We start from the raw sequence: 230,686 nt of genomic DNA, 5'->3' as shown, positions 1-230,686 counted from the left end.
CGCTAAACGTCCCTGTAGTTGGTGAACCATTGATACCCAGCCATTGTCTTCTAAATAATGCTGATGTATTAATGACTTCATTACTACCTGCATACGCAGGATTTAAGGCATTCATATTGAACATATATTGTGTAAACATGGGGTCTTGTTGAGCAAATAGTGTTTGTACTCCCATGATTAAAAAACCTACTATTATTAAAAGTTTTTTCATAGTCATTTGTTATCGTTTAATGATTACATAGTTACTGATGGATTTTGAGCCATCTCCTAAATCTATCACATAATAATATGTCCCATCAGGTAGGTTTTCTCCTGTATGTAATCCCATATTTCCAATTCCTTTCCAGTCATTTTTATAATCAGCAATCTGATACACTACATTTCCCCAACGATTGATAATTTTAAGGTTTACTTTTTTACCATTCACGCCTTCTATTACAAAACTATCATACATGCCATCTCCATTGGGCGAGAATCCTTCTGGAATAAATAATGTATTCGTTGCATCTATCTGAACACATATTTTAGCTTTAGAACATGCATTTTTAGAGTCACAGACTGTGTATTCAAAACAATCAGTACCTACAAAACCCAAAGAAGGCAGGTAGGTAAATGAGCCGTTTGTTTCAATTGTTATTTTACCTTGATTTTCTGTTACAAATGTGCCACTTGCATAACTGAGTGGGTCATTTTCAGGGTCTGAGTCATTGGTTATTAAACTCCCTGTTGCACTTTGACTTTGAGAAGCTATTACATTATCATCTTGAGCTATAGGAGCATCATTGATGGGGTTTACTGTAATATTTACAGTGGTTATTGCAGAACAATTGTTTTGAGGGTCGCAAACTTTATAAGTAAAACTCACTGTTCCATTAAAGTTTGTTTTTGGGATATAAGTTAGTGAACCATTTATATTGAGAGCTAAAACTCCATTACTATTTGCTGTTCCTCCATCTACAAGGCTAAAAGAAAGTTGATTTTTAGGGGTATCAGGGTCTGTATCATTTATTGATACATCTGCTGTTAGGGTTTTATCTTCATCTACACTAAAATTATCTACATTGGCAACTGGTTTCTGACTTGTAACAGAAATAGTTACAATTGCTTGTACACACAGCCCAGCCAAATCGCATAATTGATACGTAAAAAATACAGTACCCCCAAAGTTTAGATTGGGAGTATAGGTAAATGTTCCATTGGTATTCAAAACAAGTGTTCCATTGGTTGTAGCTGTTCCTCCATTAAATACTGTATAATTCAGTTGTGAAGCTATATCATCTACATCACTATCGTTGGTTGTTACAGTATTATTCAAAACAGCATTAATAGCCATTGTAAAGCTATCATCTTGAGCTATGGGAGCATCATTGATAGGATTCACAGTGATATTTACAGTGGCTATTGAACACAAACTTGGTGTTCCATTATCACAAACCTGATAAGTAAAACTCACAGCCCCATTAAAGTTTAGATTGGGAGTATAAGTAAATGTTCCATTGGTATTCAAAATAAGTGTTCCATTGGCTGTAGCTGTTCCTCCATTTTGCAAAGTAAATGTAAGTGTTTGAGTAGTTTCAGGATCACCATCATTATCATTGGTACTTGTGTTTCCATTCAAAACAGCATCTTCATTGACAGAGAAATTATCATTTTGAGCAACAGGAGCATCATTGACAGGGTTTACTGTGATATTTACAGTGGCTGTTGAACACAAACTTGGTGTTCCATTATCACAAACTTGATAAGTAAAGCTTACAGCCCCATTAAAATTTAGATTGGGAGTATAGGTAAATGTTCCATTGGTATTCAAAATAAGTGTTCCATTTGCTGTAGCTGTTCCTCCATTTTGCAAAGTAAATGTAAGTGTTTGAGTAATTTCAGGGTCTCCATCATTATCATTGGTACTCGCATTTCCACTCAAAACAGCATCTTCATTGACAGAGAAATTATCATTTTGAGCAACAGGAGCATCATTGATAGGCAACACTGTAAATATAATTGTAGCAGTTACACACTGATTTGTGGGCTGACCATTATCACAAGCAGTGTATATGTAAGAATCTGTACCATTGAAATTGCTTGCTGGAGTATAAGTAAACGTCCCATCAGCATTTAACACAATTGAGCCCCCTTGTACTGTAGTAAATGTACCTGCATTATAGTTCAATGTAAGACTTTCTAAATCTGTATCATTGGTACTTGCATTTCCAGAAACAGCATTATCTTCATTGGTTATAATAACATCATTTTGTGGAGTAGGGGTAATATTACAACTCAAAATAAAATTGGATGTTGTATTGACATTACTAATACCCATTTTTCCTGAAGTAGCTCCATTAGTTGGGTATTCTGTAAGAGCTGTTGAAGTAGTTGTTCCGTTGGTTCCACCTGTTACATTTTTTGTAGAAGTGTCTGTTGGTGTAAAAACAGCCACATAACCACCTCCACCACCTCCACCAGGTCCATGGGCTTGATTAGTTGTTCCTAAATGATTTCCACCATTACCTCCTCTAGCATTAAGGGTAATACCAGAAACTGAAGTATTGGATTTAATAATGATTGTACCACCTCCACCTGCTCCACCTGGGGCATCTGTATGGGGTGTGATTGTATTTGCACCATTTTCACCATTCGCATTGATACTTCCTATGCCTGTAATTTGATTGGATACTATATAAACTATTCCACCACCATTACCTCCTCTACCACCTGCATTATTGTTTTGATCTCCAGCACCACCTCCTCCTCCAAAGAAAATTCGATTTTCAGCATTAATATCCAAAGGTCGTCCTCCTAATCCACCACGAGCTCTTCTTAAATCGCTTGCCCAAGCAGCTCCACCTGGTGCTAATGTCAAAGCATTTTGATTAGAAGTAGAAACTGTATGTCCTCCTCTACCACCTCCTGATGAATTAGTTAAAGCATTTCCATTGGCTATGAAATCTGGGTCTAAAGTCCATGCTGTGTTACCTGTACATGCATTACACATCACACCTGTTCCTCTAAACCAGTCAGCAGGGACACCTGCATTGGCACCACCACCACCACCAGCATTGTTTCCATTTCCACCACCACCACCATTGGCTGGTGCTCCTCTCCCAAATCTACCTCCCAAAGCATTGTATTCTGTTTGAAAACCTGCAACACTTTCGCCTTTTTCACCTCCTGCATTTGCATTGGTAGAAACAAAATTAGCTTGATTATTCGCTGTAGTATTTTCCAGAACACCACCTCTAAAACCTTGATTAGAAACATTGATAGAGCCATCTAAAACTATATTTTGAGCATAAATGGCTACTACTCCCCCTCTTGTACCATTCCAAGCAGGTGAAGTAACAGATGCTCCAGTGTTGATGGTAAGTGTTTGGTATTGAGGAACTCTAATAACTTGTGTTCTTCCTGCTGTTCTGTATCCCTGCCCTAAAGCACAAGATAATTGAATTGTATTTCCAACCGTTCCTGTAACATAAGCATATTCATAATTACCCGCACCATTGTAACTACTGATTGTTCCATAAGTAAAATCATTGGTATTGGTAATGGTTGCCCCTTGCATTTGAATAATTAAGACCAAATCGCCACGACCAATGGGAGCTGGACTATTGAGTTGAGTAATGTCTGCTACTACAATTTGAGTAGCTCCTGCTGCTACATCAGTTTGTAGGGTTGTATATTGATTTAGGATTGCATTGGTAGTAGTAACTGTTTGGTTTCCGTCTTTTCCAAATTGTGCTGATGTATGAAATGACACAAAAAGAAAGAAAATTCCAAAAAAATTTTTAAAAAGAGTAGTGTTTATTTTCATAGCTCTTTGAATTCAGGTAATTAGTTCAATTTCAAAGATAAAAAGATTTGGCAAGTACGCCAAATCTTTTCTATATAAACACGTAAGAAAAACTAAGGAATTATAATATTATTTTTTGATGGGTATTGCTAAAACAGGTACTTCCGCATGATTAATGGTATCTTCTGTAATGCTTCCTAGAAATAAATGAGCCAAACCTTTGCGTTGATGAGTAGCCATTATTATCAAATCTGCTTGTTGGGATTTAGCAAACTCTAAAATGGCATTTTCTTCATCAAATACATTTTGCTCTCCTATAAAAATTTCTACATTTTTCAAACCTGATTGGCTTACCAATTCATCTTTTCTTGCCATAATTGCTTCATCGTTTGGCAAATGAGCTGGATTGTTGAGATATAGCAATAGTATTTGTCCACCAAAAACAGCCTGTAAGTCACCTAATTGTTTAAAAGCAGAAATTTGGTCTGGTCGGAGTGTTGTAGGAAATACAATTTTATCAAATTTATCATATGTTTTATTGGGAATGGAAAGCATAGGACAAGGAGTATTACGTGCAATTTTTTCAGTATTTGACCCTATCAACATTTCTTTAGTACCTGATGCTCCTTGTGTTCCCATAACAATCAAATCTACTTTTTCTCTTTTGCATACTTCTTCTATAGCATCTACAAGCAGACCACTTTCTACAAATGTAGAAATAGGTATATCTCCCAAATCCATATCAGAAGCTATTTTTTTCAAAGTTTTATCCAAGCTTTCATTGACCATTTGTAAGTAACTTTGCTCTTTTTCTTTATCATAATAGTAGTATTCTGCAATAGGCAAAGCAGCCACAGACATTTCATTTACATTGACTAACAAAATTTCAGCTTTTATCTTTTTTGCAATATTGACAGCAGTTTGAAGAGCTTTATCTGCAAAATCTGAAAAATCAGTTGGAACAAGAATCTTTTTCATAAACTTATATTTTAGTAGGTTCATTTACACAAAAAAAGATATTTTTGCAAGACAAAGCTATGATTTTATAAGTAGAAAAAACTGATTTTGAGCAGGTTTTATGGAACAAATAAACAAACATTCTCTTTTTGAACAATGGGTCAAAGATTATTCAGATGAACTTTTTAGTTGGGCTTTTCATAAAACTTCCTTAAGAGAAGTTGCAGAAGACTTGGTTCAGGATACTTTTTTGTCCGCTTTCAAATCCATTGATAGTTTCAGAGGAGAAAGTAAGCCAAAAACGTGGCTTTTGAGCATTCTCAATAATAAAATCATTGATTATTATAGAAAAAAAGTAAATCAATCAGATACATTAGAAAAAAAATTAATGCATGTTACCAATAATACTTTTGAAGATGAATCTTGGCAACCTTCTGTTATGGAGTTTACATGGCAAAATGAAGACAACATTTTAGACAATCATGATTTTTTAAAAATCTTGGAAAGTTGCCTGAATAGTTTATCTGAAAAATGGCGTATTGTGATTACAGCCAAATATTTATTAGAAAAAACAGCAGAAGAAATTTGTCAGGATTTGGCTATTAGTATGTCTAATTATTGGCAGATAACTCATAGAGCAAAATTGATACTCAGAGAATGTATTGAGAAAAAGTGGTAAGATTTTTATTCTCTAAAACTGAAATATTATGGAAGGACTTGCAGCAAAAATATTGCTTACTTGTAAAAAAGCAACAGAACTTGTAGAAAAGAAGCAAAACAAACGCATTTCGTTTAAAGAAAATATACAGCTCAAATTACATTTGTGGATTTGCAAGGCTTGTGCTGTTTATGAAAAACAAAGTAAAATTATTCAGAGTTTTTTACAAAAAGTTACACAGAAGAATATTTCGGAGAAACTTTCGGAGGAATCCAAGAAAAAAATTTTAGAAAATTTAAAAGATTAGTGTCAGGAATACATATAAGTAATGTCTAATTGAATTAAACAAAATAATATTTATATGAAACTTCAAGAAAATTCTGTTGCTCCTATTTTTGAAACACAAGATATTTATGGGCATTCTTTCAATTTAGCTGACTACAAAGGCAAGAGAATTCTTTTATCATTTTTTAGAAATGTAGCCTGTCCATTCTGTAATTTACGTGTACACCAGCTCAAAAAACTGGCTCCTGAACTCAAAGAAGAAGGCTTAGAAATGGTTTTTGTTTTTGAAACACCTAAGAAACATATTTTGATGAGTTCTTTACACTCTGCCCTACAACCTGTTAGTATTATTAGCGATTCAGAAAAAGTGTTTTATAAACTCTATCATATTGAAACATCTATGATTAAATTTATAGGTTCTATTTTCAAGTCTGGTTTTCAAGCACAAATGAAAATGGCAAAGGAATTAGGACTTGATAAAATTGAAGATGAAAAGAAAAATTCTAGTATTATCCCTGCCGATTTTTTGATAGATGAAAAAGGCATTATTCAGAAAGTACATTATGGGAATGCTGTAAACGACCACATGGGCATTGATGTGATTCGTAAATTTGCTTTAGAAAGTCAAATAGTTTAATAAAAAATGAAAGTACAATCGAGTTTAACTGCCTGATTGTACTTCTATGTTTCTATGTTTGATAGTAGAAGGAGCTACTCCAAAAGTATCATTGATATGTATATGAGGCATATTTAAAAGTGCCACTTTTATAAGAGCTTGATGATGAATACAATGCTCTAAATTATACATTAGTTCTCTGTAATAATTTGATTTAATATTTATTTCTTCGCCTCCCAATTCATAACAAACCATTATTTCTCTATCAGATTTTTCTATCTTATCCTGAATTTCTTTGAGAGCTAAGTTCGCTATCACAAGGTTGTTTTCTATTTCTTTATTTCTTTTACGTTTATCGTAATTAACTGTTCCTAAATTATATTCGTTAATTAAACACTGAAAAAGTTCTATGATGTGTCGTGTGTGTTGCCCTATAGTCGCATTACTTAAAGATATTTCAGGGCGTATATATTCTTGTGAATTTAACTGAGCAAGTACCTCTATTAACTCTTGAACTGTATTTTTTATAATTGTAATCATATCGTGAACTTTTTCTCAAATATACGAACTAAATTTATAAACGGTTTGAGTGTAACTAAATTTTATGCAACAATGTAATTTATTTGATACGTTTAATTTCCTAAATCTGCTAATCCATAAACTCCACCAAACTGTTTGCACCAAACAAGTACATATCTATATTGTGTTATAGAAACATTTGAGGGCAAACTCCATGTTTGCATACCACTTCTTTGATTTAGTGTAGCTATTTCAAGAGCACCTGTAGCATTATTGCTATTACTCAAATAAATTCTAAGGTCTGGTGCACCATTAGATACAGAAAAATTACTACTGGTTTGTAATTTTAAAACACCATTTTCTATTTTAAGTTTAGCTATACCTGTTCCTCCATTAGCAAAATTTCCGTTTCTGATCACTTGAACCATTGAGGTATTACTCTGAATTCCTTCTACATTAGCTTTGATATTGGCTGTACCATAGCCTAAACCTGTAACTTCTCCCGTAGAAGAAATACTTACTAAGTTAGTATTATCACTTTCCCAAGTAATCGTTTTTCCTGTAAGAACTTGCCCCAAATTGTTTTTTATAACAGCTTGAAGAGTAGCAACTTCATTCAATTTTACTTCTCTAATGGCTTCAAGAGTTACAGTTGCTACTTGATTGTTATTGGCTACAACTGTTAGTAATACTGTTGCTTCTATATTATTAAATGTAGCTTTGATAGTGGTTTGTCCACTTCCTTTTCCTGTAGCTATACCTGTTTGGTTGACAGTTGCTATATCTGTTTTAGAGCTACTCCAAACAATATTAGAGGGTGTAGTTATCTTATTTCCTAATTTATCATAAAATGCTACTATAAATTTAGCTGTATCATTAATTGCAATACTTTTATTAGCAACATTCATTTCTAAACGTTCTGGAATTTCTACAGGAGCTACATCTTCACTTTTTTTGGAGCAAGCTCCTCCTACTAAAAGCATAATTAAAAATAAAGTGATTTTTTGCATAAAATTGAATAGTTTTATTGTTTGAATGGAGTAAACTGAACACCCAGCATCAACATAGCTGATTTTCTGCGGAAACGGTCATTAAATTCTGTTGTATTGGGGATAGGTTGCACTTTATCAGATGTTGTGAGTTCTGTGAATAAAAATCCATAGCCTAATTTTACAGCCCATTTGGGGCGTATCCAATATCTCAAATACCATTCAGAATTGAGGGAACCAAGATCACTATCACTAATAAGTAACAAATTAAAAGTAGTAGCCTTTGCACGTACATTTGCCTGATTATAAACACCTTGTCCTGTAAAAAAACCTTGCTGGCTTCCTGCAAAACTAAAACCTATTGCATCAATGTTTACCCCTATTTCTAATTTATCTTTTAAAATAGGAGGTGTATAAGCCAAGTATATTCCAGCGTTCAGAGCATTGATTTGAGCAGATTTTACATTGACTGTATCAAAGTTTGAAAGTATATTTTCAGAAAATAATGCTGAAAAACTCTCTTTACCCGAAGTATATCTGGCTGGAGCTGTGATGTAGTCTTGGTTTGAACCAAAATAGTTTGTCAGACGTACTCCATAACCAATTTTAAAACGTTTTTTAGCTCCTATTCCATGATAATGCGACCATGAAAGAGCAGTAGAAAACTCTCCTGAACCAACATTGGTAGCAAAACCAAACAAATGCCCTTCTTTATAAGATTGAGCTTGTATAGCATAAGATGATGCTATGTATAAAAGTAATAATATTATTTTTTTCATATTATATATACTTGTATTTTAAAATTATTAAAACTCATCACTTATAACTCTAAAGAGAAACCTCTATTTCAACATCTATTATCACCATATCTCCTAATACCATACTGTTATCTCCAACTTTATAATCTCTACGATTGATTGTAAAATTGCCTTTGAATGTTCCTACTCCATTATTTTCTTTGTAGGTAAAAGGAATTTTTACTTCTTTGGTTACATCTCTAATAGTCAAATCAAAATAGCCTATAAAATCTCCACTTTGAGAGTTTGCAATACGCTTTGATTTCATGGAAATTTTAGGATATTTTTCAGCATTGAAGTAATCATCTTTACGTAAATGATTATCTCTGGATTTATTACCTGTATTAATAGTTTCTGTTTTAACAGATGCCTCAATACTACTTCCTGAAAGTGCCGTTGGAGAAAAAACCACTTTTCCTTCAAAGCCTTTGAGATAGCCATCTACATAAAAACCTGCATTTTTAATTTTGAAGGTGATGGTAGAAGATTTGATTTTCAGGGTGTTTTGACTAAACACAATACCAGAAATAAGAAATGATACCAGAAACAACGCTGTTTTTTTCATGTTTTAAATAGTTTAGAAAGTTTTCTGACAATATATCTATTTAATTTCTAAGTTTTTAAGTACAGCTAAAAGTAATTTCCCTGATATTCTTTGTTTAAAATCGGGATTGATGTATTCAAACAAAATTGTACCTTTTCTATCTAACACCATGAGTGTGGGTACAGGCAAAACTTCTGTTACTTTCCCTTTGGTTTTAGTGGGTAAATATTCTTTGTACTTTGGGGGTAGTTGAAATGCAATTCCTGTGGCTTTTAGTAAATCACCTTTTGCATCTGAAAAAAGCTGATAGTTGAGTTTTCCACTTTCTGATGTATTTTGCAAATTCACATAATCGTCAGGGCTGATGGCTACAATTTGATAGCCTAAATCCAAGATTTCTTTTTCTATTTTACCGATTTCAGCAAGGTGCATATTACAAAATGGACACCAACCTCCTCTGTAAAAAACCACCACAGATGGTTTTTCTGCAATAATTTTTGACAATTGAATATTTTCACCTTTTGTAGTAGTAAGTGTAGCCTCTGGTATTTTTTCGCCAATCAATAATGGAGAAACATTTTCAGCCTTATCTGCTATTTGAGCAGTAGCAACACCCATAAAAAGTAACAGAGAAAATAAAGTAGAAACTATTTTTTTCATAAATATTGTTTTTCTGTTTAGACGAAGCATTTTTTATTCCTGACAAAAACTTCTGATTTTTTTTGAGAAGAATTTGATACATCCATAGATATTGCTGTTTCCAATAAATATCAATACTTTTGTAACAGATAAATTCAGCCAACTATGTTTCGCATAGCCCATAATCATTTAGAACAATTACAACAAAACCTCGCAGGCGAATTATTTTTTGATGATACCATGCGTCGTTTGTATGCCACAGATGCCTCTGTTTATAGACAATTGCCTCTTGCTGTAGCCTATCCCAAAAATATTGATGACTTAAAAAAGCTTTTATTATTTGCCAAAACGCATCAAACTTCGTTAATTCCTCGTACAGCAGGCACTTCGTTAGCTGGGCAGGTTGTGGGAACAGGTATTGTGGTAGATGTCAGTAAATATTTTACGAATATTTTAGAGATCAATGAAAAAGAGCGTTGGGTTCGATTGCAACCAGCCGTAATTCGTAACGATTTGAACGCTTTTTTGAAGTCTTATAATCTATTTTTTGGTCCTGAAACAGCTACCCAAACAAGAGCTATGGTGGGTGGCATGGTAGGTAATAATTCTTGTGGTTCAAATTCGATTATTTATGGGAGTACAAGAGAGCATGTTTTGGAAGTAAAAGGCTTACTTGCCAATGGAGAAGAAGTTATTTTTAAAGCTGATGACTTGCCTCAAGGAAATATTGCAAAAAAATTATTAAATATTTTATCCAATACACGCAATCAAGACCTTATCAGAGAAAATTTTCCAAAAACCTCTATCCCACGCCGAAATACTGGCTATGCCTTGGATATTTTATTAGATACCAAAGTTTTTGATAAAAATAATTCTAACGATTTTAATATTGCCAAACTCATTTGTGGTTCAGAAGGCACTCTGATGCTCATTACAGAACTTAAGCTGAATTTGGTGGAAATGCCCCCTACTCATAAAACGCTGGTTTGTGTACACACCAATAGTGTGGATGAAGCATTAAGAGCAAACTTGGTTGCAATTAAGTACAATCCTTCAGCATCGGAGCTAATAGACCATTATATTTTAGAATGTACAAAAACCAATATACAACAACAACAGAATCGTTTTTTTGTACAAGGAGACCCCAAAGCTATTTTAGCTGTTGAGCTTTTTGGAAATAACCTAGAAGAAGTGCATCAAAAAGCTCAAACCATGATTGCAGAAATGGAAAAAGAGCAATTAGGCTTTCATTTTCCGTTTGTAGAAGGCGAAGATATACCCAAAGTATGGGCTTTACGCAATGCAGGGCTTGGTTTACTTTCCAATTTGGCTGGGGATGCCAAACCTGTTTGTTTTGTGGAAGATACTGCTGTAGATGTACAAGATTTACCCGAATACATCAGAGAGTTTAATGAGATTCTGAAAAAGTATGATAAATATTCTGTGCATTATGCCCATGCAGGCACAGGAGAGCTACATTTACGCCCTATCTTGAATTTAAAAGATGAAAAAGACAGAAAAATATTCAGAGCTATTGCTCAAGAAACAGCCGATTTAGTCAAAAAATATAAAGGTTCACTTTCTGGTGAGCATGGAGATGGTCGTGTACGAGGCGAGTTTATCAAGAATATGGTGGGTGAAGAGTGTTATGAGCTTTTTAGAGAGGTAAAACGTATTTTTGACCCTGAAAATATCCTCAATCCGCATAAAATTGTGGATACCTTGCCTATGGATACCGATTTGCGTTACGAGTCGGGGCAGAAAACGAAAGAAATTCCTACTATTTTCAGTTTCGAAAAAGAGAAAGGTATTTTAAGACTGGCTGAAAAGTGCAATGGTTCGGGAGACTGCCGAAAAACAGAAGTAACAGGTGGAACAATGTGTCCCAGTTACATGGCAACCCGAAACGAAAAAGATACCACAAGAGCCAGAGCCAATATTTTACGAGAAATTCTGACAAACTCTACCAAAGAAAACCCTTTTGATAGTGAGCAGATTAAGGAAGTGATGGATTTGTGTTTGAGCTGTAAAGGTTGTAAATCCGAATGCCCCTCAAATGTGGATATTGGAAAAATGAAAGCAGAATTTTTGCAGAATTATTATGATGCAAATGGTGTACCTTTCAGAACCAAACTGATTGCTAATTTTACGAAAAGTAGCCGTTTAGCCTCAATATTTCCAAGTCTTTACAATTTTGTAGTAAAAAACTCTTTTACGGCTGGTATTTTTAAAAGTCTGACGGGTTTTGCATCGAAACGTAGTCTACCTACACTTTATAAACAAACTTTGAGGGCTTGGTTTGATAAGAGAAATAAGAAGCAAGATAAAAATGTTGGGAAAGTGATTCTATTTTGTGATGAATTTACCAATTACAACGATACAGAAGTAGGTATTAAGACCGTAGAACTTCTGGAGGCTTTAGGTTATGAAGTACAAATGCCTATATGTGAAGAAAGTGGCAGAACGTATCTTTCAAAAGGTCTTTTGAGAGAAGCTAAGAAATTAGCTCACAAAAATATTGAAGTTTTTAAGAATTTAGTTTCAGAAAATGTGGCATTAGTAGGTATAGAGCCTTCGGCTATTTTAAGTTTTAGAGATGAGTATTTGGATTTGGCAGACAACACTCACAAAGCTGATGCAGAGAAGATTGCAAAGCATACTTATTTACTTGATGAGTTCTTGGCAAACGAAATAGACAAGGGAAATATCAGAGCAGAACAGTTTACAGAAGAAAAAAAGATTTTAAAACTGCATGGGCATTGCCATCAAAAAGCTCTTTCTAATTTGGTGTACACCAAAAAAGTACTTTCATTGCCTAAAAACTACCAAATGCACCTGATTAGGAGTGGATGCTGTGGAATGGCTGGTAGTTTTGGTTACGAAAAAGAGCATTACGAGGTTTCGATGAAAGTAGGTGAGCTGATTCTATTCCCTGAGGTTCGTAAAGCAGATGAAAACACCATTGTGGTGGCAAGCGGAACAAGTTGCAGACACCAAATTAAAGACGGAACAGGAAAAACCAGTTACCACCTTGCCGAAGTAATGTGGCAGGCATTGAAAAAGTAAATTTATCTATGAGATTTTATTTATGTTATTTTGTAATACTAATTTTACAAGCTTGTTCAAATAAGCAAAATACTCATTTAGAAAATGAAGAGTATGAAATTATCAATTTAGTCCTCAATCATCGCCATAATCTTGCTCCTGATTCTGTTGAGAGAAAATATGCGAAACAGAGAGCAGAAGATAAGTATTTTGGAAGGAAGAACTATACGAAAGAGTATAATGAAGATTTGAAAAAGATAGATAGTATGCAATTATGTTTATTTATAGATGACACTCTTCAAATAGTTGATACAAAAAATCATTTTATTAAAAACCAAAAAGATTCTGTTTATTATCCATTAGTAGTTAAATTAGCTGATTCTACTCAAAAGAAAAAAATAGATATAACTAAACTTAAATGTAAATATAATTATAGAATAGATTATAAGAGCAATGAAGAGAACTATGAAGAAGGCTTTATTCATGTAAAAACTTTCTATTTTTCAAGAGTAGTATTCAATAAAAGCCGAGATAGAGCATGTATTTATTTCATAACAAGAGGTGGTTCATCATTGTTTTTCTTCAAAAAAGAAAATGGCAAGTGGATGCTTGAATTTGATAAAATTAAATACATAACAATGTTAGAAGAATAGTTATTTTGAGAATAATCTTATGAAACCCAAAGAATGTGTACTAACAAGTTATGGGCAAATACCCTCTTCGTTACTCCCTGATTATATGGCAAAACAGTTAACTTATACAAGAGAAATTGGAGACCCTTATACCATTGAATATGAATGCAATATATGTAAAAAACGACTGGTTGTAACCATAGAGGATTTTCATGTACTTTACACCATTTTTCCTAAATTGCCTTGCGAAGAATAAACCTATACAGTTATGACAAAAATAGCAGACATCAGAAAAGAATATAAATTAGAAGAACTTGACATCAAAGATGTTCATCAGAACCCAATCGAGCAGTTTAAATTCTGGTTTGATGAAGCCCTCAAAGCTCAAGTAATAGAACCCAACGCCATGTTTTTGGCTACGGTTTCTCCATTTGGACAACCCACAGGCAGAATAGTGTTACTTAAAGGCATTGAAGAAGGTGGCTTTGTTTTTTATACCAATTACAACAGCCGAAAAGGTGGAGAAATAACTCATAATCAGCTTGTAAGCCTTACATTTTTTTGGGCAGATTTGGAACGCCAAGTACGCATCGAGGGCAAAGCCCTGAAAGTTTCTGAGGAAACCAGTACAAATTATTTTATTTCTCGCCCTCGTGATAGCCAAATTGGGGCTTGGGCTTCTCCACAGAGCCAGCAGGTAGCAGGAAAAGAAACACTTTTAGAATTATTTGAGAAATATAAAACTGAATTTACGGAAAAACCACTTGTAAAACCTCCTCATTGGGGTGGTTATGTGGTAATGCCTCACTATTTAGAGTTTTGGCAAGGCAGACCCAGCCGTATGCATGACAGAATCTGTTATACCCTAGAAAATAACGATTGGAATATCAAAAGAATTGCACCATAAAAAAAGCCTCAATAACTTGAGGCTTTTTTTACTTTTTACGTTTATAGGTTTTCGTTCCCATAAATTCAAATACTAGTTCATCTTGAGAAAGTTTGGTTATGCTACGAGGTTCAGCATTTTCAGGCTTCATTTCTTTAGTACCATCAAGATACATCAGAAATCCATCTATTGCATCTGCATTGATAGCTTCTGTTTTACGAAGCTCCCATTTTCCTTTTGTAACTGCTCCCTGATAATTATCTTCAAATCCCTCTTTGTTGATTTTTAAAATACCTTTTATTCCTTTAACCTCTCCTCCTGAAAGATCGGTTTCTTTCACAAGTTCCCATTCACCTATAAGCAAATCAGCTGTACCAGTTTTAGCTTCCGCCTCAGGCTTTTTTTCTTCTTCCTTAGAAGCTTGTACAGTATCTTTTTTCTCTTTTTCCTGTTCTGTAGCTTTTTTATCACCACAACTAACCAAAAGTAAGATGGGTAAGGCATAGAGCCAGTTTGTTTTTAGTTTCATAAACTTTTCTTTTAGGTTTAAAACATGTAGCTAAGATATATATTTTCTTAGTTATTGCTTAAATTTTCTTAAAATTATTTTATCACACTACTAATCTGCAAAGAAGTATCAAAAAACACAATTTTAGCATTGGCATTTCTATCCAGATGGAGCATGGCATCATTTAAAATTTGATAGAATAGTTGTATATTATGTTCTCCTATCGTTTTGGAGAACCCTTGAACAAATTGCATCGAGTGGTTATCAAGCCTTACAAGGCTTTCGCCTCCATATTTCCAAACCAAAGCCTCTCTACACATATTGAGTCCGTATTGAAGCAGATTTCGTTGTCCCTCTTTACTCATTTTGCCAAATTCTTCTGTATTGCTGTAAATACCTTTATAATCTCTCTGATAACACAAACGCATCCAATCTCTAAATAAAGTATGATTATCATCTTCTACTTCTTGCATCAGCGTTAAGGCTTTGTGCATATTTCCTTCTGCCAAATGAGCAATCTGTTTGGCTTTAAAGTTATCTACTTGGTATTTTTGTTCTAAAAAAGAACTCACTTCTTCATCATGGAATGGGCGTACTCTTACCCTTTGCAGACGAGAAAGAATAGTAATCAACATCTTTTCGGGGTTTTCACTCACCAAAAAAAATAAGGTTTGAGAAGGCGGTTCTTCCAAAGCTTTGAGTAAGGCATTGGCAGAAGTGATATTAAAATATTCAGGAAGCCAAATCAGAAGGATTTTATTTTCTGATTCAAAAGGCATGAGTGAAAGTGTAGAAACTATTTTCCTACTTTCTTCAGCACTAATGCTGGGCGTTTTACTTTCTGCACCAATCAGTGCGAGCCAATCTGTAATGGTATTATAAGGCTGATTCAGGGCAAAATCACGCCATTCTTTCAAAAAATCTTGACTTAAAGGCTTACTGATTTTAGTTGTACTACTGACAGGCATCACAAAATGTAAATCAGGATGAACCAATTTATCCATTTTACTACAAGAAGCACACTCTCCACACGAATCGTATTCGCCTTTATTTTCGCAGTGAATATACCTTGCAAAAGCCAAAGCAAGTGCCAAATTAGCTGACCCTTCTTCGCCTGCAAATAACTGTGCATGAGCCACATGATTATGCTCTACTGCATGAATAAGCATTCTTTTAACTTCCTCTAATCCAAAAATATCTCTGAAATACATGCTTTGATTTTTTATTTTTAGAGTACGAAAATACAAGATTTTCTTGAAGAAATTGTTTTTACATCATAAATCTTCATATTTTTAAGTGGTCATTTACATAAAACATTATGCTATGGGAAGTTGGAAAAAAAGCCCTATTATGAAAATCCTTTTAAGCCCTATTTTACCTTTTTATAGAGCTTATTGTACAAATAAATGGAACAAGAAATGGACGTTATATTTATCTCAAAATAAAAAAATACAGTTAAACGTAGGGGCATCAGTTACAAGATTCGAAGGATGGTTTCCTACTGATATAGAAATAAATTCTTATTATTTGGATGTAACTGATGAAGCTTGCTATAAAAAAATGCTTGGTAACAATAAAATTTATAAAATTTTAGCCGAACATGTTTTTGAACATCTTACAACTGAGCAAATTAAGACTGCTCTTCATTTTTTTTACAAATATTCCACAGAAGATATAAATATCCGTATCGCTGTTCCTGATGGGTTTCATACAGATAACAAATACATTGAAGAAGTAAAAATTGGAGGAACAGGTTATGGTTCTGATGACCATAAACAACTTTTTAATTATCAGACTTTGGGGGCATTATTTGAAGAAGCAGGCTTTAAATCGTTTCCAGTAGAATATTGGGATGAGCAAGGTATTTTTCATGCTGGTTATAAAGATGATGATAAAGGTATGATTCGTAGAAGTATGCTCCACGATGCAAGAAATAAAGACGGAAAACCACATTATACTTCCTTAATTATGGACTTTACTAAATAATATTTTTCCCAAATAGGTAATTATTCATTAACTGCACCAATCTATAGATTTTCTTGTTAGAATTAAACTTAGCAATTTAATCTACAAGTATGTTATACAATTTAGAAGGAGTTGATGAGCTCCAACAATCTTTTGAAAATGTATTGGTTTATCCCTCAAATGATGATTTTTGGGAAGTTTTTTTAAGTGTTTTACAGCAAGTTTCAGAAAAAAATAAGCAAGCTATAGATTATTGGGCAAAATCTTACGTTTATCAATTACAAACGTTTCAAAAAGTGTTCAACACTCAAATGCCTATTCATTATCAAGTCTGTGAGCTATTACAACAAAATTTTCGTGATGCTTGGATGGGAACATTTATAAGAGAATATGTATGGCAGTTTTTGATACTCAAAGAAACTTATCTATTCATTTCCAAACCATTGTAAGCATTTTATTGTTCTTCTATTGTCAGCTATTTTTATAAAACTATGATTCCTCGTTTTCTCACTATTTTTTTCTCTCTTTTACTGATTGATTACCTTGCTTTCAGAGCTTTAAAAATTGTGATGCAAGGCTCTACGCCTTTTAGAAGAAAAATTTGGTTTTCTATTTATTGGGGAATTAGTATTTTTTGTTTGGTGAGTCTTGCTCTTTATTTTGTAGGTGTATTCAGGCAAATGAGTACTTTTAGGCTTTTTGTACAAGGTTTTGTTTCTGTGATATATTTTTCGAAAATCTTCATCATGATTTTTGTATTGCTAGAAGACATTATTTTCTATAGCAGAAAACTTTTTGCTTTTATTAAGCAGTTAGTTATCAAAAAACCTGAATTAGTTACACAAGACACAAATAATCAAGAACTTGTAATACCTGAAGCAGAAGTAAATAAAATTACTCGTTCTCAGTTTTTACATAAAACAGCTCTTTTGGCTGGTGCATTGCCCTTTACAGCCATGAGTTGGGGTATTATTTCTGGAGCCCACGATTATCAGGTTCGTAAAAAAAGAATTTATTTACCCAATTTGCCCAAAGAGTTTGAAGGTTTTAGTATTGCACAACTTTCTGATATTCATTCTGGTAGTTTTTATAACAAAGTAGCCGTACAAGGTGGGGTAGAAATGTTGCTTGCTGAACGTCCCAATGCTATTTTATTTACAGGCGATTTGGTAAATAACCATCCTGATGAAGTAAAAGATTATATTTCTGTTTTTAGTAAACTTAAGTCTGACTTTGGTGTGTTTTCTGTAATGGGAAACCACGATTACAGCGACTACATCATGGGTATTAGTCAGGAAGAACGCATAAAACTTCGTAAAAAGCTACATGAAGCCCATAAAGCCATGAATTGGGATTTGCTGTTAGACGAAAATCGTTTTATTGAACAAAAAGGCGAAAAACTTGCGATTATTGGAGTACAAAATTGGGGAACAGGTGGCTTTCCGAAGTATGGAAATTTACAAAAAGCTTATCAGAACACTCAGGAAGCCTCTACAAAAATACTACTCTCACACGATCCCAGCCACTGGGATGCTCAAATACGTCCTGAGTTCAAAGATATAAACCTAACGCTTGCAGGGCATACACATGGCATGCAGTTTGGTATCGAGTATGGAGATTTCCGTTGGAGTCCTGTACAATATCGTTACAAACAATGGGCTGATTTGTACAAAGAACAAAATCAATATTTGTATGTAAACAGAGGCTTTGGCTATATCGGCTACTTAGGCAGAGTTGGTATTTTACCTGAAATCACCATTTTAACATTGACTTCTAAGCAAGTTTAGAAAGGTAAATCATCTTCTGGTTTAATTTCATTTTGTTTAGTATTATCTGTTTGAGGTAAATCGTTTGGTGTTATATCTTTTAATTCATAGATTTTATCATAGATTTTTTCTCCAAGAAGATTTCCTATATATTCTTCCCCAAGTATTTTTTGATATTTAATTGAGAGCAAGGCATTTTCTTCTCTTACTAAAATTTCAATAGGATTGTGTATATATTCCTTATTAAACAAACTATCTTTTAATATATAATGAATTTTTACCCTATATTTCTCAAATAAGAAACCTATATATAAATCTAATGTAAAAGGTATTTCTACATTGTATTTAAAATCTTCAAAACTATATTTTAGAATAGTATATTTTTTTATATCCTTAGAATTATAATAAAAAAGGGTTTTCTCATAATCTATATCTTGTAAAACATCTAATTCATGCCATATATCTTCTCCATTAAATTCATGACTATAATCTACAAAAATATATTCATTTAAGTTTAGAAATAAATCTTTAAACTCGTTAGACATATCATGTAGAGGATTTAATAAACCCATCACAACATCATTAAATATTTCACTTTGTGTTGATTCATCAAATATTTGCTCTATAATATCATTTTTCCCTTCTAATTCTTTTTTCAATAAAGTAATTTTCTTACGCAAATCGCCGGATTCTTCAATAGATTCGCCAATAGCTGCTTTATAGTATATTTCTAAAGAGTGAAGTAAAGATTTTCCCAAAAAAGTAATCAATGGCTCATAATTCTTAATATCATCTTTAGCATCAGCTTGTGACAATACTCCATAATAGTTGTCTTTATTTTCATGTTTTATAACTATAATTGGATATCCTTTTTCAATTAGCATCAAATTAAGAAGTATTCTTGAAACTCGTCCATTTCCATCATCAAATGGATGGATTGCTGTAAAACGATGATGAAAAACTCCTGCTACCACTAAAGGATGTAAATTGCCTAATCTTTCTTGTCTATACCAATCCATTAAATCTGTCATTAGAGCAGGTGTAGCTTCAGGACTTTCATATTCATGCATTACTCCTGTTTTAGTTTCAACACTATTGGGAGTTTTTTTATATGTTCCTAAAGAAATCCACTTTTTTGTGGGTTCACCATTTGGTGTTTTAGCATCTACTTGATAAGGCTTAACTAAAGTTATTTCATGAATTTCACGAATATCCTTTTCTGAAAAATTTTCAATATTTTGAGCAATATCTATCATTACATCAATTGCTTTATTATGCCCTTCTATATCTAAGTGGTCTTTAAGTAATTTTCCACCTGTTGCTATCCCTGTCATTAATAAGGCTCTTGTCTCTCCATAGCTTAACTTATTACCTTCAATAGCATTAGAATGATAATTCCAGTCTAATTTGAGTTTCTGAAAGGCTCGTTCTTCATATCCTTGTTTTGCCTCTTTCAGATTTTTGATTTTAGAATGGAGTTCATCTATTCTTTTTAGAATTGGGTTATTATTTAGCTCTTCATACATAGTTTTATATTTTTTTCTTTAATACTCCAAAACTACACATTCGGTACGTCTGTTGAGTTGTCTGCCTTCATCTGTTTCATTGGTAGAAATGGGTTTACTTTCGCCATATCCTTTGGCAACCAGTCTTTTAGGGTCAATTCCACGTTCTATCAAATATCTAACAACTGATTGAGACCTACGATCAGAAAGTCCCAGATTTTTTTGATCTGTACCAATGGCGTCTGTATGTCCTGCTATTTCTACTTTGAGTTTTGGATATTTTTGTAGGAATGCTACTAAACGCTCCAATTCAGGTTTAGACTCCAAGCGTAAAAAGTCTTTATCAAAATCATAAAATACTGTTAAATTGATTTTTTCACCTTTTGAAAGCTTGAGAAGCTCTATATCTACAATAATTTCTTGGTCTTTTTCGGGTTGTGGAGGGATTTTAAAACTCTGAGAATGAAACAAGTAACCTTCTTTATTTACATTAATCAGATAATCTTTACCTGTTGGAAGTTTATCTGTTTCGTATTTGCCCACAGGCTCTTTAGAAGCAAGTTCTTGCTCAGTGATATTTTCTTTCAGGCTAATTAATACAATATCAGCTACCAATTTTTCTTTTGTTTTAGCATCTGTGATTGTTCCTTTTACAATAGTCTTGTATTTAGGCTTTTGTGGCTCATCGGGCTTTGTTGGTGTTGTAGGAGTTGTGTTGGTTACAACAGGAGTATTAGGATCTTTGAGATATACCACATACAAATCTTTTTCTCCAAAACCACCTGCTCTTGCCGAAGAGAGATAGCCTCTTTCTTCATTTTTTGAAACCACATAATAAATATCATCATCGGCTGTATTAATAGGATAGCCTAAATTTTCGGGTTTGCCCCACTGGTTATTTTCTGATTTTGTAACAAAAATATCATAGCCACCCATTGAGGTATGCCCTTGTGAGCTAAAATACAACGTTGTTTCATTATGAATAAAAGGACTGTCTTCATCATAGGGTGTATTGATGGTTGGTCCTAAATTAACAGGCTCTCCCCACTCTCCTTTTTCGTTCTTAGTGCTTTTATAAATATCCAAACCTCCTAAACCATTAGGTCTATCACTTGAGAAATAAATCGTTTTTCCATCATGAGTAATAGAAATAGAAGGCTCTCTATATTTAGAATTTACTCTGTTTCCCATATCTTTAGGGTCTGTCCAGCCTTCCGTTTTCTTTTCGGAATAATAAATATCACCTAATTTTTCTTTACCCCCACCTGTTTTATAAACAAACAGTGTTTTTCCATCAGGAGAAAGAGCTATACAAGCATCATGCGAATTAGAATTAATGGGTCTGGGCATACTTTTGGGTTCAGACCATTTATCATCTTTTTTCTCACAATAATAAATATCTTCAAAATATTCTTGGTCTTCAGGGTCTTTACCTCCACCTGTGGTATTGGGTCTTCGAGCAGTGAAAATTAAAACATTTTCATCATCAGAAATAGCTGGTACATACTCTGCGTGAGCAGAGTTTACTATATCACCTAAATTTTCAATGGTAATTCTTTTAGGATTTTTCATATAGCTTCTACCAAAGCTACATTCTTCCAAATGTTTTGGTACTTCTTTAAACCACTCACTTTCTTTTGTAACCATTTTATAAAATTGCTCAGCTTTATCCCATTGATGTTGAATATGGTAGCCTTGAGCCAAGTAATAAGTTAAATTCTTATTATATTGTGGGTTCTTATTATATACATACTCTAAATAAGGTAAAGTTTTTCCTCTTTGTGAAGTATTTAGATGGCAAACACCTAATTTATAATTAGCTTCTAAAGCATTTTTACCATCAGGCTCTTCTCGTAAATAAGCTTCATACAAAGGGATTGCTAAATTATACTCTTCATACTGGAAGTGTACTTCAGCTTCCTTAAACTGGCGTTTTTGTGCAAACATTGATAGGTTTAACAACAAAAAAAAGTAGCAAAAAAGTAATTTTTTCATATATTTGAGATTTATGCAATAAAATTAAGCAGTTTTGCTTAAAAATCATACAATCATTATCGTTTTGTAAATAATTTTCTATGCTCGACAGAACTCAAGCTCCTGAATTTCATAAAATCAAGGAAATCAATATCATCCGAACAAATAAAACTACACTCTCCAACCAAAATACTATTTATACATTGCCATTAGGAGAACAAGAACTTGTACGTATAGAATGGCTTTTGGAGGCTGGAAACTTTTATAACAGACTCAACGGGCAGGCTTTTTTTACACTCAAAATGCTTCAAGAAGGCACAAAAAATAGAAATTCTAACCAAATTAGTGCTGATATAGACCAATATGGAGCATTTTTAGAAATCAGCAATCATTTTGATCAAGCAGAAGTTATTTTGTATTGTCCTACTCGCTTTGTTTCGGAAGTAGTGCCTATGATTGCCGAAATGCTTTTTGAGCCTACATTTCCAGAATCAGAACTTGAAATTTTAAAAAGAAGACAATCACAAGAGCTACAAATCAATTTTCAGAAAACAACTTATCTGGCAGGGAGAGCCTTTAGAAAAGCTCTTTTTGGAGATAAACATCCTTATGGAAAAAGTCTTGAAATTGAAGAAATTGAGCAAATTAACATCAATGTTTTACAAGAATTTTATAGCAATTATATTCAAAATGCTTCTTTAGAAATTTTGGTTTCAGGTTATTTTGATGACTCTGTTTTGAAAGTTTTAGATACTTATTTTGGTAAATATACTCCAAAGACTATTCAAAAACCCTCTTTTGAAATCAGCCCTATTCGTTCTGAAACGATTTTTGTAGAAAAAGCCGGCAGTCTGCAAAATACAATTAGAGTAGGCAAACATATTATCAACAAACACAATCTTGATTATTTTAAACTGGCTGTCATGAATACCATTTTGGGTGGATATTTTGGTTCAAGACTTATGCAAAATATCAGAGAAGAGAAAGGCTATACGTATGGTATTTTTAGTAGCCTTCAAAATCTAAGAAATGCCTCTTTTGTGGGTATTGGAACAGATGTAAAAGCTGAATTTAGTCAAAACACACTCACCGAAATTTACAAGGAAATAGAGATTTTACAAAATGAAAAAGTGAGCCTTGAAGAGCTTGAAAGAGTTAAAAATTATATGGCTGGTTCTTTTGCATCAGGCATTACAACAGCTTTTTCACAAATGGATTTGTTTAAAGAGATTCATTTACACCAAATTAGTTATAGTTTTTACGAAAAATACTTAGAAACTATCGAAGCTGTTACGCCTGAACATATTTTGGAAATGGCTCAAAAACATTATCAGAAACAAGATTTAATGGAGATAGTGGCAGGTAGTAAGTAAGAAAAACTATTCAATTGTATATTGTTTTTTACCTTAGAATTTATTCCATTTTACCTCAGGCACTGCAATCACAATCATCTATGTAAATTAAGAACCACTTATTCCCTGATTGAACAAAATAGAGTGTCTTTTTTATCCATTTTTCTGTTTGGATATAAACTACTTTTTTGTTCAGTTTCTTGAGTTTAGCAGATGTTGGAATGGGTTTAGATTTTTCCATGTCCCAATCTTGAGGGAAGTCTTCAACTGTTTGATAGTATATTCCATCAGGTGAGGTTGCTTCTTCACAAAATCCATTTGTAGGTTCTTCGTTAGCAAAAACTCTCAATTTTACTATATTAGGTTGAATTTCACCAAAATAGCTATCATGAAAACTATAACCAAAACTACCAGATTTGTATAAATTGCAATACACACCCATATTCCAAAACCTTCCAAATCCAAGTTTTTTATCAGTGAAATTCATCACTATTGGGGACGACACATAAAAAAGGCTATCAAATTTTTTCTCAGAATAAGTTTTAGAGAGAAACTCTTTTAAGAAAGCTTCAAATTTATCAGGACTGAGTGTTTTTTTGGACTGAGCAAAAACTAAGTTCAATAAAACTCCAAAAATACACACACATATTGTTAAAATTATTTTTTTCATTTTAAGCTTGTTCAAACCTTCTACAAAGATAAGATCAATTATAAACAAATTGAATCAAACAAAAAAGGGTAGCTTCTGCTACCCTTTTGCATTCTAACCTCTTTAATCTTAGCTGTTGATAGAAGGAGGTAATAATTTATACACCACAGGTGTCACAATACGTGAAAGAATGGTTGAACTGATAAGTCCACCTATTAAAACCAACGCCAATGGTGAAATCAATGGATTTGAATTGACTGCAAGTGGTAAAAGACCTCCAATAGCTGTCAATGAAGTAAGTATTATAGGTAAAAACCTGATTTCTCCTGCTTTCTCGATGGCTTCATTTAGTCCTAAACCTTCTTGACGTAATTGATTTGTAAAATCTACAAGTAAAATAGAGTTTTTAACTTCTACACCAGCCAGTCCAATAAAACCAATAATTGCTACAAACGAGAGTGGTTCACCTGCCAAAAACAGAGCCGAAACACCACCCACAATACCTAGTGGTATCACAGAAAGTACAATCAATGTCCCTTTGAATGTTTTAAATTGCAAAATCAGAACGGCTATGAATAAAAATACTGTAATGAGAATAACAGACATAAAACCTCCACCAAAGGCATCTCCTTCACTTTCTGCTTCTCCTGCCAATTTATAATAGTAACCTTTAGGAAGTTTCAAAGAGTCTAATTTGGGTACGATTTCTTTGACTACCTGATTGGCTAACACATTTTTTTGTGTATAAGCTGTAACTTTAGCAAATCTATTTTTATTGAAGTGATTGATGCTGGTTGGTGAAGTCTCGAAAGTTATTTCAGCCATTTGGCTCAATTGAATGGGTGTTCCTGATGTATTATTTACAAATAAATTATTAAAAACATCCAAAGTAACTACTTTTTCTCGTGGAGCATTGACAACCACCTTATAATCATCTCCTTGTTCATCAGAATAATTACCTACTTCTATCCCAGCCACTGCAAGCCTGATGGTTCTATCTATATCGGCAGTCATGATACCAAGAGTTCTCGCTTTTTCTTTATTAATTTTTACTTTAATATCTGTTTTGAGAACGTTGAGTTCGTTATTGACATAAATTGTCCCCTTATTGCCTCGAATAATACTTTCTACTTGGAAAGATAATTTTCTGAGTGTATCCAAATTATCTCCGAACATTCTGATAGAAATAGGTGCTTCAATAGGAGGACCTTGTTCAAAGTCTTTGATTTCGACTTTAGCATAAGGAAATTCTACAAATTGTTGCCTTAAACCCTCAATAATGCGTTTTTTATCTGTAGGTTTTGTATGGTTATCCAACTGAACAAATATCTGAGCAAAATCTGTTTTTTCTTCTTGTTGAACAATATTATAATAAATTTGTGGATTCCCTTTACCGATATTGGCAGTGAAAAACTTAACTTCAGTATTTTTCTTCAAAACATCTTCTACAAGCCCTGTAATTCTATTGTTTTCTTGCAAATTAGTTTGTAAAGGCATTTTGATATTGACTAAAAAGATGGGTTTCTCTGATGTTGGAAACAATCTAAAACCAATTACAGGAAATAACATAAGTGAACCTACAAATAAACCCAAACCAACTAAAAGTGTAATAACAGGGCGTTTTAATGCTCTAACCATCAGTTTTGAGTAAGTTGCACTAATTCCTTTTTTCAAAAATCTCAAGAAGATATTGCCTTCAGGATTATGATGATTTTTAAGTAAAGCACTACCCAAGAAAGGTACAACAGTCAAAGAAACAATCATAGATGCAAATACGCTGGTAATGACAGCCATTGGCAAACCTCTGATAAACTCTCCTGGTCCCCCAGGTAAAAAGATAAGAGGTAAAAAAGCAATAATGAGTGTAGCTGTACAACCTAAAACTGCCAATCCAATTTGTTTAGTGGCCTGTATAGCTGCTTCTTTTTTAGAATAACCATCTCTGAGCCATCTTTCAATGTTTTCAACTACCACAATGCTATCATCTACAAGTAAGCCTAAGGCTACAACCAAACCCACAATACTCAACTGGTTTAGCGAATAACCTAAAGCATTCAACCCAACAAGCCCCAAGGCAAGTGACAAAGGTATTGAAATCATAACAATAATTGAAGCTCTTGTTCCTAATGGAAGCAAAGTAATCATTACCAACAAGATAGCTAATGTAAAGTCAAAACTCAATCCACCCAAACGCTGTGATACATTATCTGCTTGGTCAAAGTTTTTGACCATTTGGATATTTTTAGGCAGACTTTTTTCAAATTCTGCTAAAACAGGATTAAATGCTTCTTTGGTTTTGGAGATATTAGCACCTTGCTTTTGAGCAGCATTGAGCAAAATACATCTGTACCCATTGATGCGTGTAATGTGTTTTTCTGTTTCATATTTATAGCCAATAACAGCTATATCTTTCAAAAGTACTATTTTACCCCCTGCATTATAGACAACTGTAGAAGCAATGTCTTCAAGGTCTTTAAATTTTCCACTTGTTTTAACATTGAAAGTTTTTGTACCCATATTCACATTGCCCCCAGGGATATTGGCATCTTCACTTTGCAAACTACCCACTACTGCATTCAAAGGAATACGTAATTGAGCCAATTTATCCAACTGAACATCTACTCTTATTACTTCTTCTGGAGCTCCAGAATATTCGATATCTTTTAAATCTGTTATTTTTTCAAGTTTTTCTTTGAGAATATCTGCTTGTTCTTTGAGTGTTTTGTATGAAGCATTTTCAGAAACGAATGCTACCTGCAAAATATTCACATCCGAAGGGTCCACTCTTCTGACCTCAAGGCTATATAAATCTTTTGGCAAACTGCTCCTAAGTCCATTTACTTCTCTGATAACCTCCTGATATTTATTATCTACATTCACTCCATACTTAAACTCTACACGCATAATGGCTAAACCATTTTCGATGGTAGTTAGTACTTTATCAATATTTTCAAGTTCGTATATTTTCTTTTCAATGGGCTTTACCACAAGTTCCTCCATATCTTTAGGGCTTGTACCAGGGTAAATTGCAATAATTGGAAACTGTGGAGGATTGATTTCAGGGTCTTCGGCACGAGGCATGGTAAGCAAAGTAACCACTCCCAATACAGCTACCATCACAAACATGATGAGGGTAAACTGATAATTTTTTACGGAATATTCTGTGATTTTCATGGAAGTAATTATTTGACGATTTTGATAGTAGATTTTTCGTTTAAGAAAGCACTATTCGATACTACTACTTGCCCCACACCTTCCAAGCCTTTTTCTACATAAACTTGGTTTTTATCGAAAGAAGCTATCAAAACAGGTATTTTTTTGACTTGTGTATTGGACACAGGAGCAAAAACGTAGCCTTTATTGCCTTCTGCTTCAATGAGAGCATCATAAGGAATGGCTACTTGGTTTGTTTTGATGGTAGGAACGATAGTAGCTTTTCCGAACATACCCACAGCCAATTTTTCAGTGTCTAATTGTAATTTTAATTCTATCTGAAAAGATCCACTTACTTGGTCTGCTGCCTGCGATTTACGAAATACTGTAGCCTGAAATGTCTTATCAGGGAAAGCATCTAAGGTTACTTGAGCCTGCTGGTTTTCCTGAATATTTGCCCATTGTTTATCTGTAACACCTACTTTAAGTACCCAATCTTTATTGGCATTGTTTTCATTAATCATAAAAATAGGCGTTCCTGCTCCTACAACTTCTCCTGTATGAGCCATTTGTTTTGTAACAAAACCATCTGCTAAAGCATAAATAGCTGCATAATTTTGGTTAAAAGAAACCACATCTATATTCTTTTTGGCAATATCCATAGCTGTTTTTGCATTTTGGAATTGCTCTAAGGTGGCTACACTGTCATTGTACAGATTTGAGGCTCTTGTAAAATCTCTTTGAGCTTTTTCGTAACCCAGTTGAGCTTGTTGTAATTGTGAGTTTATTTCAGTGATTTTAAGTGTGGCAAGCAATTGCCCTCTTCTAAAATGTTGCCCTTCATCTACATTCATAGACTCAATAATTCCTCCAATTTTAAAAGAATAGCGAGCTTCATTTTCTGTGGTTACAAGCCCTGTTGCTTGAATAATTTTACCATTTTCAAGCGATTGAACATCTGCTACTTTTACAGCAATTGCTTCGTTGTTTGCAGGGAAAGGATTTTTTTCTGTTTTTTTAGAGCCACAAGCAACTAGTAGTAAGCCTGATAGCAAAATCAAAGTATTTTTCATGGTGTATAACTGGTTAAGATTATTCAATATTGAAGGAAGCATTGGCTCTTTCTACTTCTGCATATTTCATCCAAGTATCAAAAAGAGCAATATTGGTTTGTAATTGTGTACTGATGTACTGGTTTTGAGCATCTAAGAGCTCTATGTATAAAGCTTGCCCTTCTTTATAGAGTTTAAGCATGTCGTTGTAATATTGAATAGCTGTTTTTTGTTGAGCCATATTTGACTCATATAATGCTACAGAGCTTTTAAATGTATTAATAGATGTTTGAGCCTGTAATTGTAATTGGCTATTGGTATGATTGATTTGAGATACCAAAACTTTTCCATCCAATTCATTTTGTTTAATTTTTTGGAGGTTCCTACCAGAAGCAAATAAGTTCCATTCTAAGCTGATTCCTGCAAAATAATAACGAGTTTTATCATTGAATTTCCACTGAAAGCCTTGTGAACCCAAATCTGCAAAAATATTTACCTTCGGTACTAAATACGCTTTGGAAAGAGCTGTTACCTCATTATTTACTTGTGTGGCTGTAGCAAGTTTGGAAAGCTCTTCTCTCTTACTTATCTCTGTATCAGTATCTTTGAGAGTAGGCAAATTATTGTACTCTTCTATTTGTATAGGACTTTCAAGTGGTTTATTAAGTAAAAAATTAAAATAAGCTTGAGCATTTTTCTGATTTTCTTGAGCTACTTTAATCTGCGATTCTATTTTCGTAAGTTCGTTTTCGCTACGAGTTACAACAGTTCTGTTTACTTTTTGGTTGTTAAACAACGATTTATTGACTCTATTGCTTTCAGCAACTATTTTTTGAGCATTTTCATAAATTTCAATGGCTTTAGTTGCTTGTAAATACTGAAAATACGCTTTCTTTACATCTTTGATAAGTTCTCTTTGATAAATAGAAATCTCTGTTTTTTGTAAATCGTACTGATATTGTTTAATTCTTTTATTGTGTTGTATTTCTGCATTAATCAGTGGCATACTGACTCTGAAACGAGCATCATAAAAATCATTAGGATTGAGTAAAATACTCTGATTTTCTAATTGTGGAAATCTATCACTTCCTGTAAGCTGATTAAGTGTTTGGTAAACAGGGTTCAACAAATCCCCTATAGGAAAGTCAACAGTTCTACCTCCATCTGCTCTGTAATAATTGGCTCCAAACGTAATACTTGGAGAATACAAGTTTTTTGCCTCTTTCAATGCCCATAGACTTCTCTCTAAAGAGATTTTTCTTTGATTGAGCATTTCATTACTCTTCAAACCTTCCAAAATATATTCATTGAGTTTGGTTTGTGCTGATACCAAACTCGTTAGTATCCATAAGCAACATAAGAATAGCGTTTTTTTCATATTGAACTTTATTTTAATTTTGAACGATGTTCATTATAGGTGTAAAAAAAATTTAGATACTATCAATCATTTTTAGCATGATGGCATAGCCTCTTTCTACAATTGTTTCAGGATTTTCAAAAGCTACCCCTTTGCACCTTCCTCTGATTTCAAGGCTACACATACCATGTACTGTACTCCAAATCATAAAAGAAATAGCCTCTGCATCTTGTAAACCTTTAAAATGCCCTTGTTCCATACAAGCCATTACTGTATTTTTTAATATAAAAAATGTTGCTCTGCCTTCATTCCATTCATCAGATTGCATAGCATCCAAAAACTCGATAGGGGCTCTGAGGTTGAACATCAAATCGTACATTTCAGGGCTTTCCAAAGCAAAACGAATGTATTCTTTGCCCATAGCCTTCAGGCGTTCCATAGGATTTTCAACAGAAAAAAGCACTTTAAAACGAGAACCAAGCATTGAAAAACCTTGCATGTGTAAAGCGTGAAGTATATCGTTTTTATCTTTATAATAAACATATACTGTCCCTACACTATAATTGATTTCGTTGGCAATATTTCTAATAGTTGTATGCTCTATGCCCCTTTCAGCAAAGAGCTTCTTTGCTCCCTCTAAAATAAGGTGCTTCAACTCTTCTTTCTCTTTAGCTTTTCTTTCAGCAGTTCCCATACATCATTTATTATATCGTTACAAACTTATTGAACAATGTTCAAAATTCAAAATGAATTTCTAAGAATATTTTTAAATATTTGATTTCCGAGACAACCACAATTAAATATTTTGATAAATAATTATTGTTTTACAATAATTACTATTACTTTTGCGATAATTATTTAAACTTAATATTGTATGAATTCAGTCAAAATCATTTCTAAAATTTTATTCTATGTCACAAGGTTTTTGGCAATTCTCTATTTTGCCATGTCCTTACATTCTGTCATTGCCTTATCAACCAAATGGTCATTAAATATTAAGGACAATGGCAAGTATTTTCAGGTATGTTTTCCTTTTACAAACAAGCCTTTTTTACTTGGAGAGTATTATACAGAGTATATTTTTTTCTATTTTTTAGTACCTATTAGTTTGTATGGACTGTTTTTCTTGCTTGTAAGCAATGTTTTTAAAGTGTTTTTTCAGCCAAAACTTTTTACAGAGTATGGTGTAAAACAGCTCAAATGGTTTTATTTGGGAAATTTGATACTCCCAAGCCTTACAGCTCTTATTACAAGTATCTTTACAAAAGTAGAAGATCCAACGGAAATACTCATTTTATTACACTTTGTATTAGGTATATTTGCTTATTTCTTAGCTACTATTTTTAGACAAGGTTTAAATCTTCAAAAAGAACAAGACTTATTTATATAACCATGCCAATTATAGTTAATGTAGATGTGATGCTTGCCAAACGTAAAATGCAATCAAAAGAATTGGCAGAAATACTTGAAATTACCCCAGCCAATTTGTCTATTTTAAAAACTGGTAAAGCAAAAGGTATTCGTTTTGACACTCTAGAGGCTATTTGTAAAGCCCTTGATTGCCAGCCAGGTGATATTTTAGAGTACAAGCCCGACTAAAAGAGCTACACATCTTATTCATTTTTATATATAAAAACACCCAAAAATGGGTGATTAGAAGTCCATTGTCTTAACTAAAAACTGTTTTTCATGAATCAACTAGAAATCAAAAACATCTCTAAAACTTACTCAAATGGAGTAAAAGCCATGCAAGATATTTCTTTAGAAATACAAAATGGTATGTTTGGGCTTTTAGGAGCAAATGGTGCAGGAAAATCTACGCTAATGCGAACTATTGCTGGTTTACAAATACCTGATACAGGCGAAATTTTGTTTAATAGTGTCAATATTATAGAAAACCCTCTCTATATCAAGCAACATTTGGGATATTTACCCCAAGATTTTGGGGTATATCCCAATATTTCAGCTTTTTATTTACTTGAACATTTAGCCATTTTAAAAGGCATAGCATCTATTTCTGAAAGAAAAAACCAAATTTTAGCTCTTCTTGAAAAAACCAATTTGTATGAACACCGAAACAAAGCTGTAAGTACTTTTTCTGGTGGTATGCGTCAAAGATTTGGTATTGCTCAAGCTCTTTTGGGAAATCCTCAAATTATTATTGTAGATGAGCCTACAGCAGGCTTAGACCCTGAAGAAAGAAATCGTTTCAATAATCTTTTAAGTGAAATTGGCGAACAAGTAATCGTCATCTTATCCACACACATTGTAGAAGATGTGAAGAATTTGTGTTCACAGATGGCTATTATCCACAAAGGGGTTGTACAAGTCTGTGGAAAACCCCAGTATTTCATTGAAAAACTCGAAAATTGTATTTGGGAAAAACAAATTGATAAAAAAGAACGCCCTATTTATGAACAAAACTATCAGGTAATTTCTTCACAACTCCATTCTGGCAAACTGAAAATTCATATTTATTCAGAAAGCAATCCAAATAATGGATTTGTTCCTAAATATCCCGATTTAGAAGATGTTTATTTTTCTCAACTCCTTCATACTAAACAATATGCTTAAAGATATTTTGTTATTTGATTGGCTTTTTTTCAGTAAGAAAAAGGCTTTGTATGTTTCTCTTGCTCTATTTTTTGGCTTAGGTATCATGGTTGCCTCATTTGCAAATTTCCCTTGGGCAAATACAAATAAAAACTCACCTTTTGTACTCACATATCTATTAGGTTTATTTTCTCTGACAAGTATTTTTGTAGTAGCTATTTTGGCTGCACAAAGTTTATTTAGAGAAAAAGATTATCATTTTGATTTGATTTTGTATGCCACACCTTTAAAAAAGCAACATTATCTTACCAGTCGTTTGATGACTATTTTTCAAATTAGTTTTTTACATTTTTTATTATTTGTGGTAGGAATCATGTTTGGGCATCAGTTCTTACGCAAAGCCACACACATTTACGGAAATTTTGACTTTTGGTACTACATTCAGCCTTTTTTGGTGATTGTTATTCCCAATATTCTATTTTGTTTGGCAGTTATGGGTTGCTTGGGAGCTATTTCCAAAAACAAAATGATTATTTACATAGCAGGGCTTTTTTTATATTTCTTGTATTGGGGAATTGCTATTTTTACCAATTCACCTTTGGTTGCAGGCAATCAGCCTGTTTCAGCAGAAGCTATGAGTCTTTCTGCAAAACTTGACCCTTTTGGGGTCTCTGCATTTTTGGAACAAACAAGGTATTGGTCAGCACAAAATCGAAATTCGCAGGTTTTAGTTTTAGAAGGAAATTTTCTCATCAATAGGGTATTGTATTTACTTGTATCTCTTGGACTTATATGGTTCACATATAAAAAATCAAACTTCACTATTTATCATAAAAAACAAAAAAACAATCAAAAGCTCACCAAAGAAATCAATACACTATCTTTGGTTTACACACCAATTTCAACACGTATATCTTCTATTCGATATGCTTTACAAAGCATTTTAAGTATTATCAAAATAGATTTTTTCAGTATTCTTAAAAGTCTTCCTTTTGTTTTATTTATATCAGGCTGGCTCATTTTTATAAGTATTGAGATTTTTAGTGGTTTAAATGGTAGCTCAAGAATGCCAGAACAATTTGCAACTACACATTTACTTGTCAATGAAATTCTTGATACATTCCCAGATATAGCCGTTATTTTACTTTTATTTTATGGAAGTGAAATTTTCTGGAAGAGTAAAACCTTTCGATTTCAAGATATTGAAATTTCCACACCTATTTCTAAATTTTCTATAACTATTGCAAAATGGGCTGTCTTAGTGCTGATTGGGTTTGTTCTAATTGTATTTAATATTTTTCTGTGTCTATTTTTCCAGATTGCATTCAAACATTTCATATTCAATTGGGGATTATATTTTTCTCTTTTTTATGTGATTGGTTTACCACTTACTTTGTTTTCATCAATTATTATTTTACTGCAAAAATTATTTAAAAGTAAATATGTAGCCCTTGTAATAGGCTTTTTTATACATGCACTCATGAATACCAATATCGGAAAAATAATTGGTCTTAAACATCCATTATTGAAGTTTACAAAATCATTACAAGGTAAATATAGCGATATGACAGGATTTGGGGCTTATCTTGATGCTTTTCATGTAAAAATGCTTTTTGGGGTTCTTTTTATGATAAGTGTTTGTTTACTTTGGTATTTATTTTTCCCTTTAAAATCCTTAAAAAAATCAAGATTTGGATATTTATGTCTGTTTATGTTTGTTTTAAGCACTGCTACAATAGGCATTTTTATTGCTAAAGAAACTCATCTTCAAACAACTCAAGAAATAAATGATTGGAAACAAGCATACGAATTAGAGTACAGAAAATATGAAAAAATGCGTTTGCCAACCATCACAGATGTTAAAACTCAAATAAATTTATTTCCAGAGCAAAATCGTTATCAAGTTTCAGGTACATACATACTTGTCAATAAACAAAATACTCCTCTCAAAGAAATTTTGGTGTATTTAGATAAAAGTATTCAGTGGAAGTCCGTTTCTATTGAAAAAGGAAAAATAGCTAAAAAAGATAATAAGTTTGGACATGAATTTTATACACTTTTCACTCCCTTAGCTCCAAACGATTCCTTAAAAATGCATTTTACATTTGAATACGGTTGGTCTGCTTTTACAGGACATACTTCTTTCAATTCTATTTTAGAAAATGGCTCTTTTATGCGTATTAGCAATTATTTTCCACGTTTGGGTTATCAGGCAGATAATGAAATTACAAATTTACAAGAAAGAAAATATCGTAAACTGCCTTCTACTACACCTTTAATGCCATTAGAAAATCCGTCTCAAAGTCCTTTTGATTATGAGTTTATCAATCTTGAAACTATTATTTCTACTTCTAAAAATCAGACAGCTATTGGAGTTGGGGAGTTTGTAGAATCTTGGCAAAAGAATGACCGAAATTATTTCAAATATAAAACAACATCACCTACTCCTTTCCGATTTGCTGTGGCTTCTGCTTCTTATCAGCTTAAAAAAACAATGTATCATGGCATTGCCATTGAGGCTTATTATCATCCAAGTCATTATCAAAATATCGATTATTTACTTAAAATAGCTACTCAAACATTGGATTATTGTGAAGCAAATTTTGGTAAATATCCCTTCAAAAGTATTCGTTTTATAGAAATTTCTTCTTTTGTACAAGGTTTTGCAGGTACAGCATATCCTAATAGTTTTTTTATTCCTGAAAATTTTGGTTTACAAAGTAAAATTGAAGCTAATCCCGATAAGGATATTATCAATGAACTTGTAAGCCATGAGCTTTCACATACTTGGTGGGGAAATTCCCAAATAAGCCCACCACGCCAGCAAGGCAGTAAAATTCTTACAGAAACATTGGCTATGTACACTGAATTGATGCTCTATAAACAAACATATGGAGAAGAAAGACTTATCAATAGAGTGAATATCCATAAAGATATTTATTTAGGCGACAGAGGTTTAGGAGGTGATGAACCACTTTACACATCACATCCTAACAGAGTATTTTTATGTTATGATAAAGGCATGATAGTGATGTATCAATTGTACAAACTAATTGGTGAAAAAAACATGAATCTAGCATTAAAAAGCCTTTTAGAAAAACATGCCTTTCCTCATGAACCACCCACTACTTTGAATCTTATAGAAGAGTTAAAAACTATTTCTAATACATCTATTCATGCTAAAATAGACGAGCTTTTTAAAACCATCACTACTTACGATTTAAGTATTCAATTTGTTTCAGCTATTCAAAAAGACAAAAAATATTTACTTTCTTTTGAAACGGAAGCAAAAAAATATATAGAAAATATTGATGGCTCTCGTCAAAATATGCCTTTTAATGAACCTATTGAAATACAAATTAATTTTCAAGATGGAACAAACGAGTATTTTACTTTAGAGCCTCATCAACTCAAAACGAGTCTTGAGCTATCCAAAAAGCCTACTCGTATCATATTAGACCCAAAGCTGAGGTTTATAGATATCTCAGAAGAAAACAATGAAAAAAGTATACATTAAATAAAAGAGCTCTATGAAAAACTTCATAGAGCTCTTTTATACCAAAGGTAGTTCTATAAAGAAACAAGTTCCTTCATTTTCTTTGGTTTCAAACCAAATTTTCCCTCCAACATGCTCAATACCACGTTTTGCTAGGGCAAGCCCAATTCCTGAGCCTGTAAACTTGGTACTAAAATTAGGCAAGAATACTTTATTTTGCACTTCTTTAGGAATACCCACTCCATTATCTCTGATTTCGATATGTACAAAACTGCCATCTCTGTACAAGCTCACCCCTATTTCAGCCTCTTTACCCGAAGGTACGGCCTGAATAGCATTTAAAATAATGTTGGTAAAAATCTGTGTCATTAGTTGTTTATCTCCTTGTACCTGAAATTTACCTTTTTCCAAAATACGTATCAAATGCACTTTTTCATCACTTTCGTAGAGCTGGAGTGTTTGCCTTAAAGTTTCTGAAACGTCAAAAATTTCATTTTTCGGAGTGGTCATTTTCGCAAAATTAGAAAATGAGGTAGCTATATCACTCAACAAATCTATCTGAGCCAAAAGTGTTTCAAAAGGCTTTGAGGTGAGTTTTTGTAAATCAGGATTTTCCCTTTCAATACGCATTTGCAAGTGTTGCAAAGTGAGCTTCATGGGCGTTAGCGGGTTCTTGATTTCATGAGCTACTTGTTTTGCCATTTCTCGCCAAGCTGATTCTTTTTCGGTTTGAGCCAAGGCCTCTTTACTCTGCTCCAATTTCACAAGCATTTTGTTGTACTCATTTATCATAAGCCCTATTTCATCATCCGAATCCCATTGCAAAGGCTCATTATAGGCATAAAGAGTCGTTTTTCTAATTTTTTGAGTAATCAGTGTCAGGGGTTCTGTCAAAATATTAGATGCAAAGTATGAAATCACAATAAAAATGATGAAAACTATTGTAAAAATATTGATGATAGTTGTCAAAACCACTGCAATTTTTCGTTGTCTTTCATCCTCTGCATCGAAAAATGGAATACTCAATATTGCAAGCAACTGATTGTCTTCGTAAGAACGTATCGCTAAATATACCGATTTATACCCTAAAGAACCCACAGATTCTAAAAGCATCACACTTTGTTCCTTTTGTTCAACAATTTTCCATAAAACTTCTGGATTAATATACTTGGAAATCAATTCATTATCATAAATACCAGACTGGCTGGAGGCAATGAGCCTTCCTGATACATCAAAAAGGTTTATATCAGATTGAGCGTAACCAGCTATGGCTTCAATATCTTTCAGTAACTCATCTTTTTCTATTAGTTCTTTTTTGTATTGTTGAACAATATTGACAAGGCTTCTTGTCGCATTTTCAGCCTTCTGAACAAAAGAATTATTTAGGTCTTTGTCATAAGAAGAGCTAATAATGCTCAATGTAGTAATACTAACAACTGCCAATGGCAGGAAAAATGCTGTATTCAGAAATAGTTGAATACGAGTTGTAAAAGTTATTTTTATTTTCTTTGTATAATTGGTTAAACCATAGAATAATAAAACCTGTGTAACAATAAGGACAAGTAATAAAAATAAAAAAGAAAAATTCGCAAAAACATTTTTAAATGCATAGACAGGTATAGAAACCACAATCGTACGACCTTTTTCTCCCTTCACACTCAAGTGTTTAAAACCTTGATGCACATAACCCTCATTGTATAAAGCTTTTATATTAAACAAACTCTTCTTAAAAGCTTTTTCAAAATTAAAGTTTCCATAAGCATAAATAAGCTTTTCATCATTATAAATTGCATACGAAAAATTCTTGAATTCCTCTGGTTCTTTAAATCGCTCATTCTGTAAAAGTTCAGGATATACTTTAAAAGGCTCATTTTTTTTCTTTTTCAACTCTAAAATCACATAACCCAACATATTAGTATCTCTCTTAATTTCCACAAAATCCAGATACATTCTGAGTAAATTGATATCTACTTTTTGCTCAATAGCTTGCGTTTCGTTAATAAAAAATATATCTGTTCTATCTATTCCAAATTCTTTTTTCTGGTATGTACTTACCCATTCTTGATAGGTTTGATTATTGGTTTGGGGTTGCAAAGAATACCCAAATGCATCAAATGTATATATATTTACTTGATAGTCAGGAAAATCGTTTTTCAAGTATGTCTTTTGAATTTTCTTTCTAATCAAGGATTTTTCTAAAAATGGACTTCTTAAATATTCTTTGATTCCAGCATCTAAACGAATATCATCACTGATATTATCCAAACTATATTCAGCAGAAAAATCTCGTTCTTCCAAAAGGTTTTCTGCATATTTCCGCATTTGTACATCTTGAGTTCTACCCCCAAAGTAAATCATGGCATATACTCCAGAAATGGCACAAAATAAACTCGCTAAAAATAAATAAAGTGTAGATGAATATTTAAACTGATATAAAAATTTAGGAAAAGCAAAATAATATAAAAGTAAAATATAAACGCCATTAATAAAGCTCAGTAGTGGATGGAATTCTTTGTTGGCATATATCCAAAGAATATGCACTAAAGTTGTTAATCCAAAAGAAGTAATAAACAAAATATAGCGATTATCGATTACTTTAATTAAAATTCTGCCTATCAAATGGTTAGAAAAGAAATAAATAACAGATAACATCACAAACACCAAATATGCCAACCAATGAGCTGAGGAAAAACTAATGTTTTGAGAAATATCTAAAACCAACTGAGAATCCGTAAAAATAGAACTGAATATCCAGAATATCTTATAAAAGACAATATAACTCAACAGTATCAAAATAGTGGCAATGATAAATATCGCTATTTTGTTGATGGTTCGTGTTTTCTGAAATAAAAATGTACGAGGATAATAATTCTGTATTTGATAAAGCAACCAAAATATACAAACTAAGTTAAGGGCTAAATCTCCCAACGAAGGCGACCAAAAAGAAGAAGCATATAATTTTGGGTTAAATAGCTCCCATTCAAAAAAACCAAATGGAATTTGGTTATAAAGCATTACCCACCTTAAAAGGAGAAAAAAACCTAAAAAACTTAACCAACTAACCTCATACAAACGTTTTTGAAGGAAGTACAAACGCCATTTCCACAAAAATATAAATAGAAAACCTGCTGCAAATATTCCTGAAAATAGACTCAACAAAAACCATTCTGAGCTATCTACTTCTTTATTTGAGTTATAAGGTAGAGAAAATAGAAGATTACCTTTATTAGAAAATATATTTGTTTTGGAGGGCTTGCTACTAATGGTTATTTTTTCTGAAGGAACTATCTCCTGATTATAAGCAGCTTGTAAATATGTATTTTCAATATTGAACCGACTGAAGATAGGCAGATATGTATATATTTCAATACTATTACTTTCAGCCGTTTTAAAATATTGCCTATGTATCAAATACATTCCATTTTTGAGTTCCAAAAATTGAATTTCGTATTTGCCTGCTATCAAATTATACTCAGGAATAAATCTAAAATCAGACCAAAAAACGAGTTTTTCGTTGTTAAAAACTACACAGGGATATACATGTTTCCTTTTGAGTTCTACCAAACTGATAGCATTCCCTTCTTGGAAGAACTGCTCTACTTCTCTACCTTCTTGCTCTAAAATCTTGATTTCTTCTAAAATATTTCGTTGTATAACAGATCTATATTTTTCATTAACAGCGATTAATGGCTTTTTTTGATGGAAATTTATGGCAACCCAAGCAAGAAGAGTAAAAAAGATTGCTCCCAACAAAAACTGTAAATGATATAATTTCAGATTTTTGATGAGAGCAGACATTGGCTTTTAGTAAGATTAAGGTGAATTGTGATCACCAAAATAAGTTTTTTTTAGATATTATAGAATGGCCTGAATAATATTTTCTATACTGATACCTTCAGCCTCCGCTTTAAAGTTTCGTACAATACGGTGTCTTAAAATAGGCTCTACAACAGCTTTGACATCTTCTATATCAGGAGAGTATTTGCCCTTAAGCAAAGCATTACATTTTGCCCCAATAATCAAGTATTGCGAAGCTCTTGGTCCAGCTCCCCACTCCAAATATTGGTTAGCTTCTTTAGAAGCATTTTCGGTATTGGGTCTTGTTTTATGAACTAGCTTTACAGCATACTCTATCACATTATCAGCCACCACTACTTTGCGTATCAACTGCTGGAAATATAAAAGCATTTCTCCATCAATAATTTTTTGAAGGTTCACAGTTTGTCCTGAAGTAGTATTTTTTACAACCTTCACCTCATCCATATACGAAGGGTAACCCAGTTGTACATTAAACATAAAACGGTCTAATTGAGCTTCTGGCAAAGGATATGTACCTTCTTGCTCAATAGGGTTTTGTGTTGCAAGCACAAAGAATGGTTTGGGTAACATATATTTTTTACCTGCTATGGTTACAGCATACTCTTGCATAGACTCAAGTAATGCTGCTTGAGTTTTAGGAGGAGTACGGTTAATCTCATCAGCTAAAATAATATTGGCAAAAATAGGACCTTGCAAAAACTGAAAATTACGGTCTTTGTCCAATGTTTCTGAGCCAACAATATCGGAAGGCATCAAGTCTGGCGTAAACTGAATACGGTTGAAACTCAAGTCTAATACTGAAGCCAATGTTTGTACAAGTAACGTTTTCGCAAGCCCTGGTACACCCACAAGCAAGCAATGCCCTTGCGAAAAAATAGAAGTAAGTAATAATCGAACAGTTTCGTCTTGTCCTATAATAACTTTTGATATTTCATTATGCAGCTTTTGGTATGATGATGCTATGGCATCTGCTGCTTCTACATCTGATTGAAATGGTTGCATGAATATATTTTATTTCAAAACGTATAAGTATAGTTATCTATTTTATTTTTTCTTAAAAATCCTCTTCTTCTTTTTCATTATCAGGAGTTGTGCCAAATTTATCTATGTTTTGTTTTAAATGTACACCTTCTTTCTCTTCCACCAAACTTCCATATTGGGCAAAAACAGCCGTTGTAGAAAACATTCCTGACAATGTAGATGTAATAATATTAGTGATAATATATATGATTATAGTTCCTATTGTCATATTAAAGTTTCCTCCTAAAAGATCTTGAGGTGTAATTACTTCTGTTGCAAATATTCCCATAATAGATTGCACTATCCAACTAATTATAAGACCTATCACACCAAAAACAATTAATATACCAAAAGTTTGCCACCAATTGTCTTTTACTAAGAAAAAAGATTTTTGTATAGCTTCCATTGCTGATTTATTATCTCTAATAACAATTATTTGAAAAAAGATCAATTGAATAGCATAGTAAATACCAACAATAGATAAAGGAAGCATCAATATAACTCCAAATTTTCCTAAAAGAGAAAACAAAAAAGATGCAATAATAAATACTCCCAAACTAATACCAAACAAGACGATATTGGCTACTAATAATTTCATCATAGAGCCAATCGCTTTAGCAAGCAGTTCTTGTAAACTAAAACCCTTATGCCCTTTTTGCATGTAGAGCAAATAATAATTATACCCTACAGATGCTGAATAAGTAGTAAATAAAACACCAAATATAAAAAACATAACAAGTGTCCCCAATACAGAAAATACTCCACCTGACCCCAAAGAGTTTAAAACTGTTGTTAAATTATCAGCCATCACATACACACCTAAACCTATCAGTATCCATATAGGTATATTGAGTATAAGAATATTTACGAAATAGTGAATAAAATTTTCCTTTACAAATTGAAAAGTAAAATTTACATTTTCGCCAAAATCTCGTTTCTGAAAAAAGTTTAGTTTGTTCATATTAAAGTTGATTTTTGTTTCATTGTTTAAGAACGTTATAAAAACTATTTTTTCAAAATTTTTCTATATTTATTTAGACAAGTTTCCCAACCATATCAAATTTTTCAAATACTTTTTCAGTATGTGGAGCATCTTCAAGCTCTTCAGTTAAGTCTTGTCCAGCCCAATGTTCGTAATGTTTGCCATTTTTCCACAATCTCGATTTGGTTACATCATAAATTACTCCTTGAAATGCAACCCAAATTTCAGGTTTGTCTTGCCCATTTCGTAATGCCAATTGGCTTTTTGTATAGGTTTTTAATTCCATATTTTTTAGTTCTATAGCCTATAAAAAACTTGTGGTTTGTGCATGCACAAACCACAATATCTATTTTAATTCTTATATCTCAGAGCTATTTTAGCTTCCACAAGCCTCACAGCTATCTGGATCATCCAATGAGCACATCATATCTTTTTGTTTTTGTTCAACAGATACCAACTCTTGAGTGTTTTGTTCTTGTAATACATTTGTATCCACAGTAAATTTAATAGCACTGCTTGCAGCTTGTGTACGTAAGTAATACATACCTGTTTTAAGTCCAAGCTTCCAAGCATAAAAATGCATAGAAGTCAGTTTTCCAAAATTAGGTTCTGTAACAAACACATTCAAACTTTGACTTTGACAAATGAAAGCACCTCTATCTGCTGCCATTTCCAAAATAGATTTTTGCTTCAATTCCCAAGCAGTTTTATAAATTTCCTTGATATTCTCAGGAATTTCTTTGATGTTCTGAACAGAGCCTTCAGCAGCTTGGAGCTTGTTTTTCATATTTTCATTCCACAAACCAAGCTCAATTAAATCGTTGAGTAAATGTTTGTTTACTACCACAAACTCTCCAGAAAGCACTCTACGAGTGTACATATTGCTTGTGTATGGCTCAAAACATTCGTTATTACCCAAAATTTGAGACGTAGAAGCTGTTGGCATAGGAGCAAGTAACAAAGAGTTTCTTACGCCATTTTCTAAAATTTTAGCTCTCAAAGCTTCCCAATCCCAACGACCAGACGAAGGTTTTACACCCCACATATCAAATTGGAAAATACCTTGTGAAATAGGAGAACCTGGATATGTTTCGTAATATCCCTTCTCTTTTGCTATTTCCATAGAAGCCTCTAAAGAAGCATAGTAAATAGTTTCAAAAATATCTTTATTTAAACCTCTTGCCTCATCCGAATCGAAAGGCATACGCAGCATAATAAATACATCCGCCAAACCTTGTACACCAATACCAATAGGACGGTGACGTTTATTACTACGCTCTGCTTCAGGAACAGGGTAATAGTTGATGTCAATAATTTTATTTAAGTTTTTGGTAATAACTTTGGTTACTTCATACAAACGTTGATGGTCAAATTTACCATTGTTGATGTACTTGGGCAATGCCAAAGAAGCCAAATTACATACAGCCACTTCATCAGGAGCAGTATATTCCATAATTTCAGTACATAAGTTTGACGACTTGATTGTACCCAAATTCTTCTGATTAGATTTTTTATTGGCTGCATCCTTAAATAAAATATAAGGATTTCCTGTTTCTATTTGAGATTCAAGAATTTCAAACCATAAGTCTTGAGCTTTTACAACTTTTCTTGCTTTACCCTCAGACTCATATTTTTCATAAAGTCTTTCAAATTCATCTCCATAACAATCTGAAAGTCCAGGAGCTTCATTAGGGCAGAACAAAGACCATGTTTCATTGGCTTCTACACGCTTCATGAATAAATCAGAAATCCAAAGTGCATAAAATAAATCTCTTGCTCTCAATTCTTCTGCACCATGATTTTTACGTAATTGTAAGAAATCCATTACATCAGCATGCCAAGGCTCTATATAAATAGCAAATGCACCTTTACGCTTTCCTCCACCTTGATCAATATAACGAGCTGTATCATTAAATACTTTAAGCATAGGGATAATTCCATTAGAATATCCATTCGTTCCCTTAATATAAGAGCCTGTTGCTCTGATATTATGGATAGCTAAACCTATTCCGCCAGCTGACTGAGAAATCTTAGCACATTGCTTTAAAGTATCATAAATTCCATCAATAGAATCTCCCTTCATAGTTAATAAGAAACATGAAGAAAGTTGTGGCTTAGGTGTACCTGCATTGAATAGTGTAGGCGTTGCATGCGTAAACCACTTCTCAGAAAGCAAATTATACGTTTCTATGGCAGCATCAATATCATCTTTATGAATACCAACAGCCACACGCATCAACATGTGTTGAGGGCGTTCTGCTACTTTACCATCTGTACGTAAAAGATACGATCTTTCCAGTGTTTTGAAGCCAAAATAGTCATACTGATAATCTCTATCATAGATAATAGAAGAATCTAAAAGAGCTGCATTCTTTCTGATTACTTCATAAACATCTTTAGCTATCAGTCCTGCATTTTCGCCTGTTTTAGGATCAATGTACTCATAAAGTCTTTTCATTGTATTTGAAAAAGACTTACTGGTTTCTTTATGCAAATTAGAAATAGCTATCCTAGCTGCTAATATTGCATAATCTGGGTGAACCGTAGTAAGAGAAGCAGCCATTTGAGCAGCCAATTCATCTAAAACAGTTGTAGGAATTTTGTCATAAATTCCATTGATAACACGCTTGGCGATTTCCACGGGCTCAACATATTTCATGTTTAAGCCATAGCACAATTTCTCGATACGGGCAGTAATCTTGTCAAATTTTACTGACTCCAAACGACCATCTCTTTTTTGTACAAGCACGAATTTTTATATTTTATAGTGAAACCAAAAAACAATAAATTAACAGATTTATCATATACATTAGGAATAATGGATATAACAAATTTAATGTAATAGTGTCAGTGATGATTACGTAATTTTAGGGAATGTAGTTATCAAAAATAATGTTTTTTTTTGAAAAAAGGTTTCCTAATGTAAGGTTTTTTATTAGGTTTTTTTTTATGGAACTCATTTTCAAGAATCTAATTTTTTCTTGAAAAAATGAGAAAATAAAAAAGGCGAAATTTTTAAAAATTTCGCCTTTTTGCTTGGTTATCAATATCTTATTGTTGTTTTGTAAGACTGATAGTAAGGTTGTTTTCTGGTTTGCTAGGAGCAGCAATGTTTACAACCAACTGAAGTGTTGTAGATGTAAGTGTGCTTTTAGCTGTATAAGCAGTTGCACCACCTGTAAATACTGATGTTCCACTAGGTGTAAAGCTTAAAGTGTTAGCAGTAGCATCATAAGTATAAGAACCACTTTCTACACTAGTACCAGAATTATTTTTAAACTCATAGCTTGTATCACCACCAGTAAATGTACCCTCTAATAAAGAAGTTAAATTAGCTGGAGTCTGATTAGCACTATTAGTAATAGCAGTAATTTTCCAATTACCTTTTACACCAACAGGATTTTCATCCTTATCTTTTTTCTTACATTTACCAGCAGAAAAAACAACACCAAGAAGCATTAGGAATAGTAAAATTTTCGTATTTTTCATAACGTTACTTTTTTTAAATTTTAAATAGAGAAGTCTCAATAATTTAATGCAATATAAAATATTTTCTAAAAACAATCATAATTTTTTCAGAAAAAAATTTTGTTTTTTAGGCAAAAACCTATATTTCCTTTTATTTAAAAGCCACTAATTCAAAGGTAAAAGTTCTATCAGGAATTCTACCATTTACAGTACTACCTTTACGTGTGAAGGTAAAATTTAGCTCACTTGCATTAAACTTACTTACAGTTGCTATAACTCCTCCATCAAATTCGATAGTATTTAAATTGGGGTCGTTAAAGCCCCAAAGCCCTTGGCTATTTGGGAAAGCATCATTACCATTGCTTACATAGTATTTTTCTCCTACAAACTCTATCGTAAACCCATTGTATACAGTTAAATTATCAGCAGGCAAGCCATTTTCTGTAACTTGTACGCTTTTAATTTTCCACATTTTTTGGATAGTCTGTGACAATGTCAATGGCTCTACAACTTTTGCCTCTTTACAAGAAATAGCTATCAGAGCTACAAAAAACAAATATATAAGATTTCTTTTCATATCTTTAAATACTTTTTAGGATTATTTGGTAACCACCATTTTACGAGTAAATGTCTTTTCGCCTACACGAATTTGTAAAACATACATACCTTTTGGTAGATTAGTTTCCATTTCAAATTGTGAGCTATCCATATTTATTATTTGATTTTCTATGGTCTTACCTTGTAAATCAACAACTTTCACATGAATTTCTGAATTTACAACTCTATCAAATTGGATTTTGAATACACCTTGTGATGGGTTTGGATAGATAACAGCACCTTTTTCGTTTGTGGGTTCGTCTAAAGCCAATACATAAGCATCTCTAATTCCTGTTGCTTCAAACCAACGTTGCCCAAACTCTTGGCGATACATATTGGCAATTTTAGCATCATGAATGATAAGAGTATTCTCATCATTTGATGTTTCAGCTCCTGAAGACCAGTTATGAGAACCCGTAACTACTTGAGGATCAGAATTAGTACGGACTGCATCTATTACCACATATTTGTGGTGTAACTGACTTGTAGAACTTACATAAGCATTTACATTGACACCTTTATCTCTTAACCAAACAAAATCACTTCCTTGAACCAATGGAGATGTCTCAGCCACAGCATTTTCATCATCAATGAGACCTTTTACGTCCCATCCTACATTTTGCATAGAATCCAAAGGTGTACGTAAGTCGTCTGATGTTATAAGAAGTAATCCAAAACGAACATCATTATCAGCACTATAGATTGCTTTACGGATAGTATTGGTAGTTTTATCACTAGGTGAAAATGCCAGTTCTACTACTCTATCACCAATTACAAATTTAGAAGGTGTATTTTTAATTTTTTGAGCTCCTAAACGAGATTTTTTCTGACGATCAGGGTTTGCCAAACTCACAGGTCCTTCTCCCCACATTTCATCAAATTCTGTTCTATAAGCACGAGCCAATGTTTGATCTTGAATGACTAAAAAGTTATTAGGGTCTGTAAATAAGTTATTATCTGTATAGTTTCCAGAACCTGTTATCACATAAGAGTTAAGAGTACTATTAGGGTCTATTACAACAAATTTATTATGATTACCTGTTCCTGTTCTTTGTAATGCAGCATCTCCACCAGTATTTCTATCACGCATTTTCAAAATATTAGGTATCAAAGTGTTAGCTGTATTCGCAGATTCGCCACCAAAGATATATCTTACTTGTACGCCTCTCGTTTGAGCATTGTTCAATGCTGTTGCAATTTTAGTAGCTCCAGCAGTATTAGCATTGTATATTGAAACATCTACAGAAACTTGAGCTTTATTGATATAGTCAGCTATTACTTGAGCCATATCAGTAGTAACAAATGGTACAGCACCATTACGAGAAAAAGATCCATCTACAGTTCTATTAAAAAACACTTTAATATCTCCTGTTGATTGAGATGCCGTTGCATATACATCACCAACTATTGTGTTTTTATTCCCCTCAGCATTCTGACAAAAAATCTCTACAAAATACAATGATGCTTCATTCAAACCTGTAATATTAATTTCATGATTTGTATTTAGGTCTGTGATATTGGTTTCACCCACAAAAGTCGTATCATAATTTGCTACATAGTTTGTAGGGTCGGTTGTACTAACATCTACTAGGAAAATACTTCCCCAACGTACACGAGTTTTCGCTTTTTGATTGGTTGTAAAGGTTAATTTGAATGAATTTAGTTTAATAGATTCTTGCAATACATTTTCTATCACTAAACCTAACTCTAAATCTTGTCTTCCTCTTGCTGTAATTTGGTATGCAGCAGCAAATTGCCCTAAATAACCTGATAAACTAACTGTTCCTTTAGGAATATCAGTTCCAACCAAAGGATTTCCTGGGTTTATTCTGTATATTGGACCATTGTTACAATCTGCTGATACTGGAAAACAGTTACCACTTACAGGACTTTTAGGGTCGTCAAAATCATAGCTTCTTCCTGCTGTACCACTTCCAAAAATAGCATCTCCAGTATCAAATACAACATCTTCTACTCTAACCAACATACTTTCAAGAAGTTCTGCTACTGCGGGATTCTGTAATTCAGCAATAGTTACAACTCTTGCTTTAGGCACTGTTTTATTTTCTGCAACTCTTGTTATTGTAAGTGGCTCTACTAGTTGCTTCAAATTATTAAATTCTGCAAGTGTCCCTGTTACAACAACACTATCACCAGGTTTAAGAGATTGTAATGTTGGTGCAGTGGCAGAGTTTTGAGCAAAAATATTTAAACCACCCGTAGCATCTTGGAAACAACGGTTCCTATTACGGTTATCATGAGCAGCATCATTAGTAACTATTCCAGTTACTGTAACCACACTACCATTCGATTTCACTCTTGCTGTTCCTATTGGCTCTACTTGAGCGAAAGCCTTTCCTATCACAAGAAAGAATACAAAAAAGTATATTTTTTTCATATTAGATTTGTTTGCTTTATGAAATAAGTCTTGGGAAATGAATATTCCCAAGACTTATGTATTTTTTATTTTTGTATAACCAAACGTTTTACAAACTTAGTAGTTCCATTGCTAAATTGCAAGAAATACAATCCATTAGGTAAATTATCTGATAATTTAGGCTCAGAACTATTAAAATTAGCCACTTTTCTACCTGTTATATCTAACATTTCAACTACAAAATCTTGAGGAGCATCTATTTTAATAGTCATTCCATTTGTAGGATTAGGATAAATGTTTACTTGACTTGCAAGTTCATCTGCAATACTCAATGGTGCTGTTTGTACACCTTTTACAGCAACATTCGCATTAAGAGTAGGAACAATTGAAGGTACAGAGTGTGTTACATCTCCACCTTTGGCTCCATCAATGTCAGATACTGGTGCAAAACGAACATATACATCCAAACCTGTGGTTCCTGCATTATTTACTTCTGCATTTGTAAAAGAAATTGTAGAGAAGAAATCTGTATTATTTTTAGATACTTGAAAATTATTAGGAACATTTACAACTACATTCAAATTAGAACCTGTAGTAGGCAAATCTTTACCTATCAGTTTATAAGTTTGAGATGTTGAAACAGTATTTTTAGCAACATTTCCGAAATCTAAACCTGTGCTGGGTGCATTTGTACTAATTGCAGGAATAATTGGAGGTGGAATGGTTACATCAGAAAGTTTCGTTACAAATAACTGATAACCAGAATCAAAAGGAGAAGCATTATCAAACTGACCTCCTAAACCAACCATAGTTACATTATTTACAGGCAGAGTTGCTCCAGTACCAAAAACGTCTGTTACTGATTTATTAAATAGTTCACTTGCAGATGTAATACGAAGCGTATAAGTATTTGCACCCACAGTAATAGTTGCATTCACACCCGAACCTGTATGAGGAAGTGTAGGCCAAGCCGTTACTGTAACCCCTGTAAGTCTAATCAATTGAGATTCTTCATTTTCTGCAATTACAGTAGCACTCACAGGTGTTTTACGAGTGTTACCTGTGCTATTTCTTGTTACAGAAGTAGCTGTAATTTGAGTTAAACCATTAAATTGACTCACTGTTCCTGATACTGTGATGTTATCTCCTTCCAACATATCAACAGGGGCAATATCCACTGTTCCTGTTGAACGTATCACAATACCATTTCTACCTGTACTATTATCTATCACTGTGAATTCAAATTTTTGCTTTGTACCATTGGCTACAGTTGCATCAATATTTCTATTTACACCATAAATTTGTCCTTGTATCATGACTGCTGTACCAGCAGCATAAGGAGCGACTTGTGCTCCACTTCCATCTATCGCATTACGAATATTTGCAATAGGTACTACTGTAGGTGCTGCATTTACAGTACCACTTACTGCTACATTTTGGGTAGTTGCTCCACCACCTGCATTGGTAACATTTCCACTTGGTGAACCAACACTTGCACTAGCTGCTATTCTTACAAAGATTGTTGTGTTAGAAAGTGTTGCACTGGTGTAAGCCACATTCACAGAACCTCCAAATCCAGAACCTGATGTCAATGATACTTCATAACCTGTGGGTGCTGTCACTACTATATTACTAGGAAAACCTGTTAAATTAACTCCACTCAATGTATATGATTGATTAGCTGATGCTGTACCTGCTGTTGTGGTAAAGCCACTTAAACTTGTTGGATTTACTGTTAATGTTGGTGTAGGAACAGGATTTACAGTACCACTTACAGCTACATTTTGGGTAGTTGCTCCACCACCTGCATTGGTAACATTTCCACTAGGTGAGCCAACACTTGCACTCGCTGCTATTCTTACAAAAATAGTTGTATTAGAAAGTGTTGCACTGGTGTAAGCCACATTCACAGAACCTCCAAATCCAGAGCCTGATGTCAATGATACTTCATAACCCGTAGGGGCTGTAACTAGTATGTTATCAGGGAAGCCTGTTAAGTTTGTTCCACTTAAGGTATAAGATTGCTCTGCTGATGCTGTGCCTGTAATTGTTGTAAAGCCTGAAAGAGATGTTGGATTTACATTCAATGTAGGAGTTAATGGGTTTACATTTCCACTTACAGCAACATTTTGAGTGGTTGCTCCACCACCTGCATTGGTGATATTTCCACTAGGAGAGCCTACTGATGCACTCGCTGCTATTCTTACAAAAATTGTTGTGTTAGAGAGTGTTGCACTTGCATAAGCCACATTCACAGAACCCGCAAAACCAGAACCTGATGTCAATGATACTTCATAACCTGTGGGTGCTGTTACTGTAATATTAGCTGGGAAACCTGTTAAATCTGTGCCACTCAAAGTATAAGATTGTTCAGTTGATGCTGTGCCTGTTACTGTTGTAAAACCACTCAAACTTGTAGGGTTCACTGTGAGTGTAGCTGGAGGAGCATTTACAGTACCACTTACAGCTACATTTTGGGTAGTTGCTCCACCACCTGCATTGGTAATATTTCCACTGGGTGAACCAACACTTGCACTCGCTGCTATTCTTACAAAGATTGTTGTGTTAGAAAGTGTTGCACTTGTATAAGCCACATTCACAGAACCTGAAAATCCAGAGCCTGATGTCAATGATACTTCATAACCTGTGGGAGCTGTCACTACTATATCACTAGGAAAACCTGTAAGGTTTGAACCAGATACTCCGTATTGTTGTGCTGTTGAAGGTGTTCCCACAGTAGTAGTAAAACCTGTTAAACTTGTAGAACCTAAAGTGATAGTAGGTGTAGCAGAAGGTACAGATGTAACATCTGCCCAAGTTGTACCCACACGTATATAATCTATTTCTCCAGCAGGAGCATTTGCAGCTGTTCCCTGTCTGATGGCTATGGTTTGGAGTGATGTAGGGTCAGTTCCTGCACTATTTGTTGCTTCTGTTGCACCAGGTTCTGTCAAAGGAGCTGTAGTAGTAAATACATATAGACTAGATACATCGTCTGTAGTGCTTCCTGTATTAAACTGATATTTAACAACTATTAAATAAGTTGTACCTGTAGAATAGTTATTTGTTCCATAAGTTGCAGGACCTGTACTAGTTTTTTGAATACCAAATTGTAAATTTCCACCACTTAAACGAGCAAAAACTCTATTATTAAAACCACTACCTATTGGACTTGGTCCTGTATGAATAAAATAATCTCCTGCTGTCTGTGCACTTGTAATATTTACCAAAAAAGAATAATACAGTGTCCCAGATGTAACCGCAGAAGACAATGTACTATTAATATCTTGCCCTGATGTAGTAAAAGTCACTTTGCCTCCCAAGGTAGGGTAAGAACCCAAACTCAAATTTGAACCAGCTACATATTGAATTGGATTGGTTAAAGAAGCTCCTCCTAAACTATGTCCATTCCATACTGTTCCAGAAATAAAGCTGAGACTATCAGATACTGCTCCATAATTAAACTGTTCTGTAAGTATTTGTCCTTTCACATTGCCTACACCTAATACCCATAAGCAAAGGAGTAGTATAAGACTTGTGTAATTTTTTTGTTTCATATAAAACTTTGTTTGTTGAATACTAAAGTAAAAATGCTCGCAAAATTATGAAATGTTTTTGGATTAGTTGTTAATTGTATGTTATTAAAACACATAACAAAGCCTTGAAACTTATTAATTAGGTTTCAAGGCTCAGTAATTTTATCTTTTGATAATTAGTCTTTTAGTTACAACTCCTCCATCAGTTTTGAGTTTTACAAAATAAACCCCTTCCGTAAAATTTTTCAGATTGATTTCTCTGGATGTATTGAATGTATCTATTTTTTTACCCAAAACATCAACTATTTCGATTGTATATTGCTCTAAAGGTGTTCTGATATACAACATTTCTGAGGATGGATTTGGATATAATACTGTATTTTCAGAAATATAATCATCAATAGCAGTTACATCAGTATCCAAGAAATTAAGTCTATGTGTAATTTGTCCTGCTGAACTCAAACCTGCTGCTGTTCCTATTATTCTGAACTCTAAAGCTTCATTTGTTTCTGTTTGAGTATCTTGTTTTGCATTGATAATGAAGGAACTTTGTGTTGCTCCTATAGGGATATTAATCGTAAAAGTAGAATCTGTTGTGTTCAAATTAGGAGTACTTGTAAAATCATCCATTGAGATTCCACCCAAAAATCTGGTTTTAACTGTAAAAGATGTTAATCTTGTAGGAGCAGGGCTAATATCCAGCAATACAATTTTATTATTACCTTCTACCACATCACTTGTTATGCCTTTAAACTGTATTTGAGCAGAACCATTACCTGTTTCTGTACCCTCAGCAGTCAAATATATAGTAGATGCTAATGGCGAACTAATTGCTACATCTCCATCTTTAGAGCCATCAACACCCGAGTTTGGAGCAAAACGAATATATACAGTTTTATTAGTAAGTGTTGGTAATGTAAAATCTGTACCTGACACATATATAATAGTACTACTAAAAGTTATACCATCTTTAGAAACCTGAAAATTAGCAGGTGCCTCTACAGCTACATCTCCTGTTAAATTGGTTCCTGAAACTACAAAACTTTGATTTGTAGATGTCAAACCTACAACAATACTACCAAAATTCACAAGACTGCCAGTTGCCATTAATGCTGGAGGAATGCCCACAGAACCAGAATTTCCTGAAAAACCAATATCATCTAAAGTCCAACGAGCTGCTGTATTTGTACCAGTAGTAGAAGTATATTTGAATGCAAAATAACGATTGGCACCTGTATAAGCAGAAATATCAAGGTCTTGTGTATAAACCCATGTTCCAGCAGAATTACCCGAAGGTATTGCAAAAGTGGCTGTATTTATTTTCGTCCAAGTAGCTGCAGTAGGTGTTCCTGAACCTGAGTAATTTGATGAAACAAATAATTCTAAAACAGGTCCAGAGAAATCTGCTCTTGAACGATATGATATTTTTGATGTAGCTGTAACTGTTTGAGCAGGTGAGATGAGCCAATCTTCATTATTTTGAGCAGAGCCACTAAATCCATTCATTTGAGCTCCACTTGTTCCACCAAACCCACTTGTAGTACATGCCCATACTTGAGTACCTGTTACACTAAAAGCTTTCCATGTATTCAGATTTGTACAAGGGTCAAAAGTTTCAACGGTAGAAGTTGTAGCAGAAACATCTTTTATTGTTATGGTATGAGCTGTTGTACCTCCAAGAGCCATTCCATTGGTAGGTGATGATAAAACTAACTTCAATGTTTCATCAGGTTCTGTATTTCCATCGCTATTTACAGTTACCTGAATTGTTTTAGAAGTTTCTGAACCTGTAAAAGTTACAGAAGTCGTAGAAAAAGTATAATCACTGGGTGTTGCTGCTGTAGAACCTGCTCCATCCACAGAAATATTTACAGTAAAAGGGTTATTGGCTGTTGTATTAGCTAAAATATTTACAGAATAAGTTCTTGTTCCTGAAGCAGGCTCTTGTATAGAGCCTGTTGCACTTGCAAAATTTACAGCAGGAGAAACAGGACCAAAACCCCAAATAGTAGCTACCCACTCAGGACGGTCTATGTAAGGGTTTCTATTATTTTGGATAGTGTAAATAGCATTGTTTCTATCTATTTCTTTTTGACTTACAGGGTCTTGAATATGCCATTGGTATAATAAATTTAATTGCCAAGTATCAAAAACTTGATTGGATGTTCCATTAAACACATTATCAGCATTACCATTAGTTTGCCAACCAGCTATTACATCTTCATAACGAGTAGCCATATAAAAATATGTACGAGCAAAGTCACCTTTGTATTCATCTCTTGGTTCAAACACAGTACTTGTGTAACCAGCAAATGAACAAGGCCCCAATTTACTCCCATTTTGGGTGGTTTGTGTAGGATTGGTTACTGTTCCAAAAGGAAAATTGCTTCTGATACCATTGACTTTCCCGTCTGTAGGATAAACATGAAATAAATCAGAAACCATTGGTGAAGCTGAATTAAACCAAGACTGAGGTAAGGAGTGTTCTCTATTAAAGCAATCACCTTCATTTGAATAGCTGCCACAAGTTTGATTCCAATTATATTCATAAGGAGGTGTTCCGTTTGGAATGTCCGAATACATATCCCAAACTTTTCCATTTGGCTTTTTATCTGTTGCATTACCATTATAGGTACCTTGATAACAAGAATACAATGTACCATAAGAAACCACTGTATGATTCTTAATAATATTATATAATTGTGTTTTCAAGGTGTATCCTGTACCTGTCGCAGTATTATAGTATCCTGCGGGTATCTGGGCATGAAGGGTTAAGCTTATAAAAGCTACCAACCATAAGCAGTAATATTTTTTCATCAGGGTATCTTTTTTTTGTCGCAAAGATAAGAAGAAAAAATTATTTATTTTTTTCTTAATTTACTTAAAACTTACATGTCTTTTACAAAGTTTTTGAGAAGTGTTAATGATAAATTAATAGAAGAAGTCTTGGCAATCAGTACATATATTGTAACTTTGCACTTTTGGAAAGAAATGTCTAATTATTCTATTAAAATTCTTATGAATCGAAAAATTCTACTTTACCTAACCTATGCATGTATTTTAGTATTTGCAAGTTTGAATGTTCAGGGGCAAGGGATAACAACTGCATCTGTAACAGGTACAGCAAAAGATACTAAAAATCAAGTTATTGCAGGTGCTACTGTTATTGCTATTCACGAACCAACAGGCACTAAATATGGCTCAGTAACTGACGAAAATGGTGCTTATTTTCTACCAAATGTAAGAGTTGGAGGTCCATATACCATCACTATTGAGGCGATAGGCTATAAAACCAATAAGCAATCCAATATTTCTTTACAACTGGGACAAACCCTTAAACTAAATTTTTCATTGGCTGAAGACAATCAGGAAATTTCTGGTATTGAGGTTGTTGGAACAAAAGATAAAATATTTGATGCCTCTAGAACAGGAGCTTCTACTAACATCTCCAACGAAGAAATCAACTCTTTACCTACTATTTCAAGAGGTTTAGATGATTTTGTGAGATTAACTCCTCAGTTTTCAGCTCAGGCAAATGGAGGACTTTCCTTTGCAGGACAAAACAACCGTTTCAACAATGTAATGATTGATGGTGCTGTAAACAATGACGTTTTTGGTTTGAATGACAGAGGAACACCTGGCGGAAGAACTGGTTCTCAACCTGTTAGCTTAGATGCTATCAAAGAAATTCAGGTAATTATTGCTCCTTATGATGTTCGTCAGAGTGGTTTTATTGGTGGTGGTGTAAATGCTGTAACTCGTAGTGGTACAAACGAAATTGAAGGTTCTGTTTATACATTTCTCAAAAATCAGGATTTAGTAGGAAGACGTATTGGAGATGGAACACTTACTGTTACAAATTTTAAAGACAACCAGTATGGATTTAGAGTAGGTGGTCCTATTTTGAAGAATAAATTATTTTTCTTTGTAAATGGCGAAATTGGCAGACGTACAGAACCAAACTTATTTGAGTTGCCATTCTTTACTAGAAGTAATCCTGCTATTCTTAATAATCTTATTACAGAATTAAATGACATTCGTAATATTCATATTCAGAAATTTAACTATGATCCTGGAGATCCTGCCAGTACATTTGATAATATCCAAAATAATAATAAAATATTTGGTCGTTTGGATTTTAACTTAAGTGATAAACACACTCTTACGCTCCGTCATAATTTTATTAGAGCTTTTTCTCAAGAAATTTTCAGAGGTAGTACAACTTATTCTTTTCCAAGTTCTGGCTATCGTATCACAAACACAACTAATACCACTGTTTTTGAAATTCAAAGCCGTTTTAACAACAAAATGAGTAATGAATTCAGATTAGGTTATACCAATATTTATGATTTGAGTGACAATGAAGGTAGAGATTTTCCAAGTATGCGTGTAAACAATGCAACTATTGGTACAGTTGTAACAGGTTTAGACAGAATTAGAGGAGCAAATAGTCTCCGTCAAAATTTGGTAGAAATTACAGACCATTTCACTTGGTTTAAAGGAAAACATACCTTGTTATTTGGAACAAGAAATGAATTATATTTCTTTGACAACTTATTTATTCAGGCTGCTGCTGGTGAGTGGGGATTTGCTTCTGTATTTGCACCAAGAGATCCAGTAACTGGACAAGTAGATCCTACTGCTCCTAATTTTAGTTTAGAGTCTGGTATACCTATTAGTTATTTAAAGAATTATTCTAGAACATCTGATAGTAGACAAAGTGCTAAATGGGCAGCTGTACAATTTGGCTTATATATTCAGGATGAGTGGAATGTAAATGATAAACTTCGCCTCACGTTAGGCGTACGTGGTGATTTACCAGTAATGTTAGGTGATGTAAGCAGAAATCCTTTATTTGAAGAACAATTTGGTATTCGTAATGATGAAACCCCCTCTCCTAAGATTCTTTGGTCTCCAAGAGTTGGATTCAATTGGGATGTAAAAGGTGATGGTAAAACACAAGTTCGTGGTGGTACTGGTATCTTTGCTGGTCGCCCTCCTTTTGTATGGCTTTCTAACCAATATAGCAATAGTGGTGTAGATTTTGGACAAGTAAACATCCAAGATCAAGGACAATTGAATGCTATTTTTACAGGTTTGACACAAGCTCAAAGAGATGCTATTTTAACAAATCCTAATTATTTACCTCCTGGAGCAGGCGTTCAAGGTGGAACATCTCTTGTAAACCTTACCAATCCTAACTTACGTTTACCCCAAGTATTTCGTACAAGTTTAGGTGTTGACCAAAAATTGCCTTGGGGCTTAGTAGGTACAGCAGAGTTTATTTATACAAGAACATTGAATGATATGTACTTTAGAAATATTAACTTGGCTGGTCAGCAAGGTGTATTGAATAACGAAAATAGACCCATATTTGGAACATTTGGACAAGGTCCTCGTTTAATTGATCCTGCAAATTTTACGGGTGTTTATGTTCTTGAAAATACGAATGCAGGTTTGCAGTATAGTGCAACAGCTCAATTACGTAAAAATGCTAAGAACTTTTTTGGTAATGTAGCTTATACTTATTCTATTGCTAAAGATGCTTTGAGTGCGACAAACTCAGTTTCATCTTCTAACTTTAACTTAACAAGAACAGGTGCTAACAGCCCTAACACACCATTGGTTGCAGAAAGTGATTTCAATGTTCGTCATAGAGCTATTGTAGCATTTGGTTATACAAAAAATTGGAATGAATATGGTACTTCTCAATTAGCCATGTTCTATAATGGACAAATGGGTAACAATTATTCTTTCTTAGTAGCAACTGCTTCTGGTGGTACTGTAACAGACATCAATTTAGATGGTATCAACAACAACGAATTAATTTATGTTCCTCGTAATGCATCTGAAATTCAATTCCAAAACCACTCAAGAGATGTAGATGTAAGCCGTTTTGGATTTACCAATACTAATGGAGAGCTTATTCGTACAGCTTCTTATACTCTTACATCAGACAAACAATGGGAAGGATTCAATAGCTTTATTGAAAGTGAAAAAAGTTTAAAAAATCGTAGAGGACAGTTTGCAGAACGTAATGGTGCTGTTGCTCCTTGGAATCATCGTTTTGATGTACGTTTTACTCATACAGTCAATGCTCCAAGCAAAAAAATGAAGCATCAAGTACAAATCACTTGGGATATTATTAATGTTGGAAATTTATTGAATAAAAACTGGGGACTTATCCAATTTGGTAGAACCAACCCAGTCCAAGCTGTTTCTTATGATAATTTAACTGGAAACATTTTGTATCGTTTCAACAGCGATATAGAAGTTGTTTCTGCTCGTCAGGAAGCAAATGGTAGTGTTGTAATTGAAGATGCAAAAGCTGGATTTAATAAATTCTTGAATTCTACAAGTATTCGTTCTGTATGGCAAGCTCAATTTGGTTTGAGATATAGTTTCTAAAATTTTAAAAACTAAAAAAGAGCTTTAGGATATTTTTCTAAAGCTCTTTTTTTTATATTTACTTTTTACTCAAACACAATATTGTATGCTTCCATTAAAAAAACATGCTAATACATTCAATAGCTTAACAGAAAATCAAACTCCTTTAGACAATTTTTTAACAGACAAAAGCATTTTTTTTGGCGATGTTGATGATTATTATACATATCGATGTATGGCCTTTGCTTTGGGAGCTAAAGTAGTTTATAATAAAATGATGAGTGGTGTGGACTTAATTATTTATGGAAAAGCTACTCCTCCACCAAAAGCTGTTGCTAAATACCCTGATGCAATATTGAAACCTGTTTCTGAACTTTCTTCCTTATTTCATCAGCATATTTCAACATTTAAAGAGTTTATCAAAGCTCTTCAGAACAATGGTTTTACAATTAGAAACTTTAGTGATGAAGGTGATCCTGAATTTGATTTTTTTGAATTAGACCTTATCAATAATTCTATTCATGATACTCTTATGGATTATCTCAAAAACTCAAGTTTTATCAATGGCTTTATAAGAACACCATCCTTTCCCATAGATAAAAAAAGTGAAGCTTTTTCGCCATTAGAATACCCTAAACAAGATATTACATGGTGGTATTTATGGACAGAATATGGTTGGAATAGAGTTGGTGCTCAAAAATACCTAAAGCCTGATGATGAATATGCTATTGAAATAAAAGGTGATCAATTATTGAGTATTGAACATGTTTTTTGGAGTGAAAGTACAGGTTTATATTTTTACGAATATCCAGATGCTGATAGTATTTCAGGTTTATTTATTCAGGCAGGAATAGATAGAAAAACAGGTAAAGTTCATGGAGCTTCTATCTCAAGAGTTTGGACATAATTTTACATTTTTATACTTTTCTTACATGGATTAACATAAATTTTACTTTGGTAAGTTAAACTCTATGGCTATGGCAATCTTTCGTTGAGGTTGCCCTTCTTGATTGGTAGGAGGTACAAATTTAGGAGCATTTTTTATCAATCTCTTTACTTCATCATTGAAATAGTCTTCGCATCCATAAATAGGTCTGTCTCTTTCTACTTTAATGCTCCCATCTTCTTGAATGACAACTGTAACAGATACTTTACACTCCTTTTTTTCTTTGAGAGCTTGCTCAGGGTAAACTAAATTTTTTTTGATGTATATGCTCCAAATATCCTTTGAGTAAAGCACTGGAGCTATATTTTCTTTGTTAGTTTCACCTTTTTTTTCTTCTTGCTTTTTATCTTCAGTTTTCTTTTCGTCTTTTTTAGGGTCAGTTTCTTCTTTTATGTTTATTTCTTTCTGAGTATCTTGTTTTTCTTGGCTTTCTTCTTTTTTATCGTTGTCAGAATTTTTAGTTTGTTGCAATTGAGGCATTTGGGGTTCTACCAAAACAGGCATATCTTCTATATCAGAGAGCTCTACATCATTGACTTGCAAGAAAACAATATGTTCTTGTAAGTCTTCTTTTTCAACTTTTTTAGGATTTTCCCATTTTATCCAAACAATAAAACCTATGATAAAAGGAATATTGGTTAATAACCCTATTAGAAGTGATTTGTGATATGTTTTTCGGAGTTTGTAAGCTCCATAAATTTTATTTCTATTTTCAAAAATAATATCTGTTAAATCAAAAAGCATGGTTAGAAATATATTTGCTTTGAGTATAAAACAAATTTAGTGCAAATTTTATGAAATACTTTGATTTCTGACTAAAATTCAAAAGTTTGTCATAAAAGCCTTATGATTTAGAGAATAGGCTCTATACAAACAAAAGAAAATAAGTAATTTTATCTTGCACAACACAAAGATTTTGTAAATTGAAAGCCAAAGATACATCTCATTAAACTTGCAATCTTATGGCTTACTATTATAGACTTGGTAAAATCCCTGCCAAAAGGCATATTCAATTTCGTCAACCTGATAACTCTTTATATTTTGAGGAACTTGTGAGTTCTAAAGGTTTTAGTGGCATTTATTCGAATTTATATCATACCTATGCCCCTACACGTATCAAAAAAGTTGGGGAGTCTATCCCTGTACCTTTGAAAATGCTCACAGACAGGCCTTTATTACAAACACATCTCAAAACGTCTATTTCTAAAAACACTGGAACAGACTTCTTAGAAGGACGTAAAATTTTAATGGCAAACCATGATTTGAGAATTGCTATCTGCAATTTGGAAAATTGCAAAATGGATTATTATTATAAAAATGGTGAAGCTGATGAATTGCTTTATATCCATGATGGAAGTGGATATTTAGACTCTCAATTTGGAAGACTTCGTTTCCAAAAAGGTGATTATGTAGTAATTCCAAGAACTACTATTTACAGATTAGTTTTTGATAATCAGCCTGTTCGTATGCTCATTACAGAATCTATGACTCCCATAGAAACTGTAAAACGTTATAGAAACGAATTGGGGCAGTTATTAGAACACTCTCCTTATTGCGAAAGAGATATTCATCCTCCACAAGAACTTGTTACAGAAACAGAGAAAGGAGAATATACTGTAAAAATAAAAAAAGGTGGTTTTATTCATCAGTACGTTTATGAACACAGTCCACTTGATTTAGTTGGTTGGGATGGGTTTCTATATCCTTATACATTTTCCATTTACGATTTTGAGCCCATTACTGGCAGAATACACATGCCACCTCCTATTCATCAAACATTCCAGTGTGGTGGAGCTGTAATTTGTTCGTTTGTTCCTCGTTTATTCGATTACCATCCTCTTTCTGTTCCTGCACCTTATAACCATTCCAACATAGATTCTGATGAAGTTTTATTTTATGCAGAAGGTGAATTTATGAGTAGAAAAGGTATTGATAGAGGTTCATTTACCCTACACCCTGGTGGTTTGCCTCACGGTCCACACCCTGGAACAGTAGAAAAAAGTATTGGAGCAAAAGAAACACATGAATATGCAGTAATGATTGACACGTTCAAACCTCTTTTCATTACAGAAGAAGCGTTGGAATATGTTGATGAAAATTACCCTATGAGTTGGACTGATTAACTTTAAATAATAATAAATTTAGGTGTACTATAATGTACACCTTTCTTATTTTATGAATCATGATTTTTGAAAAATTTATATACAATGACTTTAGTTGCGATATAGAGATTGTTATTGGTGATGAACAAGTTGATATAGAAGATAATATTCAAAGATCTGTATATATTAATCGTAAAGAAAAGATTGTATTAGCTCGTTTTTTTAATAAAAATCAAGAACATAAAGCTGAAAAAATAGGTGATTATGTATATATTACTCCCAATTATGGTTTTATAAATATCAAAATTAAGTTCGTGGAGGAATATCCATACTATCAGGAAACACCTCAAATGAATCACTCTGTTGCCTTTATTAGTGGGTTTCTTGATGAGAGCTTTTTTGTTCATGAAGATATGATAAGAAAAGTTGTATATTTTGTATGGGATAGTATATTTGGACTTCTACCTAAAGAATACAGAGATGCAGGTTTTTATTATCATATATCTATGACAAAGACTACAAATCATATTGAATACACTGGAGAATAATAAATTATTTGTTACACTTTTATGATTTAATTCTATGAACAAAAAAATCGTACACTTCGGATTGACCCTCCTTTTTACATCTTTTTTAGCAAGTTGTGGGAAAGAAGCATCAAAAAAAACAGAAGATAAAAAAGATTCTACAGAAAAATCAACTCAAACCTCTACACCTAAAACAGAAGAAAAAACGACAAAATCAACTATGGATTTGCTACAAGGTAAGTGGCAAAGTATTGATGATTCTAAAAGTTTTGTAGTTTTTGAGAACAATCTTAGAAAAGATATTTATGACGGTGAAAAAAGTATAGAAGATGAAGTTTTCGTATTATCAGATGAATGTCAAAATCCATTAGACAAAGAAGCAAACAAAGAAAGAAATCCTCCAAAAGAGAAAGACAAATATATTTCTTGTTCAAAAACTGATATGTGTTGGTATATTCTTGAGTTAGATGACAAAACTTTATCTCTTTCTTATATGGGTAGAGGCAATACACTTACTTACAAAAAAGTTGAAAAAAAATAATATTTATTTATTTTTAAAAGTTACACAAGAGTTTCGTGTAACTCTTTTTATGTCTAAAAACAATTTTAAATATGGTTAGAAAAACATCTGGTGCTTTTGTAGCTGCTTCTTGGATTGCCTTAGGTACAGGAGCTATTGGTTTTTTAGTAGGGCTATGGCGAGCCGAAATGCTTTTAAGCGAAAAAGGATTTTATTTTACAGTCTTATTTTTTGGGCTTTTTGCAGTAGTTTCTCTTCAAAAAAGTGTACGTGATCGTATGGAAGGCTTACCTGTAACTGACATTTATTATGGTATTTGTTGGTTTGGGACAATTTTATCTATTGTATTGTTAGCTGTAGGTCTTTGGAATACCAATATTTTACCTAGTGAAAAAGGGTTTTATATTTTTGCTTTTATGTTATCTCTTTTTGGAGCCATTGCTGTTCAGAAAAACCTGCGTGATGACTTGGAAGCAGCTAAAGAAAATAGTAAGAGTAATTTTTCATAAAAATAATATGAATTTATGGAGTTTGTAACTTATCACGTAGAAAACAGAATTGCTTATATTACTCTCAATAGAGCTGAAAAACGCAATGCTTTAAACTTCAAAGTAGTTGAAGAATTAAAAAAAGCTTTTAGACAGGCTGAAAAGGACGATAATGCTAAAATAATTGTTTTAAAGGCCAATGGAAAAGTTTTTTGTGCAGGAGCAGATTTAGAGTATTTGCAAACGCTTCAAAAAAATACTTTTGAGGAAAATCTTGCAGATTCCTCACACCTCAAAGAACTTTTTGAGCTTATTTACACACATCCCAAAGTAGTCATTGGGCAAATTCATGGGCATGCCATTGCTGGTGGAGCTGGTTTGGCTACGGTTTGCGATTTTTCTTTTACAGTTCCCGAAGCTCAATTTGGCTATACAGAAGTAAAAATCGGCTTTATCCCTGCCATTGTAATGGTATTTTTGCTTAGAAAAATTGGAGAAGGCAGAGCCAAAGAATTGTTACTTTCAGGCGATTTGATTTCGGCTCAAAAAGCCTTGGAATACGGTTTAATCAATTTTATCGTTGAACCCAATGAATTAGAAGGTAAAGTCCAAACATTTGCTCAAAGTCTTTGTGAAAATAACTCTTCTCAGAGTATGCAAACGACCAAACAAATGATTGCTCAAGTCCAAGAAATGGCTCTCAAAGAGGCTCTTTCTTTTGCAGCAAAGCAAAATGCTCACGCTCGAGAAAGCGAAGATTGTAAAAAAGGAATAGCTTATTTCTTAGAAAAGAAAACGCTGAAATGGTAAGGTAATATTCTCACATTTTATGTGGATAACTTAGTTTTTAGGTTATCCATTTTTATTGTCTATTTTATTTTAATATTAAGAAATCTTGTTATATTGCTTAAGCTATTCATTTTAAACGCTATAACTCTATGAAATCTATTTTTCTTTTCCTAGCCCTATGGATGAGACATTCTGCTTTTGCCCAAAACACCGAATTTAATATATTAGGCAATGGATTGATTTACTCTGATGAAACCATAAAGCCTCTTAAGAAAATTGTAGACTCTTTGAATCTCAAGTTTAAAGTCTGTGAATTAAATCAAACTTACTTATCTCAAATGCAAGGAAAAGCTCATTATATTTCTTTGAGTGGTAATAACGCTAATAAAGCAAAATTAGATTTAGACAATAAGATTTCTTTTGATGATTTTATAAAAAAATATAAAAAGGCAGAAATTCATAAAGAATTATTGATTGTAAGATACAGTTACATAGATTATGATAAAAAAAATGTAACCACGTTCAATAGCATTGGTGTTGAAGACTATACAATTCATACACATGATAAACAAAATAATCCCTTAAAAAATAAATGGATATATAATTATTCAGAGAAGAGTGAATATTCTGAAGCATCTTTGAATGCTTTCTATTTCATAGAGGAGTTTTCTAACCAACCCATTCCTGAAAAATATGCCCGAATGATACAATACTCAAATTGTATGATAGATACGACTACACAAATTTTTGATGAGAAACTTGATAAACATTATGGTTATCAAGAAAATAGCAATATTTTTAAATTCTTAGATTATCTACATAATGCTACAAATAGACCCAAATATGAAGATTACAATGATGAAAATTATGACACATATCTAAAAAATTATCGAATTTGGGATTCTCTTAGGATTTCTAAGATTGATAAATTAAAAAAAACTGATAAGAAGTTTGATATTTTATTTCAAGATGCTTTAAAAGAAGCTCTAGAAAAAGGTGGTTGTGATGACGAGTTTGAGGAATATGTGGGGCGTTATCATTCAAAAAAAGTTGAATTGGAGTTAAAAAGAGGTCGTAGAGTGGTAGGTGGTTGTAGTCAAGATGATAGTCCAAGAGTTCATGCCTTGAATATCGCCAAATTATCAGCAGAAACAGCCTATTGGAAAATCTTTTTGCGAGCCCATTTGGATATTATGAATGACAGATTTGAAAGAGTAACTGATGGCAGTTATGCTTGGGCAGGAAGACAAACCTATATCAAGGAGTTAGAAGTTTTAGATATTGATGTAAAAAACCTTCTTTTGGGCATTACATTCAGAATGGAGAATGCCAATAAAAATCATTATTATGGAGATGTGGGTAGATTGGGTAGAGCTTTGTCCGAGAGTCGTGAAGCAAAAGCAATTGAAACAAAAATTTTGGAAATAATAGCTGATAAAGAACTTGATGATTATAATAGAGTTATTATGTGTTATTTATTTCTTAATTACAACCATTATATAGAGGATGTAAAAAGAAAACAGGAAAATAAAGAACGTTTGGATATTGCTCTCAAAACATTGCCAAAGTATCTTTCCAAAGAAATGGCTCTTTTGAACAAATAATAAAAAAACTCGCCTGAAGCGAGTTTTTTAGTTTTATACAGCAGTTTTAGAAGCTTTTTCTTCTAAATATTCGTCATAAGTAGATAATTTATCAATGATGCCTTCTTCTTTGATTTCTATCACACGAGTAGCAACTGTTTGAACAAGTTGGTGGTCATGTGAGGTAAATAACATAGTTCCTGCAAAATCTGTCATGGCATTGTTTAAAGAAATAATACTTTCCATGTCCAAGTGATTGGTAGGCTCATCTAATAGTAGCACATTAGAACCACTCAACATCATTCTTGAAAGCATACAACGTACCTTTTCACCTCCAGAAAGAACTTTTGCCTGTTTGAGAGCTTCTTCTCCAGAGAAAAGCATTCTACCCAAAAAGCCTCTGATAAAGCTCTCATCTTTTTCTGCAGAGTATTGTCTAAGCCAATCTACTAAATTAAGGTCTATTCCATCAAAGAAAGAACTATTATCTGTAGGTAAATAAGCTCTTGTGGTAGTTACACCCCAACGGAATTCTCCACTATCAGGTTTAGTTTCTTCCATCAATATATCAAACAAAGTGGTTAAGACTTTAGGATTTCTACATAAGAAAACAACTTTCTCACCTTTTCTAAGTGTAAAAGTTACATTCTTAAGCAAAACAGTTCCATCTTCAGCCGTTTTGGTAAGATTTTCTACTGAAAGTAGTTGGTCACCTGCTTCTCTATCAGCTTTGAAGGCAATATAAGGGTATTTTCTTGAAGAAGGTGTGATATCTTCTAGAGTTAATTTCTCCAACAAACGTTGTCTAGAAGTAGCCTGACGAGATTTAGAAGCATTGGCACTAAATCTACGAATGAACTCTTCAAGGTCTTTACGTTTATCTTCAGTTTTCTTATTCTGGTCTTGTTTTTGACGTAAAGCTAACTGGCTCGATTCGTACCAAAACGAGTAGTTACCCACATATAATTGTATTTTCTTGAAATCAACGTCAGCAATAGCTGTACAAACAGCATCCAAGAAGTGTCTGTCGTGGGAAATTACAATTACTGTATTTTCAAAATCCATCAAGAAATTCTCGAGCCAAGTAACAGACTCAATATCCAAACCATTGGTAGGCTCATCTAATAGTAATACATCAGGGTTACCGAAAAGTGCTTGAGCTAATAAAATACGAACTTTTTCGCTTTCGTTTAGATATTTTAGTTCTGTATGATGTTGGCTTTCAACAATTCCTAAACCACTCAAAAGTTTAGCTGCTTCGGGTTCAGCATTCCAACCATCTAAATCTGCAAAAATACCCTCTAACTCTCCTGCTCTCATAAAATCATCTTCTGTGGCATCAGGATTTGCATAAATAGCATCTTTTTCAGCTAAAACATCATAAAGACGTTTGTGTCCCATCATCACTGTTTGTAAGGGAGTAAACTCATCAAACTCATAGTGATTTTGTTTGAGTACAGACAAACGAGTGTTAGGAGGCATATTTACACTGCCTTTGTTGGGTTCAATTTCACCAGCAAGAATTTTCAGAAAAGTTGATTTTCCCGCCCCATTCGCACCAATCAATCCATAACAAGTTTGAGGATTGAATTTAATGGTTACATCCTCAAACAAGGTGCGTTTACCATACTGTAGAGTTACATTTTCTGTAGAAATCATAATCGTATTTTCTTCCTATTTCATTTTTCTGCAAAATTACAAAAAATATGTGTTTGTTCTACAGAATTATTAATGATTTTTATAACACTTTGAAATAAACGTTGAGGGTTGCTTTTTTTGAAAATTATAAGAGAATCTATTTTAGTCAAATTCTACATTACAATTTGACAAAAGTGCTTTTATTTTTTCTTTTTCTTGTGTAGTTAATTTATTTATTCCCAAATGCAATTCTTTCAAATTTTTCAATTCTCCAATTTCTTTGGGGAAAGTTAATTGATTATTACTTAAATCTAAATTTTGTAAATTAGATAGCAATACAATATTTACAAGTATTTCTATAAGATTACTGTTATATAAGTCTAAATTCGTCCTATCTTTCAAGAGCAAGCTCTAAACCTACCTGAAAAGTATTTTCACTTTTCAAAAGTAGCAACAAGTTTTCAAATTCAGGGCTGTACATAATATTCTATAAAAATTGCTCAGTAATATACATTTTTATGGTTGCCTATACTTAAATATTTGCCTCCTTATTTTCTTTACTTTATTCAAAGAATAAAGCATAACTTCTTATTTATCAGAATTCAATAAAATATTTCAGAAAATACTTCGTTTTCAATTTGGAACATTCATTCCGAATTACATATCTTTACGGAACGATTATTCCAAATTAAAATTCATTTATATGCAAAAGTTAGAAAACAAAATCGCAGTGATTACAGGTGGTAATAGTGGCATTGGATATGCTACTGCACAAGAAATGTTAAATCAGGGTGCAAAAGTTATCATTACAGGACGTAATGCAGATGCAGTCAAAGAAGCTGCATCACAATTGGGCGAAAATGCTATTGGTTTGGTGGCTGATGTTGCCGATACTACTCAATTAGATAAACTAGCTGAGCAAATCAAGGCTCAATATGGTAAAGTAGATATTCTTTTTATCAATGCTGGTGTATTTAAACCCACTCCTATTGGTCAGATTTCCGAAAATGTATTTGATGAACAAATGGACATTAATTTTAAAGGGGCTGTATTTACCTTAGAAAAATTCTTGCCTTTTCTTTCAGAAGGAGCTTCTATTATCAATCTTTCTTCTGTAAATGCTTATACTGGCATGGCTAATACTGCTATTTATGCTGCCAGCAAAGCAGCCATGAACTCCTTTACGAGAACTGCTGCAACAGAGCTTGCTCCACGTAAAATTCGTATCAATGCTGTCAATCCAGGTCCCGTAGCCACTCCTATTTTTGGTAAAGCAGGCATGCCTCAGGAAATGTTAGATGGTTTTGCTCAGGCAATGCAGAATCGTGTGCCTTTAAAACGTTTTGGTCAGCCAGAAGAAGTAGCAAAATTAGTAGCTTTTTTAGCCTCTGATGATGCTTCATTTATTACAGGAGCAGAAATTAACATTGATGGAGGAATCAATATTAACCCTGGGGTAATTGGTTAATTTTTTTATCATTTTTTGGAATGATTGTTCCAAATCTGTATATTTGTATTGTGTTGCAAAGTAGTTTATTTTGCACACAGTACAAATATATAATACTAACGTGTTATGCCTCGTAACAAAGAATTTAATCAAGATAAAGTGCTGGATAAAGCTATACAACTTTTTTGGGAGAAAGGTTATAATGCTTGTTCCATGCAAGATGTAGTAGATGGCTTAGGATTAAGCCGTTCAAGTATCTATGATACTTTTACGGATAAAAAAAATCTTTTTTTAGAATCATTGAAAAAATATCAAGAAGATTATACAAGCATTGTTATCAATATGCTGAGAGATTCTTCGGATATAAGAAAAACCATTGAAGATATATTTTATAGTATCGTTCGGGATATAGAAAAATGTTCGCAAAAGGGGTGTTTTATGACCAATAGCACCATAGAGTTAGCACATACTGATGAAGAAATAGCTCAAATTATTAATAGCAATAAACAACAGATGGAATTAGCCTTGGAAAATGCTTTACAAAAAGGACAAGATTTGGGGCAAATTTCTCAAAAAAACAATTCTAAAGTTTTAGCAAAGTATCTTTATAGCAATCTTGCTGGTTTAAGAGTAATTACTAAAAACAAAACTCATTCAGATGAAATAAAAGAAATTATTAATTTGATTATGCAAACTTTATAAATATTAACCTATTGCAAAAAAGCCATAAGAATTTATTTACAATACTGCTGAATTAAACTATCTACTTGTATGAGTCCTAATTCTTTTGCTTTGTTCCAATCTGTACAAGTTCCCTGTTTGTTACCCAATTTTGCTTTTGCCACACCCCGATTATAATATGCTTCTGCAAATTTGGGATTCAAGGTAATCGCTTTGTTATAATCTTCTATTGCTCCTTGTATATCACCTAATTCATCTTTTAACACTCCACGATTTACATAAGCCTGAGTCAATTTTGGATTGACTCCAAGAGCCTTGTTATAATCGTTCAAGGCTCCTTGTTGGTCACCTGATTTTGCTTTTAATACTGCTCTATTGTAATACGCTTGATGGAATTTAGGATTAATTTCAAGAGCTTTGTTAAAGTCCTTTAGACCTCCTTGCTCATCATTTAATTCAGTTTTGAGTACGCCACGATTATAGTATGCTTCATGATACTTTGGATTGGTTTCAAGAGCTTTGTTATAATCTTCCATAGCCCCTTTCTTATCCTCTAAATCTGATTTTAAAATTCCTCGATTATAATACACTTCAGAATATTTCGGATTGAGTTCAAGGGCTTTATCATAATCTTGTATAGAACCTTGTCTATCATCAAGCTTATTTTTTAAATTTCCACGATTCAAATACACTTCTGCAAATTTGGGATTAATTTCAAGAGCTTTATTATAATCCTGCATAGCACCTTGTGTATTACCTAATTTATCCCTTAAAATTCCACGATTTCCATAGATTTCCGCAAATTCTGGGTCAATTTCAAGAGCTTTGTTGTAATCCTGCATAGCACCTTGTTTATTACCTAATTTATCTCTTAAAATTCCACGATTACCATAAACATGAGTAAAATTAGGATTGAGTTCCAAAGCCTTGTTATAATCTTTCATAGCTCCTTCTAAATCACCCAATTCAGCTTTTGCCACACCCCGATTATAATATGCTTCTGCATTTTTAGAATCAATAATAAGGATTTTATTATAATCTTGTACAGAACCCAAATTATCCCCTAATTTAGCTCTTAGATTTCCACGATTAAGATATGCACCCAATAGTTTTGGGTTGATTTCGATGGCTTTGCTATAGTCTTTTATAGCTCCTGATATATCCTCTATTTTATATTTTGACAACCCACGATTATAGTATGTTTGAGCTAATTTAGGGTTAATTTCCAAAGTTTTATTGTAGTCTTGTATAGCACCTTGTTGGTCATTTAATTCATATTTTAATAATCCACGATTATTAAAAATTATTGCAACATTTGGATTGATTTCAAGGGCTTTATCATAATCTTGTATGGCTTCTTGGTATTTTTTCTGAAATTCTTTACAAACAGCACGACTACAGTATGCCTGCCAGAATTCAGGATGTTTTTGAATTAATGTATCTAATGTTAAAACAGATAATTCTATTTCACCTTTCTTCATTTCAAGCCATGCCTTAGAATGCAAGCCATAAGGTGTATCAGGGGCTTCTGCCAATATTTTTTTATTTTTAGAGGCTTTCTCTATATCATTGGAGGTATTCCATGCTTCCTCAAAAAGTTTTTTTACTTCTTCCTCTGATAATTTCTGTGCAAATACAGATACCATACAAAAAAGCCAAATAGATAGTGTTAAATTCAATTTTTTCATTTTAATTCCCAAAAAGTTATATTTATCAATTATGTTAAAAATATTCTAATCGTTTGTTTTCCATATTTGAGATTGTTCATAGAGTTTATAGAAACAAAAATATTCTTCAAAATGCTACATAAAACACTTTGAAGAATATAAAAATAACTAAGTCTATTGTTTATTACAAACTTTCTTTTAGTCTTTGTCTAATTTCAGATAAACTCTGCTCTACCACCAATTTACCATCTTTGAAGACTTCTTTGAGTTCACCTTGCTTTTCTTGCTCCCAAGTAGCTTGGTCAGTGAGTTTATATACTCCATTTTCAAGTGTTATTTTCATAAGTCCTTTGGCAGATTTCTTTGTACCATCATCAGTGATAGGGTCTTTAAAGATTGCTCTACCCACACCTTCTACCTCACCATAAGTGGCTTTCATAGCAAAACCAAAAGTGTCACGAGTATTATACTGATATGTATAAGAGCCTATACCCAATACCACATTGGTAGAAGCAAATCCTTTATCTTTAAGTCTTTTACAAATTTGAATAGCTCTATCCATCGTGATACTATCGCCATAGATTGCTCCAATATGTGAGTCTAGCTCTTTAAAGCCTTTTGCATTAGTTTGTCCACCAAAAGTTTCCCAAAGAAGTTCTATTACCCCTTTTCTTTCATTATCATTTTTTCCATTTGGATTACCACAAATAATATCCACAGGATCACCACTATCTGGACGTATCACCACTTTACCTTCACGACTCATCACCTCGTTTTTCAGTTTGGGCAAATAATCTGTGAGTACTTTCCATAAATCCCAAGTATCCGAAACAATAGAAACAATCCCTTTAGGATAAACATCACAAATTAGTCTCCTGAAAGTTCCTATTTCATCCTCAATAGTTCCCATACACATAACACTGTGTTCAGTAGCAGAAACAGAACCTCCTATGAGCTCTTTTTCTGCATTGGTGTTATAATATTTTTCTAAAAGGCTTATGGCTGGAATGGTATCTGTTCCACTAAAACTCAATAAATGCCCACTTGCAGAAATCAAAGCAGCTTCAATGCCTGCCATACCACGCATAGAGAAGTCATGTCCTTGCCAATCTACGAATTCGGGTATAGAAGAAGTTTCTTTAGCAAATTGTTCTAAAATTTTTCTGTATTGTTTGGCAATGGTAGCTGATGTACAAGGCATCCAAACTACAGCAGAAACCAATGTTTCAAAATAATTGGTGAGCCAAAAGAACTCAGGCAATGTATTGTACATTGTAAACATGGGTACTCTGATGGGTACACTTACACCTTCTGGCAATGCCTTAATAATCATTGGAATATAACCCAAATCGTGTAAATCTTCAATATGCTTTGTACCTACTTCATTTTCGCCTAAATAATAATTGATTCTTCGTCTGTATTCAGCAACTACTTCTTCTTTAGGCTTTTTGAAGAAATGTGTTTCAAAATCTTCTAAAATGTATTTCTTGATAAAGTATTGTAAGCCAAAAAATACAACTTCATCAACACCTTCTATTCTGCTTTTTCTGGGTGTCCAGTTGGAGTATACCAAACTTGTGCCTACTGGGTACTGTCTGCGATGGTCAACTTTGTAACCATCTGTAAGAAGTAGTGGATTCATAATTTTAGATATTTTCGGTTAGATATTTTAATTCTTGATATACTTGATGCAAGCCTGCTCTATCATCCAAATAGGCATTGGCATACACTTTCCTACTTGTGGACTTATGAAATGGAGGATTTTCGTTAATTGCATCAAAAGGAATATCGTTTTCCTTTAAATATTGAGCCACAAATTCTGGATTTTCTTGCCCTGTCCAGCAAATTAGATAGCAATTGATAGATTTGAGCTTTCTGAGCAAAGCCATCACATCATGGTAAATTCTACCTTTTTTATGAAAATCGTAAACAGTATCATCAAAATCGAAGGCTACCACCAAAGAATTATATTGTTTGTATTCTTCCATCAGACGATTTAATGAATTTTGGGTATCAAGATAGAAGTCCATGATTGAGTTGGATTTGTGTTAAACAACTATCATTCAATTCTTTGATAGAATCCGTAGTGAAAATATGTTCAAAATGTTGTGCAAGTTCAGTAAAGCCTTTGCTAAAAATGCCATGTGAAACAGCTAAATACAACTTTCCTGCATTTTTCTTTTTGAGTTCCTGAGCCAAACCTATAAAAGTACCTCCACCATCACAAATGTCATCTACAATCAGACAATTTTCGCCTGCCAAATCATCTGCATATACTTTAAAATTAAGTAGCTGCCCTGTTTTTACATTTCGGCTTTTACTACACTCTACTACCTCGATACCTCCTAATGCCTCAGAAACTTTATAGATTTTTTTCAAAGCTCCTCCATCTGGAGAAATGAGTTTTACATTTCCTATTTTATCTATTATCTGCCTGATAAACTCATAATTTGGCACTACCTGACAGTTGTGAACCAAAGCTGGTGTAACTTCAGAATGAGCATCAAATACTACAACTTTCTTAAAACCTAAAGAATTAATGATGTCAGCATAGACTTTCACAGAAAGTGCTTCGCCTTGTACCATCACTCTATCTTGTCGAGCAGCAGGAAAATAAGGAATGACCAAATCTAAAATTTGAGCTTGCATTCTCTTAAGGGCATCTACTGCTACACAAAGTAAACCCAAATCGTTGAAAGAGTTGAGTCGGTGTGTAATGGTTACAGCCTCCGATTTATCAAAATCAGGATTGATTTTGATGTGAGGCTCTCCACCTGAGAAAGTAAAAGATTCATATTCGATTTCTTTTGCTGAAACAGGTTTGAAATTTTTATCAAGATGAAGTACCATAAGATATTTTGTCTAATAACTACACAAGTATAAATAAGATATTTATCTTATCAAAACATTTTGCGTAAAATTTACGCAAATTTAATTTCAAATAGAAACCCATCTTTCATTAAATCATTGTATTTCTGATTATTAAACTTAAAAAGTTTGGCTGGTCTACCACTTTTTTTAGAGGCAAAAAGTTCTGTTTCTTCAATCACTCCAAAGCTTAAAATTTTTTTTCTAAAGTTCCTCCTATCAATTTCTTTCTCTAAAATAGTACAATAGAGGTTTTCTAAATCAGAAAACAAAAATGCTTTGGGTAGTAAATCAAAGCCTATGGGCTGATAAGTTAGTTTGTTTTGCAGTCTTTTGTAAGCCATTTCAATGATTTCTTGGTGATCGAAGGCTAATGGAGGCAGATTTTTGATAGAAAACCACTGAGCTTCTTCAGCATCTGTGTTTGGTGTTGGAGTGAGTGTAGTGGAATTAACGAGAGCAAAATAAGCTACAGAAATGGCTCTAAATCGAGGATCTCGGTGTATATTATCGCCAAAAGTAAAGAGTTGCTCCAAGTAATTGACTTGAATGCCAGTTTCTTCTTGAAGCTCTCTGTTTACAGCATCTTGAAGCGTTTCAGAGTCTTTTACAAAGCCTCCTACCAAAGCCCATTGATTTTTCAGTTCTCCAAACTTCTGTTTAATTAAGAGTACATGTAACTGATTATGAGCATATCCAAACACAATGGCATCTACTGCAACCTTGATATTCTGTACAATTTCCATATATTATGTGTAAATTATACACAAATATATCATTATTTTGAAACCAAAGTTTTTAGATATAAAAAACTAAGGAATTATATTATTTTTTGAAAAAAGAGAAAGAGAATAAAGATTCTATTAATCTTTATTCTCTTTTAGGTATGACTAAGTATTTATCAACAGATATCTATTTTTTAGTCCATTTTTTTGTATTTATTAGGTATCTTGAATGGAAAAGCAAGAGCTTCATTTGTAATTTTAGTCTTTTTGTGGTCTATTTCTATGTTAATTTTATAAAAGCCTTTTTTATTATAATATTTTAAGTCTATGTTATTTTTTTCTGCAAATAAGCCTGTTCCCAATACTACAAACTCAGTATAGAGCATCTCCATCACACTTCCTGTATTAGAATCTTTTACATTGAGTTTTTCTAATTTCAAATTCTTTTGATTTAAGTAATTGTCAATATTCAAAAATTTCTCCATTTGTCTTACGATATAATAACTTGTGTCTTTCAGTACATTTCTTTTATCAAAACGTTTGATAGGCATTTCACCTATCAGAACACCTTGCATTAGATCATAAGTAAAATCAAAACCATATTCCTCGCTTAAAGCTTTATAACTTAAAACTCTATATGTTTTTTCCTGATAATTAATCATTTGTATAGAATCTTTGGTTGCTAAAATTCTAATACCTTCTACACCAATATTGGCTTGCATAGAAAGCCAAACTGCACTATCCTTACGAATACGCATTTTTACTTTAAACTTGGAATCGTTTGTCCCATCTGTGAAATCTATTTTAGTATCAGACGAAAGATATTTGAAATCAAGATTAGGTATTTCTCTATCTAAAACAAAAGCAACTTTCGGAGTGTCTATTTTTGGTTTAAGCCCTTGAATAACAGTAGTATCTGCTGGATTAGAAGTATTTAATTTTTTTGGCTTTCTACAAGAGGCAGCCATAAGAGTCATGATGCAAACCACCAATAATAAATGTTTCATTATCAATATTAAGTGCTAAATTTTGAATAATTGTTTTAAAAAAAAATGTTATTCGTAAAGTTGTTTGTCTGTTACTTTTTTTGCCAACTGTGGACTTCCACCTTTCAAGCTCTGAGCTTTTTGCCACTGCTCAATAGCTTTGTCTTTTTCATTGAGTTTAAAAAGTACATCACCATAATGTTCTAAAATAAGAGCTGAAGGAGCTAAAGTAACAGCTTTTTCAAACATTTTCTTAGAGTCTTGGAGTTTGTTTTGTTTGTATAATATCCAAGCATAAGTACCTATAAAAATACCGTTTTCAGGTTGGAGTTCAAGCAGTTTTTTAGCGTTTTTTGTAGCAACATCCATTTTTTGCTTTCTTGAAGCAAGGTAATAACTATAATTGTTGAGAGCTATTACATTTTCAGGTTCTTTTACAAGAATATCTTCAAAAATTTTATCCGATTTTTCGTATTGACTCATTCCATGATAAGTATCTGCTAGACGAATGTTCAGTTGTGTTTGAAGTTTGGCATTATTTTTTGCAAAACCTAAACCCTGTTCAAAGCTTTCAATTGCTTTAGGGTATTTTTTGGATTCATGATAGGCAATACCATTATAAAGCCAGAATATGGCTTGAGTTGGGTAAAGTTCTAGAGCCTGCTCTGAGTGTATAAGTAGTTCTGAAGCTTGCATCAGTTCTGTATCCAAATACAAAAGTTTTTGCCAAGCCTCAAAACGGTTTCCATCTAAGCTTACCACTTTAAAATATGCGTTACGAGCTTTTTCTAAGTCTTTTTTCTGTTCCAAATTTTTTGCATACAGCCACCATGTTTCAGGGTCTTGGGGAGCATTTTGAACAGCTTTTTCTAATTCATTATTTATCTGGGTTACATCTCCTCCCTCAGCATTTCCTTTTAGAAACTGATTACGTACCTCATCAGGAAGGCTTTTTTCAGCAAGTGTTTTAGTGAGTAAATTATTCGCTAAATCCTTTCTGTTTTGCTTTTTATAAATTCTATACAACAAAAGATGAGAGGCAAAAGAGTAATCTTTAGACAAATTATTTAATAGAAAACTTTCAGCTTTGGCTTCTTCTCCTGATGCTAATAGCATTTCAGCATAATTGATTTGATGACTAAAATTTTCAGGAAAAGCTTTTGCTAATTTTTCGGCTTCTAAAGTAGCTGATATATTATTTTTTTGTTCTATATAAATCAGTTGTTTGGCTTTGGTAAGAGCCTCTTGTACTCCATATTTTTTCTCTAACGTTTCATAGAGTTTTAAGGCTTTAGGATATTCTTTGGTACGAAACTGATAAATTTGAGCTAAATCATAGGCATATAAATCTGTTCCTGCTATTTTTTTAGAAAACATTTTTTCATACGTCTTAGCTGCTTCTTCGTATTGCCCTTGCGATTCGTATAGCTTACCTAATAAAAGATAATAGTATTTGTTATTATCTTCTAAATCTATGGCTTTTTCGGCATAAGCAATGGCGTCATTAGGTCTTCCAGCCTTCAAATAAGTTTCTGCTACTTGATAATGAATACCAGAACTCTTTGGGTTAATTTTAAGAGCTTTTAGGAAATTTTCGAGAGCAGCTAAATAGTTATCTAAAGCATAATACTTCATCCCTTCCAGCATTTGTCTTTCTGCCATGAGGGTAGTTTGTCTATCATCTTTACCAACTATTTCTTCTGTTCTTGCTTGGCTTTCAGATTCTTCAATCTTGTCTTTATCCTTATCTTTTTTCTTTTTTTTCTGAGCAAAAGTATGTTCTACTGAAAGAACCCCCAAAGCAATACAAAAGGCTACCCATTTCATATAAATACAATTTTAATTTTGCAAATATTATCCACAAAAATCAATCCACTATCACGTTATAATCACCTACACTCAAGTTTTGAGCTTTCCCATGCCACTGTACAAAATTTCCTATCATAGAATTTTCGACATGAATACCTTGTAACTGACTGTTTTCCTGAATGATACTATTTTTAATAACCGAATTTTTAATATTTGTTCCTTTACCTACCGAAACATAAGGTCCCACCACACTATTTTCAATTACAGCATCTGCCTCAATGAACACAGGCTCAATAATTACAGAGTTTTGTATTTGAGCATTTTTGGCTCTTAATGGCTGGTTTCTTTCTTCTAAAAACGCTAAATATCTTTGATTGGTATAAACAGTTGCATCTTTATTCCCACAATCAAGCCATTCAGTTACTTCGCCAATACTGAATTTCGTTCCCTCATTCTTCATATTTTCAAGGGCATTGGTAAGCTGAAACTCTCCTTTTTCTTTGATATTGTTATCTAAAAGATGTTGCAAGTGTTTTCTTAGATATGCTCCATCTTTAAAATAGTAAATACCAATGATTGCCAAATCAGAAATAAACTCCTGAGGTTTTTCTACAAAGTCTGTAATTTCTTGGTTTTGATCAAGCTTAACCACACCAAACTGTCTTGGATCTTCTATTTTTTGTACCCAAACAATACCATCTTTAGACGAATCAAGTATAAAATCTGCTTTAAAAAGAGTATCAGCAAAAGCTACAACTACATTTCCATCCAAACTTTCTTTGGCACACATAATGGCATGAGCTGTCCCTAAAGCCTCTTCTTGATAACAAATTTGTCCTTTTGCTCCTAATGAAGCCGCTACAGTAAGCAAATTTTCTTCTGTAGATTTACCGAAACTTGGGTGTATAATAAAAGCTATTTCATCTATTTTTTGCCCACAAACTTGAGCTATATCCTCTACTAAACGATAAACAATTGGTTTTCCTGCAATAGGAATAAGAGGTTTAGGAACGCTAAGTGTATGGGGACGCATTCTTTTACCCATACCAGCCATAGGAACAATAATTTTCATTCAATTAATCTATTTTGGATTGATATTTCTTTTATAAATAGGCTTGCAAGATGTTAAAAAATCCTATCAAAACAAAACCTCCAAGTTTTAGTTGGAGGTTGTTTCTTCTGTTCTGAAATTCTTGATTTTCCCCTCAAGAGTATTTTTGAGGTCTGTAGCCTTTTTTGCTAATTTTTTGCGTGTTTCCTTCCCACTTTCTGGTGCTAAAAGCAAGCCAGCCACTACACCTGCTGCTGCTCCTGCCAAAAAAGAAAATAGGATTTTTTGCCCGTTACTCATAGATTTTAGGATATTTGTAGTTAAAATTTGCATTTAAAAATATGAAATTCTTTAAGACAATATACGCATTTTGGATGATTTTTGTTTTTTTTTCGGGTTTTATTTTAATTTTTCCTTGGTTGATTCTATTTCATAAAATTCATAAAAACATCTGGAATACCTATTTATACAAAGCATGGTCGCATATTTTTTACTTTTTATTGGGTATCCCAAACCCTACTCGTTTTGTAGGTAGCTTTTCTAAAAATCAATCCTACATATTTTGTGCCAATCATTTTTCGTATTTAGATATTGCTACCATTGCGGGCATTATGAAAGGCGATTATGCCTTTGTTGGGAAAAGTACCATTATTAAAGTGCCTTTGTTTGGTTATATGTTCAGAAAATTACATATTCCTGTCGATAGAGATAGTAAAGTGGCGGCAGCCAAAGCTTTTTTACAAATGAAAAAAGCACTTACAGAAGGCAGAAGTCTTATCATTTTCCCTGAAGGAGGTATTTTCTCTGAAAACCCTCCCCAAATGGTAGAATTTAAAGATGGTGCTTTCAAATTGGCTATCGAAACCAATACATCAATTGTACCTATTAGTCTCAAATGGGCTTGGAAAGTCATGCCCGATAATGGAAAAATCACGCTTTCGTGGCATAAAATGGAGAGTATTGTCCATGCTCCCATTGAAACAACACACTTGACTATGGCAGATTTGCCCAACCTAAAGACAACAGTTTTTGAAACGATTCAGAAAGATTTAGAATAAAAATCATTTTAGAAAAAAGAACTTAACCATTTCTTTTTTCTCTTTATTTCTAAAAATAATCTTGATAAAAAATATCAAATAAGTCAATTATTATAAAATTGATAATCAAATATTTAGTCTTTTTGTCTTTTTGTCTTTCAGATGTCTTGTATCTAAAACTTTGGAATGTATTAAATTTGTTCTAAATTTCGTGCTGTTTGCATACTTCAACATTGAAATCCAAAAATCTATATGAACATTCACGAATATCAAGCAAAAGAACTTTTAAAGCGTCATGGCGTTCGTATTCAGGAAGGTATCATTGCAGATACCCCTTCTAAAGCTGTAGAGGTAGCTCGTCAGCTCAATGCTCAAACTGGTACTACTTGGTTTGTTATAAAAGCTCAAATCCATGCTGGTGGACGTGGAAAAGGCGGAGGCGTAAAACTTGCTAAAAATTATGACGAAGTAAGAGATCTTTCTGAAAAAATCATTGGCATGCAACTGATTACTCCACAGACTGGTCCTGAAGGAAAAAAAGTACACAAAGTTTTGATTGCTCAAGATGTCTATTACCCTGGTGAGAGCCAACCCAAAGAGTTTTATATGAGTATTCTTTTGGACAGAGCATCTGGACAAAATGTAATTATTGCAAGTACTGAAGGTGGTATGGATATTGAAGAAGTAGCTGAACAACATCCAGAAAAAATCATCAGAGAATTTATTGATACTCGTGTAGGACTTCGTGATTTCCAAGCTCGTAAAATTGCTTTTGCATTGGGCTTAGAAGGAAATGCTCATAAAGAAATGGTAGCTTTTGTAAAATCTCTTTACAAAGCTTATTTAGAATCAGATGCTTCTATGTTTGAAGTAAACCCCGTTCTTAAAACATCTGACAATAAAATTTTGGCTGTGGACTGTAAAGTGAACTTAGATGATAACTCTTTGTTCCGTCATCCTGACCTTGCTGAAATGAGAGATATTTTAGAAGAAGATCCTTTGGAAGTAGAAGCTGGCGAAAACGACCTGAACTACGTAAAATTAGATGGTAACGTAGGTTGTATGGTAAATGGTGCTGGGCTTGCAATGGCAACAATGGATATTATCAAGCTTTCGGGTGGTGAGCCTGCAAACTTCCTTGACGTAGGTGGTGGAGCAAATGCCAAAACTGTAGAAGCTGGTTTCCGTATCATTTTAAAAGACCCTAATGTAAAAGCAATCCTTATCAACATTTTCGGTGGCATTGTTCGTTGTGATAGGGTGGCAAATGGTGTGGTAGAAGCTTACAAGAAAATTGGAAACATCAGTGTTCCTATTATTGTACGTCTGCAAGGTACCAATGCAGAAGAAGGTGCAAAAATCATTGATGAGTCTGGTTTGAAAGTATCTTCAGCCATTACGCTTCAAGAAGCTGCTGAAAAAGTAAAGCAAGTTTTAGCATAACTAAAAAGCCAGAGAATTCTGGCTTTTTTCTTTACAATAAAATTCTAAAAAAACAGTTTATAAGGTATTCTTATGGACTGTTTTTATTTTATACCCAATATGAAATCAATTTTTACACTTTTTTGGATATTTATTTCTATTATTTCAAATGTTTTAGCCCAAAAAGAATATAATATTTCTTTTGATGGAAATAATATCCATTTTAAGACATTTGGATCAAAAGGCTCACCTGTGCTTATCATCAATGGAGGACCAGGCATGAACAGCAATGGTTTTGCTAATCTTGCAGAAATTATTGGTAAAGAGCATTGTGCCATTATTTATGACCAACGAGGTACAGGAAAATCTACTATGCAAACCATTAATAACCAAACTATTACTTTGGACAAAATGGTTGAGGATATAGAGAAAATCAGGGTACATTTAGGCTATAAATCTTGGAATGTTTTAGGGCATTCTTTTGGTGGAATGCTTGCCTCCTATTATGCAACTAAACATAGTGATAAAATAGACAGAATGGTTTTATCGTCTTCGGGTGGTGTAGATTTAGATTTGTTTGCAAATTATGATTTAAATAAGCCTCTAACTCCTACTGAAAGAGATTCTTTGCGTTATTGGGATGATAAAATAGCTAAAGGTGATACTTCTAAAGCCACTCGCCTCCAAAGAGCCAAAGTTTTAGCTTCTGCTTATTTGGTTACAGATAAATATATTGATATGCTTGCTGAAAGACTCACTCAAGCCAACATGACTATTAATGGATTGGTATTTGACAATATGCAGAAAATCAATTTTGATTGTAAAGAAAAACTAAAAACTTTTAAAAAGCCCGTTCTGATTATACAAGGAAAAAATGATGTTCTTAATACATATTTATCTGAAAAATCTCATAAAATTCTCCCCAAATCCAAATTAATTTTAATGGACAATTGTGGACATTATGGTTGGTTAGAACAACCTCAGATATACATTACAGAAGTAATGGCATTTTTAAAATCTAAGGGCTAATTTTTTGTAGTTCTTTTAAAAACCAAATTCTATCCATGGAATCTGTAAAGCCTGTTACTGGAGCATCATATACTTTTTCATTGATTATTCCATTATAATAGAATGTCATCAAATATTTTTCTTTGATGGAAGGAGGTATTGTTTGAAATTCAGCACCTTCTTTGCTTAGTGTTTTTCCTTTAAATCCTGCTGTCCAGCCCAATATAAAAATATCTGTATTGTTGTTATACGATTTTAGCTTTGGCAATTCTCCAAATTTTACTTCTAAAACCTTGCATCTTATTTTATATCCCCAGCCAATAGCCATCTGCCCTTCTACTTCTACGACTGCTTTAAATTCAATATTTTTTTCCATAGTCCGATGAGGAAAAGATTTATTGAAGGGTAATAACAGGAACATAATTGATACTAAATGATACATATTTTTTGAATCTATACTTTTAAGATACTTTTTTCTTGATAAATCCATAAATAACCACCAAAAAAGATACCAAAACAGCTACTTTACCAAGGATATCACCTATTTGTACATAAATAGTTTTTTCAGTATTGGCTTGGAGGGTTTGTTTACGAACATCTGATACCCAGTAAGCTGTTTTTTCTATCAAATCCCCTCTCTGATTAATAAATCCCGAAATGCCTGTATTGGCAGAACGTGCTACAGCTCTTCGAGTTTCAATAGCTCTCAGACGAGCCATTTGTAGATGTTGCTTGTAACCAGGTGTATCTCCCCACCAACCATCATTGGTAATCACACACAATATATTAGCCCCTTTTTGTACATATTCAGTTACATATTCTCCATAAATTGATTCGTAACAGATAATAGGAGCATAACCAAATTTTTTAGAAAAAAACACTTCTCTTTCTGGTTGTTTGCCAAGCCCACCTGAAGAACCTCCTAAATTAATAATCAAACTTCCAAAAATGGTTTCAATAATTGCAGGATAAGGCATAGACTCTACAAGAGGAACAAGCTTTGATTTGTGGTATAAAGCAATGCTATCTACTTTATTCCCAAAAAACATAGCTGTATTGAAAACATCATAAAAACCTACTTGTGCATTTTGGCGAGCTGTGGGGCTTTTTTTATCCTTTCCATAAACCAACCATGAAGTAGTCCCTCCAAGCAAATAGAGATTGTCTTTCTTTTTTACAAAATCGCTTATCATACGTATGGGGGCGTAGTCCTTGATACCTCTCTCATCATATCCTTCATCAAATGCCGTTTCAGGAAAAATAACAAGCTCTGTTCGATTAGTAATTTGTTTTTGGGCCAATGCCAAAAACATCTGAGCTTGTTTATCATAAGGAATAAAAGAGTTTTGCCCTATAAATTTCTGCGAATAAGGGTCTATATTGGGCTGTACAACCACTACTTCTACCTTCTCTCCTTTTTCTGTGTGGACTGCATACAAAACGATAGAAAAAATGACTGGTACAAAGAATATAATAGATAAACGTATCACTGCTTTTTTAGAAAAACCTTCTTGGATTGCCTGATATACTAAAATATTAAGTATAAGTACCCATAATGTTCCTCCTAAAGAGCCCGTAAATTCGTACCATTGTACCAAAAAATGAGAATAGGCAAAACCATTGCCTAAGTTAAGCCACGACCAACTCAAGTCCCAATTGAGATGGATATACTCAAAAGCAAGCCAAAAACAAACCAACGCCCATAAGCCCCATTTTAAACCTAATTTTTGTTTCATTTGGCTATACAATATCCAAGGAAGCGTCATGAGTAGTGTATTAGCAATCAGCATACCGATTGCCCCTCCTGCACTGGCATTCCAAACCCACCAAGTAGTTGCTATATTCCACAAAAATAAACTCAAATAAGTATAAGCAAAAAAACGTAGTTTAGGATATTTAGGGTTTGTATTTCTAATTTCTTGTTCTATCATAAACAGTGGGACAATGCCCACAAATAGAAATAAGCATCCACCCACAAAATACCATGCAGGGCTTAAAAGTATAGGAACTAATAATGTTAGTAGCCAAAGATTTTTTCTTCTTGCAATTTTCATAAAAATATGCACAATGATTGAAAGGTTGCCAAAGATAAAGAAAAATCCAAATCATTTCTTGATGAATTTTGTTATCTTTGCAGACAAGAATTTATCATTCACTTTTTACATTTTTCTTATGTGTGGCATTGCTTTTATTCGTTTACGAAAGCCTTATCAATATTATTTAGATAAGTATGGTTCGGCAACGTATCCTTTACAAAAGCTTTATATGATGATGGAAAAGCAAAATAATCGTGGACAAGACGGTGCAGGGATAGCTACCATCAAATTAGATGTTGAACCAGGTGTGAGGTATATCAGTAGGTATCGTTCAATAAGCCAAAGGGCTACACAAAAGATTTTTAAGAGAATTGGAAAGAAAATCAAAAAATCTACCAAATCTCATAAAAAAGAAAAATCAGATGCTACGTGGCTCAAGAGTAATGTAGCTTTTACAGGTGAGCTTCTTTTAGGTCATTTGCGTTATGGTACACATGGTTTAAACTCTATTGAAAATTGTCATCCATTCTTGCGTCAGAATAATTGGAGAAGTAGAACCTTAGTACTTGCAGGAAATTTCAATATGACTAATAATGATGACTTATTCAATAAGTTATTGTATTTAGGGCAACATCCTAAAGAAAGAATAGATACGGTAACTGTTTTAGAAAAAATAGGGCATTTTTTGGATGAAGAGAATCAACTCATTTATGATGCTCATAAAGATATGTTTTCTAAACAAGAAATGTCATCTATCATTGAGGAAAAAATTGATTTACAAAGAGTTTTGCGTAGAGCCTGTAAAGATTTTGATGGTGGATACGCCATTGTAGGCATGACTGGCTATGGGGCAGCATTTGTAGCTAGAGATCCTGCTGGTATTCGTCCTGCTTATTTTTATGCTAATGATGAATTTGTGGTGGCAGCCTCTGAAAGAGTTGCTATTAAGTCTGCTTTCAATATTGAATATGACCAAATTCAAGAAATAAAACCTGCTCATGCCCTGATTGTAAGCAAAAATGGTGATTTTGAGCAAAAACCTTTTGCAGAACCCACTACTCAGCTTTCATGTAGTTTTGAACGTATCTATTTTTCTAGAGGTACAGACCCAAAAATCTATGCAGAACGCAAGAAATTAGGGCATTTGCTTGCAACCAAAGTACTTGAAAATATTGATTACGATTTAGAAAACACTGTTTTCTCGTATGTTCCCAATACTGCTGAAACTTCTTTTTTAGGACTTTTACAAGGTATTGAACAATATCTTGCAGAAAAAAGAGCTGAATTGTTAGCCAAAAATGATTTAGAAGGCTTAAAGAAGATTCTACACAACAATATCAGAGTTGAAAAATTGGTCATTAAGGATGCAAAACTGCGTACATTTATTACTGATGATAGCCAAAGAAATGAAATGGTGAATAGTGTGTACGATACAACCTACAATGTTGTCAAGAAAGATATAGATACGTTGGTTGTGATTGATGACTCTATTGTACGTGGTACAACACTTGAGCAAAGTATTTTAAAAATGTTGGATGGACTTTCACCCAAGAAAATCGTGATCGTTTCGTCTGCTCCACAGATTCGCTACCCTGACTGCTATGGCATTGATATGTCAAGAATGAAAGATTTTATTGCATTCAGAGCTATGTTAGAATTACTCAAAGAACATAATAAAGAGTATCTTATAGATGAATTAGAGCAAAAAGATTTGAATAATCTAGGTGAAACCCAAAACTTAGCTCAAAAATTATATGCTTGTTTTACGGATGAACAAATTTCTGATAAAATAGCTCAGATGATACGCAAAGATGGCATTAGAGCTGAAGTAAGCGTGATTTATCAGAATGTCGAGGGTTTGCATCAAGCTTGCCCCAGCCATTTAGGAGATTGGTACTTTACAGGCAATTATCCCACACAAGGAGGTTATACGGTTGTTAATAAATCGCTGATGAACTATTTACAAGGCAATTTAGCACGAGCATATTGATGCATTTTTTATTAAAGATCATCATTTTTTCAATTTTGATGTGGCAATGTAGTCCATCCAATAGCAATAAAACTGCAGGCAACCCCATTGATAGTCTCAATGGGGTTGTGGTGTATTATAATGGGGCTATTGATAATACTTTTGGAAGAAATCTTACGCCTGATGGCTATAATTTAGGACTAAAATATCAATGTGTAGAATTTGTAAAGAGATATTATTACGAACATCTTAAACACAAAATGCCTGATAGTTATGGACATGCCAAAGATTTTTTTAATAAAAAGCTCAAAGATGGAACGTTTAACAAACAGCGTAACCTGATTCAATATACAAATCCAAGTAAAATAAAACCCAAAGTAAATGATTTAGTGGTTTTCGCTCCTACTACATTCAATCAATATGGGCATGTGGCTATTGTTTCAAATGTAAAAAATGATGAACTCGAAATTATCCAACAGAATGCTGGTACATGGGGTAATTCAAGGGAAGCTTTTAAACTATCTCAGGATCAAAGAAAATGGCAAATTCATCATAAAAATTTATTAGGTTGGTTAAGAAAAGAATGATTTTTGATTGTTATCAATCATTCTTTTTGTATAACTCTCCTTTTACAATTTATCTATGAAAATCTTAATTATCAATCCTCCTCATTTATCTATTGGGAGCCGATTAGCTCATGAACACTTGCCACCTTTAGGGCTTTTATCCATTGGTGGACCTTTAATTGATGATGGACATCATGTCAAGCTTTTAGATGCCGATTTCAAGCCTCTGAAGCATTCTCAAATTTTAGAAAAAGTCTTAGCAGAAATGCCTGATGCTGTTCTGTTAGGGCATTCGGGTTCTACTTCTGCCCAACCCATTATTAATGATATAACCAAACTCATCAAAGAAAAAGTTCCACATATCACTACTATTGTTGGGGGTGTTTTTCCTACTTATCATTGGCAAGAAATTTTAGAGAAAAATCCTCAAATAGATTTTATTGTTTGTGGAGAAGGTGAAGAAATTGCCTTAAATCTTATCACAGCACTTTCTAAAAACGAACCTTTTGAGCAAATCAAAGGGTTGGCTTTCAAAAAGGATAATCAAGTTATCAAAACTCCACCAGCAGAAACTATTCAGGATTTAGATGCCTATCGAATAGGTTGGGAACTTATGGAAGGTTATCATTATACTTATTGGGGACAAAAGAAAGCTGTTGTAATTCAATTTTCAAGAGGTTGCCCTTACCCATGTACGTATTGTGGGCAAAGCCTTTTTTGGAAAAAATGGAGACACAGAGACCCTCAGCTTCTTGCTGATGAAATGGAAATGTTGCACAAAAAACATGGTGTAAAAGTATTCAATTTTGCAGACGAAAATCCTTCGTCTAATCCCAAAGCATGGCGAGCTTTCTTGGAAGCTTTGGTTGCTAAGAATTTACCTTTAATTTTAGTAGGTTCTATCAGAGCCGATAATATTGTACGAGATGTAGATTTTCTTCATCTCTATAAAAAAGCTGGTTTTGAAAGATTTTTGTTGGGTATCGAAAACTATGATGCTGTTGTTTTGGAGAATATAAAAAAAGCTGGAGCTATTTCAAAAGATAAAGAAGCAATCCAACTACTCAGAAAGCATGGTATTCTTTCTATGGCTACCTATGTAGTTGGTTTTGGTGAAGAAAAAACCAAAGATTTTTACTATAGCCTCAAACAACTCCTTTCTTATGACCCAGACCAAATACAACTATTGTATGTTACGCCTCACAAATGGACACCTTATTTTGAAGAAGTAAAAGAAAAAGATATTATACTCACAGACCAAAGACTTTGGGATTATAAACATCAAGTTATTGCCACTAAACATTTAAAGCCTTGGCTTGTGATTTTGTATGTAAAACTCATTGAAATTATTATGCAAATACGCCCAAATGCTTTGAAGAGATTGTTTTTTCATAAAGAATCCAGACTACGAAAAGCAATGTGGTGGTACACCAAAATCGGTAGAAGAGTATGGCTTTGGGAGCTTTATCAGTTCTTTTTTGTAATCAAATTGTCTAAAAAACAAATAAAAATGAAAGATTTTTGGGATTAAAATCCAGCCTTTCAATGTATAGAATTCATGATTCAATAAAATCGCCTTAAAAACTTTTTTTTCGGATTATTATTCAATAAATTAGCTCAAATAATTTTTATCGAAAATGCGAAAACTATCTTTTTTATGTACTTTTTTGCTGATGTCGGCATGGACATTGGCTCAAAAACCTGTCAAATCTTCTAAAGATTTAGCCAATCGTTTCATAGGCATTTTGCAATCAGGTTCAGCTCAAAATCTTAAATCTATCAGTCCTTCTTTAGAAGTTTTTAAATTATTTGCTTCCAGTTCAGGCACACAAGAAGCCTTAGACGAACAGTACAATTATGCAGAAGGCAAACTCAAAACGATTTTAGACAACATACAAGGTTTTGCTCTTGATGCAAAAAAACTTCAATTCAAAAGTTTAAAGGAAAGCAAAATACTTGTAGTATCTCAAAATTATTATGCTTTACAAGTCATTGTTAACTATCAGACTACCACAGATACCCTTATTTTAGAAGCTTTTAAAGATAAGAAAAACTGGTATTTGGTAGATATTAGCAATGAAGATGCTGATTTTAATAGCATTTATCAAAAACATGCTCAATATACAGCTAAACAATATTATGATTTGGCTATAACCCAAATCAATGAAGAAAAATATGATGATGCTCTTAAAAATTTAGGTAAATCAGATTTTCTTTCTCCTAAAAACAAAGAAGTGTTTTATCAAAAAGGGCTGATTTATAAAAAGAAAAATGATAAGTTTAAAGCTCAGGAAATGTTCAGAACAGCCATTTTTATAAATTCAGAATTTGCACCCGCCTATTTTGAAAGTGCTCTTTTGGGAATGGATGATGAAGAATATTATTATGAAGCTATTTCTAATTTTGAATATTGTATGAACAATGACTATCAAAGTCATATTGCTGCCAAACATCTTGTAAAAATTCATCGTAAAGAATTAGATAAAGCAGAAGAACAAGAATACAATACAGAAGAAAATTTAAAATACTATTATGATAAGCTTTCCCAAGCAACCAACAAAGCTCTAGAAAAAGAAGAGGAACTTAATAATGAAGAAAAAGCTTTTATTTATTATCAAAAAGCTCTTTGTATGATGATGGAAGATAAACACAAAGAGGCTCAAAAAGATTTTGAGAAAGTTATAAGCTTTGATAGTAAAAACCATAAAGCATTGTATGAACTTTCATGGCTTGAAAATGAATTCGGCAATTTCAAGAAATCGTTGGAATATGCTCAAAAAGCTTATGATTTAGAAAAAGATCCAGAATATTTAGCTGAAATGGCTTTTGCAAAAAAGAATTTAGGTGATTATAAAGGTGCTATTGAACATTATAACACACTTTTTAGTCTTGGAGAACAACATCCCACAGCCAAAAAATACCAAAACAGAGGCGATTGCTATAAAGCTCTCAAAAATAATAAAATGGCTTGTGCTGATTATAAAAAAGCCATTGAATTGGGAGGAGAAGACAAAGCTATGCAAGATTGGATGAAAAAAAATTGCAAATAATAATTTACTTGCTTGGAAGTTTCTGCAACCATATTGAATCTAATTATTAAGTTATGTAACATTCGCAAACGTATGCGATGGCAAATTCGATGTAATTATATTGGTTCTAATGGTGATGCTATTTTCAACATTTTGTTTTATGATACCTATTCCAATGTCCTGAAGGGCGATATTGCTTTTGAGCAAAGTTCAGAAGAAGTTGTAAATTTTCGCTTTTCAGGATATGAAGGAGATAAAACAGAGAATATTACAGATTTATTACTAGATTTGATTAATTACGAAAAATCATTGATAAACGTATAAAAATCAGAAAACGAAAACAAAATTTCATTTTTTGTGTTTAACTAAAGATTTTATTACTCATTTACACCACAATATCATGCTTAGTCTCTACGATACTACTACACTCAAATGCAGTAAGCTCATTACAGAGCATTATAGCACATCTTTTACATTGGGTATTAAAACCTTAGCTTCTAAGTTTCATTTACCTATTTATGCAATTTATGGTTTTGTTCGTTATGCAGATGAAATTGTAGATACATTCCATGAACATGATAAAAAAGAACTTTTAAACCGTTTCAGAAGAGATACTTACCAAGCCATTGAAGAAAAAATCAGTTTGAACCCTGTTTTACACTCTTTCCAAATTGTTGTCAATCAGTATAAAATAGAAAGAGAGTTGATAGATGCTTTTTTGCATAGTATGGAAATGGATTTGTATTTTAAAGATTATAGTGATGACAAATACCATGAATATATTTATGGTTCTGCTGAAGTAGTTGGTTTAATGTGTTTGAGAGTATTTTGTCAAGGAGATACAACCATATATGACCGTCTCCGAGAACCTGCTCGTAGTTTGGGTGCTGCTTTTCAGAAAATTAACTTCTTGAGAGATATGAAAAGTGACTATCAGGAACGAGGAAGAACTTACTTCCCTGAAGTAGATTTTGAAAAATTTGATGAACATACTAAAAAGATGATTGAGCAAGACATTCAAAAAGATTTTGATGATGCTTATTTGGGTATCATCAAATTACCCAAGGGGGCAAAAATGGGTGTTTATTTAGCTTATGTATATTATATAGCTCTTTTCAAGAAAATAAAAGCTCAACCTGCTTCTGTTATTATGCAGAAGCGTATCAGAGTACCTGATGCAAAGAAATTTCAACTTTTACTTTCATCATATTTCAAATATCAATTAAATACTTTATAGAAGACTCATGCCAAGTTTTGAGACTTACTTTTTTAGGGTTGTCCTTAGAACCTTGCGTTTCGTACGTGGTAGCAAAGTTCCTACTCTTGAAGAAGCTCGTAAGCGTTTTAGAAGAGTTGGGAAACTCACAAAGATTCATCCCCTAATAACTATTACAAAAACTGGTGCAAATGGTGTTTCTTGTGAGTTCTTACATCCAAAAAATGCACAAGAAGATAAAATAATTGTTTTTTTGCATGGTGGTGGCTACACGGTAGGTAGTTTAGATACTTACAGAGGTTGGATTTCTCAGTTAGCCCATTTAAGCCAAACAACTATTTTGGCAGTAGCTTATCAACAAGCCCCCGAACACCCTTTTCCAACAGCTCCCAGCAATGCTTTAAGTGCTTATGAATGGGTTTTAGAAAACTACCCCAACAGAAAAATTTATCTGCTTGGCGATTCTGCTGGTGGAGGCTTATGTCTATCTATCATGTTACAAATGCGGGAAGAAAATATTAAGATGCCTAAGAAATGTTTTCTTATAGCTCCTTGGGTAGATTTAGAAATGAAAAGAGATTCCATTAAAAGGCTTGCCAAACGAGATTTGATTATGAGAGAGAAAGATCTTAAAATGCTTGTAAATCTTTATGTTGGAAAAGAAAGCATACAAAATCCTTTCATTTCTCCTATCAATGCAGATTTGAGTAATCTACCTCCTATTCATATCTATCAGGGTACAGAAGATATATTTTTGGATGAAGTAAAAGAATTACATCAGAAGCTCAAAGAATCTGAAAATGATACACATTTAGAAATTTGGGAAGGGATGCCTCATGTGTGGCATCTGATGTATGATAAACTACCCGAAGCTCGGAAAGCTACACAAAAAATTGCACAAATGATTTTATCATAAAAAAACCTCAGACAATGTCTGAGGTTTTTACAAATTAATACATTTTATGTAATTAATTTTTCACGATTCTTCTGATGATTTCTCCTTCAGAAGTAATCACTTTAATATAGTAAACTCCTTGCTTTGCAGTTTCTATACCAAAGTTTTCTACAAAACCCATGTCTGATTTTTTAGATATTTTTTCCGCAATTATTCTACCACTTTCAGTATAGAAAATCACTTTTACATCACCTTTATATTCGCCCGTCAAAGAAACTTGAACATCCTTTACAAATGGATTAGGACTTACATTGATTTGTAAATCATTCTTTACATTCATCTGAACTGTGTGTTTTGTAAAACAGGTTGAGCCATCATTTACTTCAATCATGATTGTAGATTGCCCTTGAGCCAATGATTTTACATCCAATATATTTCCATTTACCACTTTTTCACCCCTTGCATTGTTAGAAACTACTTTGATAACATAGTTTAAAGGTTGTCCTTCTGGATCTGTGAAGTATTCGTTCAAATCTATAATTCCTTCACCTAATGTATTTGCTTCCAAACTTCTTGAAAGAACAGCTGTTCTGTTAACATTTATACCAAGACCTACTGTAAAACCTCTTGCAAGTTGGCGACTATATGGTGTAACTGTAAGTCCACGATTAGTAGCTGTTGCACTCCAAGTAACTGTAACTTGATTAGAACGAGGGTTTCTGCTTACAAATGTTCCACCCACAATTTGCCAATCATAATAAAAAGCAGTATTTGCTACAGAATAAGTTTGTGTTAAACATGTACTACAAACACTGGAATTTCCTAATATTAAAGGTAAATCTGCAGGTTTCAGGCGAGTAGTATAAAAGAAGTCTCCTCCTCTTGAACCTATATCAGAGTATAAACTTGAACCATTGTAGTGTACACCATGTCCACGATTAGTATAAGGGTAAAATGTACGAGGAGCATTTACTGTGCCAGCTCTGTTATTCATTTGGTTACCTCCATATACAGTTGGTAAATTAAAGCCTGGCAACCAACTCAAAGAAGAAAAAGGCTCTCCACTGTTATAAGGTACAGTTCCATCATCAGAGCTGTGGAAATAAACACCTGGAACATCTGCTGGTCCTTCAATATCATTCAAATTACCTACTGCACCCGCAAAACCCATTACCCCATTAGCTTTTCCATCAACCAATGAACCATTAGCATAAGTTTTGTTATCGCCTATTGCATCTAAACCTCCTAAATCTGCTCTGCCTAAATAATTACGAGTAGAGGCGGGTCTCTCAGAATCTTTATCTAGATAAACAACTTGATAAGCTAAGAAAGCTCCTGCACTATGCCCTGATAAATAAATTTGATTTGGATCAACTCCGTAGGTAGAAGCATTTCTTCTAAAGAAACGAACAGCAGAACGTCCATCTTGTAATGCTCTATAAACAGCTCTTTTAGAAAGCTCCTCATTAGAAATGTTCATACCTAAACGATAATCTATAGTAGCAGTAACAAAGCCTCTTCTTGCAAATGCTTGACACAGTTGTATCATACTGGCTTCCGTTTTACTTCCATTTACAAATCCTCCACCAAAAGCAAAAATGATCACAGGTCTTTGTGTAAGAGAGTCACCAGAAGGACGATAAATGTTCATTCTTAAAGTTACTGTTCTTTGTCCATAAGAATCCTCATTGGCTATTTGATTACCAAAAAGGCTTGTAGTCCTAACAGTTGGAATGTTTGTGCTAAAAACAACATCTTTTGTTTCTTGTAATGTTGTAAAAATTTCTTCACGATAACGATTTGGCAGTTGTTGAGCTTCAGCATAGAAAGCACAAGCCAAACTTAGGCAGGATAATAAAATTTTTTTCATGATTTTAATAAATTTTAAAGTTGTTTAATTGATTTTAATAAGCAATAAGCATTTTTGTTTATAGAGATAGTTTGTTTACTTTTTCTTGAAATTTGGAGTCTTTATGATAAAGTTTTTTTATCTCTTGATATTTCTCCAAAGGCAATTTTTGGCTTATAATATATTGTTCCAATTTTTTATCATAGACCATTTTATCTTCCTCTATAAATTTTTTCAAACGAGACATTTCTCCATTTTCTTTTTCTGTGAGTTTTGGATCATAACCCATGGACTGAGCCTGCATAATTTCTGTTAGTCTTGCCTCTGTGATACTTATTTTGGAAGCATTTTTTTGCATAGAAACCAAAGGTTCAAAGGGGTTATCAAGTGTGTATTTGTAAATCTTGATAAAAGACTGTAATTCTTCTTTTGTATATTTTTCTTTCTCTTTTGTTGTATTTTGAGCTTGTAATACTTGAAAACCACAAAAAATAACCGTATAAATGATTGTCTTGAATAACATAAAAGATAGTAGTAATAAATAATAAAATTGAACTATTAGTTTAGTATTGCAAACATAAAATTTAAAATATAAAACACAAAATTACATTCTATTTTTTTTCATTAAATCGTTTTTTTATTTTAAGAAAAAATCCAAATAGCAAATTAAATATCATGAAAATGCATTTTTTATGATATTTTAAAAATAATATTCTCTTCCTTATAATCGTATTATGTAGGTATCCTTAAAAACTTACATTCATTTGCTGTTATCATTTATAAAGATTTAAGATATATTATTTGCAACATTGTTGCATTTTTTATACTTTTGTATTATCTTAAAAATTTGATGTTTTTGAGTGATTTATCTGGTTGTAAAAGTAGTTACAGGTTTGAATAAAACTAATTTTCATAGGTGGACTCTATGTGGACATAACGATAAGTTCTGTTGACTTAGAGTGGACTCAAATTTAAAAAACTGATAATCAAACACATAATTTGTTTTGCTATTTTACTATACTTTATAAATTAAAAGAAATGAATAAGAATAATAAAAAACTTCCTGTAACAGTCTTAAGTGGGTTTCTTGGGGCAGGCAAAACAAGTTTACTCAACCATATCCTTCACAATAAAGAAGGCTTAAAAGTTGCTGTTATTGTCAATGATATGAGCGAAGTTAATATAGATGCTCAAATGGTAAAACAAGAAAATACACTTTCAAGAACAGAAGAAAGATTAGTTGAAATGTCGAATGGATGTATTTGTTGTACCCTTCGAGAAGATTTAATGATAGAGGTTGAGAAATTAGCCAAAGAAAATAAATTTGATTATCTACTTATAGAAAGTACAGGTATTTCAGAACCAGTGCCTGTGGCTCAAACATTTAGTTTTGTAGATGAACAAAATAATGTAGATCTCTCTCGATTTGCATATATCGATACAATGGTTACGGTAGTGGATGCATTCAATTTTCCAAAAGATTTTGGTTCTGTAGATACTATTGCAACTCGAAATATGAATGAAAATGATCAGCAAGATCAAAGAACAATCGTTAATTTACTTACAGATCAAATTGAGTTTGCCAATGTTATTGTACTTAATAAAGCAGATTTGGTAAAACCACAACATTTAGAAGAATTAAAAGCTGTTTTACACAAGCTTAATCCTTCTGCAAAAGTTGTAACAAGTAGTTTCGGAAAAATTCAAACTTCTGACATTATCAATACTCATTTGTTTAATTATGATGAAGCTTCACAATCAGCAGGTTGGATACATGAATTGAATAACCAAGAACATACTCCTGAAACAGAGGAATATGGTATTAGTTCTTTTGTTTTTAGAAATAAACGTCCCTTTCATCCTGAACGTTTTTGGAACTACTTAGCCAATGATTGGCATTCTACAATTATCAGAAGTAAGGGCTTATTTTGGATAGCCTCAAGACCTGATGTTGCTTTGAGTTGGGGGCAAGCTGGTGGTTCTTTGCGAGCAGACCCTGCTGGTGTTTGGTGGATGAGTATGCCTTTTAGCCAACGAATGATGTATGCTTCTTTTGTAGAAAATAAAGATTGGATTGAAAGCAGATGGGATAAAGAGTTTGGGGATAGAATGAATGAGCTTGTTTTAATTGGACAAGATATGCATAAGGAAATCATTATAAAAGAATTGGAAGATTGTTTATGTACAGACGAAGAATGGCAAAGCGTTAAAGATGGTAAAAAACTAAACGATCCTTTTCCTAAATTTTCGTCAGAATAAATAAAGCCTCTCAATGAGGCTTTATTTATTCCATCTTGCTTTATAACCTCGAACATCAAAATGCACCATTTTCCTAGACCAAGCTCCTTGGTTTAAGTATGTACCTATACCACCAACCAATGTTGGATTTTCTTTTTCAATTTCTTCTAAACAAGCTACTACCAATTTAACATCTGTTTCGTCTTGTTTTTTATCACCATTAATATCACCGACTAAAATATCAATTGCTTTTCCAGAAAGATGCAAACTATTTTTTGTAGAAAGTGAAAGCAAGTCATTAAACCATTTACTTCTTTTTCCAGAGATACGTATAAAATCAGCTTTTAAGCCTTTCTTTTTGAGTTTTTGTTCCAATAACTCTTCTTTTTTTATCACTTTTACATCTAATTTCTGTCCAAATCCCATGAACTGAGAACCTATTAAAAAAAGTATTGTAAAAAAAGTACACAGTATTAAAATTTTCTTTCTCATAAAAGTGAAAAAAACCATATTTTCTTACATCAAATAAGCTAAATATTATATCAATCTTTTGGTTTTAAAGACTATGATTTGTAATGCTCCTCGTCTTTTTACAAGCAAATTTAATACCTTATTTTCGGCACTATCTAAAAGCTCATATACCTGACTGATAGTCATATTTGTAAGAACTTGGTTATTAATTGCAAAAAGTTCATCTCCTATTTGTAAACCTGAAACATAAGCAGGTGAAAGAGGATGAATATTAGAAACAAAATATATTGTAAAATTATTGGGACTGGATACAACATCCACACCTGAAAAACCTATATCAAATTTCTTATTTAGTTTATTATTAGGCTCTAAAATAAATCTTTCATTACTATAATCTAAAGTAATAACAAATCTTTCTAATAGTCCAATTCCAATACTTCCTTGTTTATCAACATTTTCATTACGATGTAGTATAAGCAAACTATCAGGAAAAGAGCATAGTACATCTTTCCAATAATATTGTCCAATACCCAAACTTTTCACTCGCCCCATTTTTCCTTCTATCAATCCATTAATTGCCAGCCCTAAAGAATTATCAATAGTTTTAGAAGGCAGTGTTATTCCTTTTTTAGATTCTTTATCCAAAGAAAGTGAGTGCCCTGCTCCTGTATCTAAAAGTAATTTTACATTTATAGAATCATTATTTTCATTAATAAATTTTGCAAGAAAATAAGGTTTTTGCTTTTGGATATATAGTTTTAAGATGTTGTTAGTTTTATTCTTTTTTAGTATTTTTTTATCAAAAAAATGGATATCATATACCTCCAATTCTTTTTTTTGATAATTAATCTTCACTATCAGTTTTCTAAAGAAATCAAAGCCTATAATACCATGTATCTTAATACCTACATATTGAGAGATATATTCTAAGGATTTGGAAGTTATTAAAACAGTCAAATTTTTAGCAATAAAATCATTGAGTACCATTTGCTGTGAACCTACTATATAAGTATAAATTACTTCTCCTACTCCTCCACCTTTTACACCTACCTTACGAGTATGTGGAGGTATCTGTAATTTATCAACAAAAGTGCTATCTGTAATCATTGTATAGCCCACCCCTGTATCCAATATAAAATTCAGTGTATCAGTGCCTTTGTTTAATAATACTGGTACAATAATTAAATTATTATAGAGCTTGAAAGGTATACGGGCATATTTCTTTTTATGGTCCTTAAAGTCAAAGCCTTGTGAATAAGATTGGGATAAAAAGCAAAAAAGAAAGAAAAGAAGTAGTAGTTTTTTTATCATATCGTTGATTTTAGTTGAGTCTTATCAAATAAAATAAAAATCTTTGAGAAAATAAAGTTTCTAGAGCAAAAACTATCAAATAAAATTGTACGATTTCTTTTTTTTTCTTACATTTGTAACGTTTTACAACAAACATTATCTATGCAACTTTTTTCTAACTCTCTTCGTAGAAGGCTTTCTTTGGTTTCTTACCTAAGTTTAGCAACTTTCTCCTCTTTACAAGCTCAATCTTGTTTAGAGTGTGACCAAAAAACTGGCGGTGATGGATTCGCCAACTCTTGGTCAAATATAGAACTAACAGCAAAAGGACTTACAGATACAAGTTTTTCTTCTCAAAAAGTTTTATACACTGGAAATAGTGTTTTATCACCAGGTGTAGGTGTTTCTGGTCCTGTTGGCTCTGATGCTCGTTTCAAACAAATTAATTATGTACCAGGTGTAGGCACAGAAATTTTAAGAGTAAAATTCTGTCGTCAAGGTGGTTTCCGTGGAGCAAATGTTCTTTTATCACATTTATATAGAGAATATGGCAAAGTAGAAAAGGGTTCTTGGAGAGCATTGGATGCTAATTTACAAGAAGTAGCTTTTGGAAATTTTGCGTCTACTCAAAATTTGGGTAACAACAACCCAGGACACTTAGCCATTGAAATTCGTACATCTGTTCCTTTTTATTATTTAGAATTTTCTGCTTTAGAATATGGTAATCAAAGAACTACTATTCCTGATGCAAGCGATTATTTCTTAAGAGAACTTACTCCTATTTGTGTAGCAAATGTAACTTGTGGACAAGTTGTTGGTGGAGACCAAAAACCACAAAGTTGGACAAGTGTAGCTTTATCAGCAAAACCCTTAGGTTCAACTACATTTTCTAATACAAATGTAAATTTCAATGTAAGTTTGGGTTGGGGTGGACCAAATAGTGGTGGTTTAGGAGTGAAAAGTCCAGCAGAATCCGAAACTAATACAGCTTATGCTGAAGAAATTAATTATTATAGAGAATTAAATCAAACAGAAGTTTTAAGAGTAGATTTTGGTGCGGGAAGCATCACCAACGGTATCAATGCTGCTGATGTATTACTCTCAAAATTCTACAATTATGAAAATCAAACAAAAGTAGAAGTTGGTTCATGGAGAGCCTTGGATGAGAATTTTCAAGAAGTTGGAGCTGGAGTTTTTCAAGGGATTGCTCAATGGAGTAGCTCAAACCCTGGTCATTATGATTTAAAAATCTTGACTTCACGTCCTTTCCGTTATTTAGAATTCTCAGCAGGAGCATATCAAACAGCTCAAGCAAGAAGGCTTGCAGATGATAGCGATTATTTGGTTCGTAAAATAACTGCTTTGTGTAAACCTATTGCTGTTTGTGAAGACATTTTGGGTGGAACGAATCAGGATTGGTCAAAAGCTAATATTTTTGTAAAACCTTTGAATAGTGTTCATTTTTCTCCTGCTACAACAGCTTCATTCAGAGCAGATTGGCAAGGTGTTTTAAATAGTGGAGGTATTGGCGTACCAGGTCCTGTAATTGAAAATGGAGATAGAAGCCGTTTCCATGAAATCAATTATATTGCAAGCGAAAATAAATCTGAAGCTGTTAGAGTTAATTTAGGTGGTATGTTTACCCATGCAAAAGTTACAGTTTCTCGTTTTTATGGTAGAGAAGGTAGCAACAATGCTGAAAGAGGTACATGGGTTGCTTACAAATCGACATCAACAGGACTTACAGAAGTAGGAAGAGGAGAATTTAAAGCTGTTGAACCTTATTGTGGTACTTGTGCAGGTAATTTTACATTTGAAATCAATACTCAACAAGAATTCCAAATATTAGAATTCAACGCAATGCCTTATACTACTGCAAGCAGAGTAGAAAGTGTACCTGCAGATGACAGTGATTATTTATTGCATAGTATTGTATTGTGCCCTGATAATACACCTTTTTGTTCAGATTTGATTTGTGTGAGTGCTAGTAATATTGTATCCTTCTCACAAGGAAGAACAAAAGACGGTTCTGCTATCGATGCAAACTCTAGTGATGTAACAAAAGCTCTAGGATTCCCACAAGCTTCTGATGAAATTAATAAATTAGCTCCTGATGCAAATTTTGTATCATTAGGTTTTGGAGGAGAGATCGTATTACAATTAAGTTGTAGATTAAGAGACCAAAATGGATATGATTTTGAGATTTTAGAAACAAGTTATAACAACCCAACTTTTAAACAATATCCAGAGGTAGCTGAAGTATATATATCAAAAGATGGTATCAATTGGGTTAGTTTAGGACTTACTCAACCTGATAAACAAAGACCTCAAAATTCTAACTCAGTCAACGACCAACTTGGAGCTCGTTTTGACATTGCTTCTGCAAACTTACCTTTTGTAAAGTATATCAAGGTTGTAGACAGATCTCCTAAAGAATCTCCTGCATTCAATAGATTGGCTGATGGTTTTGATTTAGATGGTATTAGTTGTATTCAAAAGGTAAAACTTCCAGATCCTAAAGGTAGCAATGAATTACCTATTTTGAATATTCAACCTACTATCACAGAAAATGAATTGGTAATTTCTTTTGAAAAAGATAAAGAACTAAGTGTACCTGAAACATCTGATATTATTATTTATAGTCTTTCAGGACAAGAAGTAGCAAGATACAAGAATCAACAAGTTGTGGATGCAAAAATCACCTTAGAATTACAAAAATTAAATCAAGGTATGTATATTATTCATAGCATTAGCCCAACAGGAAAGCGAATAGCTAAATTCTTCAAACAATAAATAATAAAAAAAGGCTGGTATCAAATACCAGCCTTTTTTATTTAATCGCTACTTACTCTTTCAGGTTCTATTTTATACTCCTCGTGACTGGCTTCTAAAATTACTCTTTGAACATTTTGATACTCAAATGCTAGTGGTTTTAATTCTTGAGATAAAAACTTATAAATTTCAAACACAACTTGATTGTTTAAGCTTCCTTTTATGAGGTTTCCTTGAACTTCCCAGTGTTTTCTGGGATCAGAAGCAAAACCCGCTATTGCAAACTCTGGTGTATAAAAGCACTTTTCCATTTTTTTACATAATAGAAATAACATATCTGTAAGTACTTTCTCATTAAACAGATCTTTTGTTTGAAACTCTATTTTTACGCAAGCATTTAATCTCCAGTATAATGTGTTATCAAAATATTTACTATCTACTATATTTTCCCAACCTATTAGCTCAAAAGGCAATTGAGTTCTCCATTTTCTAAATTTTGAGTAGCCTAAATAAAGGGATATTTTTAGTTCGAGCCATCGCAGAGTTGGAATAGCAATAATGATAGCCAAATATCCCAAAAGCTTATTTGGTTCATCTATATACATGATATATACAACAGGTATCAATACCAAAGGCAATAACCATAAGAAACCTACACTTCTGCCAAACAAAGCTCTATATACCCTCCATGTTTCATCGTTTGAGGGTGTTTTAGGTGTTTCTTTAAGTTTCTTAAAAGATTTGGTTTTTTCTTTTTCTAATCTTTCTTGCTCTTTTTTTTTGAGTTTTTCAGCCTCAGAAAGAATCTGATTAATTTTTTGGTCTTGGCTCATCTATATTTTTTTGGATAATAAGTTCCAATGTATCTAAATTTAATGCACAAAGATTTCCATGTTCACCATATTCTTCTGATTTCATCCTCAAACCTTTATAGCATCCATTATCTAATGGAATAATTGAGAAATTATATTTAATAGCTTCCTTAATTTCATCAATTGTATGAATAGTATGTCCATGAATAATTTTTCTACCATTCAAAAATGCTATATCTGGGCTTGAGTATCTTTTCCAAAGCATGGCTTCTGTATCTTGAAATGGCTCGATGCTATTAAAATCAATAGAAGCATGAACAAAAAAATAGTCTTCTGTTTCATAATAGTAAGGCAGATTCTTCAGAAATGAATAATAAGGTTCTGATAATTTTTCACCTCTACTTTCTATTAATATTTGTTCATGATTTCCACGAAGTGGATAAACTTGAAACCCTAAATTTTGCAATTCCATGATATAACTCATCACTCCACTGCTATTAGGGCCTCTATTGATATAATCTCCTAATAGAAAGAGCTGATCGTTGGTTGTCAGGCTTATTTGAGTTATTAGTTTTTTCAATGTTTCCAAACAACCATGTATATCAGCAATAGCAAATCTTTTCTCACTATTTGCTTTCGTTATAAATTTTCCTATCATAGCTTTAAAAACAAAAGAGTTTGAATAAATTTTAATTACCCAAACTCTTTTTTACTTCAATTTTTGATTTAATATATCTTTGTAAGTAGTTGAGTAGAGACCTTTTTACCATTTTTATCAAAAGATTCTGACTTCACTAAACCAACTCCTTTGGCAAGATATTCTACAGCTTTTCCTTCTATCTTACCCAAAGTCATTTTATTGCTATAAGTATAAGAAATTTTAACACATTCAAATTTACCTGCAGGTGTTTCTACTGTTTCAAAACCTTCTACTTTTCTATTAGTAATTTTAGTACTCATGGACATAATTTTCATACCATTCATAGTAGATTGTGTATCTACACTAGCATCTGGAAGAGTTTGTCCTGCTGAAAGTTTGTGGGGATAAATTAGCTGATCACCTGAAACACTCATCTGAATATCAGTTGATTTGGGCATCATTTCTGAGCTCATATTTCTAACTTCCGTTGTGAATTGAGAGCCTTGACATTTTGCACTAAATTCACCTTTGGCAATTAGCCTATTCTTAGCGTCATAACTTTCATTGCTAAAAACAATATCAGAACCATTTGTTGTAGATGTATTCTTTAAAACTTCGTATTTAAGTGTGGTTGAAGGCTTGTCTTTTTTATCATAGACTGTTATTTCAAACTTTGTACCAGCTTTATGAGCAAAATAACCGCTACAATCACCTTTTTGAGCCCATATCAAATTATTGGATATTGATAAGAGTACAGCAAAAATAAATAATTTTTTCATAAATATTTGAGATTAAGTTTAGTACACTAATCTATAAAATAGATTTTAAATCTCCTAAACAATTAATCTCATAATTTGGACTAGCATTGTGTTGTAGTTGTTTGGGGTTATAGAAAACAGCATCTATACCTGTTTGTTGAGCCCCCAAAATATCAGTCAACAGATTATCTCCTATCATGATACACTCATCTACTTGTGTATTCAACTTTCCCATCAGATAGGTAAAAATACCTGTATCAGGTTTTTTACAACCAGCTTCAGCAGAAGTTACAATTTCATCAAAATAATCTAATATTCCACTACTTTGCATTTTCACTCTTTGGATTTCAGGAAAACCATTTGTGATAATGTGTAATTTATATTTAGGTTGTAAATAGTCTAAAATCTCTTTTGCATTAGGCAATAAATAAGGTTTTTTTGGTGTTCTTGCTAAATAACGCTCACCAAACATTTCAATAACATTTGTATTTGCAAAGTTAAATTCTTTGAAAACTAATTGGAACCTACTTTCTCTAAGTTCATGAGTAGATATTTGATAAGTATCATGCAAATGCCATAAGTGATCATTGACTCGATGAAAAGCTTCAAGAAACTTGTGAATGGGAACTTGCTCTTCTTCAAGATGCTCTTCATGTAGTTCCGCTAAAGTTTCATTAGAGTTTTTTTCAAAATCCCAAAGTGTATGATCTAAATCAAAGAAAATATGTTGATATGTTTTCATAAAATTACCCTAACCAATTCAAAATCATCTGCTTACCATGTTCTGTCAGGATACTTTCAGGATGGAATTGCACACCACAAACATCATATTTTTTATGACGTACAGCCATTACAAAACCTTGTTCATCTTCAGCAGTGATTTGTAAATCAGTATTTTCTAACGATTTTTTATCAATCACCCATGAATGATACCTACCTATTTTAAACTGTTGAGGTAACTTTTGGAATAGTTTTTCTTGAGTATTCGTAATAATTGTATCAGTAGCTACTCCATGTTGTACTTCAGGTAAATTGTACAAACTTCCTCCAAATGCTTCTCCTATTGCCTGATGCCCTAAACAAACACCTAAGATGCTTTTTGTGGAAGCATAGGTTTGGATAACTTTTGGCATAATACCCGCATCTTTGGGCAGACTAGGACCAGGTGAGAGCAGTATTTTATCATATTGATTTACCTCATCTACTGTAATTTTATCGTTTCTAAATACATCTGGATTGAAGCCTACTTCTCTGAGTAAATGTACCAAATTATAGGTAAAACTATCGTAGTTATCTAAGACCAATAAATTCATAATTTTTTTGAAATATTTTTTCACAAAGCTATTGTTTTTTTCCAAAAAAAGAAATAATGTTGTATTTTTAATAGTAATACTATTTAAGATAATAGTTTTATATTTTTATGTTAAACAATATAAAAATAAAGTTAAACAAAAACTTGGAATTTTGTTTAACTTTTTATACATTTGTATTAAACAAAACGAGTTACCAATATGACAGTTCTCGAATTCAATTATCAGCTTGAACGAGCATCAAAATCTCTAAAGCCTTTCGCTATGAGACTTACCAAAGATTTGGAAGATGCTAATGATCTTATACAAGAAACTCTATTTAAAGCCTTCACGAATAAAGAGAAGTTTGCTGATGGTACAAACCTCAAAGCATGGCTTTATACCATCATGAAAAATACGTTTATTACCAACTATCAACGTATGGTAAGACGTAAAACATTTATAGATACTACTGAAAACCTACATTTTATTAATAGTGCAAATACTATTGCAGAGAATGGAGCTACATCTTCTTTTGCATTACAGGAAATTTCTACTGCCTTAGAGAATCTTGAAGACACTTACAGAAATCCTTTTTTAATGTATTACAAAGGCTTTAAATACCATGAAATTGCAGAAAGACTTGCCATACCTATTGGTACGGTCAAAAATAGAATTCATATTGCTAGAAAAGAATTGAAAGATACACTTCTAAAGCTTGGCTATGAGGATAGAAACAAAAAAGACTGATTATAAATCAGTCTTTTTTGTTTAATCTTTACTAATAAATGCTATCATAACGCCTAAAGTAATTGCTTGTCTCTTATCACCATATCTCATTTTCCACCCAATGTTTGGTGAAATTAGTAATCCATCCTTTACCAAGATTTGAAAGCCAGTTCCAACTTCTAAAATAGCTTTTACTTCTTTATCATTGAGATTAAGTTTAGAGTCTGTAAATGTATTATATTCAAAAGATGCTGGATAGATATAAGGTGATATGCGTAAATTATCCCCACCCAAGTGAAATTGTACACCTTCAGGAATAATAACAGGCAAAATAACCAAACCTATCAGTTCATTGACAAAATTTCCACTTGTCCAAAACCATCCACCACCACTCAGAGCTGCTTGAGTAAGCAAGCCACCCAAACCATAATGTACCATCACTCCTTTGTTTGTCTGATTCACTCCAAACATGATTCTATTATTAAAACTTACATGGTCACCTACATAGTATTGAAGACCAACACCATAAAACCTTTTAAAGTCACTTGCTCCTTTATAATACAAATCTTGTGAAGTACTAAAACCTAAAGCTATTTGTGCTTTTGAAGCATGTCCAAACAAAAGAACTAATACACATATTTTAAGAATTCGCATATCGTAATTTTTTATACATTTGATACAATTTAGAAAGTTTTAACCGATTTTTGCCTAAAAATTCTATAAATTTTGTCAAAAAAGTTCTATATTTCCTCAAATTCAACTGATTTAAGAAATTACTATATTCATCAAGTAAATCAAAATTTTCGGTAAAAAAACATTGCCTTTGATGATACTGAACATTTTGAGCTAATAATTTAAACTCCTCTTCTTCTACACAAAAATCATACACTTTTTTTAAAACAACCAAAGTAGATGCTAACAATGGATTCTTTTGAGTTTGATAAAATCCGCTTGATAAAGAGTGAGCAGTTCTACGATACAGTGTTGTAATTTTGTCTAAATACACAAAATCAGCGATTTGAGACGCTCGTACCCACAAATCAAAATCCTCGTAAGCAAGTGTTTCATCATAGCCATTTAATGAAATCAGCATTTCTTTTCGGAGCATCATGGTGGGAGGACAAATAAAATATTTTTCTAAAATATTTTTAAAAACCTTCCCTTGTGGAGGCTTTTGAATAGCTTCTTGTTTGGAATTGACAGGATAATGATAACCTATTTTTTTACTTTGCTCATCAATTAAAATGGCATTGGTAAATAAGATTCCTACATTTCCAAGTTGTTTTTCAAAAAAAACAACTTGTTGCTCTATTCTTTCAGGAAGCATCACATCATCCAATGCAAAATCTATAACGTATTTACCTTTTGCTTTAGAAAGTCCTTCATTAAATGATATACAATTTCCTTGATTAATAGAATGAAAAACATATTGTATAGGAATATGGGTTGGGTGTTTTTCTAAAAAAGATTTAATCACCTCCACACTGTTGTCTATACTAGCATCATCAATTATGATAATCTCAAAATTTCGATATGTTTGATTCCAAATAGACTCTAAAGCCTCATTGATATACAAGGCATGGTTATAAGATAGGGCAATGATAGAAACAATTGGTGTATTCATACTAAACTTTCATGAAATATATCATGATTTTCATAAACTATCATTGGTACAATCAGAAAAAATATTACACATTTGTATTGTAATTATTATTCTAATAAAAATATGATTGATATACAAATATATTTATTGATAGGCGTTTTGATGTTTTCTTTGGGAATTTATATCATGCTAAGTAAGAAAAATGCTATCATGATACTCATTGGTATAGAGCTTATTTTAAATGCTGCCAATTTGAATCTTTTAGCTTTCAGCAATTACCACAACCATATTGATGGACAAACATTTACTTTATTTATTATGATTATTGCAGCGACCGAAGTGGCTCTTGCTTTAGCCATTATTTTCAAAATGTATAAATATTTTCAAAATACAAATTTAGACGAATTCAACACATTGCATAGTTAAGTTAAACACCCTGAACAAAATGTAAAAGCCTATCTTTGATAGGCTTTTGTTATTACCATATTACCCAATCCGAATATACATATCCTCTCCAAATTTTTCTTTTTTCCTCAGTCTGGGAGTTATAATATTTTATTCTGATTTTAACACCACATTTCTGGGGCAAGCTACGAATTTTAGCATATTCCCATAAAGTTTGCTGGTTATGAGTTTTCTCTGCCCATTCCAAAAGGTTTATGATATGAGTAATACTTTCTTTTGGTTTTAATTGAATTGTAACAGGATAAGCTTTATCTCTACTATCTTTAAAATCTATTCCATAGATATGTTCATAATCGGGAGTTATGGCTTCGAGTTCAAAATAATCGTAATGTAAACTCTCCCCAGCTTTTACATGACTATTCAAATACAGGTTATCAGAGTATATATTGGTGATTTTCACTTCTATTTTTCCATCTTTCAAAACTTTCAAATCAACTTGTAAGCTTTTGTTTTGAGTATCATCTTGAGCCATTATTGAAAAGGGTAATAGTAAAATCAACAATATAAAACGATACATTATTTCCATTTTGTTTGGGATATATATTCTTTAGCTTCTTTGGCACAATTTCTTTGCCAGTTTTTATTCCAAACCACATCTTTTGGCAAGAGGATATCAGCATTACCTCCAAGTTCTAAATAAACCAACGATTCCAATCGCCAGATAAAGTCCAATGTTTTTATTTCGTTATTACCCAAACACAAACTACTTAAACAGGGACAGCCCTCAAATTGTGGATTTATCAGTATATTATAGGCTAAATTGATGTATTTACAACGTGGTAAGTCTTTTATCAGAATCTCCTTAAATTTATTACATGAAGCTAAAATTGTTTCTAAATATTGTAAACCATTTGCATAAAGTTTTTGAAGTTGATTATATCCTATCGAAAGGATTTCTAAGCCTTCTAATTTTTCTACATTTAGCTGTTTAAGCTGATTATACTCTAACTTTAATTCTTTGAGCTTGGGGAGATTGTTGAATTGTATTTGAGAAATCAAGTTTTTATTTAGATTGAGGTACTGTAAATTTTTAAGATTTGCAAGATTTATTTGTGTGAGCTTATTTTCATTTGCCCATATAATATCCAAGTAAGGCATATTGCTTAATTCGAGGCTTTCTAAATTACCAGCAGAAATATCTATTCTTTCTAGATTTGGAAATCCTGAAAGTTTTAATTCTTTGAGTAAATGTTTTTTACATGAAAAATACCATAATTTAGGCAAGTTTTCAAGTTCTATATTTTCTAATGGGTTATTTTCAATACTTAAATAGTATAAACTGGATAGATTTTTTATAGAAATATCATTAATTTGATTGAAATTGAGTGTAATAGTTTTGAGTGAAGGTAAATTTTTAAGTTCTACTCTTTCTAAACCATTATAACTTAAATTTAATTCAAGCAGATTAGGTAAATTGGCAATTTCAATGTTTTTAATTTTATTACCAGAAAGGTCTAAAACTGCCAAGTTTGGCAGTTTTTCTATTTTTATCTGCTCAATCTGATTGCTTACTAATTTAACTTTTCTGAGTTTGGAGAATTTTGAGAGTTCAATTTTCTTAAGATTGGTTTTATGAATTTTAAGACTTTTTAAATGCTGATATTTAGAAAAAGGAACTGGTAATTCTGTTAAGTTTTCATCATTTTCAATAGATAAAAACTCATCTTTATTTTCCCAGTTTTCCTTTAAAATAGATTCAAAAGTATTACTCATGGCTCGAAAAGTATTTTTTTATTTTCTCTAAACTATTTTCATAAGGATATTTACCCAAAAATTTCTCAGGAATAAGAGTGGTCTTCCATGCAGAACTTGTAATATACAAAGACTCTAATTGAGGCATTTTTTTTATAAAATCTAAGCTTTCTAAAGGATTTGATGCTATATCGAGTGTCTTTAAAGATTTAAGATTCACAAGTTCTTCTGCATTTTCAATATAATTTCCCATAACATTCAGATTCGTAATTTCTGGAATATTTTCTAACCAGTCAAATTTAGTTAAGTGGTTATTCTTGAAGTATAGTCTTGTGAGTTTGGGTAAGTTTTGAAACTTAACCTTTCTTACCAAATTATTTTCACAATAAATCGTTGCAAGTTCTGAAAAGTCTTGTAGTTTCAGTTCTATTAAGATATTTCCAGAAATACTTAGGTTTGTCAGTTTGGGTAATTCTGAAGCTTCAAGAATTAATTTTTTGAGTTTTGAATTGTAACAATACAGATGTGTCAGAGATGGCAGGTTTTTTAAATGTAACACCTCAACTTTATTATCACTGATATCAAGTTCTTTGAGATTTGGTAAATCTGAAAGATATATCTCTTTTAATCTATTTTCTTTAATGTTGAGTATTTCCAAACTTTCAAACCCTGAAAGTCGAATTTTTTCAAGTAGATTACGTGTTAATGTCACTTTTTTAAGTGCAGGCAACTCTTTTAGACTTATACTATTCAATCTATTTTCTCTTAAATTAAGCTCAACAAGATTCGACATTTTCTGAATTTGAGCCTTTTCAAGTTTACAATTATAGAGTTTTAGATGCTCTAAATTTGGCAAACCTCCAATATTTATTTTAACAAACTGATTATGAGATAAATTAACAGATTTTAATAGTGGTAAGTCTTGTAGTTTAATCGTCTCCAACTCATTTCTTTCTAAATTGATGTGTTCAAGTTTAGGAAAATCTGTAAGTACAGCTTTTTTGAGTCTATTACCTCTCAAATCTAAATTTTTGAGATTTTTAAGTTGATTTAGATCACTTGGTAGTTTTTTGAGTTTATTTAAAAATTTCCAGTCTCCATCAGAATATTCTTGAGGATGTCCAAAATCATCTTTGATATCAAATTCATCGCCTATTATTAAACTTTCCAAATAAAATTTTTCAAGTACGCTATCAGGGATTTTCTCTAACTCCTGATAGCTTAAATTAAGTGTTGTGTTCATGAAGTTTTTATTATATCATACAATTTATGATATTTCTCTAAAATATCATAAAAAATAAAACCAAATAAAATTTGGCTTATTCGTTTTTTCAATATAGCTTTGCAACATCATTCAATTACACCTCTTCAAATCTAAGATTCTCTCTTAGTTGATTATTGTAATTGTTTTATAAAGAAGCACGAAGAGAACAGGCTCTAAGAAGTGCTGGCAACCTGCTTAAGCAAGGTGCTAATTCCTGCCTAAACTATTTAGGAAATATAAAACTTATACAAACATGCAAAAGAACTTATTTTTTTCAGCCACATTTTCTTACATAACCAAATATAATTTGGAAACAACAATCTTCATGGCTTTGCTCTGTTGTTGCTGTTAAGCTAATCATCATTTTAGTCTATTCATATTTTTTTACAGGCTTCTAAGCGTCTGTAATCATATCTATTTTTTGTACCTGAAACTCTTAATTATATCATAACATGAAAAAAGGAAAATTCATAGCCTTATTGCCTTTGTTGTTCTTTATTGGAACATACTTTTCTCTTTCTCTCTACTTCAATGACTTTTACAAAGTTCCCGTACTTGTCATATTTCTCATATCCTTATTTATTGCTTTTCTTCAATTTCCTAAGGTAAAGTTTGACCGCAAACTCAAAGCCTTTGCCGAAGGAGCTGGCGATGAAAACATATTACTCATGATTGTTATTTTTTTGTTGGCTGGCATTTTTGGACAAGTCAGTAAGGATGTAGGAGCAATTAGTGCTACCATTCATTTTACTTTAAAATATTTACCTCCACAACTTCTCATAGCAGGTTTATTTTTGGTAGCAAGTTTTATTTCAATTGCATTGGGTACTTCTGTGGGAACGATTGCAGCTCTTGCTCCGATTGCTGTGGGTTTAAATGAAAATATAGAAGGAAGTCTGCCTATTGCCCTTGCAGCAGTAGTTGGAGGCTCTATGTTAGGTGATAATCTTTCGTTTGTCTCTGATACTACTATCGCAGCTACCCGAACACAAGGCGTAAACATGAAAGATAAATTCAAGGTGAATTTTAAAATAATTCTTCTTCCTGCACTTATTACGTTTACAATTTATGCTTTTTCAAATATCAATAGTCAAAACTTCGAAAATCCTGAACCTTCTCATTATCATTTTTTTAAAGTTATCCCCTATTTAGGCGTTTTTATCATTGCTTTATTGGGCGTAAATGTTATCTGGACACTTTTAATCGGAATTATCAGCTACACATTGGTAGGCATTTATGAAGGTTTCTCTTTAGAAAAATTATTTGTTTCTGTTAATCAGGGAATGGGAAGTATGTTTGAATTAAGTATTCTGTGCCTGATTATTGGGGGTGTTGTAGGTATCATCAGGTTACAGGGAGGAATTGACTTCTTACTGGAGCAGGTTTTTAAAAGAATTGACTCTCCCAAAAAAGCAGAATTAGGTATTTTTTTCTTAACAGGACTTATCAATGTATGTATTGCCAACAATACCATTACCATTGTAATTGTGGGACCTTTAGCCAAAGAAATTTCTTTAAAATACAATGTTGCTCCTAAAAGAAGTGCAAGTATTTTGGATACTGTTTCTTGCTTTGTACAAGGCATTATTCCTTATGGAGCTCAAATTTTGACAGCATTGGCTATTGCCTCCATGAAAGTTTCGCCTTTAGAAGTTATTCAATATCTGTATTATCCTATTCTCACAGGTATTTTTACACTGTTATTTACTTTACTTAAAAAGAAGGAATCCCATAATCAGCCACTTATGGCTTCATAAATAAAAACTCTACCTTTTGGTAGAGTTTTTTATACTATGTAAGAAAAATAAAACTTTCTTAAATTCTCATTATCATTATCTTTTAAGTATTTTTCTAAATATTCTTTTAACTTTTGAGATTTCCATATAATTTCTCTTAAACTTGTGTATCTAATTTCATGTATCCACTTTATTTGAAATAAAGAATAATCAAAACTTTCTGGTTCTATGAGCCATTCAAAATAAGGAGAGTGTGTTTTTATTTCTTGAAATACAGTATCTTGAAAATCTAACCTATATTTATAGCCAATGCTGATAGCTGCTTCATAATGTTTGCCCTCTATTATCTTATCAAAATATTCTTTGTAATCAAGCATTCCTGCATACATAGCCTCATAAAAAATATAAATGTCAAATTTTTCATACAAATAACTTTGAAGCTTTTCTATTATTAAATTCTTAAAGTTTTCAGCTATAATTGGGTATATATAAACTAACAACTCTCGTTCATTTTGAGAATTTACTAATATTTTTTCTATAATCTTTATATCATCTATTTGATAATTTCTATCATATTTTTCAAATCTCCAAACCAGCAATCGCATAATCTGTAGGTGCTGGTGTTTAAATTCATCTATTGTAGACAAAAATTTAAGGAAATCAAATAATACTTCTGAAAGTTTCTCATTTTTTAAATCCTCTTCTTTTAAAGATAAAAATCCCTTTAAAAAATGTTGCATTTCTCTATCTTTAGTGATAATGGGTGTTTCTTTCCAGAAATTCAGGATTTTCTCTAAAATCATTTCAAAAGATTCTGTTTCTACTTTCATATACCCCAAAACAAGGAGTAGATTTTTACATATATTTTTATATGTTCCTAAAAATTTTCTATTTGTTCGCTCTTTGAGTAATGGTAAAATTAATGAAAGGTTATTCTTAGAGTCAAAAAAATTATTTACCCTATCCCAAAACATATAAGAATTACTTTGATAGTTAATTTCTTTAACCTGATACTTATCAAAGCATTTGTCTAAATCTTCTGCATGACAGTAAAGCACAATATTTGATAATAAAGTATCGTCAAAGTGTTTTAATTTTGATGAATCTTTATCTTTAGGTATGCTATGAGAAGCTATAAAAGCTTCTGTTGCCAAAGCTACTATATCATAAAATTCTTTAAAATGTTGAAATATTAACCCGTTACCTACATAAAAAAGTATAAGTTCATTTAATTCTACTTTTAAACCATCTATCTCCTGACTCCAAACAGTTCCTCCATTTTTTATTCTATGATAATTATCAATAAGTTTTTTCGATGAATCTGTTATTTCTGTAAAACCATAGTAAAAAGTTTTCTCCTCTTTAATCCATTCTAATAATTCTTTTTCTTTCTTAGACACATTCATGTCTCCTATAGTTTTCCATTCATCTACATTTTTGAATTGTTCTATTACCTGCTCTCCTTTTATCCTATCAATGAATCCTTCGGAAATCAGCCATTCTATCTCTGTATCATACTTGCTTAACTTTACAATGTTATGAACACATATTAGCCTTAGGATATTTTTTTCATCTTTTTTAAGTTTTGCTTCCAAATCAATGTAGCATTGGGCAGACGTAAAGTAATTTCCAAATAAATAGTGAGCAAAAGCATTGTCCATTGCTTCATTTTTATTTTCTGTATTAGTTTCTTGTAGCAACTGAGCAGACCTTGCAAAGTTAAAATCTTGATAAGAACATAATATGCAATCACAATTAATATGATTTTCTAATATAATATTTTTATACTCATTTTCTTTTTTATCCAACCATACATAAAGAATTTGTGCATGATTGAGTTGCTTCAAAATAAATTTTAACTTTTCATCATAGTTATCTACATTATCTAACTCTTCTGGAATATTATACTCCACTTCATCAACATTAGTCGTTATTTTATCAAAAAAATCAAGAAGTTCCTTATTTCGAGTTTGCAACGAATAATTACCTAAATAACTATATTCATCTCTACTTTTATTAAAAGGATAAAGATTCATCAAAAAATTCCTTGGGAGAACAAGAATATCTTCAAATCTTTTTAATGAGAAATATAATTGATCTATTATGTGAGTATGTTTAAAAAAATCATCTTCTGATATTCTATTTTGGGGATTAGAATTATTCTCAGAAATATCAAAACTATTATTGTTTTCCTGATTTTCGATATTATTATTAAGATTAAGTCTCTCATCATCTAATTGATAATTAGTTGCTAAGAGGCTATCATACAAACTATCAAATCTTGCCTCAGTTAAACTATCTAATATTAAAATTGGTTCTGAAAATTGTAAAGTACCATTTGAATATTTTTGTAAATAATCTAAATAACTTCCTATCCAATTAGTATCATTTGCTCCTTTTGTTTGAATTTGTGCTTCTAAATTTATAACATTTTGAGATAGTTTTTTATCTATTTGAGTAGTAATGTAGTTTATTATACTATTGCTATTAAGTAGTTTTATCGCAATTGTTTTTCTTAAATCAGAAAAGCGAAATTTAACGGAGTTCTCATCAAATCCTATCAAACCAATACTTAATCTATCATTTGCAGATAAATTTGGGACTATTTGAATCAATGTGTAGTAACTTTTAGGCATAATCTTCTATATGATCAAAAAAACATTCTAAAACGTTTTTATTTCTTTGTTGGTGAAATAGAAAATTATATAATTTTTCTTTATCTATTTCATTTAATCCAAACTCAATAGGTATGTTATCTAAAATTTCACAAAAATGTATTCTACAAATTTCAACTTTTGCTTTAAAGAAACTTTCAACATCATTTCTGAACGGCTTATCATTCTGATATTTTTTAAAAAGTTCTTTAGCTAAGTTCGTAAATAAAATATTATCATTAAAACTTTGTGAAACTCCAAAATCTGGATGTAAATCTTTGTAAGCAATTGAATTAAAGCAAAAAGCATGGTCCAAAGCATACACTTTTTTTCTATTTGTACTAATGTGTTGAATTAAAGTGTTTGGATTACTTGGCTTTCTATCATCATTTTCTACCCATATATCAAATAACCCTATCTTCCAAATATTATCTTTATTCTCAATAGTATTTATTTCAAGCCATGAACTTGGTTCTGTCAATGTATTCAATTCTATAATATTTCCTTCTACTAATAAACTTCCAACAGCAGGAATATTATCATAATAATGAGCTTTATGATATTTTTTAGAATATTTTAATAGTTTTTCTTGAAAAGACTTCGAGTTTAAATCTAATAATATTATTTGAGGTGTTGGTAACTGCCATATTGATAATAAACCATTACATATTATTTCAGAACAAAGGTAGTATGCTGGTAATATACCTCCATAGTTTTTTATAAAATATGTTTGATTATCATCAGCTATTACCTTTAAAGGACTATGTCCTGTTGTTTGTATTTCATCTAAAATACCAAGTACATTTTTTCTATCTATACTCTGCATAATCAGCAAATACCATTTTACAATATTTTACAACTCACACCATCCAAATGCTCTAAACTTTCTAAAAGTGTATTTTCTACACTGACTGCATATTTTTTAGAAAAAGTTTGAATACTTATTTTTTCTTGGCTATCAAAAAGTGTCATTTTGAGAGGCACTTTGCCCTTATGGGTTTGTAGAAGTGTTTCGAGTTCAGCGACCAAACGTTCTGATAAAAACTGCAAATCTACTTGCAAATGAATATTTTTAATGGCTTTACCACGTACTTCACTCAAAAGCTCAATGTTTTGAACTTTAAGCTCGTACTGGTCTTCATTACCCCAACGTTTTTGCATTTTTCCCTTGATAAACAAGAAATTATTGAGTTGAGCAAAACCTGAAAATTTTGCATGGTCAGAGCCGAAAAGAGCTAACTGAGTGCTACTTTCGTAATCTTCTATTTTAAACAATGTAAAATAATTACCATTTTTGGCTTGTTTCATTTGTACTTCTGTAACAATCCCACCTACAAAAATTTCTTTATCTCTATAATTTTGTATATCAGATAGTTTACAAGTAACCAAATGATTCATTTCTATTCGGTATTGGTCTAATGGATGCCCCGAAATATAAAAACCTACCACATCTTTTTCTTTGTTTAATCGCTCCATTTCGCCCCAAGCCTCTACATTTCGAGGTAGTTTGGGTGTAGGAATTAGGTTATTAGCTCCACCACCAAAAAGAGATTGCTGTAAATTATTTTTCTCTGCTTGAATTCCGTTTCCATATCTGATAATTTTTTCAATCAGAGTTGTTCCATCTTCTTGTGTAAAATATGATTCTCTTGAAACCTCCTTAAAACAATCAAAAGCCCCAGCCTGAGCCAAGCTCTCAAATGTTTTTTTGTTTACAGATTGTAATGTTACTCTCTCTGCAAAATCGAAAATACTTTTAAACTCCCCATTATTATCTCTTTCTTCAATCATATTGGCAACAGCCACCTCTCCAGCTCCTTTGATAGCTCCCAAACCAAAACGTATTTTACCTTGCTTATTCACGTCAAAAGTTGCATAACTTTCATTGATATCAGGACCCAACACATCTAAAGTTTGTTTTTTACACTCTGCCAAAAAGAAAGTAATTTTTTCAATATTACCCATAGAGTGAGTAAGCACCGAAGCCATGTATTCTGATGGGTAATTAGCTTTTAAATAAGCTGTTTGATAAGCAATTACCGAATATGCTGCTGAGTGAGAACGGTTAAAACCATACTCAGCAAAGCGTTCCATAATGTCAAATATTTCATTGGATTTCTTTTCGTCTATGTTGTTAATTTCTTTAGCTCCTTTCACAAACTTCTCACGCTCTTTTGCCATTTTCTCTTTGTCTTTCTTACCCATTGCTCTACGTAGCAAATCAGCTCCTCCAAGTGAGTAGCCTGCAATAATCTGAGCAGTCTGCATAATCTGCTCCTGATAGACCATTATACCATAGGTATTTTTCAGGATAGATTCTAACAGTGGATGTGGATATTCGACTGCTTCTCTGCCTTGCTTTCTATCAATAAATAAAGGAATAAAATCCATAGGACCTGGGCGATACAAGGCATTCATAGCAATCAAATCTTCGATATTAGTAGGCTTGAGTTGCTTCAAATACATTTGCATCCCTTCAGATTCAAATTGGAATGTACCAACTGTTTCACCTTTTTGGTAGAGTTCAAAAGTTTTCAAATCATCCAAAGGAATTTTATCAATATCTATCTCTACCCCTTTATTTTTCTTGATAAGTTTAATAGCATCTTTGAGAATCGTGAGTGTTTTTAGTCCCAAAAAGTCCATTTTAAGCATTCCTGCATCTTCAATAACTTTTCCATCAAATTGAGTGATAAACAAATCAGACTCGTTATCTGTGCAAACAGGAATATAGTTCGTAATATCATCTGGGGCAATAATGATGCCCGCAGCGTGTACACCTCTGTTTCGTACAGAGCCTTCTAAAATCAATGCTTCTTTAAGCACTTTACTTCTCAGTCCACCTTCTTCTAAAATAGCTTTAATTTCAGGTTTTCCATATTCATCTTTTAATTTTGTACCTGGTTTATCAGAAATCAGTTTGGCGAGTACGTTGGTTTCTTCCAGAGGCAGTTCAAGCACACGTCCCACATCTTTGATTGCCATTTTAGCAGCCATTGTACCATACGTAATAATAGAAGCTACTTGGTGTTTACCATATTTATCTACTACATAATCAATTACTTTTTGCCTTCCTTCATCATCAAAGTCAGTATCAATATCGGGCATGGATACCCTCTCTGGATTTAAGAAACGTTCAAAAAGTAAATTATACTGGATAGGGTCGATATTGGTTATACCAATACAATATGCCACAGCCGAACCAGCAGCAGAGCCACGCCCCAAACCAACGCCCACATCTAACTTTCTGGCTGCATTGATAAAATCTTGTACAATTAAGAAGTAACCCTCAAAACCCATTTTCTGCATGACTTCCAACTCAAAATTGAGGCGTTGCTCTATCTCAGATGTAAGAGCTGGATATTTGTATTTTGCTCCTTCAAAAGTAAGATGTCTCAAGAAATCAAATTGTGTATTAAAGCCCTGTGGAAGAGGGAAATTGGGCATCAAAACATCTCTTTTGAGCTTAATATTTTCAATTTTATCAAAAATTTCGTTGGTATAGTCCAAAGCTGTAGGTACATCTGCAAATAGCTTATTCATTTCTTCTTGTGTTTTGAAATAAAACTGACTATTTGGAAATGCAAAACGCCCTTTGCTACTTTCTTCATCACTGGCTTTTGGGTCAGAAACCTTCGCTCCTGTATTGATACACAACAAAATATCGTGAGCATTGGAATCTTCTTCTTCTACATAATGCGAATCGTTGGTGGCTATTACTTTGAGATTGTATTTTCTGGCAAAACGTAAAAGGGTTTGGTTTACATCTTCTTGGCTCATCCCTTTGCCATTTACATTCTCCAAATGGTGTCTTTGGAGTTCTATGTAATAATCGTCCCCAAACAAATCTATCCACCATTTCAAGAGTTCTTCTGCTTTTTCTTCACTTTCATACATAATTGCTTGTGGAACTTCCGCCCCCAAACAACATGAAGTAGCAATCAGTCCTTTGTGATATTGTACCAAAAGTTCTTTGTCTATACGAGGGTATTTGGAATAATAGCCCTCAATAAAACCCAAAGAACACAGTTTTGCAAGATTTCTGTACCCTTCTGGATTTTTGGCTAATAATAGTTGATGATAACGTTTGTCTTTTTCTCCTTTTTTGAATGTCTTGAGGTGTCTGTCTTTTACCAAATAAAACTCACAGCCTACAATGGGTTTTAAGTTATGGGCATTGGCTTCGGCTACGAATTTAAAAGCTCCAAACATATTGCCATGGTCTGTCAGGGCTACGGCTTTCATCCCATTTTTTTGGGCTTTTTTCATCATTTCTTTGATACTCGCCGCTCCATCCAACAACGAAAACTGTGTATGGCAATGCAAATGTGTAAAAGGAATTATCTCAGACATATTGGGGATTTTTTTAGTAAAAATACAGTTTTTTGAGAGGTTTAGCAAATGAAATTATTGAGTATATCAGGCGGGATATTGAATGCAATAATCATCTATTGTCTTTTCTAAGTTTTTAAGTGTTTTATAAAAATTATCCATAAGAATATCTCCATTATTATCTTTTTTAAAAGCATTTTCTACAATAGCTAATGTTGATTTTTCTGCAACACGAAATTTATTTGGTTTTATTAAGTTTAAACCATTTTTTTTGGCTACGGGTATTATTTGATTTAATATTTGATAGAGTGTTCTAGCATCTCCTTCATAATCTGCTATTTTAATTACAAGTTTAATATTATCTTCTGAATGAAATGAATTTTCTATTTGTATGTGTATTTCATTTATTTTATGTGCACTCTTCCAATGATACCACAAACCTAAAAAACCTCCAGATTTATTAGGAACATATCCCCAATCTGAAAAAGTACCTTTACCTAACAAATTCTGAATTTCCATGTAAAAACCTTGACAAGCTCTCCCATTATTAACTACATTTTCAAGTTTTCTATAAGATTTTGTTTGATTTTCTATTTCCATCAAATAATCTTTAAAATCAATAAAAATATCATTAACTATTTCTTCTTTTGTAAAAAGTTCTAATAAATCACTTCTGCTTATTATTTTATACCCCTTCTCTTCTATTTTTTTCAATTTATACATACTTTCATTCTCTGTTTTTAGATAAATAAATATTAGTTGATGGTGTTTATTTGCATACTCTTTTAAGGCAATTTCTTTATATTTTTCTAATTGATTACTATGTTCTCCAGCCCATTTTTTATCTTCTATAAAAATAGCATACTCATCATTAACTTCAATAGTAATATCAATATTTACCCATTGACGCCATATTTCAACTTTATGTATTTCATAATTTATTTTACCTATGAATAATCTTATTATATCTTTAGATATATTGCTTAAAGGTAAATTATACTCATAATTATTACCATCAGCCCACTCCAATAGCCATGCAAAAAAAGCATCTTGGGATAATTCACTTGTTGCCCATTTAAAAATATTTGGTATCATAACTTTAATAATTTTAGTGAACCTTAATATAAAAAAAATAGCTACCTGAATATTCAAGTAGCTTGTTATTTTTTAGTAAAATCTTTTACTCATAAAAACCTTCCATCGCTTCTTCCACCAAATCAGCAATATCAGGATGATCGCCATTATCGAGTACAACAAATACATATCCATCTTCTAAATCTATACCTAAGTAAGTATTATACCCTTCCCAACTTCCCTCATGGCTTATGAAACCTTCTCCTTCTAATTCCCAGCCAAATCCATAAGTAGTTTTCTTTCCATTAGCTAAGGTAGCTGGTGTAAAAGCCTCATCAAGTGTGTCTTGGCTTAATAAATCGCCATTTATGAGAGCGTGTGCATAAATAACTAAATCTGAAACTGAACTAAAGATATTTCCATCACCCACCAATCCATCTAAATAATTATAAGTATAATCTTCATAATCACCATCATCATTTGTAGTAAAACCTTGTGCTGCTTTTTTAGGTGTTTTATTTGGTTTTCTACATGCAAATGAGTTTTTCATACCCAAAGGTTCAAATACATATTTTTTAATAAAATCTTCAAAAGACATCCCTGAAGCCTTTTCAACAATACATGCTAAAAAGACATAACCAGTGTTGGAGTATTCGTACTTTTCTTCGGGTTCAAAATCTAGCTCTAATTCTTCTCCCGAATAAATTTCTAATAAATCTTTTATTGTAAAAAAATCTTTTTCTGTATCTCCATCCCAGTATTCCTCAACAATATCCTCATAATCAGGCAACCCAGATGTATGATTTAATAAATGTCTAATCGTAATATTATCGTAAGGTAAATTGGTTAAATATGTAGTTATTGCATCATCATAGTCCAGTTTTTCTTGTTCGTAAAGAAGCATAATACAAGTAGCTGTAAACTGTTTACTTACAGATGCAAGGTTAAATATAGAATTGACTGCTAAATTTTCTTCCGTTTCAATATCAGCTATTCCAAAAGCTTCCTCATAAAGAGCTTCTCCCTGATGAGCTACTACTACCACACCATTAAACTCTTCTTGTTCATAGGCTTCTTTAAAAACTTCTTCAAAAGATTGTTCGATACCGTCCATATTTTTGAGTATTTTAAAATGAATTAAACATAGTTTATCATTGCCAATATAAGAAAAAATACTCCTTTTTACATTCTGCAAATATTTTTTTACAAGTTCTGTTTCTTTTCACAAAAACAAAAAAAGTTGCTACCCAAACACCCGAGTAGCAACTTTTCAAATATTATAAAATGAGTTTTATTTACTCAATCTTTCTACTACAGCAGGAGAGATACCCATAGAAGAGAAACCTCCATCATGGAATAAATTCTGCATAGTTACACTCTTTGTAAGGTCAGAGAATAGCGTAATACAGTAGTCTGCACAAGCCTCAGCAGAAGCATTGCCAAGTGGTGACATCAAATCTGCATAATCAAAAAATGCATCAAAACCACCAACGCCCATACCAGCTGTTGTTTTAGTAGGCGATTGAGAAATCGTGTTTACACGAACTTTCTTCAAACGTCCATAACGCTCACCATAACTACGAGCAATAGACTCCAACAAAGCTTTTGCTTGTGCCATATCCGAATAATCAGGGAAAGTACGTTGGGCAGCAATGTAAGTAAGCCCCAAAACAGAACCATATTCATTCATGGCATCTAATTTCTCAGCTACTTGAAGCATTTTGTGAAAAGAAAGAGCTGAAATATCCAAGGTTTTTTGTAACCAATCGTAGTTCAAATCACCATAGTCTTTGCCTTTACGAACATTAGGACTCATTCCAATAGAGTGCAAAACGAAATCTATTTTACCACCCAAAAGCTCCATAGATTTTGTGTATAAGTTTTCAATGTCTTCTACCACTGTAGCATCAGCACCAATTACCTCAGTGTTGCAATGAGCAGCCAGTTCATTGATTTTACCCATACGCATTGCCACAGGTGCATTGGTAAGTGTAAAAGTAGCACCTTCTTCTTTTGCTCTAAGAGCTACTTTCCAAGCAATAGAGTTTTCGTCTAAAGCTCCCGTAATGATTCCTCTTTTTCCTGCTAATAAATTGTAAGCCATATAATTTGCTTGTTTGATTGACGTAGTTTAATACTTAATTTGGTTGGAAATATCTTGATTTTCATTCAGATTTTTTGAAAAAACTTTGAATATTTTTACTCAAAGCGATAAAACTTCTTGCTCTACCACTAAAACTGGCTCTTGAGTAGGCGAATTCCCAACCTTTTACCTTAAATGCCAACCCTCCAGAAAAGCCTGCAAGTCTTGTAGCTTCAGAGAAGCGGAGTTCTCTATTTCTTAAATGATTATACCCAAAACGCAAATGAAAGTTTTTACTCAATAATAGCTCTGTTCCAAATACAAGATGTCTGAACAATTTATCTGTAAAGCTAATTTTTTTGGTTTGAGTTTGTCCAGTAAAGGGGTCAATAGTATTGGAAAATGCAGGGTCGTTATAGGCTATGTCCCAGCGATAAAGATTATGAGTAGTAACCGAAAAACGGAGTGGCATGTGTTCAGGTTTAAAAGAAACTCCTAATCTCACATCAAAGGGCATTTTTAGGTTATTACCTGATAAATAATTTTTGAAAGAAAATCCTAAGTTATTAATTGTCAAACCTATTTTTAAATCTTTAATAGGATGCACAAAAGCCCCACCCAAATCAGTAGCCAGCCCAAAAGCTGTGTAAGAGGCTATATTTGAGCCTATAAACTTCATATTTACTCCAAACCTAAAATTTCCTGACTCAAAAGATTTTCCTGTGGTGATGGCATAATCGGCAGCCGAAAATTCACCAATTACATTACCTGCTTCATCAGTTTCTTGGATATTTCCATAGCGTATATATTGTAGTCCCATGCCTATAGTCCCCACACTGCCTCCAAAATCGTGTCCATAAGTCAGCAAAAAATGAGGGATTCCTGTATAAAACGAGCTAAAATTAAAGGTTGCATTGCCTGCCATAGAACTATCTATCAGAGCAGGGTTATTCAAGAACATATTGGCATCAGTATGTGAAAGAGAATTATTTACTCCACCCACAGCCATTGTTCTTGGATTTGCTGAGAGATTAAGATATTCAAACGATTTACGTCCTCCTATCTGAGCTTTTGTAATAAAAGATATCAATAAAAAACTGATGATATATATTTTCCTATCAACCATTCTCTTTTTTAAGCAAATATATAAAAAAATGAGAAGTAGACTTTCTACTTCTCATTTTTCTTTTGATAATATCTGTTAGATTAAAATTCCTAGACTCAATAATTTTTGAGAAACTTTGAGTTTTGATTTCTCACACTGTTGTTTATTCACTTGGTACATCAGTTTTCCTTCCATGACTATAAAATTAAAACAAGTAACATCTTTCACTTTTTCATCTTCAGTAATAAGCATCACGTTTCTACCTGCTATTTTCTGATAAACCTGTTTGATATCGAAATTGGAAGCATAAGGAACAAACAAAACGTCACAACCTACTATTTCGGCAGGTGTATTAAACTTTTTGATAATGAATTTCAAGTTATAAGTACTTTTGGTGGCAGCCATTCTCTGCAGACCTTGATATAAAGGAGTATTTCCTAAAACCCCTATGGTAATCTCTGTTTTTACATCAGGCCATTGTGTAAAACGGCAGAAATTATAAATATAAATCGGGTGATGGGCGTAATTACGTATCCCTTGCCCTAAGGCACTTTGTCCAATGCTTACAAAAAGCATCAAACCAAAAATACGATAAAGTAAGGCTCTACTCATAAAACTTTTTTGCTGTTTTTAATGGCGTAAATGTATTTTTGCTTAATTTTCCCAAAATTTAGTGAATAAATATGAAACTTTCAAAAACTGCAAATTCTTTTCTTAAAGAGTGCTGTAAGGTTTTAGGCAAAAAATTAAAAATATTTCTATTTTACAGCAAACCTAATGCCACTTTATAACGCAAAATTCTTTTCACAGAATCATAGATTTGCTCTTTGAATAACTCATCTTTTTGCATCAATTCTACCACATCTTTAATGAGTTGAGCCTCATTTTCAGGCATTAATATCATGTCACAACCTGCTTTTACAGCTTCTACAGACGCATTTTTAACTTTTTGTACCCCTCCCATATTCATGGCATCTGTAATGATAATACCCTGAAAACTTAATTCTTTTCGTAATAAGTCTGTTACAATTAATCTTGAGCAAGTAGCTGGTAAACCTTGTGTATCATATTTGGGGTTATTTTTCACAGCAATATGCCCTACCATAATAGATGGTACATCTTTAGAAATCAGATATTTATAAACACCTAATTCTTTTAATTCGCCATCAATATATACCAAGTTTTTGTGAGTATCTCCTTTCACATAACCATGCCCAGGGAAGTGTTTGGCAGTAGCCATAATGCCTTTACTACGCGATGTATTGATAAAAACCTCACTAAGTGTCATTACTCTTGAGGTATCGCTTCCAAAACTACGATTGCCAATGGCTACGTTTTTAGTGGTTAAATCGCAGACAGGAGCAAAATTTTGAAGAATTCCTATATCCAAAAGGTCTTCGGAAATGGACAATGTGGCATCTTTACACTCCGTTGTATCTTGTAAAAGAGAAGTCGCTTTAACCGTTTTTGTACCTTTTATTTTATAATTTATTAGGCTTGGCTCTGCATCTGCACTATAAATGAGAGGTATTCCTTTATTATTTTTTACAATTTCATTGAATTCAGCTACATATTTTTTGAACTCGTTTTTTGTACCATTTAAAAGCAAAATCCCTCCAATTTTCTGATTCTTAACCAGTTCCAACACTTCTTTTTTGGGTTTCCCCAGTTTTCCAGTTGCTGTTACAATCATCTGGGCAACCTTTTCTTCATCAGAAAGAGTATTGAAAATTGCTTCTACTTTCTGGTCTGGCGTCTGAAAAAGCGTAAGAAAAAACCCTACAAAGTAATTATAAAGATTCATTGTGATGTATTTTTGAACTAAAAATAAATATTATGCTCAAGTTAGCTAATATTTTTATTTTTATCTATAAACTCCAAAAAAATTAAATAGGGTAAAAATTCTAATTGGTGTAAGATTAATTCAAACTTTTACCCTATTTTCTTATTTACCAATTCATTGAAAAGTTTAGAGTAAGGGCTTGAGCGTATTGTGGTTTAAGGTCTTGGTCTTGGTCGTAAAGCAAAATTCCTGATAGTTTTACATTGGCAAATTTATTAATTTTTGCTATGAGAGTAGCCTCTACACGCATATCTGTTGCAGCAGGGTCTTTGTAAGTACTAAATGACCAATAATGAGCTTGAAATATCAAGTTTTTAGCAATTTCTTTGTTGAAATCAGCTTCTATTGTAATCAAACCCAGTTCATTTCTAAAACTTTCACCTTCACTTGCTCCATAATTCACTTTAGGGTCAAAACCATCTGTAGCTTCATTGATAATGCCATTACCATTCAAATCCAAAGCTCTGTTATTATTGAATCGCTCTTCCATTACAAAAGTCTGACGCATACTGGCTATACCAAATCGAGCCCAAAAGTACTTAACAGGTTTGTATTCAAAACCTGCTGCTTCTGTTAAGAATGCTGGAGCAAAAAACTTAGAAATCAGATTATCTTGTGTGGATACTACATTGCCATTGGCATCTTTGAAGACTTTATTATACTCAAAACCTGCATCAAACTGACTTAGAAAATTAAGTGAGGCAAAAGCATTCCATGATTTTGAGATTTTATAACCAAATTTAGAATCTATAAGAATACGGTCTGTATTTTTGCGTAAATTCTGTCCTTTATTTTTTACAATACCATATTCTGTCCGAATAGAATTATCCCAAGATATTTTATCTTTCAGGTAATTAGCATTTGCATTAAAAAAACCTCCCAAAGCTATAGAACTGATACCACCTGCTTTCCAGTTATCAGAGAAAGAAGCCTGATTGAACCCAAACCCTAATTGAGCTGTTTTTTTCCAATAAGATGTGTCTTTTTTAACTATACTTATACTATCTTGAGCAAACACATTACCCAAAGAACATAGAAAAATCATAAAAATTGCTAATTTTTTCATAATAGATGGTTTTAAGTTTATATTTAATTGAAAAGCAATATAAAGTCTTTTTTCATATTTGATTTCTGTTTTTTTATCTTTTTTTATTTGCGTTTTATAATAGAAATGAACTTTTAAACTTTATATTTCAAACTACTTATAATTTATTAAAAAAAATGTTTCTAAATAATTTTGTTTTTTTGTGATTATTCGGTTATTTTGAACTTGAATTTTTGTGTAACAGCCAAAAAATACTTAGAAACAAATCGAACATTTCTTAGTTTTTTGCGTATTTTTTGTTATTCTTACAAAACTGATATTAAAAGAGCAGTATGTCTTATACATTCGTTAAGCAGAATTTACAAGGAAAATCTATTATAAAAGTAATAGGTGTTGGAGGTGGCGGTAGCAATGCTGTAAATCACATGTTTAATCGTGGGATTAAAGATGTGGAATTCATTGTTTGTAACACAGATGCTCAAGCTCTGAATGCGAGCCCTGTACCCAATAAATTACAAATTGGTATTGCTCTTACGGAAGGCTTGGGAGCTGGTGCAAACCCTGAAAGAGGAAAAGAAGCAGCCATAGAAAGTAAAGAGGATATTAGAGAGCTTTTAAGCTCTTATACCAAAATGATATTTATTACAGCTGGTATGGGTGGAGGAACTGGTACAGGAGCAGCTCCTGTTATTGCTCAAATAGCTCGTGATTTAGATATTCTAACTGTAGGTATAGTTACGGCACCTTTTGGCTTTGAAGGAAAAAAGAAAATTGACCAAGCCAACAAAGGTATAGAAGAACTTAGAAAGTATTGTGATACAGTGCTTGTCATTTCTAATGACAAACTCCGTGAAATGTTTGGTACAATGACCATGTCAGCAGCCTATGCACAAGCAGATAACGTTCTTACTACTGCCGCAAAAAGTATTGCAGAACTTATCACAGTTCAAGCCCATGTAAATGTGGACTTTGAAGATGTGAAAACTGTAATGCGTAACTCTGGTACAGCTGTAATGGGTTCTGCTAAAGCCGAAGGAGATAACAGAGCTTTACAAGCCATAGAAGAAGCTTTGATGTCGCCATTACTCAATAACAGAGATATCAAAGGTGCAAGAAAGATTTTGCTTTCTATTATGTCTTCTGATAAAGCAGAATTGCAAATGGATGAATTTGCAATGATTACAGATTATGTAACTGAAAAAGCAGGAGAAGCATCTGAGTTTATTTGGGGTACTGGTATAGATTCTACATTGGGCGATGCTATCCGAGTAACTGTGGTTGCCACTGGATTTAGTGTAGAAGATGGTGGAGTATATCCAATTGTACAAGAGATAGAAAAAAAAATTATTCATGATTTAGAAACTGGCAAACAGCTTCAAGAAGTAAGTGTTGAGACCCCCAAACAGAATATACAACCTATTCAACAGACAAAAGAAGAAGAGACAAGGGAGTTTATTTTAGAACCTGTTGTAAATTCTAAAACAAAACTTGTTGAAAATACTCCTCAAACAGAGAAAAAAGTTGAAAAAGTTGTCTATGACCTCAACAATCCTGATAAGGTAAAGACCATTAATGAAGAAGCTAAATCGTTGGACGAGGAAATACAACTCTCTGAAATGGAATTAAAGAAGCTTCAAATTCTTAAAAATAAACAAAAAAGAGAAGAGATTTTAAAAAGCTTGAGTACATCTTACACTGAAAATACAGATGACTTCAAAACTAAAAATGATGTTCCTGCTTATTTGAGGCATAATGTGAAATTAGATGATAATTCACATTCTTCAGAGAAAAAAATGTCAAAATTTAGTTTGGATGAAGATGGCCAAATACTCAACAATAACAAATTCTTTGATGATAAACCTGATTAATCAGGCTCTACAATACAAATTACTACAAGCCTCCAAATGAAAATTGGGGGCTTTTTTTAACACTTAGCCATAATAATCTATGCAACAAGACAATCATCTCATCAATAGTTCAAAAGCTCCTGAACCTGTGGGTTTGTATCCACATGCTCGTAAAGTAGGGAATTTGCTATTTCTTTCAGGTGTTGGACCCAGAGAACGAGGCTCAAAGAAAATACCTGGTGTAGAATTAGATGAACAAGGAAATATTATTAATTATGATATTGAGAAACAATGCCATTCTGTTTTCCAAAATATAAAGTACATCTTGGAGGATGCTGGCTCTTCTTGGGATAAAATAGTGGATGTAACGGTTTTTCTAACCAATATGAAAGAAGATTTCAGCACATACAATAAAGTATATGCTGAATACTTCAAGGATAACTTGCCTTGTCGAACAACTTTAGGGATTACAGCCTTGCCCACACCTATAGCTATTGAACTAAAGGTGATTGCTACAATAGACTAATCCTTTATTATTTGTTGCCAAAAGGATTACCGAATGGGTTACCAAAAGGTTGATTCATTGTCTTATTTGTTTATATTTATTGCAAGTGTAAGAAATTTATATAAAATTGCAAAAAATATGTAAGATTTTATTTTCTGATTTATAAAAAAACTGTATTATATCGAGATGAAACGTGTTTTTACTTTTTTAATTATCCTTTTACTTGGAGTTCTTGTATTTTTTCAAGTAAAAAACTACCGTAAGTTTTCTTCAAAAAATGCTTATGATTATGTAATAAATACTAAAGATATAGATATAAATTACTACGATTCAAAGCTAGTTTTAGAATATTTTGAAACAGCAACTAAATTAGGGAATTTTGCCAGAGAACAATGGGTAAATCATGGTGTAGATGTTTTATTTCCAGAAAACGACAATATCCAGTCTATAAATGCTTCTACTACATATCAAAAAATGTTGAGTAGGGTTAAATTTTTAGAAGCAAAACTTATCAATTCGCAAAAAATAAAAGCTCAAGGCTTTAATAATGATGCCATTGCTTACATAGAAAAACATGGAATTTCGGAAAAACAATATGCTGTTCATAGCATGATAATGGGTAAAGTGTTTAAGAAAGGCGATAGAGATGCCATCATTTGGGAAGTTCAAAAACTAATTAATCAAAAAGGAATAACTATTTTAATAGATGGATTCTTTAACGATGAAACAGAAGTAGCCATCAAGAAAATACAAGAACAAAAACAAGTTTATCCTTCAGGAGTATTGGATGAGAGTTTTATAAAATTATTGTATTAATTCGCAGAATAAATTGAGCAATAGTAAATTAAATTTGGCTTGGCTTCTTGCTAAGCCAAATTTATTGTTTTATAGATAACAAAACTTTGTCCATAATATATATTGTGCCATTAGAAGCTTTCAGATTACTTTTAACAATATTATTCCTATTTTGCGTAATTTAGCATGTTTTAATCACTATGCAGATGAATAAAAAAGAGAAGTTTACGGAAAGTCATGTGATTTATAGCCGTATTTTGTGGGATGATGCCTTAGACAAACAACACTTTTGGATTGGATTTATAGATAGAATATCTGCTTCAGGCATTAGAGAAAAACATTTATTAGACTGGAATCCTGATGGTGATATTCCATGGCATAGAGTAGTGTATATACGATGTAAAGAAGTAACCGTTTGGGATAGAAAAAATCGTATAGATTTATTCAAAGATCAAAAATTACCTGAGTTTGCATGGAAACAGGCTGAAACTCCTTTCAATACTCAAATCATTCTTCAGGGTGATACACAATTATCATTTGAGCATCGTCCTTGTATTGGTTTAATTCAAAATGAATGGCAAGAAATACCTACTTTACCTCCTACCTTGGATGTAGAGAAATTAGTGTTACTTAGTTGGAATGTGCTAAAAGATACACATAACCCAGAGCTTACCTATTCAAATATGCGTTTCCCTGCCATAATAAAAGAAATAGCCAGCTCAAAAGCAGATATTATAGCTTTGCAGGAAGTTACAAGAGGTTTTTATCAGGAACTATTGAAGCAGGATTGGGCAAAAAAATATTTTATATCAGATTTACCCACTACTGAGGTTTTTGAAGAAGATACAATTATAATTTTATCTAAATTTCCTTTTATCGTTACAGAGCATCTCTTTTCAAAGCATAAACGTTTGTTGGTAGCACATTTCCAAACAGCAAATACTCCATTTTATGTAGCTACGGTGCATCTTACTTCAGATATGAGCAATAATTCAACCCAAAAAAGAGCACAACAAATGCAAGTTTTCTTTGATTGGTTTAATACTGTTCAAGGTGATGCATTGATATTGGGTGATTTTAACGCTGATGTGGATGAGCAAACAAAGTTGTTAGCAGGTAAGGGATTTATAGATGCATGGACAGATAAAGATGGTTATACATACAATCCTGAAGTCAATCCTTTGGCTAATATTCTTTCACCTACTAAACGAGTACGTAGATTGGATGCTTTACATCTCAAAAGCCAGCAGTGGCAGACAAAGCAGGCAGAACTTTTTGCCACAAAGCCTTTTGCAGAATTGGCAGGTAAACCTTTTTTTTGTTCTGATCATTTTGGGCTTTTGGTTGGGATAGAGCGTAATACTTCACAAATCTTACCTAATTATTTTGCACAAGCTCAACCTACTTACCATAGTGCTCTTGTATGGATTCCACCTCAAATGGAGAATATTCAAGAAATTCGTGCTTTGCATGATAGCAAATATGAGAGATGGTTGCCTCATATTACTTTAATTTATGGATTTATCTCAGAAGCTTTATTTGAAGAAGCTGCAGTTTTGATAGCTGAAGCGGTAGCAGATTTACAATCTTTTGAGATTGAATTACAAAGTGTGCAATTTTTTGAGCATAGGCAGAGCTTTACGGCTTGGTTACAGCCTGATACAAAGGCTATACATCAACTTCAAATTTTGCAAGCAAGGTTACAAAAACTTTTTCCTACTTGTGATGAGCAAAGCAATAAACCAAATGGTTTCACACCTCATTTAAGTTTGGGACAGTTTGATTCTTTAGAAAATTTACAAAAAATAATACCTTTATGGAAACCTCTCAAAACTCAAGTTTCAGAAATAGTTTTGCAAAGTAGAGAGAAAGATACCCCTTTTTCAATTCGTTATAAGGTGGTGTTGGGTCAAAAAAAATTTACGAAGGTGACACCTACTTGGCAGATGCCTATAGAAATTTTTATGCCTCCACTCACTTTGCAAGATAAACAAAACCGTGAAATAGTTTTAGAGATTATCCAACAAGCTTGTTTGGATGCTATTCCACAAACTGTACAGGTAGAGCAAATGGGTTCTGCTTATCTGGGCATTGTCACACCACAAAGTGATATAGATATTATTTGTATTATCCCCAAAGATGTAGAAAGAGTTTTCTTTCTATCCAAACTACAAGAGATTCTGAGTTTATTTGCCACTTCTGTACGTTTGGTAGAAGATGCTCAAGTACCTATTTTGAAGTTAGTTATCAATGGAGTAGCCATAGATATTTTAGTGGCTCAATCCCCTATTTTTCCTGTTGTATTTTCCTTACCCGCTTTATTACGTCAGCAATCCAAGTTTGATACACTCAGTTGGCAAATCTTGTCAGGTATATTAGAAGCTACGTACATATTAAAAACTATTCAAGAAGTAATAAGCATTGAACAGTTTAGATTGTATGTAAGAGTTGTCCGAGCATGGGCAAAAGCACGAGGATTAGTTGGCAATGGTTGGGGATATTTAGGAAGTTATTCATGGACTATTTTGGTGATAAATGCACTTCTTGCTTACTTAAAACACGAAAAACCACTTAGTTTAGAAAATTTTATGACTTTCTTTTTTAAAATGTATGCCCAGCATGATTGGAAAGAAGTTGTAGCACTTACGCAAGTAGGTAAAGCATATAAAGCAAGCACAAAGCGTGATAAAATGCCCATTATTACTAATATAGAACCTTGTTTTAATAGTGCAAGAAATGTTACAAGAAGCACTTTTAAGCGTATCAAAGCAGAACTGAATCGTGCTCATAGTATTACTAAAAAGCCAGCCAATGAATCAAGTTGGGAAAGTTTATTGGATAAAATTGAAATAATCAATAAACCAAATCATATCTACTTTGAAATCAGAATAAAAACTAATGATTTGCCCATACTTACACAAAGTATCGGTTGGTTAGAAGGAAATATCATCAGTTTATTTGTAGAACTTGAACAAGATGAGAGCCTTACACTTGAGTTTCTACCTACCGTAGAGTATCATGAATTTCAGGCTCTTTTTAAAGTTTGGATAGTAGCTGAACATCCAGATTTACAACTCATAAACAGCATTTTGCAAAATTTTGCAAATAAATTTGATATACCTCAAGCAAAACTATCAATAGACTTACATAAAAATTTTGCTTCTTAAACCTATATGAATAAAAAAGCTATCCTTTTGGATAGCTTTTTTATTTTATGATTGCTTTACAAGCTTTATAATTCTTTGCTTTTTATCTATGGTAGTTATTTTTACATAATAAACCCCAGATGGTAGATTGGATATGTGTATTTCTTTTTGAGGATTTTCAGTATTTAAAACAATATTTCCCAATGTATTGATAATTTTCATCTCTTCAATCAATTGATTGCCTTTGATATGCAATACTTCTTTAGCAGGATTTGGATATAAAATAATTTCTTGACTCAGATTATCTCCTATTGCATTGATAATATTGTTTGTTGTGAATCTCCAAGTATTTTTACCTGAAAACCCACTTGCAAAGCTATTATCAAGTTTATCCATCACAACATTATTATTCACTTCTACATAATAGGTTTGCCCTAATTCAAAATCTTTGGGTGGATTTAATGTAAGTTTTGAACCTGAAACGGTAACAGCCCCACTTGTCTGTATATCAAATGTGTGGAATATACTTTCATCACTTTCTTTACGAATTACAATGTTTCCAAAATTTTTGAAAATACTTTCATCAAATGTAATTTCTAAATTGGCATTTTGTATCACATCAAGAGCTTGGTGTGCAGGTTTAAGGCTTATTATTTTAGGAGCATCTGCCTCCACTACAAGAGCATTATCTCTTGTTAAACTACTTTTAGCTACTAAAAATACTCTTGGATCAAAACTTACACTAGAAATAGCCGTAGGCATAGCCACTCTATGTAATTGTTTATTTGCATCCTGAGCTAAACGGATAACTGTTGTAACTCCATTTACATCTGTAACTGCCAATTCAAAAGGCATTTTAAAGAATGGTGTAACAGAAGGCTTGGATGTAACCTGATTGGATATAATATGCAAATAACCATCTTTCCAGTTCCATGTAATATTATAAGTTGGAAAGCCTTCACCTTTATACCATTGTGGTAAAAAGTCTTGAGTAAGGTTTACACCTGTAACTGTGTTAATTACGCCTGCAAAATCGTTATAGGTAACCGTTTTATGCTGATATTGTGCTGTATAAGCTCTTAAGGCTTGATAAAATTTATCATCATCATTGATGAGGTAACGAATCATGTGTATTAATGATGCACCTTTTTGATAGATTAATCGAGAATTGAACATAGCATCTGTATCCAATGAATCTACCAAATAAACACTACCACCTGGTTGGCTTGTAATGCTATTTACCCAACCACGATAAGTGGTTTGTGCTGAAGCTAAATTTATAAAATATTCTCTGTACAAAAATTCTGAATAATTTGCAAAACCTTCACTCAAACCGATTTCACTGAAAGATTTCAAACTCATGGCATCTCCATGCCATTGATGAGCCAATTCGTGTGCTACAATGGTATTAGGAAAGTTTATCATGGTAGACATCGTTTGGTTTTCCAAGTAAAAATTATGAGGTACTTGGCAATGTCCATACTTTTCTAACTTAAAAGGGTAATCTCCAAAAGATTGAGAAAATTTTTCCAAAGTCAATTTGGTTTGGTCTAGGCTGGCTTGATTAGCCGTTACAGTTGCATTATCATAAACATAGTTTACAATAGGAATATTTGTTCCTCCAAGATTGGCATTGATGGTATAATCCACATACTCTCCTACAGCAAAAGAAATTAAATAATAAGCTATTGGGTATTTTGATTCCCACTCGTGTCTCGATTTTCCTCCTCCAACACTTACTACATTTTTTAAAACTCCTTGAGAACCTACTTTATTTGTATTGGATGTTGTAATATAGACTTTTACTGAATCTGCTTTGTCAGAAAGAATTTGTTTTACAGGCATCCAATCTGCTGTACCATAAGGCTGACTCATGGTGTAAGTATATTTTTTATTACTAGAATTTGTTCTTTGGCAGAATCCAGCATCAATATTACTGTTATCCACAGGACCATTACCACTATAATAAATAGTTGCTTCAAAAAGCTCATTCTGATTGATGGCAGCATTTAAGTTTACTCGTGCTTCATTGCTATTTCTGATAATTGCTGTGCTATTGTAGGTTATTCCTTTTACGACTACACTACTTACCGTATAATTTGGATGAAGTTCAAAAGCAAAAGTTGAAATATTATTGCGAGCTTGAGCATAAAATTTTACATTTCCTGAAACCAGAGTAGTATTGGTTTCAATATTGAGGTCAATATGATATTGTTTGACATCATATAATTCCATCAAATTGTATAAATCTTGAGAAAAGTTAAGTCTTTGATGAGATTCTATGACTCGTTTCATAGATTTATGATGACTACATAGATGTTCTTCTGAAGAAGCTTTAGAGGCTTCCCTGAATCTTTTCATAACTTCATCATGGTCATTTAAATCTTCACAAATTCTAATTGCATTTCCTTCAAATATGTCTGAAAATGTCTTTATCTTCTTTTGAGAAAATACTAATAAACTAATAAAAAACAGAATGGTAGTAAGAAGCGTTGATTTCATAAAAATAAGCGAAATGAATTTTGGCGAATTTACGAAAAAAAATAATAATTCATGTAACCTTCTTCTTAAAAGTTCGTAGAAGTACATAAACGAGCATTTCAGTAGAGTTTAACTCTCAGTCTTTATTTTCCTTATTTCTATTGTGAACAAATTAAAAACAAAAAGCCCGAAGAAGATCTTCGGGCATTTCAGTAGAGCTTAAATCTCAAACTTTATTTCCGTAACAAATATATATCAAGAATTAACGATTTGCAAATTTAGTACTTTGCAAGCCCTTGATTAGCAAGTAACATTTAATACGTTTTAGAATAATTTTTAGAAAATATACGCAAAATACCATTTTATATAATGCGTGATTTTTACAATATTCATACCCACCGTAATTCTGATGTTTGGTCTTTGAGAAATATTACTTTTCCACAAGAAAATCAAGATATTATTCAAGAAAACAAATGGTATTCTGTAGGCTTACATCCTTGGTTTTTAGATAAAAATACTATTCAGCTTTCTTTGAAAGAAGTGCAAGAAACATCTAAAAATCAGAGAGTTATTGCTATTGGCGAAACTGGACTGGATAGAAAAATCACGATAGATATAGATTTTCAGAAAGAAGTATTTGATAAACATATTGAGCTTTCAGAAGAACTTCATAAACCTCTTATCATTCATTGTGTAAAAGCATATAGCGATATTCTTGAAGCTTATAAGTTACACAATCCTAAACAAAATTGGATTATTCATGGTTTTCAGGGAAACTTAGAAACAGCGTTAGCACTACAAAAAAAAGGTATTTATTTAAGTTTTGGAGAAAGTTTATTAAAAAATGAAAAACTTCAGCAAATTTTCTTCAATATTGATAGCCATTTAATTCTTTTTGAAACAGATATAAGTCCTGTTTCTGTGGAAATTATCTATCAAAAAGCAATAAAAATTCTAAATTTAGAACTTGAATATATACAAAAGTTAATTAAAAAAAACTTATGTAATATTTTTCAAGAAATTTATCTAATTTGAGTTTCTCTTTTTAGAAAAAACTACACTTTTTCTGAATAAAACTCTAAGATTGTTTGACTTATAAAGGATTGTTCTTCCAATTTAAGTTCATAATAAAAAGGAAGTCTTACCAAGTTATCAGTAAAATAATCGCTATGAGGCAAAAGTGGAATATGTGAAACTTGAGACTTATAAAAAGGACTTTTATGAAGTGATAAATAATGAAAAACAGCTTGAATATCTTTACTTTTCAAGTAAGATATTAAATTGGTTCTTTCCTCAATATTTCTACAAACAATATAAAACATGTGGGCATTGTGTTTAGCATAATCAGGAACTTTTGGTAATTGAAAGTATGCTTTTTGTTCTCCTTCAAATAAATCTTGATAATATCTCCGCCAGATTTGATGCCTTTTTTGTTGAATATCTTCTAGGTTTTCAAGTTGGGCATACAAAAATGCAGCTATAATTTCTGAGGGTAAAAACGATGAACCTACATCCACCCATCCATATTTATCAATTTCACCTCTAAAAAATGCTGAACGGTTTGTACCTTTTTCTCTGATAATTTCAGCTCTTTTGATAAGTGCTTCGTCATTAATGATAAGCATTCCTCCTTCGCCAGAGATAATATTTTTAGTTTCATGAAAGGAAAAAGCTGATAAATGTCCAAAACTACCCAGAGGCTTATCTTTATAAAAGGATTCTATGGCTTGTGCTGCATCTTCTATCAAAAAAAGATTATGCTTTTTTGATATTTCTTGAATAGTATCCATATCACAGGCAACACCTGCATAATGTACAACAACAATTGCTTTAGTTTTGGGAGTAATTAGTTTTTCTATTTGGTCTGCATCAATATTTGGATGATAGGCTTCGCTATCAGCAAATACGATTTTGGCACCTCTAAGAACAAAAGCATTGGCTGTGGATACAAACGTATAAGAAGGGATTATCACCTCATCATCAGGCTTTATATCTATCAAAATGGCTGCCATTTCAAGGGCATCGGTACATGAAGTTGTTAGTAAACATTTTTTAAACTTGTAACGATTCTCAAAAAATTGATGGCATTTTTTAGTAAAAAAGCCATCCCCAGAAATATGTCCTTTTTCTACTGCTTCTTTGATATATGTTGTTTCTTTGCCTGTAAAATAAGGCTTATTAAATCCAATTTTCATAAAAAACTCATATTTAACCTTTTGCTACAAAAAAAGTTCCTACAATAATGAGTAACGTTCCTACCACTTTTTGCCATGAAAGAGGCTCTGAAAACAAGTAATAACTCATAAACATTACCAAAATAAAAGCTAAACTCGTAAATGGATATGCAAATGACAAATCAAATTTTGTCAAAGCTGCTATCCAAGTAAAACTTGCTAAAAAAGCTGAAGCAAAACTAGAAATTACCCAAAAATCCCAAAAAACTTCCCAAAAATAATATAATTTTGGTATAAAACCTTCAGGCATACTCCCTTTTAAATTCAATCGCCATTTGAGTACAATTTGTCCATAAGCACTTAAAAGTACTGTCAGGAAAATATATACATATCCCATAGATGTGTGATATAGAAATTTTAGTAACTTATATTATAGATAATAAGATGCTGGTATATTATTTTTTTACCAAAATAGTGAAATCGTAAGCCCTGTAGTCATGCAGAAGAGCTACGTTTCTTGAAAAATTTCGCATACAATAATCAAAAACAAAAGACGGATTGGCATAATATAAATCTTCACGTTGTTTGTCTTTATCAGAGTAACTTGTCAGCATATTAAAAGCAAAACCTTTTTTGCTTTTATCATTCATAACTTCAAGTGTTTCAAGAATATATGGAAAAAATTCAAACTCTTTTAAATTCAGTTTTTTATTGAAAATACCACTCGCCACACAATAATCTGCCTCCGCCATTTCTTGTGTCTTTTGAATGGTATAAAAATTTGCTTGCGAAATATCTTGATAAGTTTCTTTTGCTTTTTCAATCATATCAACAGAAAGGTCGTAACCTCTGAATACAAAATCTTGGAAACCAATTTTTTGCATAAAAGGTGCTAATGCTCCATAACCACATCCCAAATCGTTGATAGAAAAACCTTTAGATTCGTTTTCTAAAATTTTGAGTAATTGTACAAAACGCAAAATTTGAGCATCTTCATCTTTCCAGTTCACGCCCTGAGCTGTAGAGCCGTAGAGTTCTAATTGTTCCTTATAAAATTGATTGAGTTTATCTATAATGTGTTGCATAATGTCGTTTATATATTTTCTGAATGATGTATATTGCGTATGATGCTGTGTGGTCTTTGTTTGATTTCCGAAAACATTTTGGCTAAGTAAATACCAATGATTCCAATACAAAAAGTGATAATACCTCCTACTGCCCAAATAGAAATGGCGATACTTGTCCAACCTTCAATTTTATCGTCATAAGCAAAATATTGCCACAAAGCCCAAGCAATATACACAAAAGCAAATGAAGACATCAAAAGTCCTACGTAAAAAATGAAATAAAGAGGCTTATGGCTCACAGAAGTGATGGTATTGAGAGCCATCTTAAATTTTTTGGAAAGTGTGTATGTGCTTGTTCCTTTACTGGCTTTGGTTACCATCATAGCTTTCTGTTTGAAGCCCGCCATTTGAAACAAACACCACAAATCCATTTCCTTCTCGGGATATTTCAAAACGGCTTTTACATACTCTTTCTTCATCAGACGAGCTGTCAAAGTATCAGCAGGATAGTCAATATCTGAAATCATGCTAAAAAACTTATAATACCACTTTCCACTAAAACGTTCAAACCAATTTCCCTTTCTTTGTTGTTGTATTCCGTAAATTACATCTGTATTGAGGTCTTTTTGCAATTCGTTCCAATATTCTAAAAGCAATTCAGGAGCTTCTTCAAGATCTGAGTCTATCAGAAACATCCAATCGCCTGTAGCTTGGTTCAAGGCTGTAAGTAAAGCTTGATGATGTCCAAAATTGCGAGAAAGCTCAACAACTTTTACATTTTTATCTTTTTGGATAAGCTCAATAGCTACTTTTAACGAATTATCAGGAGAACCATCATCTACAATGATAAATTCGTACTCTACTTGCATTTGTTTGAGACAAGCCAATGTTCTTTCATAAAACTCTTTGATGTAGTTTTCTGAATAATAGAGCGTTGTGAGTACAGATATTTTCATTTTGTAGTTTTTAAAAACTTTTCATAAACTTGGTAGCATTGCTTCCTTCATTGAAAATCAAGTCTAAAATTGAGACTTGATGGGTAAATTCTCCATAAAGTTGTTGATATTCAGGGTATCCACTATAATCTAAATAATTGATTTGAATATTTTCTTTTTCAAATAACTTTTCATCCATATAATTTTTAGCAGCAGGACCTGTATAATATATACTTGCCTTGAGTTGCTTACAAATATCTACCAAGCGTTCCGTTTGTCCTTCTTGCGAAATAGGATATGATTCGGAAAAAGTGATTTTGGTTGAAATTTGGAGAATTTCACAAACTATTTTTATCAACTCATAGTTGATTTCAGAAAGGTATTCAAGTGTGTTGTTGAGGTAAAAATCTTCAAAAACTGGTGCCATTTCTTTAAAACAGGTCGCTTTTGAATAATTTTGTTTGATATTATTCCAATGTTTCTTTCCCCAGTCTGCTTCACTAATTTTAGTGTCTTTTATTTTTTGAAAAAAATTGCCTTTTACTTGCACAGGTACACTAAGCCACTGCGAGCCTTGTGGGGTTTTAATCATATTCCTATTACGCCAATCTCGTTTGGTGTATTGTACCTCATCGTACATCACGAATTCATCTGCCATATTGATGGCATCGAAATAGCCTTTCCAAGGAATATAATTGGATTGTGTGATGAGAACTTTTGTCATAAATATCATTTGGCAAGCAAATTAAAAAAATCAGGCTGTTATGACAAAAGAACTGAAACAAAAATCATGTTTTTTCTATTATTTTTGTAAAAACTCAACCTTAAAAAGATTTATTGCCTTGAAAACGCAAGACCTTTTACATATCTATAAAGAAGACGGACTGATACAGTCTATTGCTCAATATTTACAGAACCGAGAACAAAATCGTTTGCAAATCAAGGGTTTGCAAGGAAGTATTGATGCGATTATTGCAGCTACTATTCATCAGAAAACACCTGAAACCAATCATATTTTTGTTTTACATGATAAAGAAGAGGCTGCTTATTTTCATTACGATTTACAGAATTTGTTAGGAACACAAAAAGACATTTTATTTTTCCCCACTTCTTACAAACGTCCCTATCATTATGAAGAAATAGAAAATGCCAATGTGCTTCAAAGAGCTGAAACGCTGAATACCATTTCACAACTCAATAAAAAACTTTCGCCTCTCAATGCCACAAATGAAAAGGCAAAAGGCTTATTGATAGTTACTTACCCTGAAGCTCTTTCCGAAAAAGTTGTTAATAAACAAACTCTTTTAGAACATACTTATACAGCCAAAATTGGTGAAACATTAGATTTGGATTTTATCAGTGAACTTTTGATAGAGTACGATTTTGAAAAAACAGATTTTGTTTATGAAGCTGGTCAGTTTGCTATTCGAGGTGGGATTATTGACATTTTTTCGTTTGCAAGTGAATACCCTTTCAGGATTGAGCTTTTCGGAAATGAAATTGAAAGTCTAAGAACATTTAACCCTGATTCACAACTTTCTTTAGAAATTTGTGAACAAGCTATCATTGTTCCAAATACCCAAACCAAGCTACTTCAAGAAAAAAGAGAATCATTCTTGGAGTTTATTCCTAAAAACAGCACTATTTGGCTCAAAAACATCACTTTAAGTCTTGAAGTAATTGAAAAGTGTTTTGAAAAAGTACAAGCTAATTTTGAGGCAATTTTGGCTGTAAGTAACCAAACACAAGTCATAGCTAACCCTGAAGTGCTTTTTGAAACAAAAGATAATTTTAAAAAATTACTCTTAGAGTTTTTTTGTGTAGAGTTTGGTAGAAATTTCTATTTCAAAAATGCTCAGTCCATTGAATACAAAACACAAATTCAGCCTTCTTTTAACAAAGATTTCCAATTGCTTGCAGATACATTGCATCAATATCAATTTCAGCATTTTACAAACCTGATAGCATCTGACTCTGTCAAACAAACTGAACGTCTCAGAAGTATCTTTGAAGAGATTAAACCAAATTTGAAAGCACAAAATTTAGCAATTTCTCTTCGAGAAGGTTTTATTGACCCCAATGCACAAATTGTTTGTTTTACTGACCATCAAATTTTTGAACGTTTTTATAGATATAAAACACAACAACGCTTTTCTAAATCAAAAGCTCTTACACTCAAAGAGTTGCAAACTCTTAAGCCTGGTGATTTTGTAACTCATATAGATTATGGTATTGGACGTTTTGCTGGATTGGAGAAGAAAGAAACTAATGGTAATTTGCAAGAAATGGTACGTTTGGTATACAGAGATGATGATTTGTTGTATGTCAATATTCATTCTTTACACAAAATTTCTCGTTATTCTGCTTCTGAAGGCACACCTCCAAGTATTAGTAAATTGGGTAGTCAAGAATGGGAAAATAAAAAAGCAAAAGTTAAAAATAAAGTAAAAGACATTGCCAAAGACTTGATTGGCTTGTATGCCAAACGAAAGGCTGCTCATGGTTTTGCATGTGCTTCTGATGATTTTATGCAGGCAGAGCTTGAAAGTTCCTTTATTTATGAAGACACCCCCGACCAAGCAAAAGCAACTGCCGATGTGAAAGCTGATATGGAACAGCCACATCCTATGGATAGACTTGTCTGTGGAGATGTAGGTTTTGGAAAAACAGAAGTCGCTATCAGAGCCGCTTTTAAAGCCGTTTGTAATGGCAAACAAGCCGCTGTACTTGTCCCAACTACCATTTTGGCAATGCAACATTATCGAACATTTGCAGAAAGGCTTTCACGTTTTCCATGCAGGGTGGATTATATCAATCGTTTCAGAACTGCCAAAGAGATTAAAGAAACGCTTAAAAATGTAGCTGAAGGTAAAGTAGATATTTTGATTGGTACACACCGAATACTCAATGATGATGTAAAATTTAAAGATTTGGGTATTATGATTATTGATGAAGAACAAAAATTTGGTGTAAAAGCCAAAGAACGCCTCAAAGAAGTTCGTTTAAACATTGATAGTCTGACCCTTACAGCTACTCCTATTCCCCGAACTTTACATTTCTCTTTGATGGGTGCAAGAGATTTATCTATTATTAGTACTCCCCCACCCAACAGACAGCCTGTTACCACAGAAATGCATGTCTTCAAAGAAGATTTTGTCAGGGATGTGATTAGCAATGAATTGAGACGTGGTGGACAGGTATTTTTTGTACACAATCGTGTCAAAGATATTGAAAGTTTGGGTAATATGATTTTAAAACTTGTCCCTGATGCTCGAATAGGCATTGCTCATGGACAAATGGAAGGAAGTGTACTCGAAAAAACGATGATGCGTTTTATTGAAGGCGATTATGATGTATTGCTTTCTACCAATATCATTGAATCAGGTTTAGATATACCCAACGCCAATACTATTATTATTAATCATGCTCACATGTTTGGGCTTTCCGATTTACATCAAATGCGTGGGCGTGTGGGGCGTTCCAACAAAAAAGCTTATTGCTATTTGCTTGTCCCTTCTATGCTTTCACTCACCAACGATGCCCAAAAACGCTTGAAAACTCTTGAAGAATTCTCAGAGCTTGGAGACGGTTTTAAGGTTGCTATGCGAGATTTGGATATTCGTGGGGCTGGAGACCTTTTAGGTGCAGAACAAAGTGGTTTTATCAACGATATAGGTTTTGAGGCTTATCATAAAATTTTGGATGAAGCCATTTCCGAACTCAAAGAAAGTGAGTTTAAAGAGCTTTTTTTCAAAGAAACACAAACCAAAGAATTGCTCACAGACTGTATTATCGAAACAGACTTACAAATGCTCATTCCTGATAATTATGTACAAAGCATTTCTGAAAGGCTTTCACTTTATAATGAGCTTGATAATGTAAAAAATGAAGAAGAGTTAGATAAATTTCAGAAAAGACTCACAGACCGTTTTGGCAAACTTCCCAAAGAAGTAGAAGATTTGGTAGAAACTGTTCGTTTGCGTTGGATCGCTGAAAAAATTGGCTTTGAAAAGTTAGTTTTAAAAGGGAAATCTCTTAAGGGACAGTTTCCAAGTTCTGAAAAACAAGAATATTACAATTCTGATAGATTTGGTAAAGTTATAGATTTTTTACAGAAAAACCCTAAAGTAGCCAAACTCAAAGAACTCAACAAGCGTCAATTGATGATTTTTGAGGAAATTAAAACTATTTCGCAGGCAATCGAAATATTGGAAAAGGTTTTAGGAGAATAAATTAGGCTTTCTCATAAATTATTTTAATTTTGTTGCATGATATTTTTTAATATACTCTTTAAAATCAATAATTTATGAAATTAACCTATGCCCTTGCTTCAACACTTTGTTTAGCATTATTGCTTTCAAACTGCAAGAAAGAAGCTAAAGAATCAGAAAAATCTTCTGAAAAAACAGAAAGCAGTCAGACTGCTGGTGAAACAGCTAAAAATAATGATGCCTCATCTAGTGATGAGGAGAAAGATGCTACTGATGATGACAAAGCTGTAGTAATTGCTAAAACAGGGCTGAGTTTAAGAACAAAACCTTCAGGAAAAAGCAAATTGGTAACTTTATTGCCTACCAATACCATTGTTAAAATCCTTGAAGAAGGCGAAGAAGCAACTATTAAAGGCAAAACTGCCTCTTGGTACAAAGTACAATTTGGAAAAAAAGAAGGCTGGGCTTTTGGTGGTTATCTCAAAAAAGGGGCTAAAGTTGAGGCTACCAATGATGCTGATGCCGAAACAGAAGGTGCAGGCGGAACAGAAACAGATTTATCGAGTGTTGTCCAAAAAGGCTTAATTACTGCTCCATCAGGGCTTACACTTCGCAAAGCTCCTACCCCAAGGTCAGAAAAAATAACAGTTATTCCACAAAACGAAGAAGTAGGTATTTTAGAATATATGGATGATTCCAAAGAGATTGATGGTGTATATGGGGTATGGTGTAGAGTTCGTTATGGAAAAAAAGAAGGCTTTTTATTTAGCCCATACATCAATTCATCTACTGCTACCATTTCTGCAAAATCGGGGCTTACTTTGCGTACAGAGCCCAGCAAAGAAAGTGAAAAAATCAAAGTGATTCCTTTTGGTAAAGAGGTTTATATTATGCCTGCCACTGACCCTAATGCTTCGGAACCTGATAATGTATTCGTAGATGAAAATGGTGGTGTATGGTATAAAGTTCGTTATGGAAAAAGTGAAGGTTGGGCTTTTGGAGAGTTTTTAGAAATGCTTACAGAAGGTTGTTAATCAAATTTCTATATTTTCCACCAATCAGCTAAATAATTAATATTTAGCTGATTTTTTCGTTTAAAAGCTATGAACAAACAGAAACAACAGTTCATTCAGAGAAAATCTAAAAAATCTAAAAAAGAAATTCTTGAAGCTTTAGAAGAATCTCTAATACCTATGTTTGTATATCAGGGTAATGTAGATATAAGTTATTTTCAGGATGAGCATACAGCAAGTTGGTTAGCTGCTCTTTGTGATGTTCTCATCAATATTCATGATACAAACAATGGTCTATATTTTTGTGCAGATGATGTTTTAACAAAAAAAATTATTGTAGAAGATAACTGTTTCTTAAAGTTTTGGGGTATTATTTATTGGCTTGAAATACCCTCTTTTTACAAAATTAACAAAAGTGGTTTAGATCCTTTCTATGCTGAGTTTATATTAATAAACAACAAATTGTCACTAAAAAAACTTTGTTTTGGTGATTGGGATGAAACCAATTTAAATAAATATGATTGGGTGAATATGGATTTGGACTGGGTTTATAATTTTTCTTAGTCTTTATAAATCTTCCCTTAAACTTTCTTTTTTAATGCTTTTATATATAAATAGAATCGTGTAGATTTGCACTTTAAAACCCTTATAATCAAAAATATGAAAATTATATTTAATTTTTTACTGTTCTTGCTGTTATGTAATGACATCTATGCACAAAAAGACGAGTTAGGAACATTACTTGATAGACTGAACAAAGTACAAGACAAAACCATAGAAAAAGCAGATATTCTTAATCAAATCTCATGGGAATATAGAAATAACAACCCACGATTAGGTGTAACATATGGTAAATTTGCATTGGATTTAGCTAAAGAACTCAAATATGATAAAGGTATCAACAAAAGTTTGAGTTTTATTGGTGTCAATTATAAAAATGTAGGTGAACACAGCAAAGCTTTAGAATATTTCTTTGAAGGTATTGTTGAGAACAAGAGAACCAAAGATATTGAAGCTGAAGGGCATTCATACAATAATATTGGCGAAATTTATAGACTACAAAAAAATTATAAACAAGCAGAAGAATATTTTCAAAAAGCTCTTGATGCTGGTACTGTTAATCAAAACGATATATTAGTAGCTTATGCTCATAACAGTTTTGGTAAATTATATAAAGATTTAAAAGAGTATGATAAAGCCCTTGATGAGCATCTAAAAGCTTTAGAAATCCGTAAACGTATCAAAGATAAAAAGGCTGCAGCTGCATCTATCGAAAATATCAGTAAAATTTATGAGGCTCAGGGCAAAATGGAGGATGCTATCAAATCCTATAATCAGGCTTATGAGTTTGCAAAGAGTTTTAATGATGCAAGAGGTATGGCAACTGCTCTTATTGGTATAGCCAGAATAGACTTAAAACTAGAAAAGTATACAGAGTCAGAAGAAAATGCTAAAAAAGCCTTAGTGATTGTTGAGAAAGTAGGTGATAAAGTTTATCAAAAAGATTCTTATGAGGTGCTTGTAAACAATGCAAAAGCGATAAAAAATTATGAATTAACTGTGAAGTATCAAGATAAATTTTTAGCTCTGCAAGAAGAAATTTACAACGATAAACTCTCAAAAGATATTAACTATCTTACTAAATCGTTTCAAGATGAACAAAATAAAGCTCACATCGACTTATTACAACAACAGCAAAAAAACACTTATATTGTGATTGCTTTGGTAGTAGTTGGATTGATTCTCTCATCTATATTTTCAGTTTTCTTGTTTAGAAATAATCGAAAGTTAAACAAGACTCAAGACGATTTAAAAAGTAGTATGGATACAATTGCCAAAAAGAATGAAGACATAGAAGCCAGTATTCGATATGCTTCTCGTATTCAAAAATCTTTTTTACCAAACCGATTTGAACTCAATGTTGCTCTACCTAATAATTTTATTTTCTACAAACCTAAAAATGTAGTTGGCGGAGATTTTTACTTTTTCAGAGAAATTGATAAAAAAATATTCATAGCTGTGGCAGACTGTACGGGACATGGTGTTCCAGGAGCATTGCTTTCTATTGTGGGTAGTATGGCTTTACAAAAAGTTATTGTGGATCATAAAGTTCAAGAACCCAATAAAATCTTAGGAGAAGTACATGAAGAAATGAGGAAAGCTTTAAAGCAAAATCAAGATGGAGGAGGAATGGAAATAGCTATGTGCGTAATAGATAATGTGAAAAAAACTTTAGAATTTGCTAGTGCAAGAATGCCTATTTATATTTTCCAAAATAATTCATTAGATGTAGTTGAAGGAGAAAGATTGATGGTGGGTGATACACAAGTAGAAAATATAGCCCTTCAGAATCATATATATTCTTTAAAAGATATCAAGAAAATATACATGGCTTCTGATGGTATGCAAGATCAATTTAGTAGTAACAATCATAAAAAGTTTACGAAAAAAAGTTTTAAAGATATTTTACAACAAATTCAAGAAAAACCTATTCAGTTACAAGGGCAAGAATTAGAGTCTATTCTTAAAAGTTGGCAAGGTACAGAACCACAAACAGATGATATTCTTGTAATGGGTATCGAAATTTAATTTAAAAAAGCCACAAAATGTGGCTTTTTTAATGTTCAAAGCATAAAACGCTCAAATACTTGTTTTTCTATAAAATCTTAGTTAGGTTTGTTAAACTCCCTCTTTAAAAATCTAATGGAATATGATAAAGAAACCTACTTTCCAAGAAAAATTTGATTTGGTAGAAAAAGGACATTATCGTAGAATTGATATTCCCATTGCTCGTTTACCATCTCATACACTCATTGATATGCCAGTTTTTGTATATAAAGGTAAACAAGAAGGGCATTCTTTGTTGCTTACCGCAGGTATTCATGGAGATGAAATCAATGGAATAGTTACACTTAGAAGGTTGATTTCCGAAAAATACCTAATGCCTGATGTAGGCACAGTTATTGCTATACCTTTAGTAAATATCTATGGTTTTTTACAAAATACCAGAGATTTGCCAGATGGAAAAGATTTGAATAGAAGCTTCCCTGGTAGCCAAGGAGGGTCTATTGCAAGCCAGATAGCTTATATATTGACTAAAGAAATATTGCCCAATATTGATTTTGGCATTGATTTTCACACAGGTGGTAGTAAAATCAGCAACTATCCACAAGTTAGATGTGTATTGTCTGATGAAAAGAATGTAGAATTAGCAAATTATTTCGCTCCTCCATTTATTATGCAGTCAGATTTGATAGATAAATCATTTAGAAAAGAGGCTGCTAAAACACAAAAAAGCATTTTGGTGTATGAAGGTGGAGAATCTTTACGCCTTGATGAACTTTCCATTCAAGAAGGAGTAAGAGGCATTAAAAGAGTGATGCATCATTTAAACATGAAAATTAACCAAGAAATAGATTTATCAAGAAAATCTATCACTTTGAACAAAACATCTTGGATAAGAGCCAAAATTGGAGGTATCTTTGATTTTCATGTACTTACAGGCGATTATGTAAAAAAGAATCAAATTCTTGCTCATATCACAGATCCTTATGGTTCACAAAAGTACATAGTAAAAAGTCCTAAAAATGGTTATATTATTGGTATTAACAATATGCCTGTTATTAATTCGGGTGATGCCTTGTTGCATATTGGTTTGGAGTAGCAATTAAAAAACCTTTTTTATTTTGAAAGGAACAAAGTTTTTTTTACTTTTCATAAAATTAAATACTTCAAATCCTGCTATGCGTTTAGTTTTGACACTTATTGTATGTTTGTTGACTTTTAATGGCTCTTTTGCTCATCCACAAGACCCTGTGGACAGTTTGAAGATGCTTTTAAAAACACAACAGCCTGATACCATAAAAGTTAAAATTTTAAACCAATTAAGTTTTAGAATATCAGGAAATCAGTCTGATTTAGGCATACAATATGCCCAGGAAGCTCTTAACATTTCTTTAAAAATCAATTATTTAACTGGTATTTCAAAATCATATAACAGTCTTGGAATTTGTATGCGTGTCAAAGGTGATTATGTAAATTCTTTGGACTTTTTCTTCAAGGCTCTTCAAATAGATGAAAAATTAAATAATGATAAAGAAATGGCTAGAACACTTAGTGGGATTGGTGCTGTTTATGTAAAGCTTAAAAATTATGATAAAGGGATAGAGTTTTTTAAAAAATCACTTGAACTTCGTAAAAAAACAAAAGATTTGCTTGGTGTAGCTGTTTGTCATACCAATCTGGGAGATATTTATGAAAAAAAAGGAGATTATCAACAAGCTACCAAATATCATTATCAATCTTTAGAAATAGAAAAAAATATTAGCCCAATAGATATACACTATTCTCTTAATAGTTTAGGGAATATCCATTACAACACCAAAGATTTTATCAAAGCCATTCAATACTACCAAGAAGCGTTAGTCATCCGAAAAAGTCTTAAAAATAAATTCATCATTGCAGAAACTTCTATTGCTTTGGGTAGAGCCCTGACTCAAACAGAAAGACTAGATGAGGCTTATGGTTATTTGGATGAGGGTTTGGCTCTTGCAAAAAACAATCAAGTAAAAGAGCTAGAAGAAAAAGCTTATTTGTACTTTTCAGAATACTATGAAAAAAGAAAGGATAATGATAAAGCTTTATTGTTCTACAAAAAATATGTTCTTATCAACGATAGCTTGTACAATTCTGAAATAAATAAGCAAAGTTCTTTATTACAAAATAAATATCAAGAAGGGAAAATATTGGCACAAGGCAGAGAAAATGAGGTTCTTAAAAAAAATCAAGATGTTCAAGAAAATACTTATAAAAAGCAAAGAACTATTAGTTTATTAGCTATTTGTAGTGGTTTGATTAGCTTAGGTCTTGCTATTTTTTTGCTGATATCTTCAAATAGAAACCAAAAGATCAACCAATTACTAAAAACAAAAAATCAAGCTATCCAAGAACAGCACCACCAACTTACTCTACAAAATCATCAAATTACTGAAACCCAACAACAGTTGGAGGAAATGAATGAAGAACTACAAGTCTTCAATCATCAATTAGAAGAGATGGTTAATGAAAGAACAGATAAAATGAGGACAGCTACAGAAGCTTTACAAATTGCTAAAGACGAGCTTGATTTATTTATGTATCGTGTTTCTCACGATTTTAGAGGTCCACTTGCTACTTTAGTTGGTCTTGCTAATATTGGTAGAAATGATACACTGGACAATACAGCCCTTACTTTTTTTGATAAAACAGAAAGTACAGCAAAGAAAATGAGTAAGATGTTAGATAAACTACTCATGGTCAATCTGATTAGTCATAAAGAACTTCAAAAAAGTAAAATTAACTTTGATATTCTTGTTCATAACATCATTGATAAATTGAACCCTACTGCCAGCAATCTGCAAGTAGAAGTGAGTTTCTCTGATGGTACATTCATTTCCGATATAGAAATTGTAGAGATAGCTCTGATAAACCTATTGGAAAATGCTTTTCAATTTCAAAAAATGGCTTCAAAAGCTCATCAAGTGAAAGTAATTTTAGAAAAACAAGATGACTTTGTTAAAATCGCTGTTGAAGATAATGGTGTTGGTATCCCCAAAGAGTATCAACAAAGAATGTTTGAGATGTTTTTTAGAGCGTCTGAAAACTCACAAGGAAATGGTTTAGGGCTTTATATTGTAAAAAAAGCCGTTGATAAGCTCAACGGCGAAATAGTAGTAGAAAGTGAGGTTGACAACTTCTCTCGTTTTGTTATTATGCTTCCTGCAATGCCTCAGGCTTAAATTCTGTTTTTTTCTTAAAAAGAAATAATGCTCCTACCAACAAAATCGTTCCTATAATTACAGCCATGAAAGGTGCTCTTGTTGTTTCCATAACATCTTGATTTATTTGCTTGGTCTGATACAAATACAAAGCCAATACCTGAATACCATTATTTACAAAATGCCCTATTATTGAATACCAAATATTTCCTGACCATAAGTATAAGTATCCTAAAAGTGCTCCTAAAATCATTCGAGGCAAAAAACCTAAAAATTGAAAGTGAATTGCTGAAAATATAATAGCTGTTACCCATACAGCCACATGCCCATTTTTAAACCATTTCAAAAACTCGTTTTGTAATAAACCTCTGAATAAGTATTCTTCTACAAAAGCTGGAATGACAGCTATTACTACCAAAACTATCAACATATCTATACTACTATTCATCTGAGTAAGAATTTTTGTCAGTTCCATAGCTGTACTTTCCATGGCTCTAATATCCTTATCGAAACTACCAAAATGAATTTGATTATTCCAGTAGGCGATTTCAGAAATGATAGGTAATGCACATAGAAAAGCAATAGCAGCAAGTCCTAAACCTAAAGTTTGGATATTAGAGTTGGTATTAAGTTGTTTAAAATTAGTTTTAGCAACTAATTTCTGGTATAAAAAAGAGCCTCCTCCTAAACCCAACAATAATGAGAGTCCCTGAATAATCCAATAAATCTCCTTGATATGAGGTATTTCAACATTGGGATGCCTTAATATCTTTTCTATTTCAGGAATGTTTAGTTCATAGACAGCTGTCGCAACACCTAAACTTATAGCTTGAGCAACTACTAAACTACCAAATGCAATACAGGCTATGATAACAATATTGAATGCAGGATGTGTTTTGGTCATTTCAATAAAATTTCTTAATTTTGCGACAAAACTACTAAAAAATCAGTGGTTTAGCTAATTACTTTGAAACTTTTAATCAAGGAATCGTAGAAATGGTTAAGATTGGAAATATTGAATTGGGAGATTTTCCTTTGCTTTTAGCACCGATGGAGGATGTTTCAGACCCTCCTTTTAGAGCTGTATGCAAAGCCAATGGTGCTGATTTGATGTACACAGAATTTATCTCTTCAGAAGGACTCATTCGTGATGCAGCAAAAAGTAAACAAAAATTAGATATTTTTGAATACGAAAGACCCATTGGTATTCAGCTATTTGGTTCAGATATTCAAACGATGGCATCGTGTACTGAAATAGCTACTCTGGCAAATCCTGATTTGATTGATATTAATTATGGTTGCCCTGTGAAGCAAGTAGCCTGTAAAGGTGCAGGTGCAGCTTTATTACAAGATATTCCTAAAATGGTAAAAATGACAGAGGCTGTTGTAAAAGCAACTCATTTACCTGTGACTGTTAAAACTCGTTTGGGCTGGGATGATAGCACCAAAAATATTCTGGATGTAGCGGAACGTCTGCAAGATATTGGTATTAAAGCTCTTACAGTACACGGACGTACCCGTGTACAAATGTACAAAGGCTCTGCCGATTGGACACTCATTGCTAAAATCAAAGAAAACTCACGTATCCAAATTCCTATTTTCGGAAACGGAGATATTGATAGCCCTGAAAAAGCCTTTGAATACAAAAATAGATATGGTGTAGATGGTATCATGATTGGCAGAGCTTCTATTGGTTATCCTTGGATTTTTAGAGAAATTAAACATTACTTACAAACACAAACCTTGCTTGCTCCTCCTATCCTTGAAGAACGTTTGGAGGCTTGTAAACAACATCTTGATTTTTCGGTACGCTGGAAGAATGAGAAATTAGGAATCTTAGAAATGCGTAGGCACTACACCAATTATTTTAAAGGTTTTGAAAATTTCAAGTCTTTCAGAATGAGGCTTGTAGAAGCTCCTACACAAAATGAAGTTCATGCAATTTTAGACGAAATGTTGGAGTATTATTCTGCTTTGGTGTAAAAGTTTAGGTTTTTTATTTAAGAATAGAGAAAGGATAAAAGAGTCAAGACAACTCAAATTCTTTCTCTTTTTTCTATATTATTCTCCAAATGACTATATTCAAAAAACATAAAAAAACGCTATTCATAGGCTTTTTTTTATTTATTACCATTGGATTACTCTTACCCCAACGCTTTTCGATGCCTGTGGAGGGTGCTAATCATAAAAGCTACCATCCAAAGTCTTTTTGGTTTTATCCTTGGGGTAAATCTGGTACGCACAAAGGAGTAGATATTTTTGCAAAAGAAGGAACATCTATCAAAGCCTCTACAAGTGGACTAGTGATTTATACGGGAAATGTTGCTTTGGGAGGAAATGTTGTTCTTGTACTGGGTGCAAAATGGCGTATCCATTATTATGCTCATCTCAAAGAAATTAAGGCTTCTAATTTTTCTTGGGTAAATCGAAACGAAAAAATAGGCTCAGTAGGCACAACAGGCAATGCTCAAGGCAAATCTCCTCATTTACATTACTCTATCGCAACTCTTATTCCTTATGTTTGGCGAATAGATGGCTCTAAACAAGGCTGGAAAAAAATGTTTTATCTAAATCCTATTGATTATTTAAAATCTACACCTTAATTTTTCATTCAACAAAATATTGTTTGTCAAAAAAATATCTATAAATATTTTAAGATTAGAAAGTTTCCTTAAATTTGCGTTTCAATTTTCGTTTTAATATTTAATAAAATTCAATGGCATATTTATTTACTTCCGAGTCAGTATCTGAAGGACACCCTGACAAAGTAGCTGACCAAATTTCTGATGCAATCTTAGATGCAATGCTTTCTCAAGACCCTCACTCTCGTGTAGCTTGCGAAACACTTGTAACAACAGGTTTAGCTGTGATTGCTGGTGAGGTAACTACACAAGCTTATGTAGATGTACAAGATGTTGTACGTGAAACAATTGAGCGTATTGGTTATACAAAAGCAGAATACCAATTTGAAGCAAAATCTTGTGGTATTTTGGTTGCTTTACATGCTCAATCGCCTGATATTGCACAAGGTGTAGATGAAGGAAAAGGAGTAGATAAAGAACAAGGTGCTGGCGACCAAGGTATGATGTTTGGTTATGCAAGTAACGAAACTCCTGAATATATGCCTATGGCTCTTGCTTTCTCGCATCGTATTGTAAAAGAACTTGCTCGTATTCGTAAAGAAGAGCCTAAATTGATGCCTTATTTACGCCCTGACGCAAAATCTCAGGTAACTATTGAGTATGATGCAAAAGGAAAACCCAAAAGAGTTCATACAGTTGTAGTTTCTACACAACATGATGATTTTGATGCAGAAGTTAAAATGCTTAAAAAAATCAGTGATGATATCAAGAAGCATGTAATTGCTAAAGTTATTCCTGCTGAGTTATTAGATAAGAAAACTGTTTATCATATCAATCCTACTGGTAAATTTGTAATTGGTGGACCTCATGGAGATACAGGATTGACTGGTCGTAAGATTATCGTAGATACTTATGGTGGTAAAGGTGCTCATGGTGGTGGTGCTTTCTCTGGAAAAGATTCTTCTAAAGTAGATAGAAGTGCCGCTTATGCTGCTCGTCATATTGCTAAAAATATTGTAGCTGCAGGTTTGGCTGATGAGGCTTTGGTACAAGTAGCTTATGCAATTGGTGTTTCCAAGCCTGTTTCTTTAAACGTAAACACTTATGGAACAGCAAAAGTAAAACTTTCTGATGCTGAAATTGCAGAGAAAATCAATGAATTGTTTGATATGAGTCCTAAGGCAATTGTTGAGCGTTTAGGTTTGAAAAACCCTATCTTTGCTCCAACAGCAGCTTACGGACATGTAGGTAGAGATTCTTACAAAGCAAAAGTTGATGTTTCTTATGTAGAAGTAAAAGAAGACAAAAACGGAAAGCAAGAAATTCGTAAGAAAACCAAGAAAGAAGTTGAGTTCTTCACTTGGGAAAAAACCGAATACGTAGATAAAATCAAAAAAGCATTTGGTTTGAAAAAATAAAGTAAAGAGCCTCTTAAAAGAGGCTCTTTTTTTATGATGGATTGGTAATTATTTCAGTTTTTTTTGTACAAAATTAATGATATGAAAATTGGTATTTGTTTGTGTGGAGGCGGTGCAAGAGGCATTGCCCATATTGGCGTTTTACAAGCATTAGAAGAACACGGAATAGAAGTGGAAGTAATATCAGGGGCAAGTATGGGAGCTATTGTGGGTTGTTTGTATGCTTCTGGTAAAAAACCTCTTGAAATCTTAGAAATTGTTGAATCTGCTAAACTTTATAAACTTGTTTCTTGGCATGTACCTATCAATGGTCTCATTGAACTAGCATATCTGAAAAAACTGATTGCAAAGAATATCTCATCTGATAATTTTAGTGGTTTACAAAAGAAAATGTATGTTGCTATTTCTAATCTTCATACAGGACAATGCGAAATTATTGGTTCAGGAAGTTTGTTTGATACTGTAATTGCTTCTGCTTCTATTCCTTTGGTTTTCAAACCTGTTAAATTAGGAAACTATAGTTATGTTGATGGTGGTTTGCTTAATAATCTACCTGTTGAACCTCTCATTGAATCTTGCGATTTTACTATTGGAGTAAATGTAAATGCCAATGTGATTTCAGATAATGAAAAATGGAATTTGTGGGATATTGCTACTCGTAGCTTTGATTTGATTATGTGGAATAATGTTATTGAAAATCTTAAAAAATGCAATTTTATTATTGAAACGCCACAAACTATCAATCATCATGTATTTGATTTTGCAGAAGCCAAAAAAATTTACGAATATGGCTACAGAAATACTTTACTTCAAATTGAACGTCTAAAACAAAGTATTAAAAACAAAAAATAACACAATTCTATGCGTAAAATTTTATGGTTTATCTTTATTGTGGGAAGTTTAGGCTCTTGCAATAAAAAAGCATTGCAAATCCATGCCTCTACTGAAGGCTGTTCTGTTTCTAAAAGTGCTATGCTGTACGATTCTTTGGTAATGGTCAGTATTCAAAAAATGAATTATGACACCACCAATGCCTCTAGTTTACTAAAAAATCGCTTCTCAAATCGTTCTCTCAATATTGCTCAAGATATGGGGATTTATGGTTTGCTTTGCGAATATACAAAAGTAGAATCTACCAAAAATCAAGATAGCCGTTTCAACAGCCTTCGTATTGATTTACAGCAACGTATTTCTCTTGCTTATTCTGACATCAATAGCATTCAGGCTGAATTGGCTTGCGAAATTTCCAGAATGGAAGAGCTTCAGAAACATCTTTCTGGCTGGATTAATAAAAAAGTAAATCAAGCAACCATTTATTCCATTATTATTGGTGGAGCTTCTACGATTCTCGCAGGCGGGCTTGCCATAGATGGTGCATCTACCGAAAAAGAACAGGCTGTAGCTGTAGCTGGTGCAGTTGCTGCCAGTTATTTGGGTTTTAGGTCACTTGCTATCAAAAAAACTATTTTATATGAACACAAGAGAAATCATTTGGAAGATTTTTTACTCAAAAAAACCAAAAGCAATATTTTTTCGCCTTTCATTTGGAATTTTATGACCAAAGCTTTTATAAAAAATGCTTCCACTACCACAGGACAACAACAAATTTTAGCAGATTGGAAAAGATTAGAGTTTCCTGCTCCTGAATCAGATAAGAATTATCAAGCAAAAATAGATTTGTTTGCAGGTTTGGGTGGAAAATACCATCTTGATGACTTAGAAACTCGTATTGATATGTATAAAGTTATTCAAAAAGAGATTGATTTGATTAATTATGATCTTAAAAGGCTTCAACAAGAGATATTGATAGGTTATAAACCTTAAACAAAAAGACAGCTAAAAGCTGTCTTTTTGTTTACCATTCTACAATCTGATAATTTTTAAGCAGTTTACCATATAACTCTGTATCACCATCTCTGATATCAAGTATGGGTTTTACAATACGCATTGCCCCATCTACGGAATCTAAGGGTGGAATTTGAAGATTTTCAAACAAACGATTGCGTTTTTCTTCATTTGCTCCTGTTGAAATCCAGCCTACATCCACAGCATTCATATAAATATTATTCTTGATAAAATCGCTTGCAGAAGTTCGGGTAAGCATATTGAGAGCAGCTTTTGTCATGTTGGTATGTGGATGGAAAACCGTTTTATTGGCATAACTAAACTGTCCTTCTGAAGAGGTTACATTGATAATATGTTTCTCTTTATGAGCACTTTGCAACATCAAAGGCTTTAATTCGGAAATAAGAATGTAAGGCGAAATATGATTGATAAAATTCACTTCTAAAAGCTCTTCCAAACCAATTTCCTCAAGGGTAGAGTTCCAACTATTTTTTTCTCTGTAATCAATGGGTTGCCCAAAACGATTCACTTGGATATTTTCCAATTCTAAAAAATCAGGTAATTGTTCTTTACTCAATTCTGTATGGATAGGTGTCTGGTTGGGTAAAAGCTTAGGATTTTGTAGTAAAGAATATTGTTTTTGTTCGTGTTCAATAAGTGGCTGATAGTACTCAGAAGTATATCTAATTGTTTGAGCAGCATTATTGATTAAAATATCTAAAGATTTAAGATTCTTTTTACAATATTCTACAAACTGATATACACTTTTGACATTTCGCAAATCCAAACCATACATCATTAAATTATCCTTCCAATGCTCAAAATCAGGTTCTTTTGAGAATTGCTCCAATGCTATAGCTGGAAAACGAGTAGTAACCAATACATTTGCTTTGGCTCTCAAAAATTTAAGAGCTGTTGCATAACCGATTTTTACCCTTCCTCCTGTAAGGACAACCTGATAATTTTCAAAATCGGGTTCTAATTGCCTGCATTTGTAATTGGCTTCAGCACAGTCAGGGCATAATTTATGATAGAAAAAATGCAGTTTTGTGTATTCTACCCCACAAGCATAGCAACTTTTAGGGATATGAAGGTCTTGAAAATCCTGATTTTTAGGTGTGTACTCATGAGCATACAAAGTGCTATTGTCTTGTGCTTTTGAGATAATAACCGTTTGCTGAATTTTAGTAATATCTTCAAGCTTTTTTACTTCATATTCTTCTTTTCTAATTTCTTTTTTTGCTTTCTTATGAATAGCAGTAATGAGTGTTTTAAATCTCTGGTTATCAGGATTTTCAAAAGGATTTTCTTTGAGAGTTTCTAAAACTTTCAGACAGATTTCCCATTCTTGGAGTGTAAAAGGATATTCTTTCATAGCATTTTTATAAAAAAAATGGAAAAAGTGAGGAATCGAACCTCAATCTCAAGCTTAGCAAACTTGTGCTTTTCCTTTAAGCTACATCTTCCGTGAAGACAAGGCAGGATTTGAACCTACAACCCCCTACGTGTTGAGTAGGTGCTCTTCCAATTGAGCTACTTGCCTAGTTTTAAAACAATAGAGACACAAGGAATCGAACCTCAATTTTAAACGTGGCACGCTTATGTTTTTCCATTAAACTATATCTCTCTGGCGGACAAGATAGGACTCGAACCTATGACCTCTAGCGTGACAGGCGAGTGCTCTTCCATCTGAGCTACTTGTCCAAAATTATAAAATATCATAGAGATATAAGGAGTTGAACCTCAAGCTTCGCATGCTTGTGTTTTTCCGTTAAACTATATCTCTGGAAGACAAGGCAGGATTTGAACCTACGACCTCTTACCACAATTGGGTGAGTACTCTTCCAACTGAGCTACTTGCCTTATAACTGTGAATATACAATTATTTTTTAGAAATTTTATTCAGATTCTTTGCCAAAACATACCCAAACGTCTTTTTCCAAATTGAATGTATGAATTTGATAATCCTTTTGAAAATTTTGCATGATAATGGAAGCTTGAAAAGAAACATCATCTTCTTGGAAATTACCTACTAAAAAATCTGTTTTAAAGGTGTTACCTCCTTGAGCATAAATTTTATAAAGTACTTCTTTAGCACACCAGATTTTTGTAATCAGGTCTAAATTATTTTTTGAGAAATGTATTTCTGATTCAGAAAAAACCCGTGGAGCAACCTTCTCAAGCTTTTCTTGAGGGCGTTCTATATCAATGCCCACAGGTTTTGTTGGGTGTAAAACTACTCCTATCCAAGGCAGGCAATGACTGATAGATATTTCTGAAGAGTTTTCTATCAAAAAAGGCTTTCCTGTTTCATCTTTAGAAATACCTTTGTAAAATATGTCAAGTTTTTGGGTGATAGAAGCTAAAAGATTTCTTGCTCCTAAAAATTCTAATCGTTTTTTGGGGTGAACAAACTCTCCAAATTCAATTTTTTCAATATCCAATAAATTTTCATACAGTTCATCTTCAGTTTCTGTAACTTTCCAAATCGCTATTTCTAAATTATCTGGGTATTTCTGTTGGAGATACAAAGGCATGGATAATGATAAATTATAAATGGTAAATAAATAATTTTCCTATTTCTTATTTCTCTTGTCTAATGTCTTATATCTAATACTGAATACATACATTTTTTTCTTCTGTAAAGAATTGAAGAGCTTCAAAGCCCCCCTCTCGCCCTACACCTGAGTTTTTCATACCACCAAAGGGTGTACGTAAATCTCTTAATAACCAGCAATTTACCCACACTATTCCACTTTCTATTTTTCCAGCAACTCTATGAGCTTGTGATAAATTATTTGTCCAAAGGCTACAAGCTAATCCATATTCTACACTATTTGCATAGCGTAATACTTCCTCTTCTGTTTTAAAAGGGGTAATAGTTGCCACAGGTCCAAATATTTCTTCTTGATTGGTTCTGCAGTCATAAGCCAAACCTTCTATCAGAGTTGGTTCTACAAAATATCCATTTTTGCATCTTCCTTCTGGTTGTAATCTTTTACCACCTGTTAGAATTTTCCCACCTTCTTGTTGAGCTAATTCTATGTAAGACAACACTTTTTGCATGTGACCTTCTGAAACCAAAGCTCCCATAAAATTGGTGTCATCCTGAGGATCTCCAACTTTCAGTTTTTTTATTTTTTCTACCAAATCATTTCTAAAGCGTTCATAAATACTTTCTTCGACAAAAATTCGAGAACCACACAAACATATCTCTCCCTGATTTAAAAAAGATGCTCTTACAGTAGTTTCTAGAGCTTTTTTATAATCTGCTGAAGCAAAAACAATGGTAGGGTTCTTCCCTCCCAACTCCAAAGAGAGCTTTTTGAACATGGGTGCAGCAATGCCTGCAATATGAGCCCCTGTTTTTGTGCCACCTGTAAATGAAACAGCTTTAATTTTGGGATGAGAAACCATAGCTTCTCCTACTTCGTAGCCATAACCATGTAAAATATTAAGTACCCCAGCAGGCAAACCTGCTTTAAGACAAATTTCTGAAAACAAATAGGCTGTAAAAGGAGTCAATTCTGAAGGTTTAGCTATCACACAGTTTCCTGATGCTAAAGCTGGTGCAATTTTCCAAGTAAACAGATACAAAGGCAAATTCCAAGGTGAAATACAAGCAACCACTCCCAAAGGTTCTCTAAGTGTATAATTAATATTATCTGGATTTTGATAAGTATGGTTGGAGGCATGCAACGAAGCTGTTGCATAAAAACGAATATTCTGAGAAGCTCGCCAAATATCCATTTTTTTTGCAAGCCAAACAGGTTTTCCATTATCCTGACTTTCTGCATGTGCCAAACGGTCAGCATTTTGTTCTATAAGTTCAGCTATTTTGAGAAGAATATGACTTCTTTTTTCTGCTCCTAAGTTTTTCCAACTTTCAAAAGCATTTTTTCCAGCTTCGTAGGCTTTTTGTACATCTTCAGCTCCAGACCTTGCTATTTTTGAAAAAACCACACCTGTTGCAGGCTCAATATTATCTATATATGCTCCTGAAATAGCAGGCACTAATTCACCATTGATATAATTATGAATATATTGCATTTGTTTGTGTTTTACTTAAATTTAGCCAAATTTGTACAGCAATTTAGTAATTTCTTATGAAAAAACACATTCCAAATATCTTAACACTCTGCAATGCCTTATGTGGTTGTATTGGTATCAGTCTGATAGCTCAAGGAAATATAAATATGGCATGTTGGCTAGTTTTCATTGCTCTTATTTTCGATTATTTGGATGGCTTTGTAGCCCGTTTGCTTCACGTAAAATCGGAAATAGGGAAACAGTTAGATTCCCTTGCTGATGCTATTACTTTTGGAGTGTTGCCTGCTTTTATAGCCCAAAGTTTATGGTTGATTTCTTCTCCTGTAACAACATTTCATACTTATTTAAGCTATTTTCCTTTTCTTCTAGCTTTATTTTCTATTTTGCGTTTGGCTAAATTTAATATAGATACTCGTCAGACAGATTCTTTTATTGGTGTTCCTACTCCAGCCAATGCTATGCTTTGGGCATCTTTTCCTTTACTTTTAAGTAAGCATTCATACAGATATGATTTTGGTTTTGGTCCTTGGATTATCTTAGATTTATTGGCAAATAGATGGTTTTTGGGCAGTCTTATTCTTCTTATGTGTTATTTGTTAGTAGCAGAATTGCCTCTTTTTGCTCTTAAATTCAAAGATTTTTCGTGGAAGAACAACCAATTTAAGTATATTTTCTTAATTTTGAGTATTGCTTTGATAGCTATTTTTCAGTTTGGAGCTGTTCCTGCTATCATAGCCATGTATATTATTTCTTCTATTGTTTTGAATCTAAAATCTACTAAATCATAAAAAACAATGAAATTTGCTGCCGAAATAAATGTAATGCCTCTTAAAGAAATTCTTGACCCTCAAGGAAAAGCTGTTATGCTTGGTTTAGGGCATTTAGGTATTGAAAAAGTAAAAGATGTTCGTATTGGAAAGCATCTTACCATAGAATTGGAAGCAGAAACTGAAACAGAAGCCAAAGAAAAGGTAGAAGTTGCTTGCAAAAAACTTTTAGCTAATCCTATTATGGAAAGCTATACATACACTATTAGCCCCGTAAATGAAAAATTTGCTAAAAAGTAAATCTTTGCCCAAGCCAACTGAAAATCCTTGGGAAACTTTAGAATCCAAGCCTATTTATGAAAACCCTTGGATTCATGTACAAGAACATCAGGTGATTAATCCAAGTGGTGGCAGAGGTATTTATGGGACAGTATTTTTCAAGAATAAGGCTTTGGGTATTGTCCCTGTGGATGAACAGGGCTATACATGGCTTGTGGGGCAATACAGATATGCTTTAGAAGAGTATTGTTGGGAAATCCCAATGGGTGGAGGGAAAATTTTGGAAAACAATGTTTCAATAGAAGAACAGCTTTTACAAGCCGCCCAAAGAGAACTTTTAGAAGAAACAGGTCTGATTGCTGAAAAATGGACAAAAATAGCCAGAATTCATACATCAAACTCTGTAACCAATGAAGAGGGCTTTGTTTTCTTGGCAGAAGGCTTGACTCAAACTGATAGTTCGCCAGAAGAAACTGAAAAATTAGAGGTTATAAAAGTACATCTTTCTGATGCAGTAAAAATGGTCTTAAAAGATGAAATTACAGATGCTATCAGTATGGTAGGCATTCTAAAAGCTGCAAAAATTTTAAATATGGTGTAGCATTTCTTTTATGAAGAAGAAAATAGAAAAACATATTGTCTCAAGAAAATGGTATCAAAATTTTGAGGCTTGGCTACATCATTTTCATGTAGGCAGAAAGGTTAAAGTTTCTGCCCATTTTTTTCTTCAAATTTTCTTCAAGAATATCATCAACAATGCTCTGCACATTCGAGCAAGCTCTGTAGCATTTAGCCTTACTCTTTCTCTTTTTCCTTTTTTACTTTTTTTAATCACACTGATTCCTTACACTCCTTTGGAATATGGGCAAGTTATTTCTTTCATGAAAGATAATCTGCCAAAAGATATTTTTAGTGTGTTAGAAGATACTATCAATGATATTATGCTCAATAAACGAACGGACTTGCTTTCGCTCAGCTTTATTTTTGCATTGTATGCTGCCACCAATGGTATGGCTGCCCTCATTGCAGCCTTCAATAGTGTGTTTATGTATGCCAAAAAAAGAAGTTTTATTCAACAACGTTTGGTGGCATTGTGGCTTACACTCATTGTTTCTTTTATATTCTTATTTTCTGTTATAGCTCTTATTATCAGTCGTTTTGCTATTAATAAGCTTGCTAATTTAGGTTTTCTGAATGATGCTTGGCTTTTTATTGGTATTGTAGCTCTTAAATATCTCATTGTATTGACTGTATTTTTTATAGCCATTTCTATGATATATTATATAGCTCCTGCAAGCCATGAGCGATGGAACTTTTTTTCTTTGGGCTCAGTTTTTACTTCAATAGCTACCATCCTTGTAACAAATCTGTTTTCTTTTTACCTAGAAAATTTTGCGAGCTATAACAAACTCTATGGTTCCATTGGGACTTTTATAGCCTTGATGCTTTGGATTTACCTACTTGCCTTTTTACTCATCTTAGGCTTTGAAATGAATTCGAGTTGGATGGAAGCAAGGAAAACAGTACCTAAACAAGGAGCCAAAGTATTGGGAGAAGATTAGTTCTTAAGCTTATTTTCTTCTTAAAGTATCATAACTATGCCTAAAATTTATTCTTTATATCGCTTATATCGTTTTGAAATCAAAAGTACTATTTTATTTAGTATTCCGATTGTCATAGCTCAGTTGGGTGTAGTCTTGATGGGTGTGATTGATACCATCATGATTCGTCATTTGGGTGTTGTAGCAACAGCAGCAGCAGGAGCCACTAACGATACTTTTTTCCTTGTTACGATGCTCAGTATTGGTAGCATGAATATTATTGCTCCTCTTATTTCTCAAGCCTATCAGAAACACGATTTGGCAGAAGCTAAAAAAACGTGGTTGAGTGGTTTAATATTGGCTCTTGTTTTAGGGCTGATTACAATGAGCATTTTATGGTTTATTATTGGAAATTTCGATTTACTACGTCAAGAGCCTGCTGTTACTGTAGAAGCTAAAGCATTTTTGTGGCAACTTTTATGGTCTATCCTTCCTATGCTTGTATTTTTGGCATGCAAACAATTCACAGATGGGCTTTCTCTTACCAAAGTAGCCATGACACTCACTTGGGTGGGTTTGGGGCTGAATGTATGTTTAAACTGGATTTTAATTGATGGAAATTGGGGTTTTCCAAAAATGGGTGTAGCTGGTGCTGGGCTTGCTACTACGCTTGCTCGTATAGTGATGATGCTTTGTATCTTAGGATTTATTTTCACCAATAAACAAACCAAAGCCATTATTCATGCAAAAGTTGGGAAAATGGAATGGACTTCTATTTGGAGAATTTTCAAGATGGGTTTACCAGTAGGTATTACTTACTTTCTCGAAATTGCCGCTTTTTCAGTAGCAGGTTTACTCATTGGAAGTATAGACCATTATTCACAGGCTGCCCACAGAGTTGTAATATCTTTGGTATCAACTACTTACATGATTACATCAGGCATTAGTATTGCCAGTGCTATCAGAATAGGCAAAGCTTATGCAGGCTTACATCTCAGTAAAATCAAAAAAATAGGCAGTTCTGCTATCATTGTGGCAATAGGTATTATGAGCGTATTTTGTGTTATATTTCTTACAGTACCTGAAATACTGATTTTACCACTCATGGAAAACGACCCTAAAGCTGTATCTATTGCCATTATGTTACTTATAGTTGCAGGTTTTTTTCAAATTTCAGATGGGGTGCAGGCTGTTGGTTTAGGCATTTTACGAGGTATGGAAGATGTAAATATCCCTACTATCATTGCACTAATAGCCTATTGGGTTATTGCTCTTCCACTTTCTATTCTCTCTTATATGCAAGGTTGGGGTGCTATGGGCATTTGGATTGCTTTGTTACTTGGGTTAAGTACATCTGCCATATTACTTACAACACGATTTTTTAGATTGTTAAAGCATAAAAGAAAAGAGATTTTAGCTTTGTAGAATAAACAAGCTTTCTTAACGTTGAATAACTGTTATCATACAGTTCTCACGTCTATGAAAAAAGTCCAAATCATTTTTTTATTATTATTTAGTTTTCAATCTACTAGTTACAGTCAAAAATCAGAAAATTTAGACCCTAATTTAGTGAGTGTAAAAAAATGGTTTGCTGCTTGGGAGCTTGTCAGTAAGGATATTCTTAAAATTGAAACCCGCCAAAGTGTTGAGTTTGTCTTTTTTGATAAAGAATATGTGTATTCTACATCAAACAGTACTATTCCCAAAGGTGAGATAATAATAGGTCCTTCTTTTTTGAAGAAGAAATTAATCTGGAAAAAAGCCCTACATGAAGGAAAAATAACCCTCCCCGATAATCAAATTGTACCCATTGGCATGATGGCTTTTGCGTCCAGTTTTGGAGATAAAAATGCTTTTTTTATCATGCCATTGCCCAAATTTTGGCAAGCAATGGGAATAGAAAGTAAAGAATTAGGACTTGAAAATTTGATTACAGGCGTTTTTTTGCATGAATTTGCACATACCCAACAAATGCAAAATTTTGGCAAGCAGATTTCTTTTTATGAAAAACAATATAAGTTTGATGTGGATTTATCAGATGATATCATTCAGGACTACTTCAAAAAAGATTCTGTGTATGTAGCTGGTTTTAAGAAAGAAGTTGCATTCTTTTATGATGTAGCCACTTCAGGACAGAATATAAATAAAGCATTAGAAGAATTTAAGAATCGCCAAAGTCAATATTTTAAAGGAGATAGAGTACATTTAAAAGAGTTGGATAACTTTTTTCTCACAATGGAGGGTTTAGGACAATACTTGATGTATGTCTGGTTTACACATCCTAAAGGAGCTAATGTAGCAAAAGAAGTTGCATTGAAAGGAACAAGGCGTGGTGGTAAATATTGGTCACAGGAGGAAGGGCTTGCTTTATTTTTAGTTTTAGAACAATTTGCCAAACCTCATCAATGGGCTAAAAAAATGTTTGGAAGAGAAGTTATAACAGTTCTTGAGGTAATTGAGAAAGAGGTAAAAGAAAAGAGATAGCTTAAAAGCTATCTCTCTAATTTAGTTATTATTTATTTTTGCATTATCTACCTAACATTTTACCCAAGCCTTTACCCATATTTTGCATTTGATTAACCTTTTTAATCATTTTCTTCATTTCATCAAATTGCTTGATAAGGGCATTTACTTCTTGGATACTAGTCCCACTACCATCTGCGATACGCTTTCTACGACCACCACTACCATTTCCACTGGTAAGTAATTGAGGATTGGTTCTTTCTTTTTTAGTCATTGAGAAAATGATAGCTTCTGTCGATTTGAAAGCATTCTCATCAATATCTATATCTTTCATGGCTTTTCCCATTCCTGGTATCATGGCTACCAAGTCTTTGAAATTACCCATTTTCTTAATTTGTTGTAACTGGGAAAGGAAATCATCAAAATTAAACTGATTTTGACGAAGTTGTTTATTTAATCTTTCAGATTCTTTTTCATCAAATACTTGTTGAGCTTTTTCAACAAGTGACACAACGTCTCCCATACCCAAGATACGCCCTGCCATACGTTCAGGATAGAAAACGTCAATAGCATCCATTTTCTCGCCTGTACCTACAAATTTAATAGGCTTTTCAACAACAGCTCTGATAGAAAGAGCAGCCCCACCACGTGTATCACCATCCAATTTAGTTAGTACAACACCTGTAAAGTTTAGCCTTTCATTGAATGCCTTGGCTGTGTTTACAGCATCTTGTCCAGTCATGGAGTCTACAACAAACAGAATTTCAGAAGGATTGAGAGCATTTTTCACTTTCTCAATTTCTTGCATCATTTCCTCATCTATTGCCAAACGTCCTGCTGTATCAACAATTAGGATTTGTTTGTTATTTTCTTTTGCATATTTTACTGCATTTTGGGCAATCTGAACAGCATTTTTATTGTCTGGCTCAGCATATACGTCTACTCCTATTTGCTCACCAAGTGTTTTTAACTGATCAATTGCAGCAGGTCTGTAAATATCACAAGCAGCAAGCAATACATTTCTGTTTTGTTTTTTGAGATAGCTTGCTAATTTACCTGAAAAAGTAGTTTTACCAGAACCTTGCAAACCTGACATTAGTATAACAGCAGGATTACCACTCAAAACCATGTCTGTTTTTTGTCCACCCATCAGATTTGCCAACTCATCATTGACAATCTTTACCATCATCTGCCCTGGTTCTACGGCAATTAAGATTTTTTGTCCTAACGCTTCTTCCTTGATTTTATCTGTGATATCTTTAGCTATCTTATAATTTACGTCAGCATCTACCAAAGCTCTGCGAATATCTTTGATGGCTTCTGCAATATTTATTTCGGTAATTCTGTTTTTACCTTTGATTACCTTTAAGGCACTGTCTATCCTTTCGCTTAAACTTTCAAACATAATTTGTATGTTATAATTTCCAATCGTAATTTTGAGAACTGCAAAGTTAGTATTTTTAATCATTTTTTCAAAAAAACTCATGGAACATTCTGCTTGGTTTGCCACTTGGTTCAATTCACCTTTTTATCATATTCTCTACAAACACAGAGATGATACAGAAGCCAGAATTTTTATGAGTAATTTGGCTGAATATCTGAATCTTCCAGCAAAATCTAAAATACTTGATGCCGCTTGTGGGAAAGGCAGACATTCAGCATTTTTAAGTAGCAATGGTTTTGAGGTAACAGGCTTCGATTTAGCTCCTGAAAGTATTGCAGAAGCCAAGAAAAACTATGCAGATTTGCCTAATCTTGAGTTTTTTGTGTATGATATTAGAGAAACCTTTAGAGCAGATTATTTTGATTATGTTTTTAATCTATTTACCAGTTTTGGTTATTTTGAAACTGATGATGAAAACGTAAAGACTATTCAGGCTTTAAAGAATAGCCTCCATGAAAAAGGTATTTTGGTGATTGACTTTTTCAATGCTGATAAAATCACCAAAATATTGCCTTGTAAAGACCAGAAGAATATTGATGGAATAAATTTTTCTATTGAGAAATCTTTACAGAATAGAATTATTGTCAAAGATATTCGTTTTGAACACAAAGGGAAACCTCATCACTTTCAAGAACGAGTAATGGCTATTACAGAACAAGACTTTAGAAACTATTTTGAGTCTTGTGGACTTTCTGTACAAGCTTGTTTTGGAAGTTACTCTTTAGACAAATTTGATATAAATACTTCGGAAAGAATGATTTGGATTCTAAAGAAGTAAGCATTTATTTTCATGGAAATTGAAAATCACCCATTCATCGAGTTACCTGATTATAAAGCAGATACAATCATTTTGGGTTCTTTTGCTTGTCTCAAAAATGATAGTTATGGCGAGTGGTTTTATTTGGCAAGTGGAAAGTCAAATTTCTGGCGTTTAATTGAAAAAACTTTTGATAAAACCTTACCTACCACTCAAGATAAGAAAGATTTGATGAAAGAAAAGCAAATCTGGATTACAGATGTAGCCACTCAAGCTATTCGTAAAAAAGAAAATCATGGTTGTTTAGATACAAACCTCAAAATTTTAGAATATAATATTGATTTTATTCAAGAAGTTTTAAATACCAACAAGATAGAAAAAGTGTTGTGTACTTCAGTTTGGGTAGCAGAACTTTGGGAAAAGAAAATTGCTCTCAGACTTACTTTTTCTCAAAAAATAGACCTTATACGTTTACCATCACCTTCTCCAATGGCAGATCGAGCCATCAGAAGAAATGATGAATATAAAAAATTGGTAGAACAAGATGCTACATTCAATCCCTTTCAGTTTAGGCTCAAAAAGTTTAAAGAAGGTTTTGGGATATCTAATTTATAAGGGTGTATATTTTGTAATATTCTTATCTCTATTTTATCCTATTTTATTTGAGATACAATATTTTAGAAAATAAAAGCTCTGACAAAGAACATTTTTCTCAGAAAAATGTTATACATTTGTAATGTAAAATCATTCTAAATAAGACTGTTGTATGAATGAAGTTTTAGTAGAACATATCAATTCTGACTATAAATATGGATTTGTGAGTGCCTTAGAAGCTGAAGAAGCTCCCAAAGGTCTCAATGAAGATATTATTCGTTTTATTTCTGCCAAAAAAAATGAGCCTGCATGGATGACTGAATGGCGTTTAGACGCTTATTATAAGTGGCTAACCATGAAAGAACCTCACTGGCAAAATGTACATTATCCATCCATTGATTATCAAGACATTATATACTATTCTGCCCCTAAACAGAAAGTAAAAATTGATAGTTTAGACGAAATAGACCCCGAAATTTTAAAGACTTTTGAAAAATTAGGAATTTCTTTAGATGAGCAAAAACGTTTGACAGGTGTAGCTGTTGATGCTGTGATTGATAGCATTTCCGTAGCTACTACTTTCAAAACAAAATTGGCAGAATTGGGTATTATTTTCTGCTCTATGAGTGAGGCCGTGGAAAATCACCCTGAACTTGTGAAGAAATATTTGGGTTCAGTTGTGCCTGTAAGCGATAATTTTTTCTCTGCTCTCAATTCGGCTGTATTTTCTGATGGTTCTTTTGTGTATATTCCCAAAGGCATTCGTTGCCCAATGGAATTAAGCACTTATTTCCGTATTAATGCGTCTGGTACAGGGCAATTTGAGCGTACGCTTATTGTTGCTGATGAAGGTAGTTATGTAAGTTATTTGGAAGGTTGTACAGCACCTATGCGTGATGAGAACCAATTACATGCAGCTGTTGTTGAGCTCATTGCATTAGACAATGCTGAAATCAAATATTCAACGGTACAAAACTGGTACCCTGGTGATAAAAATGGTAAAGGAGGTATTTATAACTTTGTTACCAAAAGAGGTATTTGTGCTGGTGTAAATTCTAAAATTTCTTGGACACAAGTAGAAACAGGTTCAGCCATTACTTGGAAATATCCTTCTGTGATTCTAAAAGGTGATAACTCTATTGGAGAATTTTACTCTGTAGCAGTTACCAACAATATGCAACAAGCCGATACAGGTACAAAAATGATACACTTGGGTAAAAATACCAAGAGTCGTATCGTAAGTAAAGGTATTTCGGCTGGTAAGAGTCAGAACTCTTATCGTGGACTTGTAGAAGTACACAAACGTGCTGAAAATGCTCGTAATTTCTCTCAATGTGATAGTTTACTGATGGGCGATTTGTGTGGAGCTCATACTTTCCCATACATTGAAGTAAAAAACCAGTCAGCAACTATCGAACATGAAGCGACTACTTCTAAAATTGGAGAAGACCAGATTTTCTATTGCAATCAGAGAGGTTTATCCACTGAAACTGCTGTAGCCCTTATTGTAAATGGTTATGCTAAAGAAGTATTAAATCAATTGCCTATGGAGTTTGCCGTAGAAGCTCAAAAACTACTTGCAATCAGTTTAGAAGGTAGTGTTGGATAGTTTGCAATAATAAATTTTATAAAGTAAAGTTATAATAAAACCTATAAGGTCTTAAAGACCTTATAGGTTTTTTAGTTTTAAAATGATTTTGTGTATAATTGTTCTCCGTAATCATTTTATTTTTCTATGATAGCCTGCATTAATGGTGTTTTTGAAGATTTAGAAAGTTCTTCTGCTTTGGTATTTAATCGAGCATTTGAATACGGGGATGGCATATTCGAAACGATTATTGTAAGAAATAATATTATTTGTTTTTGGCAAGACCATTTCGAGAGGCTTTTAAGTGGTATGAAGGCTCTTTATTTTAATATTTCTTCCTCATTTACAAAAGATTACTTACAAAATATCATTTTTGAAGTAGCTCAAAAAAATGGTTTGAATCATAGTTTCCGTATTAAAATTAATGTGTGGCGAGAAACTGGCGGACTTTATACTCCTCTAAATAACACTTTTCATTGGCTTGTAAGAGTATTTCCTGCTACAGACAAGCACAATTATATTAAAGAAAAAGCTGTTTTTTTTGAAGATATTCGTTTGATAGCATCCAGTATTTCACCTTATAAAACACTCAATGCTTTACCTTATGTATTGGCTGGCATTTACAAACAACACCAGCAAGCTGATGAAGTGATAATGCTTAGTTCCGAAAATTTTATTGCAGAAACTTTAGCATCCAATATATTTTGGATTAAAAGTAACGTTATCTGTTATCCATCTCTTGCTTGTGGCGGGAAAAAAGGTATTCTACAAACTCAAATTATCAGAAAAGCAAAAGAGTTAAATATTCACATAAAAGAGGGATTTTTTTTAAAAAATGATATTTTAGAGGCTGATGTCGTTTTTACAAGTAATGTGGCTGGTATCGAAAGTATCAAAAAGATTGAAAATACACTTTATCAGACTGAACATTCTTACATAACCGAATTTAGAAAACTGATAAATTTTGATTAAATTACACACTAAATTATTAAATAATAAGCTATGAGTTTCTTATATCCTTCATTTTTGTGGGCTTTATTTGTATTAGCAATACCTATTATTATTCATATTTTCAATTTCAGGAGAGTTAAGAAAATTTACTTTACCAATGTACGCTTTCTAAAAGAACTCAAAACTGAAACCAATTCTTTCAAAACTCTGCGAGAAATCCTGATTTTATTAATGCGTTTGGGTTTACTTGCTTCACTAGTTTTTGCATTTGCACAGCCTTTTTTACCAAATCAGAACAAAAAATCGGTCTATGATGCTGGTAGCATTGTAAGTATCTATTTGGATAATTCTTACAGCATGCAAAATGAGTTAACCAAACGAAAATATCTTTCTTGGGCAAAAGAAAGCATTTCTGATTTGGCTAAAATATTTCCAAAATCAGCTAATTTTCAATTAGTTACTAATGACTTTAGAAACAGAGAGCAGTACACCATCAATACAGCCAAAGTAGAAGATATTTTAAGCGAAACCAATTACTCTAATAAAATCAGAGATTTACAAAGTGTACAAAATAGGCAAACATCCTTACTCAAACGCCTTGCCCCCAACGAAAAAAATCAGATTTTTTGGTTTTCCGATTTTCAAAAAAGTACTATTGGTGATTTGAATAAATTGCCTTTGGATACAAATTATCGTTATTATTTAGTTCCTCTCAAATCTAACGAACAAAACAATATCCACATTGATTCAGCTTGGCTTGCCAATCCCTTTGTGAAAGAAATGGAACAAAATACACTCAGTTTTACAATTCAGAATTATTCGGAAACACCTCAAGAAGATTTGATTGCTAAGTTATATATTGATGATTTACAAGTGTCTACCACCACTCTCAATATCCCTGCTGGTGGAAAAGCAAGTGGAAATTTCAGTTTCACAACACAAGGCAGAGGAGCAAAAAAAGGCAAGATAGTTATTGAAGATGAGCCTATTATATTTGATAATGAGTATTATTTTACACTCAATGTAGCTCCTAATATTCGAATTGCACATCTTTATGCAGGAGGAGGTAATACTTATATCCGTAATGTATACGCAAGTGAAAAAACTTTTAGAATTGAAAGTTATGATGCCAATACTTTTAATCCTGAAATTCTACCCAATATAGATTTATTAATATTGGACAACCTAAATGACATTTCACAAAATCTTTCAAAAGAACTCAAAAGTTTTACTGAAAATGGTGGCAGTGTGCTGATTTTCCCTTCAGCTACACCCAATCTTAGTAGTTATTCAGAAGGGCTTTCGGGTTTAGGTGTACGAGGTATGCAGACAGAAAAAAGTGATTCTTTGGGCAAAAATACTTCTAAAACACTTCTACCTCCCAATATCAACAATCCTTTTTATGAGGGCATTTTTGAACAAAACCCTAAAAATGCAGATATGCCTTACGGAAATCCTGTAATCAGCTGGTTGGGAGTTAATAGTCAGCTTTTAGGGTTTAAAAATGGGAAGAACTTTCTTTCGGAATTTAGAAATGGACGTGGAAAAGTCTACTTATGTGCCTCACCTTTAGACCGTAGATTTACAGATTTCCCAACCAATGCTATTTTTGTACCTATCATGTACAAAATTGCTGCTCGTAGCTCTCAGCAAAATGAAAGAATAGCATATAATTTTCAAGAAAGAACCATTACACTTAGAGTTGCTAAAAGCAATAAAAACCAGGTGTTTAAACTTAAAAATGCTCAATCGGAGATTGTGCCTGCACAACGTTTGAATGGTGAGCAACTTATTTTAGAACTACCAGAACAAAGTATTGAAGCTGGTTATTACGATTTGACTATGGATGGCCAAACTATTGGAGCTTTGGCATTCAATTATGATAGAAAAGAATCACAAATGCAGTTTTATAGCATAGATGAGCTCAAAAAAGTTTTCAATAACAAAAAAAATGTTCAAATTTATGAAAAAGTAACAGATAAAGAGTTTATCAACGATTTCAAAGAGAAAAATATAGGTTCACCTCTTTGGAAATATTTTGTTTGGGTAGCACTTATTTTCTTACTTTTAGAAGTTTTAATTATTCGTTTTTTAAAAAAATCAAAATCAACAACATTAAGCACAGCTAATTAAGATTACATCATGGCAAAAGTAGCATTGATTACAGGTTCTACTGCAGGAATTGGCAAAGAAACAGCCTTAGGGCTTGCCAAAATGGGTATGGATTTAATTTTACCTATACGTAATGCTCAGAAAGGTGATGCTCTTAAAAAAGAGATTTTACAACAATCACCACAAGCACAAATAAAGTTTTATGATTGTAATTTAGCCTCCTTAAAATCTATTCAGGCTTGTGCTGAACAAGTAAAAAAGGATTATCCACAAATTCATATTCTTATCAACAATGCAGGAGTTTGGCAACAAAATCAAGCTCTTTCCGATGATGGTATCGAAATGACTTTCGCTGTGAATCATTTAGCACCTTTTTTACTTACCAATACGCTTTTAGATACTCTTAAAAATTCTGCTCCTGCACGCATTATCAATGTTGCTTCCGATTTACATCAAGGCAATATCAATTTTTCTGACATTGAATTTAAGAAAAGTTATAGTGGAATTGGAGCTTATAAACAGTCGAAATTGGCAAATATTTTGTTTACAAGATTCTTGGCTCAAAAATTAGAAGGAACAAATGTTACAGCCAATGCTCTGATGCCTGGTTTTATAGCTACTGAACTTTTTAGAAATATTCCTTCTTTTTTAAGATGGATTATTCCTATTTTTGCTAAAACACCCAAACAAGGAGCTCAAACAAGTATTTATTTGGCTACTTCTGAAGAAGTCAAATATACTTCTGGAGAGTATTTCAAAGATAAAAAACGAGGAAAATCTTCCTATAATTCAAAAAATACACAAACGGCTGAACGCCTCTGGGAAATAAGTGAACAGTATATTCAAAAAATTTTAGGTTAAAATATTAATAAGTTGGAGAAGAAAAAGATATATATTGGTTTAATCATCTTCATTGTGCTTTTTTTAGCCTCTATGCCTTTTTGGTATAATATTCAGCAAGCTCAAAAGAAAGCAAAAAAAATTGATTGGACACCCACATTTAAAAAAACCGAATCAAAGCCTTATGCCTCAATGGCTTTGTTCAATCTGATGGAAGATTTATTTCCTGAGAAAGATATTATCTTAAGAACAAAAATAGCTCCTAAAGATAGTTTACTGCAAAGCTTAGGTAAAAAATATAATTTATTTTTTGCTCATAAACAGATGGATAGTGATGCAGAGTTTTCTTCTGCCTTATATTTTTTTGTATCAGGTGGTGGAGAGGCTTTTATTGCAACTACACAATTCGATTATCATTTTTCAGAACTTTTGGGGGATATTTCTATTGGATATGAATCTTATGGTTCTAAAAACCTAACTGTTCAATTTACAAATCCAAAACTTCAGACTTCTTCCTCTTACAATTATCCCAATATTCAGGCTTATCATTATTTTACAAATTACAATAAGGAAGAATGTACAGTTTTAGCTTTAGATAATGAAGATAGACCTATTTTAATCAAAGTTCCTATTGGAAATGGTCATTTTTATTTATGCAGTGTACCTCTTATTTTTACAAATTTTGGGATGATTGATAAAAAAAATCATGAAGTAATCGCTAAAAGCCTTTCTTATTTACCCCTTAGAGATGTTCTTTGGGAAGATTTGCCCTCTTGGGAGTTCAACAGAAGAAATAATGGTAATAAAAATGATTCTCCTGAAGGCATCAAAGAACTTGCTTTTCTCAAAAAACATGACTCGCTTTGGTGGGCATTTTTACTTGCTTGTGCTTCTGTATTGGCATTTATCATTTTTAGAGCTAAAAGAGAACAAAGAGCTATTCCTATTCTCGAAAGACCTGTAAATACAAGTGTTGAATTTGCCCAAACTATCGGAAGACTTTATTTCAATCACCAAGACCACAAAAATTTGGCAGAAAAGAAAATTCTATACCTATTCGATTTTATCAGAAATCAGTTACAAATACCTATTCAAGATACTTTTGATAAAACCCTAATTGATAAAATAGCACAAAAAGCAGCTATACCAGAAGATGAAGTAAGTAATCTTTTCAAGCATATTCAAGATATTAAGAGTAAATCTCAAATTTCTGCTGAAGAATTAGCACAGACTAATACTCTAATCAATGATTTTAAGAAAAAATGCATCTAATTTTTTTGGTATTCAACCTGAAAAAAATTAGGAAGATTAATTTGATAATAGTTATTAGTTAGTCAAATACTGATACATCAGTTTTGCTGTGATTTCTGATGCTCCTGCAGTCCCCATCATTTTTTGGAGTGTTTGATAATCCTCTAATATATTTTTTCGAGTTTCACCACCTAAAGTTTTTTCTAATTCTTTTGTAAGATTTTTTGTATTGAGTTGGTCTTGGATTAGCTCTACAACTGTTTGTTTATTGAGTACTAAATTTACAAGAGATATATAAGGAACTTTAATCAGACGTTTAGCAATTTGATATGAAATCCAACTACCTTTATAGCATACTACTTGGGGTACATTGAATAGAGCTGTTTCTAAAGTTGCCGTTCCTGATGTTACCACAGCAGCATGAGCATGGGAAAGTAAATCGTAAGTTTGGTCGTAAATAATAGATATATTTAGTTTTTTACAATCTGTATAAAAACTTTCTGGTAAATTTTTTACCCCTGCCACTACCCATTGATACTCCTTAAAATCCTCATAAACAGAAAGCATCATAGGCAAAATAAGAGAAACTTCTCCTTTCCTACTCCCTGGTAAAAGAGCTATAATAGGTTTATTTTTATCGAGTTTATTGTTTTCAAAAAATTGAGCATTAGGGCTAAAAGCTCGAATAGCATCTAACAAAGGATTCCCTACAAAATCTACTTCATAATCAAATTGCTTGAAAAAGTCTTTCTCAAATGGAAAAATGACAAACATTTTATCAACATTCTGTTTGATTTTCAAAGCTCTTTTAGTATTCCATGCCCAAACTTTAGGAGAGATATAATAATAGCTCTTGATTTGATTGGCTTTACAGAATTTTGCAATACGCATATTAAAACCTGCATAATCTACCAAAATTACCACATCAGGTTTGTATTGGAGTATATCTTGTTTACATTCTTTTAAGAAACGAGCTATTTTTCTGATGTTGAGAAGCACCTCTATAAAACCCATAATAGCCATTTCTTGATAATGGCGTACTAATGTTCCTCCTACTGATTGCATTTGCTCTCCTCCATAAAATCTGTATTCAGCTTGAGCATCTAATTTCTTAATTTCTTTCATAAGATTAGATGCGTGCAAATCGCCAGAACGTTCTCCTACAACTAAATAGTATTTCATAAACTATTTTCTCGCTTTCTGACAATTTTATTCAATTCTATCATAAGAGCTATTAGAAACCCTAAAATAAAACCTATACCACCAAAAAGCATAATAGTTTCTTTTAATGATGATTTTTTAGGTTTTTGGAGATTTGCAAAATCTTTGATAACATGAATATCATTACCAAGTGCAATATTTTCTTTGACTTTTCTCTCTAATTCATAGAGTTTAAGAGCCTCAGTATAAATACTTCCTGAGTTACTCAATATAATTGTATTTTTAGAACTAGGACTTGCCTCTATAATTTTTTTCAAACTATCAATACTTCTAATTTCTTTTTGAATTTGTAACAAAAGGCTTTCTTGTCCTTCTTTATAAATTTTTGTTCTTTTTTGTACATAAGGAACATTTTCCAAATAATTCACTATACCATTTTGAAGCGTTTCCCACTGAGTATTATCTGTTATTTCTACACTAATAGCCATTGTTGAATCTCTACGAATATCTTTTTCTACATTTTTTTGGTAATCTCTATTGGGAATGGCTTTGATGGTTGTGATGGTTTTAAATGTTTCAGGAGGGATACCTGTTAATTTTTTAAACTCATTTTTATTATTCTCTTTTACCAAATCATCAAGTGTTAGAATATGCCCACTGATTTCAGAGCCAGAAAGTGACCTTGAAGAGATAATCATAGCAGAAAAATAACGAGGCAATATAAATAAGCTACTTGCTCCCCAACCTAACAACACTGAAATAATAGAAAAAATCAACATCAATTTATATCTCCTTTTAAAGAATTTATAAATTTTGATAACTAACTCTATCAAGTCTATTTCTTCATATCCTTGTTGTTGTGATGCCTGACTCATAAATCAATTTTTGAAAGGTTTACTGAAAAACTTCAGCAAAACTATGATTTTTTTAATTTTTTAGCAATTTATTTTTATTTTCACCCAGAAATTTAGACTTATATGACAAACATAGATACTTTATATCAAATATTTTTAAAAAACCCTACTATCAGTACAGATACACGTAAAATACAATCCAATAGCATTTTTTTTGCTTTGAAAGGAGCTAATTTTAATGGGAATGCTTTTGCCAAAGAAGCCCTTGGAAAAGGTGCTTTGTATGCTGTGATTGATGAAGCAGAATATAAAGAAAGTGAACAATATGTATTGGTAGATGATGTACTCAAAGCTCTTCAATCTTTAGCACGCAAGTATAGAGATAGTTTTCAAATTCCTTTTATTGCTGTGGGTGGGTCTAATGGAAAAACAACCACTAAAGAACTTATTTACAAGGTTTTATCCAAAAAATATAAAACATTTGCCACACAAGGCAATCTCAATAATCATATTGGTGTACCACTTACTTTGCTTTCTATACCCAAAGATACAGAAATGGCTGTGATTGAACTGGGTGCAAACCATGTTGGTGAAACAGCTGATTTGTGTGAAATTGCAAATCCAAATTATGGCCTTATTACCAATATTGGCTTAGATCATTTGGAAGGTTTTGGAAGCTTAGAAGGAGTAGCACAAGCAAATAGCGAACTATATTATCATTTACTCAAAAACAATGGAAAGATATTTTTAAACACAAACGAAGAACATTTGGTACGGATGGCTAATCGTTTTCCCAAAGAGCAAGTTTTTACCTATCCCAATGCTCCTGATTATTTTTCTGCAACTCTTTTACCATACGATTTTTATTTAAAATATGAAAATGAATCTAAAGAAGTAACTGAAACACAATTGATTGGAAAATATAATTTTGCAAACATTGCTACTGCTCTTTGTATTGGTAAATATTTTGATGTTCCTGCTCATGTAGCCAATGAAGCCATTACTGAATACACACCTAGTAATAACAGGTCTCAATTACTCAGAAAAGGTTCTAACACTATTATTTTAGATGCTTACAATGCCAATCCCAGCTCTATGAAAGAAGCTGTTGAAAATTTGGATACTACTCCATCAGAAAAAAAAATAGCTATTTTAGGACAAATGAATGAAATGGGAGCTTTCAGTAAGCAAGAACACGAAAATTTAGGAAAATTGCTTGCTTCTAAAAATATAGAAACCATTGTTTTGTATGGTGAAGAAATGCAATATGCTTTAAATTTTTTGCCCAAAGCCTATTATTTTACTGATAAGTTTTCGTTACACAATTGGTTACAAGACACCACACTTACCAATAGTCTCATTTTAATAAAAGGTTCAAGGGGTGCAAAAATGGAAACAGTATTAGATTTTTTATAAAAACGCTTTTTTTTCTCTGATTTTTAGTTATTTTTGAAAAAGTCTATTCGTATGGATAAACCTGTTTTTGCTCTAAAATCGTTTTGGTTAGCCATTCGATATTTTTTATTTTTGAATAATGAGCAAACCAAAATACTTCTATTAAGAAAAATTGAAGGCAATAAATCTGCTTTCGATTGGATAAGCACACTCGATAATCTTACAAAATTTGATGAGCATGCAGATAATGCTCGTCATACATGCTTTGTATTAGGTTGGTGGACATTTGGCTTATCTATTGTTTGGATAATTTTGGCAAGCATTCTGCAAAATAATGCCCTTGAGTTTTGGATAAAAACAGGGCTTTACTTTATAGATGGATATATTTTTAAAGTACTTTTGTTTATATTTTTTATCTCTTGGTTTTTTTATTTTTTATTCAAAAGAGTTGACTTAGAAAATCGGTTACGCCTTTTTGTTTATCCTCTTTTTAAGATATTTACAGAAGAAGGAAAAGAAAACTCTTTGATTTCTTTGAGTTGTCAATTGGGTGCTCCTCGTAGTAAACGTTATAAAACTGGTGTTAAGAAAAATTATACTCCTTCTGCTTTCAGCAAATGGATGAACAGAATTATGTTGAGTATCGTTGTATTGGGTGTTGTCATTGCTTTATTATATACTCTTTCATCTAACATTCCAATTTTCAAACAAATAGAGAGGCTACTCAACGAATTTATAGGGTTCTTTGCAGTCGGAAGTTTTGTATTATTATTTGTATGGATATTTAGCACGGTTGGTGGCAAATACCCTAAAATCACCAATACCATTTATACATATCCTTGGTTTAGTTTTTCAGCTCGTATGGCTGATGATACTGTTTTATCCGCCGATTTTGTAGATACATTACTTTCAAGAAAGGTTGTCAAAAGCAATCCAAGAGGTAAAATAAAAACCAAATACAAATATGGTATCAAAAGACTTATAAGTATCACCATCGGTTTTGATAAAGATAATTATAATTATAGTTCTTCATCTTCCCAAAAAGGAAGCTTTATTCAAGAAAAGCCTAATGACAAACGTCATACCTTTAAAATTAAAGATAAACAAAAAGAAGTTGCTATTGTTGAAAAGGTTAAATTACCCAATTTAGATAAATTTTTAGGATTGGTTGCAAAAGCCTATCAGAAAGTAAAACAAGCAGCCTAAAACTTATAAACATTATCAAAACCCCTATGAAACGTTGTCAAATTAAAACTGGTTTTTTTGTATTAAAGGAGTGTGGAGCAGTTGCAGTTGCACAATGTAGCAATTGTAAGAAAAACTTTTGTATAGACCATATTTTTGGAGGGTTACAAACTATCCAAAATAGAAAAAAAGATGAACAAAGTGGGCTGATTAAAACACAAACAGGAGAAGAGCCTATTTTGTGTTTAGAATGCTATGCTCAAAAGAATAAGGAAACTGTAAAAAAACAATATCAAGGAGGCTATACATCTGCCAATACTACTGACGATTTGTTATGGTATTTTTATATGAGAGATAGTTTTTATCATGATACAAGTTTCAGACCTTTTGATGATAACGACAAAGATAGTATCAAAACACATTCTAACGATTTTGATGATGATACCAGTACCAACACATTTCATGATAGTTAAATAAAAAAGGGCTTTTAAAAAAGCCCTTTTTTATTTTCGTTGTCTTACAGCTTCATACAAAACAACTCCTGCCGAAACTGAAACGTTAAGCGAAGATATTTGTCCAAACATAGGTATTTTAGCCAAATGGTCAGCTTGTTTGATAATATCGTTGGAAACACCTACATCTTCAGCTCCCATTACAATAGCCATAGGTGCTGTCATATCTATATCATATAAAAAATTGTCTGTTTTTTCAGTACATGCAACTATCTGAACACCTGCCTGTTGTAAATATTTAACTGTTTGCGAAAGACTTTTCACACGAGATACAGGTAGATAATGTAATGCCCCTGCTGATGTCTTAATGGCATCACTGCTGATTTGAGCCGAATTTTTTTCAGGAACAATGATAGCATGTACACCTGCACATTCGGCTGTACGAGCTATTGCTCCTAAATTGCGTACATCTGTAACACCATCTAAAAGTAGAAACAAAGGGGTTTCTCCTTTTTCAAAAACACCTTGCAATATGTCTTCAAATGAAGCATAACTGACTACTGAAAGGTATGCAATTGCTCCCTGATGATTTTTAGGAGTAATTTTATTGAGTTTGTAATCTGGTACTCTTTGTAAAAAAATCTTATTCTCTTTCGCTAAACTTAAAAGTTCTCCCATCAATTCCGATTTTCCTACATCTACCGATACCAAGAGTTTATCTATCTGCTTTTCTGCTTTGATAGCCTCTATGATGGCTCTAATGCCAAAAATGAAGTCTTTTGATTTACTTTCCACTATCGTTTTTTTTTGCAAGATACAGAAAAAAGCTATTTTTGAGGAAAAAATTTGTGCAAAGTCATTCTTTCAATATTCCTTTAGCCCTACCCCATTTAGCTGGCAACGAATGGAAATACATTCAGGATTGCCTTGAAACCAACTGGATTACATCTGTGGGCAAATATATTCCATTATTTGAGGATAAAGTAGCACAATACACAAAAAGCAAATATGCTATTGCTGTTTCAAGTGGCACTGCTGCATTGCATTTGGCTTTACTTGCTGTGGGTGTAGAAAGAAATGATATGGTTATTTTACCAAATTTGAGCTTTGTAGCAAGTGTCAATGCCATTCATTATTGTGGAGCAGAACCTTTATTTGTAGATATTACGCAAGATACTTGGCAACTTGATTCAACTTTACTTGAGAGTTTTTTAGAAAAAGACTGCTTTATTGAAAATAATAGTTGTTTCATTAAAAACTCTAAAAAAAGAATCAAAGCTATTTTGCCTGTTCATATTTTAGGTAATGTAGGCGAAATGCAAAATATTTTAACGTTAGCTCAAAAATATCATATTACTGTGGTTGAGGATGCTGCCGAGTCGTTGGGTAGTTTTTATAAAAATACACATACAGGGTGTTTAGCAGATGTTGGCATTATCAGTTTCAATGGAAATAAAGTAGTTACCACTGGTGGAGGTGGCATGATACTTACTCAAAACGAGCAAATTGCACAAAAAGTACGACATTGGGCAAATCAGTCAAAAGCAGATTTACATGAATATTATCATGATGAAGTAGGCTATAATTATCGCCTCATTAATCTACTGGCAGCCGTTGGACTTGCTCAAATGGAACAATTAGAGCATTTTTTAAAGCAAAAAAAATACATTTATCATTTTTATCACCAAAATTTATCAGCAAAAGTAACATTTCAGAAAAACTTGAGTGATGTGAAACCTAATAATTGGCTAACAACTTTTTTAAGCAATCAGAGTAAAACTATTCAAGAAGCTCTTGAAAAACAAGGCATTCAGACTCGCAAATTGTGGTATCCGCTTAATCGTTTGCCCATGCACCAAAATGCTACATATATTACAGAAAATGACCATACATGGCAGATTTATGAACAATCAGTTAGTTTGCCCTCTGGAGTTGGTTTAAAAGAAGAAAATTTAAAACAAATAGTCCAAACTATTTTAGAAGCAATTAAATAATACTTTTATGGGAAGAAAAAAATTAGACAGATTTGCTCAAAACGAACAGAGTTACAATGTTGTAGAAGATGGAAAGCCATTTTATGAAAACTGCAAAGGCAAATGGCAAGAAGAACATTTCAAAAATACAAATCCATTAGTATTGGAATTGGCTTGTGGACGTGGAGAGTACTCTGTGGGGCTTGCTGAACAATATCCTGAGAAAAACTTTGTAGGCGTGGATATCAAAGGGGCGAGAATTTGGAAAGGCAGCACCATTGCTATTGAAAAAGGGCTTGAAAATGTAGCTTTTTTGAGAACATATATTCAAAATTTAGAGCAATTTTTTGATAATAAAGAAGTTTTTGAAATTTGGATTATCCACCCAGACCCTCGCCCCAAAGAAGCAGACGCTCGCCGAAGATTGACTCACCCTCGTTTTTTGGAAATGTATAAAAATTTGCTTCAAAAAGATGGCTGGTTGCATTTCAAAACAGATAACACAGGGCTTTTTGATTATACTTTGGAAATTCTACAAGAACAAAAAATTAAAAATTTCTCTTACACCTACGACCTCCACAATTCTGAGTTTGCCAAAGACCATTTTGGTATCAAAACCAAATACGAAATAGCTTTTGAGGAAAAAGGTGAAAAAATTAAATATCTGAAATTTCAGTTTGAGGAATAGCAACTTTTAATAAAGTATGAATAGTTCATATAAAAACTTTTTCTCTATAATTTTATATACCATTCTGGCTATTATTGGCTCTAATGGAATAGCATTTTTATTAGCATACTTTATTGGAGGGATAATTTTTGAAATTCTATTGTTTGGTTCTGCTGTTGCTATCCCGTTTGGAATATTACATTATTGCTTTTTTGAAGATAAAAAACCTGCTTGGATAATTTTCCTTGCAGGTCTTTTAAATTTAGTTTTTTGGTATTATGTAGCTAGCCTAATTACGGATTACCCTTCAACCATTCCAACGTTTTGGAAAGCCCTTGTTTGAGGGGTGTTATTTGGTAACCCAATTCTTTTTGAGCTTTTTCACTGCTTACTTTCCAATCATAAAGGTATTTTTTTACAAAATTGGGGGTAATTAAAGGTGCTTTGCCAAAAGTATTTGCTATAAAAAGCTGTAAACGAGCAAAAGTCATCATCACGCCAATTGGCAAATTGAACAGACGAAGATGTTTGCCTGTAATTTCTCCAAACATATCAAAAAGCTCTTGATAGCTTACATTATCCCCACCCAAAATATATCTTTCGCCATTTCTGCCTTTTTGCATCGCCAAAATATGCCCTTGTACTACATCCTCTACAAATACATAATTGCCAATTCTTTTTCCATCACCAGGCATAATACGCCATTTTCCTTGGTGATAACGCTCCAAAAGCTTTGTTACAGCATTACTTTCGCTACGTTGCCCTCCACCATAAATGCGTGTAGGATTGAGGGTTACAATTTCTAAGCCTTTATCCAAATATTTTAGAGATTCTTGTTCTGAGATTGCTTTGGTTCTTTCATATTCAGTGCTGTGGGGTACAGTTTGGGGAGTATTTTCAGTTACTATTCCATTCACAGCAGGTCCCAAAACTCCAGCCGTAGATGTAAGCACCACTCTTTCAATACCTGCTTCTAATGCTTTTTCTAAGATATGAAGTGTTCCTTCTACATTCATTTTATAAAAAGCCTGTGGGTCTTTATCCCAAACTTTGGCATAAGCTGCCAAATGATACACTTCTGAGCAGTTTTCAATAGCTTTCTGGATTTTAGTAGGCTCTAATAAATCTCCTTCAAATATTTTAAATTGTTCATCAGGAAACATTTTTTTAGCCTTCGATACCGAACGAGCCAATAAATGTACTTCATTACCCTGTTTTACTAATTTTTTGGCTAACTGCTCCCCCACAAAACCTGTTGCTCCTGTAATAAATATTTTTGCCATAATTATATGCTGTTTTTAAACCAAAAAACTTGAAAATAGATTATTTTCAAGTTTCTCAATATATTTTGAATATTAAAAATCTAATCTGAACGGAATCCCAAAATACTTAAAATCGCTTTGATTCTATTTTTTTGAGGTTTTACAACACTCTCTTCTGTTTCCATTGTGGCGTGTTCAGATTTCTCCTTTTCTTGAATTTTTTCTTCAGACTGTTTGAGTTTCTGCTCTTTAAAAGCAGTTTCTCTATTTTCTCTGAAAGTATCATAGAAACTTTTCTCTTTTTCTTCCTTTTGTCTATTGACTTCAGCTGTTTTTTTCTGCTTTTCTACTAAATCGTTATGCTTTTTCAATAAATCATCCAAACGATTTTTATAGGTTTCAGAACTATGAAACACCTTTTCTTTCTCTTTTTTCTCAGTCTTCTCCTGAGTAGTTTTTTTGGTAGTTGTGGTTGTTTCTTGTTCTTTCTTTCGAAAAGAACCTACTTTTGTAGTAGTGGTTGGTTCCACTTTCTTATCTAAAATTGCTTTTCTTAGCTGATAATCGTAATAATTGCGTTTAATGGCATTTGAGAGGGTTGTATATGCCTCTTTTATCTCCATAAACATTTTTTCAGCAATGTCGTCGCCAGGGTTTACATCAGGATGCCAACGTTTAGCCAAATTTCTATACGCATTTTTTATCATCTCCGCCGAAGCACTCTCGGGTATTTCGAGTATAGTATAATAATTCTTCAATTTGGTTACAGATTTGCTAAAATACAGAATACTGATACAATAATGCTAAAAAAACACCCAAAAAACAATACAAAGTCTAGTTTTTTTTATGGTTTTCTATTTTGGGATTCTAAAAACAAAAATCCTCACCAAAGGCAAGGATTTTTATGGGAAACAACGCAATCTGTTTTTTTTTATTGATGAAATTGTTCTTCTTCTGTTGAACCTTTCAAAGCTACTGTAGAAGCTTCCCCAGATGTAATGACATTTTGAACTTCATCAAAATAACCAACACCTACAAAAGCTTGATGTTTAACAGCTTTGAAACCTTTAGACTGTAATGCAAATTCTTTTTGTTGCAATTCAGAATAGCCAGCCATTCCTTTTGCTTTATAAGAGCTTGCAAGTTCAAACATACTTGTATTAAGAGCATGGAAACCAGCCAAAGTAATAAATTGGAATTTATATCCTAAATCTGCCAAATCCTCACGGAAAGTAAGCATTTGTTCTTCTGAAAGTTTAGAAGCCCAGTTGAAAGATGGAGAACAGTTGTATGCCAACAATTTACCAGGGTATTGAGCATGAATAGCTTGAGCAAACTCTCTTGCTTCACCCAAATCAGGATGACTTGTTTCCATCCAAATCAAGTCGGCAAATGGAGCATATGCTAAACCTCTACTAATAGCTTGTTCCACACCACAATTCACATAGTAGAATCCTTCATTACTTCTTTTTCCTGTAACAAACTCTAAGTCTCTTGGATCTATATCACTTGTAAGTAGGTTTGCAGCATCAGCATCTGTACGAGCAACAATTACTGTAGGTACACCCATTACATCTGTTGCCAAACGAGCAGCAACCAACTTTTGAATAGCTTCTTGAGTAGGTACAAGCACTTTTCCTCCTAAGTGTCCGCACTTTTTAGCAGAAGAAAGTTGGTCTTCAAAATGAACACCAGAAGCACCTGCTTCAATCATCATTTTCATCAGTTCAAAGGCATTCAAATTACCTCCAAAACCTGCTTCAGCATCTGCTACAATAGGAAGTAAATAATCTGTATCTCCTTTACCTTCCATGTGCTGAATTTGGTCGGCACGCAAAAGAGCTTTATTGATTCTTTTTACTACAGCAGGCACACTATCAGCAGGGTACAAACTTTGGTCAGGATACATCTCTCCCGCTAAGTTAGCATCTGCCGCAACTTGCCATCCACTTAAATAGATAGCTTGTAAACCAGCTTGAGCTTCTTGGATTGCTTGGTTACCTGTTAGAGCTCCCAAACCTGCCACATAATGCTCTGAATTTAATTTTTTCCAAAGTTTTTCAGCTCCCAAACGAGCTAAAGTATATTCAATTTGTACTGAACCACTAAGTTTTACAACATCTTCGGCTGTGTAAGGGCGTTCGATACCTGCCCAACGAGGGTTAGTTGCCCAATCTTGTAAAAGCTGATTAATTTTTTCTTGGCGAGTCATAGAAAGTATCAGGTTTAAATTTTCAAAAATCTAAAAATCTATTTTATAAATGTTTTGATCGAATTCTGTTACAAATATAATCAGCGAAAAATAAAAGTCAAGCGAAATTTCGCTAAATTTTATTTTTTCGCAAAAATTCTTTTTTAGATTTTATTTTTTCTTGAATAAGTACAAATTTTAGTGCTGATTAGGAAGTTATTAATAAGCATATAAATAAAAAGACATTCTATTTTTTCTGCTTCTTATCTATACTTTTTACTCTTTTTTTCTTTCTCTAAAAAAAATTGGCAGGATAGTTGAAAACTACTACTTTTGTAACCGAACTCTTAACTCAAAAATACTATGTCTAAATTATTTACAATTTCTATGCTTTGGCTTGTTGGAATAACAAGTTGGGCTCAAAATACCATTTCAGGTGTTTGGTATAGTCCTAAAACAATGGAAGTTTTTGTCATTACAAAAGGCAAAACTCCACAGAGTATTGGTAAAGTATATTATGGGAAACAAGCTGAAAAATTTGTTGAAATTCCTGTGGTTTCTCAAGTTAAAACCAAAAATCAAAATGAATTGATGCAAGCTTATTATCAAGCTAAAATAGGGACAGCTACTGAAACTATTGATTTAACTTTTACATTGAGCGTTGCAGGTGAAATTTTGGAACGCAGAAACGCAGGTAAAAAAGCTGATTTTGGGCTAATTTCTAATAAGGTGAATGAAGCTACTATCACAAACGCTTCTGTTCGTTTACATGTAACAGATTTCTTAGTAAATAATAAATTTTCACAGGGAACTGACCAACTTACTTTTAAAGGAACAGACAATAATTTGAAAGCAGTATTTAAAGGAAAAGAAGCTGATGTAAAATTAAGCCCTAATGGACAAATCATTTCCTTCAATATTGCTCCTTGGGGAGCTGTAAAAGCTCGTCTGAGAGTAGAAGGTGCATGGATGTTGGATATTTCACAGGCCTCTGATGATAAAAAAGTAGTTTCTCTAGTTGCTGAAGATTAAAAAATTAAAGGCTGAACATAACGTTTAGCCTTTAATCTCTAAATTATAAAACAAAATAATTTTTTATGATACTTTCTGGTAAAGAAATTGAAAAAAGACTTGGTAAAGATATTTTTATAGACCCCTACCGCCCTGAACAACTCAATCCTAATAGTTATAATCTACGCCTTCACCACGAACTCCTTGTTTATGATGAAGATGTTTTAGATATGAAAAAACCTAATAAATTCAAATCAATTACTATTCCTGAAGAAGGTTTAGTATTAGAAACCAATAAACTTTATTTAGGTAGAACACTTGAATACACTCGTACTGATAATCATGTACCCATGCTTGAAGGGCGTTCTTCTATTGGTAGACTTGGCTTGTTTATCCATGTAACAGCAGGTTTTGGTGATGTGGGTTTTGCAGGATTTTGGACTTTAGAGATTTTCAGTGTACAACCCATTCGTATTTATGCAGGTGTAGAAATTTGCCAAATCTATTATCACAGCATTGATGGAGAGTATGAAAAATACAAAAGTGGAAAGTACCAGAATAACCAAAGTGTACAACCCAGTTTATTGTATAAAGACTTTGAAATATAGTCATTGACATTTTATAACTTAATTATTTGACTATGATACGTTTTGTTCTCATTATTATTAGTTGTAGTTTATTTGCTTGTGAAGATGATAAAAGTCTTGACAAGGTAAAACCCTATAAAGGAGCTATGATCGAATCGTATAATATTGAAACCCTTTATAGTGATTCGGCAAGGTTAAAAATGCGAATGAAAGCTCCCAAACAACTCCAACATCAAAGTGGGGATTTGGAGTATCCCAATGGCATAGAAGTTGTTTTTTTCAATACAAAAAAACAAGAAAGTACTCGCCTTACAGCTCTAAAAGGTTTTTATGATAAACAACAAAATCTTTATACAGCCACAGGCAAAGTGATTGTAAAGGATTTACTTGAAAATAAAACATTGAAAACAGAAGTTTTAAATTGGTCGCCAAACCAACAAAAAATATACACTGATAAATTTGTAGTAATAGAAAATGGGCCAAATATAATTAAAGGAGAAGGTTTTACAGCCAATCAGGATTTTCAGTATTATAAAATTTTAAAGCCTACTGGCTCAGGCATTATGAAGAAAAAAGAACAGAAGTAAAATGGATTTACAGATTAAAGAAGGAACACCACAAGATATACCTGCGTTGTTAGGGTTGATTAAAGAATTGGCTTTGTACGAAAAAGCTCCTGAGCAAGTCATCAATACTGAAGCAAAAATGCTTGAAGATGGTTTTGGTAAACAACCTATTTTTAAGTTTTGGCTTGCATGGGACAATGATATAGCTGTTGGAATGGCATTAGTATATTTCAGATACTCTACTTGGAAAGGAAAATGCTTATATCTTGAAGATTTATACATCAAAGATGAATATAGAAAGCATAAACTAGGTCATCAATTTTTTGATATATTAAAAGAATATGGTAAACAAGAAAATTGTCAACGTATTAGTTGGCAAGTATTAGAATGGAATGAACCTGCTATTAATTTTTACAAGAAAATTGGAGCATCTTTAGACCCTGAATGGACAAATGGATTCATGGAACTCTAAAATTTTCTTTGGTTTACAAGGAACTTTCTTACAAGAATATTGTTACTACATTGAAGTTTTTATATTTTTGCCTCAACCTTAAAGATAAATTGATATGGCTATCATGATAACTGACGAATGCATCAACTGTGGTGCATGCGAACCCGAATGTCCTAATACTGCTATTTATGAAGGTGGTGTAAAATGGACTTGGGCTGGTGGTACAAAACTAACAGAAGTAGAATTAGAGAAAGGCATCGTGATAGATGCAAAAGCACAACAAGCTCCTGTATCTGATGAGTTTTACTATATTGTAACTAATAAATGCACTGAGTGTGTAGGATTTCATGAAGAACCTCAATGTGCTGCTGTTTGTCCTGTGGATTGTTGTATCCCTGACCCCGAAAATGAAGAAGAAAAAGAAGAACTACTTGCTAAAAAAGCTTGGTTACACCAAGAAGTAGAAGCATAAAAAGAAAGCCTCAATTAAATTGGGGCTTTTTCTTTAAAATTGTTTAAATGATAAATTATACTAATTCAATATTTATGAGTTTTCAAGTCTTGAGTATAGAAAATGAACGTCAGTCTATCAACAATGTAAAAGTTGGCGAGAATGTTAAAATTTTTAAGTTTGTGAACCTCTATGGTTGTCAAATTGGAGATAATTCTAAAATTGGCTCTTTTGTAGAAATACAAAAAGGAGTTATTATTGGGGAAAATTGCAAAATTTCTTCTCATACTTTTATCTGTGAAGGTGTAACCATTGGCAATGGAGTATTTGTAGGACATAACGTAAGTTTTATCAACGATATGTATCCCAAAGCAGCCAATGCTGACGGTTCTTTGCAAACAGAAAGTGACTGGACTATGATTGAAACCGTTATAGGAGATAATGCCTCTATTGGTACAGGAGCTACCATTCTTGGAGGTATTCGGATAGGTAATAATGCTATGGTAGGTGCTGGTGCTGTTGTAACCAAAGACGTTCCCGATAATGCTGTAGTGGTAGGAAATCCTGCAAAAATCGTAAAAACACTTTCTTAAAGTAAAAAGCCCTAAAATAGATTAGGGCTTTTTAAGTTCATTATTTTTTCTCTTTATATTCTTGAGCTGCTTTTACAAAACGTACAAATAATGGATGTGGATTCATCACCGTACTTTTAAGTTCAGGATGATATTGTACCCCCACAAACCAAGGATGGTCTAACAATTCTACTGCCTCTACAAGCTCTGTATCAGGATTCACGCCCCCTGCTATCATACCAGCTTTTTCAATTTGTTCTAAATATTTATTATTAAACTCATATCTGTGTCTGTGGCGTTCGCTAATTTGAGATTTTCCATAGGCTTGTTGCACCTTAGAACCTTTCTTAAGTTTACATGGATAAGCTCCTAAACGCATTGTTCCACCTTTCATAGTTACCTTTTTTTGCTCTTCCATCATATCTATGATAGGCGTTTTGGTATCAGGGTTCATTTCAGTAGAATGTGCATCTGATAAACCCAATACGTTTCTGGCAAATTCTATCACAGCACATTGCATGCCCAAGCATATTCCAAAGAAAGGTATTTGATGTTCTCTTGCAAAACGAACAGCTGAAATTTTGCCTTCAATACCTCTTTCACCAAAACCAGGTGCAACTAAAATACCATCCAATTTACCCAAAATACTTTCTACATTATCATCATTAATCTTTTCAGAATGAATCCAATGGAGCTTTACTTTACATTCGTTATAAGCTCCTGCATGTACAAATGACTCCGCAATAGACTTATAAGCATCATGTAATTCTACATATTTCCCAACTAAACCTATTTCCACCGAATCTGTTGGGTTTTTGAGTTTCCCTAAAAACTCTTTCCAAGCATCAATATTAGGTTCTTTTTTGTAAGGATAACGAAGTTTAGAAAGCACTCTTTCATCCAATTTCTCTTTTCTCATCAAAAGAGGTACATCATAAATCGTTTCTGCGTCCAAAGCCTCTATCACCGAATTTACATTTACCCCAGTAAACAAAGCCACTTTCTTTCTGATTTCCATAGGAATAGGCTTTTCAGAACGGCAAATAATAATATCAGGTTGTACACCAGACTCAGAGAGAGCCTTTACAGAGTGTTGAGTAGGTTTGGTTTTGAGTTCACCAGCAGCCGCCAAATAAGGTACAAGTGTAAGATGTATTACAATTACATCATTTCCTCCTAATTCCCAGCGTAGCTGTCTGAGTGCCTCAATAAAAGGAAGTGATTCTATATCACCCACACAACCACCTATTTCTGTGATGATGATGTCGTACTTACCTGTTTCATCTAAGAGCAGAAAATTTCTTTTAATTTCATCTGTGATATGTGGAATCACCTGAACAGTTTTTCCTAAATATGCTCCTTGACGTTCTTTGGTAATAACATTATAGTAGATTTTCCCTGTGGTGACATTATTGGCTTGAGATGTAGCGACGTTCAAAAAACGTTCATAATGTCCTAAGTCCAAATCAGTTTCAGCACCATCGTCCGTTACATAGCATTCTCCATGCTCGTAAGGGTTCAGTGTTCCAGGGTCTATGTTGATATAAGGGTCAAATTTCTGAATGGTTACAGAAAATCCTCTAGCTTGAAGAAGAGTCGCTAAAGATGATGCGATAATACCTTTACCTAATGAGGAAGTTACTCCTCCAGTTACAAAAATATGTTTTGCTTGTGCCATAATGTGTTAAAATCATTATGGGATACAAAGTTAGATAAAAAAATAGTATTTAAAGCTAATCTCTATAAAAAACTTTTTTATATGCACTTTAAATATTAATTATCTGATTTTTATAAAAACAAAAAAGCCCGATTTAATCGGGCTTTTTATTATTCTTTTGTTTCAATTGTTGTAGATTCTGAAGTCTCAGTAGTTTCAGTACCTTTACCTTTACCAGTTCTTCTACGAGTTTTCTTGGTAGCTGTTTTCTTACCTTCTTTCACGAACGTTTCGTTGAAGTCCACTAGTTCAATGATAGCTACTTCAGCAGCATCTCCTTGACGTGTACCCAATTTGATGATACGTGTATAGCCACCTGGACGGCTACCAACTTTATCAGCTACTGTAGAGAATAACTCCTTTACAGCTTCTTTATTCATCAAATAAGAGAAAACTGTTCTTCTATTGTGCATAGATTCTACAGAAGTCGTATTGTTTCCTTCTTTAGCTCTTGTAATCAAAGGCTCTACATATACTCTCAAAGCCTTTGCTTTAGTAACTGTAGTTTCAATACGTTTATTCAATATTAACGAACTAGCCATATTAGAAAGCATCGCTTTACGATGAGAGGCTGTTCTGTTTAGATTTTTTACTTTATCTCCGTGTCTCATGGTCGTGAGTCTTTAAAGGGGTTTATGCCATCTAAGGTTCTCTTCTTTATTTCCAAGCTTTCAAGACCTTAGATAATTAAGATTATTCTTCGTCTAATTTATATTTTGCTACCTCCATTCCGAAGTGTAAGCCTTTTTCAGCAACAAGTTGCTCAAGTTCAGTCAATGATTTTTTACCAAAGTTTCTAAACTTCATCATGTCTGCAATTTCCAACTGAACTAAATCACCAAGTGTCTTAATATCAGCAGATTTCAAACAGTTGTAAGCACGTACCGAAAGATCAAGGTCAGCCAAAGAAGTTTTGAGCAGTTTACGCATACGCAAAATTTCTTCATCCACTGTTACGCTTTCTTCTTTCTGAACGGACTCAAAAGTCATCGTTTGGTCAGAGAATAGCATAAAGTGTTGGATAAGGATTTGAGCAGCACCTTTCAAGGCATCTTCAGGATGGATTGAGCCATCTGTTTCAATTTCAACAATGAGTTTTTCGTAGTCCGTTTTTTGTTCAACCCTTGTATTTTCTATAGCGTATCTTACGTTTTTGATAGGCGTAAAGATAGAGTCAATAGCAATAAAGTTAAGTGTTTGGTCGGGGATTTTATGCTCTTCAGCAGGAACATATCCACGTCCTTTCTCAATGATCAACTCCATTTCTAAAGTTACAGACTTATCCAAGTTACAAATCACTAAATCAGGATTAAGAATTTGGTAAGCACTTGTAAATTTATTGATATCACCAGCCGTGAATACTTCTTTATTTTTCAGTTGAAGGCTAATTTTGTTTTCAGCAACCTCTCCAACTCTCTTAAAACGAACTTTTTTAAGATTCAAGATAATTTCCGTAACATCTTGAACTACACCAGGTATAGTAGAAAACTCATGTAAAACGCCTTGTATCCTCACTGCCGTAATAGCATAGCCCTCTAATGAAGAACGTAACACTCTTCTTAAAGCATTTCCTATTGTAATACCATATCCTTTTTCGAGTGGTTTAAATTCAAATAAGCCGTGAAAATCGTCGGCTTTCTCCATTACCACCTTATTGGGCATCTGAAACGCTAAGATTGACATATATTTACAGTTTTTTTAGGTTGAACAGCCAATAAAACTTGTTAGCTACTCACTAACAAGTTTTTCATGGATTATTTAGAGTACAATTCGACAATGAGTTGCTCTTGTATATTTTCAGGAATTTGATCTCTTTCAGGATAAGAAACAAACTTTCCAGTCATTAAATTTTTATCCCACTCTAACCAATTGAAACGGTTATTTGCACGAGATGCCAAACTGGTAGTAATTGCTTCTAAAGATTTTGATTTCTCACGAACTCCTACAATATCACCAGGTTTTAATTGGTATGAAGGAATGTTTACAATTTCACCATTTACAGTGATATGTTTATGAGAGACCAATTGACGAGCTCCTCTACGACTTGGTGCAATACCTAAACGGTACACAGTATTGTCTAAACGAGCCTCTAAGAATTTCAATAAGTTTTCACCAGTAATACCATCTTTGATACTAGCGATATGGAATATACGAGCAAATTGCTTTTCTAATACTCCATAAGTATATTTTGCTTTTTGTTTAGCAGCTAGCTGTACAGCATATTCAGACTGCTTTCTTTTCTTTCCTCTTCCATGCATTCCGGGTGCATAGTTCTTTTTCTGAACATATTTGTTTGCCCCCAAAATAGCCTCTCCGAATTTACGTCCTATTTTCGCTTTAGGACCGGTATATCTTGCCATTGTAGATTTTTTTAATGTTGAACAATTAGAATTAGGCTTGTAAGCCTACCTTTTGGTTTCTTACAATCTTTAACTCTCAATTTTCAAAATACACAAACGTTTTTGTGTATGAGAATATATTGCGAATTAAACACGTCTCTTTTTAGGTGGACGACAACCGTTGTGAGGTAATGGAGTAACATCTTGGATAGTTACTACCTCGATACCTGTAGCTTGTACAGTTCTGATAGCAGACTCTCTTCCAGAACCTGGTCCTTTTACAAATACATCTACTTTACGAAGTCCTAAATCATGAGCTTTCTTAGCACAATCAGAAGCAGCTACTTGAGCAGCATAAGGAGTGTTTTTCTTAGAACCTCTAAAACCCATTTTACCAGCAGAAGACCAAGAAATTACTTGACCGTTGTTGTTCGTAATGGTGATGATGATGTTGTTGAAAGAAGCTCTGATATGTACCTGTCCCACAGGGTCAACTTGCACTAATCTTTTCTTTACTTTTTCTTTTTTCGTATCCTTTGCCATAATTATAAATTATTTAGTCGCTTTCTTTTTATTAGCTACAGTCTTACGCTTACCTTTACGAGTTCTAGCGTTGTTCTTAGTACTCTGACCTCTTACAGGTAAACCTCTACGGTGTCTAAGACCTCTATAGCAACCAATATCCATCAAGCGTTTGATGTTCAATTGTACTTGTGAGCGAAGTTGTCCTTCAACAGTGAATTCTTCACCGATGATATTACGAATTTTTACAGCGTCATCATCTGTCCAGTTGGCTACTCTCTTGTCTAAATCAATGCCTGCTTGTTGCAAGATTTTTTTAGCAGAACTACGTCCAATACCATAGATATAGGTAAGAGCGATTTCGCCACGCTTATTGTTAGGGATATCTGTTCCTGCAATTCTCATAACTAACCTTGTCTTTGTTTATATTTTGGATTTTTTTTGTTAATCACATAGATTTTTCCTTTTCTACGGATTATCTTACAGTCTGCACTGCGTTTCTTCACAGAAGCTCGTACTTTCATAACAGTATATTTTATTTGTAACGATAAACAATTCTGCCTTTCGTGAGGTCGTAAGGCGACATTTCTATTTTCACTTTGTCCCCAGGTAAAATCTTGATATAGTTCATCCTCATTTTACCCGAAATATGAGCAATCACTTCGTGTCCATTCTGGAGTTCTACTCTAAACATTGCGTTAGAAAGTGCTTCCGTGATCGTTCCGTCTTGCTCAATAGATGTTTGCTTTGCCATATTTTTTTTCTAAAACTTCTTCTATGTATTGAAATGTAGTAAGGATATCTGCTTGGTTACCATTAATCGCCACAGTGTGTTCAAAATGAGCCGAAGGCTTTCTATCTGCTGTTCGGATTGTCCATCCATCTCTTTCTTGAACTATCTCTTTTTTACCTATATTTATCATAGGCTCTATAGCTATTACAGTACCGTTTTTTAGCATAGCTCCCTTACCTCTTTTTCCAAAATTGGGTACTTCAGGTTTTTCATGTAATGATCTTCCTAGTCCATGTCCTACTAATTCCCTTACAACTGAAAATCCAAAACTCTCTGCATGCTTTTGAATAGCATAACTTATATCTCCTACTCTTGCACCAAATTTTACTTGTTCAATACCTTTATAAAGAGATTCTTTTGTTACTTTTAGTAATTGCATCACTTCCTTGGATATTTCACCTACTGGATAAGTGTATGCACTGTCACTATGAAAACCATCTTTATAAACTCCACAGTCTACTGATATAATATCCCCTTCTTTTAATTCGTAGTTACTTGGGAAGCCATGTACTACTTGTTCATTTACTGAGATGCACAAAGCACCAGGAAAAGGAACGTTTGTACTACTAATTTCGTAACCCTTAAAAGAAGGTATTGCTTGGTTATCTCTAATATACTCTTCCGCTATTTTATTTAATTGAGATGTTTTCACACCTGGCTCTATCCATTTGGCTACCTCTCCATGAGTTTTGCCAAGAATAAGAGCACTTTGTCTGATAACCTCTATTTCAGCAGATGTTTTTAGAATTATCATTGTACCATTGCCATATTAGAGGTGTCAGAGATTTTTCCTGACTCCATCAAACCTTCATAATGTTTCATCAATAAGTAACTCTCTATTTGCTGAAGTGTATCTAGTACTACCCCAACCATAATTAGTAATGAAGTACCACCAAAGAATCCAGCAAAAATCATATCTACATCCATTGTAACACGAACTACTGAAGGTAATACGGCAATTACAGCCAAGAATAATGCACCTGGTAGTGTAATTTTAGATAAAACGCTATCAATATATTCTGATGTTGGGTCACCAGGTTTTACACCAGGTATAAACCCTCCATTACGTTTCATATCATCAGCTATTTGCTTAGGATTAATTGTAATAGCCGTATAGAAATATGTAAATATTAAAATCATGAATGCAAATATCAAGTTATATTGCCAACCAAACTGATTAGAGAACATATTGACAACTGCTTGAGCAGATTCATTTCCTTTAAATAAGCCAGCTAATAAAGAAGGTAAGAACATCAAAGATTGAGCGAAGATAATAGGCATTACCCCTGAAGTATTCAACTTCAATGGAATGTACTGTCTTTGTCCACCATATACTTTATTACCTACAACTTGTTTTGCATATTGAACAGGTATTCTTCTAATTGCTTGTGTAAACATTACAACCAATAATACAATAAAGAATAACAATACAAATTCAATTAATAACAAGAAGGGACCTCCTATAGCAGCTTTTTTACCAAAACGAGCTGTTACTTCTAAAATAATTGCTTGAGGGAATCTTGATACAATACCTATCATAATAAGCATGGATACACCATTTCCTATACCTCTATCTGTGATTCTATCACCTAGCCACATACAAAACATTGTACCAGCGGTAAGAATCATAATAGATGAAATTGTAAAGTAGCCTATTCCAACTTCAGGTCTTACAGCACCCAAAACATCTGGGTTTTGTAAGTAAGCATAAGATTGAACTATTGTAAAAATAATGGTTAAGTACTTCGTAATTTGAGTTAGTTTCTTTCTACCTGAATCTCCTTCTTTTTGCATTTTCTGGAAATTCGGTAAAGCTACTGTTAACAATTGTACAGCAATAGAAGCTGAGATGTAAGGCATAATACCTAACGCAAAAATAGCTACATTTTGGAATGCACCTCCCAAAAACGTATTTAATAAATCTAAAAGCCCTTTAGCAGCACCAGATTTAGTAGCTATTTTAGTTGGGTCTATACCAGGCAATACAATGTGTGCCCCAATACGGAATACTAATAATAAAATAAGAGTGTTGAGAATACGTCTTCTCAACTCCTCTATAGCAAATATATTTTTGATATTCTGAATAAGCTTCTTCATAACTTAGAGTGTGGTGGCTGTGCCTCCTGATTTTTCGATGGCTTCTTTCGCTGATTTAGAGAATGCATGAGCAGTTACACTCAATTTTGCTTTGAGTTCACCTCTACCCAATACTTTGATTAAATCTTTTTTAGCTACAAAACCATGTTGTTGTAAGAATGCCATATCAATGACTTGTACAGAGAATTGCTCTGCCATTTCTGCGATGGTGTCCAAATTAACAGGTTTGTATTCTACTTTGAAAGGATTTTTAAATCCAAACTTAGGAATACGTCTTTGAAGTGGCATTTGTCCACCTTCAAAACCTCTTTTAGATTTGTAACCAGAACGAGATTTCGCTCCTTTGTGTCCTCTGGTTGATGTTCCACCCATACCAGAACCCGCACCTCTACCCAATCTTTTATTGGTTTTAATAGAACCTGCAGCAGGTTTTAATTCATGTAATTTCATTGCTTTTTTGGTTTAACTCGCTTACGCTGAACGCTAATTACTAAAATTTAAGTTTTAAGCTTACACAAAGTAAACTTAAAACTTAAAATATTTTTTAAAGATTCTCTACTTTTACCAAGTGAGTCACTTTGTTAATCATGCCTTGAATCTGAGGAGTATTCTCCACCTCGCGTGATTTACCTATTTTGCCTAAACCAAGAGCCTGCATAATTTTGTGTTGTCTCTCAGGACGACCAATAAGGCTATTTGTCTGTGTTACTTTAACTTTTGCCATTGTCTTATCCATTAAATACTTTATCCAAACTTACACCTCTTTGGCGAGCTACATTATGAGGAGCTCTTAACTTTAAAAGGGCATCAATAGTAGCTTTTACCACATTATGAGGGTTTGATGAACCTTTAGATTTTGCAAGTACATCTTTGATACCAGCACTTTCCAATACAGCACGCATTGCACCACCTGCAATTACACCTGTACCAGCTGCTGCAGGCTTTACAAATACTCTACCACCACAGAATTTACCATGAGCTTCATGGGGAATAGTATGTTTTATGATAGGAACTTGTACCAAGTTTTTCTTTGCATCTTGAATACCTTTTGTAATAGCATCTGTAACTTCATTCGCTTTACCTAAGCCATACCCCACTACACCATCACCGTTACCTACTACTACAATAGCAGCAAAGCTAAAACGACGACCACCTTTTACTACTTTCGCTACTCTTTCTACGGCTACTACTCTTTCTTTGAGTTCAAGTTCGCTTACTTTAACGATTCTTTTGTTCATTGTTGTCATTTTTTAGAATTGTAAACCGCCTTCTCTTGCTCCATCAGCCAAAGCTTTCACTTTACCATGATAAAGATATCCGTTTCTGTCGAAAACTACAGCTTTCACACCGTTAGCAGTAGCTTTTTCAGCCAATTTTTTACCTACTTCTTTAGCAGTGTCGATATTTATCTTTGTCGCATTGATATCGAATGAAGATGCACTCGCAAGTGTAACACCTTTTGTATCATCAATAATCTGAGCGTAGATGCGTGTATTAGATCTAAATACTGAAAGGCGTGGTTTGGTAACTGTACCAAAAACATTACCTCTAATTCTACGCTTAATTTTCTGTCTTCTGTTTGCTTTATTTGTAGCCATAGTTCATTATTTTTTAGAGGCAGTTTTACCAGCTTTTCTTCTAATTTCTTGACCAACAAAACGCACACCTTTACCTTTGTAAGGTTCAACAGGACGTAAAGATCTGATTTTTGCTGCAATATGACCTATCAATTGTTTGTCAATACCTTCTAAGTGAATCAAAGGGTTTTTACCTTTTTCAGTCACTGTAGTAATTTTAATTTCTGAAGGTAATGCAAAGAATATAGGGTGAGAGTAACCAAGAGCTAATTCTAAAATGCTACCTGTAGCACTGGCTTTATAACCTACCCCAACTAATTCCAAGGAGATTTTATAACCTTCACTTACACCAACTACCATGTTGTTGATTAAGGCTCTGTACAATCCATGTAATGCCTTATGTCTTTTTTGTTCCGTAGGTCTTTCAACTACTACTGTACCCTCTTCCACTGCAACTTTAATATCAGTGTCGATGGTTTGGCTCAATTCACCTTTGGGTCCTTTTACACTTACAACATTACCTTTAAGTGTAACAGAAACTTTGTCTGGTAGAGCAATCGGTTTTTTTCCAATTCTTGACATTGTTTTTTTTTTTGACGTTATCTTAATAAACGTAGCACAATACTTCGCCACCTACATTGAGGGTGCGTGCTTCCTTATCGGTCATTACACCTTTTGAAGTAGAAATAACAGCTACTCCTAAACCGTTCAGGACTCTTGGTATATTATCTACGCCCACATATTGACGCAAACCTGGTGTACTTACACGAGAAATTTTCGTGATAGCTGGTTCTTTAGTCGTGGGGTTATACTTTAAAGCAATTTTTATAAGACCTTGATGATTTGCAGTTTCTTCAAATTTATAATTTTGAATATAACCTTTCTCATGCAATACTTTTGTCATTGCTTTTTTAATGTTTGAAGCAGGAATCTCAACGATTCTATGTTTTGCTTTTATTGCGTTTCTTAATCTTGTTAGATAATCTGCAATAGGGTCTGTTGTTACCATGATACACAATGAATTAAAGCCCTCAAATTGAGGACGCAAAGTTAAAAAAAACATTTTGATTTGCAAATCAAAATGTTAATTTTTTTTATATTATTTTCCAAATGTTACCAACTAGCTTTTGTCAAGCCTGGTATTTTTCCTGCAGAAGCCCAATCTCTTAATAAAACCCTAGAAATACCAAATCTTCTGATATAACCTTTTGGACGACCTGTAATTTTGCAACGGTTGTGCAAACGTACAGGTGATGCGTTTTTAGGTAATTTATCTAAAGCCTCGTAGTCTCCAGCAGCCTTGAGAGCTTCTCTTTTCTCAGCGTATCTTGCTACTAATTTAGCTCTTTTACGCTCGCGAGCTTTCATTGATTCTTTTGCCATTGTCTAAGATAGTTTTTAAGATTTTTTCTGATTTGCAAAAGGCATTCCAAATGCTTTTAGTAATTCAAAAGCTTCTTCGTCTGTTTCAGCAGTTGTTACAAAAGTAATGTCCATACCAGAAATACGATTCACTTTATCTATACTGATTTCAGGGAAAATAATCTGCTCTTTTACACCTAAAGTATAATTTCCTCTACCATCAAATCCTTTTTCATTGATACCTTTGAAATCTCTTACACGAGGAAGAGCCACAGTCATCAAACGGTCTAAGAATTCGTACATGGTATTTCCACGTAAGGTAACTCTTGCACCAATAGGCATATTTTCACGCAATTTGAAATTGGAGATAGCCTGCTTAGAGTAAGTAGCTACTGCTTTCTGTCCTGTAATAGTTGTAAGTTCTTCTACTCCTTGCTCAACAAGTTTTTTGTCGGCAACAGCAGCACCAATACCTTTGTTTACTACTATTTTAGTAAGTTTAGGTACTTGCATCACAGATTTATATTGAAATTTTTCTTTCAATGCAGATGCAATTTCTTTTACGAACTTCTCTTTAAGTCTGGGAGTTGTTGCCATTATTGTATAAACTCTTTAGTCTTTTTAGAAAATCTTTGAAGTTTACCCTTTTCATTCAATTTTCTACCTGTACGGGTAGGCTCTCCTGTTTTAGGGTCAATCAACATCAAATTACTGATGTGAATACCAGCCTCTTTTTCAACTATACCACCTTGAGGTTGGTTAGCCGAAGGCTTCACATGTTTTTTTACTATATTCAAACCTTCAACAATTGCACGGTTTTTTTCAACAAGGATTTCTTTAATTTTTCCTTTTTTGCCTTTTGAAACTCCTGCAATTACCAAAACCATATCGCCAGTTTTGATATGAAGCTTCTGCTGCTTGTTATGCTTTCTTTCCATATCTTTAAATAACTTCAGGGGCTAATGATACAATTTTCATAAATTGTTTTTCACGCAATTCACGAGCAACTGGTCCGAAGATACGTGTACCTTTAGGTTCATCGTTATTGTTAAGCAAAACTGCTGCATTATCCTCGAAACGGATATAAGACCCGTCTTTTCTACGAACTTCTTTTTTAGTTCTTACGATAACGGCTCTGGATACAGTACCTTTTTTGGCGTTGCCAGAAGGAAGAGCAGATTTAATGCTCACGATAATTTTATCTCCAACTGAAGCAAATTTTTTGCCTGTACCACCCAAAATACGGATACAAAGAACTTCTTTGGCACCGCTGTTATCTGCTACATTGAGTCTTGATTCTTGACGTATCATACTTATTTAGCCTTTTCAATGATTGAAACTAATCTCCAACGTTTTAATTTGCTAAGTGGTCTGCATTCCATAATTTTAACCACATCACCGATATTACATTCTTGCTTCTCATCGTGAGCCATAAATGTGGTAGTTTTTTTCATAAACTTACCATAAATAGGGTGTTTTACCCTACGTTCTACAGCTACTACGATAGATTTATTCATTTTATTACTTACTACTTTGCCTACTTTTTCTTTACGGGCATTTCGTTGTAGTGCTACTTGTTCCATAATCTTTGATTATTTAGCGAGTTCTTTTTCTCTGATAACCGTTTGGATACGGGCAACCACTTTACGAGCCTCTCTGATTCTCATTGGGTTCTCTACAGGTGTAATGGCATGAGCCATTTTGAGTTTCAGGAGAGCATCTTGCTCCTGCGTCAATTTCGCTTTCAATTCATCAAGCGAAAGTTTTTTTAAATCTACTGCTTTCATTGTCTCTTAAGGATTAAGATTCAATGTAGTCTCTACGTACTACAAATTTAGTCTTTACGGGTAATTTTTGAGCTGCTAGTCTCAAAGCTTCCTCTGCTACTTCTTGTTTCACACCAGCTATTTCAAAAAGAATAGTACCTGGTTTGATACAAGCTACCCAATATTCGGGAGCACCTTTACCTTTACCCATACGAACCTCAGCAGGTTTTTTGGTTACAGGCTTATCAGGGAAAATACGAATCCATACTTGTCCCTCACGTTTCATTTCACGAGTCATGGAAATACGAGCTGCTTCAATTTGGCGAGCTGTAATCCAAGCAACTTCTAAAGACTTGATAGCAAAAGAGCCAAAAGCAATTTCTGCTCCGCGTGTAGCGAGCCCTTTTACACGTCCTTTTTGCTGTTTTCTATATTTGGTTCTTTTCGGTTGTAACATTGCTTTGCTGTTTTAGACCTGATAAACACGATAAAAGATGAAGTCAAGTAGTAACGGTACAAACTTCATCTCCTTTAGTTTATTTTTCTTTTCTTCTTCTTTTCTTATTAGAGTTTCCGCCTGCACCTTTGGGTTTGCGGTTCTCTTTATTTCCGCCTGTATTGTTAGAAGAAGCTTCCATTCCTGGGTACAAATCAGGTTTTCCATAAACCTCGCCTTTGAAGATCCATACTTTCACGCCAATTTTACCATATACTGTATCTGCTTCAGCCACAGCATAGTCAATATCAGCACGAAGGGTATGCAAAGGTACTCTTCCTTCTTTATACTGTTCAGTACGAGCCATATCAGCACCTCCTAAACGTCCAGATACTTTAATCTTGATACCTTCAGCTCCTACACGCATAGCAGATGCAATTGCTTGCTTCATAGCTCTACGGTAAGAAATTCTAGCTCTGATTTGTTGAGCAACTGTATCAGCTACCAAACGAGCATCAATTTCGGGGCGTTTAATTTCAAAGATGTTGATTTGAACATCCTTACCAGTAATTTTCTTTAATTCTTCTTTAATTTTATCCACTTCATTACCACCTTTTCCAATAACTACACCAGGGCGAGCTGTTTGGATAGTAAGGGTAATTCTTTTAAGTGTACGTTCAATCAGAATACGAGCGATACCACCTTTTGGTACACGAGCTTCTACATATTTTCTGATTTTATCATCTTCTACTAATTTATCAGAGAAATCTTTTCCACCAAACCAGTTAGATTCCCATCCCTTAACGATGCCTAATCTAAAACCTATCGGATTAACTTTTTGTCCCATTGTCTTTACAAGTGTTTAGAATTATGATAATGCGTTACGGTCATCTACAATTAAGGTAACGTGGTTAGAGCGTTTACGGATACGATGACCTCTACCTTGAGGAGCTGGTCTTAGTCTCTTCAACATTTTACCATGCCCTACAAAAATAGTTTTTACATATAAATCGGCATCTTCCAATCTAACACCTTCATTCTTTTGTTGCCAGTTAGCAACAGCAGAAAGTAAAAGTTTCTCTAAATCTTTGGCTGCATGATTGGGCTGGTATTTCAATACGCCCAAAGCCTTTCCTACTTCCATTCCACGGATGATATCAACCACCAACTGCATTTTGCGGGGTGAAGTAGGTACATTTCTTAGTTTAGCAACTGCTTCCATACTTTGTTTGCTTTTAGGAGGTTTTTCGGATTATCCTCTTATCCATATTGTTATTTTTTGCCTTTATCTTTTTTGGCAACGTGTCCTCTAAAGTTACGAGTAGGTGCAAATTCACCTAATTTATGTCCCACCATTTGCTCAGATACATACACAGGAATGAATTTATTTCCATTATATACAGCGAAAGTGTGTCCTACGAAGTCAGGAGCAATTGTACAACGGCGAGACCAAGTCTTGATTACTGACTTTTTGCCAGACTCTTCCATTACTGTTACTTTCTTGGTGAGTCTGAAATCTACATAAGGTCCTTTTTTTAACGAACGTCCCATAACTATTTTTTACGTTTGCTGATAATTAAACGATTAGAATACTTTTTCTTGGATCTGGTTTTCTTACCTTTAGCAAGTAAACCTTTCCTTGAACGAGGATGACCTCCAGAGGCTCTACCTTCACCACCTCCCATAGGGTGATCTACGGGGTTCATTGCAACACCTCTTGTACGTGGTCTTCTTCCGGCCCAACGGTTTCTACCAGCTTTACCCATCTGTTCGTTCATGTGGTCGGCATTTGAAGCCTTTCCTACAGTAGCAATACAAGTAGCCAAAACCATTCTCATTTCGCCAGAAGGCAATTTAAGAGTTACATATTTGCCATCTTTTGCAAGTACTTGAGCATACGTTCCCGCACTTCTTGCCAAAGCTCCTCCTTTACCAGGACGTAATTCGATGTTGTGTACAATTGTACCAAGAGGCATTTCTCCAAGAGGCAATGCATTTCCTAATTCAGGAGCTACATTTTTACCAGAAGAAACTTTTGTACCAACTTTCAAACCTTCAGGAGCGATGATATAGCGTTTTTCGCCATCTTCGTATTGCACAAGAGCAATATATGAAGTTCTGTTAGGGTCGTACTCAATGCCAAGCACAGTTGCAGGCATATCGAATTTATCTCTTCTAAAATCGATGATACGATATCTTCTTTTGTGTCCTCCGCCAATATAACGCATCGTCATCTTTCCTTGATTGTTACGTCCACCACTTTTCTTGATGGGCTCTAACAAGGACTTTTCAGGCTTGCTTTTTGTTATTTCGGAGAAAATCGGAGCAATTCTAAAGCGTTGTCCGGGTGTAATGGGTTTTAGTTTTTTTACTGCCATTTTTTTCTTCTTTATCAGTGAAGCACTATATTACATTCAAGCTAAGTGCCTTATATAAGGCACTATTTTGAATATCTATGCTTTACGCATTTCCATAAACATCAATAAAATCACCAGCTACTAATCTTACGATTGCTTTTTTGAAAGCTGGTGTACGACCAGACATAATTGCTGCCTTTGTGTAGCGTGTTTTTGCTTTTCCTGCATAACGTATTGTATTCACGCTTTCCACGTTCACGCCATAAAGTTTTTCTACAGCCTTACTAATTTCTACTTTATTCGCTTTTTTATCTACAATAAAGGTATAAACACCAGCATCATGTAAACTTGCTGCTTTTTCGCTTATAACTGCTTTTTTTATAATCGTCTTCATTGGCTTAATCGTTTACAAACAATTGTTGAATTTTAGCTACAGCCCCTTCGCATAAAATCAAAGCATCAGCATTCATGATATCATAAGTATTTACGCTATCAACTGTTGTGATTTTAGTTTTAGGGATGTTTCTGCCAGAAAGATATACATTAGGAGTATGTTCAGGCAATACAAGTAAAGTTTTCTTGTTAGAAAGGGCTAATTTAGAAAGCATTTCTATATAAGCTTTTGTTTTTGGAGAAGCAAAGCTAAAGTTTTCTAAAACTTTGATAGCTGCCTCTTGAGCTTTGTATGTAAATGCCGACTTACGAGCTAATTGTTTTACTTTTTTATTTAATTTGAAGTCGTAATCTCTAGGGACTGGACCAAAAACACGACCACCATGACGGTAAAGAGGGTTTTTGATACTACCTTTACGAGAACCTCCCGTACCTTTTTGTCTGTGCAATTTACGAGTAGAACCGTGAATTTCGTTACGTTCTTTTGCTTTGTGTGTTCCTTGGCGTTGAGCAGCAAGGAAATGTTTTACATCCAAATATACGGCATGCTGATTTGGCTCGATGCCAAAAATCTCATCTGACAAATTGATTTTTCTGCCAGTTTCTGCTCCTGATATGTTCAATACTGATAATTCCATGGCTCTAAATTATTTCTCGATGATTACATAAGAATTGATAGCACCGGGGATAGAACCACTAATAAGAATTAGGTTCTTTTCGGGCAATACTTTCAAAACTTTTAGGTTTTGAACTTTCACTCTATCTCCACCTGTTCTTCCTGCCATTTTGATACCAGGGAATACACGTCCAGGTGTAGAACCAGGACCTAATGAACCGGGAGCTCTTAAACGGTTGTGCTGACCGTGAGTTTGACCACCCACACCGCTAAATCCGTGTCTTTTTACAACACCTTGAAAGCCTTTACCTTTCGATGTTCCAACTACGTTTACAAGATCACCTTCCGCTAAGATGTCTTGAGCAAGTACTGTGTCGCCAAGTTTTACTTCTTTAGAGAAGTCTTGAAACTCTACAACTTTTCTTTTAGGAGTAGTCTCAGCTTTTTTGAAGTGTCCCAACATTGGTTTAGAGGTGTTTTTTTCTTTCGCCTCTGCAAAACCTAATTGAATCGCTTCGTAACCGTCCTTTTCCTTCGTCTTCACTTGCGTAACAACGCAAGGACCAGCTTCTATGACTGTGCATGCGACAAGTTGTCCCTCGGCACTAAAAAAGCTAGTCATTCCAATTTTTTTTCCGATTATTCCAGACATTTTTTGTAATATTTTTCTTAAAGTTCAAAAAATGAGAACCTTACAGATGGTTTTCTGTAAGGGACTGCAAAGTTAGAAATAAAAATCAGAAAACAAAAAAATATTTTATAAATTTATTTTATTTTCAGCATCTTATAGATTTTATCATGACGTTTTATAAAGATAAAGGCTTCCTTTATTATAAAAGAAGCCTTTATCTTATGATTTGTCCTATTGTACTTTATTTACATTTATCTTTTACTTCTTTATAAATGATTTTACAACTTTGTCTGGTAAATTCTTTTATAACTTTTTCTCTACCTTCTTCTGCTGCTTCTCTGGACTTATAAATATATATATAAGTTGAACTTGGATTGATTTGCCCGTTTTTATCGATTTTATCCATAGGGCCTTCATATTTTCCAGTTTTTTTTAAGTCATATTTACCTCTTTTAGCTGGTGTTATAGCGTGAATACTAGTCACAAGAGCCTTACAGCCTTTGAATCCAAAACCCTGCTTTGTATGAAAACTATAATTACATTCAGTTTGAAGCATTTTTTCAGTTTTATTGTTTTCAATAAACTTGGGAGCATTCATACTAATTGTTGTTAGTGTGATTACAAAAAGTATTATAGTTGTTCCAATAATATTTCTTTTCATAAATAAATTAACATTTAAAATTCCCCAATAGCAAATTTAGATAAAAGTTCTATAATGCAATATTTCATCTTTGTATTTTTTGAGTCATTATTGAAAAAACATCATTTTTTTGTTACTTTTGACTTTAAAACTTAAGAAAATGGCTGAAATACGTTGGATACAACGCCCCAAACCTGACCCTAAAATAGTACAAGAACTTTCTAAGTCTGTGGGCATAGATGAAAATTTAGCTTATTTACTTGCTCAAAGAGAAATTACGAGTTTTGATGATGCAAAGTTATTTTTCAGACCTAAATTAGAACATCTCCATGATCCTTTTTTAATGAAGGATATGGATAAAGCTGTTGAGAGATTGGACAAAGCCATTACCAATGAAGAAAAAATTATGGTTTTTGGTGATTATGATGTAGATGGGACAACTTCGGTAGCTTTGGTATATCAGTTTTTACTTAAATTTTATCAACACCTTATATATTATATACCTGATAGATATAAAGAAGGATACGGAGTTTCTAAGCAAGGCATTGATTATGCCAAAGAAAACGGATTTTCACTTATTATTGCTTTAGATTGTGGGGTAAAATCTGTTGATTTAATTGCATACGCCAATAGTTTAGGGGTTGATTTTATTGTTTGTGACCACCATTTACCTGGCAAAGAAATACCAAAAGCTGTAGCTGTTTTAGACCCAAAACGTTCTGATTGTCAGTATCCTTACAAAGAGCTTTCTGGTTGTGGTGTTGGGTTCAAACTTTTGCAGGCTTATTCTATTCATAAAAATATAGATTTGAATGAGTTATATCAATTTTTAGATTTAGTAGTTGTAAGTATAGCCTGCGATATTGTGCCTATTACTGGCGAAAACAGAGTTTTAGCTTTTTATGGATTAGACAAACTCAACAAAAAACCGATGTTAGGGCTTAGAAAATTGATGCAGGTAGCTGGTTTTTCTGAAGACAAAGATATGACCATTATGAATGTGGTTTTTGGTATTGGACCTCGCATTAATGCTGCTGGAAGAATTGAGCATGCTTCTAATGCTGTTAAGCTTTTGGTAAGTAATAATGATGAAGAAGCTAATAGATTTGTAGAACACATACAAGAGAATAATAAAGATAGAAAAGACTTTGATAAAAATATTACCAAAGAAGCATTAGATATGATTTTGGCTGATAATCTCCAGAAGTCCAAATCTACTGTTTTGTATAAAGAAAGCTGGCATAAAGGTGTGATTGGAATTGTAGCTTCACGTTGTATTGAGCATTATCATCGTCCTACTATTATTCTTACACATTCTAATGGAAAAGCTGCTGGTTCAGCAAGGTCTGTTCCCGATTTTGATGTACATGAAGCAATAGAAGCCTGTTCCGATTTATTAGAACAATTTGGCGGACACAAACATGCTGCTGGTCTTACAATGAAAATTGAGAATATTCCTGCCTTTCAACAAAAATTTGAACAGATTGTAGCATCTACTATTACCCCAGAGCAACTTATCCCACGTTTGGATATAGATATGATTTTGCCTTTGAGAAATGCTAATGATAGATTTATGAGGATTTTGAATCAAATAGCCCCTTTTGGTCCAGGTAATATGCAACCTACTTTTGTTTCAGAAAATGTAGTGGCTGTTCAAGGCGAAACCAAACTTGTGGGCAAAGACCATCCTCAATTACATATCAAATTTAAAGTAAAACAAGAAAATTCAGCAGATTTTGATGCCATTGCATTCAATATGGCTCAACACTATGAACAAATTGATAGTGGACAACCTTTTGATATTTGTTATCATTTAGAAGAAAATCATTTTAATAATAAAACAACTCTACAAATTCGTATCAAGGACATTAAATTTAAGTAGTAACAATATTTTTTTTTTAGAAATTCTTGATAATTTGAAAATTTATGTATTTTAGCTCTTTGAGCCAAGAGTGTGGTTAAAACACAACTGAATAAACCTTATATTTTAGAAAATAAAAATCTTATTGATAATGTTAAATCTTGTTATTTTCGGACCTCCAGGTGCTGGTAAAGGCACACAAAGCGACAAACTTATCGCAAAGTATAATCTGCATCATATTTCTACAGGAGATTTATTTCGCAAGCACATCAAAGAGCAAACAGAATTGGGGAAAAAGGTAAAGGAATATACAGATAATGGTATTTTGGTACCTGATGAAATTACAATTGCTATGCTAAAAGGTGTTTTGGATGACAACAAAGGTATAACAGGTTTTATTTTTGATGGTTTCCCTCGTACCGTAACTCAAGCTGAGATGCTTGATAAATTTATGAAGGAACAAGGAACAGCCATCCATGCTGTAGTAGCTCTAAATGTAAGTGAAGATGAAGTCAGAACTCGTTTGGCAAAAAGAAAAGAAATTGAAAATCGTTCTGATGATGAAGAAGAAAAAATCAACAAACGTATTTTTGAATACTATAATAAAACCATGCATGTACTCCCCTATTACCATGGACAAGGCAAATTACACAAGATAGAAGGTGTAGGTGAAGTAGAAACAATTTTTAGCACTATTTGTGCTGCGATTGATAGTGTAAAATAAGTTTAATTTATTAATTTTCTAAAAACCTCTAAGATTCTTAACTTTCTTAGAGGTTTTTAGTTTTTATACAAAGAAGTTTGGCAAAACAAAAATTTTTACCTTTTGAAAAACGTTATCATAAAAAGTTTTACAAGAATCAAATTAAGTTTATGAAAATAGGTGTTGTATGTTATCCAACCTTTGGGGGTAGTGGTGTAGTCGCTACGGAATTAGGGAAAGCATTAGCTCAAAAAGGCCATCAAATTCATTTTATTACATATTCTCAACCAGTTCGTTTAGATTTTTTCAATGAGAATATCTTTTATCATGAAGTGTATATCCCAAATTACCCTTTGTTTCAACATGCACCTTATGAATTAGCTCTTACTAGCAAAATGGTAGATGTTGTATCTAATACTCATTTGGATTTATTACATGTACACTATGCCATCCCACATGCTTCTGCTGCCATTTTAGCTCGTCAAATTTTACAAACTAAAGGAATAGAAATCCCAGTTGTCACTACTTTACATGGTACAGATATTACACTTGTAGGGAAAGATCCTTCTTTTGAACCTGTTGTTACACACAGTATCAATATGTCGGATGGTGTAACTACCGTTTCTGAAAGTTTGAAAAAAGATACACTTGAGCATTTTGATATAAAGAAAGACATTGAAGTAATTCAGAACTTTGTAGATTTAGAAAGGTTCAAAAAGCAGAAGAAAGATCACTTTAAAGGGGTAATTTGCCCAAATAATGAAAAGTTGCTTGTTCATACTTCCAATTTTAGAAAAGTAAAGCGTATGGAAGATGTGGTAGCTGTTTTTGCCGAAGTGAAAAAGTATATCCCTGCCAAATTGCTTTTGGTAGGTGATGGACCTGAACGTCCCAAAATAGAACAACTTTGTAGAGATTTAGAACTTGAGAAATGTGTGCATTTTCTAGGGAAATTAGATGCTGTTGAGGAAGTTCTTTCTGTGGCTGATGTATTTATGATGCCTTCAGAAACTGAAAGTTTTGGACTCGCTGCTTTGGAAGCAATGGCTTGTGAAGTTCCTGTTATTTCTTCAAATGCAGGCGGGTTACCTGAATTGAACATCCATGGTGTAACAGGTTTTTTAAGTCCTGTTGGAGATGTAAATGATATGATAAAGAATACTTTGATTATTTTAGACGAAAATAATCTGCCTAAATTTAAAGCCAATGCTTTAGCAAGAGCCAAAGAGTTTGAACTCTCTAAAATTCTTCCTAAGTATGAAGCTTTTTATCAGAAAGTATTGGAAGAAAGTAGAGGGAAATATGTTGGAAAAGCAAGTCATTTAACTTCATAAAAAACAAAAGCCTGCTTAAAGCAGGCTTTTGTCATTAATATTGTTGCATTCTTGAGAAGAAGAAAGCTCCTTCGATAGCAGCATTCTCATCAGAGTCAGAACCATGAACAGCATTTGCTTCAATAGATTTTGCAAATAATTTACGGATAGTACCATCTTCTGCATTAGCAGGATTAGTAGCTCCAATCAATTTACGGAAGTCAGCAACTGCATTTTCTTTTTCTAAAATAAGAGCCACAACATGCCCAGAAGACATATATTCGCATAAATCATTATAAAATGGTCTTTCTTTGTGAACTTCGTAGAACTGACCAGCTCTTCCTTTGGAAAGTTTTGTCATTCTCATTGCTACAATTCTAAATCCTGCTTCTTCCATCATTTTCAAGATAGCTCCGATGTTACCAGCCTCTACTGCATCAGGCTTAATCATTGAGAAAGTTCTATTAGTTGCCATAAATGTATTTTAAAAGGGTTTTAAATTTTGCTTGCAAAACTGCCAAATATTCTTTGGTTTTCAAAATTTTGTTGGCACGAAATTGGTTATTTTTTACCTTTGAGTATCTCAAAAGTTTAACTGGTGTTCTTATTCCTCATTTAAAATCTAAGTAGATTTATGCAAAAAAATGGATTCATTGCCTTAGCATTATGCTTAGTGGCACAAATGGCTACAGCCCAAAACGAAGTAGTTTTAAAAAAATACTTTGATTTAACGAAGAATACTTATGACTCTCTACTTATTCTACAAAAGCAAACTCGAAATTTACAATCTGCTTCTGAAAAAGAAGCAAAAGAGCTTTATGAGAAAAATACAGAAGCTTTGAGGCGTACAGCTGGTGCTATGGATGCCATTAATAAAAGTACCTCTGCCTTAAAAGCATCACTTTCTGCTACTGAATATTTTACTGCTATTTCAGCTTTGAATAATCCCACCAATGAAGAGCTTGGTTTCAGATTAGAGACAGAAATATTGAAGGTAATTGATGAAAAAATTATCAAAAAAAGCCGTTTAGGTAAAAAAGGCGACCGTTTCAAGAAAATCGTGTCCAACATTATTAATAATCCTATTACGAGTTTTATTACAAGTAATATTCCTGTTGTCAATTCTATCAGTTCGGTTGTCAATTTGGTAAACCAAACTGTTTTGGATGATGATAACATTGCCCCTGATGATTTGAAATTTTTCAGTCAAGAAATTAAAAGATATGTGGAACATTACGAAAATTTAGCAAAGATTTCGGTAGAATTAGAAAGCCAAAGTAAGCAAATGCACACCAAAATAGATGCTTTGGAGAGTCTTCTCAACGATTTTGTTCGTAACTCTTCAACAGATTTGTATCCAACAGAAGCTAAAAACTTAGAAAATTTAGCAACCAACGATTTGATTCGCAATTATTATAGTTATGCCAAAGTAGATGCAACCATTAGGGGAATAGAGAGGAAATTCACTTCTGGAGGCAAAATTGATTATATTAAAATCTTAGAAGATGGTAGAATGAATTATTCTATTGTAGGCAGGCAAAAATTAGACTTTTTGGGCGATGAACTTTCTAAAATATCCAATGAATATCTCAATTCGTTAGATAATTATCATAAAAATGTAACAGATATTTTACAGAAAGCCAATAACTTAACTCAAGATAAAAATAAGATTTCTCAGAAAATAGAATCTTTAAATAGGCAATACAAAAATTTAAGAAACAGTTTTGAACAAAACTTAGATTTAAAAACTGCTAAAAGTAGAATTGTAGAAGTACCTAAATATTAATTTTTTAAATATTTAAAATATTTTTTATAGATAAGATATTTTTTATAAGAGTTTTTAATTATATTAATTCCCTAAATGATATATATGCTATTCATTAAGGTCGATGAAGTTACTTAAATTTTATCATAACATTCTTAATTTAGGTGTTCATGAAGGTAAAGACGAGTTGCATAATCAACGTGTGCAACTCGTTAATTATATTTGTTTTTGGTTGATAGTTATAATTGCAGTTCATTTTACTATTGTAATTATCGCTGGCGATTTTAAGGTTTCTGTTATCCATCTCTCTGCAATTTTTTTTATTTTAATTCCTGCACTTCTACTCAACTATTTTGGAAAAACCAGTATTGCCAGATGGTTTTTCTTTTTATTTGGTTTAGCCACTACTGTTTTTTTAGCTTATTTCAATATTAATAGGCGTTTTTTTGCTGATACTCAAGTGGTAATTTTTGCTTCAGCATCTATAGGTCTATTTCTTTTTAGTGGTTACGAACTGTTTATTGCTTTTTCTGCTGCATTATCAGGTTATTTTTTTATATGGTATCTTGAGTATGAAGCATTATTAGTAGGTTTAAAAGTACCCTTCAGACAATTTACCAATCCTCTTACCACTTTCATTTTAATTTTTATAGTTTTTATTTTTTATAAGAAAGTGCGTAATCGATTTGAGAATAAAGTTTTGGCTCAAAAGCAAGATTTAGAAACCATTAATGAAGAGTTAAGGTCTCAGGCTGAAGAAATTTACATCATTAATGAAGCATTGGAAGAACAAAAAAAGCAATTGGAAGAAGCCAATGCCACCAAAGACAGACTTTTTTCTATTATTGCTCATGATTTGAAAGTTCCTTTTAGAACACTCAAGAGTATGTTCGATTTAATGGAAATTAGTGATTTGACCAATGAAGATAAAGATTTTTTTGTCAAAAAAATAAGACAATATAATCAGGATACTGCTCATTTATTGGACAATTTGTTGCTTTGGTCAAGAAATCAGATGTCCTCTGAAGCCATTAAACCTGAAAGTTTTATTTTGAATGATGAAGTAGAAAATTCTTTGGTTTTGCTTCGTGAAGTAGCCAGCAGTAAAAAAATTGTTATTCAAACAGAAATGCCCGATACATTTTCTATTTGGGCTGATATTCACATGACACAGTTTATCATTAGAAACTTACTTTCTAATGCTATCAAATTTTCTAATCCTGAAAGTAATATCATTATTCGTAGTTATCAATCAGACAATTATGGAGTATTGGAAGTAAAAGATTATGGTATTGGTATGAGTGAAGAGAAAGTTTCTAATATTTTTAAATTATCTCATGAAAGAAGCTTAGGTACAGAAAAAGAAGTGGGTACGGGTCTAGGGCTTCCCTTATGCAAAATTTATATTGAAAAAAATAAAGGGGAAATCTTGATACAAAGTGAAGAAAATGTAGGCTCTTTGTTTATTGTTAAATTTCCTTTAAACAATTCTATTCATCAAAACCCTTCACTTTTATAAAAAAATATTATTTTTACGTCTAAAATCAGATGCTTATGGAGATTCCGAACAACAAAACTACTGCATTACCCGAAGATATAAAGAATAATATGTACGTTTTAGATCATCTGTTTGATATGGAATATGGTAAAGCCTTATCTCGAGATGTTTTAAGTCTCATTGACAAAGTATATTTTCGTTCAGAAATGGTTGGTTTTGAAGAACAAGAATATCCTAAACGTAATAATCCAGACAGACCTTTGATTTTTGCAAGCAATCACTCTGGTATGGCTTTTCCTTGGGATGCTATGGTTTTTGTGAACCGAATTCATGAGCTTACCAATTATAGTTCAGATGCTATCAGAGCTTTAACAGCTCCTATGCTTTCAGCTTCTGTTTTGATGAACCCCTATCAGATTAAGTATTTTTGGAAAAAAGTTGGTGGTGCTGTGGATGCAACAACACTTAATTTTGATACTATCATGCATCAAAATGAGTATAATGTAATGATTTACCCTGAAGGCGTACCAGGTATTGGAAAAGGCTTTAACAAAAAATACCAACTTCAAAGGCTTTCTACTTCCATGATACGCATGAGTGTCAAATATAAAACTGACATTATTCCTTTTGCTGTTGTTAATGGAGAGTATATCAATCCTTATACATATAGTTCCAGTTTTATGAACAAATTGGTAAATATGCTGGGGATTCCTTTTTTACCTTTAGGACTCATCACTCCTTTTATCATTTTATTCCCTTGGATTTTTTACATGGGTTTTCCTGCAAAGCTTACATTTGTATTAGGAAAACGCATCAAACCCTATGAAATGACAGATAAGGAGTTTGAAGAAATGCATTATGATGATTTTAAGGTAATTGGTGATAAAATCCATGAACAGATGCAAGCAGAGCTTTCGGATGCAGAAAAAAAATATGGAAAGAAGCCTTATAAATGGACAGAGCATTTAAAATTGTTATTCAAAAATTTGAAGCATTTTCCTTATACAGTACCTATTGGCTGGCCTTTGTTATTTGCAGAATTTGAGCGTGTCCGTTTGAAGAAAAAAGATTTTACAACTCCTTTAAAATTAGGTTGGGGTTCTGCATTTCGTATTATTTTACAAAACCCTCTTGTTTTAGCTTACTATATTCCCATTTTAGGATGGATTCCTTTGGGCATTAAAGGTTTCAGAAAAGTAAAAGACCCTAAACCCAATCAATCATAACTTATAACTCATAATTTATAACTTTTACAATGTTTTTAATTCAATCAGCCACCATACTTGACTCTCAAAGTCCATATCATAAACAAAAGAAAGATATTTTAATTAGTAATGGGAAAATTGAAAAGATAGCAGATGTTATAGCACCTCAAAATTCTTATCAAATTATCCAATCAGATAGTTTGCACGTTTCTCAAGGTTTTGTAGATATGCGTTGTCATGTTCCTGATTTGGGTTATGAATACAAAGAAACGCTTTCTTCTGCTCGAAGTGCTGCTATGGCTGGTGGATTTACAGAAATTTGCATTTTGCCCAATATGCAACCAGCCTTAGATACAAAAGACAGTTTGGCTTATATTTTAAGAGAAAATTCATCTCATTTGGTGCAAATACGTGCCATTGCTGCTCTTACTTTAAAAAACAAAGGAGAAGATTTATCTGAAATGATTGATTTGCACCATGCTGGTGCAATTGCTTTTTCTGATGGACTACATCCAAGCCAAAATGCAGATATTATTCTGAAAAGTTTGCAATATTTACAACCTTTCAATGCCCTGCTGATTCAACGCCCCGAAGATACTTTGCTCACACGCTATGGGCAAATGCACGAAGGCATTACTTCTACCCAATTGGGGCTAAAAGGAATGCCTGCTATTGCAGAAGTATTGATGATACAACGAGATTTGGAAATATTGAGATATACCAAAGGAAAAATTCATTTTTCTTGTCTCTCTACTGCAAAATCTGTGGAGTTAATTCGGCAGGCGAAAAGAGAGGGGCTAAATGTTACTTGTGATGTATCTGCTCATCAGCTTTTCTTTACAGATGAAGTATTAGAAGGCTTTGATACAAATTTCAAAGTAAATCCTCCTTTCAGATTGGAAAGTGATAAGCAAGCTCTTTGGGAAGGCTTGAGTGATGGAACAATAGATTGTATTGTTTCAGACCATCAGCCCCAAGATATTGAAAGCAAAGATTTAGAATTTGATTTGGCTGCATTTGGTGTTATTGCTTTAGAAACTGCTTTTTCGGCTGTTATTACTCAAAATAAAATTTTGCCTTTAGAGCAACTCATTGAAAAACTTACCGATAATCCCAGAGAAATATTAGGTATTTCATCTACTCCTATCAAAGAGGGTAATTTAGTTAATATAACTGTGTGGGATAACAAAAAAGAATGGGTTTACACAGAGAAAAATATTCTTTCTAAATCTAAAAATTCGCCTTTTATTGGAATGACATTACAAGGAAAAGTTTTGGCAGTTTTCAATACAGGAAAAGCACAAACTTATGGAGCAGAAAAAGGTTAGAAAAGCGACTTCTGTAAAAGGTGCTATTACCAAAATGGCTTCGTTTTGTGCCTATCAAGAACGAAGCCAACAAGAAGTCAGGGAAAAGCTATACAGCGAATACATGCTTGATTCAGAGGAAATTGAATTTGTGATTGCAGAACTAATTGGTCAGAACTTTATCAATGAAGAGCGTTTTGCAAAAGTTTTTGTAGGGAGTAAATTCAGAGTAAAAAAATGGGGCAAACTCAAAATTAAGCAGGCTTTACGAAAATATCAACTTTCTAACTATTGTATCAATCAGGGTTTGGCTGAAATTACAGACGAAGAATATGAGAAAACGATTTTAGAGATTTTAAAAAAGAAAAACAAACAGATTTCTGAACCTATTTTTCTGAAACGCAAACAAAAACTACTTCAATATGCCACCAGTAAAGGTTATGAGATGGATATTATTTTAGATTTATTAGATGCTATTTTAGAATAAAAGCGACCACTTGTGGTCGCTTTTATCATTTTTCTATTGCTTTGATTTGTTGATTAACTTTTTCTTTCAGAGATTCTTTGAATATGACCAGTCTTTCATAAAGCTCTGAATTAGATGTGGCTAAAATTTGAGCAGCCAAAATTCCTGCATTTCTTGCTCCATTTAGAGCTACCGTAGCCACTGGTACGCCCGAAGGCATTTGAAGAATAGAAAGAATAGAATCCCACCCATCAATAGAATTCGAAGATTTTACAGGAACTCCAACAACAGGAAGAGATGTAAGAGATGCTACCATGCCTGGTAAATGAGCTGCCCCTCCTGCTCCTGCAATAATGACACGCAAACCTCTTTCGTAAGCTGTTTTGGCATAATCGAACATTCGTTCTGGAGTACGGTGAGCCGAAACAATTGTTAGTTCATACGCTACTCCCATTTCTGTCAAAAAGTCAGCAGCCTCTTGCATAACTGCCAAATCAGATTGACTTCCCATAATAATTCCTACTTGAGCTACCATATATTTGTAAACTGAATACTTCTTTTATTTGAATCGAATTGAAAAGATTTATTTTTATTATCTTTTTGCAAGTTTATAATATTGCTTTGGTCATCAAACAAATCCAACATAATGGTATTGGACAATGTATAATTTTTCAAATTATCATTAAAAGGTATCTCAAAATACACTGTTATCATATCCACACTTACTTCTTTTCCAATGTATTGTATAGTTGACTTTTTATTTTTCTTAGTAAGAACAAAATGCTCGTTGAGATAAGCCGAAAGAACTGCATCAGGGTTTCTATTTTTGCCTAAACCTCCTACACTATAACTAAGCCCTGAAAATTTAGTCAAGGCTGCCTCTGTATCATCTGCAAATAGTTTGAGAACAACTTGAAATGATTTTGATTTATTATTATAATTCATTTCAGCAAGGCTAGAATGAAAACTATGTTGGGGTTTTGCTCCCAACATAGTCATTACAAAGACAATATGATATAACTGAAATAAAATATTCATAAGTTTTTACTTCAAGAAAATATCAGAAATAATAGCAAATGCCATAAGTCCCAATAGTATGATCATACCTATTTGTTGAGCAACTTCCAAAACTTTTTCAGGAGCAGGTTTTCTACGAATCATTTCATAAAGTAAAAATACAACATGCCCACCATCAAGAGCCGGAATAGGTAAGAAGTTCATGAATGCTAACACCATAGAAAGCATCCCTGTAAGCCTCCAAAAGTTTTCCCAGTTCCAGTATTCGCCATATGCTTGAGCTATTGAGCCAAAACTTCCTAACGATTTACCAGCATCAATATCACCACTAAATATTTTTCCAAAGGCTTTGAGTTGTAAGAAAATAACCTCAAAAGCTCTGTAAGAACCTAAAGGAATGGATTCTACTAATCCATATTCCTTAGTTTTTCTTAAACTATCTAAAGTTGGTGTACTTGCTTTGATGCCTATTGTTCCTTCATCTGTTACTTGACATTTTATTTTTTTAGTTTCTTTTCCTCTTAAAACTTCAAATTCAACTGTTTTGAGTTTATTCTTTTTTAGCTCTGTCACAAACTCATCAAAATATTGAACAGACTGTCCATTAATAGATAAAAACTTATCTCCTTTCTGAATACCTGCAATTCCTGCAAAAAGCTTTTCTTCAACCTGACCTACTTCAAAAGTAGTTCGGGGCTGAGGAGAGATAAATAATTCTTTTTTATTTTTCTTTGCTCCTGCTAAGTGATTGCCTAAATCGTTTGGCAGATTTACTTTTATAATTTTACCTTCTCTTTCTACAGTATAATAAGGGTTTTGACCATAAATTACATCTGCACCAAATAAATCAGCATATTTTTCAGGCTTTATACCATTTATATCTACAATTTTATCACCTGTTTGTAATCCCATTTTCTTACCCATTTCATTGACTACTATTCCATTTTTAGCAGCACTCATGGGTAAGTATCTATCTCCATAATAGAATGTTACACCTATAAAAATCAGCATTCCGAGTAATAAGTTTACAATAATACCACCAAGCATTACTATAAGTCTTTGCCAAGCTGGTTTAGAACGGAACTCCCAAGATTCGGCTGGTTTAGCAAGAGCTTCTTTGTCCATAGACTCATCCATCATACCTGCTATTTTGACATAGCCCCCAAGTGGGAACCAGCCCAAGCCAAATTCTGTATCACCTATTTTTTTCTTCCAAATAGCAAAATTCCAAACATTTGCCATTGGGAAAAGGAAATCGAAGAATATATAAAATTTTTCTACTCTAATTTTAAACATGCGGGCAGCAATATAATGCCCCCATTCGTGCAAACCCACCAATATAGAAAGCCCCAACAAGAGTTGCCCAACCATTACAAGTACATCCATAAATGCTAAATTGATAATTAAATGTGATTTTATGATTAAATAAAAACTGCTTTATTTTTGATTATAACAACAATTGAGCCAATACATAATCGGCAAACAAAATGGCAATAGCACTCGCAGTTACAGCTTTTGTACTTGACTGCCCTACTTCCAAAGCTCCTCCTCTTGTATAATATCCTTTAAATGCTGATATGGTGGCTATTAAGAATGCAAATACAACAGATTTAATCAGTGCAAAAGTAACGTTATAGGGAATGAAACCTTGTCTTACACCTGAAATAAATTGTTCTTCTGTAACCACTCCTGTAAATACTCCAGCAATATAGCCACCCAAAATAGACAAGAATCCAGCTATAACTACTAACATTGGAAATACGATAATAGAAGCTATAATTTTAGGTAAAACTAAATAAGAAACAGAATTGATTCCCATTACTTCTAAAGCATCAATTTGTTCTGTTATTCGCATAGTACCTAAGTTACCCGCTATATTAGAGCCAACTTTACCCGCTAAAACAATACTTGTAATGGTGGGTGCTAACTCCAAAAGTGTAGTATCTCTTACAAGTAAACCTATGACAGTAAGAGGAATAAGAGGGCTGACAAGGTTATAAGCTGTTTGGATAGCTGTAACAGCTCCAATAAAAGTAGAAACAATCGTTACTAAAAAAATAGAGTCTATTCCAATATAGACACATTCATCTATTACTAAATTTACATACACTCTAAATTTTTCTCGATGAACAAATAATTGTTTCAAGAAAATTAGATACCTACCAAGTTGCTCCATTCAAAATAGTTTTATACAATAATTTTATAGAACGCAAATTTAAAAAAATAATTGATAGACAAACTATTTCATACCAAAAAAGGCTACAATTCGATTGTAGCCTTTTTTGAAGTATCTGATAAAAACTAAACTCTTTCTTTAATACGAGCAGCTTTACCCATTTTACCACGTAAGTAGTAGATTCTTGAACGGCGAACTTTACCTTTTCTTACCAATTCGATTTTATCTACCATTGGAGAAAGAATAGGGAAAATACGCTCAACACCTACACCATTAGAAACTTTACGAACTGTAAATGTTTCATTTACAGTGCTTGAGTTTTTTCTTTGGATAACAACTCCTTGGAATTGTTGGATACGTTCTTTGTTACCTTCTTTGATTTTCACATGAACATTTACCGTATCACCTGCTCTGAATTCAGGTATATCTGTACGGTTAGGAGCTAATTCAGCATCAACAGCTTGCATCAACACATTTTTCATAAATTTATAATATTTTATGATGGATTTTCTGAAATGAGGTGCAAATATAACATTGGTTTTCAAACTTTACAAGTTTTTATTAGAACTTTTTTCTAAAAACAAAAAATAAGATTTTATTAAAAAGTTATTAACTTGCAAAACTAAAATATTTAACCATGAAACGAATCCTTTTTCTATTATCTATTACTGTATTTATAGCCAATTCCTGTACTTTTAGGTCAGGTATGATGCTCAATAAGTACCCCGTTGAAGTCTTTTGGGACAAAAGTGAACCAAATAAAGTTTATGAAGTTTTGGGAAATGTAAAATTGGATAATGAGAAGTATTACTCTCGAAAATCTAAGGATGCAAGAAAAGAACTTTTAACACATTATGGAGATTTACCAAAAGGTTACAAATACGATGAAAAAGAAATCTTAATTTATCAATTAACAAGAAAAGCGAAAGAAATGGGTGCTGATGCTATTATGGCAATCAATTACCAGCTTGTGATTAGTCAAGACAAATATGGATACAATTTAAGTTGTATAGCTCTTAAGTATAAATAACATAAAATTTTACCTTTATGAAAATTGCTATTGGCTCTGACCATGCAGGCTTTGAATACAAAGAACTTATTAAAAGGTTTTTAGCTTCCAAAAATATAGAAGTTACAGATTTTGGCACAAACTCTTCAGATTCGGTAGATTACCCTGACTTCGCTCATCCTGTTGCAAATACAGTTGAAAATCAGGAAAGTAATCTTGGTATTCTAGTTTGTGGGAGTGGTAATGGGGTAGCTATTACAGCCAATAAACATAAGAATATCCGAGCTGCTCTCTGTTGGACTGTTGAGCTTGCTGAACTTGCTCGACAACATAATGATGCCAATGTTTTATGTGTGCCTGCTCGCTTTGTAAGCATTGAGGTAGCTCAAAATATGGTGAACGCATTTTTGAATACAGCTTTTGAAGGAGGTAGACACAGCAACCGTGTTTCTAAAATAACAGTTGGTTGTTAATTATATTTTCAATGGGAAATGTACTGTGTTGGCAGTTACAATTACATCATATATTTTATAACGGAGCTTTTTAGGTATGATTTGCAAAAAGTTAAATCTATCTATTACATTTACCCAAAAAGCTCCTGCAAAAAACTGATAAATTCTCCTTTTAATTCCTTTTGCCTCTTTATAATCATATTGATTTTCTTTATAACGTTCAGGATAATATTCTTTTAGCTTTTGATGAGCTTTTTGATATTGTTGTTGTCTTCTGATATAAGACTTACAAGTTATAAAGTCATCATGCCAACCAATAATACTATCATCAAAATAAATACTTATATTATTTTCTATAGCTCTTTTACCCAAATCATAATCTTCTGCATCTGTAAGGCGTTCGTCAAAGCAACCAAGTGTATAAAATATTTCTTTGGCAATAGAGCAATTTGCTGCTGTCAAAAAGAATTTATCCTTTGGTAAAGGTTTTCTATTTTCAACTTCTTTTCCCCATTTTCTACTCAAATACCCCTTGTATTTTTGAAAATCTGTTGTCATCACAGAAAAATCTTCTATAGCACATCCCATTAATATTTTGGAAGATTGTATATCCTGATAAAACTCCATATGTTTTTCAACACCATTAGATTCTAAACGCATATCATCATCTAAGAAAAGTAAAAACTCTGCTCTAGAGTCTTTTACTCCTCTATTTCGAGAACCTGAACGACCTTTATTTTCCTGAACGATAATCTTTAAACTTGGTAAGTTGAATACTTGGCTTTTTAGTATAGCTTCAGTGTTATCTTTAGAGCCATCAATCACCACAATTACCTCAAAATTTTTAAAACTTTGTTTTTCTAAAGATTTTAAAGCATTTACAATCTTATTTTGTCCATTATAAGTTGGAATAATTATACTAATTGCAGGTTTCAAAACAATTATTGATATAAGTTTTTGTCTAAAAAAATCACTTTTTTAATTCCTTTTATTTCTTCAGAATTTGCAAGTGCTGGTCTTCGTTCTATAGCCGTAAATGTAAATACTGGTATAGATTGTACTATTTTTCCATTATAGAAATAGTTATGAAGGAAAAAGCCTTGTCTTACACCCAAACGATGTATTTGGTCAAATAAAAAGTTTCCTAATCCATGAAAGATAGGTTTTCCTTTATAGAACTCTACTTGTTGAACTTGGTGAGCTTGAGAGCCATATACAAAATCAGCTCCACAATCTATAAGATATTTTGTAATTCTTACTTGTGATTTTGTAGGACTATATGAATCCACTTCATCAAATTGTACAGAAACTATCACATAACTAATTTCTTTATTATTTTTTAAATCTTTAATAGTTTTAGCAACTTTTACACTATCATAGGGAGCAGCTCCAACATTATTACCACCCTTGCCAGCACATTCACGAACAGGGCAACTTTCGTTAAATCCAACAAAAGCCACTTTTTTTCCATCTTTTGTATTGATTATCAAAGGTTTATTAGCTTCTTGAGGTGTTAAACCTCCACCAAACACTTGCATTTTGTTGTTTTTATACCACTGCATGGTTTGTGTGTAAGGGTCTTTTCCATGGTCTAAATTATGATTACCTGTGAGTTCCACAATATCCACCCCCAATTTATTTAAAACCTCAAGATGTTCTGTTTTCATACAAAAACGCATACCCGAAACATATTCGCAGTTGTCTTTGGCACTTACTTCATTACTTACATGCAAAAAATCCGAGTTTTTAACCTCGTTTACAATATTAGCTATCAACCAATCCATACCATTGGCTGATGTTGCTCGCCCCATATGGCGAGTAATTGCTGTTGTGCCAGTAAGAGTAAATTTTGTAATTTTACTTTGAAATTCAAACTTTTTTTTCTCTTCTCCTAAAACATATAAATTGTATTTTTCTGGATTTTGAAAGAAGTTAATGGAATCTATTGCCAATGCTTTAAACTGAGGATTAGCATTCTCCAGATCCAAGAGTAAAATTTTTTCTTTTGCTAAAGAAGCAAAGTCTTGAATGTCCTTAAGAATTTTAGTATTTTTACAACCAAAAATTTGGCTTACTCTTTTCTGAGATTTTTCAAGTACATAAACTTCTCCTTTACAATATAAATCTTTTAATTCATTGAGTGGAATACTTGTTCTTTCTACTCCAAAACCAGTAACCGCTAAAATAGCTGTTGTTTCTTCTTGAGCTTTTTTAGCAACATTATCTTTCTGATTTTCTCCTTGCGATTGAGCACAAGATTGTAGAAACATCAATAGTAAGACACTATAAAAAATATTCGACATTTTGGTTTTATTTACTTTCTGGTTTTGCAAATTTAACTTTTGCTATGTAAAAAACATCCTCTTCTGATGTAAAAAATTTATGAGCTTTTGGATTGTATATACCTGAAACTAATATATAGTCATCATACCAACCTAATATTTGACTATTATTTGTTTTAATTTTATCATCTTTTTTGGGTACAACATTATAACTCTTTTGATAAGGAACTGTTTCATTTTCATAAATTACTTCATTTTGCTTAAATACTTTCATGTTAATTCCTTTTTCATGACATTGTAGCAAAATAGATTGTTCCTTTTGAGAAACAAATGTTACATTCTCATCTAAATAACTTTTTGTAATATCTTTGATACGAATAGCATTATCCCATAATAGTTCCCCTTGTAGATTGAAAGCCAACACAATAGCATGAACAAATTGATATGTTGGCGTTGTTGAGCCTCTCCAACCTCTATTAGCATTTGGAAGGTTCATGTACATAGGATTTGTACTCGTTACAGGTGTTGGGAATGTTGTATTATATTGATAAGCAGCATTGAACGATTCAGCTACTACAATAATCTGATTGTTATAAAATATTGGCTTGTGTAATCTGAATCTTAGTTTATAATTATAAGATTTACCTTCTTTCTTTTTTTCAATGACTCTTTCTCTTTCACGCTCTTGTCTGTTTTTTTTGGGGAAATAGACAAAAAAATTCTTCACATAATCAAAAGATTCTTGTTTGATATATGGCGTAGGTGTTTCCGGTTCGTATTTTGACCAAATCCAACCTTGTGAGTAAAAATGACTTTGCCCATCTCCATACAATCCAATTAAATAATGTTGATTATTAACAGTAATAGGTTCTAAATCAGTTGGGTATTTTTCTTTATCAAAAGAAAATTTATTTTCTGATAACTTTTTTCCATTACTTAAAACTCTTCTGATAAAAAAATCTTTATCACCCCGTTTTGATTCTTGTACAACAATATTGGCAATACTTTCTTGATGATTAACCTCTATGTTTTTAATATCATATTTTTCGTCAAAAAAAGCAGGTATGACTTTTACTGAATTATCAAAAAAGCTAAAATCTATAACTACATCTTTTCCTTTATTTTGACCAATCAGGAAAGCATTGTTACCAAAAACAACAAAACTGCTAGGTGTAAAATTAAAAGGAAGTGTCCCTCCCTTATACTCTATTTCTCCATTTTGTGTATAAACTAACAACACAAATTCTTTGTGGTTATCAGTATAAAACAATAAGTATAAATTGGTACTATCAGTATAGCTTTCTTCATAAAGCCACCTTCTATCCAAATTAAATTCTTTTTCTGTGGTTTGTTTGAGAGTAGAATCCAACGTTTTAAAATAATACGTTCTTTTTTTGGTGTTTTCAGACCAAGTTTCTTTCTCTCCAAATAAAATCATTTTCTTTTCTTTGATAAGTGGCAACATTTCAAAGGTATAATCCAGTTTTTTGGGTATTTTTTGTTCAAATCGGCTATCTTCGTGCAGTTGAGCAACTGATAAAAATGGTAATAAAAATAGTAAGAATAAAGTATATCTCATAATTACAAACTTTTTGGAAGCTAATATAATAAATTTTGTTCAAACTTTGTAAATAAAGTCATTTTATAGTAATTTTGTTACATTATATTTTTTGACAAATGGGTTTAAATCACAAATCTCGTAAAGCTGATACTTATACTATGAAAGAGGCTATTGATGCTCTTTTAGACTCTTATAAATTACGTACAAAGCTCGATTCAACACAAATTGTACAATCTTGGTCTGATATTATGGGGTTACCTATTGCAGAAAAAACAACTACTATTTTCATTAAAGATAAAGTTTTGTGTGTGAAGATTATTTCTGCACCCTTACGCAATGAACTTCAAATGAGTAAAGATAAAATCATATATCTCTTGAATCAGAAGTTTCAATACGATGTTATTAATGATATAACCTTTCTATAAAACTTACATCAGCCAACAAGTGGCAAGGTATTTGATTTTACTATATCAGTAAGTTTTAGTAAAAGTTTAAAGATACATTAAAAGCAAATCTTCCTGAGGTTTGCTTTTTTATTTTGAAAATTCATAAAACCCTCTTATTTTTATTCAAAAAATAGGCTGATAGGTATGTTACAGCAAGAAATAGAGATTAGTGAACTTCGTCTAATTACGGACCTCATTAAACAAAAATATGATTACGATTTTGGTAATTATGCTATGTCTTCTTTTAAGAGGCGTGTTGCTCGTGTGTTGGAACTCTATAAAATGGACAGTGTATCTACATTGTTGAGAAGATTAGATATAGATGCTAAATTTTTTAAAGAATTTTTAGCAGAAATCACGGTAAATGTGACCGAAATGTTCAGAGACCCAACCTTTTGGGTTGAACTCAAAGCTCATATTATTCCTCACATCAGACAAAATAACGAAAAGTTTTCCATTTGGCATGCTGGCTGTTCTTCTGGAGAAGAAGTTTATTCCATGGCTATTTTACTTGAAGAAATGGGAATTTTGGATAATGTGAAAATTGTAGCCACAGACATAGACCATGTTATTTTAGATAAAGCAAGAGAAGCCCATTATCATATCAAGAACATGGAAGTCAATAAGAAAAACTATGCAACTTTTGGAGGAGTTTACAACTTAGAAAATTATTATAGAGAAGAAGGTGGAAAAGCTGTAATGGACCAAAATTTAGTAAGAAATGTAGAATTTAGAGAGCAAAATCTTGTAACTGGTTCAGCTTTTAGCAAGTTCGACTTGATTCTTTGCCGAAATGTCATGATATACTTCAATCAAACCCTTCAAAATCAGGTACTAAAACTATTTCATGAAAGTTTGCATAAATACGCTTATTTAGCTATTGGCTCTAAAGAGTCATTGATATGGTGTGAGTTGGCAAATAAGTTTATTGTAGTAAATAATGAAGAAAAAATTTATAAGAAAATTAGGGACTAATTTGGTGAGTGTTTTAAAATAATGAATATCAGTCTTACAAAAAGCAAATATAATCTTAGCAATCAGTACAAAGCCATTGTAATAGGTGGGTCGGCTGGAAGTTTTCAGGTAATTAGTAAAATTTTACAAAATTTACCCGAAGACTTTCAAGTTCCTATTATTATGTGTTTGCATAGACTCAAAGATGTAAGAAATGGATTTGTAGAAGCTCTGAATATCAAAAGTGCCAAACTGATAGAAGAACCTGAAGACAAAGAGCAAATCAGAAAAGGGAAAATATATTTAGCTCCAGCCAATTATCATTTAGGTTTTGAATTAGGAAATACTTTTTCAATCTCTACTGAAGGAATGTTTAATAATTCCAGACCAGCCATTGATATTACATTCACAACAGCAGCTTATGTATTTCGTAATAAACTAATTGGCATTCTACTTTCAGGGGCAAATAAAGATGGAGCTTTGGGCATGAAAAGAATTGCAGAAAAAGGTGGATTAACTATCATTCAAGAACCTTCAGAATGTCTGATTGATACTATGCCAACCTCTGCATTAAAAGAAACTGCCATTGATTACATACTTACTACAGATGAAATTTTAGATTTCCTCAATCAGCTACACTATCATTATGTTTAGACTATTTTTATTCCTTGTATTTTATCTATTTCTTGAAGGAGTATATGCTCAAAACTTCTCTATTGTTCAAAATATAGCAAAACTTAAGGATAATATTCAAGAAAAAATGCATCTTGATGGAACAGACAAGTTTTCTCCAAAAGCAGATGCTTTCTACATTCATAGTTTTGGTTATATTGTAGTAATTAATGATAACAGTCGTCATTTAGAATATCGTGATTTTCAATTAGAAGATTTTATAGAGCCCACTCCAAATATCAAAAATAAAAAAGAGTCCACTAATCCTAAAAAAGAGCTTCTACTCAAAACTCAAAAAACTATTGCTTTTGATAATGAATATAATGATAAAAAAATTAGAAATTTAATACTTGAAAGTATGGATGTAGCTGAATTAGAAGCACATCAGTCTATCCGAATGATATATTTTGAAAGCCAAATAGATACTTTTAACCTTAGGAAAAAAGATGCTAAAGGAAATTTAGTAATTCGTCCAAAAGCATCTTGGGAGCTTTCTAAGAAAGAATTTGATATATTCAAAAATGGTAATTATAGTAAAGATGAGCTTCTAAAAAAAATACAAAAAAATATTCTCTCTAAAGAAGATTCTAAAACCACATTAGGGAAAAAGATATTTGGAGTTATTCCAAACGATGTTATCCAAACTATTGCTGATGAAGACCATATTCAGTATGGTAGCATAAGACAACATTATTATTTTCAGAATTCAGGAATTTATTATATTGACTATCTTTACTTCTCAGAAGATAGTTTCTTCTATTCTGAAAATAAGAAACAAGATTTTAATGAGAATTTAGCTTTATTTCAAGCCAAAATAGAACATTCGAGCAAAGAGTCTTTGATGTATTATAGTTATATTTTACTTCCCCAACTAAAACCCAACGAGAGTATAACTTGGTACATACAATTTGAGTTGAATAAAAAGAAGATAGAATATATAGAAGGTATCCCAACCAAAGTCTTTAATTTCATAACTATCAGCATCAATCAATCTACTATAGAACTTTATCATTCAAAAAAAATCAGTTTGGAAGATGCTATGAAACAAATAAAAATTTCTAAATATTGATTTCATTTCTCATGCGAATAGATATTATTAGTGTTGTTCCTCATCTACTTGAAAGCCCCTTCTCTCATAGCATTCTTAAAAGAGCTATTGAAAAAGGATTGGTAGAAGTGGTTGTACATAATTTACGAGATTACGGATTAGGAAAACATAGAACTACAGATGATTATCAGTTTGGAGGTGGAGCAGGAATGGTGATGATGATAGAGCCTATTGATAAATGCATCAGTAAACTCAAAGCTGAAAGAGATTATGATGAAATTATTTATATGACTCCTGACGGTGAACGTTTTAATCAGAAAATGGCTAATCAGCTTTCACTTAAAGGGAATTTGATTATGCTTTGTGGACATTATAAGGGGATTGATGAGCGTATAAGAGAACATTTTATTACTAAAGAGATCAGTATTGGCGATTATGTACTTTCAGGTGGAGAACTTGCTGCTGCTGTGGTTTCTGATGCTATCATCAGATTACTGCCTGGGGTTCTTTCTGATGAAACATCAGCTCTTACAGATTCTTTTCAAGATAATTTCTTAGCTCCACCAGTTTATACACGCCCCGAAGATTATAATGGATGGCAAGTTCCTGAAATTTTACTTTCTGGAGACCACAAAAAAATTGATGCTTGGCGTTTTGAACAATCATTAGAACGAACCAAAATCAGAAGACCAGACTTATTAAATCACGAATAAAGATTTTATTCCATCATCAAACCGAATTAAGATACAAATGGGTATTCGTTCCTTCTTAGCCAAACCTTTGGCGTCTTATACTGTTGCTCGACAAGAAAAATGGGCGAAACAGCCTATTGTTGCACAAGAAAAAGTTTTTCAGCATATTATAAAAAAAGCTCAACATACACTTTTTGGGAAAGATCATGATTTTCAGAATATTCAAAATCATCAAGATTTTGTCCAGAGAGTGCCTGTCAGAGATTATGAGGCTCTACGCCCTTACATTGAAAAAGTAACAGAAGGGCAAGAAAACATTTTATGGCAAGGAAAACCTCTTTATTTTGCCAAAACAAGTGGAACAACTTCAGGTGTAAAATATATTCCTATTTCTAACGATTCTATTCATAACCATATCAATGGGGCAAAAAATGCATTACTTAATTATGTTTATGAAACAGGAAATAGCGAATTTTTAGATAAAAAACTCATTTTTTTATCAGGTAGCCCCGTACTTGACAAAAAAGGTGGTGTGCTAACAGGTAGATTATCTGGTATTTCAAACCATCATGTACCTGGTTATCTTAGAACCAACCAATTACCTTCTTGGGAAACTAATTGCATTGAAGATTGGGAAGAAAAACTTGATAAAATCATTGGTGAAACATTACATCAGGATATGGGGCTTATTTCAGGTATTCCTCCTTGGGTTCAAATGTATTTTGATAGAGTTATAGAAAAAGCAGGAAAGAAAATTAAAGATGTATTTCCGAACTTTTCACTTTTAATCAATGGTGGAGTTAATTTTGAACCTTATAAAGCTAAAATTTTAGAAAGCATTGGAAAAAAAATAGATTATTTAGAAATGTTTCCTGCTTCAGAAGGCTTTTTTGCTTACCAAGATAAATTTGGTGAAGGTGCTGAAGGCTTGCTTTTGCTTTTGGATACAGGTATTTTTTATGAATTTATCCCTACTGAAGAATATTTTAATGAGAAACCAACTCGTTTAACTATTGGTGAAGTAGAATTGAATAAAAATTATGCTTTAGTTTTAAGTAGCAATGCTGGATTATGGTCTTATTCTATTGGCGACACTGTAAAATTTGTTTCTAAAAATCCTTATAGAGTGATTGTTTCTGGCAGAATAAAACATTTTATTTCTGCATTTGGAGAGCATGTAATTGGCGAAGAAGTCGAAAAAGCATTAAAGTATGCTTTAGAACAATTCCCTGAAACTGAAATAGTTGAAATAACTGTTGCTCCACAAGTAACTCCACAAGAAGGTTTACCTCACCATGAGTGGCTTATTTCATTTGCTAAACAACCTTCCAATTTACAAAAATTTACAGAGGTTTTAGATAAGAAAATGACAGAACTCAACGTTTATTATGATGACTTGATTACAGGAAATATTTTGAGAAAATTAGTCATTACACCTTTACAACCCAATGCTTTTATTGAGTATATGAAATCTTTAGGGAAACTAGGTGGACAAAATAAAGTTCCTCGTTTATCTAATGACAGAAAAATTGCTGATGAGTTATATAAATGGAAACTTAACACATAAAACTTAAACATTTTATTTCAAACAAAACTGCAACGACATGAACAAAATTTGGTTGATTATCCAAAGAGAATATTTAGTAAGAGTTCGTAAGAAGTCTTTTATTATTATGACACTTCTTACACCTATTTTATTTGCGGCTTTAATGGTTGTTCCTGCCTGGATTGCAAACTCTTCAGCATTTAAAGAAGATAAAAATATTCAGGTATTAGACCAAAGTAAATTGTTTGGGAACAAACTCAAAAGTACAGAAAAAATCAAGTTTCAAATCATTGATACCGATTCTTTAAATGCTCGAAAAGATTTTGAAAAGTCTAAAAGCTATGCTCTTCTAATAATTCCCAAAATGACTTTGGCTAATCCTCAAGGCTTTAAACTCGTAGGAAAGAAAAATGTAAGTTTTGATGTAGAAAATTATTTAGAAGATGAGTTAGAACGTATTATTAGAGATGAGCGTATGTTAGCTTTGAATATCAAACAAGAAGATTTAGATAAAACCAAAGCGAAAGTAAGAATTTCTACTGAAACCCAAGAAGGGAAAGAAAGTAGTAGTGGAATTATTTATGCAGTAAGCTTTTTAGGAGCTATCCTTATCTATATGTCTGTACTTTTGTATGGTGTACAAGTCATGAGAAGTGTTATTGAAGAAAAAACCAACAGAATTGTAGAAGTGATGATTTCTTCTGTAAAACCCGTTCAACTGATGTTGGGTAAAATTTTAGGAGTTGCAGCTGTAGGGCTCACACAGTTTTTATTATGGATATTATTAACTTTTGCTATTTCAACTGGTGTTTCAGCAGCATTGGGTGTAGATGCCAAAGATCCAAGAATAGAGCAAATGAAAGAGTTATCTAAAAATAATCCTAACATAGAAAAAGTAGAGAAAAAGAGTTCAGGAGATATGCTTGCTAATATCAATAAAGGGCTTAGCAACTTAAATATCCCTCTAATTATTGGTTGCTTTTTATTTTATTTTGTGTTTGGATACTTGTTGTATAGTGCTATGTTTGCAGCTGTAGGCTCAGCAGGCGATAATGAAACAGAAGCCCAGCAGTTTACCTTGCCAGTCAGTTTGCCACTTATATTGGGCTTTATTCTAGCCCAAAGTATTATCAATGAACCTAATGGAGGATTAGCATTTTGGATGTCTATGATACCTTTTACTTCTCCTGTAGTAATGATGGTACGTGTAGCTTCTGGCGTTCCTACTTGGGAGCTTATTTTGTCTATGAGTTTATTAATTGGAGGCTTTTTAGGTATTACTTGGGTTGCTGCCCGTATCTATAGAGTAGGTATTTTAATGTATGGAAAGAAAGTAAATTTCAAAGAAATTATCAAATGGATGATACATGGATAAATAAAAAGGCTCTTTAAAAGAGCCTTTTTATTTATGTAGTGTTCAATTCTTGAATACGAATCCATTTATTTCTGAATATTGTCAGAGTAGATAACAAAAGAAAGCACACCAAACCAGTTCCCCATATAGAAATCTCTTTGTTTATATTAATCAAAAGACCTGTCATCCAAAATAGTATCACCATGATTGGCATTCTTTGGTTAAAAAATATATTCCCTGTAATGATTAGATGTTGCTTACTAATTTTTCTTTTACCACTACCACACCATGCTATTTTCACTTCTAT

The 230,686-nt window shown here is 32.9% G+C and carries 210 protein-coding genes, 5 tRNA genes, 12 pseudogenes and 1 other annotated feature (2 of these 228 cut by a window edge); of the genes and pseudogenes, 98 read left to right on the top strand and 129 right to left on the bottom strand.

Translation table 11 applies throughout. From position 1 onward, the window contains the following. From AD998_05470 to AD998_05460, 3 genes are all read right to left on the bottom strand, one after another. On the bottom strand, positions 1-217 hold the 5' portion of the coding sequence (locus AD998_05470) for a hypothetical protein (GenBank protein ID KOY85673.1). 743 nt of this gene lie to the left of the window's left edge; the window shows 217 of its 960 coding nt (coding positions 1-217); the start codon lies at positions 215-217; the stop codon falls past the left edge of the window. A 3-nt stretch (positions 218-220) separates the two neighbouring features. After that, the gene (locus AD998_05465) at positions 221-3,805 is read right to left on the bottom strand and encodes a hypothetical protein (GenBank protein ID KOY85672.1); all 3,585 of its coding nucleotides are present in this window, start codon (positions 3,803-3,805) and stop codon (positions 221-223) included. 108 nt (positions 3,806-3,913) lie between these two features. After that, positions 3,914-4,762, bottom strand: a complete 849-nt coding sequence (locus AD998_05460; GenBank protein KOY85671.1) for a universal stress protein UspA — start codon at positions 4,760-4,762, stop codon at positions 3,914-3,916. Positions 4,763-4,862: 100 nt separating this feature from the next. On the opposite strand from AD998_05460, the gene AD998_05455 reads away from it, so the two are divergent. The 3 genes from AD998_05455 to AD998_05445 are packed head-to-tail and all read left to right on the top strand — an operon-like array spanning position 4,863 to position 6,321. Then, a complete protein-coding gene (locus tag AD998_05455) occupies positions 4,863-5,420 on the top strand; it encodes an RNA polymerase subunit sigma (GenBank protein ID KOY85670.1) in 558 nt (185 codons plus the stop codon). Positions 5,421-5,448: 28 nt separating this feature from the next. Next, positions 5,449-5,706: a hypothetical protein gene (locus AD998_05450; GenBank protein KOY85669.1), complete on the top strand. Its 258-nt coding sequence runs from the start codon at positions 5,449-5,451 to the stop codon at positions 5,704-5,706. A 54-nt stretch (positions 5,707-5,760) separates the two neighbouring features. Next, complete coding sequence (locus AD998_05445; protein KOY85668.1) at positions 5,761-6,321, top strand: hypothetical protein; 561 nt, start codon at positions 5,761-5,763, stop codon at positions 6,319-6,321. A gap of 24 nt (positions 6,322-6,345) precedes the next feature. Here AD998_05445 and AD998_05440 read toward each other — a convergent pair whose 3' ends face one another. The 5 genes and pseudogenes from AD998_05440 to AD998_05420 all read right to left on the bottom strand — a co-directional run bounded on the left by AD998_05440 (position 6,346) and on the right by AD998_05420 (position 9,809). Then, a complete protein-coding gene (locus tag AD998_05440) occupies positions 6,346-6,840 on the bottom strand; it encodes a hypothetical protein (GenBank protein KOY85667.1) in 495 nt (164 codons plus the stop codon). A gap of 650 nt (positions 6,841-7,490) precedes the next feature. Next, positions 7,491-7,679 (bottom strand): annotated as a pseudogene (locus AD998_05435) (hypothetical protein). A gap of 164 nt (positions 7,680-7,843) precedes the next feature. Continuing rightward, complete coding sequence (locus AD998_05430; protein ID KOY85666.1) at positions 7,844-8,587, bottom strand: hypothetical protein; 744 nt, start codon at positions 8,585-8,587, stop codon at positions 7,844-7,846. Between the two features lie 49 nt (positions 8,588-8,636). Further along, positions 8,637-9,170 (bottom strand): hypothetical protein, encoded by a 534-nt coding sequence (locus AD998_05425; protein KOY85665.1) that lies wholly within the window; start codon positions 9,168-9,170, stop codon positions 8,637-8,639. Between the two features lie 36 nt (positions 9,171-9,206). Then, positions 9,207-9,809: an antioxidant AhpC gene (locus tag AD998_05420; protein ID KOY85664.1), complete on the bottom strand. Its 603-nt coding sequence runs from the start codon at positions 9,807-9,809 to the stop codon at positions 9,207-9,209. A gap of 144 nt (positions 9,810-9,953) precedes the next feature. On the opposite strand from AD998_05420, the gene AD998_05415 reads away from it, so the two are divergent. Genes AD998_05415 through AD998_05400 form a run of 4 tightly spaced genes read left to right on the top strand, consistent with a single transcriptional unit; the run spans position 9,954 to position 14,372 of the window. Next, the gene (locus AD998_05415) at positions 9,954-12,854 is read left to right on the top strand and encodes an FAD-binding protein (protein ID KOY85663.1); all 2,901 of its coding nucleotides are present in this window, start codon (positions 9,954-9,956) and stop codon (positions 12,852-12,854) included. Positions 12,855-12,862: 8 nt separating this feature from the next. Next, positions 12,863-13,486: a hypothetical protein gene (locus AD998_05410; GenBank protein KOY85662.1), complete on the top strand. Its 624-nt coding sequence runs from the start codon at positions 12,863-12,865 to the stop codon at positions 13,484-13,486. Positions 13,487-13,505: 19 nt separating this feature from the next. Then, on the top strand, positions 13,506-13,721 hold the full coding sequence (locus AD998_05405) for a hypothetical protein (protein KOY85661.1): 216 nt from the start codon (positions 13,506-13,508) through the stop codon (positions 13,719-13,721). Between the two features lie 12 nt (positions 13,722-13,733). Then, entirely contained in the window at positions 13,734-14,372 is a 639-nt protein-coding gene (locus tag AD998_05400; GenBank protein ID KOY85660.1) for a pyridoxine 5'-phosphate oxidase, read from the top strand. A 28-nt stretch (positions 14,373-14,400) separates the two neighbouring features. Here AD998_05400 and AD998_05395 read toward each other — a convergent pair whose 3' ends face one another. Both AD998_05395 and AD998_05390 read right to left on the bottom strand, forming a co-directional pair. Continuing rightward, positions 14,401-14,880 carry a hypothetical protein gene (locus AD998_05395; protein KOY85659.1) on the bottom strand — a complete coding sequence of 160 codons (480 nt, stop codon included), beginning with the start codon at positions 14,878-14,880 and terminating at the stop codon, positions 14,401-14,403. A gap of 74 nt (positions 14,881-14,954) precedes the next feature. Continuing rightward, positions 14,955-16,070, bottom strand: coding sequence for a DNA polymerase III subunit delta (locus AD998_05390; protein KOY85658.1), 1,116 nt, complete (start codon positions 16,068-16,070; stop codon positions 14,955-14,957). Positions 16,071-16,371: 301 nt separating this feature from the next. Here AD998_05390 and AD998_05385 point away from each other — a divergent pair, with 301 nt between their 5' ends. From AD998_05385 to AD998_05375, 3 genes are all read left to right on the top strand, one after another. Continuing rightward, complete coding sequence (locus AD998_05385; protein ID KOY88069.1) at positions 16,372-16,845, top strand: hypothetical protein; 474 nt, start codon at positions 16,372-16,374, stop codon at positions 16,843-16,845. Between the two features lie 89 nt (positions 16,846-16,934). Further along, positions 16,935-17,273 (top strand): hypothetical protein, encoded by a 339-nt coding sequence (locus tag AD998_05380; protein ID KOY85657.1) that lies wholly within the window; start codon positions 16,935-16,937, stop codon positions 17,271-17,273. A 42-nt stretch (positions 17,274-17,315) separates the two neighbouring features. After that, the gene (locus AD998_05375) at positions 17,316-18,611 is read left to right on the top strand and encodes a hypothetical protein (GenBank protein ID KOY85656.1); all 1,296 of its coding nucleotides are present in this window, start codon (positions 17,316-17,318) and stop codon (positions 18,609-18,611) included. 779 nt (positions 18,612-19,390) lie between these two features. Here AD998_05375 and AD998_05370 read toward each other — a convergent pair. Then, positions 19,391-20,116 (bottom strand): annotated as a pseudogene (locus tag AD998_05370) (hypothetical protein). Positions 20,117-20,134: 18 nt separating this feature from the next. Then, positions 20,135-22,090 carry a hypothetical protein gene (locus AD998_05365; protein ID KOY85655.1) on the bottom strand — a complete coding sequence of 652 codons (1,956 nt, stop codon included), beginning with the start codon at positions 22,088-22,090 and terminating at the stop codon, positions 20,135-20,137. 80 nt (positions 22,091-22,170) lie between these two features. On the opposite strand from AD998_05365, the gene AD998_05360 reads away from it, so the two are divergent. Continuing rightward, positions 22,171-23,442, top strand: coding sequence for a hypothetical protein (locus tag AD998_05360; GenBank protein KOY85654.1), 1,272 nt, complete (start codon positions 22,171-22,173; stop codon positions 23,440-23,442). Between the two features lie 55 nt (positions 23,443-23,497). Here AD998_05360 and AD998_05355 read toward each other — a convergent pair whose 3' ends face one another. From AD998_05355 to AD998_05335, 5 genes are read right to left on the bottom strand one after another with little or no spacing between them, the layout of a single operon-like run. Continuing rightward, positions 23,498-24,139, bottom strand: a complete 642-nt coding sequence (locus AD998_05355) for a hypothetical protein (protein KOY85653.1) — start codon at positions 24,137-24,139, stop codon at positions 23,498-23,500. Between the two features lie 60 nt (positions 24,140-24,199). Next, positions 24,200-27,244 carry a multidrug transporter AcrB gene (locus AD998_05350; protein ID KOY85652.1) on the bottom strand — a complete coding sequence of 1,015 codons (3,045 nt, stop codon included), beginning with the start codon at positions 27,242-27,244 and terminating at the stop codon, positions 24,200-24,202. A gap of 8 nt (positions 27,245-27,252) precedes the next feature. Further along, positions 27,253-28,296 (bottom strand): RND transporter, encoded by a 1,044-nt coding sequence (locus AD998_05345; protein KOY88068.1) that lies wholly within the window; start codon positions 28,294-28,296, stop codon positions 27,253-27,255. A 19-nt stretch (positions 28,297-28,315) separates the two neighbouring features. Beyond that, entirely contained in the window at positions 28,316-29,653 is a 1,338-nt protein-coding gene (locus AD998_05340) for a transporter (GenBank protein ID KOY85651.1), read from the bottom strand. Positions 29,654-29,705: 52 nt separating this feature from the next. Beyond that, the gene (locus AD998_05335; GenBank protein KOY85650.1) at positions 29,706-30,326 is read right to left on the bottom strand and encodes a TetR family transcriptional regulator; all 621 of its coding nucleotides are present in this window, start codon (positions 30,324-30,326) and stop codon (positions 29,706-29,708) included. Positions 30,327-30,506: 180 nt separating this feature from the next. Between AD998_05335 and AD998_05330 the strand changes: the two genes are divergently transcribed. The 4 genes from AD998_05330 (at position 30,507) to AD998_05315 (ending at position 35,702) form a co-directional block, all read left to right on the top strand. Continuing rightward, positions 30,507-31,022 (top strand): hypothetical protein, encoded by a 516-nt coding sequence (locus AD998_05330; GenBank protein KOY85649.1) that lies wholly within the window; start codon positions 30,507-30,509, stop codon positions 31,020-31,022. 2 nt (positions 31,023-31,024) lie between these two features. Then, positions 31,025-31,231, top strand: coding sequence for a Cro/Cl family transcriptional regulator (locus tag AD998_05325; protein KOY85648.1), 207 nt, complete (start codon positions 31,025-31,027; stop codon positions 31,229-31,231). A 90-nt stretch (positions 31,232-31,321) separates the two neighbouring features. Beyond that, positions 31,322-32,206: a multidrug ABC transporter ATP-binding protein gene (locus AD998_05320; GenBank protein KOY85647.1), complete on the top strand. Its 885-nt coding sequence runs from the start codon at positions 31,322-31,324 to the stop codon at positions 32,204-32,206. Beyond that, complete coding sequence (locus AD998_05315; GenBank protein KOY85646.1) at positions 32,199-35,702, top strand: hypothetical protein; 3,504 nt, start codon at positions 32,199-32,201, stop codon at positions 35,700-35,702. Before AD998_05320 ends, AD998_05315 begins: the two co-directional genes overlap by 8 nt. Positions 35,703-35,738: 36 nt before the next feature. Here AD998_05315 and AD998_05310 read toward each other — a convergent pair whose 3' ends face one another. The 11 genes and pseudogenes from AD998_05310 to AD998_05260 all read right to left on the bottom strand — a co-directional run bounded on the left by AD998_05310 (position 35,739) and on the right by AD998_05260 (position 54,297). Continuing rightward, positions 35,739-39,479: a hypothetical protein gene (locus AD998_05310; GenBank protein KOY85645.1), complete on the bottom strand. Its 3,741-nt coding sequence runs from the start codon at positions 39,477-39,479 to the stop codon at positions 35,739-35,741. A 57-nt stretch (positions 39,480-39,536) separates the two neighbouring features. Further along, complete coding sequence (locus AD998_05305) at positions 39,537-40,502, bottom strand: AAA family ATPase (protein ID KOY85644.1); 966 nt, start codon at positions 40,500-40,502, stop codon at positions 39,537-39,539. 52 nt (positions 40,503-40,554) lie between these two features. After that, complete coding sequence (locus tag AD998_05300; protein KOY85643.1) at positions 40,555-41,481, bottom strand: hypothetical protein; 927 nt, start codon at positions 41,479-41,481, stop codon at positions 40,555-40,557. 73 nt (positions 41,482-41,554) lie between these two features. Then, positions 41,555-41,788 carry a cytochrome b5 gene (locus tag AD998_05295; protein KOY85642.1) on the bottom strand — a complete coding sequence of 78 codons (234 nt, stop codon included), beginning with the start codon at positions 41,786-41,788 and terminating at the stop codon, positions 41,555-41,557. 90 nt (positions 41,789-41,878) lie between these two features. Further along, positions 41,879-44,251 carry a ribonucleoside-diphosphate reductase gene (locus AD998_05290; protein ID KOY85641.1) on the bottom strand — a complete coding sequence of 791 codons (2,373 nt, stop codon included), beginning with the start codon at positions 44,249-44,251 and terminating at the stop codon, positions 41,879-41,881. A 118-nt stretch (positions 44,252-44,369) separates the two neighbouring features. Then, positions 44,370-44,549 (bottom strand): hypothetical protein, encoded by a 180-nt coding sequence (locus tag AD998_05285; GenBank protein KOY85640.1) that lies wholly within the window; start codon positions 44,547-44,549, stop codon positions 44,370-44,372. Between the two features lie 4 nt (positions 44,550-44,553). Continuing rightward, the gene (locus tag AD998_05280) at positions 44,554-44,961 is read right to left on the bottom strand and encodes a hypothetical protein (GenBank protein ID KOY85639.1); all 408 of its coding nucleotides are present in this window, start codon (positions 44,959-44,961) and stop codon (positions 44,554-44,556) included. 160 nt (positions 44,962-45,121) lie between these two features. Further along, entirely contained in the window at positions 45,122-45,547 is a 426-nt protein-coding gene (locus tag AD998_05275; GenBank protein KOY85638.1) for a hypothetical protein, read from the bottom strand. Positions 45,548-45,568: 21 nt separating this feature from the next. After that, positions 45,569-47,062 (bottom strand): annotated as a pseudogene (locus tag AD998_05270) (hypothetical protein). Positions 47,063-48,030: 968 nt separating this feature from the next. Then, positions 48,031-51,501, bottom strand: a complete 3,471-nt coding sequence (locus AD998_05265; GenBank protein ID KOY85637.1) for a hypothetical protein — start codon at positions 51,499-51,501, stop codon at positions 48,031-48,033. Between the two features lie 1,977 nt (positions 51,502-53,478). Continuing rightward, a pseudogene (locus AD998_05260) lies at positions 53,479-54,297 on the bottom strand (endonuclease I). A gap of 201 nt (positions 54,298-54,498) precedes the next feature. Here AD998_05260 and AD998_05255 point away from each other — a divergent pair. Continuing rightward, positions 54,499-57,660, top strand: a pseudogene (locus tag AD998_05255) (hypothetical protein). Positions 57,661-57,973: 313 nt separating this feature from the next. Then, a complete protein-coding gene (locus tag AD998_05250) occupies positions 57,974-58,774 on the top strand; it encodes a hypothetical protein (protein ID KOY85636.1) in 801 nt (266 codons plus the stop codon). A 42-nt stretch (positions 58,775-58,816) separates the two neighbouring features. Here the strand turns inward: AD998_05250 and AD998_05245 are convergent, their stop codons facing one another. Beyond that, entirely contained in the window at positions 58,817-59,557 is a 741-nt protein-coding gene (locus AD998_05245; GenBank protein KOY85635.1) for a hypothetical protein, read from the bottom strand. A gap of 218 nt (positions 59,558-59,775) precedes the next feature. On the opposite strand from AD998_05245, the gene AD998_05240 reads away from it, so the two are divergent. From AD998_05240 to AD998_05215, 6 genes are all read left to right on the top strand, one after another. Further along, positions 59,776-60,936, top strand: coding sequence for a homogentisate 1,2-dioxygenase (locus tag AD998_05240; GenBank protein ID KOY85634.1), 1,161 nt, complete (start codon positions 59,776-59,778; stop codon positions 60,934-60,936). Between the two features lie 59 nt (positions 60,937-60,995). Further along, a complete protein-coding gene (locus AD998_05235; GenBank protein KOY85633.1) occupies positions 60,996-61,463 on the top strand; it encodes a hypothetical protein in 468 nt (155 codons plus the stop codon). 61 nt (positions 61,464-61,524) lie between these two features. Continuing rightward, positions 61,525-61,983 (top strand): hypothetical protein, encoded by a 459-nt coding sequence (locus tag AD998_05230; protein ID KOY85632.1) that lies wholly within the window; start codon positions 61,525-61,527, stop codon positions 61,981-61,983. 71 nt (positions 61,984-62,054) lie between these two features. Next, on the top strand, positions 62,055-62,471 hold the full coding sequence (locus AD998_05225) for a hypothetical protein (protein ID KOY85631.1): 417 nt from the start codon (positions 62,055-62,057) through the stop codon (positions 62,469-62,471). Between the two features lie 15 nt (positions 62,472-62,486). After that, positions 62,487-63,260: a methylglutaconyl-CoA hydratase gene (locus AD998_05220; protein KOY85630.1), complete on the top strand. Its 774-nt coding sequence runs from the start codon at positions 62,487-62,489 to the stop codon at positions 63,258-63,260. 128 nt (positions 63,261-63,388) lie between these two features. Next, positions 63,389-64,843 (top strand): hypothetical protein, encoded by a 1,455-nt coding sequence (locus AD998_05215; protein KOY85629.1) that lies wholly within the window; start codon positions 63,389-63,391, stop codon positions 64,841-64,843. A gap of 33 nt (positions 64,844-64,876) precedes the next feature. Here AD998_05215 and AD998_05210 read toward each other — a convergent pair whose 3' ends face one another. Together AD998_05210 and AD998_05205 are read right to left on the bottom strand one after the other, a co-directional pair. Beyond that, positions 64,877-66,481 carry an ABC transporter ATP-binding protein gene (locus tag AD998_05210; GenBank protein ID KOY85628.1) on the bottom strand — a complete coding sequence of 535 codons (1,605 nt, stop codon included), beginning with the start codon at positions 66,479-66,481 and terminating at the stop codon, positions 64,877-64,879. Positions 66,482-66,622: 141 nt separating this feature from the next. Then, positions 66,623-66,844, bottom strand: a pseudogene (locus tag AD998_05205) (hypothetical protein). A gap of 319 nt (positions 66,845-67,163) precedes the next feature. Between AD998_05205 and AD998_05200 the strand changes: the two are divergent. Beyond that, positions 67,164-67,928: a short-chain dehydrogenase gene (locus AD998_05200; protein KOY85627.1), complete on the top strand. Its 765-nt coding sequence runs from the start codon at positions 67,164-67,166 to the stop codon at positions 67,926-67,928. A gap of 105 nt (positions 67,929-68,033) precedes the next feature. Further along, positions 68,034-68,609, top strand: coding sequence for a hypothetical protein (locus AD998_05195; protein ID KOY85626.1), 576 nt, complete (start codon positions 68,034-68,036; stop codon positions 68,607-68,609). Between the two features lie 32 nt (positions 68,610-68,641). Here the strand turns inward: AD998_05195 and AD998_05190 are convergent. The 9 genes and pseudogenes from AD998_05190 to AD998_05150 all read right to left on the bottom strand — a co-directional run bounded on the left by AD998_05190 (position 68,642) and on the right by AD998_05150 (position 77,994). Then, a pseudogene (locus AD998_05190) lies at positions 68,642-70,090 on the bottom strand (hypothetical protein). A gap of 349 nt (positions 70,091-70,439) precedes the next feature. Next, on the bottom strand, positions 70,440-71,897 hold the full coding sequence (locus AD998_05185; protein ID KOY85625.1) for a nicotinate phosphoribosyltransferase: 1,458 nt from the start codon (positions 71,895-71,897) through the stop codon (positions 70,440-70,442). Positions 71,898-71,901: 4 nt separating this feature from the next. Beyond that, positions 71,902-72,285: a hypothetical protein gene (locus AD998_05180; protein ID KOY85624.1), complete on the bottom strand. Its 384-nt coding sequence runs from the start codon at positions 72,283-72,285 to the stop codon at positions 71,902-71,904. Further along, a complete protein-coding gene (locus AD998_05175; GenBank protein ID KOY85623.1) occupies positions 72,269-73,105 on the bottom strand; it encodes a phosphoribosylpyrophosphate synthetase in 837 nt (278 codons plus the stop codon). The genes AD998_05180 and AD998_05175 overlap by 17 nt, the downstream gene beginning before the upstream one ends. A gap of 71 nt (positions 73,106-73,176) precedes the next feature. Beyond that, positions 73,177-73,869: an NUDIX hydrolase gene (locus AD998_05170; protein KOY85622.1), complete on the bottom strand. Its 693-nt coding sequence runs from the start codon at positions 73,867-73,869 to the stop codon at positions 73,177-73,179. A gap of 173 nt (positions 73,870-74,042) precedes the next feature. Beyond that, positions 74,043-74,855, bottom strand: a complete 813-nt coding sequence (locus AD998_05165; GenBank protein KOY85621.1) for a hypothetical protein — start codon at positions 74,853-74,855, stop codon at positions 74,043-74,045. A gap of 48 nt (positions 74,856-74,903) precedes the next feature. Beyond that, positions 74,904-76,661 carry a hypothetical protein gene (locus AD998_05160; protein KOY85620.1) on the bottom strand — a complete coding sequence of 586 codons (1,758 nt, stop codon included), beginning with the start codon at positions 76,659-76,661 and terminating at the stop codon, positions 74,904-74,906. A gap of 40 nt (positions 76,662-76,701) precedes the next feature. Beyond that, positions 76,702-77,715, bottom strand: coding sequence for a nucleotidyltransferase (locus tag AD998_05155; protein ID KOY85619.1), 1,014 nt, complete (start codon positions 77,713-77,715; stop codon positions 76,702-76,704). An 87-nt stretch (positions 77,716-77,802) separates the two neighbouring features. Beyond that, positions 77,803-77,994: a hypothetical protein gene (locus AD998_05150; GenBank protein KOY88067.1), complete on the bottom strand. Its 192-nt coding sequence runs from the start codon at positions 77,992-77,994 to the stop codon at positions 77,803-77,805. Between the two features lie 41 nt (positions 77,995-78,035). On the opposite strand from AD998_05150, the gene AD998_05145 reads away from it, so the two are divergent. The 3 genes from AD998_05145 to AD998_05135 all read left to right on the top strand — a co-directional run bounded on the left by AD998_05145 (position 78,036) and on the right by AD998_05135 (position 81,182). Next, complete coding sequence (locus AD998_05145; protein ID KOY85618.1) at positions 78,036-78,752, top strand: hypothetical protein; 717 nt, start codon at positions 78,036-78,038, stop codon at positions 78,750-78,752. 231 nt (positions 78,753-78,983) lie between these two features. Beyond that, a complete protein-coding gene (sucC, locus tag AD998_05140; GenBank protein KOY85617.1) occupies positions 78,984-80,174 on the top strand; it encodes a succinyl-CoA synthetase subunit beta in 1,191 nt (396 codons plus the stop codon). A gap of 99 nt (positions 80,175-80,273) precedes the next feature. After that, positions 80,274-81,182, top strand: a complete 909-nt coding sequence (locus AD998_05135; GenBank protein KOY88066.1) for an alpha/beta hydrolase — start codon at positions 80,274-80,276, stop codon at positions 81,180-81,182. Here the strand turns inward: AD998_05135 and AD998_05130 are convergent. Both AD998_05130 and AD998_05125 read right to left on the bottom strand, forming a co-directional pair. Then, the gene (locus AD998_05130; protein KOY85616.1) at positions 81,172-81,651 is read right to left on the bottom strand and encodes a hypothetical protein; all 480 of its coding nucleotides are present in this window, start codon (positions 81,649-81,651) and stop codon (positions 81,172-81,174) included. The two genes, AD998_05135 and AD998_05130, sit on opposite strands and share 11 nt — an antisense overlap. Beyond that, positions 81,623-83,215, bottom strand: a complete 1,593-nt coding sequence (locus AD998_05125; GenBank protein KOY85615.1) for a hypothetical protein — start codon at positions 83,213-83,215, stop codon at positions 81,623-81,625. Before AD998_05125 ends, AD998_05130 begins: the two co-directional genes overlap by 29 nt. Before the next feature lie 118 nt (positions 83,216-83,333). On the opposite strand from AD998_05125, the gene AD998_05120 reads away from it, so the two are divergent. The 7 genes from AD998_05120 to AD998_05090 all read left to right on the top strand — a co-directional run bounded on the left by AD998_05120 (position 83,334) and on the right by AD998_05090 (position 90,893). Next, positions 83,334-85,187: an amidophosphoribosyltransferase gene (locus AD998_05120; protein ID KOY88065.1), complete on the top strand. Its 1,854-nt coding sequence runs from the start codon at positions 83,334-83,336 to the stop codon at positions 85,185-85,187. A gap of 38 nt (positions 85,188-85,225) precedes the next feature. Beyond that, positions 85,226-85,753 carry an amidase gene (locus tag AD998_05115; GenBank protein KOY88064.1) on the top strand — a complete coding sequence of 176 codons (528 nt, stop codon included), beginning with the start codon at positions 85,226-85,228 and terminating at the stop codon, positions 85,751-85,753. Positions 85,754-85,808: 55 nt separating this feature from the next. Next, on the top strand, positions 85,809-87,263 hold the full coding sequence (locus AD998_05110; GenBank protein ID KOY85614.1) for a magnesium-protoporphyrin IX monomethyl ester cyclase: 1,455 nt from the start codon (positions 85,809-85,811) through the stop codon (positions 87,261-87,263). Between the two features lie 142 nt (positions 87,264-87,405). Beyond that, the gene (locus AD998_05105) at positions 87,406-88,782 is read left to right on the top strand and encodes a hypothetical protein (protein ID KOY85613.1); all 1,377 of its coding nucleotides are present in this window, start codon (positions 87,406-87,408) and stop codon (positions 88,780-88,782) included. A 72-nt stretch (positions 88,783-88,854) separates the two neighbouring features. Continuing rightward, positions 88,855-89,085, top strand: a complete 231-nt coding sequence (locus AD998_05100) for a hypothetical protein (GenBank protein KOY85612.1) — start codon at positions 88,855-88,857, stop codon at positions 89,083-89,085. A gap of 76 nt (positions 89,086-89,161) precedes the next feature. Further along, positions 89,162-89,998 carry a phytoene synthase gene (locus tag AD998_05095; GenBank protein KOY85611.1) on the top strand — a complete coding sequence of 279 codons (837 nt, stop codon included), beginning with the start codon at positions 89,162-89,164 and terminating at the stop codon, positions 89,996-89,998. A 7-nt stretch (positions 89,999-90,005) separates the two neighbouring features. Further along, positions 90,006-90,893 carry a hypothetical protein gene (locus AD998_05090; protein ID KOY85610.1) on the top strand — a complete coding sequence of 296 codons (888 nt, stop codon included), beginning with the start codon at positions 90,006-90,008 and terminating at the stop codon, positions 90,891-90,893. 52 nt (positions 90,894-90,945) lie between these two features. Here AD998_05090 and AD998_05085 read toward each other — a convergent pair whose 3' ends face one another. Next, entirely contained in the window at positions 90,946-92,742 is a 1,797-nt protein-coding gene (locus AD998_05085; GenBank protein ID KOY85609.1) for a hypothetical protein, read from the bottom strand. A gap of 58 nt (positions 92,743-92,800) precedes the next feature. Continuing rightward, the gene (locus AD998_05080) at positions 92,801-93,244 is read right to left on the bottom strand and encodes a hypothetical protein (GenBank protein KOY85608.1); all 444 of its coding nucleotides are present in this window, start codon (positions 93,242-93,244) and stop codon (positions 92,801-92,803) included. A 515-nt stretch (positions 93,245-93,759) separates the two neighbouring features. Between AD998_05080 and AD998_05075 the strand changes: the two genes are divergently transcribed. Then, on the top strand, positions 93,760-94,980 hold the full coding sequence (locus AD998_05075) for a hypothetical protein (protein KOY85607.1): 1,221 nt from the start codon (positions 93,760-93,762) through the stop codon (positions 94,978-94,980). 21 nt (positions 94,981-95,001) lie between these two features. Here the strand turns inward: AD998_05075 and AD998_05070 are convergent, their stop codons facing one another. Next, entirely contained in the window at positions 95,002-95,385 is a 384-nt protein-coding gene (locus tag AD998_05070) for a hypothetical protein (GenBank protein KOY88063.1), read from the bottom strand. 111 nt (positions 95,386-95,496) lie between these two features. Beyond that, positions 95,497-96,741: a hypothetical protein gene (locus AD998_05065; protein ID KOY85606.1), complete on the bottom strand. Its 1,245-nt coding sequence runs from the start codon at positions 96,739-96,741 to the stop codon at positions 95,497-95,499. 141 nt (positions 96,742-96,882) lie between these two features. On the opposite strand from AD998_05065, the gene AD998_05060 reads away from it, so the two are divergent. After that, entirely contained in the window at positions 96,883-99,513 is a 2,631-nt protein-coding gene (locus AD998_05060; GenBank protein KOY85605.1) for a hypothetical protein, read from the top strand. A 41-nt stretch (positions 99,514-99,554) separates the two neighbouring features. Here the strand turns inward: AD998_05060 and AD998_05055 are convergent, their stop codons facing one another. From AD998_05055 to AD998_05035, 5 genes are all read right to left on the bottom strand, one after another. Further along, positions 99,555-100,325, bottom strand: coding sequence for a hypothetical protein (locus AD998_05055; protein ID KOY85604.1), 771 nt, complete (start codon positions 100,323-100,325; stop codon positions 99,555-99,557). Beyond that, positions 100,303-100,962, bottom strand: coding sequence for a hypothetical protein (locus tag AD998_05050; protein KOY85603.1), 660 nt, complete (start codon positions 100,960-100,962; stop codon positions 100,303-100,305). Before AD998_05050 ends, AD998_05055 begins: the two co-directional genes overlap by 23 nt. Positions 100,963-101,030: 68 nt before the next feature. After that, positions 101,031-101,723 carry a hypothetical protein gene (locus tag AD998_05045; GenBank protein KOY85602.1) on the bottom strand — a complete coding sequence of 231 codons (693 nt, stop codon included), beginning with the start codon at positions 101,721-101,723 and terminating at the stop codon, positions 101,031-101,033. A gap of 31 nt (positions 101,724-101,754) precedes the next feature. Beyond that, positions 101,755-102,444, bottom strand: coding sequence for a hypothetical protein (locus tag AD998_05040; GenBank protein ID KOY85601.1), 690 nt, complete (start codon positions 102,442-102,444; stop codon positions 101,755-101,757). A 4-nt stretch (positions 102,445-102,448) separates the two neighbouring features. Further along, positions 102,449-103,015, bottom strand: a complete 567-nt coding sequence (locus tag AD998_05035) for an anthranilate synthase subunit II (GenBank protein KOY88062.1) — start codon at positions 103,013-103,015, stop codon at positions 102,449-102,451. Between the two features lie 198 nt (positions 103,016-103,213). Between AD998_05035 and AD998_05030 the strand changes: the two genes are divergently transcribed. After that, on the top strand, positions 103,214-103,741 hold the full coding sequence (locus tag AD998_05030; protein ID KOY85600.1) for an RNA polymerase subunit sigma: 528 nt from the start codon (positions 103,214-103,216) through the stop codon (positions 103,739-103,741). 21 nt (positions 103,742-103,762) lie between these two features. Here the strand turns inward: AD998_05030 and AD998_05025 are convergent, their stop codons facing one another. Both AD998_05025 and AD998_05020 read right to left on the bottom strand, forming a co-directional pair. Continuing rightward, positions 103,763-104,374: a hypothetical protein gene (locus tag AD998_05025; GenBank protein KOY85599.1), complete on the bottom strand. Its 612-nt coding sequence runs from the start codon at positions 104,372-104,374 to the stop codon at positions 103,763-103,765. Beyond that, entirely contained in the window at positions 104,361-105,344 is a 984-nt protein-coding gene (locus AD998_05020) for a hypothetical protein (protein KOY85598.1), read from the bottom strand. Before AD998_05020 ends, AD998_05025 begins: the two co-directional genes overlap by 14 nt. 102 nt (positions 105,345-105,446) lie before the next feature. On the opposite strand from AD998_05020, the gene AD998_05015 reads away from it, so the two are divergent. Continuing rightward, positions 105,447-105,749 carry an NADH-quinone oxidoreductase subunit K gene (locus tag AD998_05015; protein ID KOY85597.1) on the top strand — a complete coding sequence of 101 codons (303 nt, stop codon included), beginning with the start codon at positions 105,447-105,449 and terminating at the stop codon, positions 105,747-105,749. A 52-nt stretch (positions 105,750-105,801) separates the two neighbouring features. Here the strand turns inward: AD998_05015 and AD998_05010 are convergent, their stop codons facing one another. The 3 genes from AD998_05010 to AD998_05000 are packed head-to-tail and all read right to left on the bottom strand — an operon-like array spanning position 105,802 to position 108,723. Continuing rightward, positions 105,802-106,314, bottom strand: coding sequence for a hypothetical protein (locus tag AD998_05010; GenBank protein ID KOY85596.1), 513 nt, complete (start codon positions 106,312-106,314; stop codon positions 105,802-105,804). Next, complete coding sequence (locus AD998_05005) at positions 106,305-107,501, bottom strand: hypothetical protein (GenBank protein KOY85595.1); 1,197 nt, start codon at positions 107,499-107,501, stop codon at positions 106,305-106,307. The genes AD998_05010 and AD998_05005 overlap by 10 nt, the downstream gene beginning before the upstream one ends. Further along, complete coding sequence (locus AD998_05000) at positions 107,494-108,723, bottom strand: hypothetical protein (protein KOY85594.1); 1,230 nt, start codon at positions 108,721-108,723, stop codon at positions 107,494-107,496. Before AD998_05000 ends, AD998_05005 begins: the two co-directional genes overlap by 8 nt. A gap of 163 nt (positions 108,724-108,886) precedes the next feature. Then, positions 108,887-108,987, top strand: a binding site (SAM riboswitch). A 209-nt stretch (positions 108,988-109,196) separates the two neighbouring features. Between AD998_05000 and AD998_04995 the strand changes: the two genes are divergently transcribed. Further along, entirely contained in the window at positions 109,197-110,501 is a 1,305-nt protein-coding gene (locus AD998_04995; protein KOY85593.1) for a sodium:proton antiporter, read from the top strand. 29 nt (positions 110,502-110,530) lie between these two features. Here the strand turns inward: AD998_04995 and AD998_04990 are convergent, their stop codons facing one another. The 10 genes and pseudogenes from AD998_04990 to AD998_04945 all read right to left on the bottom strand — a co-directional run bounded on the left by AD998_04990 (position 110,531) and on the right by AD998_04945 (position 124,637). Then, positions 110,531-113,116 carry a hypothetical protein gene (locus tag AD998_04990; GenBank protein ID KOY85592.1) on the bottom strand — a complete coding sequence of 862 codons (2,586 nt, stop codon included), beginning with the start codon at positions 113,114-113,116 and terminating at the stop codon, positions 110,531-110,533. After that, positions 113,109-113,960, bottom strand: a complete 852-nt coding sequence (locus AD998_04985) for a hypothetical protein (GenBank protein ID KOY85591.1) — start codon at positions 113,958-113,960, stop codon at positions 113,109-113,111. The genes AD998_04990 and AD998_04985 overlap by 8 nt, the downstream gene beginning before the upstream one ends. Before the next feature lie 17 nt (positions 113,961-113,977). After that, positions 113,978-117,487, bottom strand: coding sequence for a DNA polymerase III subunit alpha (locus tag AD998_04980; GenBank protein ID KOY85590.1), 3,510 nt, complete (start codon positions 117,485-117,487; stop codon positions 113,978-113,980). A gap of 66 nt (positions 117,488-117,553) precedes the next feature. Next, the gene (locus AD998_04975; GenBank protein KOY85589.1) at positions 117,554-118,561 is read right to left on the bottom strand and encodes a hypothetical protein; all 1,008 of its coding nucleotides are present in this window, start codon (positions 118,559-118,561) and stop codon (positions 117,554-117,556) included. An 85-nt stretch (positions 118,562-118,646) separates the two neighbouring features. After that, the gene (locus tag AD998_04970; GenBank protein ID KOY88061.1) at positions 118,647-119,714 is read right to left on the bottom strand and encodes a hypothetical protein; all 1,068 of its coding nucleotides are present in this window, start codon (positions 119,712-119,714) and stop codon (positions 118,647-118,649) included. Positions 119,715-119,831: 117 nt separating this feature from the next. Next, entirely contained in the window at positions 119,832-120,644 is an 813-nt protein-coding gene (locus tag AD998_04965) for an enoyl-ACP reductase (GenBank protein KOY85588.1), read from the bottom strand. A gap of 61 nt (positions 120,645-120,705) precedes the next feature. After that, positions 120,706-121,749: a hypothetical protein gene (locus AD998_04960; GenBank protein ID KOY85587.1), complete on the bottom strand. Its 1,044-nt coding sequence runs from the start codon at positions 121,747-121,749 to the stop codon at positions 120,706-120,708. Between the two features lie 75 nt (positions 121,750-121,824). After that, positions 121,825-122,340 (bottom strand): hypothetical protein, encoded by a 516-nt coding sequence (locus AD998_04955; GenBank protein ID KOY85586.1) that lies wholly within the window; start codon positions 122,338-122,340, stop codon positions 121,825-121,827. Positions 122,341-122,491: 151 nt separating this feature from the next. Next, positions 122,492-123,487, bottom strand: a pseudogene (locus AD998_04950) (hypothetical protein). Between the two features lie 190 nt (positions 123,488-123,677). After that, complete coding sequence (locus tag AD998_04945; GenBank protein ID KOY85585.1) at positions 123,678-124,637, bottom strand: hypothetical protein; 960 nt, start codon at positions 124,635-124,637, stop codon at positions 123,678-123,680. A 311-nt stretch (positions 124,638-124,948) separates the two neighbouring features. Here AD998_04945 and AD998_04940 point away from each other — a divergent pair, with 311 nt between their 5' ends. From AD998_04940 to AD998_04925, 4 genes are all read left to right on the top strand, one after another. Then, the gene (locus tag AD998_04940; GenBank protein ID KOY85584.1) at positions 124,949-126,484 is read left to right on the top strand and encodes a cell division protein FtsZ; all 1,536 of its coding nucleotides are present in this window, start codon (positions 124,949-124,951) and stop codon (positions 126,482-126,484) included. Between the two features lie 79 nt (positions 126,485-126,563). Further along, the gene (locus AD998_04935) at positions 126,564-126,989 is read left to right on the top strand and encodes a 2-aminomuconate deaminase (protein ID KOY85583.1); all 426 of its coding nucleotides are present in this window, start codon (positions 126,564-126,566) and stop codon (positions 126,987-126,989) included. A gap of 165 nt (positions 126,990-127,154) precedes the next feature. Further along, positions 127,155-127,784 carry a hypothetical protein gene (locus AD998_04930; protein KOY85582.1) on the top strand — a complete coding sequence of 210 codons (630 nt, stop codon included), beginning with the start codon at positions 127,155-127,157 and terminating at the stop codon, positions 127,782-127,784. Between the two features lie 185 nt (positions 127,785-127,969). Further along, on the top strand, positions 127,970-130,930 hold the full coding sequence (locus AD998_04925) for a hypothetical protein (protein ID KOY85581.1): 2,961 nt from the start codon (positions 127,970-127,972) through the stop codon (positions 130,928-130,930). Between the two features lie 45 nt (positions 130,931-130,975). Here the strand turns inward: AD998_04925 and AD998_04920 are convergent, their stop codons facing one another. Next, a complete protein-coding gene (locus AD998_04920) occupies positions 130,976-133,411 on the bottom strand; it encodes a hypothetical protein (protein ID KOY85580.1) in 2,436 nt (811 codons plus the stop codon). Positions 133,412-133,759: 348 nt separating this feature from the next. Between AD998_04920 and AD998_04915 the strand changes: the two genes are divergently transcribed. Continuing rightward, positions 133,760-134,425 carry a hypothetical protein gene (locus tag AD998_04915; protein ID KOY85579.1) on the top strand — a complete coding sequence of 222 codons (666 nt, stop codon included), beginning with the start codon at positions 133,760-133,762 and terminating at the stop codon, positions 134,423-134,425. Positions 134,426-134,445: 20 nt separating this feature from the next. Here AD998_04915 and AD998_04910 read toward each other — a convergent pair whose 3' ends face one another. From AD998_04910 to AD998_04890, 5 genes are read right to left on the bottom strand one after another with little or no spacing between them, the layout of a single operon-like run. Continuing rightward, positions 134,446-135,585, bottom strand: a complete 1,140-nt coding sequence (locus AD998_04910; GenBank protein ID KOY85578.1) for a TDP-4-oxo-6-deoxy-D-glucose aminotransferase — start codon at positions 135,583-135,585, stop codon at positions 134,446-134,448. Positions 135,586-135,598: 13 nt separating this feature from the next. Further along, positions 135,599-135,961 (bottom strand): hypothetical protein, encoded by a 363-nt coding sequence (locus tag AD998_04905; protein ID KOY85577.1) that lies wholly within the window; start codon positions 135,959-135,961, stop codon positions 135,599-135,601. A 58-nt stretch (positions 135,962-136,019) separates the two neighbouring features. Then, positions 136,020-136,640: a hypothetical protein gene (locus AD998_04900; protein KOY88060.1), complete on the bottom strand. Its 621-nt coding sequence runs from the start codon at positions 136,638-136,640 to the stop codon at positions 136,020-136,022. Between the two features lie 17 nt (positions 136,641-136,657). Beyond that, complete coding sequence (locus AD998_04895; protein ID KOY85576.1) at positions 136,658-137,587, bottom strand: hypothetical protein; 930 nt, start codon at positions 137,585-137,587, stop codon at positions 136,658-136,660. A gap of 10 nt (positions 137,588-137,597) precedes the next feature. Then, positions 137,598-138,290: a hypothetical protein gene (locus tag AD998_04890; protein ID KOY85575.1), complete on the bottom strand. Its 693-nt coding sequence runs from the start codon at positions 138,288-138,290 to the stop codon at positions 137,598-137,600. 118 nt (positions 138,291-138,408) lie between these two features. On the opposite strand from AD998_04890, the gene AD998_04885 reads away from it, so the two are divergent. From AD998_04885 to AD998_04860, 6 genes are all read left to right on the top strand, one after another. Beyond that, the gene (locus AD998_04885; protein ID KOY88059.1) at positions 138,409-141,798 is read left to right on the top strand and encodes a transcription-repair coupling factor; all 3,390 of its coding nucleotides are present in this window, start codon (positions 138,409-138,411) and stop codon (positions 141,796-141,798) included. Between the two features lie 74 nt (positions 141,799-141,872). Continuing rightward, positions 141,873-142,811 carry a hypothetical protein gene (locus tag AD998_04880; protein KOY85574.1) on the top strand — a complete coding sequence of 313 codons (939 nt, stop codon included), beginning with the start codon at positions 141,873-141,875 and terminating at the stop codon, positions 142,809-142,811. Positions 142,812-142,880: 69 nt separating this feature from the next. Further along, on the top strand, positions 142,881-143,354 hold the full coding sequence (locus tag AD998_04875; protein ID KOY85573.1) for a hypothetical protein: 474 nt from the start codon (positions 142,881-142,883) through the stop codon (positions 143,352-143,354). Between the two features lie 96 nt (positions 143,355-143,450). Then, positions 143,451-145,379 carry a hypothetical protein gene (locus AD998_04870; GenBank protein ID KOY85572.1) on the top strand — a complete coding sequence of 643 codons (1,929 nt, stop codon included), beginning with the start codon at positions 143,451-143,453 and terminating at the stop codon, positions 145,377-145,379. A gap of 157 nt (positions 145,380-145,536) precedes the next feature. Then, entirely contained in the window at positions 145,537-146,454 is a 918-nt protein-coding gene (locus tag AD998_04865; GenBank protein KOY88058.1) for a succinylglutamate desuccinylase, read from the top strand. Between the two features lie 22 nt (positions 146,455-146,476). Continuing rightward, the gene (locus AD998_04860; GenBank protein ID KOY85571.1) at positions 146,477-148,567 is read left to right on the top strand and encodes a hypothetical protein; all 2,091 of its coding nucleotides are present in this window, start codon (positions 146,477-146,479) and stop codon (positions 148,565-148,567) included. On the opposite strand, the pseudogene AD998_04855 reads toward AD998_04860, so the two are convergent. Further along, positions 148,539-149,054: pseudogene (locus tag AD998_04855) on the bottom strand (hypothetical protein). The gene AD998_04860 and the pseudogene AD998_04855 sit on opposite strands and share 29 nt — an antisense overlap. 488 nt (positions 149,055-149,542) lie before the next feature. On the opposite strand from AD998_04855, the gene AD998_04850 reads away from it, so the two are divergent. From AD998_04850 to AD998_04830, 5 genes are all read left to right on the top strand, one after another. Next, positions 149,543-150,529 (top strand): nitrogen fixation protein NifR, encoded by a 987-nt coding sequence (locus tag AD998_04850; protein KOY85570.1) that lies wholly within the window; start codon positions 149,543-149,545, stop codon positions 150,527-150,529. 89 nt (positions 150,530-150,618) lie between these two features. Further along, positions 150,619-151,149 carry a peptidase M23 gene (locus tag AD998_04845; GenBank protein ID KOY85569.1) on the top strand — a complete coding sequence of 177 codons (531 nt, stop codon included), beginning with the start codon at positions 150,619-150,621 and terminating at the stop codon, positions 151,147-151,149. A gap of 113 nt (positions 151,150-151,262) precedes the next feature. Then, positions 151,263-152,546: a hypothetical protein gene (locus AD998_04840; protein ID KOY85568.1), complete on the top strand. Its 1,284-nt coding sequence runs from the start codon at positions 151,263-151,265 to the stop codon at positions 152,544-152,546. Positions 152,547-152,627: 81 nt separating this feature from the next. Next, complete coding sequence (locus AD998_04835) at positions 152,628-153,398, top strand: hypothetical protein (protein KOY85567.1); 771 nt, start codon at positions 152,628-152,630, stop codon at positions 153,396-153,398. Positions 153,399-153,407: 9 nt separating this feature from the next. Then, positions 153,408-154,370 (top strand): hypothetical protein, encoded by a 963-nt coding sequence (locus AD998_04830; protein ID KOY85566.1) that lies wholly within the window; start codon positions 153,408-153,410, stop codon positions 154,368-154,370. Between the two features lie 31 nt (positions 154,371-154,401). Here AD998_04830 and AD998_04825 read toward each other — a convergent pair whose 3' ends face one another. The 8 genes and pseudogenes from AD998_04825 to AD998_04790 all read right to left on the bottom strand — a co-directional run bounded on the left by AD998_04825 (position 154,402) and on the right by AD998_04790 (position 158,441). After that, positions 154,402-155,766, bottom strand: a complete 1,365-nt coding sequence (locus AD998_04825) for an oxidoreductase (GenBank protein KOY85565.1) — start codon at positions 155,764-155,766, stop codon at positions 154,402-154,404. 19 nt (positions 155,767-155,785) lie between these two features. After that, positions 155,786-155,858, bottom strand: a tRNA-Ser gene (locus AD998_04820). A gap of 3 nt (positions 155,859-155,861) precedes the next feature. Next, positions 155,862-155,934 (bottom strand) — tRNA-Val (locus tag AD998_04815). Positions 155,935-155,947: 13 nt separating this feature from the next. Continuing rightward, positions 155,948-156,018, bottom strand: a tRNA-Gly gene (locus AD998_04810). Position 156,019: 1 nt separating this feature from the next. Further along, positions 156,020-156,095 (bottom strand) — tRNA-Asp (locus AD998_04805). An 81-nt stretch (positions 156,096-156,176) separates the two neighbouring features. Continuing rightward, a tRNA-Asn gene (locus tag AD998_04800) sits at positions 156,177-156,254 on the bottom strand. Between the two features lie 182 nt (positions 156,255-156,436). Then, positions 156,437-156,829 (bottom strand): annotated as a pseudogene (locus tag AD998_04795) (hypothetical protein). A gap of 172 nt (positions 156,830-157,001) precedes the next feature. Next, on the bottom strand, positions 157,002-158,441 hold the full coding sequence (locus AD998_04790; GenBank protein KOY85564.1) for a 2-hydroxymuconic semialdehyde dehydrogenase: 1,440 nt from the start codon (positions 158,439-158,441) through the stop codon (positions 157,002-157,004). Between the two features lie 56 nt (positions 158,442-158,497). Between AD998_04790 and AD998_04785 the strand changes: the two genes are divergently transcribed. Genes AD998_04785 through AD998_04760 form a run of 6 tightly spaced genes read left to right on the top strand, consistent with a single transcriptional unit; the run spans position 158,498 to position 163,512 of the window. Further along, positions 158,498-159,229 (top strand): hypothetical protein, encoded by a 732-nt coding sequence (locus AD998_04785; GenBank protein KOY85563.1) that lies wholly within the window; start codon positions 158,498-158,500, stop codon positions 159,227-159,229. Between the two features lie 6 nt (positions 159,230-159,235). Then, complete coding sequence (locus AD998_04780; protein KOY85562.1) at positions 159,236-159,508, top strand: phosphoribosylformylglycinamidine synthase; 273 nt, start codon at positions 159,236-159,238, stop codon at positions 159,506-159,508. Continuing rightward, positions 159,486-160,088 (top strand): DNA mismatch repair protein MutT, encoded by a 603-nt coding sequence (locus AD998_04775; GenBank protein KOY85561.1) that lies wholly within the window; start codon positions 159,486-159,488, stop codon positions 160,086-160,088. Before AD998_04780 ends, AD998_04775 begins: the two co-directional genes overlap by 23 nt. Positions 160,089-160,098: 10 nt before the next feature. Then, a complete protein-coding gene (locus AD998_04770; GenBank protein ID KOY85560.1) occupies positions 160,099-161,049 on the top strand; it encodes a hypothetical protein in 951 nt (316 codons plus the stop codon). 36 nt (positions 161,050-161,085) lie between these two features. After that, a complete protein-coding gene (locus tag AD998_04765) occupies positions 161,086-162,453 on the top strand; it encodes a hypothetical protein (protein ID KOY85559.1) in 1,368 nt (455 codons plus the stop codon). Positions 162,454-162,507: 54 nt separating this feature from the next. Then, entirely contained in the window at positions 162,508-163,512 is a 1,005-nt protein-coding gene (locus AD998_04760) for a hypothetical protein (GenBank protein KOY85558.1), read from the top strand. 43 nt (positions 163,513-163,555) lie between these two features. Here the strand turns inward: AD998_04760 and AD998_04755 are convergent, their stop codons facing one another. Next, positions 163,556-164,896, bottom strand: coding sequence for a signal recognition particle (locus tag AD998_04755; GenBank protein ID KOY88057.1), 1,341 nt, complete (start codon positions 164,894-164,896; stop codon positions 163,556-163,558). A gap of 79 nt (positions 164,897-164,975) precedes the next feature. Here AD998_04755 and AD998_04750 point away from each other — a divergent pair, with 79 nt between their 5' ends. From AD998_04750 to AD998_04720, 7 genes are all read left to right on the top strand, one after another. After that, positions 164,976-165,713: a hypothetical protein gene (locus AD998_04750; GenBank protein KOY88056.1), complete on the top strand. Its 738-nt coding sequence runs from the start codon at positions 164,976-164,978 to the stop codon at positions 165,711-165,713. Between the two features lie 12 nt (positions 165,714-165,725). Then, entirely contained in the window at positions 165,726-166,307 is a 582-nt protein-coding gene (locus tag AD998_04745; protein ID KOY85557.1) for a hypothetical protein, read from the top strand. A 151-nt stretch (positions 166,308-166,458) separates the two neighbouring features. Then, positions 166,459-167,895, top strand: coding sequence for a cysteine desulfurase (locus AD998_04740; protein ID KOY85556.1), 1,437 nt, complete (start codon positions 166,459-166,461; stop codon positions 167,893-167,895). Between the two features lie 126 nt (positions 167,896-168,021). Continuing rightward, positions 168,022-168,846, top strand: a complete 825-nt coding sequence (locus tag AD998_04735; GenBank protein ID KOY85555.1) for a hypothetical protein — start codon at positions 168,022-168,024, stop codon at positions 168,844-168,846. Positions 168,847-168,876: 30 nt separating this feature from the next. Continuing rightward, positions 168,877-170,958 carry a hypothetical protein gene (locus AD998_04730; protein KOY85554.1) on the top strand — a complete coding sequence of 694 codons (2,082 nt, stop codon included), beginning with the start codon at positions 168,877-168,879 and terminating at the stop codon, positions 170,956-170,958. Between the two features lie 9 nt (positions 170,959-170,967). Next, positions 170,968-171,798 (top strand): hypothetical protein, encoded by an 831-nt coding sequence (locus AD998_04725; protein KOY85553.1) that lies wholly within the window; start codon positions 170,968-170,970, stop codon positions 171,796-171,798. Positions 171,799-171,810: 12 nt separating this feature from the next. After that, positions 171,811-173,049, top strand: a complete 1,239-nt coding sequence (locus AD998_04720) for a hypothetical protein (GenBank protein KOY85552.1) — start codon at positions 171,811-171,813, stop codon at positions 173,047-173,049. A gap of 54 nt (positions 173,050-173,103) precedes the next feature. On the opposite strand, the gene AD998_04715 is transcribed toward AD998_04720, so the two are convergent. Continuing rightward, positions 173,104-174,210 (bottom strand): lipid-A-disaccharide synthase, encoded by a 1,107-nt coding sequence (locus tag AD998_04715; GenBank protein KOY85551.1) that lies wholly within the window; start codon positions 174,208-174,210, stop codon positions 173,104-173,106. Beyond that, complete coding sequence (locus tag AD998_04710) at positions 174,207-175,064, bottom strand: hypothetical protein (protein KOY85550.1); 858 nt, start codon at positions 175,062-175,064, stop codon at positions 174,207-174,209. Before AD998_04710 ends, AD998_04715 begins: the two co-directional genes overlap by 4 nt. 102 nt (positions 175,065-175,166) lie before the next feature. Between AD998_04710 and AD998_04705 the strand changes: the two genes are divergently transcribed. The 3 genes from AD998_04705 to AD998_04695 are packed head-to-tail and all read left to right on the top strand — an operon-like array spanning position 175,167 to position 178,096. After that, positions 175,167-176,459 carry a UDP-N-acetylmuramoyl-tripeptide--D-alanyl-D-alanine ligase gene (locus AD998_04705; GenBank protein KOY85549.1) on the top strand — a complete coding sequence of 431 codons (1,293 nt, stop codon included), beginning with the start codon at positions 175,167-175,169 and terminating at the stop codon, positions 176,457-176,459. Positions 176,460-176,510: 51 nt separating this feature from the next. Beyond that, positions 176,511-177,644, top strand: coding sequence for a hypothetical protein (locus tag AD998_04700; protein KOY85548.1), 1,134 nt, complete (start codon positions 176,511-176,513; stop codon positions 177,642-177,644). 26 nt (positions 177,645-177,670) lie between these two features. Beyond that, positions 177,671-178,096 (top strand): hypothetical protein, encoded by a 426-nt coding sequence (locus AD998_04695; GenBank protein ID KOY85547.1) that lies wholly within the window; start codon positions 177,671-177,673, stop codon positions 178,094-178,096. A gap of 30 nt (positions 178,097-178,126) precedes the next feature. Here AD998_04695 and AD998_04690 read toward each other — a convergent pair whose 3' ends face one another. Next, positions 178,127-178,888: an RNA methyltransferase gene (locus AD998_04690; protein ID KOY85546.1), complete on the bottom strand. Its 762-nt coding sequence runs from the start codon at positions 178,886-178,888 to the stop codon at positions 178,127-178,129. A gap of 35 nt (positions 178,889-178,923) precedes the next feature. On the opposite strand from AD998_04690, the gene AD998_04685 reads away from it, so the two are divergent. From AD998_04685 to AD998_04675, 3 genes are read left to right on the top strand one after another with little or no spacing between them, the layout of a single operon-like run. Continuing rightward, positions 178,924-180,069, top strand: coding sequence for a hypothetical protein (locus tag AD998_04685; GenBank protein ID KOY88055.1), 1,146 nt, complete (start codon positions 178,924-178,926; stop codon positions 180,067-180,069). 7 nt (positions 180,070-180,076) lie between these two features. Then, positions 180,077-180,736 carry a tRNA (guanine-N7)-methyltransferase gene (locus AD998_04680; GenBank protein KOY85545.1) on the top strand — a complete coding sequence of 220 codons (660 nt, stop codon included), beginning with the start codon at positions 180,077-180,079 and terminating at the stop codon, positions 180,734-180,736. A gap of 16 nt (positions 180,737-180,752) precedes the next feature. Continuing rightward, on the top strand, positions 180,753-181,058 hold the full coding sequence (locus AD998_04675) for a hypothetical protein (GenBank protein ID KOY85544.1): 306 nt from the start codon (positions 180,753-180,755) through the stop codon (positions 181,056-181,058). On the opposite strand, the gene AD998_04670 is transcribed toward AD998_04675, so the two are convergent. From AD998_04670 to AD998_04660, 3 genes and pseudogenes are all read right to left on the bottom strand, one after another. Then, positions 181,009-181,998, bottom strand: a complete 990-nt coding sequence (locus AD998_04670; protein ID KOY85543.1) for a hypothetical protein — start codon at positions 181,996-181,998, stop codon at positions 181,009-181,011. The genes AD998_04675 and AD998_04670 overlap by 50 nt on opposite strands. Positions 181,999-182,444: 446 nt before the next feature. Beyond that, a pseudogene (locus AD998_04665) lies at positions 182,445-182,735 on the bottom strand (hypothetical protein). A 173-nt stretch (positions 182,736-182,908) separates the two neighbouring features. Further along, positions 182,909-184,189 (bottom strand): isocitrate lyase, encoded by a 1,281-nt coding sequence (locus AD998_04660; protein KOY85542.1) that lies wholly within the window; start codon positions 184,187-184,189, stop codon positions 182,909-182,911. Positions 184,190-184,531: 342 nt separating this feature from the next. Between AD998_04660 and AD998_04655 the strand changes: the two genes are divergently transcribed. From AD998_04655 to AD998_04630, 6 genes are all read left to right on the top strand, one after another. Further along, complete coding sequence (locus AD998_04655) at positions 184,532-185,200, top strand: hypothetical protein (GenBank protein ID KOY85541.1); 669 nt, start codon at positions 184,532-184,534, stop codon at positions 185,198-185,200. 65 nt (positions 185,201-185,265) lie between these two features. Continuing rightward, positions 185,266-185,787: a deoxycytidine triphosphate deaminase gene (locus AD998_04650; protein ID KOY85540.1), complete on the top strand. Its 522-nt coding sequence runs from the start codon at positions 185,266-185,268 to the stop codon at positions 185,785-185,787. A 32-nt stretch (positions 185,788-185,819) separates the two neighbouring features. After that, positions 185,820-186,353 (top strand): hypothetical protein, encoded by a 534-nt coding sequence (locus AD998_04645; GenBank protein ID KOY85539.1) that lies wholly within the window; start codon positions 185,820-185,822, stop codon positions 186,351-186,353. A 1-nt stretch (position 186,354) separates the two neighbouring features. Next, positions 186,355-186,804 (top strand): GNAT family acetyltransferase, encoded by a 450-nt coding sequence (locus AD998_04640; GenBank protein ID KOY85538.1) that lies wholly within the window; start codon positions 186,355-186,357, stop codon positions 186,802-186,804. A gap of 94 nt (positions 186,805-186,898) precedes the next feature. Further along, on the top strand, positions 186,899-187,255 hold the full coding sequence (locus AD998_04635) for a ferredoxin (GenBank protein KOY85537.1): 357 nt from the start codon (positions 186,899-186,901) through the stop codon (positions 187,253-187,255). Positions 187,256-187,329: 74 nt separating this feature from the next. Further along, positions 187,330-187,827, top strand: a complete 498-nt coding sequence (locus AD998_04630) for an acetyltransferase (GenBank protein ID KOY85536.1) — start codon at positions 187,330-187,332, stop codon at positions 187,825-187,827. Between the two features lie 40 nt (positions 187,828-187,867). On the opposite strand, the gene AD998_04625 is transcribed toward AD998_04630, so the two are convergent. The 31 genes from AD998_04625 to AD998_04475 form a co-directional block, all read right to left on the bottom strand. Then, positions 187,868-189,484: a CTP synthase gene (locus AD998_04625; protein ID KOY85535.1), complete on the bottom strand. Its 1,617-nt coding sequence runs from the start codon at positions 189,482-189,484 to the stop codon at positions 187,868-187,870. Between the two features lie 149 nt (positions 189,485-189,633). After that, on the bottom strand, positions 189,634-190,134 hold the full coding sequence (locus AD998_04620; GenBank protein ID KOY85534.1) for a 50S ribosomal protein L17: 501 nt from the start codon (positions 190,132-190,134) through the stop codon (positions 189,634-189,636). Positions 190,135-190,216: 82 nt separating this feature from the next. Continuing rightward, a complete protein-coding gene (locus AD998_04615; protein ID KOY85533.1) occupies positions 190,217-191,206 on the bottom strand; it encodes a DNA-directed RNA polymerase subunit alpha in 990 nt (329 codons plus the stop codon). A 71-nt stretch (positions 191,207-191,277) separates the two neighbouring features. Continuing rightward, entirely contained in the window at positions 191,278-191,883 is a 606-nt protein-coding gene (locus AD998_04610; GenBank protein KOY85532.1) for a 30S ribosomal protein S4, read from the bottom strand. A gap of 126 nt (positions 191,884-192,009) precedes the next feature. Continuing rightward, positions 192,010-192,405: a 30S ribosomal protein S11 gene (locus AD998_04605; protein KOY85531.1), complete on the bottom strand. Its 396-nt coding sequence runs from the start codon at positions 192,403-192,405 to the stop codon at positions 192,010-192,012. A 9-nt stretch (positions 192,406-192,414) separates the two neighbouring features. After that, positions 192,415-192,789, bottom strand: a complete 375-nt coding sequence (locus AD998_04600; GenBank protein KOY85530.1) for a 30S ribosomal protein S13 — start codon at positions 192,787-192,789, stop codon at positions 192,415-192,417. Positions 192,790-192,791: 2 nt separating this feature from the next. Continuing rightward, a complete protein-coding gene (locus AD998_04595; protein ID KOY85529.1) occupies positions 192,792-192,908 on the bottom strand; it encodes a 50S ribosomal protein L36 in 117 nt (38 codons plus the stop codon). A gap of 11 nt (positions 192,909-192,919) precedes the next feature. After that, positions 192,920-193,138 carry a translation initiation factor IF-1 gene (gene infA / locus AD998_04590; GenBank protein ID KOY85528.1) on the bottom strand — a complete coding sequence of 73 codons (219 nt, stop codon included), beginning with the start codon at positions 193,136-193,138 and terminating at the stop codon, positions 192,920-192,922. Next, a complete protein-coding gene (locus AD998_04585; protein ID KOY85527.1) occupies positions 193,116-193,931 on the bottom strand; it encodes a methionine aminopeptidase in 816 nt (271 codons plus the stop codon). Before AD998_04585 ends, infA begins: the two co-directional genes overlap by 23 nt. Then, positions 193,928-195,274 carry a preprotein translocase subunit SecY gene (locus AD998_04580; protein ID KOY85526.1) on the bottom strand — a complete coding sequence of 449 codons (1,347 nt, stop codon included), beginning with the start codon at positions 195,272-195,274 and terminating at the stop codon, positions 193,928-193,930. Before AD998_04580 ends, AD998_04585 begins: the two co-directional genes overlap by 4 nt. A 3-nt stretch (positions 195,275-195,277) precedes the next feature. Further along, positions 195,278-195,724: a 50S ribosomal protein L15 gene (locus AD998_04575; GenBank protein KOY85525.1), complete on the bottom strand. Its 447-nt coding sequence runs from the start codon at positions 195,722-195,724 to the stop codon at positions 195,278-195,280. A 94-nt stretch (positions 195,725-195,818) separates the two neighbouring features. Beyond that, the gene (locus tag AD998_04570) at positions 195,819-195,998 is read right to left on the bottom strand and encodes a 50S ribosomal protein L30 (GenBank protein ID KOY88054.1); all 180 of its coding nucleotides are present in this window, start codon (positions 195,996-195,998) and stop codon (positions 195,819-195,821) included. A gap of 4 nt (positions 195,999-196,002) precedes the next feature. Further along, positions 196,003-196,521, bottom strand: coding sequence for a 30S ribosomal protein S5 (locus tag AD998_04565; protein KOY85524.1), 519 nt, complete (start codon positions 196,519-196,521; stop codon positions 196,003-196,005). 3 nt (positions 196,522-196,524) lie between these two features. Then, on the bottom strand, positions 196,525-196,872 hold the full coding sequence (locus AD998_04560; protein ID KOY85523.1) for a 50S ribosomal protein L18: 348 nt from the start codon (positions 196,870-196,872) through the stop codon (positions 196,525-196,527). Positions 196,873-196,878: 6 nt separating this feature from the next. Next, entirely contained in the window at positions 196,879-197,433 is a 555-nt protein-coding gene (locus tag AD998_04555) for a 50S ribosomal protein L6 (protein KOY85522.1), read from the bottom strand. A 22-nt stretch (positions 197,434-197,455) separates the two neighbouring features. Then, positions 197,456-197,860, bottom strand: coding sequence for a 30S ribosomal protein S8 (locus AD998_04550; GenBank protein ID KOY88053.1), 405 nt, complete (start codon positions 197,858-197,860; stop codon positions 197,456-197,458). A 104-nt stretch (positions 197,861-197,964) separates the two neighbouring features. Next, positions 197,965-198,234 carry a 30S ribosomal protein S14 gene (locus AD998_04545; GenBank protein ID KOY85521.1) on the bottom strand — a complete coding sequence of 90 codons (270 nt, stop codon included), beginning with the start codon at positions 198,232-198,234 and terminating at the stop codon, positions 197,965-197,967. A 15-nt stretch (positions 198,235-198,249) separates the two neighbouring features. Further along, a complete protein-coding gene (locus AD998_04540; protein KOY85520.1) occupies positions 198,250-198,810 on the bottom strand; it encodes a 50S ribosomal protein L5 in 561 nt (186 codons plus the stop codon). Next, positions 198,810-199,151 carry a 50S ribosomal protein L24 gene (locus AD998_04535; GenBank protein KOY85519.1) on the bottom strand — a complete coding sequence of 114 codons (342 nt, stop codon included), beginning with the start codon at positions 199,149-199,151 and terminating at the stop codon, positions 198,810-198,812. The genes AD998_04540 and AD998_04535 overlap by 1 nt, the downstream gene beginning before the upstream one ends. 4 nt (positions 199,152-199,155) lie before the next feature. After that, positions 199,156-199,524, bottom strand: a complete 369-nt coding sequence (locus tag AD998_04530; GenBank protein ID KOY85518.1) for a 50S ribosomal protein L14 — start codon at positions 199,522-199,524, stop codon at positions 199,156-199,158. Positions 199,525-199,526: 2 nt separating this feature from the next. Next, on the bottom strand, positions 199,527-199,796 hold the full coding sequence (locus AD998_04525) for a 30S ribosomal protein S17 (protein KOY85517.1): 270 nt from the start codon (positions 199,794-199,796) through the stop codon (positions 199,527-199,529). A 9-nt stretch (positions 199,797-199,805) separates the two neighbouring features. Then, the gene (locus tag AD998_04520; GenBank protein KOY85516.1) at positions 199,806-200,000 is read right to left on the bottom strand and encodes a 50S ribosomal protein L29; all 195 of its coding nucleotides are present in this window, start codon (positions 199,998-200,000) and stop codon (positions 199,806-199,808) included. A gap of 13 nt (positions 200,001-200,013) precedes the next feature. Next, positions 200,014-200,436 (bottom strand): 50S ribosomal protein L16, encoded by a 423-nt coding sequence (locus AD998_04515; protein ID KOY85515.1) that lies wholly within the window; start codon positions 200,434-200,436, stop codon positions 200,014-200,016. Positions 200,437-200,515: 79 nt separating this feature from the next. Continuing rightward, entirely contained in the window at positions 200,516-201,262 is a 747-nt protein-coding gene (locus AD998_04510) for a 30S ribosomal protein S3 (protein KOY85514.1), read from the bottom strand. 21 nt (positions 201,263-201,283) lie between these two features. Then, the gene (locus AD998_04505; protein KOY85513.1) at positions 201,284-201,637 is read right to left on the bottom strand and encodes a 50S ribosomal protein L22; all 354 of its coding nucleotides are present in this window, start codon (positions 201,635-201,637) and stop codon (positions 201,284-201,286) included. Positions 201,638-201,687: 50 nt separating this feature from the next. Next, a complete protein-coding gene (locus tag AD998_04500; GenBank protein KOY85512.1) occupies positions 201,688-201,966 on the bottom strand; it encodes a 30S ribosomal protein S19 in 279 nt (92 codons plus the stop codon). 2 nt (positions 201,967-201,968) lie between these two features. After that, positions 201,969-202,793: a 50S ribosomal protein L2 gene (rplB, locus tag AD998_04495; GenBank protein ID KOY85511.1), complete on the bottom strand. Its 825-nt coding sequence runs from the start codon at positions 202,791-202,793 to the stop codon at positions 201,969-201,971. 82 nt (positions 202,794-202,875) lie between these two features. Further along, the gene (locus AD998_04490; GenBank protein ID KOY85510.1) at positions 202,876-203,166 is read right to left on the bottom strand and encodes a 50S ribosomal protein L23; all 291 of its coding nucleotides are present in this window, start codon (positions 203,164-203,166) and stop codon (positions 202,876-202,878) included. Between the two features lie 4 nt (positions 203,167-203,170). Beyond that, positions 203,171-203,803, bottom strand: coding sequence for a 50S ribosomal protein L4 (locus tag AD998_04485; GenBank protein KOY85509.1), 633 nt, complete (start codon positions 203,801-203,803; stop codon positions 203,171-203,173). 9 nt (positions 203,804-203,812) lie between these two features. Then, entirely contained in the window at positions 203,813-204,433 is a 621-nt protein-coding gene (locus AD998_04480; protein KOY85508.1) for a 50S ribosomal protein L3, read from the bottom strand. 220 nt (positions 204,434-204,653) lie between these two features. Next, positions 204,654-205,073, bottom strand: coding sequence for a hypothetical protein (locus AD998_04475; GenBank protein KOY85507.1), 420 nt, complete (start codon positions 205,071-205,073; stop codon positions 204,654-204,656). 139 nt (positions 205,074-205,212) lie between these two features. On the opposite strand from AD998_04475, the gene AD998_04470 reads away from it, so the two are divergent. From AD998_04470 to AD998_04460, 3 genes are all read left to right on the top strand, one after another. Beyond that, positions 205,213-206,934, top strand: coding sequence for a single-stranded-DNA-specific exonuclease RecJ (locus AD998_04470; protein KOY85506.1), 1,722 nt, complete (start codon positions 205,213-205,215; stop codon positions 206,932-206,934). 130 nt (positions 206,935-207,064) lie between these two features. Then, positions 207,065-207,637 carry an adenylate kinase gene (locus AD998_04465; protein ID KOY85505.1) on the top strand — a complete coding sequence of 191 codons (573 nt, stop codon included), beginning with the start codon at positions 207,065-207,067 and terminating at the stop codon, positions 207,635-207,637. Positions 207,638-207,786: 149 nt separating this feature from the next. Next, entirely contained in the window at positions 207,787-208,950 is a 1,164-nt protein-coding gene (locus AD998_04460) for an N-acetyl-alpha-D-glucosaminyl L-malate synthase (GenBank protein ID KOY88052.1), read from the top strand. A gap of 34 nt (positions 208,951-208,984) precedes the next feature. Here the strand turns inward: AD998_04460 and AD998_04455 are convergent, their stop codons facing one another. Beyond that, a complete protein-coding gene (locus tag AD998_04455; GenBank protein ID KOY85504.1) occupies positions 208,985-209,404 on the bottom strand; it encodes a nucleoside diphosphate kinase in 420 nt (139 codons plus the stop codon). Between the two features lie 159 nt (positions 209,405-209,563). Between AD998_04455 and AD998_04450 the strand changes: the two genes are divergently transcribed. The 5 genes from AD998_04450 (at position 209,564) to AD998_04430 (ending at position 215,191) form a co-directional block, all read left to right on the top strand. After that, a complete protein-coding gene (locus AD998_04450; GenBank protein KOY85503.1) occupies positions 209,564-210,715 on the top strand; it encodes a hypothetical protein in 1,152 nt (383 codons plus the stop codon). A gap of 103 nt (positions 210,716-210,818) precedes the next feature. After that, positions 210,819-212,213: a hypothetical protein gene (locus AD998_04445; GenBank protein ID KOY85502.1), complete on the top strand. Its 1,395-nt coding sequence runs from the start codon at positions 210,819-210,821 to the stop codon at positions 212,211-212,213. 29 nt (positions 212,214-212,242) lie between these two features. Further along, complete coding sequence (locus AD998_04440; protein KOY85501.1) at positions 212,243-213,418, top strand: hypothetical protein; 1,176 nt, start codon at positions 212,243-212,245, stop codon at positions 213,416-213,418. A gap of 29 nt (positions 213,419-213,447) precedes the next feature. Beyond that, positions 213,448-214,725 (top strand): dihydroorotase, encoded by a 1,278-nt coding sequence (locus tag AD998_04435; GenBank protein KOY85500.1) that lies wholly within the window; start codon positions 213,448-213,450, stop codon positions 214,723-214,725. Beyond that, a complete protein-coding gene (locus tag AD998_04430) occupies positions 214,706-215,191 on the top strand; it encodes a hypothetical protein (protein KOY85499.1) in 486 nt (161 codons plus the stop codon). Before AD998_04435 ends, AD998_04430 begins: the two co-directional genes overlap by 20 nt. Before the next feature lie 25 nt (positions 215,192-215,216). Here AD998_04430 and AD998_04425 read toward each other — a convergent pair whose 3' ends face one another. From AD998_04425 to AD998_04405, 5 genes are all read right to left on the bottom strand, one after another. Further along, on the bottom strand, positions 215,217-215,705 hold the full coding sequence (locus tag AD998_04425) for a N5-carboxyaminoimidazole ribonucleotide mutase (protein KOY85498.1): 489 nt from the start codon (positions 215,703-215,705) through the stop codon (positions 215,217-215,219). Next, positions 215,699-216,208, bottom strand: coding sequence for a hypothetical protein (locus AD998_04420; protein KOY85497.1), 510 nt, complete (start codon positions 216,206-216,208; stop codon positions 215,699-215,701). The genes AD998_04425 and AD998_04420 overlap by 7 nt, the downstream gene beginning before the upstream one ends. 6 nt (positions 216,209-216,214) lie before the next feature. After that, entirely contained in the window at positions 216,215-217,573 is a 1,359-nt protein-coding gene (locus AD998_04415) for a hypothetical protein (GenBank protein KOY85496.1), read from the bottom strand. Between the two features lie 61 nt (positions 217,574-217,634). Further along, a complete protein-coding gene (locus tag AD998_04410) occupies positions 217,635-218,363 on the bottom strand; it encodes an ABC transporter permease (GenBank protein KOY85495.1) in 729 nt (242 codons plus the stop codon). Positions 218,364-218,488: 125 nt separating this feature from the next. Continuing rightward, a complete protein-coding gene (locus AD998_04405) occupies positions 218,489-218,845 on the bottom strand; it encodes a 50S ribosomal protein L19 (protein ID KOY88051.1) in 357 nt (118 codons plus the stop codon). Between the two features lie 155 nt (positions 218,846-219,000). On the opposite strand from AD998_04405, the gene AD998_04400 reads away from it, so the two are divergent. Next, positions 219,001-219,393, top strand: coding sequence for a hypothetical protein (locus AD998_04400; protein ID KOY85494.1), 393 nt, complete (start codon positions 219,001-219,003; stop codon positions 219,391-219,393). 17 nt (positions 219,394-219,410) lie between these two features. Beyond that, the gene (locus AD998_04395; GenBank protein ID KOY85493.1) at positions 219,411-219,845 is read left to right on the top strand and encodes a ribose 5-phosphate isomerase; all 435 of its coding nucleotides are present in this window, start codon (positions 219,411-219,413) and stop codon (positions 219,843-219,845) included. A gap of 627 nt (positions 219,846-220,472) precedes the next feature. Here AD998_04395 and AD998_04390 read toward each other — a convergent pair. The 3 genes and pseudogenes from AD998_04390 to AD998_04380 form a co-directional block, all read right to left on the bottom strand. After that, positions 220,473-220,769: pseudogene (locus AD998_04390) on the bottom strand (hypothetical protein). Beyond that, complete coding sequence (locus AD998_04385) at positions 220,766-222,157, bottom strand: hypothetical protein (GenBank protein KOY85492.1); 1,392 nt, start codon at positions 222,155-222,157, stop codon at positions 220,766-220,768. The pseudogene AD998_04390 and the gene AD998_04385 overlap by 4 nt, the downstream one beginning before the upstream one ends. Beyond that, positions 222,135-223,685, bottom strand: a complete 1,551-nt coding sequence (locus AD998_04380) for a hypothetical protein (GenBank protein ID KOY85491.1) — start codon at positions 223,683-223,685, stop codon at positions 222,135-222,137. The genes AD998_04385 and AD998_04380 overlap by 23 nt, the downstream gene beginning before the upstream one ends. Positions 223,686-223,783: 98 nt before the next feature. On the opposite strand from AD998_04380, the gene AD998_04375 reads away from it, so the two are divergent. The 7 genes from AD998_04375 (at position 223,784) to AD998_04345 (ending at position 230,400) form a co-directional block, all read left to right on the top strand. Beyond that, positions 223,784-224,092 carry a hypothetical protein gene (locus AD998_04375; protein KOY85490.1) on the top strand — a complete coding sequence of 103 codons (309 nt, stop codon included), beginning with the start codon at positions 223,784-223,786 and terminating at the stop codon, positions 224,090-224,092. A 165-nt stretch (positions 224,093-224,257) separates the two neighbouring features. After that, on the top strand, positions 224,258-225,088 hold the full coding sequence (locus tag AD998_04370; protein ID KOY85489.1) for a chemotaxis protein CheR: 831 nt from the start codon (positions 224,258-224,260) through the stop codon (positions 225,086-225,088). Positions 225,089-225,109: 21 nt separating this feature from the next. Beyond that, entirely contained in the window at positions 225,110-225,721 is a 612-nt protein-coding gene (locus AD998_04365) for a chemotaxis protein CheB (GenBank protein KOY85488.1), read from the top strand. Continuing rightward, a complete protein-coding gene (locus AD998_04360) occupies positions 225,714-226,808 on the top strand; it encodes a hypothetical protein (protein ID KOY85487.1) in 1,095 nt (364 codons plus the stop codon). The genes AD998_04365 and AD998_04360 overlap by 8 nt, the downstream gene beginning before the upstream one ends. An 11-nt stretch (positions 226,809-226,819) precedes the next feature. Beyond that, positions 226,820-227,500 (top strand): tRNA (guanine-N1)-methyltransferase, encoded by a 681-nt coding sequence (locus AD998_04355; GenBank protein ID KOY85486.1) that lies wholly within the window; start codon positions 226,820-226,822, stop codon positions 227,498-227,500. Between the two features lie 37 nt (positions 227,501-227,537). Next, the gene (locus tag AD998_04350) at positions 227,538-229,046 is read left to right on the top strand and encodes a hypothetical protein (protein KOY85485.1); all 1,509 of its coding nucleotides are present in this window, start codon (positions 227,538-227,540) and stop codon (positions 229,044-229,046) included. Positions 229,047-229,083: 37 nt separating this feature from the next. Beyond that, positions 229,084-230,400 (top strand): ABC transporter permease, encoded by a 1,317-nt coding sequence (locus AD998_04345; GenBank protein KOY85484.1) that lies wholly within the window; start codon positions 229,084-229,086, stop codon positions 230,398-230,400. Between the two features lie 31 nt (positions 230,401-230,431). On the opposite strand, the gene AD998_04340 is transcribed toward AD998_04345, so the two are convergent. After that, positions 230,432-230,686, bottom strand: partial view of a hypothetical protein gene (locus AD998_04340; protein KOY85483.1) — the 3' portion only. The gene runs 78 nt beyond the window's last position; the window shows 255 of its 333 coding nt (coding positions 79-333); its start codon lies off the right edge, out of view — the gene reads right to left on this strand; the stop codon is at positions 230,432-230,434.

It is taken from the genome of bacterium 336/3, from assembly GCA_001281695.1.
In the GTDB taxonomy this organism is placed as follows: Bacteria; Bacteroidota; Bacteroidia; order Cytophagales; family Thermonemataceae; genus Raineya.
The sequence above is the reverse complement of the archived record's forward strand: the minus strand, read 5'-3'. Positions and strand labels throughout refer to the sequence as shown.

Excerpts from the sequence above, each read along its gene's own strand:
- AD998_04510 (KOY85514.1), bottom strand. The coding sequence starts at position 201,262 with ATGGGACAAAAAGTTAATCCGATAGGTTTTAGATTAGGCATCGTTAAG.
- AD998_04660 (KOY85542.1), bottom strand. The coding sequence starts at position 184,189 with ATGACTCGCCAAGAAAAAATTAATCAGCTTTTACAAGATTGGGCAACT.
- AD998_05215 (KOY85629.1), top strand. The coding sequence starts at position 63,389 with ATGAAATCTATTTTTCTTTTCCTAGCCCTATGGATGAGACATTCTGCT.
- AD998_04935 (KOY85583.1), top strand. The coding sequence starts at position 126,564 with ATGCAACAAGACAATCATCTCATCAATAGTTCAAAAGCTCCTGAACCT.
- AD998_05130 (KOY85616.1), bottom strand. The coding sequence starts at position 81,651 with ATGGATTTATCAAGAAAAAAGTATCTTAAAAGTATAGATTCAAAAAAT.
- AD998_05345 (KOY88068.1), bottom strand. The coding sequence starts at position 28,296 with ATGAAAAATACTTTGATTTTGCTATCAGGCTTACTACTAGTTGCTTGT.
- AD998_04440 (KOY85501.1), top strand. The coding sequence starts at position 212,243 with ATGCTTATGGAGATTCCGAACAACAAAACTACTGCATTACCCGAAGAT.
- AD998_05100 (KOY85612.1), top strand. The coding sequence starts at position 88,855 with ATGCGATGGCAAATTCGATGTAATTATATTGGTTCTAATGGTGATGCT.
- AD998_05460 (KOY85671.1), bottom strand. The coding sequence starts at position 4,762 with ATGAAAAAGATTCTTGTTCCAACTGATTTTTCAGATTTTGCAGATAAA.
- AD998_04605 (KOY85531.1), bottom strand. The coding sequence starts at position 192,405 with ATGGCAAAGGATACGAAAAAAGAAAAAGTAAAGAAAAGATTAGTGCAA.
- AD998_04650 (KOY85540.1), top strand. The coding sequence starts at position 185,266 with ATGATACTTTCTGGTAAAGAAATTGAAAAAAGACTTGGTAAAGATATT.
- AD998_05450 (KOY85669.1), top strand. The coding sequence starts at position 5,449 with ATGGAAGGACTTGCAGCAAAAATATTGCTTACTTGTAAAAAAGCAACA.
- AD998_04990 (KOY85592.1), bottom strand. The coding sequence starts at position 113,116 with ATGCCTAAAAGTTACTACACATTGATTCAAATAGTCCCAAATTTATCT.
- AD998_04490 (KOY85510.1), bottom strand. The coding sequence starts at position 203,166 with ATGAAGACGATTATAAAAAAAGCAGTTATAAGCGAAAAAGCAGCAAGT.
- AD998_04975 (KOY85589.1), bottom strand. The coding sequence starts at position 118,561 with ATGATACCAAATATTTTTAAATGGGCAACAAGTGAATTATCCCAAGAT.
- AD998_04365 (KOY85488.1), top strand. The coding sequence starts at position 225,110 with ATGAATATCAGTCTTACAAAAAGCAAATATAATCTTAGCAATCAGTAC.
- AD998_04930 (KOY85582.1), top strand. The coding sequence starts at position 127,155 with ATGAAACGTGTTTTTACTTTTTTAATTATCCTTTTACTTGGAGTTCTT.
- AD998_05225 (KOY85631.1), top strand. The coding sequence starts at position 62,055 with ATGGTTAGAAAAACATCTGGTGCTTTTGTAGCTGCTTCTTGGATTGCC.
- AD998_05060 (KOY85605.1), top strand. The coding sequence starts at position 96,883 with ATGCAACTTTTTTCTAACTCTCTTCGTAGAAGGCTTTCTTTGGTTTCT.
- AD998_04915 (KOY85579.1), top strand. The coding sequence starts at position 133,760 with ATGCGTGATTTTTACAATATTCATACCCACCGTAATTCTGATGTTTGG.
- AD998_04350 (KOY85485.1), top strand. The coding sequence starts at position 227,538 with ATGGGTATTCGTTCCTTCTTAGCCAAACCTTTGGCGTCTTATACTGTT.
- AD998_04770 (KOY85560.1), top strand. The coding sequence starts at position 160,099 with ATGAAGAAGAAAATAGAAAAACATATTGTCTCAAGAAAATGGTATCAA.
- AD998_04540 (KOY85520.1), bottom strand. The coding sequence starts at position 198,810 with ATGGCAACAACTCCCAGACTTAAAGAGAAGTTCGTAAAAGAAATTGCA.
- AD998_04420 (KOY85497.1), bottom strand. The coding sequence starts at position 216,208 with ATGAATATTTTATTTCAGTTATATCATATTGTCTTTGTAATGACTATG.
- AD998_04425 (KOY85498.1), bottom strand. The coding sequence starts at position 215,705 with ATGGTAGCTCAAGTAGGAATTATTATGGGAAGTCAATCTGATTTGGCA.
- AD998_04645 (KOY85539.1), top strand. The coding sequence starts at position 185,820 with ATGATACGTTTTGTTCTCATTATTATTAGTTGTAGTTTATTTGCTTGT.
- AD998_04410 (KOY85495.1), bottom strand. The coding sequence starts at position 218,363 with ATGGAGCAACTTGGTAGGTATCTAATTTTCTTGAAACAATTATTTGTT.
- AD998_04730 (KOY85554.1), top strand. The coding sequence starts at position 168,877 with ATGAGTTTCTTATATCCTTCATTTTTGTGGGCTTTATTTGTATTAGCA.
- AD998_04370 (KOY85489.1), top strand. The coding sequence starts at position 224,258 with ATGTTACAGCAAGAAATAGAGATTAGTGAACTTCGTCTAATTACGGAC.
- AD998_04575 (KOY85525.1), bottom strand. The coding sequence starts at position 195,724 with ATGAAATTACATGAATTAAAACCTGCTGCAGGTTCTATTAAAACCAAT.
- AD998_04995 (KOY85593.1), top strand. The coding sequence starts at position 109,197 with ATGAAAAAAGGAAAATTCATAGCCTTATTGCCTTTGTTGTTCTTTATT.
- AD998_04840 (KOY85568.1), top strand. The coding sequence starts at position 151,263 with ATGGCATATTTATTTACTTCCGAGTCAGTATCTGAAGGACACCCTGAC.
- AD998_04480 (KOY85508.1), bottom strand. The coding sequence starts at position 204,433 with ATGTCTGGAATAATCGGAAAAAAAATTGGAATGACTAGCTTTTTTAGT.
- AD998_04940 (KOY85584.1), top strand. The coding sequence starts at position 124,949 with ATGTCTTATACATTCGTTAAGCAGAATTTACAAGGAAAATCTATTATA.
- AD998_05200 (KOY85627.1), top strand. The coding sequence starts at position 67,164 with ATGCAAAAGTTAGAAAACAAAATCGCAGTGATTACAGGTGGTAATAGT.
- AD998_04895 (KOY85576.1), bottom strand. The coding sequence starts at position 137,587 with ATGAAAATATCTGTACTCACAACGCTCTATTATTCAGAAAACTACATC.
- AD998_04600 (KOY85530.1), bottom strand. The coding sequence starts at position 192,789 with ATGAGAATTGCAGGAACAGATATCCCTAACAATAAGCGTGGCGAAATC.
- AD998_05180 (KOY85624.1), bottom strand. The coding sequence starts at position 72,285 with ATGGACTTCTATCTTGATACCCAAAATTCATTAAATCGTCTGATGGAA.
- AD998_05195 (KOY85626.1), top strand. The coding sequence starts at position 68,034 with ATGCCTCGTAACAAAGAATTTAATCAAGATAAAGTGCTGGATAAAGCT.
- AD998_04715 (KOY85551.1), bottom strand. The coding sequence starts at position 174,210 with ATGAAATACTATTTAGTTGTAGGAGAACGTTCTGGCGATTTGCACGCA.
- AD998_04850 (KOY85570.1), top strand. The coding sequence starts at position 149,543 with ATGGTTAAGATTGGAAATATTGAATTGGGAGATTTTCCTTTGCTTTTA.
- AD998_04470 (KOY85506.1), top strand. The coding sequence starts at position 205,213 with ATGGCTGAAATACGTTGGATACAACGCCCCAAACCTGACCCTAAAATA.
- AD998_05185 (KOY85625.1), bottom strand. The coding sequence starts at position 71,897 with ATGAATCCACTACTTCTTACAGATGGTTACAAAGTTGACCATCGCAGA.
- AD998_05340 (KOY85651.1), bottom strand. The coding sequence starts at position 29,653 with ATGAAAAAAACGCTATTCTTATGTTGCTTATGGATACTAACGAGTTTG.
- AD998_05010 (KOY85596.1), bottom strand. The coding sequence starts at position 106,314 with ATGGAAATAATGTATCGTTTTATATTGTTGATTTTACTATTACCCTTT.
- AD998_05015 (KOY85597.1), top strand. The coding sequence starts at position 105,447 with ATGATTGATATACAAATATATTTATTGATAGGCGTTTTGATGTTTTCT.
- AD998_05170 (KOY85622.1), bottom strand. The coding sequence starts at position 73,869 with ATGGAAATTGTACAGAATATCAAGGTTGCAGTAGATGCCATTGTGTTT.
- AD998_04445 (KOY85502.1), top strand. The coding sequence starts at position 210,819 with ATGAAGTTACTTAAATTTTATCATAACATTCTTAATTTAGGTGTTCAT.
- AD998_05395 (KOY85659.1), bottom strand. The coding sequence starts at position 14,880 with ATGAAACTAAAAACAAACTGGCTCTATGCCTTACCCATCTTACTTTTG.
- AD998_04345 (KOY85484.1), top strand. The coding sequence starts at position 229,084 with ATGAACAAAATTTGGTTGATTATCCAAAGAGAATATTTAGTAAGAGTT.
- AD998_04450 (KOY85503.1), top strand. The coding sequence starts at position 209,564 with ATGCAAAAAAATGGATTCATTGCCTTAGCATTATGCTTAGTGGCACAA.
- AD998_04620 (KOY85534.1), bottom strand. The coding sequence starts at position 190,134 with ATGAGACACGGAGATAAAGTAAAAAATCTAAACAGAACAGCCTCTCAT.
- AD998_04405 (KOY88051.1), bottom strand. The coding sequence starts at position 218,845 with ATGAAAAATGTGTTGATGCAAGCTGTTGATGCTGAATTAGCTCCTAAC.
- AD998_04525 (KOY85517.1), bottom strand. The coding sequence starts at position 199,796 with ATGGAACAAGTAGCACTACAACGAAATGCCCGTAAAGAAAAAGTAGGC.
- AD998_04400 (KOY85494.1), top strand. The coding sequence starts at position 219,001 with ATGAAACGAATCCTTTTTCTATTATCTATTACTGTATTTATAGCCAAT.
- AD998_05375 (KOY85656.1), top strand. The coding sequence starts at position 17,316 with ATGATTCCTCGTTTTCTCACTATTTTTTTCTCTCTTTTACTGATTGAT.
- AD998_05265 (KOY85637.1), bottom strand. The coding sequence starts at position 51,501 with ATGAAACAAAAAAATTACACAAGTCTTATACTACTCCTTTGCTTATGG.
- AD998_04355 (KOY85486.1), top strand. The coding sequence starts at position 226,820 with ATGCGAATAGATATTATTAGTGTTGTTCCTCATCTACTTGAAAGCCCC.
- AD998_04925 (KOY85581.1), top strand. The coding sequence starts at position 127,970 with ATGAATAAAAAAGAGAAGTTTACGGAAAGTCATGTGATTTATAGCCGT.
- AD998_04710 (KOY85550.1), bottom strand. The coding sequence starts at position 175,064 with ATGAGTCAGGCATCACAACAACAAGGATATGAAGAAATAGACTTGATA.
- AD998_04955 (KOY85586.1), bottom strand. The coding sequence starts at position 122,340 with ATGAGTAGAGCCTTACTTTATCGTATTTTTGGTTTGATGCTTTTTGTA.
- AD998_05390 (KOY85658.1), bottom strand. The coding sequence starts at position 16,070 with ATGTATTTCAGAGATATTTTTGGATTAGAGGAAGTTAAAAGAATGCTT.
- AD998_05280 (KOY85639.1), bottom strand. The coding sequence starts at position 44,961 with ATGCTTCTTGGTGTTGTTTTTTCTGCTGGTAAATGTAAGAAAAAAGAT.
- AD998_04745 (KOY85557.1), top strand. The coding sequence starts at position 165,726 with ATGGAAATTGAAAATCACCCATTCATCGAGTTACCTGATTATAAAGCA.
- AD998_04755 (KOY88057.1), bottom strand. The coding sequence starts at position 164,896 with ATGTTTGAAAGTTTAAGCGAAAGGATAGACAGTGCCTTAAAGGTAATC.
- AD998_05110 (KOY85614.1), top strand. The coding sequence starts at position 85,809 with ATGAAAATCTTAATTATCAATCCTCCTCATTTATCTATTGGGAGCCGA.
- AD998_05380 (KOY85657.1), top strand. The coding sequence starts at position 16,935 with ATGTTATACAATTTAGAAGGAGTTGATGAGCTCCAACAATCTTTTGAA.
- AD998_04580 (KOY85526.1), bottom strand. The coding sequence starts at position 195,274 with ATGAAGAAGCTTATTCAGAATATCAAAAATATATTTGCTATAGAGGAG.
- AD998_04610 (KOY85532.1), bottom strand. The coding sequence starts at position 191,883 with ATGGCAAGATATACCGGTCCTAAAGCGAAAATAGGACGTAAATTCGGA.
- sucC (KOY85617.1), top strand. The coding sequence starts at position 78,984 with ATGAACATTCACGAATATCAAGCAAAAGAACTTTTAAAGCGTCATGGC.
- AD998_04430 (KOY85499.1), top strand. The coding sequence starts at position 214,706 with ATGGAGCAGAAAAAGGTTAGAAAAGCGACTTCTGTAAAAGGTGCTATT.
- AD998_05065 (KOY85606.1), bottom strand. The coding sequence starts at position 96,741 with ATGATAAAAAAACTACTACTTCTTTTCTTTCTTTTTTGCTTTTTATCC.
- AD998_04870 (KOY85572.1), top strand. The coding sequence starts at position 143,451 with ATGAAAATTATATTTAATTTTTTACTGTTCTTGCTGTTATGTAATGAC.
- AD998_05350 (KOY85652.1), bottom strand. The coding sequence starts at position 27,244 with ATGAAAATCACAGAATATTCCGTAAAAAATTATCAGTTTACCCTCATC.
- AD998_04500 (KOY85512.1), bottom strand. The coding sequence starts at position 201,966 with ATGGGACGTTCGTTAAAAAAAGGACCTTATGTAGATTTCAGACTCACC.
- AD998_05420 (KOY85664.1), bottom strand. The coding sequence starts at position 9,809 with ATGAAAAAAATAGTTTCTACTTTATTTTCTCTGTTACTTTTTATGGGT.
- AD998_04640 (KOY85538.1), top strand. The coding sequence starts at position 186,355 with ATGGATTTACAGATTAAAGAAGGAACACCACAAGATATACCTGCGTTG.
- AD998_04465 (KOY85505.1), top strand. The coding sequence starts at position 207,065 with ATGTTAAATCTTGTTATTTTCGGACCTCCAGGTGCTGGTAAAGGCACA.
- AD998_05135 (KOY88066.1), top strand. The coding sequence starts at position 80,274 with ATGAAATCAATTTTTACACTTTTTTGGATATTTATTTCTATTATTTCA.
- AD998_05150 (KOY88067.1), bottom strand. The coding sequence starts at position 77,994 with ATGAGTAACGGGCAAAAAATCCTATTTTCTTTTTTGGCAGGAGCAGCA.
- AD998_04725 (KOY85553.1), top strand. The coding sequence starts at position 170,968 with ATGGCAAAAGTAGCATTGATTACAGGTTCTACTGCAGGAATTGGCAAA.
- AD998_04395 (KOY85493.1), top strand. The coding sequence starts at position 219,411 with ATGAAAATTGCTATTGGCTCTGACCATGCAGGCTTTGAATACAAAGAA.
- AD998_04825 (KOY85565.1), bottom strand. The coding sequence starts at position 155,766 with ATGAAAGAATATCCTTTTACACTCCAAGAATGGGAAATCTGTCTGAAA.
- AD998_05415 (KOY85663.1), top strand. The coding sequence starts at position 9,954 with ATGTTTCGCATAGCCCATAATCATTTAGAACAATTACAACAAAACCTC.
- AD998_05295 (KOY85642.1), bottom strand. The coding sequence starts at position 41,788 with ATGGAATTAAAAACCTATACAAAAAGCCAATTGGCATTACGAAATGGG.
- AD998_04695 (KOY85547.1), top strand. The coding sequence starts at position 177,671 with ATGAAACGTTGTCAAATTAAAACTGGTTTTTTTGTATTAAAGGAGTGT.
- AD998_05025 (KOY85599.1), bottom strand. The coding sequence starts at position 104,374 with ATGCGAATTCTTAAAATATGTGTATTAGTTCTTTTGTTTGGACATGCT.
- AD998_05000 (KOY85594.1), bottom strand. The coding sequence starts at position 108,723 with ATGAACACAACACTTAATTTAAGCTATCAGGAGTTAGAGAAAATCCCT.
- AD998_04515 (KOY85515.1), bottom strand. The coding sequence starts at position 200,436 with ATGTTACAACCGAAAAGAACCAAATATAGAAAACAGCAAAAAGGACGT.
- AD998_05365 (KOY85655.1), bottom strand. The coding sequence starts at position 22,090 with ATGAAAAAATTACTTTTTTGCTACTTTTTTTTGTTGTTAAACCTATCA.
- AD998_05430 (KOY85666.1), bottom strand. The coding sequence starts at position 8,587 with ATGAAAAAAATAATATTATTACTTTTATACATAGCATCATCTTATGCT.
- AD998_05070 (KOY88063.1), bottom strand. The coding sequence starts at position 95,385 with ATGGGATTTGGACAGAAATTAGATGTAAAAGTGATAAAAAAAGAAGAG.
- AD998_04655 (KOY85541.1), top strand. The coding sequence starts at position 184,532 with ATGTCTAAATTATTTACAATTTCTATGCTTTGGCTTGTTGGAATAACA.
- AD998_04960 (KOY85587.1), bottom strand. The coding sequence starts at position 121,749 with ATGGTTGATAGGAAAATATATATCATCAGTTTTTTATTGATATCTTTT.
- AD998_04910 (KOY85578.1), bottom strand. The coding sequence starts at position 135,585 with ATGAAAATTGGATTTAATAAGCCTTATTTTACAGGCAAAGAAACAACA.
- AD998_04635 (KOY85537.1), top strand. The coding sequence starts at position 186,899 with ATGGCTATCATGATAACTGACGAATGCATCAACTGTGGTGCATGCGAA.
- AD998_05440 (KOY85667.1), bottom strand. The coding sequence starts at position 6,840 with ATGATTACAATTATAAAAAATACAGTTCAAGAGTTAATAGAGGTACTT.
- AD998_05210 (KOY85628.1), bottom strand. The coding sequence starts at position 66,481 with ATGATTTCTACAGAAAATGTAACTCTACAGTATGGTAAACGCACCTTG.
- AD998_05075 (KOY85607.1), top strand. The coding sequence starts at position 93,760 with ATGAATAAGAATAATAAAAAACTTCCTGTAACAGTCTTAAGTGGGTTT.
- AD998_04615 (KOY85533.1), bottom strand. The coding sequence starts at position 191,206 with ATGTCAATCTTAGCGTTTCAGATGCCCAATAAGGTGGTAATGGAGAAA.
- AD998_05425 (KOY85665.1), bottom strand. The coding sequence starts at position 9,170 with ATGAAAAAAACAGCGTTGTTTCTGGTATCATTTCTTATTTCTGGTATT.
- AD998_04460 (KOY88052.1), top strand. The coding sequence starts at position 207,787 with ATGAAAATAGGTGTTGTATGTTATCCAACCTTTGGGGGTAGTGGTGTA.
- AD998_05465 (KOY85672.1), bottom strand. The coding sequence starts at position 3,805 with ATGAAAATAAACACTACTCTTTTTAAAAATTTTTTTGGAATTTTCTTT.
- rplB (KOY85511.1), bottom strand. The coding sequence starts at position 202,793 with ATGGCAGTAAAAAAACTAAAACCCATTACACCCGGACAACGCTTTAGA.
- AD998_04550 (KOY88053.1), bottom strand. The coding sequence starts at position 197,860 with ATGGTAACAACAGACCCTATTGCAGATTATCTAACAAGATTAAGAAAC.
- AD998_04380 (KOY85491.1), bottom strand. The coding sequence starts at position 223,685 with ATGAGATATACTTTATTCTTACTATTTTTATTACCATTTTTATCAGTT.
- AD998_04505 (KOY85513.1), bottom strand. The coding sequence starts at position 201,637 with ATGGAAGCAGTTGCTAAACTAAGAAATGTACCTACTTCACCCCGCAAA.
- AD998_05300 (KOY85643.1), bottom strand. The coding sequence starts at position 41,481 with ATGAACAAACTAAACTTTTTTCAGAAACGAGATTTTGGCGAAAATGTA.
- AD998_04475 (KOY85507.1), bottom strand. The coding sequence starts at position 205,073 with ATGAAAAGAAATATTATTGGAACAACTATAATACTTTTTGTAATCACA.
- AD998_04835 (KOY85567.1), top strand. The coding sequence starts at position 152,628 with ATGAAAATTGGTATTTGTTTGTGTGGAGGCGGTGCAAGAGGCATTGCC.
- AD998_04735 (KOY85555.1), top strand. The coding sequence starts at position 168,022 with ATGATAGCCTGCATTAATGGTGTTTTTGAAGATTTAGAAAGTTCTTCT.
- AD998_04585 (KOY85527.1), bottom strand. The coding sequence starts at position 193,931 with ATGATAATTCTAAAAACATCTGCTGAAATAGAGGTTATCAGACAAAGT.
- AD998_04630 (KOY85536.1), top strand. The coding sequence starts at position 187,330 with ATGAGTTTTCAAGTCTTGAGTATAGAAAATGAACGTCAGTCTATCAAC.
- AD998_04375 (KOY85490.1), top strand. The coding sequence starts at position 223,784 with ATGGGTTTAAATCACAAATCTCGTAAAGCTGATACTTATACTATGAAA.
- AD998_05050 (KOY85603.1), bottom strand. The coding sequence starts at position 100,962 with ATGATAGGAAAATTTATAACGAAAGCAAATAGTGAGAAAAGATTTGCT.
- AD998_05305 (KOY85644.1), bottom strand. The coding sequence starts at position 40,502 with ATGCAACCATTTCAATCAGATGTAGAAGCAGCAGATGCCATAGCATCA.
- AD998_05160 (KOY85620.1), bottom strand. The coding sequence starts at position 76,661 with ATGAAATGGGTAGCCTTTTGTATTGCTTTGGGGGTTCTTTCAGTAGAA.
- AD998_04705 (KOY85549.1), top strand. The coding sequence starts at position 175,167 with ATGACAAACATAGATACTTTATATCAAATATTTTTAAAAAACCCTACT.
- AD998_05125 (KOY85615.1), bottom strand. The coding sequence starts at position 83,215 with ATGAAAATTGCAAGAAGAAAAAATCTTTGGCTACTAACATTATTAGTT.
- AD998_04905 (KOY85577.1), bottom strand. The coding sequence starts at position 135,961 with ATGGGATATGTATATATTTTCCTGACAGTACTTTTAAGTGCTTATGGA.
- AD998_04675 (KOY85544.1), top strand. The coding sequence starts at position 180,753 with ATGAATAGTTCATATAAAAACTTTTTCTCTATAATTTTATATACCATT.
- AD998_05040 (KOY85601.1), bottom strand. The coding sequence starts at position 102,444 with ATGAAAACATATCAACATATTTTCTTTGATTTAGATCATACACTTTGG.
- AD998_05445 (KOY85668.1), top strand. The coding sequence starts at position 5,761 with ATGAAACTTCAAGAAAATTCTGTTGCTCCTATTTTTGAAACACAAGAT.
- AD998_05310 (KOY85645.1), bottom strand. The coding sequence starts at position 39,479 with ATGTCTGCTCTCATCAAAAATCTGAAATTATATCATTTACAGTTTTTG.
- AD998_04845 (KOY85569.1), top strand. The coding sequence starts at position 150,619 with ATGACTATATTCAAAAAACATAAAAAAACGCTATTCATAGGCTTTTTT.
- AD998_04875 (KOY85573.1), top strand. The coding sequence starts at position 142,881 with ATGAACAAACAGAAACAACAGTTCATTCAGAGAAAATCTAAAAAATCT.
- AD998_04765 (KOY85559.1), top strand. The coding sequence starts at position 161,086 with ATGCCTAAAATTTATTCTTTATATCGCTTATATCGTTTTGAAATCAAA.
- AD998_05410 (KOY85662.1), top strand. The coding sequence starts at position 12,863 with ATGAGATTTTATTTATGTTATTTTGTAATACTAATTTTACAAGCTTGT.
- AD998_04415 (KOY85496.1), bottom strand. The coding sequence starts at position 217,573 with ATGGATGTACTTGTAATGGTTGGGCAACTCTTGTTGGGGCTTTCTATA.
- AD998_05250 (KOY85636.1), top strand. The coding sequence starts at position 57,974 with ATGCTTCCATTAAAAAAACATGCTAATACATTCAATAGCTTAACAGAA.
- AD998_04625 (KOY85535.1), bottom strand. The coding sequence starts at position 189,484 with ATGGCACAAGCAAAACATATTTTTGTAACTGGAGGAGTAACTTCCTCA.
- AD998_04740 (KOY85556.1), top strand. The coding sequence starts at position 166,459 with ATGAATGAAGTTTTAGTAGAACATATCAATTCTGACTATAAATATGGA.
- AD998_05090 (KOY85610.1), top strand. The coding sequence starts at position 90,006 with ATGCCAAGTTTTGAGACTTACTTTTTTAGGGTTGTCCTTAGAACCTTG.
- AD998_04555 (KOY85522.1), bottom strand. The coding sequence starts at position 197,433 with ATGTCAAGAATTGGAAAAAAACCGATTGCTCTACCAGACAAAGTTTCT.
- AD998_04360 (KOY85487.1), top strand. The coding sequence starts at position 225,714 with ATGTTTAGACTATTTTTATTCCTTGTATTTTATCTATTTCTTGAAGGA.
- AD998_05055 (KOY85604.1), bottom strand. The coding sequence starts at position 100,325 with ATGAGCCAAGACCAAAAAATTAATCAGATTCTTTCTGAGGCTGAAAAA.
- AD998_05165 (KOY85621.1), bottom strand. The coding sequence starts at position 74,855 with ATGAAACATTTATTATTGGTGGTTTGCATCATGACTCTTATGGCTGCC.
- AD998_04965 (KOY85588.1), bottom strand. The coding sequence starts at position 120,644 with ATGGCTTACAATTTATTAGCAGGAAAAAGAGGAATCATTACGGGAGCT.
- AD998_05275 (KOY85638.1), bottom strand. The coding sequence starts at position 45,547 with ATGAAAAGAAATCTTATATATTTGTTTTTTGTAGCTCTGATAGCTATT.
- AD998_04790 (KOY85564.1), bottom strand. The coding sequence starts at position 158,441 with ATGCAATATATTCATAATTATATCAATGGTGAATTAGTGCCTGCTATT.
- AD998_05455 (KOY85670.1), top strand. The coding sequence starts at position 4,863 with ATGGAACAAATAAACAAACATTCTCTTTTTGAACAATGGGTCAAAGAT.
- AD998_04455 (KOY85504.1), bottom strand. The coding sequence starts at position 209,404 with ATGGCAACTAATAGAACTTTCTCAATGATTAAGCCTGATGCAGTAGAG.
- AD998_04760 (KOY85558.1), top strand. The coding sequence starts at position 162,508 with ATGAAAAAAGTCCAAATCATTTTTTTATTATTATTTAGTTTTCAATCT.
- AD998_04520 (KOY85516.1), bottom strand. The coding sequence starts at position 200,000 with ATGAAAGCAGTAGATTTAAAAAAACTTTCGCTTGATGAATTGAAAGCG.
- AD998_05240 (KOY85634.1), top strand. The coding sequence starts at position 59,776 with ATGGCTTACTATTATAGACTTGGTAAAATCCCTGCCAAAAGGCATATT.
- AD998_04700 (KOY85548.1), top strand. The coding sequence starts at position 176,511 with ATGGATAAACCTGTTTTTGCTCTAAAATCGTTTTGGTTAGCCATTCGA.
- AD998_05115 (KOY88064.1), top strand. The coding sequence starts at position 85,226 with ATGTGGCAATGTAGTCCATCCAATAGCAATAAAACTGCAGGCAACCCC.
- AD998_04920 (KOY85580.1), bottom strand. The coding sequence starts at position 133,411 with ATGAAATCAACGCTTCTTACTACCATTCTGTTTTTTATTAGTTTATTA.
- AD998_05335 (KOY85650.1), bottom strand. The coding sequence starts at position 30,326 with ATGGGAACTGCTGAAAGAAAAGCTAAAGAGAAAGAAGAGTTGAAGCAC.
- AD998_05155 (KOY85619.1), bottom strand. The coding sequence starts at position 77,715 with ATGAAAATTATTGTTCCTATGGCTGGTATGGGTAAAAGAATGCGTCCC.
- AD998_04785 (KOY85563.1), top strand. The coding sequence starts at position 158,498 with ATGAAAAAACACATTCCAAATATCTTAACACTCTGCAATGCCTTATGT.
- AD998_04530 (KOY85518.1), bottom strand. The coding sequence starts at position 199,524 with ATGATACGTCAAGAATCAAGACTCAATGTAGCAGATAACAGCGGTGCC.
- AD998_05245 (KOY85635.1), bottom strand. The coding sequence starts at position 59,557 with ATGCTTTTTGATTTAACAGATATTATTTTTGAAAATAGAAATAAAATT.
- AD998_05035 (KOY88062.1), bottom strand. The coding sequence starts at position 103,015 with ATGAATTTATTGGTCTTAGATAACTACGATAGTTTTACCTATAATTTG.
- infA (KOY85528.1), bottom strand. The coding sequence starts at position 193,138 with ATGGCAAAGCAAACATCTATTGAGCAAGACGGAACGATCACGGAAGCA.
- AD998_04780 (KOY85562.1), top strand. The coding sequence starts at position 159,236 with ATGAAATTTGCTGCCGAAATAAATGTAATGCCTCTTAAAGAAATTCTT.
- AD998_05080 (KOY85608.1), bottom strand. The coding sequence starts at position 93,244 with ATGTTATTCAAGACAATCATTTATACGGTTATTTTTTGTGGTTTTCAA.
- AD998_05095 (KOY85611.1), top strand. The coding sequence starts at position 89,162 with ATGCTTAGTCTCTACGATACTACTACACTCAAATGCAGTAAGCTCATT.
- AD998_04680 (KOY85545.1), top strand. The coding sequence starts at position 180,077 with ATGGGAAGAAAAAAATTAGACAGATTTGCTCAAAACGAACAGAGTTAC.
- AD998_05235 (KOY85633.1), top strand. The coding sequence starts at position 60,996 with ATGATTTTTGAAAAATTTATATACAATGACTTTAGTTGCGATATAGAG.
- AD998_04880 (KOY85574.1), top strand. The coding sequence starts at position 141,873 with ATGAAATTAACCTATGCCCTTGCTTCAACACTTTGTTTAGCATTATTG.
- AD998_05020 (KOY85598.1), bottom strand. The coding sequence starts at position 105,344 with ATGAATACACCAATTGTTTCTATCATTGCCCTATCTTATAACCATGCC.
- AD998_04775 (KOY85561.1), top strand. The coding sequence starts at position 159,486 with ATGAAAAATTTGCTAAAAAGTAAATCTTTGCCCAAGCCAACTGAAAAT.
- AD998_05145 (KOY85618.1), top strand. The coding sequence starts at position 78,036 with ATGAAATTCTTTAAGACAATATACGCATTTTGGATGATTTTTGTTTTT.
- AD998_04985 (KOY85591.1), bottom strand. The coding sequence starts at position 113,960 with ATGCAGAGTATAGATAGAAAAAATGTACTTGGTATTTTAGATGAAATA.
- AD998_05030 (KOY85600.1), top strand. The coding sequence starts at position 103,214 with ATGACAGTTCTCGAATTCAATTATCAGCTTGAACGAGCATCAAAATCT.
- AD998_05405 (KOY85661.1), top strand. The coding sequence starts at position 13,506 with ATGAAACCCAAAGAATGTGTACTAACAAGTTATGGGCAAATACCCTCT.
- AD998_04670 (KOY85543.1), bottom strand. The coding sequence starts at position 181,998 with ATGGCAAAAATATTTATTACAGGAGCAACAGGTTTTGTGGGGGAGCAG.
- AD998_04485 (KOY85509.1), bottom strand. The coding sequence starts at position 203,803 with ATGGAATTATCAGTATTGAACATATCAGGAGCAGAAACTGGCAGAAAA.
- AD998_04570 (KOY88054.1), bottom strand. The coding sequence starts at position 195,998 with ATGGCAAAAGTTAAAGTAACACAGACAAATAGCCTTATTGGTCGTCCT.
- AD998_05325 (KOY85648.1), top strand. The coding sequence starts at position 31,025 with ATGCCAATTATAGTTAATGTAGATGTGATGCTTGCCAAACGTAAAATG.
- AD998_05175 (KOY85623.1), bottom strand. The coding sequence starts at position 73,105 with ATGGTACTTCATCTTGATAAAAATTTCAAACCTGTTTCAGCAAAAGAA.
- AD998_05315 (KOY85646.1), top strand. The coding sequence starts at position 32,199 with ATGCTTAAAGATATTTTGTTATTTGATTGGCTTTTTTTCAGTAAGAAA.
- AD998_04545 (KOY85521.1), bottom strand. The coding sequence starts at position 198,234 with ATGGCAAAAGAATCAATGAAAGCTCGCGAGCGTAAAAGAGCTAAATTA.
- AD998_05045 (KOY85602.1), bottom strand. The coding sequence starts at position 101,723 with ATGAAAAAATTATTTATTTTTGCTGTACTCTTATCAATATCCAATAAT.
- AD998_04560 (KOY85523.1), bottom strand. The coding sequence starts at position 196,872 with ATGGCTACAAATAAAGCAAACAGAAGACAGAAAATTAAGCGTAGAATT.
- AD998_05320 (KOY85647.1), top strand. The coding sequence starts at position 31,322 with ATGAATCAACTAGAAATCAAAAACATCTCTAAAACTTACTCAAATGGA.
- AD998_05005 (KOY85595.1), bottom strand. The coding sequence starts at position 107,501 with ATGAGTAATACTTTTGAATCTATTTTAAAGGAAAACTGGGAAAATAAA.
- AD998_04945 (KOY85585.1), bottom strand. The coding sequence starts at position 124,637 with ATGAAAAAATTAGCAATTTTTATGATTTTTCTATGTTCTTTGGGTAAT.
- AD998_05400 (KOY85660.1), top strand. The coding sequence starts at position 13,734 with ATGACAAAAATAGCAGACATCAGAAAAGAATATAAATTAGAAGAACTT.
- AD998_04565 (KOY85524.1), bottom strand. The coding sequence starts at position 196,521 with ATGACAACAATGAACAAAAGAATCGTTAAAGTAAGCGAACTTGAACTC.
- AD998_05330 (KOY85649.1), top strand. The coding sequence starts at position 30,507 with ATGAATTCAGTCAAAATCATTTCTAAAATTTTATTCTATGTCACAAGG.
- AD998_04980 (KOY85590.1), bottom strand. The coding sequence starts at position 117,487 with ATGTCTGAGATAATTCCTTTTACACATTTGCATTGCCATACACAGTTT.
- AD998_05360 (KOY85654.1), top strand. The coding sequence starts at position 22,171 with ATGCTCGACAGAACTCAAGCTCCTGAATTTCATAAAATCAAGGAAATC.
- AD998_04435 (KOY85500.1), top strand. The coding sequence starts at position 213,448 with ATGTTTTTAATTCAATCAGCCACCATACTTGACTCTCAAAGTCCATAT.
- AD998_05120 (KOY88065.1), top strand. The coding sequence starts at position 83,334 with ATGTGTGGCATTGCTTTTATTCGTTTACGAAAGCCTTATCAATATTAT.
- AD998_04890 (KOY85575.1), bottom strand. The coding sequence starts at position 138,290 with ATGACAAAAGTTCTCATCACACAATCCAATTATATTCCTTGGAAAGGC.
- AD998_05085 (KOY85609.1), bottom strand. The coding sequence starts at position 92,742 with ATGAAAAAAATTTTATTATCCTGCCTAAGTTTGGCTTGTGCTTTCTAT.
- AD998_04595 (KOY85529.1), bottom strand. The coding sequence starts at position 192,908 with ATGAAAGTACGAGCTTCTGTGAAGAAACGCAGTGCAGACTGTAAGATA.
- AD998_04535 (KOY85519.1), bottom strand. The coding sequence starts at position 199,151 with ATGGAAAGAAAGCATAACAAGCAGCAGAAGCTTCATATCAAAACTGGC.
- AD998_05220 (KOY85630.1), top strand. The coding sequence starts at position 62,487 with ATGGAGTTTGTAACTTATCACGTAGAAAACAGAATTGCTTATATTACT.
- AD998_04830 (KOY85566.1), top strand. The coding sequence starts at position 153,408 with ATGCGTAAAATTTTATGGTTTATCTTTATTGTGGGAAGTTTAGGCTCT.
- AD998_04750 (KOY88056.1), top strand. The coding sequence starts at position 164,976 with ATGGAACATTCTGCTTGGTTTGCCACTTGGTTCAATTCACCTTTTTAT.
- AD998_05105 (KOY85613.1), top strand. The coding sequence starts at position 87,406 with ATGTCGGCATGGACATTGGCTCAAAAACCTGTCAAATCTTCTAAAGAT.